This is a genomic window from Citrobacter sp. Marseille-Q6884 (assembly GCF_945906775.1).
Classification (GTDB): domain Bacteria; phylum Pseudomonadota; class Gammaproteobacteria; order Enterobacterales; family Enterobacteriaceae; genus Citrobacter.
The window spans coordinates 2,075,488-2,306,173 of the sequence record NZ_CAMDRE010000001.1; the positions used below are offsets into that span (position 1 = coordinate 2,075,488).

Sequence of the window (230,686 nt, forward strand, 5' to 3'; positions counted from 1 at the left end):
ATATCTAACGTTAGCACCGGTTTTTTCGTTAACAGAAAATCAAACATTATAGATGAGTAATCTGTTATTAGTGCGTCAAATTTACTCATAAGCGGATAGATGTCTGTGTTTGCATCAATAAAATAAAAATTATCAATCTTCAGGGTTTTATTGTTGAAGTTTATTGCTCGATAGGGATGGGTTTTTATAAATACATCGATATTGTGTTTATTGGTGTAGAGTAAGATCTTTGTTAGTATCTCCTTGCTTAATAAGTCGGTATTTTCGAAGCGTTGCCATGTTGGGGCTATAAATAATTTTTTTCTTTTGTTGGCGAACGCTTTGATCGTTCTGCTATCAAGTTTTGAACCCAGGAGTTCTAATGGCATTGCTGCTCTGAGCAATACTTCATTCCGCGGGTAAGCAGCGTTTAAAATATTATTACAGCCAAATACTTGAGACCAGTAATCGTTCAAACCCTCTGTTGTGCTTAATACATAATCCGCTCGGGAGGCCCAGGCTAACGATGTACTGAAATTAAGTTCGGTCATGCTGAAGTGCGTTGTAAGCTGTAATAATAGTTTTTTTACAGAAATACCGTGCCATAACTGGATATGTTTAGCACCTTCAAGACAGGCGAAATATAACCAGTTTTTATGTAGGCTATGATGAGGATTAACACAAAAAATGGCTATTTTTGCTTCTAGAAATAAATTTATGGTTGCATCATGATTTTTCCCTATAAGGTGTACAGGGAGATTATGCTTCATCAGCATATGATAAACATCTTCGTTCCATGTGCACCATATACATTCTGTTTGCGGGTTTTTAATCATATGTAGATATAAGTATTTGGTATTATCAGAAAAAGCATCACGATCAAAAAATAGAACTCTTTTTTTATTTTTTCTTTTTTTAATCGAAATATTTGATAATGACTGGTAGAGACGGTAGTCAACGACGGGATAGTTATTCATAGTCATGTGGTAATTCCTTCCGAGCTGATGTTCAATTAAATAATTTATTCTGTAGACTTAGCAGCAGGGTGTTATTTTGGTTTATTGAGGGGGATGTCATGAGAGTTTCTATTTCGTAAGCCGCCCGTTCTCCCGCCCGGCCATCCATAAACGCATCGCAATACTTCTGGCGAATTTCACTCAATGGCGCATCCAGCGAAGCCCAGTCAAACGTTTCGGATAACGCAGCGCGCAGGGTTTGCATATCATCTGCAACAGGGAGGATGTCCCGGATACGTTGATCGGCACTGTCAGGCGTGGAGAAACTTTGCTGCCCATCGAGCAATGAATTCATGTCAGGCCAGGTCAGCAAAATGACGCGTTTGCCCATATGGATCGCATCAAAAATAAACCCGCTGCTGTCCGTAAGGATGTAATCGGCTTGTGCAATAAGCGCCAGTTGATGCTCAGGAGTGTCGATCCGTTTCTTTAAATATTTCTGTGCCAGCGCCAGTGATGCCGCTTCCTCAGGCCTGTGGCAGGTACCATGATGCAGTTTTGTGACGATATTATATTCATGGCTTAAGCGGCTGAGCGATGCCGCCCAATGAGGGATCGAACTGAGTGAACCGTAAGTAGGGGCATAAAGCAGGGTCTTCTTTTTCGCATCCAGCTTAAGGCTTTCAGGGAGTCTGGCGTCATAGGTTTTGTTGTGCCACTCATCGAAACGGGGATTACCCACCACTTTTGCATTGCCGCCAATATCCAATGCTTGCTGGCTATAGTGGCTGTAACAAAGAATGCGATGATAGAAAGCATTCCACCAGGCATGGTTCCACTCTTCCTTCGCCAGGCCATACATAGCGCGAACATGGATATCGGCAAGACCGTTAAGCAGCGGGGTGTAATAAGGGCTGACAAGGCATTTATAGCGCTGATTGCGTTCTAATACGTCCGAAAGCCGGTGCCCTCCCAGCGTGGGATCATCAATGGTCCTAAGGGTGGCTGTCATCTCATCCAGAAACGATTTGTGTATTCTGTCGCTTACCAGTAATGAGCAGCTATGACCCAGAGCCTGGAGCGCGCTGATGATCGGACGGTAGACTCTGTAATGCAAAGAGGTTTCCATATAGAAACCGATGGTACCGCTATAGACCGCATTTTGCGGTGAAGGTGTGCTGGAGAGCGGTTGCGGGTCTGCTGTCATTTGATTGATTTTATTGAAGTAGTAACCAATGTTGTCGGTTTCTTTCTTCTCAATGTCGCTGTAACCCGCACGTTGGTAGCTAATGCTGGGATAGCAGGCCAGCCATTTTCCTTCACGCAACAACGGTTGCCATTGCCCTTCGAGCGTATCAGAGAGGTCGTGTTCCATTTGTTGGGTCAGCGAAGCGTAATAATGGCTGTTGACCAGATAGGCACACACCTTATTGCAGTCACGCGCGTGGATCATCCCATTCAGGCTTTTTAATAGGTTTCCGCGTTTAATTTCGCCGCCGAGAAGAATGACTTCCCACGGGAATTTAGGCAGGGCATTAAGCAGCGAATTAAGCACCCGAATATGTTTTTCCTGTTTCAGGATAACGGCGTCATCCTCAAGCAGCAGGTAATTTTTCCACCCCCTTTGTTGCGCCAACTTGAGTGCCTGGAGATGGGACTGGCGTCGACCGGTTTGCCCATTTATCGCCTCACAAGCAGGCAGTCGGGTTATTTTTTCTGTGGGGAAATGTAATTGTGCCAGCTCTTGCTGAACATCCGCAAGGCGGTCGGGGCGTGAGTCCAGATTGACGATCACCACCTGATCAATCGCCCCCCATTGGATCGGCTGATGATGGGTTGCATTATGCAGGCTCTGGTACCAGTTATTCAGTAACGGGTCTGCGATATGCTGGCTCAATTTGTCTGCCAGAGGCTGGCTTGATCCCAGGACAAAATCTTTATCAAACGTATTCTGGCTATGTGAAATACAAAGGATGGTACGTTCACCGGGGAGTTGCAGCGGATTGACCGTAAAGCGATTGGTGAATCCTTCCTCTTCCGCTAAATTACACGCATCTTCATAACGGTGTTTTTTCAGGTAATTACGGTGGTAACAGAAGGTACCGTTGAGAATATTTTGCGGGCCAAAGCTGCGTGTTTTGAATATCCGGTTAATGTGGCTGTACCAGATAGGAATCTGATCGGAGCCGGAAATGAGTGCCCGATGACGTTGCATCATCTCAATGGTGTAAGAAATTTTATCCGCCGGATAATAATCATCGTCATCCATGCAAAGAATATATTCACCTTTTGCCAGCGCGTTGAGCATATTGCGCTTTTTCCCCAGATCGAGTTTTTCCGGGTGGTGGATATAACGGATATTAAATTTTTCCGGCTGATTCTGCGTCAGTCGGTCGATAATCGGCTGATGGCTTTGCGGCGAATCATCCAGGATCACCAGCTCACGGCGTTCGGCCGGATAATCCTGGTAGCGGTACATATAGAGCAGGTAGGGCAGGAATGCGGCGCGATTCCACGTCGGGGTAACAACGCTGACAAACGGTTTTTCGCGGCCAGTATCCAGCGTTTTGACAATCCCGGACAGGGCGGAGCGTGCTTTATTGGACTCAGACATTTTGATGTGTATTCGCGGTTCGAAAAAGGACCGGGCATCACGCCCGGTCAACAGGCGCTAACGTGTAAGCAGGGAAAACGCCGAGAGCAAGTGATCTCCCGGCAGTCGATTCTGAATCTGTTGACGTACCGCGATGGCATCGCTGCTGTTTCGCCACTCTTCCACTAGCGCGAACAGGGCATAAATATCGTCCTGACTGAGCTCGGAATCATCCATTGTCCACAGGCTAAGTAATGTCCGAATCATAAAGAAGTCAGTGGTGAGCCCGAAATAACGCTGGAGAGCGCTTTCGCTGTCGTGTTGTGGGAATGTGTCGTGATACAGACGATAAATCAGATAGTTAATAAAGATCCACGGCGCTTGCGCAAAATAGCGCTCATCGGTTTTCTGCCACTGATCCTGCAACTGTTGCTGGAGCAGCGCTTCGCTGTTGGCGTCCTGAAGCATCAGCAGACTCACCTGCAAGGGTAAAGTCAGCTTACGCGTACTCTCCGGCAACAATGCCCAGTTGAATTCACAGCTACCCATACGGGTGATTAATTCACGTTGTAGCTGTGGCAAGCTGGGAAGTTGGGCGAACTGATCCTGCAGTTTTCCTTCTTGCGCATAGCCCGCCAGAATCTGCGGCAACGACGCCAGTTTTTGCAGGACAACCTCGTCCTCACCCGGGAATTTGTCGGAGTAGGACAACATGATGCCCAGTGCATACAGGCGCAATTCTGGCCATAAACCTGGCAGGGTAAGGGTATCAAGTGCGGCCTGATTCAAAACCTGATCGCGCCGGGATAACGCGCGACTTTCCGCAGAGGCTTCACTCTGGGTGACGTTTAAAACAAATGCCTGAGGAGAGCTTAACGCCGCTTCACAACTGGCGGGATCGGTGAGCATCAGGCTCTGGCGAATTTCCGTTTTCCAACACATTCTGACATGCAGCGCAGAATCCGGATGGCGGGATAAAAACAACCGGACAAAGTCGGGTTCATAGCAATCAATCATACTCATAATGTGTTCTCAGTTATCCCAATATTCAAATCTGCCGAATACAATGCAACATCCATGCCTGAATTATATTTATAATATTTTCAATGTATTAGGTGTGTCGCGGAAAGCGAATTTCCGCGACAAGGAAGGTGTTTTAACGGTGGTAGATAAAATCGGGTTCAGTCCCCAGAAAAGACTGAATAAACTCATACTGGCGAATCAGCAGCTCACCGTTCTTTTCGTTGTAGGCTTTACAGCGTTCTGCTTTTTGCTCAAGACTCTGCCACCAGGTTTTGGCGGCATTTTTTTGCGCGCCTGGTAACCAGTTAAAAACCTGCTCCAGCCCCGCACGATTGACGCTGACGCCCAGTAATTGCAGGAGTGAGCGGCGCTGCTGACTGCTGTTTTTCAGCTGTTCATAATGGTGTTGAATCTCATCATTTACCGCCAGCAACTCTTCGCTGGCGCGGCGGATCATACACAGGCGCTGCTGTTCAAGCTGAGCCCGAAGCGTGTCATACCGCATCCCGTCTTCACGAATGCCCTGAAGCAGGCTCTTAACCTGCTGTAGCCTGGTACTCACTGTTCTGGCCTCTTATTTCTGAAAAAAGCTGAGCATATCGCCAGCCAGTTGATGGGGATCGACCTGCATGTTGCCGGCAGCCAGCATGGACTGCATTTGCGCCACTTTGTCGTCATCAACGTCACGTTGCGTATCACTGTTCAGCGTTTGTTGCGCCGTCTGTAATCCAGCCTGAGTAATATCATCGGCGGAAACGACCGTTGTGCTGCTCGTGCTGGTTTGCGCGGTGCTCTTCTCTGAACGCTCGCCTCCGGTCGTTGATGTCGGACGATTACCAGGCAGGGTAGGTGTAATCTTCATAGCAACCTCGTGCATCTTCTGTTGGGTTGTTTATCTGTTATCGGGTAAAAGCGACCACCAGGGGGAAAACTTTAATCACATCACAAAAAATCCCCTATTGCTCCGCCGTCAGCGTCGTGACAACCCCCGTGTCATCAACGGTTGCGGTGATGATCCGCTGGCTGCTGGCGTTACGAATTTTTATCACCTCGCCTTTGCGACCATTCTTCAATGCCACACCAGGCATTGAGGCGGTTATCCCGGCCATATGCGAGACAATCATGACCGGTTGGTCGCGTTTCACCAGCACAGGCTGAACCAGTTCATTACGTGTCAGCGGTTTTCCCGGTCGCAGGGCGCGCTTGCTGGTCAGGCCAATCGCCTCTTCCCTGGTCATCATCAACCCTTCTCGCTGTCCGCTGATATTGAATTTTTTGAGCACCAGATCGTCGGCGGTGAGTACCGTATCGCGCGCAATCAGCGACTTCGGCATGACGACCGGTACCGACACGTCCGGGCGGACCGCAACGTTAACCTGCCACCCCGCACTGCCTGGACAACTGACGACAAAATTCATCCGCGTTAAGGCCATTTCCGGGGATGACGTGGTGCTGACCTGCGGAGTCGAAGCGCAGAGCGCCTGGGTGCTGACCGTTGAGGGGATATAGACATTGAAGGTGTAGCGGTAGTCATGCCACTGCTGTTTCTGCGCCAGCGTTTCAATTTCATGGGTGGCGGCTTTAAGGACCTGCGCGTTGATCTGCTCCCGGGCGCTGTGCTGAACGGGATGCACGTCGGCACGGACGGGTAATGCACAGCATAACGCCAGCAGGATTTCCGCGATAAAGGGGAAGGAAGGCTTCCGTCGGGAAGGGGATAATTTCATAAAGTCATTTCTCATCAATCACTTAAAAGTTGGCATGTATATTGCTAATAACAGCGATATTGATGCAGGAGTGATGCAAGAAATGGGAATCAGTTTTCAGCAGGCATTGGGTGTACATCCGCAGGCAGTGAAGTTACGTCTTGAGAGGACCGAGCTACTGACTGCGAATCTGGCGAATGTCGATACACCAAATTTCAAAGCTAAAGATATTGATTTTGCCGCTGAGATGCAACGGGCAAGTCGCTCAAATGTTATGCCCGAGGTTGAGGTGAAATACCGTATACCGATGCAGCCCTCAGAGGACGGCAATACCGTAGAGCTGAATACCGAGCAGGCCCGGTTTTCACAAAATAGTATGGATTATCAAAGCAGTCTGACCTTTTTGAACCTGCAATTAAGCGGTGTCAAAGAGGCCATTGAAGGGAAATAACCATGTCGTTTACTGATATTTATCAGATTTCCGGTTCGGCGATGACGGCGCAAACCATTCGCCTCAATACCGTCGCCAGTAACATGGCGAATGCGGAGTCACCTGCCAGCAGCGAGGCGCAAGCCTACAAGGCGAGAAGTCCCGTCTTTGCGGCTGTTTACAACAACAGTCTGATTGACGGACACCACCACCACGCCATTGATGGCGCCAGCGTGCAGGTGCAGGACGTGATGCAAAGCGGCGGGGCGGTGAAACGCTATGAGCCTCATCACCCTATGGCGGATCGGGATGGTTATGTCTGGTACCCGGATGTCAACGTGGTGGAGCAAATGGCCGACATGATGTCCGCGTCACGCGATTTTGAAACCAACGTGGATGTGCTGAATAACGTCAAAAGTATGCAGCAAAGCTTACTTAAACTGGGAGAAGTGTAATGAATACCTTGGCGCTGTATGCCCAATCTCAGGCTCTGGCTTCCTCTCAGGAGAAGACGGCGGTTGCAGAAAATAATGTGGGCGCCACGTCGCAAGACACCAATTTGGGGGACAGCAGTTCCTCGTCAACTTCCGGCACAACGGATACCAGCGGCACCAGCAATACGCCGACCACCACCACCTCCACAGAAGCGTCAGGGGTAGAAACCTTCCTGACGCTGTTCGTGGCGGAAATCGAAAACCAGGACCCCACGAATCCGACCGATCCGACCGCTTACATCGATCAGCTCTCCTCCATGGCGCAGGTGGCGATGATGGAAGAGATGAGCGTGCAGGCGAATACCAACGCCGTGTTGATGAGCAACCTTCAGGTCATGGCGTTGGGGAATATGGTGGGGGACGACATCATGGTGCAGACCACCACGCTGGATATCGAAGACAACTCGAAGGCGATTCAGGGACGTATCACGCTGGATGACGCCTGTACTGATGTTGACCTGCATTTCACCGATGCGGCCGGTGATGACTACACGGTTTCGCTGATCCCGGAAGGTGAGAGCTCTGTCGGGCCCGGGCAGGTTGATTTTGATATCAACCCCGCCGATTACGGTATTCCGCCTGGTGATTACAACGTGTCGGTTGTGACCAATACCGGCGAAGAGGAAGTGCCTATTGAGGTGACGGGTGAGGTTGAGGATGTGCGTATCCCGCTGGATGGCAGCACGCCGGTCCTCAATGTTGATGGCGTCGGCGAAGTGCCGTTCACCATGATCACGCAGTTCGGCATACCTGACAGCACGGATGATGTCACCCCCGTTCCACCGGATGATGGCGGTGATGTGACCCCGACGCCGCCGGACGATGGCGGTGATACGCCCGATGATAACAGCGACAACATGGTGCTTTGATTTAGTTTTTTAAAACAGGAATAAACAATGAGTTATGAAATTGCCGCGACGGGGCTGAACGCCGTCAACGAACAACTTGATGGGATCAGTAACAACATCGCGAACTCCGGCACGGTGGGTTACAAATCCATGACCACCCAGTTTTCCGCGATGTACGCCGGGACTCAGGCAATGGGGGTGAGTGTGGCGGGTTCCGCACAAAGTATCTCGACCGGTGGATCCATGGTATCAACCGGGAACGCACTGGATCTGGCCATCAACGATGACGGTTTTTTTGTGATGTGCGATAGCGCCGGAAACATCTCCTATACGCGCGCGGGATCGTTTGTGACCGATAAGAACGGCTACATCGTCAATGCCTCCGGTGATTACCTGCAGGGTTATCCGGTTGATGACAGCGGCACATTGCAAACCGGTACGGTGGCGGATATCCAGATCAAAACCGGCAACATTCCGGCACAGGCCACGGACAGCATGACCTTTACGGCAAACTTTAATGCCAGTGATGAGGTGATTGATCGTGATGGCGACGCGTCAGCGACACCGCCTGTCGATGCTGTTCCTTTTGATCCCAATAACAGCGATACCTACACCGATAGTTACACCACGACCGTGTATGACTCATTGGGTAATGAGCACTCGGTAAGCCAGTACTTTACCAAGACCGGGGAGAATACCTGGGAAGTGCAGTACACCTTTGATGGCGAACCTCAGAGCGGCGTACCCGCGACCACGCTGACCTTCGATCCAAACACCGGCAAACTGACATCCCCGACCACGCCGCAAACCATCACTTTCACCACTGATGAAGCCGCGCCGATCTCAATGACCGTTGATTACTCTGATTGCACTCAGTACGGCTCTGATTTCTCGGTCACCACCAACTCCGCAACCGGCTATGCCTCTGCGACGCAAAACGGCGTTCAGGTTGATGATGACGGTAAAGTTTATGCGACCTACAGCAACGGCGAACGCATGCTGCAGGGACAGGTGGTGCTGGCGACTTTCCCGGATGAAAACGGTCTGCAAGCGGTGAGTGGAACAGCCTGGGTGCAAACCGGTGAATCCGGCACGCCGTTGATTGGCGTTCCAGGCTCCGGTTCATGCGGCACGCTCTCTTCCGGCATGCTGGAAAGCTCAAACGTGGATATCACCACTGAACTGGTCGATCTGATGACAGCCCAGCGTAACTACCAGGCGAACACCAAAGTGATCTCGACCAGTACGCAGCTGGATCAGGCTCTCTTCCAGGCGATGTAAGGCGTTAAGAAATGGATCGGTTGATATATACCGCGTTGAGCGGTGCCACCCAGACGCTGCTGGAGCAGCAAATTAGCGCCAATAACCTCGCCAATGTGAACACCAATGGTTTTCGTGCCGACATGGCGATGGCGAGTAATGACCAGGTGAAAGGCGGTGGCTTCGACACCCGTTTTATGGCGAAGGAAAGCCCAAGCGGTGTCAATGACAGCACCGGCGTGGCGGAAAAAACAGAGCGCCCACTCGATGTTGCTATCCAGGGCTCAGGCTATATCGCCGTGCAGGATAAAGCGGGAAATGAGGTTTACACCCGCAACGGCAATATTCAGCAGGACGATCAAGGGCAACTGACCATCGACGGCAACGTGGTGCTTGGCGATAACGGCCCGATCATTTTGCCACCCAACGCGATTGCCTCTTTTGGCAGTGACGGCACGCTTTCGGTGACGCCGGATGATGGCGATGTGACCGCAACCATGGACATTGACCGTCTGAAGCTGGTGGATATTCCGGTCGCGAATCTGGCGAAAAACACCGAAGGCATGCTGGTGACGGCTGACGGCGTACCGGCGCAACGAGATGAAAACATCAAAGTGAGCGGGGGATTTCTGGAAAGCAGCAACGTATCTGCGGTCAGCGAAATGATGTCTTCCATTGCGATGAATCGCCAGTTTGAAGCGCAAATCAAGATGATGAAAACCGCCGAGGAACTGAGTGACTCGGGCAACCGGCTGTTACGTGGCTCTTAATCAGGAATAAAGTTTTATGAATGCAGCGTTATGGATCAGTAAAACCGGCCTGTCGGCGCAAGATGCCGAGATGAGTGCGATTGCCAACAACATCGCCAACGTCAACACCACAGGCTTTAAGCGCGACCGCGTCATGTTCCAGGATCTGTTTTATCAGACCCAGGAAGCGCCGGGCGCCATGCTCGATCAAAACAACATCATGCCGACCGGGATGCAGTTTGGCAGCGGTGTGCGCATTGTCGGCACGCAGAAAACCTTCACCGAAGGTAACGTTGAAACCACCGATAACTCGATGAATGTCGCCATCATGGGGCAGGGGTTCTGGCAGGTACAAAAGAGCAATGGCGACATTGCGTATACCCGCGATGGCAACCTGCAGGTGAATGCCGACGGCGTGCTGACCAACTCGCAAGGGTTACCTTTACAGCCGGAAATCGATATTCCCGCCGGTTCGACGAGTATCGCGTTTGCCCCCGATGGGACGGTGACCGCCATCGTCCCTGGCGACAGTGAACCGACCGAAATGGGGCAACTGACGTTGGTGAACTTCGCCAACCCGGCAGGCCTGTCAGCCGAAGGCGACAACCTGTATATGGAGACGGCCGCCAGCGGTCAACCGACGGAAGGTATTCCGGGGGAAGATGGCTTGGGTCAGCTGCAGGACAACGCGCTGGAAGGCTCGAATGTGGATATCGTCAACGAAATGGTGGCGATGATCACCGTTCAGCGCGCCTATGAGATGAACGCCAAAATGGTCTCTGCGGCGGACGATATGCTGCAGTTTATTAGTCAGACGTTGTAACTCCAGAACGTGTAATACCGCTGGCATTCCGCTTATCCGGCCTGTACGCGACAAGCGTTGACAGGTCGGATTAGGCGGAGTCGCCATCCGGCAATGATTTATCAGTAAATAGGCAGAACGTGAAAAATTATCTCTGGCTGATGGTGCTGCTTCCCCTGCTCAGCGGGTGTGAATCGCAGGCTATTCTGGTCAAAAAAAATGACGAATTCTTTGCTCCCCCGAAAACGGAGGCACAGCCGACGGCAGATGGCCGGGCGGGCGGTGTGTTTGAAACAGGCTACAAATGGTCGCTGACGGCTGACCGTCGCGCCTATCGGGTGGGGGATATTCTGACCGTCATCCTGGAAGAGTCCACCCAGTCCAGCAAACAGGCGAAAACCAATTTCGGCAAGAACAACACCGTCGATATTGGTGCGCCGACGATTTTCGGCCACACCAAAGATAATCTGTCTGCATCTGTTGATGCTAACCGTGATTTTAACGGCAGTGCGACATCGCAGCAGCAGAACAGCTTGCGCGGTGAGATTACGGTGTCAGTACACGGCGTACAGTCAAACGGCATTCTGGAAATTCGTGGCGAAAAATGGCTCACCCTCAACCAGGGGGATGAATACATTCGCCTGAGTGGTCTGGTGCGTGCCGATGATATTCAAAACGACAACTCGGTCTCTTCACAACGTATCGCCGATGCGCGTATTTCGTATGCGGGCCGTGGTGCGTTAAGCGATGCCAACGCGGCAGGCTGGCTGACCCGTCTGTTTAACCATCCTCTCTTCCCGATCTAATGCAGGGTTTTGATATGCAACACTTAAGCGGGCGCTGGATGAAGGCGTTAAACGGCATGATTGCCGCGTTGATTCTGGCGCTGCCCGGTACGACGCAGGCGCAATCCCTGGAGTCACTGGTCAATGTGCAGGGCGTCAGGGAAAACCAACTGGTGGGTTACAGCCTGGTCGTCGGTCTGGACGGAACCGGCGATAAAAACCAGGTGAAGTTCACCAACCAGACCATCACCAATATGCTGCGTCAGTTCGGCGTTCAGTTACCGGGCAAAATTGATCCAAAGGTGAAAAACGTCGCGGCGGTCGCTGTCAGTGCATCACTGCCGCCGATGTATTCACGTGGACAAACGATTGATGTCACGGTCTCTTCCATTGGCGATGCCAAAAGCCTGCGTGGCGGCACGTTGCTGCTGACGCAACTGCACGGTGCGGATGGGGAAGTGTATGCCCTGGCGCAGGGGAGCGTGGTGGTCGGCGGGATGAACGCGACCGGCGCCAGCGGCTCCAGCGTCACCGTGAATACGCCAACGGCCGGGCTTATCCCGAATGGTGCGACGGTAGAGCGTGAAATTCCCAGCGACTTCCAGATGGGCGACACCATTACCCTGAATCTGAAACGTCCCTCTTTTAAAGATGCCAATAACATTGCTGGTGCGATCAACGCGGTATTTGGCGGCATCGCCACGGCGCAAAGTTCGACCAACGTCAGCGTTCGCGCGCCGACCAGCCCTGGCGCTCGCGTGGCTTTTATGTCGCAGCTTGATGACGTGCAGGTACAGGCTGAAAAAGTCCGTGCTCGCGTGGTGTTTAATTCTCGAACCGGTACGGTGGTGATGGGCGATGGTATTGCGCTGCACGCGGCGGCGGTATCCCACGGTAGCCTGACGGTTTCCATTAACGAAAGCAGTAATGTCAGCCAGCCGAACGCGTTTGCTGGCGGCCGTACTGCGGTCACACCACAAAGCAATATTTCGGTGAATCATGCCCGACCCGGGATGATTACCCTGCCGGAATCCAGCAGCCTGAAAACGCTGGTTAATGCGCTCAATAGTCTGGGGGCAACGCCGGACGACATTATGTCTATTTTGCAGGCGCTGCATGAAGCAGGGGCGCTGGATGCCGATCTGGAGGTGATCTAATGACCGATATCAAAGTCAGTCATAGCGGGGGCGTTGACGGAAGTGATGCGTTGATGGGACCCAAAATTAAAGATAACGATGTGCAGAAAGCGGCTCAGCAGTTTGAAGCGATTTTCTTACGCAGCATGTTGAAAGAGATGCGGAAAACCAACGAGATCTTTGATTCAAAAGACAACCCGTTTAACAGCGATTCGGTACGTATGATGCAGGGTTTTTATGATGATCAACTGTGCAACAGCCTGGCTCAGAATCATGGGATTGGGATTGCGGCCATGATCGTGAAGCAACTCTCCCCTCAGCACAAAGGATAAAGCTCAGGCGGCGGCTTAAGAACCGGGGTTTTCCGCCGCTCTTTATCGGAAAGGTTGTTAACGACAGACCGGGCGACAGGCCGGCAAGGACTCTTTGATGGATATGATTAACATTGGCTACAGCGGCGCATCAACTGCGCAGGTGGAGCTTAACGTCACCGCGCAAAACACCGCGAACGCCATGACTGACGGTTACACTCGCCAGGTGGCCGTGACCAGCACCATTGGCGCCAGCGCGGGATCGTCGAACAGTGCCGGTAATGGTGTACAGGTGGACAGCATTCGCCGTGTGTCGAACCAGTATCAGGTAAACCAGGTCTGGTATGCCGCCAGCCAATTCAGTTACTACAACACCCAACAGGGGTATCTGACCGACCTGGAAGCGGCGCTCAGTGATAATAGTCTGAACGATGGATTTAATAACTTTTTTGCTGCGCTGAACGAAGCGACAACCAGCCCGGATGACTCGGCCCTGCGTGAACAGGTGATCAGTGAGTCCGGGGCACTGGCGCTGCGTGTGAATAACACTCTGGATTATATCGATTCGCAAAGCAGCCAGATTGTCAGCCAGGAGCAGACCTATATTGCCCAGGTGAATACGCTGACCAGCGGCATCGCCAGCTATAACCAGCAGATCACCGAGGCTGAAGCGAACGGCGATAACGCCTCTGCCCTTTACGATGCCCGCGATCAAATGGTTGAACAGCTTAGCGGCATTATGGATGTGCAGGTCAATATCGATGATGAAGGTAACTACGACGTTACGTTACAAAATGGCCAGCCGCTGGTCAGCGGTCAGGAGAGTTCCACGATTGAACTGGAGACCAACGTCGACGGCACGCAAAGCATGTCGCTGACGTTTGCCGGAACAACATCGTCAATGGACACCGATACGGGTGGGGCTTTAGGTGCTCTGTTTGATTACCAAAATGAGGTGTTAACGCCGCTGAGCGGCAGCATCAACAGCATGGCGGAGCAATTTGCCGATGCGGTGAACAAACAACTCTCAGAGGGCTACGACCTGAACGGTAATCCGGGTGAGCCGCTGTTTATTTATGATGAAAATTCAGCGGAGGGTCCGCTTGAAGTCAACCCGGATATCACCGCGGATGAACTGGCTTTTTCCAGTTCGCCTGACGAAAGCGGTAACAGCGATAACCTGCAGGCATTGATCAACATCTCTACTGAACCGCTGGATATTGAAGGGCTGGGAAGCGTCACCGTCGGTGAAGCGTGCTCATCGATCATCAGTAACATTGGTATCTACAGCCAGCAAGTCCAGACAGAAACAACGGCCGCGGCGAACGTTTACACTGAAGCGCAAAACCAGCAGAGCAGCGTCAGTGGCGTCAGTATGGATGAAGAAGCCGTGAACCTCATTACCTATCAGCAGATCTATGAGGCTAACCTGAAAGTGATCTCAACGGGTGCAGATATTTTCGATTCTGTGCTGGAAATGTGTAGCTAACCTGGAGGGTTAATATTATGCGAGTCTCTACTCAGCAATCTTATGTTTCCATGACGCAGAGTTTTAACAATCTCTCCAGCGAATTGTCCCATGTCGTTGAGCAAATGGCGACGGGGAAAAGTATTTTGCTACCGTCCGACGATCCGATAGCGGCCACCCGTATTACGCAGCTTGATCGTCAGCAGTCGGCTATCGACCAGTATCAAAGCAATATTGATTCTGCGTCAGCAGGCATGAGCCAGCAGGAGTCAATTCTGGATGGTGTTAACAACGATCTGTTGGCGATACGCGACGATCTGCTGGAAGCGGCGAACGGCACCAACACGGCGGATTCATTAGCCAGTCTGGGGCAGGATATTCAGTCGATGACGGAAGCGATGGTATCGGCATTAAATTACCAGGACGAAGACGGACACTATGTGTTTGGTGGGACGGTCAACGATCAGCCGCCGATTGTCGCGGTGGATGAGGATGGCGATGGCGTAACTGACAGCTATACCTATCAGGGCAATGGAAACCATCGTCAAACGACGGTTTCCAATGGCGTAGAAGTGGATACTAACGTTGCGGTGAGTGATTTCTTCGGCGACAGCCTGGATGTATTGAACACGCTCACGTCATTATCAAAAGAGCTCCAGGACCCGTCGGTTGATCCTACCGATCCGCAGGTGCAAAGCGATATCGAAAATGCCATTAATACAGTCGATGACGCCTCTGACTCGCTGAATGCATCTATCGCGTCGCTGGGTGAAACGCAGAATACGATGTCGATGCTAAGTGATGCCCAGACGGACATTACCACCTCTAACGATCAGTTGATCAGTCAGTTGAGCGATCTGGATTACGGCCCGGCGTCGATTGAATTTACCGGGCTGGAAATGGCGATGGAAGCCACGTTGAAAACCTACTCCAAAGTGAGTGAGTTAAACCTTTTTAGTGTGATTTAACAGTTAGCGACAGTTCAGGAACAGTATGCAGGTCGGTTTAAATACAACATCACTCTCCGGTAGCGGAGCGCTTAATTCTTCTGTTCAACAACATGCGGTTGCTCAGAATGCCCCGGTCCGTCAAAAGTTACCCGCAACGGCGAGTGATTATCCGGCCTCACCACTGATTACGACCCGGCCTCAACGCTACAGCGTTCAGCTCAACGATCAGCTCACCACGCTGCAACAGGCCGATCACTATTTGGGTCAACTGGAGCAGCATCTGCTGGATTATCGCCATGCGGCACGTCGTGGCGGGCAGGCGCAACAGCAGAAGGGCGCCGAACTTTCGCAGTGGCTGGATAAACGATCGTCACTCTCTGGCGGCTCGGTGGACAGGCAACTGCGTCCGGTATTGCAAGGGGATGCCCGGGTGACGTTTCATTCGCCTGACCTGACGCAAATGCTGCAAAAACATGCGCCCGGTTCGCGGATGTTCAGCGTTTCCGACGGACGACAAACTCAGCTTTCCGCCGTGATGGTGGAGGATGATATGGCGTCCGGTCAGTATAAAATGATGATGAGTCATGCGCTGCGCCGTGTCGGTGTGCAGATGCACGAGCAGCAGGGTGCGATCACCTTTTCCACCACGGAGAAACAGTGGCCGCAGGTGGTGCAGACGCTGAGTGTGCGCGATGGAGATGCAAAGTCATCAACGTTTACGTCGTTGAAGGTCTTTGCCGATCCTTCACGTAGCGAAGAGTTGTTGCAGAGTTTGTCGCAGGGCAGTTCGCGCATGCCGGATGGCGTACAACAGGCGCTGGATACCATTGGCGAGCAGCGAGCGCAAATGGCCGCCCAGCAAGAGAAGGCGCGGCAGTTAATTGATGGTATGGCGCGCTTCCCGCAGGCAGAAAGTGCGGTCAGCTCATCGGCATCGTTGGGGGGAGTATTGGATCACGCGAATCATAATTATCAGGTGCTGGCGCAAGCGGTCAACGGCCAGGCCAGACTGTCCAGCCAGACGGTGCGTAATTTATTACGTTAATCGTGCTGGCATGATTTTGCCTGTGAAGTAAACGCGGTTGGATCTAAAACAAGTAACCCGCCTGAATCCGTATTAAAAAGTAAATTCTGCTGCGTATCTAAATGGAACAACCACATACGCAGGTTATGTTCGTTAACAAAAGCACCTAAATTCGACAGACGCCGATCCGTGTGATCGGTTTCTGCGCCACTAAAATGAAACTCTCCCTGTTTTGCCGTACCTGCATTGCGATTAATACATGCCGATACCTTGAATATTGACGGCAGGCTGTTGTTTTGTTCTATCGGCAAAAAAGTAATCGTCGTGTTTTCCCCTGGAGGGCTCACTATCAGTTCGTAATGGGCGCTTTCCCCGGTGGCAAGGTTATAATTAACGACCACCGTGTTTTCAATATGTGCATGCGCCATGAATGTGGCAAGCGATAAAAAAGCAGACAGAATGCAAAAAGAATAATTATTTGCACTTAGGAATTTCATTTAACATTTTCTCCACTTCTTTAAACATAATGGTATTCATTTCATTATCTTTATTTTGCCAACTGTCAAAACTCAGCGCCAATTGCCAGCTGTCATTGCATTGATTGCTCAGTACAATATCCAATACAAACTTACTCAGGGACTCCCGGTAGTACACCTTCATTGTCATATTATGGGCAGTCAACAGCGGATTGATACGTTGCATCCCCGGTAAGATATGCTGAGAAAATAAGGAGGTCGCTGTATTGTTCGCATCGGGGTTGTGCAGGTGATAAACCGAAATCTGACTGGCATTATCAATTTTTTCTTTGACCAGTTGCGGCACATCCGTGGGTTTTGTGGCGAACGGTGCTTCAAAATAATACATAAAAACAAATAAAAATAAGCTGATAGCGATAACCGGCAATGTAATGAAGACCGCCCTGTAGGGGTGGCGTTGACTTACATTACGCTTCTTTTTTTCTTCCTGTAAGGTTTTGTTTACTAACAGGTTGTCGGCTTCATTTGTCTGTTCATTTTCAGGCGCTTCGCCTTCGTCGACTACCTCGCAAACTACAGACTGCGAATCCCCCTCAGTGGCCTCAATATCCTCATAAAACGTCTGGTCATTGGTGATAACCAGATAGTTTTTATTAAATAAATAGCCTTTCTTTGGGATGGTCTTAATAATTTCTTGTTGTTTTCCATCATCATCAATGGCGACACGCAAAGCATGAATAGCGGTAGGAAGACTATTCCCGCCGACGATTCTATTTTTCCAGACCTCGGTCATTAAAAATGAACGTGATAAAACGGTATCGGCATTTTTAGCTAATGTTTCCAGCAAAATAAAATGGTATTCACCCAGGCGACGAGTCTCACTCGTTTCGCAGTGAATTAATGCATTAAGCGAAGGGTCCATCCGCCAGTTGTTGACGATAATACTCATGGTGTTATTTACCTGTGCAAGAATTTTTATATCCCTGATGCCACACCGTTAAATATCAGTGCATTAAAACTCTGGAGAAACTGAAACGACTTTTTCGACTGTCTGAAGAGAAGGTGACAGCGCAATTATTTTTGAGTGTGTTTTATGCGATCCAAAAAAGGACTCAAAATGTAACGAAACAGCCAGAAACTCACAATATAAAAGTCAGGTGCATTTGCAACGAAATGTAAAACAACGTGAGAGCAACAAAAGTTAACGTATTTTAGTTTGAGTATAATCTTATCTGTTTCATGGGGTTAGCCGTTCTTGTTTATGATGCCCCTCATTCCAGGAGATATTTCTAATAATCTTTTAATTAAACGCAATGGGTGTTTTCTTTGTACCCGATTGTTTGGCTGAAATAGCACGGAAAGCTTAATCATCAGGCAGACAAAAAAATTTTATATCCCGCTTTAAGTTTTCCGAACGGGTGGTCGTTTTTACAGGGTATCGAAACGAAGATGATTATTCCCAAGGAGCTGTACCATGTTATCAATTAATACCAATACCGCCTCAATGGCGGCTGTTAACGCAATCAACAAAAGCAGCGCATCTCTGTCTACCTCTATGGAGCGTCTGGCAACGGGTAACCGTATCAACTCTTCTGCAGATGACGCCGCAGGCAAACAGATTGCCAGCCGTCTGACTGCACAGTCCAGCGGTATGGGCGTTGCACTGAGCAACATTCAGGACGCAACGGCAATGCTGCAGACTGCTGACAGCATGTTTGATGAAATGACCGACGTGCTGGGTCGTATGAAAGACCTGTCCACGCAGGCAGCGAACGGAACCTACAACACCGACGACCTGCAGGCGATGCAGGACGAGTTTGATGAACTGGGTCAGCAGATGTCCGATATGCTGCAGAACACCACCTACGGCGGTACTAACCTGTTTGGTACGGCTTCTGGCAGCAACACCGGTTCCGCTGGCCTGTTCCAGAGCGCGGTGACCTTCCAGGTCGGTGCGGAATCTTCTGACACCATGACCGTGGATATCTCTTCTCAGCTCGGCGATCTGGTCAGCGATCTGTCTGACGTGAGTGCAACATTTAAAGCCGATCAGTCTGGTACACCAAGTGCCTCCGGCGGCACTGAATTGACCGCTTCTGGTTCTGCAAACACCATGATCGGCACCATTCAGACTGCAATGGACGACGTTTCCAAGATCCAGTCCAAACTGGGTGCGTCTATCAACCGTCTGAACGACACCGCGAACAACCTGACCAGCATGCAGGACAACACGGAAGTGGCGATCGGTAACATTATGGATACCGATTACGCGACGGAAGCCTCCAACATGACCCAACAACAGGTACTGATGCAAACCGGCATCACCATGCTGAAGCAGTCCAACAGCATGTCCAGCATGGTATCCAGCCTGCTGCAGTAATTCTGTTCAGTGGTGAAATTGCGCCATTCACAACACCGCCGTCTGGCGGTGTTGTGCTTTCAGCGGCAGAGGGTTGGTCTGGACGCTTCCTGCCCAACGGAAATTTGATTTCCACGTGCTTAGCAAATAATTGATTTTAAATGAAATATAAAACTGGCACACCTTTTGCTTTAGTAATGATAACGTCGCACGGAGTTATTCATGATTAACCCAAGAACCATGGCGAAAGCCGCAGCCTATGCCGATATCGCCACGCAGAGCGCCAGCCTGCAACAACAGCAGGCGGAGTTGAATGCTGAGAGCAGCGGGCTTGATTCACTCAGCTCGGCTTTAAACGATTTCCAGTCAGCAATTGATGCGCTGAACAGCGATACCGACGGTCCGCTGACCTTTTCGGCGACAACAAATAACGACTCCGCGACAGTTTCTGCTAACTCTGAAGCGCAGGCGGGAACGTACTCGTTTTACGTCAGCCAGCTGGCGCAAGCACAGCAGTCCACCTTCCAGATGGATGACAACGTCTATGGTGCAAGTGGGACGTTTGATCTGACCATGGACGATGGCAGTACCATGGAGATCGATCTTTCGAGCGCAGACAGTGACAATGATGGTTATATCGATGCTGCCGGGTTTGTCGATGCGATAAATAATTGCGACGAGAACCCGGGGGTTTCGGCAGCACTGGTGAAAACGGACGGTCAGACCACCATTATGCTGACGTCTGACAGCACCGGTGAGCAAAGTGGCTTTACCATGTCAGTGGATCATGATCCGGCAACGAATAAAAAGGATGATGCTGGTAATCCCATTATTCCTCCAAAGCCGGATGTCTCCACCACTGACGCACAAGATGCGGAAATTCATCTGGGAAGCGCTGGGGGACCAGTAATCACCAGCAGCACCAACACTTTCGATGATGTGATCCCCGGTGTCACCATGACCTTCACTGAGGTCAGCGATCCAGACGATCTGAGCGATATGACCACGATTACCGTGGCAGAAGACTCCAGCGCCTCACAGGCAAAAGTACAAACCTTCGTTGATGCCTATAACACCCTTGTCGACACCGTTGATGCTTTAACCAGTAATGGCGGTGATGGTTCCAGTCCCGGTGTCTTTGCAGGGGACGCCGGGCTCAATTCGTTGACCAACCAGCTCGATGATATTGCGCATGATTCCTACAACGGCGTATCGATTGTTGATTACGGTATCTCGCTGGATTCCGACGGTCATCTGGAAATTGACTCCGATAAGTTTAACGAAGCGATGGAAGCCAACCCGGACGGACTGACGTCGATCTTTGTCGGTGATGACAGCATGGTCGCCAAAATGGATGACCTGATGGACAGCTATCTGAATTCCAGCACCGGCATCATCACCATGCGTGAAGACAACATCGAAGATCAGCAGAGCAAAATTCAGGATGAAAGCGATCAGCTTACTCAAACCTACAACACCAACTATGACCGCTACCTGGAAGAGTACACCAACACGCTGGTTGAAACGTACAACATGAAAGTGAGCATGGCCGCGTTTATGTAAGCGCCCGGTTTAGTAAAAGAATAGAGAGTCAACATGTACGACACGCAGGATGGTTATTCGCAATACAAAGAGATGGATCTGGCAGCCCGCACGGCTGCCGCTTCACCGTTAGAGCTGGTACTGGTGCTGTTTTCCGGTTTGATGGATGAACTGGAGCGCGCGAAAAGCCATATCGAGAACAAACGTTTCGAGAAGAAGGCGCAAAGCATCAATAAATGCATCGATATTCTCAATGCGTTAACCAGTTCGCTGGAGTTTGAAACGGGCGGAGAGCTGGTGGTGAATTTGTCCCGGCTTTATGACCACTGCGTCTACCGGCTGTATGAGGCCAGCGGTGAAATGTCGTTGGAAAAGATTGATGAAGTGATCCTTATTCTGACGAACCTGCGTACCGGCTGGGAAGGTCTGTCGGCCAAACTGGGATAAGGCGATGGAAAGAGAGCAACAGCAACACCAGCTCTATGCCCTGGTTGAGGCGATGAACGAAGCGCTGGATAAAAAACGCTGGCGGCGGTTGCCTGCGCTGCATAAGCAGGTGATGCGCGTCTTTCATGAATATGAAGCGTGGGAAAAAGATGCGGCAGCGCTTGATGAGGTGAAAGCCCACATGCGGGCGGCGTTTTCGGTGCTGATTGAGCGGCGTGAACGGCGTGCCGGGGAGCTGAAAACGCGCATGGATAAGCATCAGCAACATCAGGAAGGGATGATGGCGTACTCAATGGTTAACCTAATTTCGGAGAAGGCATGAATCCTGTATTACTGGCCTCGGCCAGTGCGTTGGCAGAGGCGACGCCGGAAAAGGGCGCGATTTCGGCTCCGGCAACCCCGGCAAACGGCAGCGCATTTTCTTTACCCCAAACGGACGTCAAGGCGGTGGCTGAACGTCTGCTTGGCGCAAAAGTAAACCAGCAGCACGCGTCTGCCGCAGAGCGCCAGCATGATGACGCCAATCCCGCCGCCATGCAGGCGTTACTGGCGATGCTGCTGGCGCAACCGGCGCAGGCTGCGGCTCCCGCGGCTTCACAGCAACAGCCTGATGGCGAAATGTTGAAGATGCTGACGCAGATGCAATCCGCGAATACCGGTGGTGCGCTTCTGCGTCAACTGGTGACGGCGATGGAGAAGCAAGGTAGTCAATCGACGCCTGCATCGCATAACGCGCCGGATCTCTCCGCTCTGCCCCCTAAACTGCAGGGATTACTGAGCGCATTAACCCAGGATATGCCGCAGGCAACACCTGAGCAGCAGGCAAAACTGACCACGTTTTCCGCTCAGGATTTACGTGTGATTTCTCCGGCGCAGCAGCCCGTCTCCCCCTCGCAGCAAATTTCTGCCCGCGCGAGCGCTGCGGAAACGCCGCTTCCTCGACCCGTTGCGATGGTGAAAAAAAGTGACGGCAGGAATCTGAATCCGTCAGTCTCTGCTCAGAGTCTGCTGAATCTGTCTACGCAGGGAAACCAACCCGCTAATGCGCTGGCCGACCGGAATGTGGCAGCGACGCAAACTTCTGCGCCCGTGGCGATGTCACCGGATGAGTTGGGCGAAAAACTCACGGCGCTGCTGAAAGACCGAATTCAGTTTCAGCTCGGTCAGCAACAGCAAATTTCGACGATCCGTCTCGACCCTCCGTCGCTTGGCAAACTGGAAATTGCCGTCCAACTGGATGCGGGAAAACTGATGGTGCACATCGGGGCCAATCAGAGTGATGTCTGCCGTTCGCTGCAGCAGTTTAGCGAAAACCTGCGCCAGCATCTGACGGCACAGAACTTCATGGAAGTGAATGTGCAGGTCTCTTCTGAAGGGCAATCGCAACAGCAACAACAGCAGCAGTCTGGTCATCAAAAGGACGAGGTGATGTCAGCATTAATGCTCAGTGACGAACCTCAATATCAACAGAACGAATCCGTTCTGATCAAAGTGTAAAAGCAAGATGAAGAAAATCGTTATCGCGTGTGTGATCAGCTCCGTTGTGGCTCTGGGTATTGCGGGTGGAGCAGGGTGGGGTATTTATCATTTTATGGCTAAAGGCGCTAAAGGCCCCGTAGTGGCGTCAGCGCAGCCAACTGCGGAGCCAGAAGAGAACCAGGATGATACCAGCAGTGTATTTGTCTCGTTACCGGAAACGGTTGTGACGCTTCATGATAATGAAGGCGGCGATCGTTATATGGTTGCTGAACTGGTGATGGTTGCCGATACAGAGAAAAATGCTGAGAAAATAAAGAAAGATGAACCGCTCTATCAGAGTATTACGGTAAACGAACTGTCGAACATGAAATATGAAGATATTCGTTCGCTTAAAATTTCTGATATCAGAAAGAAAGTTTTTGACACTCTGAAAACTGAATTAGCCCAACGCAAAATGGCGACACCTTATAAGGATATATTGGTGAAAAAAGTCGTGTTTCAATAAACGGCAGGCCAGGAAATAACATGATACAGGAAGCTTACGAGTCGGAAGACTTTAACGCGACGCCCGTGCTCACGCCACAGGAAGAGAGCCACTATTTACAGGCTTATCTTCCCCTGGTACGCAAAGTCGTGCGGCAGCTTGCGCCGCAATGTACCTGCGTTATCGACCGCCAGGATATGGAGCAAACGGCGCTGATGGGATTGCTGAATGCGATTCGTCGCTACGGTATGCCGGATGAAGGTTTTGCCGGGTATGCCGTCCACCGCATACGCGGGGCCATTCTGGATGAACTACGCAGCCTGGACTGGCGTCCCCGCCAGTTGCGACAGAAATACCATCAGATTAAAGATCTGATTCGTGATGCGCGCAAACAACTCGGACATGAACCCGTGTGGGAAGAGCTTTCTCAACGGGGTTTATCGTCAGAGGATTATCAGGAATACCTGCAACTGGAAGGCGCGGAAACGCTGGCCAGCCTGGATGAATTACTGAGTGGTGAAATGCCGGTTGCCCCCCTCGAAGGACGGGGGCTTGAGGAGCAAATCGTGACTCAGGAAATGTTGAGTTACGCCCTGAGCCAACTCAGCGAAAAAGAGGGACTCGTGCTCTCAATGTATTACCAACACGATATGAATTTAAAAGAAATCGCGCTGGTGTTAGGGCTGACGGAAGCCCGAATTTGTCAAATGAATAAAAAAATCACGCAGAAGATTCGTGATTGTTTATATCCAGACTAACAATTTCGAATCGTCATGCGGAGGATGTGATGCAAAAGATTTTTGGTTTATTAGTGGTTTTAGGCTGTGTATTTGGCGGCTATTTTGAAGCTGGTGGGCAATTAATTGCGATTTGGCAGCCAGCGGAAATTATCATTATTATGGGCGCAGGCTTTGGCGCGATGATTATTGGTAACCCTACGCACGTGCTGAAAGAGATTGCTCACCAGATTAAAGGCGTAATCAGTAAAAAGAAAATGGGGCCGGAGTTTCAGCGCCAGTTACTGATGTGCCTGTATGAATTACTGGAAATGGTGCAAAACGGCGGGCTACGTATGCTGGATCAGCATATTGAACAGCCGGAAGAAAGTACCATCTTTCAAAAATACCCAATGGTACTGACGCAGAAACGCCTGGTGACGTTTATCGCCGATAACTTCCGTCTGATGGCCATGGGGAAAATTGATGCCCACGAGCTGGAAGGTATTCTCGATCAGGAACTGGATACCGCGGAAGAATCCTTGTTAACGCCTTCACGCTCGCTCCAGCGTACCGCAGAAGCGATGCCGGGCTTCGGTATTTGCGCGGCGGTACTCGGTATTATCATCACCATGCAGTCTATCGATGGATCGATTGCGCTTATCGGCCTGAAAGTGGCGGCGGCGCTGGTCGGTACCTTTTTAGGGGTCTTCATCTGTTACTGTCTGATGGACCCTTTAGCCAACGCCATGGAACAACAGGCGCGTGCTGAACACTCATTGCTGGAATGTGTGCGTACCGTGCTGGTGGCGCAAGCGGGCGGTAAACCGACGCTGCTGGCGGTGGATGCAGGTCGTAAACTCCTTCACCTGGCTTCGAAACCCACATTTGCCAACCTGGATGCCTGGGTCAATGCGATGCTGGAGCAAGAATAAGCATGAGGAAGGGGCCAAATCGTCGCGATCGCGGTGCAAAGACCACGATTATCCGGCGACAAATTAAAAAAAATCACGCAGGTCATCACGGCGGTGCATGGAAGGTAGCATTTGCCGACTTTACGCTGGCCATGATGGCGCTCTTCATGACGCTGTGGATTGTGAACAGCGTCAGTAAAGCCGATCGTGAAAATATCGTTGCGGCGTTGCATGGTCAGTCGATCTTTAATGGCGGCGGCATGGCGCCATTAAATAAGCTGGGTAAACAGCCGATTGCGCCGGGCGCGCAGAAGAAAAACGTCACGCGCAATAAGCTTGATAAAACTGCGAATCCGCAAGAGACCGCGAAGATCACCGAAGAAAACGCCAAAAAAGCGCTGGATGTGAATGAGAAAACGGCGCTGCTGAAGCAAAAATCGGCGCGTGAACTGGGCGAACTGGCAACCAACATCAACGTCATTGCCCGTAATGCCCATATGGAAACCAACCTGGAGATGGAAATCGTCCCTCAGGGGTTACGCGTGCTGATTAAAGATGACCAGAACCGGAATATGTTTGAACGCGGTAGCGCGAAAATTATGCCGTTCTTTAAATCGCTGCTGGTTGAACTGGCGCCGGTGTTTGATTCGCTGGACAACCGGATCATCATCACCGGTCATACGGATGCGATGAGCTATAAGAGCAACATCTACAACAACTGGAACCTTTCTGGTGACCGCGCATTGTCGGCGCGGCGCGTGCTGGAGGATGCCGGCATGCCGCAGGATAAAGTCATGCAGGTGAGCGCGATGGCAGACCAAATGCTGCTGGATGCGAAAAACCCCGAGAGCGCGGGCAACCGCCGCATAGAAATCATGGTGTTGACGCAAAGCGCCTCCGATACGCTGTATCAATACTTTGGCCAGCATGGAGAGAAGGTGGTGCAACCGCTGGTGGACAAGCTGGACAAACAAAAGCAGGTCACTTCCTTACGCCAACAACCGGTTTCTGTACCGCATTAATTCTGTTCCCTGCCCCCACGCAACGTGGGGGCATAGTCCCTTCAAGAGAGTAGTATGATTGATGTAACCGATATAATCCCTTTGGATATTCCGACAGAAAGCATTTCCGACGTTGCCTGTCAGGGGGCACATTTCGACGATATTTCCGGTATCTGGTACACGGAACCTCGTGAACTGAATGAGGCGCTTCGTGGCTATGCTTATGATGTCGATACCTTCAATGTTGCTGCACCTTACTATCTTGTGATTACCTCGAAGATGCACTGCTGGAGTTGCCATCAACCCACGCGCATTCACGGACTGATGATTACCCGCTTTATGAAACAAAATCAGGATGGTAAAGGCTGGCTGTCCGTACGGCGCAACACGTTCCTGTTCCATATTAATTCTCTGCCCGACGAGATTAAAAAGAACATCAAAGCCAGTAATTACTATCTTGATAAAAGTAAAACCACCGGGCTCCGCTACTGGATGAATCACTGTGAAATTTGTGGTGAACGCCTGGGGGACTATGAGCTTTTTTGCCTCGAAGATGAGGCCTTTCATCAAATGACCGTGGAGAAAATCCTCCGGGCGAATGTGCGGAAAGTGAATAAGCTGTTTGTCAGTACCGCGGGCAATCCCGCAGACCATGCGCCAAAAGATGTTGTGCGTTACTTGTGTGATGCCCGCTTTGTGATGAATGCACCCGCATCACCGTAACAGCTTCATACTTCTCACTGCATAAAAATACTGTATACTTAAACAGTGATGTGTGGGGGGAGTTATGCGCAAAATCATACATGTTGATATGGACTGCTTTTTCGCGGCGGTAGAAATGCGCGATAACCCCGCCCTGCGTGATATCCCTATTGCTATCGGCGGCAGTCGTGAGCGCCGGGGGGTTATCAGCACCGCCAATTATCCTGCACGTAAATTTGGCGTGCGTAGCGCGATGCCTACGGGAATGGCGCTGAAGCTGTGCCCACATCTCACCTTATTGCCCGGGCGCTATGAAGCCTATAAAGACGCGTCCCGTCAGATCCAGGCGATCTTTTCCCGCTATACCTCGCTGATTGAACCCCTGTCGCTGGATGAAGCGTATCTGGATGTCACCGACAGCCTTCATTGCCACGGCTCTGCGACGCTCATTGCGCAGGAGATCCGCCAGACCATTTTTAATGAGCTGCAGCTCACGGCCTCCGCAGGGATCGCGCCCGTGAAGTTTTTGGCGAAAATCGCTTCCGACCTGAATAAACCCAACGGGCAATATGTGATTGCGCCTGCCGATGTTGCCGAATTCATCAGAACGTTGCCGTTGGGGAAAATCCCCGGCGTCGGGAAAGTCTCTGCCGCCAGGCTGGAGTCGATGGGCTTGCGTACCTGCGAGGATATTCAAAAATGCGACCTGGCAATATTACTCAAGCAGTTCGGGAAATTCGGTCGGGTGCTGTGGGAGCGCAGTCAGGGCATTGACGAGCGGGATGTTAACAATGACAGAATGCGCAAGTCTGTTGGCGTTGAACGCACGCTGGCCGAGGATATTCATCAATGGTCAGAGTGTGAGGCGATCATTGAACGGCTCTATCCTGAGCTGGAACGACGGCTGGCGAAGGTAAAGCCGGATTTATTGATCGCGCGTCAGGGAGTCAAATTAAAGTTCGCTGATTTTCAGCAAACCACGCAGGAACATGTCTGGCCGCGTTTAAATAAAGACGACTTAATTTCAACGGCGCGTAAAACCTGGGATGAGCGTCGGGGAGGGCGAGGAGTGAGGCTGGTGGGGCTACACGTTACGTTGCTGGATCCGCAACTGGAAAGACAGCTGTTGCTGGGGATTTGATTCAGATGTGTTGCCGGATGGCGGTGTAAACACCTCATCCGGCATACCGTGCAGAGACTTACTTCGCCGGAATAGACTTCAGCAGCTCAGTCAGCAGCGTCCAGTAATGACCGACGCTTTCGATATGAACCTGCTCATCCGGGGAGTGCGGACCGGTGATGGTTGGCCCGATAGAAACCATGTCCATATCCGGGTACGGTTTTTTGAACAGACCACATTCCAGACCTGCGTGGATAATCTGGATGTTCGGCGTCTTGTTGAACAGACGCTGATAGGTTTCGCGAACCAGGTGCATAACCGGAGAGTTCGCATCCGGCTGCCAGCCCGGGTAGCCGCCTTTGGCCTGCGTTTTCGCGCCAGCCAGTTTACCCAGCGAGTCCAGCATGCTCACCACATAGTCTTTACCGCTGTCGATCAGAGAACGGATCAGGCAGTGAATCTCGACGTTATCGTCAGTCATGGTCACCACACCCACGTTCAGGGAGGTTTCTACGACGCCCTTCGCAACGTCTGAATTGCGGATCACACCGTTCGGCGTGGCGTTCAGCAGACGAACAAAGGTATCGCGAGACTGTGCAGTCAGTGCGGCTTTATCGTTAGCCACGGCATCCAGCAGCAGAGCCAGGTTCTTCTCTTTGGCTTCCAGTTCGTTTTTCAGGATGTCCTGATAGGTGCTGACCAGCGCTTTTAAAGCATCGACTTTATCAGCGGCAACGGCGAGGGTCGCAAACGCTTCGCGCGGAATCGCGTTACGCAGCGTACCGCCGTTGAAATCGACCAGACGCAGATCCAGTTCTTCCGCGTGACCTGCCAGGAAACGTACCAGCAGCTTGTTGGCATTACCGAGACCCACGTGGATTTCGCCGCCGGAGTGACCGCCTTTCAGGCCTTTTAAGGTCAGTTTAAAGCTCTGGAAACCGGCTGGAATCGCTTCACGGTCGAGTTTCAGGTTAGAGGTAAAGTCGATACCCCCGGCGCAACCCATGTAGATTTCGCCTTCTTCTTCAGAGTCGGTGTTGATCAGAATGTCCGCCTGCAGCCAGTTAGCCTGCAAACCAAACGCGCCGTCCATACCGGCTTCTTCGGTCATGGTCAGCAGGACTTCCAGCGGGCCATGTACCACGTTGTCATCGGCCAGCACCGCCAGCGCAGAAGCCATGCCGATACCGTTGTCCGCACCCAGCGTGGTGCCGCGGGCTTTTACCCATTCGCCATCAATGTACGGCTGGATAGGATCTTTGGTGAAGTCGTGTACGGTGTCGTTGTTTTTCTGCGGCACCATGTCCAGGTGCGCCTGCAGTACGACCGGCTTGCGGTTTTCCATTCCTGCGGTAGCGGGTTTGCGAATCAGGATATTACCTACCTGATCGCGCTCGACGTGAAAACCTTTCTCTTTGGCCCAGCTCAGAATGTGTTCAGCGAGTTGCTCTTCATGGTAGGACGGATGAGGAATGGAACAGATTTTAGCAAAAATATCCCACAGCGGTTGTGGAGATAATTGAGACAGTTCAGACACGTTGAGTCTCCTTGGCGATGTCCTACAAAATTGACTTGCAGGCCACGGGGTTAGCAGAATTAAAAACACCACAAGTCAGGCTTGCGCGATGCGATTGAGAATACCACTTTCTCTGCTAACGGGTAGTATAAAGCATGCAAAAAGAGGCGCGGATTCCGCTAAACACTGGTTTTTAGTGCGTCAGATCTCTATAATCTCGCGCAACCTATTTCCCCCTCGAACACTTTTTAAGCCGTAGATAAACAGGCTGGGACACTTCACATGAGCGAAAAATACGTCGTCACCTGGGACATGTTGCAGATCCATGCACGTAAACTGGCGAGCCGCCTGATGCCTTCTGAACAATGGAAAGGCATTATTGCCGTTAGCCGTGGTGGTCTGGTACCGGGCGCATTGCTGGCGCGTGAGTTGGGCATTCGTCATGTCGATACCGTATGCATCTCCAGTTACGATCACGATAACCAGCGCGAACTGAAAGTGCTGAAACGTGCCGAAGGTGACGGTGAAGGCTTCATCGTAATCGATGACCTGGTTGATACCGGGGGTACCGCTGTTGCTATTCGCGAAATGTATCCTAAAGCACATTTCGTCACCATCTTCGCTAAGCCAGCTGGTCGTCCGCTGGTGGACGATTATGTGGTTGATATCCCACAGGATACCTGGATTGAGCAGCCCTGGGATATGGGCGTCGTGTTCGTCCCGCCAATTTCTGGCCGCTAATCAGTAACGCTTTCAACGCCTGGCAATGCCGGGCGTTGTTTATTTTATGCGGTGTCAGGTTACACTATGCCTCAGTGAGTACTCATGGAGGCCGTAATCATGTCACAGGCTAACCTCAGCGAAGTTCTGTTTAAACCCCGCTTCAAACACCCTGAAACGTCAACGCTCGTTCGTCGTTTTAATCACGGTGCGCAACCGTCCGTGCAATCCGCTCTGGATGGAAAAACAATCCCGCACTGGTATCGCATGGTTAACCGCCTGATGTGGATCTGGCGTGGCGTCGATCCGCGTGAAATCCTTGAAGTGCAGGCGCGCATCGTAATGAGCGAAGCTGAGCGCACGGATAAAGAACTGTATGACACCGTCATTGGCTATCGTGGCGGAAACTGGATCTATGAGTGGGCGAAGCAAGCGATGGACTGGCAACAGAAAGCTATGCTGGAACAGGACCCGCAAGTGAGCGGACGCCATTGGTTACACGCGTCCACGCTCTACAACATTGCGGCGTATCCCCACCTCAAAGGTGACGAGCTGGCCGAACAGGCGCAGGCGCTTGCTAATCGCGCGTATGAAGAGGCAGCTCAGCGTTTGCCCGGTACGCTGCGTGAAATGGAGTTTCCCGTTCCTGGTGGCGCCCCCATCACGGCATTTTTACACATGCCGAAAGGTGACGGCCCGTTCCCGACGGTGCTGATGTGCGGTGGTCTGGATTCTATGCAAACGGACTACTACACCCTGTATGAACGCTATTTCGCTCCGCGCGGCATTGCCATGTTGACGCTGGATATGCCCTCGGTTGGATTCTCGTCAAAATGGAAATTGACCCAGGATTCCAGCCTGCTTCATCAGCATGTATTAAAAGCGCTGCCTGATGTTCCCTGGGTGGATCATACCCGCGTGGCGGCGTTTGGTTTTCGCTTCGGCGCTAACGTGGCCGTGCGCCTGGCATATCTGGAATCTTCGCGCCTGAAAGCGGTGGCGTGTCTTGGACCGGTGGTGCATTCGCTGCTCAGTGACCCGAAGCGCCAGGCATCCGTGCCAGAAATGTACCTCGATGTGCTGGCCAGCCGCCTGGGCATGCATGATGCTTCTGATGAAGCGCTGCGTGTCGAGCTCAATCGCTACTCATTAAAGGTACAAGGTCTGCTGGGCAGACGTTGCCCAACACCGATGCTTTCAGGGTTCTGGAAAAACGATCCGTTTAGCCCGGAAGAGGAGTCTCGCTTAATCACGTCGTCATCTTCCGACGGTAAACTGCTCGAGATCCCATTCAATCCGGTGTATCGCAATTTTGACAAAGGGCTGCAAGAAATTACCGGATGGATCAATCATAGATTGTGTTAATAGATTGCTAAATTTTATTGATTTGGTAAAACAGTTGCTTCACCTAAGGAGATCGCAATGACGTTACCGAGTGGGCACCCGAAAAGTAGATTGATCAAGAAATTCACCGCGCTTGGCCCGTACATCCGGGAAGGGCAGTGCGAAGATAATCGATTTTTTTTCGATTGTCTGGCTGTATGCGTCAACGTGAAACCCGCGCCTGAGAAACGTGAATTCTGGGGCTGGTGGATGGAGCTGGAGGCGCAGGAAAAACGCTTTACGTATAGCTACCAGTTTGGTTTGTTTGATAAAGAAGGCAACTGGACTGCCGTGCCGATTAAAGAAACGGAAGTGGTAGAGCGACTGGAATACACCTTGCGTGAGTTCCATGAAAAATTACGAGAGCTGTTAACATCGCTGAATCTGGCGCTGGAGCCTGCTGACGATTTCAAGGATGAGCCGGTTAAATTAACGGCATAACGAACAGTAAAATGCCGGATGGCGGCGCAACCCCATCCGGCATTTTTATACCGCATCAGAACTGGTAGGTCATACCCACCGCGACGATATCATCATCGTTGATGCCCAGCTTATTATCGCTATCCAGTTGGTTGATTTTATAATCAACAAATGCCGACATGTTTTTGTTGAAATAGTAAGTCGCACCCACGTCGATATAATTCACCAGATCTTCATTGCCCACGCCTTCAATATCTTTGCCTTTCGACAACACATAACCCAGTGACGGACGCAGACCAAAGTCAAACTGGTACTGAACCACTGCTTCAAAGTTTTGCGTTTTATTGGCGAAGCCACCGGAAATAGGTGTCATCTTGCGTGTTTCTGAATACATGGTCGCAATATAAATATCGTTAGCGTCGTATTTTAACCCGGTAGCCCAGGCTTCTGCTTTATCGCCCGTTCCGCGGCTTTGCAGATTCTGTTGGTTTGTACGATCGGAGTTGGTATAGGCGCCGCTGATGGCGAAATCGCTGCCGCCAAAGTCGTAAGTGACAGACGTCCCGAAACCATCACCGTTCTGCTTTTTCACATCGCGGTCCTGGTTTTTACCCTGATACTGCAGGGTGAGATCCAGTCCATCGACCACGCCGAAGAAGTCGGTATTACGGTAAGTTGCCAGACCGCTGGCGCGTTTGGTCATAAAGTTATCGGTCTGGGCGGAGGAGTCACCGCCAAATTCCGGGAACATATCCGTCCACGCTTCCACGTCGTACAGCGCACCCAGATTACGTCCATAATCAAAGGAACCGATGTCTTTTAATTTCAGGCCAGCGAAGGCCAGACGTGTTTTTTGCTGGTTAGAATCGCTTTCGGCTTTATTACCCGCGAACTCGGCTTCCCAACGACCATATCCGGTTAGTTGATCGTTAATTTGCGTTTCGCCTTTAAAGCCCATACGGATATAGCTCTGGTCGCCGTCTTTGCTGTCATAATCAGTCATGTAATGCATGGCTTTTACCTTGCCATACAAATCCAGTTTATTTCCGTTCTTGTTATACACTTCTGCTGCCTGCACGGATGCCGATGCAACAATACCCATCACCACTAATGCCAGAGTGCTCTTTTTCATTTTCATTCCTGATTTAAAGTACGCGCTACAATTTTCTGGGTGTGATCCCCGTTTAAAAACAGGATGGTTTTTAACGTCTGGTAATGAACGTTTTATGACAAAGTAAGAATATTTTTAAAAAAGGATGATTTTTTGTGTCTGTAATAAATGCGTCAAAGTCTGCCGCTACGCTTGCTGATCCTGCGCAATAAAATTTCATGCTTTGTGCGCTGCTTGTTGGCAACCGGGGCCAGTCCTGCTAAAACGTTCGTTTGATATCATTTTCCCCAATTTTGAATGGCAGAGAATCATGAGTGACAGCCAGACGCTGGTGATAAAACTTGGCACCAGTGTGTTAACGGGCGGATCGCGCCGCCTGAACCGTGCCCACATCGTAGAACTGGTTCGCCAGTGTGCGCAGCTACATGCCGCAGGGCATCGTATTGTTATCGTTACTTCAGGCGCCATTGCCGCCGGACGTGAGCATCTTGGTTATCCAGAACTCCCGGCAACGATAGCGTCTAAACAGCTGCTGGCCGCGGTAGGGCAGAGCCGATTGATTCAACTGTGGGAACAGCTGTTTTCGATTTACGGTATTCATATCGGGCAGATGCTGCTGACGCGCGCGGATATGGAAGACAGAGAACGCTTCCTCAACGCACGCGATACGTTACGTGCACTGCTGGATAACAACATTGTTCCCGTTATTAATGAGAATGATGCGGTTGCGACGGCTGAAATTAAAGTCGGCGATAACGACAACCTCTCCGCACTGGCCGCGATTCTGGCTGGTGCCGATAAGCTGCTGCTGCTGACCGATCAGCAGGGCTTGTTCACCGCTGACCCGCGAACGAACCCGCAGGCAGAACTGATTAAAGATGTTTACGGTATTGATGATGCGCTGCGCGCCATTGCCGGGGACAGCGTTTCGGGCCTGGGAACGGGCGGTATGGGCACTAAGCTGCAGGCTGCCGACGTTGCCTGCCGCGCCGGTATCGACACCATTATTGCCGCAGGCAGCAAGCCAGGCGTTATCGGTGATGTGATGGAAGGCATTTCCGTTGGCACACGTTTTCATGCTCAGGCCTCTCCGCTGGAAAACCGTAAACGCTGGATCTTCGGGGCTCCGCCTGCCGGGGAAATCAGCGTTGATGAGGGCGCAACCTCCGCGATTCTGGAGCGCGGCAGCTCGTTACTGCCCAAAGGCATTAAAAGCGTGACAGGCAACTTCTCTCGTGGTGAAGTGATCCGCATCTGCAACCTGGAAGGGCGTGATATTGCCCACGGCGTTACCCGCTATAACAGCGACGCGCTGCGCCGTATTGCCGGACACCACTCTCAACAGATCGACGCGATCCTTGGCTATGAATATGGCCCGGTTGCCGTCCATCGCGATGACATGATCACCCGTTAAGGAGCAGGCATATGCTGGAACAAATGGGCATTGCTGCCAAAGCAGCGTCATATAAGCTGGCGCTACTCTCCAGCCGCGAAAAAAACCGCGTGCTGGAAAAAATTGCTGATGAACTGGAAGCGCAAACGGAAAGCATCCTCAGCGCGAACGTACAGGACGTTGCCGAGGCGCGTGAAAACGGCCTGAGCGACGCGATGCTCGACCGTCTGGCGCTGACGCCTGCGCGTCTGAAGGCCATCGCTGACGACGTGCGCCAGGTGTGTAATCTTGCCGATCCGGTCGGGCAGGTGATGGATGGGGGGTTGCTGGATAGCGGCCTGCGTCTGGAGCGTCGTCGTGTGCCGCTGGGCGTGATTGGCGTGATTTATGAAGCTCGCCCTAACGTGACCGTTGATGTTGCCTCTCTGTGCCTGAAAACCGGCAATGCGGCGATCCTGCGTGGCGGGAAAGAGACTTACCGTACGAATGCGGCGACCGTCGCGGTGATCCAACAGGCGCTGAAAGCGTGCGGCTTACCTGCTGCGGCCGTGCAGTCGATTGATAACCCGGATCGCGCGCTGGTCAGTGAAATGCTGCGTATGGATAAGTACATCGATATGTTGATTCCTCGCGGTGGCGCGGGGCTGCACAAGCTGTGCCGCGAACAGTCAACGATCCCGGTGATTACCGGCGGTATCGGCGTCTGCCATATCTATGTGGATGACAGCGCAGAGATCGACCCGGCGCTGAAGATTATCGTCAATGCCAAAACTCAGCGCCCGAGCACCTGCAATACCGTTGAAACGCTGCTGGTGCATCAGGATATCGCCGGACGTTTTCTGCCTGCACTGAGCCAACAGATGGCGAAAAGCGGTGTGACGTTGCATGCCGATGCAACGGCGCTGACGGCGCTGCAAGCGGGACCGGCCAACGTAGTGGCGGTGAAAGCCGAAGAGTACGACGACGAGTTTCTGTCGTTGGATCTGAACGTGAAAATCGTCACTGACCTGGATGATGCTATTGCGCATATTCGTGAACATGGCACTCAGCATTCCGACGCGATTCTGACGCGCACGCTGCGTAATGCCGATCGTTTCGTGAATGAGGTGGATTCTTCTGCAGTATACGTGAATGCCTCCACCCGTTTCACCGACGGCGGCCAGTTTGGACTCGGCGCTGAAGTGGCGGTGAGCACGCAAAAATTGCACGCGCGCGGTCCGATGGGACTGGAAGCACTGACCACCTACAAGTGGGTCGGCTTCGGTGATGACACAATTCGTGCATAATTAAGTCCGGGTGATGCAAAAATAGGCGTTTGATTCGCAAGGCCATTGACGCATCGCCCGGTTAGTTTTAACCTTCTACCCCGTGTTCACCTTCGTGAGCATGTCCTTATCAGGGCCGATATAGCTCAGTTGGTAGAGCAGCGCATTCGTAATGCGAAGGTCGTAGGTTCGACTCCTATTATCGGCACCATTCAAGCACCTCTCAAAGTCTACTCAAGTCTACTAAAAGCCCGTATACTCTAGCTTTAACACTCTCGATAGTATCTTGTCGTCTACTGACATATCCCAAAATCTACACATCGTTGGGGGTACATTCGGGGGTATGTGCTGTTCGGTCTGCTGGAGATACCCCCAAAATGAAACTTAATGCCCGCCAGGTCGATACCACCAAGCCGAAGGATAAACCGTATAAGCTTGCTGACGGTGGCGGCCTTTACCTCCTCGTTAACCCTAACGGAGCTAAATACTGGCGGCTCAAGTACCGGGTTGCGGGGAAAGAGAAATTGCTCGCCTTGGGGGTGTATCCAGACGTTACCTTAGCTGATGCCCGAGCTAAACGAGACGAGGCAAAAAGGGGTATCGCTGGGGGTATAGATCCCAACGAAGCAAAGCGTGAAGAAAAGGCAACTCGCGAAGCGCAGATAAACAATACATTTCAGGATCTCGCGACTGAGTGGCATTCGAGCAAACTCAAAAAATGGTCTGCTGGATACGCTTCGGACATTATGGAAGCGTTTAATAAAGACGTATTCCCATATATTGGTAAGAAGCCAATCGCCGAAATCAAACCCCTAGAGCTGTTAAATGTCCTTCGCCGTATGGAAGGGCGTGGGGCAACAGAGAAAGCAAAAAAAGTGCGGCAGCGTTGCGGCGAGGTTTTCCGTTATGCCATCGTTACTGGCAGGGCTGAATATAACCCAGCCCCGGATCTCACTAGTGCCATGCAGGGACATGAATCCAACCACTATCCTTTCCTGAATGCGCCAGAGCTTCCAGCATTTTTTGAGGCGCTATCACGCTATTCAGGTAGTGAGCTGGTGGTGTTGGCTGCACGCTTGCTCATCATTACCGGCCTCAGAACAGGGGAATTACGCGGGGCATCGTGGCAAGAAATCGATGACTATGCCGCTGTATGGGAAATCCCCGCTGAACGCATGAAGATGCGCCGTCCACACATAGTCCCTTTATCGCAGCAAGCGTTATCCATAATTGCGCGCATCCGTGAAATCACTGGTAGATACCCGCTTATGTTCCCTGGGCGTAACGATCCACGGAGGACTATGAGTGAGGCCAGCATTAACCAAGTATTTAAGCGGATTGGGTATGCCGGGAAAGTAACAGGGCATGGCTTCCGCCACACAATGAGCACTATCCTTCACGAGCAAGGCTACAACACTGCGTGGATTGAAACGCAGCTGGCACACGTCGATAAAAACTCTATCCGGGGAACATACAACCATGCCCAGTATCTGGACGGCCGTCGGGAGATGCTTCAGTGGTATGCCGACTATATGGGGGCGCTGGAGAAAGGTGAGAATGTGATCCATGGTAAGTTCGATAAATCTGCTTAGGTGTATGGATAGACAGTATTTGTAGACCGGAGTAGACTTCAATGAACAAATAAAGAATAGGCTATGTCTAGGCTGATCCCCGAAAACTCGTACACCTCTGCGGGCTGACATAGCCCCCAAAATCAGAGGGCGCGAGGTGGCGTTATGTTAGATATCGCTGAAGTGCTCAAAGCACGAGAAAATGAGTTTATCAGTTTAAGAGAATTGATTACTCGTATCAGACTACAGCAACCACATGTCAGTGAATCCGATATCGCAAGTTTTCTTTACATTGAAAACAGTAATAGAGAGCTCCCTGAGTGGGTGAAGCAAGGTATTGCAAGCACGATTGAAGGAACCGATGGTGGATACCAGGATTCAGAATTGGTAACTCTCCTGAAAGTTATTCATGAGGAAGGGCATATGCCTGAGGTGACTCCACCACCTGAGCCTCCTATGGACTTCGATGATGATATTCCATTCTAGATCTGGAGGTTAATGTTATGGCGGGATGGGGACAGCCGGTGAAAGACCATTGGTCAGCACCAGCATTTGATACTTATGGCTTTAGGCGCTCCGAGTTGAAGCAGTTAGCGGATAAGCTTGGAATTGACCTTTCAACTCCTCTTGAGGAGGTTAAGCCCACACCACTGAATGGTGTTGAGCAAAAACCACTTAGTGAAGCTGATGTTGAGATCCTGAAAATGGAAATTGACACGCTTAAAAAGCAGGTTAGAAAGCTCGAAAATGAACGCCCTATTTTAATTAGCAGGTATCGGGAAGATGACCCTCTATACCTTGCGATTAAAATTCGGAACCAAGAATGGGCAAAGTACGATCCTGAGAATGATAGGCAAACAAGAGGCAACCAAACAGCGATTGTGAAAGACCTGGAGGATAAGGGTTTTTCGAATGTCCAGGCCAAAGCAATCGAAATGGTCGCCTGCCCAATTAAACGTTAAGCAATTAACACCCTCATGGATTATGCAGCATGATGCTTACCCTCAGGGTGAAAATGAAATTTTATCCGTACCCTCAGGTCAGCACCTGGCTTACCCTGAGGGTACAATTACAAATAGATCCGCCGATTACCCTTAGCCCTTAGGGTTTATGATCAAGAAAAATCCCTCATGCCTGAGGGTATGATTTTTTTAGCTTTTTTCATGCCATCATTTATCTCGTAAACCGCAATAGACGTTACGAGGTAAACATGTCTCAGTCATTAATTCGATTCGCCGAAGTACAAAAGCGCACTGGTTACAGTAAGGCGTGGTTGTATCGCCTGATGAGCCAGCAGCGTTTCCCCGCAGCTATTAAAATTGGCTCTCGCTCAATTGCTTTTATCGAAAGTGAAATTGATGAGTGGATCAATCAGCGTATCGCTGAATCACGTGGTGAGGTGGCCTAATGAAAATGGAAAACGCCCGTGCCACCGAGCGTCATATCGAGCTGGAACAAACCTCTGCGCAAATGGATATTGCTGACAGTAATGATATCCAGCGAAGCGGAACAAAGCCAGTCCCCAAAAAGCATAAAGCCCGTTTGCTTATCCTGCGTTCCGGCGTATCAGGTATTACTGAGAATGAGATATTGCGCTATTGCCGCTTATCCTCTGGCCGGAACTACCTTACAGATCTGGAGCGCCGCCTTGATATCCAGTTTGAGCGCATTGATGAAGCCAACCCTGATGGCATCGGAAGCCATTATCGTTACCGCTTCATTAAACGTGCTGACGTACACAAGGTGATTGCTCTAGTTAATTCAAATTCCACCATTAACGGCCATCAGCCGCTAAGCCAGGTGGATGTTGCCGATATTCTGAAACTGTACCCGGACAACGCTACCGAATAAGGAAAATACTGATGAAAAATAATATGACCTTAGCCGGTCAGGGCCTCGCTCACCCTGAAGCCAGCCAGAACGACATTTTAATTAATCACAAATCCGAGCCGCGCATTGATTCCCGCGTCATTTCAGACCGCGCCGGAATACAGCGTGAAAGCCTGGCCGCGACGATTAAATCGCACCAGGACAGATTGCGTGAGCTGGGATCGCTGCCTCGTCAGTCCCTTAAAGAATTACCCGATTTGAAATCGGGAAAATCAGGCCGCAAGCGCGGGCGTCCTGAGATTAGCTATCTGCTGAATGAGCCTCAACTCGACTATCTACTGCGTATCATCCGTGGGCGTGATCCTGAGCGTGTTAACCAGTTCAAGCTGGATGTCACTAAGGCATTCACGAATCGTCGCGCCACTCAGCCAGTACGCCGTGAATATCTGCCCGGTTATCACGAAAGCCGTGACGGTCTGAAGGCGCTGGGCGCGCAGCGTCACCACTATATCAATCTGGCGCGCGCTGAAAACCGCGTTGCTGGCCTGTCAGATGGCGAGCGTGGCTCCGCTGATGCGCAGCAGCTGGGCGTACTGATCGTTATGCAGAAGATTGAGCAGTCCGCATTTCAGGAAGCGATTAACAATGGTATGACCCCGACAGAAGCGGTGAGGGAGGTAGCTAAGCGTATGGATGCGTTCGCCAGTCTTATGAGTGGTAATGCCTCTCTGGGGTTGAACCATGCGTAAAAATGCTATGAATCACATTTTGCACCCTATGCACAAAAATGGCTTGCTGTTTGTCCCTTGCCTCGTCTATGGTTATAGCGCACCAGCAAAATCTGGTGTCAGGATTGGCGTCCTGGAATTGTCAAAGGCGATACCCGACGCGCCTAGCGTCTTTTTTTGTATCGTTAGTTCAGTACACCCTTTTTTGGTCGGTGCGTGTATAATCCGCGCCGCTCGCGAAATTATGGTGGGCTGGATGGGGGCTTCTTCGGAAGCGCCGGTTACCTTTGACGCCGGTTACGCCAACCCTGTTCAGTCCATCACCAGTGAAATTGGCGTTTCCGGTGATGGGTTTTATACCCAGTCAAAGGAGGCTGCCACATGCTGGCTACTATCCCTACCCAAAATCCGCAATTTATCTGGATTATTGCCGCTGTTCGCCGCGATTGTCCGACAATCAAGCCTGTTCTCCACCATGTTGCTGCTGCTTCTGAGCGTGATGCTCGTCGCTCTCTGGTGCGTGATCACGTCTGTTTCTTCGCTGGCCGTATCTCTGTGCAGGGGGTGCGCCATGATTAAGATTTACGATCTCCCCATCGACCCTAAAGAGCGTTCGGCCAATCTCATTTCACTGGCATTGCTGATGGATGAAGTATTGAAAGGCAACGCTGACAACCGGGATGAATACCTGGCTGCGCTAATCTCCCTTTTTGAAGTATACGCCCGCGACTTACACAGCCTGCTGGAAGGTCACGCCCTGCCGGAGGTGACGCTATGAGCCGTGAAATTACTCTGCAACAAGCTGTAGAACGCGCACATCAAACTGAAATTATCTGTCGTCTGATTGAGGATTACCCTCATCGCCTCGTTGATAGCGAGGTGTCCGCGATGGCTACTTTGTTGAAAAGACTGAGTGGCGATGTGGTGGCATGGCTGATTGAAGAACAGGCGCAGCGGGAGGGCAAAGCATGAGCAAAGTATCCCTGGCAGATTCTATTTGCCGTGTTCGTCAGGCGCAGGTCGTCTTATCTCTTTGGCTTGAAGCGATGAATAAAAACGATAACACCACGGATAATTTAATTGGCGCAATTATGTCTCTTCTGGATGGCATCCCTGAATTAATGGATTCAGCAGAGGGTGAGTTGCTTGAGATGGACTTAAAAGCGAAGGAGAAGGCATGAACATTTATAACGACTTTGTACGGGTTAGCTTCCCGGATACAGAAAAAGACGAGCTTATGGAATTGTCCGCCCGCGCAGAATGCGCAGCTGACAGCATCCTGAACGGGGTCGCGGCAGTCGGTAAGCTGATGTTCTATGCCGGTGATATTGATAGTGGTGTTTATGAGCCGACAGTGAGTGATTTTCGGGATATTGGCGGAATGCTGATGGAGCTAATGCCGCTGGCTCGGGCGTTAACTGATACCGCAGCAAATGCAGAGTGCCAGTGCCGCCAGATGGGGAAAATCAAATGAACGAGAAGACTAAAAACACACTGTCGGAACAGGCTGATTTAGCCATCAGCACAGAACTCGGTGAACAGGTCGCAAAGGTTGCCGGGGCTGTCTGGGTTCACAATCTGGCTACTACCGGAGCGGAGGCGGTGACCATCAATACCCCTGAAGGTCGCACTGTTGAATCAGCGTTAAGGCCGTCAGATGTAACGGATTTAATTTGCGCCTTTCTGTTTCCTGCTATGCAGGCAGTACACAAGGATAACTGGAAGTTAACCCTGAGTGCTGAGTTTGATTTATGGCTCAGGCCGGATAAGCAGCTTTCGGATTACGGAATAACCAAATGGGGCATGCTGATTAATCACATTGCGAATGCTATTGACCATGTGGGGTATGGCGATGCGAAACATTGATGTGATTCGCCAGGTATCAGATGCCTCCCGTGGTCGCTGGCCGGATATCCTGTCCATGCTGGGTATTGATGTTCCTGCCTCACCACGTGCGCAGGTGGCATGTCCGGCCTGTGGGGGTAAAGATCGCTTTCGCTTCGATGATGACGGACGCGGGGCACACTTCTGTAACGCATGTGGTGCCGGTGATGGTCTGGAACTGGTGAAAAAAGTTAATCAGTGCGACACCACACGTGCGGCTCTGATGGTTGCTGATGTGTTGGGGATGGATGTGCAGACCCTGCATGCACCTACCCGCCAGGACAATGACCAGCGCCTGCAGGAACAGGCAGAGAGGCGGGTGAAGCAGGAGAAACAGAAGGCCGGGGAGGAGGAGGAACGCGCCGCCCGATTTACGGTGCGACTGGATAAGCTGATGGCGAAGACACAGCCAGGAGAGGCGGCGTATCTGGCAGGTAAGGGGTTGTCGGGCTTTATGTTCCCTGTCCTGTCTGACGGTTCGCTGCTGCTTACGCTGGTGGATGAGTCCGGCGCGGCGGTGGCGGCGCAGACCATCAAGGCAGATGGTGAGAAGCGTTTGCTCTACGGTTCGGCGAAGAAGGGGGCATATCGCGCCATAAACACAACAGAATCGCCGCAGACAGTGATTATAGGCGAAGGGCTGGCGACCGTTCTTTCCGTTCACCTGATGTGTCCTGAGGCGCTGGCAGTGGTTGCTATTGATGCGGGTAATCTGCTGCCAGTGGCGCAGGTAATGCGCCGGAAATATCCGCTGGCGCAGATCATCATTGCTGCCGACAACGACATCAGGCCGGATGAATCCAACACAGGGAAGGATGCCGCAGAGAACGCTGCGATTGCTGTCTCGGGCTGGGTTGCGCTGCCACCTTGCGATGAAAAATCCGACTGGGACGACCTGCGCCAGCATGACGGCATCCATTCTACCAGCCTCCTATTCAATGAATCGTTATACCAGCCTCAGGGAAAAGAAGTGACCGGACAGACAGAAGTAACCGGGATCGCATCCCGAGAAGACCTTATAAAACCTAATGTGCAAAAGCCTTTTGTTAGCCTTCGACATGGCGGCCTTTACTGGGTGGAGCCCAAGCACAACAAGGACACCGGGGAGACTGACGAAAAGGAAACGTGGCTGTGCGATGAACTGGCAACAGTAGGGATCGGACAGGACGGGCGCGAAAGCTATCTGGTTATCAGACTCAGACCAGAGGGCAGCGCAGCCGTAATGTTTGAGGCGGTTCCGCGTCGTGAGGTTGGACAGCCTGCCGGATGGGCACGATTACGCTCGCGTGGTGTGAATATCACGACCCGCAAATCTCTGCTCGATATCCTGGGTGATCACCTGCAGAGAAAGGGAGAGCGGACTCAGTGGACCATAACGCAGACAGCGGGCTGGCACTGCGGGGCATACGTCATGCCTGACGGTGAAATCGTTGGCAAACCAGATATGCCGGTTGCGTTCAGTGGTGGTACATCTGCGGTAGCGGGTTATGTGGTACGTGGCAGCGCGAAGCAGTGGCGCGACAACGTGGCGGCGCTGATGCGGGGTAATCAGTCAATGATGCTGGGCGCACTGGTGGCGTTTGCCGCTCCGCTTAACTCACTGGCGGGGGGTTCCTGTTTCGGCATTCACCTGTTTGCGCAGTCCTCGGCAGGCAAGACCACGACTGTTGAGGCGGCATCGAGTATCTACGGTGTACCCGACATGCTGAAACTATCATGGTTTACCACCGCCTACGGAATGACGGTCGAGGCCGCATCACGCAATGACGGTTTTCTGCCAATCGATGAGATCGGCCAGGGTGGTGACGCACGTCAGGTATCTACCAGCGCGTACACGCTGTTTAATGGCGTGGGCAAGGTTCAGGGAGCCAAAGAAGGCGGTAACCGCGCGGTGTTGCGCTGGACAGTGGCTGCGCTGAGTACCGGTGAAGAAGATTTCGAAACTTTCATGCTGAAAAACGGGCTCAGCCCTAAAGCCGGGCAACTCGTGCGTCTGGTCAGTGTGCCGTTTGTGGATACTGTGGAGTTTAATGGCATGGATGATGGTGATCAGCATTCCCGGGCCATTAAACGGGAAGCTGCCCGCTATTGTGGTGCTGTCGGGCGTGAGTGGATCGCGCTGCTGGCAGCAGATAAAGAATCGGCTATTCAGATGGTGAATGCGCGTGAAGAGGAGTGGATCAGTAACCTGCCGGATGGCGCATCGCCGCAGGTTAAGCGTGTGGCTTCCCGGTTCTCGTTGCTCGATGCTGCTGCCACACTGTCAGCATCACTTACTGGGTGGATCTCCAGCGAGTGTAGTGCTGCTGTCCGCCAGAGCTTTAATGACTGGCTGGAAAGTTATGGTCTGGGTAATCGTGAGAAGCACCAGGTTGTCACGCGCGCACGTGACTTTATTCAGCGATATGGCCTTTCTCGCTTCCAGCCTTATACCACCAGCAAGATAAACGGCAACATGGATGAGACCCACGCACAGCGCATCCTGAATCTTGCCGGATATCTGGTGGATGGTCGCCGGGAGGACGGGCGTAAGGAGTATCACATCATTCCATCCGTGTTCGAGGTGGAGATCCTTTGCGGCATACAGAAAAAACTGGGTGGTGAAGCCCTGGAAGATGCCGGGATGTTGATTCGCAAAGAGAAAGGGAGGCTGGACAGTCGCACCATCAGCATTAACGGGACTCAGCAGAGGTTTGTGGTGCTGGTTGATGTGGAGGAAGACTAATCCAGCCAGTAATAAATCTCTTATACGCGCGTAAATGGCTGGGATAAGTGGGATAACGGGATAAATGAATACTGATTGCTTATATAACAGTAATTTAATGCATATAGGTTTATCCCAAAGTTATCCCAAGTTATCCCGCAAAAGAGGTCTTTACGAGCCGATTTGTATCTACATCATGAGGGTTTTACCCATGACAGCACAGATTTCAGCATACGGGCGGCTGGTGGCCGATGTGCAGAGCAAAACGACCAGCACAGGGAATCAGATGGCATTCACCCGCATGGCGGTGATGTTGCCGTGCCAGAAAGCAGAGAACGGAGAGGCCACCTTCTGGCTGGCAATAACAGCATTTGGCAAACAGGCCGAAGCGCTTGCGAAACATCAGAAAGGCGACATGTTGAGCGTGGCGGGCAATATGCAGATGAGTCAGTGGACGGGCAGCGACGGTGGTACCCAGACCGGGTATCAGGTGATCGTCGACAGCGTGATCAGCGCCAGAACGGTTCGCCCGGGCAGTAAGAAAGGGCAGCAGGGACAGGCTACAGATGCTCTACGCCGGGCGAAGGAGCAGCGACCACCAGCGCAGGGCTATGACGACTATGACCAGAGCCAGCCTTACGACGATCAGATCCCTTTCTGAGGATGCCGAAAATGACAGAACAAAAACGCCCGGTATTGAGCCTGAAATGCGCCACAGGAGGCGCAGCGGAAAAAACACCCAGCAACACGGACTCAGCAGAGAAGGCGGCTCACGCAGGCGCAGCAGCAGACACAAAGCGCAGCCGGTACAACCGCAAAAAGCTGGAGCTGCTGATCACTCACTGGCCTGCTGCTTTCAGCCTGGACGTACCGCGCCCGCTGGCGATTGGCACCGCCGAAATGATATCAGCCGATATGTGCTCCCGGGGCATTACCGGGGCGGGCAAGATCCGGGCCGCCGTTGCGATGTACACCCGGCGCGCATCCTATCTGAGAGCACTGATTGCTGGCGGGTCTCGTTATAACTTGGCGGGAGAACCTGTAGGGGTGGTGACACCGGAGCAGCAGCGACTGGCGCGAGAAAACCTCTCTGCCATGAACGGTAAGATCTCGGTAAGGGGGGACCATGCGCCTGACGCCTGAACAGAAAGCGGAAATCATTCGCCTTAAGCGCCGCGGTCTGGGATATGGACGCATTTCCGGCGAGCTGGGTATAAAAGTCACCACTGTGCGCGCCGTCTGTAAGCGTAGCGGCCTGTTTGATGACAACCCGGCCCACGCTGCGCTGTTTACCATCCCGGAGCCGGTACACAGCTGCGAGCTGGCGACGGTAAAGCCGCTACCGCCGCAGAAAGTGGTAACCGGGCATAAGCAGACTGATGCTTATCTCTGGGTGTTGGAGGTGATTCAGCTGAACGAACCGGCGCACCTGGTCGACGCCGAGGAAGCCCTGCAGAAGCTGACAATCAAACCGAAAGACGCAGAGAAGCGTTACCGTGACTGGCTGGTGCTCAACGGTACAGACCTACTCAACGTGGCGTTTGGCACGATGTTCATGGACGATCCCCAGCACTTCATCCGCCGGGCAAAGGATGGTATTGCCAATGCCCGCCAAGTGAGGGCGCATTACGGCAGCTATGATGCTGCGATGGAGCCGGTGGCCGCCGAGCTGCTGATTGACCAGTCAGCGCTGCTGGTGGGCGATGACTTCGGTATGACAGAAGAGGAGTCAGCCGAAGGCGCTACCTATGGCATTGATCGTCATCTTGAGGTCGAAAGTGCCCGCATGGTTGCGCAAGATGGATTTAGCGACGTCCTGCCAGATCCGCACACCCTTTCTGACGTGGTGCGAGAGTTTGAATACTGGAACTGGCTGTATGAGATGCGCCACACCGCCAGTAAGGAGCTGGGCTGGCAGTACGGTGCGGATCAGCGCCAAGAGATAAGTGACCGGGAGGACTGGCTCGATGGCAAGCTGGCAGCCCTACGCCCACGCCACCAGCGCGAAGCAGTGGACGTGTTGAAATGGCTGTTACAGAGCGAGCGGCACGACGGCAGGGACGAGCTGGACGAAATCCTGATTAACCTCGTCAGTGGGCAGGGAGCAATTGAGTGAGGCGCTGATCTGGAAGAAAGAGTAATGCGACACCAGAAAGGCTTGTTCCCGAGTTTTCGGAGTCCATAAAAAAGGGCAGTATCCAGCGTTTTTAGAGTCCATAAAAATGGTTCGCAAGCCAGCGATAACTCCTGATAGCAGGCCACCTGAAAGGGTGGCTTTTTTACGCTCAGTTCATTTCGTATTTTGCAATATAATTAATGATCATTGCGTTTCATGAAACTATAATGACTGTATCAACATACAGTAATGGAGGCTATATGGCTGTTTCAGTAAAACCGGTTTTGCTCAGTGAAAAACAGATGCAGGCCATCAAAAAGATTCAGGATGAACAGCGTAAAAAATCAGGGATTGGTGTAGCTCCTACTCTGCATGAAATTGCGCGTGGGCTGATGGATAAGGCGCTGGCGGGTTGTATGTAGAAACGGAAGGTAGCGCATGGAACTAAAAATTATTGATGACCCAATGCGATTACAGGCCTTTCTGAACGATCCTGATAATACCGGGAACATTGTTGAGCCCGGTCAGCAGTACCATATCAAACCCGACGCTCTCTATCTGGGTGTTTTCGAAGGACTTCTTCTGGCTGGCATCCACGAAGTACGGAACTTCTGGCATACAGTTGTAGAGTGCCATGCGATTTACGAGCCGGGGTTCCGCGGCGAATACGCGCTAAATGGTCACCGCCTGTTTTGCCGCTGGCTTCTCGATAACTCCCCCTTCACCAACAGCATCACGATGGTTCCAGACACGACCAAATACGGCAGGGCAATTATTCGGTTGCTTGGAGCCAGGCGTGTCGGGCATCTGGACGATGCATATATCAGCAGTGGAAAACCAGTCGGCGTAACTCTGTACCAGTTAACACGCCAGCAATATAAGGAATTTATCGAATGTTAATTATTCAGATAGCAAATAAGCATCTTAACCGTGCTGTATACGCAAAGGGCGGTGATGGTGGCGCATCAAAAGCGCAGGCTCAGGCACAGCAGCAGGCAATAGATTTGCAGCGCGACCAGTGGAATACGGTGATGAACAATCTCAAGCCGTATGCGGAAGTTGGATTACCTGCATTGCAGGGATTGCAGGGGCTGATGACGCTTGAGGGACAGGACAAAGCGGCAAATGATTTCTTTGGATCCGGTCTTTACCAGCGAATGGCTGATCAGGCTAGAAATCAAATATTGCGTTCGGCAGAGGCGACGGGTGGATTAGGTTCTACTGCTACAGCAAACCAATTGGGCGCAATTGGCCCACAGCTTTATAACAACTGGCTAAATGGTCAGATGCAAAATTACGGCAACCTGCTGGGTATTGGTATGAATGCGACAGCCGGGCAGGCCACAAACGGGCAGAACTACGCCAACAACACCGGGCAGCTTTTGCAAGGGCTGGGATCTATCAATGCTGCTAGAGCATCTCAACCGTCTGGCTTCCAATCAGCGCTAACTGGTGGTCTTGGTGGTGCTATGGCTGGTGCTCAGATTGGCTCTGCTTTTGGTGGTCCGGGAATAGGTACAGCAATTGGTGCTGGTGTTGGTTTGCTTGGGGGGCTTTTCTGATGGCGACATGGCAATTAGGTGGTCTTCCTAGTATGTCTGCACAAAATATTAATGCTCCCGGATCTGGCGTTCCCCAACCCATGCAATATCAGCAACAACCTAATTTGGGTGTAATGGCACTTCAGGGACTAAGAGGTATTGTTGATGTTAATAAACAGGCGCAAGCAGCTCAGCAGCTTAAAGATTATCAGACGCAATTGGGTAGCATGGTAGCTAATAATGATCGTACTGGTGTACAAAAGTTAATGGCTCAATACCCACAGTTTATGCCTGATTCCCAAAAGCAAATGGGATTTATTGATGCCGAGCAGAACAGGCAAACGGCGCAAGCAGCGATGAATCTGAGGCTAGCTTCGCAGACGGGCGATCCGAGTGCGATGCAAAGAGCCGTTCAGCAGGCACAGCCAGTACTACAACGATTCGGGCTCACTCCAGATGAAGTTTATCAGTCGTGGCAACAAGACCCGCAGGGCTTTAACCGCACTGCAGATTTAATCCACCTGCATGCTGATCCAAATAGTTACTTTGGTGTCCAGGACAAGCAGCAGGGGCAGGGCATTGCGCAGCAGAATGCAAACACTTCTGCGTTTACGGCTCAGTCAAATGCAGACCTGGGGCAGCAGAGGCTGGCTATTGACACATTTAAAGCACAGAGCGATAACCAACTGCGTGTGCGGGAAATGGCTCTGAAAGCCCGGCTTGGGCGTGCTCAAAATGATATCGAGCGCGACAAGCTGAACGCTGAACTTGGCAAAGTACAGCAGGCGAAAATGGAGAAGCAGAACGACAAAATTAATACTGTCGCAGGCAATATCGACTCCCTGAACTCTGCGCTTGGAGTAGGGCATGAGCTGGCGGGTATTGTCGGACAGCATCCAACGGCGGTCACCCGTTCGCAAAACTACAACCCGCTGACTGGTGGGCTTGGGTTCCTTCCTGACATGGCAGAGGACACGCGAAGCCTGCGCGCCAAAGCTGATGAATACAACCTCAAAGTTATTCTGCCGAGCCTCAAAGGGACATTTGGCGGGAACCCAACTGAGGGGGAGAGGGCGGCTCTTATGCAGTCTCAAAACGGTATCAAGTCCGCCACCAGCAACGAGGCGTTTTTGCGTGAATTGAACAAAGCTCAGGACGTAATTGTTCGCATGCAGAAGCGTCAGATTTCCGGGCTCGGCATTCCTGTAACCAAATCACAGGATGAGGAGACAGATACCAAAATGCTGCTGCAGGATCCCTCACTGGTTAAGGACTATGTGACCGCACATGGCTACCTGCCGGAAAGTTACTATCAGGCAAAGATTAAGGGAGGACAGTGATGGCGCAGATGACAGAAAGACAGACAGCCTATTCCCGCCGCCTCGATGAAAAATACGGGTTCCCATCCGGCACGATGGAAATGTTAGTGGGCAATGAATCCAGTGGCAACGGTGGCGCAGAGTCACCGAAAGGTGCGAGAGGGTACGCTCAGTTGATGCCGTCGGCAATGAGTGATGCGGGTTATCGTGGGACGGATCCCCGCTCACTACCGTTTGAAAAGCAAATGGACATCGCAGCAAACCACCTCAATAAAGGGGTGGAGCGCTTTGGTGATATTGGTATGGCGCTGGCCGGGTACAATTCCGGCAATGCGCGTGTTAATGCGGTCAGGAACGGCAAGGCCACGCTGCCAGCTGAAACAGCGGATTACGTCAGTAAATTTGCAGATGCAGGGATTATCCCTGATGACAGTGAAGTCCTGCAGTATGCCCAGGCTGGTCAGCGCCGCACCCTTCAGCAGCCTGACTACGCAGACCTCGACAAGGCAATCTCACAGGTGGGTGATACCTCTGCATGGGATGCAAAACGCCAGCAGTTTAAAAATCAGGAGGCAGGACAGCCAACTGCCAGCTCGTGGCAACAGAAGCGAGCCCAGTTTCTTGCCAATGAGGGAGCCGGTGAGCCGCAACAGCAGGTAGCCCAGTCAAACCTTAACCCTGAGATGGAGTATCTTTCTCCTGGCCTGAAAGCAGCGCCTGAACAGGCGGCGAGAGGGATTGCCAATATCCCGTTTGATGTAATGGACGCAGGCGTTGGTGTAGTTAACGCGGCTCAGTCAGCTGGGGCATGGGCAGGTCAACAGCTTGGCATGGGAGATGGCACATATAACCCAATGTCACCTGTATCTCGTCCCGTGGATCGTCCTACTGACCCATATGCGCAGGCGGGTGAGCAACTGGCCCCTTACCTTATTCCAGGAGTGGGCGCGGAAAGGACAGCCGCCGCCGCAGCTTCTGTCGCCAATGCTCCGCGCGCTGAGCGTGCTGCCACTCAGTTAGCTGGCATGCTGGCGGAAAACCTTCCCGGCACGCTGGTGAACGCCCAGAAGAACGGACAGATCAGCCCGGAAGATTTAGCAAAAGAGACTGGTATTGGCCTGGCTGGGTCGCTGGGGGCTCGTGCTTTGATAAAGGGCGGGCAAGCGGCTACCGGTGCGGTGCGTGATGTAATGCGCGGTAACGCGAACCCAGCAGGGTCTGCTGGTGGAGCAGTGAATGGGCTGAAAACCGCCAATGATGTATCAAAAGCGGCGCGTTCTGCTGCCGGTCGTCAAAATATCGCATCTCAGGCATCAAGCGTCAGTGATGATGTTGCGAGAGCTGCAGAAAGCACTGGAGTTGATATTGACGCTCTGACACCAGGGATGCGCTCAGGTAGTCGTGGTATTGCTCAGGCTGAAGGTGTTCTCGCATCAACGCCGGGTCACGTTCAGGATGCGCATCTGACAGCCTTTAATGAAATTTCCTCAAAGTTGAACAAACAGCTTTCGGATTTTGGTGCTGAATCTGGTAGCGCATCGGAAAAAAGCGCAGCAATTAAAGATCGTATCAGTGCCAGTCTTGACGATATGAAGAATACTGAAAATGCGGCGTGGGATGATTTACGCAGCACGATGCCACGTGAGCGAATGCCAATGAGCAATGGAATGGCGGTCGTTCAGTCAGAAAAAACAGCAGGAGTGCCGTTAAGCCCGGAGATGAAGCAGTTCCAGTCTGCAAATGGTCAGGGTGGTATTACATTTGATGGTATGAAAGCATGGCGGGCAAAGTTTGCAGATGCTGAAGGTGCAAATATTCGTGCAGGCAAACCTAATGCTGCCCGTGTTGCCGGAGAGATGCGACGGGCCATTACAGATGATATGAAGACGATGGCCCAGAAAGGCAATTTTCTCCCGGACTGGCAGAAAGCTAATGACCTCTCAAAAGCCTATATCACCGCAAAAAAAAACGCGGAGGGCGTCTTCGGGCGAGATCTGGCCTCTGATGTGCTGGTTAAAAAAGGCGTGGATGCTCTCAAATCCAGCGCGGATAAAGGCACTGGCGGTTTTCATCAGTTGATTACCTCTTTGCCTGAGGCGGAACGCCAGCCAGCGATTGCCTCTATCCTCCAGCACGCTGCCTCGCAGGGGCAAAACGGCGGCGTGAGTGAGGGCGCAGGGCTGCAATATTTTGGCAAGCTGATGACGCCTCAGAACGTCGCTGCAATCACGAAGCACGCGCCGCAGGTTGGCCGCATCATGAAGGAGTTCGGCACGCTGGCAAAGGCCGCCACACGACCGCAGCGCTTCATTGAGCGCACTGGCAGGACAACGGAAACGCTCAAAACGCTGGATTCCGGCCTGCCAAAAGTAGTGAGTATTATCATGAACGGCATCCAGCATTCCGGGGCGATTGCTGGTGGCTTTGGCGGCGGTGTTCCAGGTGCTATTGCCGGCTCTTTGGCATCGTCTGGTATTAAAAGTGCTGTAGCAAAAATAGGCGCAACCCGCAGCGGGCGTTACGCTATTGAAAAGGCCGTTCAGGAGGCAACGAAAGCAGTTAATGCTGGAGGCTCACCTGCGGCAATTGCCGCCGCAGAGAAGCGATTTGCAGCGAATAAGCTGGCGATGAAAGCTATTCGTGATGCCATAGGCGCTGACGGGCTGGCGCAATTGATGCGAGTGGGGATCGTAGCATCATTGAGCGGGCTCAAGCATAGTGAATGATTAGCGAGCCATGGATGGCTGATATTAAACAATTAGAGCCATTAATTAAGTGTCAAAATTTGCAGCTACATCATGAATGCGCTGCTTACATTCGCTTACAGTGGTGATAATTTACAGCCATACAATTCTTGGATGAGATCATCATGCTTAAAAAGCTCCTGGTATTATTTGTTTTATCATTATTAGCTGGATGCGTACAAAAACCTCTGGTAACTGTAAACGCTTTGTCTTCTGGGCAAACTGTTGGTAAGAAATTCGTAATCATTCCCGCCAGCCAAGAACTCTGGAACACCAAACAGATTGAATATACTCAAATAGCATCTGTGGTAGCGGCTGGCTTATCGAGTCAGGGCTATACACAGGTAAAAGATGAAAAACAGGCTGATCAGGCAATCCTCTTAGACTTTCTGAGAAGCGGTGCTGTTTCAAATACTCGCAACGTTACTGTCCCGATCTACGGACAAACTGGTGTGAGCTCAGCAACAACGTACGGAAGTGCGAATACAACATTTAACAGCTACGGTGGTGGATACGGCACTGCTAATACTACTGGAACGGCGACAACGGTTTATACCCCTACTTATGGAATTACTGGAGCGTACAACACGACTGTGACTGACACATTTTATGGCGCGGGAGTAATACTTCAGTCATTTGATGCAAAGGCTTACCTCAATAACAAACAGGTAAACATGCTTTGGAAAGTTGGTAGCTCAGTTGTTTCTCAGCAGTCTGATGGCATTGCTGATTATAAGGGGCTCGCCCGAATAGCCGCCAGCTATGCAGGGAAAAATACAGAGGGTGATGTAACTTTTAATATTGACCCCAAAGCGCCAAACTAATCAATTGCCCGGTTCGCCGGGCTTTTTTTTACCCAGGCCCTGAGAGCTACATCCCTACCACACTAAGATTACACTAATCCTTCCAATGAGCAGTGACGCTCCAAACGCACACTAATGTGATTGCCCGCTCAAACCTTGCCGAATGGGATTTCGAGACAAGTACGCGCCCATGCGCGCACACGTGAAGATTTATCTGGGGTCACCACGCGAGCAGAAGAGGGTTTGTGTGCGCCAAGGTTTTTCGGTGATCACTACGCGAGGCGGGGGAGTTTCGTGACCAGTACGCGCGCGAAGATTTTAATTACCTCACCATCCTAGATGGGAAGGTTTTTTAGGGGGCATTATGCGAGGAGTGAAGATTTTCTTACGGTCACCACGCGAGGGAAAGCGACTTTATGCAACAGTACGCGCGCGAGGTTAACCGGCGGAAAAGTCCGCCGATTGAAGATTAACCGAACATCACCGAAGGCGCTGAATAGCTGAGAGGCCCGCTGCTTGGATTTTTGCGACAAGTACGAGGCAGACCACCCGAAGGTTTTTCGGACATCACTACGCGAGCAGAACGTGGGAAAGATTTATCTTACGTCAGTATACAGCGAAGATTTTTCCGACATCACTACGCGAGCAGCAGGGGAGTTTTCGGAGTCCATAAAGAAACCAGTCAAAACCTGACATTCAAAACCGGCAATTTGCAGTCAGGCTTAGTCAAACTTAGTGTTGCGTGCGAACCTATTATTCATTGTTAGTGCGCAGCGCCTGTTATGGATTGTTATGGCTGCCGCGGGTCTGATGAATACCCAGTCGACCACCAGCAAGGGTAACGCATCTTCGGCGGTTCGTACTCAGGCTATCTAAGAGATAGTCAGATGAGTATCTCCGACAATTCCTGGTGCGAGGTACGCAAGCAGGTACGCAGGGTTTTGGCCTGTTATGGCGTGCGAACCTGCAGATCTGCCAAAGGACAAAACGTCCTACACGAACTGACTATCCCGACAATTTCGGGTCTGTTCTTTTCAGCGAGTCACTTTTAAAGAACGAAAGAACGTAACGTTTGTGCGCCATCATTATCTACTACGGAACTTTCGTAGTGCTCAGATTCTGGTATCCGCCCAAGTATCCACCAGAACGGCAGGTGCGAGGATGGATACCTGTTGTTGGTCACTGGCACAGCAGCCGGAATAAGCGGTTTCCACTGGGAAGGTTTCCACGTTGGTTTCCAGCGAAAGGTGGTTGCCAAACGCGAGGTTGCCAGGCAGGTTGCCACCGAAAGCGCCTGTTACCAAAAGAGAGGTTACCAAAAAGGTTACCACGGAAAAGGCGGTAACCGAGCGGCAACTTAACGCATAGTCGCTGGGGTTCACGCATAGACTTCACGCATAACAGCGCCAGCCAGGAAAATATCCTCTCTGGCCGGAAGCTGTTTACCGCTGTTGACGGCGCTAACCAGCACCAGAACAGCACCGGATTAGACTAATGTTGATTAAATAAAGACCATAAATAAGGCCAATTCGGTAAAAAGTCTGGGATAAACAGCATTGTTTTGGGATAACTGGGATAACTGGGATAACCTTGGGATAAACTTAAACGTGCAAAACATTGATTGTATTGTATTATTTCGAAGTTATCCCGTTATCCCAAGAAAAATGATACTTTTCTGCTTATATAGAGAGTTTGGAAATTTTTTCTTTTTTTGCAGGAGAGCGGATGCCATGACGCCACGCGAGATAGAGTTACTGACCATTGCCAAGCTCGAGCATGACGGCCACCAGCTTAACCCTGCAGAACTGCGTGAAGTTCAGCGGCAGATTGCGGAAGGGAGAATGGCAGCGATACGTTACCGGGAGATGATGAACGGATCTGTTTACCAATGGAATAAACCATCGCCACGGCGGTAGTTGTAACCATACTGATATTTTCCCCTATGCCCCAGTTTTTAAAGAAAAATGTAACAGGTGTATATAGCACTTAATGGGTTTCAGCCTAGTGATTGAAATGGCGTAGATGCTGGTCGGTGGAGGTTATGTGAGAGATTTAGAGCCAGTACTCATTACCAGAACGGACATTCAGAACATGCTCGGCGGCATTTCTCGTACAACCTTCTATCGCATGCGCCAGCGATGGCAACTAGAGGGGACGCCATTCCCCGAACCAGTTGATGACTTTATGCCGCCTAAAGGGGGAGCACTGTACAGGCACTCAGAGGTAATGGCGTTTTTCAAAGCAAGGGGATATCTGTAGCCGGGATGTTACTCACATCAAAAAATAACATATTCGATATGATCGCCGCCATAGTGAGTAAAACTATAATGGTGGCTGTATGTCAGAGAAGAGCATTATCCAACTAGTTCCCAATAAGTGGGTATCCGAAGAGCTATTGATGGCAATTACGGGGCTAACTAAACATGCCATCAAATCTGCCCGGGAGAAGTCCTGGATGGAAGGTCGAGAGTACCGGCATTACTCCGGTGATTGCCAGCCTAAGGAAAACTCCCCTATCCTCTACAACCGCCATGAGGTCGATAACTGGGTTGAACGCCAGAAGCCCGCAATACCACGAACAAAACGCTCGGACGGATAATCGGGTTTCACTGGCATTGTGTTGATCATGGATTTTATGCAAGGTCGTTGCGAGTTTCCCGAAGTCGATGTGATGCCAAAACACAGAATCTCTATTATTACGCCAGTTTCTTTAGTTTCTGGAGAAAGCGAGACGTTCTCTTCCCCATAAGCCCAGGAAACTGGCGTAATAGAAAAAGTGCTTTCGCCATAAACATAGGAAACTGGAGTAACGGTGAGTCTTGGCTGGAGCGTTAAGATGGTTAGAGTATCTGAGTAGTATCCACGGCTGCTACTAGGTGGATGAATGGTTCTTTGTATTCAGCAACAGAGACGCAATAGATGACTAAGTATACTGATGCCGCATTACTAACAGCAGATAGATGTCTGGGGATGGATAAACCTGATGTGAAAAGGGTCTGGGCGTACACAATTCAGGAGTTGAATGCTTATGATGAAGGTTGCCCGCGCAATGCGTTCATTGGGTTGTGCGAGGAGGGAATGGTTAAGGGGATTCCATCCGGATGTTATGGCCTTCGTAAAGATAATAAAAATAAAGGTTATGCGGTAGCCGCTGCCAACCTGATCCTGTCAGGGCATGAAGTTGACAACAACGCTATTTGGCAACAAGTCACATCAGGTTATGTACAACCTCACGATCAGGTGAATATCGTAATCGCTTTGCATGATGCAGGTCTTTTACAGCACGGTAGTATGGCTGAAAAGTGAGCGATTGAATGATACGGAAATGCAAATGGGGGTATTTATGGGGGTATGTCAAAAAACAAAACATAATAAATTCTATTAAAATCAATTGCTTTATGTATTTTGTTTTGTTCCTATTATCGCACCATTCAAGCATCTCTCAAAGTCTACTCAAGTTCACCGAAACCCCTTATAATCCGCGTCTTCCAGCTCTGGCTTGTATTCTGGCGTCTGCTGGCACACCCCAAAATCATACATGCATATGAGGATACATTCGGGGGTATATTTACAAGGTGACTTATATCTGGACGGGCAAGCGTTGGGCTTACCTCGCTGTTGTTCTCGATCTATTTGCAAGGAAACCGGTGGGTTGGGCAATGCCATTCTCGGCGGACAGCAAGCTGACCATCAAAGCACTGGAAATGGCATGGGAAGCTCGCGGTAAACCAGCGGGAGTGACGTTCCACAGTGACCAGGACAGCCACTATACAAGCAGGCAGTTCCGTCAGTTACTGTGGCGTTGCCGGATCAGGCAGAGTATGAGCGAACGCGGAAACTGTTGGGACAACAGCCCGATGGAACGCTTCTTCAGAAGTCTGAAAAACGAGTGGGTGCCAGTGACAGGTTATATAAACTTTAGCGAAGCTGCTCATGCGATCACCGACTATGTCGTCGGGTATTACAGCTCGCTAAGGCCGCATGACTATAACGGTGGGTTACCCCCAAACGAATCGGAAAATCGATACTGGAAAAACTCTAAAACCGTGGCCAGTTTTTGTTGACCACTACACCTCAACCAGAATCAAGTTACAGTTGGAGGCATTCTGTGTTCGGTCCAGGGAGATGCCCCCAATGAAGCTAAATGCGCGACAGGTAGATGCAGCTAAACCCCGAGAAAGCCTATAAGCTGGCAGATGGTGCTGGGTTGTATCATGAGGTTGTTCCCACGAATTCTCGAAAACGGCGGATGCAGTAAGTGTCGAGATTAGCTTTGGCCATTTACTCAAAAGCGCTAATGTGAGTAATACTCATAAAACAGATAGTTCTGTAACCTATTAATATAACTTGCTGCTATATAGATAAACCCAGTCTGGATTTATCTATATAAGTTAACTAATTAGCTTTAAAAGTTTTTATTTCACTTGCACGCAGGCTTGTCGAAATCTACTAATATATTTTCCGAGTCTATATATAATGAATATATCTGTGTTTCTTCAAATTTCTTCATACCACATGCTTGTGTTCCAGATTTTGTACCAATAACACGATTTTTAATGCCAAACATCTTTATAAGATGTTTTCCCCACCATCCGTTAGTGTAATACAGAGGGATAAGAGAGGATAATGATGAGAATCTATTTACTGCATTTATTCTCTGGTTTGATGATGGTTGTCTTCCAGCTATAAATAGCGCTAATTTACCTTCCGGGTCCGCTCTGGATACTGAAAGTGCAATATCGTTGGATATCCTGTTATCATACTCTTTTTGATATTTTTGTGCTGCACCAAAAGTAAATGAATAAACAAACACAAACAGTAATGGAAAAGATATAAAAACTGATGCTATATATTTGTTTTTAATTGTGGAAAAGAAGCATATAGTGACAAACATCATTACTGCACCAAACGATATCAACACCCTATCGGCAAAAACCGGAGCGCTAAGAAAACATAAATGAATAAAGGTGCCGAATACAATTAATATCGGAGATAATAAAAAAATGACACTGTCTATAATATTTAATGGTTGTTTGTTATTGTTTCCCCTGTTTAATATGGCGGAAACTATTGAACATACAACAACAGCATACATAAAATATGTTGTATGTTTAATGTTTTTAAAATACAAAATAATTATGTCTGATAGGTGCTAATGTTCCACGTAAATACAGAGAGACTTTCCCGATTTATCGCCAGAGTTTGAGAGTGTATTAAATTATATTCATCTGCCACCATGCTTTTTGTCAATAATACATATAGATAATATGCAACTACTAATGAAATTATTCTAAATACAGCGTTATTAATTCTGCAACATGCACTTTCTGCATTGCATCTTTTATATGAGAGAAAATATTCTATTATTGACAGGCAAACATAAAAACCTATAGATGCCTGATAAAGACAAAGTGATGATATTATCATAACTATTGATAGCATCATGCAAATAAAACTTTTTGGTTTAAAAACGAATGGGATCAAAAGTATCGAGAGTGATGTAATCATTGGCAATACATCAAACTTATAAGACAGGTTCTCAAGCAGAAACGGGTTTGCTATTACGGAGAACATGATAAGAGCGGATGCGATAGGGCTGAACTCATCTAAGTTAGTCTTATAGTATATAAGTGCGCAAAATGAAAATATGGATAATGCTATAATAAGTGTGAGGGGGGATAGGTCAACAATATTTTTACCAAAAAATGAAAATGCTATCATTAACAGGTCAGATAATGGTCTTCCATTTGCAGACCAATTGGTGTATCCAAGTTGGGATCTTAAAATGTCATCAATATACAATCTATCTGCCAGAATAATAGGCATGACATATATTATAATTAATGCAGTTAGACAGCATAAAAATACAATGTTATTCTCTTCGTGAAAGAGATTGTTTGGTATTGCATTTTTTAGATTTTTATTAATTAGGCTGGCCATGTTGTGTCCGAATTGATTTCATTTTTTCAATAAGTATTTTGGGCGTTGTTTTGTTTCTGTATATATTCTGCCAACGTACTCACCCAGAATTCCGATGCCAATGAGTTGAACGCCGCCAAGGAAGAGTATAGAAACCAGCAGAGAGGGATACCCGGGCACTGGATTACCGAATGCTTCCGTTTCAAATATCATCCATGCGCCATAGAAGAACGATACACTGGCGACGAATAGTCCAATGTATGTCCAGATGCGCAGAGGAAACGTTGAGAAACTGGTAATCCCTTCTAAAGCCAGGTTCCATAGCTTCCAGCCATTAAATTTAGAGTTACCAGCAACTCGTTCGACGCGGACATATTCAACGATATCAGTTTTGCCGCCAACCCAGCTAAGTACACCTTTCATGAATAGATTACGCTCAGGCATAAGCTTGATATTTTCTACCACTTCACGGGACATCAGCCGAAAGTCGCCAACGTTTTCTTCAATCATCGGGGTGCTGATTTTATTATGCAGCATATAGAACCACTCAGCAGTCTTGCGCTTAAGTCTACTATCAGTGGAGCGAGCAGAGCGCTTGGCCAATACCATGTCAGCACCGGCATGCCATTTCTCTATCAGATGAGGGATGACTTCAATCGGGTCCTGCAGGTCTACGTCAATTGGAATAACTGCATCACCTGTGGCATGATCCAGCCCGGCGAAAAGTGCAGACTCTTTGCCAAAATTACGGGTAAATGAAAGGGGAACAACGAGCGGATCAGATACAGCCAGAGCGTTAATTAGCGACTCTGTGGCATCCTTACTTCCGTCGTTAATGAACACAATTTCAACATCATGTTGCTGTAAATCTTCAAATTCACGAACTGTCGTATAGAAAATCGGTATTGTGGCCTCTTCATTAAAGACCGGAACGACTAACGAGATTTTCATTTCTCATCCTTAAAGACAATGAATATCGAGTAAATAAATCGGCATACAGATAGATGCGGAAAACGTGATAAGTGTGATTATTGGAATAAGCTCGAATTTATCAGTAGCCCTGCCAATCGCTGCATTCAAGGTTTCTATAAAATCAATATGTAATATATATCTGAGTGCTGTTATTAAAACGCTGAAGGTAAATTTTGCGTTTATTACGAAGCTGAACGAGACGGTAAATATGAATCCTACAAAGTAGCTCCAGCATCTAATTTGTATGCAAACCACAAATGCATACTACGAACATGACTCATGAGTATTAGATATTCAAAATTCTTATCGACGTTTACTTACTAATAACGTTAACATTATAAAAATAGTCAGTCCTGAGGATGTGGGAGTTTATCATTGCTTATCTTATTGTTCGACAGTCTCGGTGAAAGTTCTGGGTTCGACGCCCAATTATCGGACTATTTCAAATTCTGCCCGTGTTGAACGGCTTATGAGTCTCAATCGTTGCGCTGACAGAGTCTTTTAGAACGTGGGTCGTCTTTACTCCTAACCAACACCTGCTTAAGGAAATCGCCGATGCTCAAAGAAAATTTCAATGAACTGCAAATCTTTCTGGTGGTGGCAAGGGAGCGAAGTTTTACCAAAGCTGCGGGCAAACTCGGTGTTTCTCAGTCAGCCCTTAGCCATGCGATGAAGGCACTGGAGGAAAGGCTCAATATTCGCCTTCTGACCCGTACCACCCGAAGCGTGGCCCCTACCGAAGCGGGTGAGAGAATAATTGCCTGCCTTGAACCGCGTATTGCCGATCTTGAGCAGGAGCTGGAATCGCTGGTTCAGCTGAACGGCACCGCCTCCGGTAACATTCGTTTATCTGCCGGGGAGCATGCCGCGCGAAGTCTGGTATGGCCGAAGCTAAAACCGTTCCTCAGGGAATACCCGGAAATTAATGTTGAACTGGTGGTTGATAACGGCTTTGTCGATATTGTTGAAGGGCGTTTTGATGCCGGGATCCGTCTGGGCGAAAGCGTGGATAAGGACATGGTCGCCGTGAGGATTGGACCGGACATGCGCATGGCAGTGGTTGGCGCACCGTCTTATTTCGCCGCAACCCCTGTACCTGAAACGCCGCACGAGCTCCAACATCATCGATGCATCAATATGCGCCTGCCGACTGCCGGTGGACTTTACCACTGGGAGTTTGAGAAGGGAGGGAAACCGTTACGGGTCAGAGTGGAAGGGCAGGTGACGTTTAATCTGCTGGCGGAAAGGATTGATGCGGCTTTATCCGGTTTTGGCCTCGCCTGTATACCTGAGGATAGTGTGCAGGATTATATAAAGTCAGGAGAACTTATTCAGGTTCTGCAGGACTGGTGTCCGTCTTTCCCCGGATATTATCTCTACTACCCGAGCCGTAAGCAGCATCCACCGGCCTTTGCGCTGATGATCGATGCGCTGCGTTACGCGGAATAACGGGTCCGCAATGTGTTGTGGACCCGAAAGGGTATTAACGGTCTACACGAGCCTGGTGCTCAGGTGAGTAACGCTCACCGACGATTTTAATCGTTTCAAGCGCCTGTGTTATCTGCCGCGAGTCATCCTGCGAAAGAATGATGTCGACAGCCTCCAGGTTTTCCTCCAGACGGTGCAATTTCGTGGTACCTGGGATAGGCACAATCCACGGTTTTTGTGCCAACAGCCATGCCAGCGCGATTTGTGCAGACGTCACGCCTTTCTCTGCAGCCAGTTCTCCCAACAACGAGACCAGCTTTTCATTGGCTTCGATCGCTTGTTCGGCGAAACGCGGTACCTGGCTTCGGTAATCATCCTTCCCAAACGTCGTTCCTGGCTTTATCGATCCCGTCAGGAAACCTTTGCCTAAGGGACTGAAGGGCACAAAGCCAATACCCAGTTCCTCCAGCAATGGCAGGATCGCCTGCTCAGGCTCGCGCCACCACAGGGAGTATTCGCTTTGCAGCGCGGTGACCGGTTGTACAGCATGCGCCCGACGAATGGTTTGTGCGCCCGCTTCAGACAGACCGAAATGCTTGACCTTCCCTTCGGCAATCAGATCTTTCACCGTTCCCGCAACATCTTCAATCGGGACATTCGGATCGACACGGTGTTGGTACAACAGATCAATGACATCAGTTTTAAGACGGCGTAATGATCCTTCAACGGCTTCACGGATATGTTCCGGGCGGCTGTTTAAAATCTGCTGCTTGTTATCGTCGCCAAAGGTAAAACCAAATTTGGTGGCGATGACCACACGGTCACGAAACGGTTTTAAGGCCTCGCCTACAACCTCTTCATTAAGAAAGGGGCCATACACTTCGGCGGTATCGAAGAAGGTGACACCACGTTCAACCGCAGCGCGAATGAGCTCGATAGCCTGACGAGTATCCGTCGCCGGGCCGTAGCCGTGGCTTAAGCCCATGCAACCGAACCCAAGTGCGGAGACTTCGAGTCTGGATTTACCCAGATAACGTTTTTGCATTGAATGAATACCTCTTTTATTGCGCCTTAAACGTCAAGTTTGCGGCCAGTCAGCCACTCCACCATCGCCGGGTCGCGGTGAGAGAAGAAGGCGCTGGTGGCCGTATCGAGCGCGGCAATCTGCAGCATATCTGCAGAACTGAGTTCAAAATCGAGAATGTTGATGTTCTCTCCCATGCGTTCTTTGCGCACCGATTTCGCCAGTGAAACGATGCCGCGCTGGAAGATCCAACGCAGTACAACCTGGCCCACACTTTTGCCGTACTTCTGACCAATAGCCGTTAATACGGGATGCTGGAACAGGCCATTTTTACCTTCAGCAAACGGTGCCCAGGCTTCCGGCTGAATGCCATGGCTTTGCATCCACGGTACGGCGTGTAATTGCTGGTTGAAGGGGTTAACTTCAATCTGGTTCACTGCAGGGGCAACGTTGTTGAAGGCGATAAGGTCGGCCAGACGGTCAGGATGGAAGTTACTCACGCCAATGGCGCGAATTTTGCCTGCCTGTTGCAACTCTTCCATGGCACGCCAGGCACCATGGACATCACCGTAAGGCTGGTGAATCAGGTACAGGTCAATGTAATCAAGTTGCAGTCGATTCAGAGAGCGCTCGAACTGTGCTTTAGCGCCTTCGTAATGGGTATCCTGCAGCCAAAGTTTGGTCGTTACAAAGAGCTCGTTACGCGCGATGCCGGTCTGTTTCAGTGCGTTCCCGACCTGGGTTTCATTCTGATAAGACGCGGCGGTATCGATCAGACGGTATCCCGTTTCGATGGCATCAATAACGGCTCTTTCGCATTCCGCAGCATCCGTCATCTGGAAGACACCAAAGCCCAGCAGGGGCATTTCAATACCGTTATGTAGATTTACCGTTTGCATGATGTTTTCCTCCCGCGATTGTTGGGGAAAAGCATAACGTAAACTGATTTATCTGATTAGGTAGGGTAATTAGCTAGGGTTTATTAGATTTATTCATTAATCTACCAATGCCTGACGGTCGGCTTTGTGCCTGATATCGTGGTTCATACCATGTCGTCAGTAATATTGTTCTTAGCCGATCTACACTCATTCTAAAAATAGACATTATTCATCAGTAACCTGATGGCAGTTTATTCATTGAAACCAGTCGCCCTCTTTTTATTTCAATATATCCACCGGCAGAAAGATCTTTCAATACTTTATTCAGTGAACTTCTTGAAACCGGGGTTCTGTTCAGGATGAAGTCAAATACTGATATTTCTTCAAGCTTGTCTTTTTTTAACGACCACATGATTTCAAGATGGTTTTTTATAATCGTGTAGACACTTGCTTGCGAGAGCATCATATCTCTAAGGTAATAAATGTTGATATAAAACGAAAGTATTACTGATATATGTCGCCAAAGACTTTTATGGTCAGCCATATCAATAAACTCGGAAAGGGGAATGGAAGTGAGTTCAACATTCGTTACAGTATGAATATAGTAACAGTCCTCATCTGAAGACATACTCGAAAGTCCGAGTATGGCGGGTGCATCGACATTAACAATAATTAAATCGTTCTGGATGTTACGTATTTCTATTTCACCTGAAATTAAGTGAAACACCGATTTTTCCTTTCCGTTATAAAATGGTAGAGAGTGTTTTTTGGAGGATATTATCCTAAGTCTTTGGGGATGATTGTCAATCTCACTACCAATGATACAGTTTGCATTTTCCAACAGTTCATTTGAAGACATTATATTGCTATACATAGTATACAAACCCTTTCTGCAGCTTATTTAAATATAAGCCTTTTTTAATAATTTTCCCTGGTGTTGTGTCGATTAATGCAAGTTTAAAATGTTACATTTATGATAGATATATTCTGGTGTGTATACAGGTGTATTATGACAGAAGCGTAGAGCATAACAAAGAGGCTGCTATATACAAAAATGAACATTTAAAAATACATATCGATACAGATTTGCTTATTTTTGCGAATGTTGAAAATTTCAAGGGAAAGGCATTTTTTAGTTATTCACACTATCGTTTTCTATTTTTTCAATAATTTGATGTTTTGATAATGGTCCTTGTATTCATTAACAATGTGCTGTTGATGACTAAATTACAATGAAGACAGGGTATTGACTGGTGCAGGGTAGTGCCGCATTTATTTAAAGTATATTTTTGCATATTGCAAAATTTAAAATGAAATCTTGGATAAGTTATTAAAATATTTTAAATAGCATCGAAATGAGTACTTATGAGATTGATTTTTAATTCATTTTTATATCCTCAAATCTCCGGGATAGATCTGGATCACATTGTTGTTAATATTCGAAGGTGCCTTGAAACTTATTATTGAAAGTGAATGTGCGCATAAAATAATAATGATTTGTCATTGATGTTTTTGATTGTTTGAAAATGACTTAATAAGCCCGCTAATAAAATTATAAGGACTACAATAATGAAACTTAAGTTAGTTGCAGTGGCAGTGACTACTTTGTTGGCAGCAGGCGCGGTAAATGCGGCTGAAATTTATAACAAAGACGGTAATAAGTTGGATCTATACGGAAAAGTGGATGTTAAGCACTATTTCACCGATAACGCTGATGAAGACGGCGATCAATCTTATGTCCGTATGGGCTTCAAAGGTGAAACGCAGATCAACGACCAACTCACTGGTTTTGGTCGGTTTGAACATCAATTCAATGGTTCTAATGCTGAAAACCAGGGGACCTCTGGCGATAAAACCCGTCTGGCTTTCGCAGGCCTGAAATTTGCTGAATATGGCTCTCTGGATTACGGGCGTAACTACGGCGTAGCGTATGACATCGGCGCATGGACTGACGTCCTGCCTGAGTTCGGTGGTGATACCTGGACCCAGCCTGATGGATTTATGACACACCGTACTACCGGAGTTGCAACCTACCGTAACACCGACTTTTTCGGTCTGGTTGAGGGCCTGAACATCGCCGCTCAATACCAGGGTAAAAACAATGACCGTAATATTAATAGATCAAACGGCGACGGCTTTGGCTTATCGTCTACCTATGAGTATGAAGGTTTTGGCGTAGGGGCTACCTATACAAAATCTGACCGTACTGATGAGCAAGTCAATGGTGGTGGCAATCTGTTCGCGACGGGTGACAATGCTGAATTGTGGGCTGCTGGTCTAAAATATGATGCTAACAACATCTATCTGGCCACGACATATTCTGAAACCTCTAACATGACCCGTTTTGGTGATGTTGGTGGTATTGCGAACAAAACTGAAAACTTTGAAGCCGTCGCTCAGTATCTGTTTGACTTCGGTTTACAACCCTCTCTCGCATATCTGAAATCCAAAGGTAAAGGTTTGGGTTCCTATGGCGATCAGGATCTGGTGGAATATGTTGATGTCGGCGCAACTTATTACTTCAACAAAAATATGTCTACCTATGTTGATTATAAAATCAACCTGCTGGATGACAACAACTTTACCAAAAATGCGTCAATCAGTACTGACGATATCGTCGCAGTTGGCATGACTTATCAGTTCTAATCTGAATTGATTTCTAAAAAGCCAACTCATTATGAGTTGGCTTCAATGCAAAGATTTAAATCTCCTGAGAGAATACTTCATGCAAACGTTCACAGGGCGATGCCTGTGCGGTCAGAGTCATATTACCGTTAACGTTCAGAGGCTTGATGTTTATGCCTGTCACTGCACGTTGTGTCAAAAATGGTCTGGTGGCATTGCAATGTATTTGGAAGCGTGTGGGCAACCATTAATCGCCGAACACATGCCAGAACCGGGTATTTTCTCTTCTTCTCTGCATGGTGAACGTTGTTTCTGCTCCGTATGTGGAAGCCCCTTATGGTTTCACCTGGTCAATTCTGACTATTACTTTATTCCGTGGACGATCCTTGAATTGAATGAAAGCGAGAGACGTCGCCTGGTGTTAGCTGCCGAAATCTACATAGAAACACAGCCAGCTTTCTGGAAGCTCACGGGGCAATACGCGCGCCTGAGTGGCACAGAGGTTGAAGTAATGGATTCCCTTGGCCAGTTAGCGCATTGAATCGGCGCTGATACTCCAGATACTTTGAGCCCGCTGTTCCGGTAAAATCGTTGACCGTGATATCTCTGTGTGAGCTCAGGCTGATATCCCTGCCAGACATCCACGCTACCGCACGGCAGTGTCGGTTCAGGACACTGCCGACGCATTTAGGACGATCGACACCAGGGATCGAAAATTAACAACCAAAAACGGTGTTCGTTTTCGGATGGAGATATTTATTTAAAATTCGCGCGGAGTATTAACCAGCTGAGTGCTTTATTTCAATAGCAAGGGCAGAACAGAGAAGAGACGTTTGTTAGCTTATTATTTTTGGATATGCAGAGAAAACGCTTTGATTGTACTGAATATGGGTTTTGTAGGGGGTGGAATGTGCGTGGAATATAAAAATAATCAGAGGGTTGGGCAATGTTGTGTATTTTTATGATATAAATCAAAACAGTGCTGCGAGCCCTGATGAAAACACGCATTGTGCATTAAATGAAAATGTTGAGTGATATCGGTTAGTTTATGCAATCACATTTATTGCGAGTATAAAATAAAAATTCACAAATATGCAATTATTAATGCAATGAGCAATATCGATATTAATTAAATAATTGCGGCATCGATTAACTGCCGTAATGTGGATACTTATTCGGTGTGGGGAATAACATGATGGCGGCCGACAATATGATCATCGTACCGCCGGTGTGCAAGGGAGCCACGCCGTATTGCAGGCATCCCCGTACCCGTTCTGATGGATTGACCAACAATGTAGACTTACCGGCATACTCTGACTTCTGACTAAAGTTATGCCGGTACGCTTTCACCACGCGACACAATGACTAACGCCTGGCTAAAGGTGGTCAATCCAACCAGAACTATTTCTGCCGGGACTCAAGCCAGACCAGCGCCAGCGTGGAGAGTGAACACATCACCACAATGCCGACAAACCAAAACAGATACCACATCGTCCTCTCCTCCTTAGTAAAGTTCGTGATTGTGGCGACGGATCGTTTCTACATTGATTCGCCCCAGCATCTTGTAATAACTCCACAAGGTATAAAGCAGAACAATCGGTAGAAAAATCAGCACAATAACCAGCATGATGCTGAGCGTCATCTGGCTCGAGGTACTGTCCCACACCGTCAGGCTGGAGAGCGGATGCAGGCTTGAAGGCATCACAAACGGGAACAGGGTTATTCCGGCGGTGAAGATGACGCAGGCCTGGGTCAGTGAAGCCAATAGAAATCCCCAAACGGCGCGACGTCGGGCGCAGGCATACAGTGCGAGCATCGGAAAAAGCATGCCAAGCAGCGGAATGATCAGCAGCAGAGGGGAATGATAAAAGCGATCCATCCACGCGCCGGGCAGTATCGCGACCGCTTTTAATAGCGGGTTGGAAGGCCCATTAGGGTCCTGGCTGAGCAGCACAAAGCTATCAATACCCGTCCATAACCAGTACCCGGCCAGCAGAAAACAGAGCACCACCAGCATTGCGCTACGTCTGGTGGCTGACAGTGCGCGCTGGCGAATAACACCGTCGGTTTTCAACTGCAGCCACACGCCCCCTTGCATAATGACCAGCATCAGACTTAATGCACCGCATAACAGCGCGAAGGGAGAGAGTAACTGCCAGAAAGTGCCGGTGTATTGCACATGCAGTTGCGGCGTAAAGACAAAAGGCACACCCAAAAACAGGTTGCCGAATGCGATGCCGAAGATAACCGGAGGCACCACACTGCCGATCACCAACCCGGTGTCCCACATGGCGCGCCAACGTGCACTGGCTATTTTACCGCGATAGTCAAAGGCCAACGGACGGAAGAAGAGGGCGCATAGCACCAGGATCATCGCCACATAAAACCCCGAAAATGCGGCGGCATAGACCCGAGGCCAGGCGGCGAATAATGCGCCACCCGCAAGAATCAGCCACACCTGATTACCTTCCCAGTGCGCACCGACACTGTTGATTAACACCCGGCGCTCATCATCGTTGCGCGCGATCAGCGGTAACAGGCAGCCGACCCCCATATCAAACCCATCAGTGACCATAAATGCCACCAGAATGATGCCAATCAGCAGCCACCAAATGAACCGCAACGTTTCATAATCCAACATGATTGTCTCCTTTATCCCTGTTATTGCGCGGGTTGTTGACGCTGCAGCGTATCGGGGCCAAGACGCGCGTATTTCTGCATCAGGTAGACCTCCGCAATTAAGAACAGCGTGTAAAGCGTCAGGATCAGCCCCATGGAGAAGGCCAGTTGGCCCACGGTCAGCGCGGAGTGAGCGTACCAGGTCGGCAAAATATCCTGAATGGCCCAGGGCTGGCGGCCAAACTCGGTCATAAACCAGCCGGCTTCAATGGCAATCCAGGGGAGCGGCAGGCTCCACAGCGTCATGCGCAGTACCCAGCGATGTTGATCGATACGCATGCGTAAGGTCTGGATCAACGCAATCGCCATCACCAGCAGCAGCACTGAACCGCATCCCACCATGATGCGGAAACTCCAGAACACAGGCGCCACGTGTGGGATCGCGCCGCGCTGCGCGGCCTGGTATTGATCTGGCGTGACATGGTTCATATCCGGTGCGTAGTTCGCCAGCAGGATGCCGTAGCCCAGATCGTTTTCCACGGAATGAAACGCTTTCAGCACCTGAGGTGAACGGTTACCCCTGGCGATTTCCTGCATCAGCAGCCATGCAATCCGACCCCGTTGCAGGCGGGGTAACGCGTCCGCCATCAGGTTCTTCAGCCCTGGAACCGGCGTGTCCAGCGAGTGGGTCGCCAGAATCCCCAGCAGAGCAGGTATCTTCACGGAAAAGGCGTTACGTTCTTGCGCCTGCAGTGGCCAGGCGATCACATGAAAGGGCGCGGGTGCAGGCTCGGTTTGCCACTCGCCTTCCATTGCAGCCAGTTTTACGGGCTGCAGTTGGGCGACCTCATAGGCTGAACTGTCGCCCAGTTGTAGGGTGCCGAGGATCGCCAGCGTGCCGAAGACGGACCCCACGGCGAAAGAGCGCAGGGCGAACTCGCGATCACGACCACGCAGCAGATACCAGGCGCTGATGGACATAATAAACATGGCGCCGGTGACATAACCGGACATCACCGTATGCACAAATTTCACCTGGCTGACGGGGTTAAAGACCAGCTCGCTAAAGCTGCTCATCTCCATGCGCAGAGTATCGATATTAAAGTGAGCGCCTGTTGGATATTGCATCCAGCCGTTGGCATTGAGGATCCACAGCGCTGAGATATTCGAGCCAAAGGCCACCAGCCAGGTGACCAGCAGGTGCTGATACTTGTTTAAGCGCTGCCAACCGAAAAAGAACAGCCCCACGAAGGTGGATTCAAGGAAGAAGGCCAGCAAGGCTTCCATCGCCAGGGGCGCGCCGAAAATATCGCCCACATAGTTGGAATAGAGCGACCAGTTAGTCCCGAACTGAAACTCCATGGTCAGGCCGGTTGCTACGCCAAGCGCAAAGTTGATGCCGAATAGCTTCCCCCAGAAACGCGTCATATCGCGGTAGATTGTTTTGCCCGTCACCACGTAAATGGTTTCCATGATGGCCAGCAAAAAAATCAACCCCAGCGTCAGGGGAACAAACAGGAAATGATAAAGCGCGGTCAGCGCAAACTGCCAGCGCGATAAGTCAATGACATCCCACATGCGAACTCCTGTAGGCAATAAGAAAGTGAATAGAAACGATGGAAAAGACAAACTGCGCCAGACCCGCGACGGATAACGCGGCGGGTCTGTATCGCGATGTTTAAGGGTGAGGGCTCCCTTCCAGCCAGCCGCAGACTTCATTCAGGCGCTGGAGCGAGTCGAGCAGATCTTCCGGCGCGGCCAGCACCAGCTCAGGCAAGCAACAGATCTCGTAGCTATCGAGCAGAACCCCCTTTAGCGTATCCAGACAGCGGACATGCCAGACATGGCGTAACGCCGTGGAATCGATTTGGCTCTCGCCGTAACCGAGAGTGCGGATCTGGATGTGACCCGGACCGCACAGCCGCGCGAGGAACAGGCGATCCGCGTCGCTAATCGGAAGTTGGGTGAGGTTGATGCTATGGGGAAGCGTGGCCGGGTCGCGCACGTGCGCCAGTAACTCCTGAGCCAGCGTCAGGCCGTTCATCAACCCGTCGATTGGCGGTGGCAGCAGGGTATCGTCCGGTAGCGTATTGAGCGTTGCCGCCTGCCAGAGTGCCCGTGGCGCACTGCCGGCTTCCAGATGTTCCTGCCATTGCCCCTTGTCATTCTGACTACGTACTCGCCAGATACCGCAGAAAATCGACTCCTGTATCTCGCTCGCTCTGCCGTCAGGGTGCTGAATACGCACAGACACTTCGCCTTCACCCAGCAGAGTATTGAGAAACATGAGATCGTCGGCATTAAGCGTGGCTAAATCCCATCCCAGCACGTCCTGTTTCACGGGAATACGCCTTGTTAGCTGGTGGCGTACATCGGCTAACAAGGCCATCACCGCCGGACTGTGCGGGCAGTTTTCCAGTGACGCCATGCTGGGGTCGCTGTTGACCTGGCAGGTGAGAGGTAAAGGATTCATGGCGAAACTGTCATCGCCAGGCTGCGTTCCTGGCCCCAGCAGATGAAAAAAGGTATCGCTCATCTTTCAGACTCCGGTGGAATGTGGCCTTCAACACAGGGACGCATCAGGGTGAGCAGATCAGCCCACGGGTGGATACCGTTGAGAATGCCGCGCAGCTCGCCGCCGACATACACCAGCGTTGCCGGGAAACGAAATACGCCAAAACGATCGCCGATGGCCTCGCTTTGCTCGAGGTCAGCCATGGCGATTTGCCAGTTAAACCGGGGGAACTCGCGGAGTAGCTCGGCAATCATCACAGGGTTATCGCTGACTTCCGGGGTACGGCGAGGATCGCTACTGAGCAGTACAACACCATCGCTAACACGGCTTGCCCAGCCGTCCAGTTCACAGGCGTTGAGCGGCTGCCAGCCGCGCGCCAGCATACGTTGCCACAGCGCAGAAAATGGATTGTCATTTAACACGTCGCTTATCCCTCCAGCGTCACGCGATACTGGCGAACACGGACACCTTCGTAGTTTTCCATCGACAGACACGCATAGTTCAGGCAACGCGCGTCGTCATTTGCCTGCGGCACCACGCCCCACGCGGCCAGTTGCGTCAGCGCGGCCTGTTCCGCCGCCGGGAGTTGGGCGCGGGCGAGGTCGGTCAGGCTACCGCCATAGTCGTCCAGCTGTACCGGTTGTAGCCCCACCAGCGCGATATGCGCGGGCAGATGACCGCGAATATCCGCCAGCGCAAGCACTTCGGAGAAACTGTTCTGGTGCAGACTCATTTTTTTGGCGCTGAGGTAGCTGGGGACGTTTTCACCCGCATAGGTTTGCAGGGTGCCCGGCGCGAGTCCGTAGTCGATGGCGTCGAGCAACAGCAGATGGCTGGCTTGCTCAACGTAGCCCAGAAGATTCAACCCCTGCGTGCCGCCGTCGACGATCTCCACGTAGTCCGGCCAGTGATAGTGGGCGTACAGGCGTTCGGCGACGCGAATGCCAAATCCTTCGTCTGCCCACAGCAGGTTGCCTAAGCCCATCACAATGACGTTTGGCTCACTCATGACGCCTCCTTGTCGTGCTGGTGTTTGGGAAATTTGTGGCTACGGTAGCCGTTGATCATGGTGGAGATGACGGTATCGTCAGACATGATGTCCTCGCGGATAGCCATATACACATGGCCTATCACGAAGGCCGCGATAAGCCACATCCCAAACCGATGCCAGCTGTGGATATCGAGAGAGTTCCCGCCGGTCCAGTAAAAAAATTCCGTCACATAATGGAAGGGCGTAAAGATGGCGTACTGGCTATGCTCGCTGTATAAGGCGAAGCCGGTGAGGATCATAAAAACGGAGAGCAGGAAATAGCCGAACATCGCCGCCTGTGCGACGGGGTTATGCCCGATATCGTCCCCCGGTTTTTTCTCCAGAAACAGATACCAGCGCACGACCGAAAACGCGCCCCGCCACCAGCTACGACGCCAGACAGGCACGATAAACAGTTCACGTGAATAGCGGTTACCCACGAAGGCCCAGTAAATACGCCCCAGCAGTATCACCGTGAACAGCATGGCGGCGGCAAAATGCACCATCCGGATGTCGCCCATATAGAACAGATACGTGGCCTCGCCGCTGACCGACGGTAGCGGTCGGCCAATGAAATATCCGGTCACCATCAACACTAACATGCAGCCTACCGTGAGCCAGTGCCACACGCGCACCGGCGCTTCAAACACATAGTGGCTGACGGCGGTATCACGCGCCTCCCCGACGCGTGGGAGTTGTTTTCCTGTCATTGTTTCTTTCCTTAGCGCTTAGCGTACCTGGACGGCGATGAGTTCGCTGCCGTCGTCGCCGAGCACATGGGTTGAACACGCCAGGCAGGGGTCGAAACTGTGCAGCGTGCGCAGGATCTCCAGCGGTTGATCCGGTATCGCCATTTGGGTGCCCATCAATGCCGCCTCGTAAGCACCAATTTGTCCCTTGGGATCGCGTGGGCTGGCATTCCAGGTGGTCGGCACCACGCACTGATACAGATCGATTTTTTGATCATGAATCGACGCCCAGTGCCCTAATGCCCCGCGAGGTGCTTCGGTAAAGCCGATCCCACGGCAGCGCTGCGGCCAGCTTGCGGGCTCCCATTTATCTGTATTGGCGGTGGCCAGATTGCCGTTCTTCAGGTTGGTCATCAGTTTGTCGAAGAAATACTGCAGTTTGCTTACCGCCCACTGAGCCTCGTGGGCACGGCACAGAATGCGACCCAGCGTTGATTGCATACCCGAAAGCGGCAGGTTGAGCGCGGACATCATGCGATCCACGGATTCCACCGTGGCGGCATCCCCTTTGTGATAAGCAATCAGCGTGCGCGCCAACGGTCCGACCTCCATGGCGTGTCCCCGCCAGCGCGGCGCTTTAATCCAGGAGTAGCGTTCTTGCTCGTTGAGTTGCTGGATATGGGTATCGCTGCCTTTGACATCGCCCGGGTTATACCAGGGCTCGGTGATCCCTTCGAAGGGATGACGACCCAGCTGATCGTCTGGATAACGATACCAGGCGTGATCCACGAACTCCTGAATTTGCTGTTGATCGTCAAGATCAACAGGCAGCACGTTTTTAAAATCACCGTTAATGACCGCGCCGCCTGGCATTAACAGGCTCTTCTGGCTGAAGTCATTGGCGATATCCGGGAACGCGCCGTAGCTCAAGACGCATTTATCAGAAAGCCCGGTGCCAATTTGACTCCATGCCTTATTGAACTGGCCGATGGCCAGCGCGTCAGGCACCATGACGTTGTTGATGAAGTCCGCGGTGCGGGTGATGATCGACTGTACCAGGTTAAGGCGTTCCATATCGACTGCGCCTACTGCGCCACTCTGATCGATATTGATCGCGCATGGCATACCGCCAACAATCCAGTTAGGATGCGGATTCTTACCGCCAAACACCGTATGGATTTTGATAATCTCGCGCTGAAAATCGAGCGCTTCCAGATAGTGGGCAAAGCCCATCAGGTTGGCCTCTGGCGACAGCTTGTACTGCGGATGCCCCCAATAACCGTTACGGAAGATCCCCAACTGACCGCCTTCGACAAATTTCTTCAGACGATTTTGGACGTCAAAGAAATAGCCGGGTGAGGACATCGGCCAGGCAGAAAGGCTCTGCGCCAGTTGTGAAGTCGCGCGCGGGTCGGCTTTCAGGGCATTCAGAACGTCAATCCAGTCCATTCCGGCTAATTGATAAAAATGCACCAGATGGTCGTGGCACCACAGTGTGGCCAGCATAATATTGCGAATGATGTTGGCGTTGTCGGGCACCTTGATGCCAATGGCATCTTCAATGGCATACACCGAGGCAAGCGCATGGACGCCGGTGCATACTCCGCAAATCCGTTCGACAAATGCCCAGGCGTCACGCGGGTCGCGCCCCTGAAGAATGATCTCCAGTCCGCGAAACATGGTGCCGCAGGAAACCGCATTGGTGATGATGTTCTGCTCATCGATATTCACTTCACAACGCATATGCCCTTCAATGCGCGTAATCGGATCCACAACCAGACGGCGACCCGCATTGTTTAAGGTATATCCCTGAGTTTGATACGAAGTGCTCATGCCTGTTTATCCTCATTGTCTGGCTGCGGTTGTTCGGCGTCTGCTAATTGTTGTTTATGGCGGTGGTGTTGATTGACGACGCTGGCGACAGCGTGGACGCCAACGCTGGCCGCCACGACGCCAAGCGCGGTGAGGCCCACGGTATCGGCGGTTGAATGCGTACCCATTTGTGGAATATCGACGACACGGCTGTAGAACGAACCGCGATCCCAGAAGCCGTTTTCTGAGCATCCCAGACAACCGTGGCCGGACTGGATGGGGAAGGAGACGCCGTCATTCCAGCGGGTGGTGGAGCAGGCGTTATAGGTGGTTGGCCCTTTACAGCCCATTTTGTACAGGCAATAGCCTTTGCGGGCGGCGTCATCGTCCCAGCTCTCGACGAACTCCCCGGCGTCAAAGTGGGCGCGACGGTAGCACTTGTCGTGAATACGCTGACCATAAAACATTAGCGGACGCCCCAGGCGGTCGAGTTCGGGAAGACGATCAAAGGTCACCATGTAGGTAATGATGGCGCTCATAACATCGGGAATGGGAGGACAACCGGGCACTTTAACGATCGGCTTGTCAGTGATCACCTTGTCGATAGGCGTTGCCTGGGTTGGATTCGGTCGGGCAGCCTGAACGCAGCCCCAGGAGGCGCAGGTTCCCCAGGCGATAATCGCGCTGGCACCGGCTGCGGCTCTTTTCAGCTTCTCAATAAAGGGACGTCCGCCGCTGATGCAGAACATACCTTGTTCACCCAGGGGAGGATTGCCTTCGACTGCCAGAATATATCTGCCGTGGTATTGGCTGAGAATGTCATCAAATACCGCTTCGGCCTGCGTCCCGGCGGCGGCCATCAGGGTGTCGTCGTAATCGAGGGAAATCAGTGAGAGGATGACGTCTTTGGCGAGAGGATGAGAGGAGCGGATAAACGATTCGGTGCAGCAGGTACACTCCAGACCGTGGATCCAGACCACCGGAATTCTGGGTTTATTCTCCAGAGCCCAGGCGATTTTGGGCGTCATTCCGGCCCCTAAACCCAGCGATGTGGCAGCAAGGCTACAATATTTGAGAAAACTACGTCGGCTCACTCCCTTACGACGCATGGCCTGATAAAAGGTCTCCTCGTTATTCGTATTCATAACACGCGTTTCTTCCCCCTTTGAGTCCTGGCGCACGCCGCCAGTGATAATGGAAAAAGCGTATCCGATCAGAGGGGAGAAACAATGCAAAGACTGTGGTTATGTCTTATAGCGATATATTCGTGACTGTTATCTGTTTTTCACAGGCTGGGCATAAAAAAACGCACAGGGGGGACCGCCCTGTGCGTCGGGTTTACAGACGAAGAACTCAAACCCCAAGGCGATCACGTAAGCTGTAATAAGCCGCACCCATGGCGGTAAACGGAATGCGCAGGCTGCGGCCACCCGGGAACGGGTAGTGGGGGAGATTAGCGAAAGCGTCAAAGCGCTCGGCATCCCCGCGCAGCAGTTCGGAAATCAGGCGTCCTGCCAGATGGGTACAGGTCACACCGTGGCCGCTGTAGCCCTGCATGTAATAAATGTTGGTATCAAGGCGGCCGAACTGCGGCATGCGCGATAACGTCAACAGGAAATTACCGGTCCAGCGGTAATCAATTTTCACGCCCCGCAGTTGCGGGAACGTCTTCAGCAGTTTCGGCATTACCAGACGCTCAATATCGTCCGGGTCGCGTGCGCCGTAGACCACGCCACCGCCGTACAGCAGGCGGTTATCCCCTGTCAGACGGTAGTAATCCAGCAGGTAGTTACAATCTTCCACACAGTAGTTTTTCGGGATCAGCGAACGTGCGACGTCGGCAGACAGCGGTTCGGTGGTTAACACCTGCGTGCCGCATGGCATGCTGCTTTTTGCCAGCGCAGGTTCAAGTTTATCACCCAGATAGGCGTTGCCCGCGACGATCACATAGCGCGCGGTGACCTGACCTTGCTCGGTGCTGACCACGGCCGGGCTGGTGTGCTGAATACGGGTGACCGGCGACTGTTCGAAGACGCGCCCGCCGTTCAGACGAATGGCGTTAGCCTCGCCAATCGCCAGATTCAGCGGATGAATATGACCGCCACTGTGATCGAGCAGTGCGCCGACATAGCGGTCGCTGCTGACTTCACGGCGAATTTCGCTGCTGTCCAGCAGTTCAAGCTGCGTATTGCCGTAGCGTTCCCAGTTCGACTTCTGCTCTTCCAGCGTTTCCATCTGCTTGTGGTTCAGCGCCACAAACAACCCGCCAGGGCGATAGTCGCATTCGATCTGATAGCGTTTGATGCGTTCGCGGATGATATTGCCGCCTTCAAACATCATGCCGCCGAGCATCTTGGCGGCATCCGGGCCATAGGTGCGTTCGATGACGTCGATATCGCGGCTGTAGGAGTTAACCAGTTGGCCACCGTTACGCCCGCTGGCACCGAAGCCAATGCGCGCGGATTCCAGTAACACCACGTCGTAACCCATTTCCGCTAAATGCAGAGCAGAAGAGAGTCCGGTATAGCCGCCTCCCACAACGCAGACATCACAGCTAACCGATTCGGTGAGCGTGGGAAACGGTTCGTACTGATTGGCGCTTGCGGCGTAATAACTGTGGGTATGTTCAGTCATGATTAAGACTCCAGGGAGATCCAGATAGTTTTCAGTTCGCTAAATTTTTCCAGGGCATGTAACGACTTATCGCGACCGTTGCCGCTTTGCTTATAACCACCGAACGGCACGGTCATATCACCGTCGTTGTAGTTATTAACGAATACGGAACCGGCTTTCAGGCGACGACTCATGCGGTGGGCACGGGAGAGATCCCGGGTCCAGACGGCGGCGCCAAGGCCGTAGTCGCTGTCGTTGGCGAGCGCCAGCGCTTCGGCCTCGTGGCTAAAGCGAGTGATGGTCAGTACCGGGCCGAAGATCTCGTCACGGCTGATGTGGGCTTGCGGCGCGGCATCGACAAAAATCGTCGGGCCGATAACGGCCGGATGCACGTGGCTGCGCCCATCCAGCGCGAGCGTACCTTGTGACTCGCCGTCGCGAATAAAACTGTGCACAGTATCGGCATGGGCATTGTCGATCAGCGTACCCATCGTGGTCTCAGGATCCAGCGGGTTGCCCGGCTGCCAGTTTTTCGCCTGCTCTTTCAGCAAGGCGATGAACGCATCGGCAATACTCTCTTCCAGCAGCAGGCGCGTACCGGCGATACAAACCTGGCCCTGGTTATAGAAGATGCCTGCGGCCGTTGTGGCGGCGGCTTTTGCCAGATCCGGGCAGTCGGCAAACACAATGTTGGCGCTTTTGCCGCCGGCTTCCAGCCAGACGCGTTTCATATTGCTGTCGCCCGCGTCTTTCAGCAGCTGCTTGCCGGTGCGTGTGGAGCCTGTAAAGGTGATCACATCAACATCGGAATGTTGCGACAGCGCTTGTCCTGCTTCGTGGCCATATCCGCTAATGACGCTAAGGACGCCATCGGGCAAGCCGGCTTTTTTGGCCAGGGCGGCAAGACGGATCGCCGTCAGTGGGGATTTCTCAGAGGGTTTGAGAATCACGCTGTTACCCGCAGCCAGCGCCGGACCGAGCTTCCAGCAGGCCAGCAGCAGGGGAAAATTCCACGGCACGATGGCGGCGATAACGCCCACCGGTTCGCGCACAATCAGCGCCAGATCGTTCACTGAGGTAGTGGCAACTTCGCCGTAGACTTTATCAATGGCTTCGGCGTACCAACGGATGGCGCGTGCTGCGCCTGGAATATCATCACGCAGGCTATGGCGAATAGGTTTACCGGTATCGAGCGTTTCCAGTAGCGCCAGCTCCTCGTGATGCTGCTCCATTAAATCAGCGAGCTTGTTCAGTACCGCTTTGCGCTGAGCCGGTGCCGCCTGTGACCAGTCTCCCCGTTCAAAGACGGCGCGGGCCGCGGTGACCGCACGATCCACATCCGCTTTTTTGCCACGGGCAACCTTGGCGAGCGGACGCTGTCCTGCCGGGTCCTGTGTAATAAACGTTTCGTTATCGGCGGCAGCGCAATATTCGCCGTTAATAAATAAACGGGTTTCCGGCGAATAATGACTGGCTTTTTCACGCCAATATTTCAGATTCTGAAAGTTCATAGCTACTCCTTTTATATCAATAAGATAAAGTTCGTTGCTGATCTTTTTCAGGCAAAATCAGGCTGCACGATGCCCCAGGGATTTCCCCTGTTAATGCGCGTTATTTAAGAAGGCCTGAGAAACTCAGGCCGGTACTCATTAGAATGTGGTGGGAGTGTGGGCACTGATGATGCGGCAGATTCCTGCCGAGGTGTTGCTGAAGCTATGCGGTATGCCGGTATTAATGGCATAACTTTGCCCTTCAACAAGATGATACGTTTGACCGTTGATGGTCAGTATCACTTCACCTTCCAGTATTGTCCCAATCTCTTCACCCTGGTGTTTAATTCTCTCCCCGGTCGTCGTGCCTGGCTGATAGGTTTCAAACATCATTGCCAGCGTACGATTAGGATTTCCGTTGTGAACCAGCTTCATGGATACTCCCTGACTCCCGATCTCAATCAGATCATCCTGATTGATAACCACCTGCGGTTCGTCAGGCTTTTCCGGTTCCGCGAAGAACTCGGAGAGCGACAGCCCATATACTTTCAATAGCTTTTGCAGCGTACTGATGGCAGGACTGACTTTGTCCTGCTCAATGGTGCTGATGGCGCTATGCGTTAACCCAGACAGTTCGGCGGCACGACGCTGCGAAAGACCCAATTGCTGGCGGATCTCTGACAAACGTTTACCCGGCGCCAGGCCGTCATCGCTCATAATTGCATTTCCTTAACAGTAGGGGTCAGAGTCGCTGTTTTTCAGCGAGGTGGTTCTGACAGGCGGTGATAAATCCTTCCAGTAACAAACGCGACAGGGCGTATTCGCTACTGTTCCATTCCGGGTGCCACTGCACGCCGAGCGCGAAAGGATGGTCGTGAACGCTGGCGGCCTCTACCAGCCCATCCTGCGATCGTGCTTCCACGCGCAACAACGGACCAAGGGTTTTCGCGCCCTGGCCATGTAAGGAATTAACCCAAAACGTGTTGCAACCTGGTATTAGCTGCGACAGCAATCCTCCCTGTTGAACCTGCACTTCATGAGATGGCGCATATTGCTGCTCCACCGGGAGTTCCGCGTCTTCACGATGTTCCAGGAACTGGGGGTGATCGCACAGGCGACGATACAGAGTCCCGCCGGTAGCGACAACTAATTCCTGTAAACCCCGGCAGATGGCGAAAATGGGAATGCGCCTTTCGAGCCCGGCGGTAATGAGCGCCATACTCAGAAGATCACGCCCGGGATCGGCGTCAGGCTCATCGCCATTTTCACCATAGAGGTGCGGCTGCACATTGCTTGGGCTTCCTGGCAGGAAGATGCCATCCAGTTTGGGTAATAACGTATTCAGTAGTTCTGGCTCCGCGAGCGCATGGGGAAGAGCAATCGGTAATCCACCGGCATTCAATACCGCATTCAGGTACTTTTCTTGCAGAGTCTGGGTCTGATGACCCTTAAGCCTGTTCCTGCACATCACTACACCAATAACTGGCTTGTCAAATATATTGCCCATGATCGACCTCACGTTTTGGAATAAATTATTGCCAAACGGTTCCTTGTTGTGCAATTACGTTCATTATTTTCTCAATCTAGCAGTGAGATAACCTTCTAGCAAACTTAATTTAACATTTGACAAACAAATTGTTTGCATCCAGAGTCGAAGAGTGGACATTATATTTAACAGTCGAATCACAGAACAGCTTACCTGGCAACGGCGGTGAATCATGGAAACCAATATCGTAGAAGTTGAGAATTTTGTTCAGCACTCGGAAGAAAGACGAAGTAGCGCGTTTGCGCGTGAAGTAAAGCAGTATCTGGAACGCTATCCCAACACGCAGTTTGTGGATGTGCTGTTAACCGATCTGAACGGCTGCTTCCGCGGCAAGCGCATTCCCGTTTCTGGACTGCATAAGTTAGAGAAGGGCTGTTATTTCCCCGCATCCGTCTTTGCGATGGATATTCTTGGCAATGTGGTCGAAGAGGCAGGGTTAGGTCAGGAGCTGGGTGAGCCGGACCGTACGTGTGTGCCAGTGCTCGGTACGTTGACGCCTTCGGCAGCCGATCCGGAGTATATCGGGCAGATGATGCTGACGATGCTGGATGAAGATGGCGCTCCCTTTGACGTTGAGCCGCGGAACGTGTTGAACCGACTCTGGCAGAAACTGCGCCAGCGCGGCCTGTTCCCCGTCGTAGCGGTAGAGCTGGAGTTCTATTTACTTGATCGTAAGCGTGATTCCGAAGGGTACCTTCAGCCGCCGTGTGCGCCGGGAACGGACGATCGCAATACCCAAAGTCAGGTTTACTCCGTTGATAACCTGAACCACTTCGCGGATGTACTGAACGATATCGACGAACTGGCCAAATTACAGTTGATCCCTGCTGACGGCGCTGTTGCCGAAGCCTCTCCCGGTCAGTTTGAAATCAACCTCTATCATACCGATAACGTGCTCGATGCCTGTGACGATGCGCTGGCGCTGAAACGCCTGGTACGTCTGGTGGCGGAGAAACATAAGATGCATGCCACGTTTATGGCAAAGCCCTATGAGGAGCATGCGGGTAGCGGGATGCATATTCACATCAGCATCATGAATAACAAAGGCGAGAACGTACTGGCTGATGCGGAGGGTGAAGATTCTGCGTTATTAAAGCGTGCGCTTGCCGGAATGATTGATCTGATGCCGGCATCGATGGCGCTGCTGGCACCGAACGTGAACTCTTACCGTCGCTTCCAGCCGGGAATGTATGTCCCGACTCAGGCCTCCTGGGGGCACAACAACCGTACGGTGGCACTGCGCATTCCGTGTGGCGATCGTGATAACCATCGTGTTGAGTATCGTGTCGCGGGGGCTGATGCCAATCCGTATCTCGTTATGGCGACCATTCTGGCCGGGATCCTCCATGGTCTGGATAACGAGCTACCGTTGCAGGAAGAAGTGGAAGGCAACGGTCTTGAGCAGGAGGGATTGCCATTCCCCATCCGTCAGAGCGATGCGCTGTGGGAGTTCACACAAAACGATCATCTGCGTGAGTTGTTAGGTGAACGTTTTAGCCACGTCTATCACGCCTGTAAAAACGATGAACTTGTCCAGTTTGAACGTCTTATTACCGACACTGAAATTGAGTGGATGTTGAAAAATGCCTGATTGTGATGCTGCCCGGTGCGCCCTGTTTTCCGGGTCAGCGACACCTTGTTTAGTCATTGAAAAAGAAGTCGCATCATGCGGTCTGAGCGGAGCCAGCCCGTACATATTGCAGGATTTCCTGCCATTTCCCGGATGTCGCGTAATGGAGCGCTTGCGACAACGGGTCTTCAGATAACCGACAGAGTTTGTGACGAGGAAATGTGATGATGCCAGTATTTAAAAACCAGCCCCGCGTGAGCATCCATGGCTCCCGCAGTAAGTACGGACCACAACTGTGCCGTGAGACATTGACGCCTTTTATGTGGAGATCTTCCCCGACACGACCCAGGTTTGCTGTGCCGACGTTTCGAACGCAGACCTGGACGCGTGGCGGGGAGGATCGCTATGTCGACTAATTCCTCCCTGAATCCTTCCGCCCAGACGGGCAAAACACAACTGCGTAAATCCCTGAAACTGTGGCAGGTCGTGGTGATGGGGCTTGCCTATCTCACGCCGATGACGGTATTTGACACCTTTGGGATTGTTTCGGGGATCAGTAATGGTCATGTGCCAGCGTCCTACCTGCTGGCCCTGGCAGGCGTGTTGTTTACCGCCATCAGTTACGGAAAGCTGGTGCGCCAGTTTCCGCAGGCGGGTTCGGCCTACACCTATGCACAAAAAGCGATAAACCCGCATGTCGGTTTTATGGTCGGCTGGTCGTCACTGCTTGATTACCTTTTCCTGCCGATGATTAACGTACTACTGGCAAAAATTTATCTCTCCGCGCTATTTCCTGAGGTTCCGCCATGGGTGTGGGTGGTGGCATTCGTCGTGATCCTCACTGCGGCCAATTTGAAAAGCGTTAATCTGGTGGCGAACTTCAATGCGCTGTTCGTGCTGGTGCAGGTCGCGATTATAGTCGTGTTTATCTTCCTGGTGGTACAGGGGCTACATAACGGCGAAGGGGTAGGGACTGTCTGGTCGCTACAACCGTTTATCAGCGAGAATGCGCATCTGATCCCGATTATCACCGGAGCGACCATTGTCTGCTTCTCGTTTCTCGGTTTTGATGCGGTGACGACGCTTTCTGAAGAGACACCGGATGCCGCGCGTACGATCCCGAAAGCCATTTTTCTCACCGCGCTGTACGGGGGGCTGATCTTCATTGCGGCCTCGTTCTTTATGCAGCTGTTTTTCCCGGACATCAGCCGTTTTAAAGACCCGGATGCGGCGCTGCCGGAGATTGCCCTCTATGTCGGCGGTAAGCTGTTCCAGTCTATTTTTCTGTGTACGACCTTTGTGAATACGCTGGCTTCAGGTCTGGCATCGCATGCCAGCGTTTCCCGTCTGCTCTACGTTATGGGGCGCGATAATGTCTTCCCGGAGAAGTACTTCGGTTATGTGCATCCGAAATGGCGGACACCTGCGCTGAACGTCATCATGGTGGGGATAGTGGCGCTGTCGGCGCTGTTTTTTGACCTCGTGACCGCGACGGCGTTGATCAACTTTGGCGCGCTGGTGGCGTTTACCTTCGTCAACCTGTCCGTCTACAACCATTTCTGGCGTCGTGAAGGCCGTAAGCATACCTGGCAGGAGAAATTGCACTATCTGATCCTGCCAATGGTCGGTGCTGCTACCGTCGCGGTGTTGTGGGTGAACCTTGAAGTGACATCGCTGACGCTGGGACTAGTGTGGGCCGGGGTCGGGCTGGTCTATCTTGCTTACCTGACCGGGCGTTTTCGCAAACCGCCGCCGCAGTTTGACGGCGCGAAAACTGAACAGGCCTGGGAGTGATTTTCCCCAGGGGCGGCAAACACACTGTGTAGTAAATTGAGAGAGTAACAACAGGGGCGCACCGTCAGGATGCGCCCCTTTCGTCTTAAATCAGAGGTACAGATCTGTCATTGATGTTCTTTCAATAAAGAGATAATGTTGAATTAATTGCATTATAGTATTGTTTGAACATTAATATCTTTAATTTTTAGGTGCGTAAGTATAAGCTCACTTCAGCTTCAGAAACTGTCGACAATATAGATTGTGAATATTACTTAAGGAATGAAGGGAATCGATGATGAAATATTTAATAATCAGTTTGTTTCTTCTTAGTAGTTATTATGGGCTGAGTAAACCGGCAATAAGTGCAGAGAATAACCCTCGTTATATCAGTATTCGCAATACAGACAGCAGTTGGGTACAGGGAGTTTGTTCTCTGGCATTCAGACTCGACAATGGAGGTGACGGAGTGTTTAATGCTCTTTCTGTTACCCTGCAATTGACCGATAAATCAGGTATAGCGCTGGAAACAGGGATACTTGAGGTTCAACCTTTTGGCGATAGTGATGCAACTCGGTCAACAAATGCAGCAACAGAATTTAGTTGTGATGCGGTTGAAAACTCGGCCAACATCGTCATTACAAAAATTGATGAAGTTTATCCGGATGGCTCATTTCATGCGCTACCGTTGTCAGTTTTTGACCCGCAATATTATCAACCATTGAAAATTAGCGTCGAACAGAGCAAATAGCATATCCGTAATTAAGCAGAGGATGCCCTATGTCATCCCCTGCTTAACAGATTAACCGTATGTTATTTATTAATTAAATCGATAACTCGACCATCATCAAAGTCTTCTTGTGCCGCCCGACTAAAGATACTACCATCGCTTTGCGTGCCGACCTTGATCGGTTCTTTACAATCTTTGTGGAAGACTATTTTACCCTTCTTTGTGACGACTACGCCTGACATATCACCATGTTGTTCTTTGTCGTAGACAATATATTCGTAGACTCCTTTTACAATACGAATCCAGTATAAAGATCCGCCTGCTATCGTTGTTGCCTTGTAATAAGCAGTGACTCCTGGCTGATTCGTGACAAGATTTAGCTCAGCTATTGGGGATGATGCTGTGCCCAGAGCATACCCAGCAGCATCCTGTGCAATAAAAGCGCTGGCCAACTTATTGTTGGTTAGCTGGCATTCCAGAGTTAATTGTTCTTGATCTTCTGTACTATAAGCTTCTGCGAAGGCGCTTTGGGGTACAGTTATACAACCTAAGACCATTACAGCTATTTTAAAGTTAAACTTCACGTTCTTCACTCCTTAATAAACATGTGCGCTTAATCACTTTGTAAGATTAGTTACCGCTTTTAATTTGCTTACAGGTATCCAGCCACCCTGCTGAATCAATTTTCCCGTTTGCCAGATATTTTTGCTGATTCTGCCAGTGTGCGGCGAGGAATGGCTTAAGGCCAGAAAGACGTTTGTTCAGCGTGAGCATTTGATCGAAAACCGTCACTTCATGCTTCAGGCCTTCCTGACCATAAAGTGTGGCTGAATCGACCAGACTACTGGCGTAGTAACTTGTCAACTGCTGGAGGCGATCGGTTTGCTCACCGAGTTTGGTTTTTCGGATAGCGCAATTTTTATCACTGTCATCTTTATCCTTACACAGCAATTCATAATTGTGATTGAGGAAATCAAGGAAGCGACCATCATCCTGCAATTTTGTACAAAGGAAAGATCCCAGGTTAAGGCTGGCGCGGATCGATTGTGCTCGTTCTTCCTGCTGTTGCTGATTGCTGGCGCGGAGCTGATTTTCCAGATCCTTCAGTTTCTTTTTCAGCTCAGTGTCTTCTACACCAGATGCCAGGCTTCCCAGCGCTTTAGCGGTGTCTGTAGATGCTTCTTTATTCTTATCTATGCCCGACTTATCTGCACCGAGCGTAGCCCAATTTTTCTCCAGCTGTTTCACGCGATCTGTTGACGTAATGGTCGGGGAGACCAATACCAGGCGCAGGCCGGTTGTTTTGCTGGTGAAAGGATGGGCCTCATCGTAGTAGTTGATTTCTTTTCGGGTCGCGCTACGGATCTCAGATTCATTCGATATGACGCTGCCTCCACGAACCACAAAACCACCAGCCTGGCCGTGAAGACGATTGATTTTATTGAGATAGAAGGGGGTGAACATCATCTCAGAAACGTTGCCCAGCATATCGTACAGGCCGAGGGGGTTAGGGTTTAGTAGCCCGATGAGCTGTACTTTACCGTTAGAGGACTGCGAGCCGGAATACCACTCATAATTTTTCATGTCATCCATCGGATAGTGGGAATCACGGAATTCCGCACTATTCACCTTGAGGCCGCCACGTGCTGCAAATTCCCATTCTACTTCAGTGGGCAGACGTAAAAATCCAGGGGTACCGTCCTCTTTGGGTAATTTATCGAGAGCATTACTGCGTAACCATTGGTTGTATTTATCGGCAAAATTTACCGCATCGAACCAACTGATGTTAGTTTCTGCGATGCTTAACTTACGTGATGGCGTGGGACAGGTTCCGCTGGTTAATGCCTGATATTGCAATGCTGTCAGTTCATATTTGGCCATCAAATAGTAACGGCCTTTACTTTTTTTGCTTTCGGTAAAGCTACCGGCGATGAAGGTCGGATAACTGTGCTCCACAAAACCCCATTCTCCACCATCTTCTCCTAAGGTTATTGGCATATCATCCAGAGGACCCGATACTGGGATCTCTACCCGGCGGAAAACCATGGAGCCTTCACAGGGCATGGGCAAAATAATATCTTCGCTATCCGGTTTCGGGTTATAGACTTTCTCTGCCCAGGGTTCTGCCAGTACGGGCGACATCTTTACCAGCAGAGCAAGCGCCAGCCAGCGTGATAATGTGGAAGGGGTAAGGATCATGAACGCTCTCCGTAAATGATAAATGCCTTGGGCAAATAGGAATATGGGTTATGCCTCGCGCAGGCTCTGCGCAGGTTCAATATTAATAGCGCGCCAGGCACCGATGCCGGCGACCAGTGTCGCCACGACGATGGTGAGTATCAGAGCTACGAGTCCGTGCAACGGGGTGATCTTACAAATCATCTGACCCGTAGCCTGGCTTCCCGCTAAAGCCTGGTTAAAGACCAGGCTGGCTATAAGGTAGATCGCAAAGCCGCCGATATAAGCCACCAGACTAAGCAGACAGCCCTGAATAATCACATAGGCACCTACTGCCGGCCGGGTAAAACCGAGCAGGCGTAGGACAGCAATATGTTTACGTTTGCGATCAACATTCGCGATAAATGAGCCAATTAGTGAGGCGATACAGCCAATCAGCGCGGTGGCTGCGATGGTATTAAAAATAATGCCCAATACCCGATTGATGCTTTTCACATTTTCTATATCAGCCAGGCGACTGGTGGTTTCGATGCGCTGCTCCCGGAGATCGCGCTCAAGGCTGGCAACCTGATCAATATCGCGGGCATATAATCTGGCGCGCGCGTAGAGTGGCGGTTTGCCGTCAAGCAGTGCGCCGCTGGTCATCCCCAGCTCAGCCACCGCATAACCATCGCGGAAATGTTCAAGCGCCAGCAATAACGAAGGCTGGGTAAATATAGCGGCACGATTAAAATAGGTAGCAGGAAGAATCCCCACGACAGTAACGCTTTTTCGTCCCCATTCCCGGCGTTCATCAAGCATCCTGCCTACTCGTAAAGAGAGCGTATCACCGACATTGGCCGCCAGTTTTCGTGCAGCTTCCTGGGTAATGACAACCTCATTTTCCTGATGGAGCTTAAGGGACTTGAGTAAGGGATCCCCTGAGTCTGTTGGAATAACTTCAGCATTCTCAATGAAATGCGTGCTGTCTGTTTGCAGGTCAGCAAGCGTATTTAGTGAACGTGTTTGCCCGATGGCGAAACCCACATCGGGCCGCTGCCGTAACTGTTCGATCCAGTTTTGGTTGTAGCTGCCACTACTCAGCATACGGATCTCAAGGTTGCGAGGGTCACTGGCCAGATCTTCTTGCAGCTGGTTCACAATCCCAAAACGCAAACCGAAAAGAAGCAATAAAGGCGCGATGACGGCGACGAGAGAAGAAACGATGCAGAAAGAAATGATGCGATCGTGCCACAGGTCTTGCATGGCCAGGCGACCCAGTAGTCTGGCTCGGTTAAAAGGCAAAATAAGTTCCTCCCTGTTTGTGCTTCGACGATTCCATCAACCGTTCAGGCTGGGCAGTTAAACAGGGTAAATTGAAATGTTGTACCAGTGGCCAGTCATGGCAAACAATCAGTGCCATCATGCCTTCCTGACGGACTAACTCAATAAAAAGACTGAATAATTTCTGGGCGTTGTAAGGGTCAAGTGCGGCTGTTGGTTCATCCGCCAGCACCAGTTTTGGACGGTGCAATATCGCGCGCGCGAAAGCTGTTCTCTGCCGTTCACCAAACGACAGCTGAGTTGGATATTTGGCCAGTAATGGTGCCAGTTTGAGCACATTGATCACTCTGTCCAGCAGGGCGTTGTCAGGGCATAATCCCTGCAACTGGCACGGCAGGAGGATGTTATCTTTGACGTTCAGATAGGGGAGCAGCCCCCCATTTTGCAGTACAAACCCAAGCTGACGGGCGCGAATACCTGCCAGTTTATTATGCTGCTCATCTTTTATCAGCGTTGCGATATCAAATTGCTGTTCACCTTCATCAAGCTCAAAACGCCCGATTTTACTGGGTTGTAGCAATAAACCGATGGCTTCCAGTAGTGTGCTTTTGCCACACCCGCTTTCTCCCGTGACCGCGACCACCTGGCCTGACCGCAGCGTGAGCTGCGGCAGGAAAACCTGGTGAGCATGGCTGCCCTCACCCCGAACAACGCACAACTCTTCTATGTGCAGCATCAGGGCATCATTTCCAGCGGAATGGGATAAACGCGATCGCGCGGATCGCTTCCTTTTGCCAGCTCAACCCAGCGATCAACATCGGCGTTATATTTTTGGTAATGACGCAGTTTGGATGACAGCGTGCGGATAAATTTCTCCTGTGATAAGCCATCCCAACTTTTCCATGTCTCTTCGTCGAGGTTAAGGACATCGCTTTTATAGGGAAGATCGGCCAGATATTCTCCCAGTACACCGAGATCGCCAATGCGGGCATTGTCCTGCTGTTTCAGCTGGTTAGGATCGGCTCCCATGGTTGCTGCAACGGTACGCAGTTGCTCAAACATTTTGGTGGGTGAGATCATTCCCTCATTTGCGGCTTTCAGGATCTGGCTGACAGCATCGCTCAAATCACTAAGCTGTCCCTTGGTCAATAGAACACGAACATCAGTGGTGGGAATGTTCTGCTTAATCAGGTCGCGGTCACTGATCCAGGCCTGGAAGACTAATGGAGCCTGAGTGCTGTTACGCTTACCCAGGTAAGCCAACTGCATGGCGTGACCAATTAACGTCGTATCCTGTAGCAGTTTTTGTTCCGGCGTCAGTTTTTTTCCATCATCTTTCGCATACAGTGCGCTGCCAATTGCGGCATCACCCATGTAAGCTGATTTCACCTGCTCAGTAATCGCTGAAGCCAGAGCATCAACCTGCTGGCCAAATGTTTTAATATCACCAGCATTCACAGCCTGATAAAGGTTGGAATGGGTGCTATCAAAGTTCGAGAGATCGCGGTACTGGCTCTCGGCCTTGGCATGGTTCTGTTTTCCGCTTGGTGTTTTAAGGTGCAGCGTATAGATTGCAATGCCTCGGTTACCTGCTTCCAGACGAAGCTGACTGGCATCAAGACCAGTACCTGACAGTTTGTTGCTGCCGTCAATGGCACCCGCATCGGTAATCAGGACCATATACCGTGCGCCAAACGGGCTCCAGTCAATGTCATCAATAGCTGACAGCACGCCGGAATACGCATCCTCGTCATACAGAGAGCTGGAAACCTTCGCTTCTTTTAAATCGGCAACCTTCTTCAGAAAATCCGCGCCATCTTTCACTTGGTTAGGGTCTGCGTAAATCTTTGTGCGGTACTCAAGGCCTGGTACAGCTTTGGTATTTGAACGAAATGAGACCAGCCCAAACTTAACTTGTCCATCCAGATGTTCTTGTTTGATCTTGTCATAGATCTTATTTACCGCTTCTTTGGTGCGCTCAATGTAAGGCCCCATTGAAATGGTTGAGTCAATAACGAAGACCACTGAGGCGTTAAAACCCTTCAGTTGATTTACGCTATCTTCTTGTTTTTTAGTGGTTTCAGCTTTACTAACGGAGGCTACGTTAAGCAGACGTGTATAGAAGCCATCTTCGGTCATGACCTCTTCACCGCTCAGGATTGGCAGCAGATAAAATTGTTTTTGCAGATCGACAAAGTATTCGGGCTCCTCAGCCTGAATGCCATCGGCATGACCGTCGCGTTTCAGCTTGGCACGCAGCGGGGCTACCAGAGATACGGGGTCTGGTGCAGAGAGAATATCATCAAGACTTTTTCTCTCTTTGAAGAACAGCAATCGGTCACGGTTTGCCGGATTGGTAAATGCCAACGTGAGCTGCATTTTCCAGTCGACGGTACATGACTTTGGTAACCAGCCGATAGTTTTACCAAAGCTATCTGGCCCGACCTTAAGCCAGCTTTGACCGTTTGCATCTTCTTTTTGATAAACATAAAGGCTACTGAAGGCAGGTTGTAGCTGACCTTTATCATCGCCTGCTGCAGTTCCAAGTTTGCAGCCGGGGGTGGTAAGAACGCGCTGATACAACGTTTTCTTGCCTTCCTGGATCAATGGTTTGTCGCCATCAGCGGCAAAGACATGCCCGCTGAGTAACAGACCGCATAATGGCAGGGCCAGACGGCTAATCGGATTCCAGGTCATTTTCCTAGCTCCTCAAGGCGCTGCCTGGCGGTTTGGTTGTCAGGTTCCGTTTGCAGAACCGTTTCGTACCAATACGCCGCAGTATCTTTGTCCGGCTCTTTGAAACATTCACTCGGCTGGTGGTATTTCGGGTCGTATTCACCTGCGTACACGAGTGCGATTTTGGTATCGCCACCCTGGGCACGGTTAGCGTACAGACGCTGTGCAACACCACATTTTTTAGCCTCTTTTGCGGCCTGAATAATGGTCAGGAGTTTGTCACTGTCGAGTTTTTCCTGAACGCAGCTCTGGACGAAATCAAGCTCGTTTTGGCTGTTTAAACCCTGTGCAGAGCAGGCGCTCTGGGCGACAGGCTCAGGTGCTGCGGTGGGTGCAGACGCTGGTGTTTCTTGCTGAGTTTGTTCGACGGGTAGGGCTTCCGGTGATTTATCCCGGCCTAAAAACCACCACAGCGCACCGGCAATCACCACTAAGGCCAGTATTGTCGCGGCAATTAGAGGCAGACGGGAGGACCCCGATTTTGCCTGCGTTCTCACCTCTGCATGAATAACCGGCGCTACAGGCTCGGGGGCAACAGCCGTTTCTGTCGTGATGGCTGGCTCGGAAGCTACTTCTGGTGTGGCCAGCATGCTGCTACCGCTGTAGTTGCCTGTTTCACCTTTTGCTTCGGAAGAGAGCAGTTCGTCGCGCACTAGTTGCAACGTCGTATTGCGTGTTTCCCCAGAGTCCAGCTTGATCTGAATTTGTACCTGGCTGGATGTCGCCAGTAGCGGGTCAAGCAGGGTTGGGCCAATACGAAAACCACTACCTTTGGTCAATGCATAGCCGCCGTTCACGGTAAACCAGTGTTGTGCCGGGCTCCAACTGCCATCAGGTTGTAGGTAGTTCTGCTCGTTATTGCATAGAATAAAAGTCAGGTTAGGCATTATCGCGGTTTCACCACGCAAACGGACCATCAGTTGTGCAGTACCTGGCTCTGCCGGCTGGCAGGCGATGATTTTAGCTAGCATGGCATGTTCTCTTGTTTCAATTGGCTGATAATCTGACCAAGTCGACGATTATGTTCGAAGGAAATATCCCGTGTGGCGCTATGACCTGCATTGTCCAGGACGACGCTCATCAACGCGGAAAGCCAGTCACCCAGGTAGGCGACGCCGGGTTGTGGCGCGACAGCGGTGAGTTGAGGCAATTCATCATTCGTGAGTCGCTTCTGACATAGAAATACTTTGTTTTTCTCGCCAACATAGCTGTTGGGAACCTTTTCGGCTGGCAGAGTGAGGTAACCAAACCAGGCGATAAAATCGCGTATTGTCAGCTGAGCGCGCAAAACCTGACGTGCTCTCATGTGTAAGCGAGTTGTTTCCGCCTGCTCTTGACCCGCAAGGGCACGTTTCAATGTCCCTTCCAGTTCCAGGCGTGTAGCGGCGGTGATTAGCTCTTCGCTGAGTTGATTAATCAACTCACTGCCCATGCCCAGTTGACGCCACTGCAAGGTCTGTTGCGGTAGCTCCCGCAAGTGGGCTACCCAGGCTTTAAAAGCCTGATGAGCGAAATCATCATCCTGACCTACGCGTTCCGGTGCGGTAGTTGCGGGTGCATCAACAATGGCAGTTTCAACAGTCGTAGAGGCAAAGGGATCGCTGGCAAAGGGGTTATCAGCGAACGGATTACTACCAAACGGGCTGGTAGCAAAAACGTTCATTGTCGGGCTTTCTCCCTCGGCTTGCGGTTCCTGGTCGAGATCGCGAATACTCAAATAAATGTTATTGAGCTCCTGAGTCGGCAGAACCAGACGTTCGATCAACTCCCCCATGCTGTGGGAACATGCAGACAAGCCCTGCCATAACTCTTTGGCAATAGCTTGTTTTTTCACAATCTGCCCGTCACCCTCTTTTTCGTACCAGCGGCCAAGACGTTGATCGCCTGTTTCCATGCGGCATTGCTGCAGTTGTTGTTGTAAACGTTTTAGTTTGAAGTCGAGATGGGCGACGCCACGCAGCGCCTTAGTCAGCCGCGACATTCCGCCATCGTTGAGTTCGAGCATTGCCTGCCAGGCCGCTTTGGGTTCTGCAACGTGAGCATTCACATTTTTACCGCAGACGAAGGTGTTACCCATGGTATCGAGTACAGCGCGATAACGATCGCTGATACCTACTTCCTGGAGTCGCTCCTGTGCGGCCTCACCTTCGAGTCTCAGGAAGGGGTTATCGAGACCGGGTTTGCGTACCAGGAAACAGTTATTGAAAGGCTGATTGGGCACCCATTGCTGAAGCCAGTCATATTGTGAGAAGCGCTCCAGTAAGGTCATATGCATCATACCTTCCCAGCCTTCTTTTAGCTGGCTTTCTGTATGTTGCAGGCTGTTGACGATTCGCATATCACACATAGTGATTGCCCAGAACAGACCTGGATTACGACCTCCGCGCTCTTCGGCAGTCTTACCTTGGGTTTTCTCCACCCAGCGGTTTAATACTGGACCCACATCGGCAACGTCGCTCTGTTTGGCAGAGCTGGCGCATACCACAAGCGCATTCATTTCCTGGTTATCGGTATAGCGTTCGAACAGGTAAGCAACTTTACCGCGAAGCAGGAGCTGTGAAATCGCATTAAGTCCATCCCGACCAGCCTGTTCCAGTGCGGTGATCTTAAGACGACCGCGATAGCCAGGGAAGTCGAGCAGATCAACCTGTTCCACAACACTGTTGGTTTCGACTTCTGCCAGAGGGAAAATCAGTTCGGTGGTTAAGGCCGCCAGTTCCGCCTGCGTTAAGCTGGCGCTACCAATTTGTTGCTCTTCTTTCCAGTAACGAATCTCGACGTTGCGATCCTGGCTGGAGCCCAGTCGGTTCAGACTATCTACGTTCATGATGCTGCCGCTGTTATGATCAGTCAGCGTTTCCAGCGGGGCAAATACCATCCGGGCATGATTCAGTTTTGCCAGTACATTGGCTAATGAACGGTAGGTTTCGGTGAGGGCCGGCTGTTCCCCCCACAGCAGAGAAAAGAGCTCTGCACGTTCATTTGGGCTCAATGCTGGGGCAATTTTCAGCACCTGTGGCCACCAGGCGTGTTCAAGCTTCTCAACTGACTTTTTAAAGGAGGCGTTGAGGTAATCCCACAAGGCGACGACATCTTCCTGGCTGACGCCGTTATATTGTTGAGCTTGCACTGCCCGCTGTAGGAATGGGCGCAGGCGCTCTTCAACCCGGCTTTGGTCAAGCTGATAACTCAATTGCTCATGGTTAAAGTCGTTAAACCAGGCGTTTGCCAGAATCTTAGCCAGGTCGATTTCACTGAATAGACGCAACGGTACAGGGTAACCAGCCGGTGCGGCGGGTGCCTGACGGGTAAATCGAGTGACCAACCCCGTCGCTTCTTTACCCCCGCCGACAGGGTTAACCTCTTTGATAAAGTCAACGCGTCTTTCGCCGTAGATCGCTTCCAGTGACCCGTTGCTACCTGCGGCGAGCGCCGAAATAAGGTACGATTTCCCGGCTTGAGAGATACCGAAAAAACCGACGGTCATCGGTGTTTTGGCAACTTGAGTCAGGCTGTTGGCCAGATTACGTGTACGCAGCAAACTCAGGTTGAGTTTGTCTGCTTCGTTGTCTAAACGACGCGAACCGGGGCGTACGTTGTCGACCCATTCGAGAGCATCCAGACATCCCTGAGCGATAGCAGCCCAACCTTGAGTGAGAGATTTTTGATCGCTATTCATTATTTTTTAACACTCCCGCTATCGAGCCAGTGTCGGCTATCAATGAGCCCTCTATCGGGCATCGTATTGAGTTCCAGATCCAAATCACGTTTGCTAAATGACTTATCGGTGTTACTGCTGACATCGGCGATCGTCAGGCGATCGCTAATGAGTCCAAGTTGGCGGGCGCGTTTGCCCTTATCGATCATCAGTCTGACCTTGAGATACGGAGAGCCGCTATCTGTGGACTGCGCTGCGGAGAATTTTTTACGTCCTTCTTCGCTAAAACGGAGGGTGTACAGTGGCGCAGCAGTCCACCGTTCAGCATCCAGCTGGCGATAGCCTAAACGCAGATCGCCACGCATAACGATGCTTTGCGTGGTTTTCTCGCCATTTTCATCGATGATTGCCGGTAACTTGATCTGCCCGTTTTCAGATTCGATATGTTGATAAACGATGTCGGCATCGCGAATCAGGTTATCCATATCAATGGTGCCGATATGGCGAATCGTTGAATATGGTTTCAGCTCTGAGGTGCGGAAATGGAAGTTAGGGATACTATGGTTTGCACACAGCTGTGTGAGCATGGCGCCCACTGAAGCCGTACTTTTCGGATCGTCGATATGGCCATTTTTATGGAACGGGTACCAGGTACCAGTCTGATAGCCATGTAAAGGCAGAATGCGCCCTGGAGGCAACGGAAGGTTGCGACGAATAATCGCCTGAATTCCCGGCAACTGTGACGGACGGCCGGTGAGCAGCAGCAGATCGCAATGATAATAGGGCAAAACTTCACAGAGTGCGGTCAGGACTTTATCGATGCTGAACTTACCTGCACAGAGATCGCTATGGAGTTTGGCGAGTGGAAGATTAAGCATGATATCCGCGAGTTTGAAGTCGGTCGGACCTCCCGCTTTCTGAACTTCCCGGCGAACAAACGCTTCGACTTCATCGCGAATACAACCCGCCGGTAATAACTCGCCGACACGTTGGTTAATCAGGGTATGCGTTTGTTCATCAAGCGGATCGTAATGTTCGTATTTGCCCAGGATATGCAACGCGAGCGGGACGAACAACTGCAGGCTGAGTTGTTGGCGAAGTACGGTTTCGGCTGCGCTAATATTCTGCGAGCCGCACAGCTGGGACATCAATGTTTCAGTGGACATCACACCGGCTTCACGCAGCGCCTGCTCAAAAGCGGGGAGGACGTATGATTGAATGACATCCAGTAAAATGTCGTCACCTGCAATCTTAAAGCTGTCGCGAAAACGCTGGTGGGGGATGATATGTACGTTGGTACCACCACCGGTATGCCCATTATGATCGAGGCGGTAATCTGTGATCACCAGATCGGTGGTCCCCCCGCCAATGTCAATTGATGCAATAGTGATACTATCGCGAGCGGTACGGTCAGGTCGGCCTATCGCGTCGAAAAACTCTTCCGGATGACCGGCAAAGTTCTGATTAATCTCGGTGTACAGGTAAACTAACTGTGCACAGGAAGCCTCGTCCCACTCAACCCTGATTTTAGGTAACGGGATCTTGATGTTGGCTTCGGTGTGCTCTTCTTGTACATCATCGTATGGATCGTTCTCGCCGTTGTGCCAGCGCAGCGATTTCCAGACCAAACCGACAGCCTGGCGCATGCGTTCGTCCAGTACGCAGCGTTCAGCCATGGGCATACCTGGCGGAACCGTGAGAATAATATGGCGCAGCTGACGTGGGATCCCGGCGTGTCCCTGACGAATACGCTGCTCTGGGCTGTTAATCTGGCTAATGGCTTGGGTTAGAACTTCTGCCAGCATAAAGGTCATCAGCGAACTGCGTGAGTAGCGTGGCGTAAAGACAGGGATGCGATCCATCTCATCTTCAATGGTGTGCAGGGCTTCGCCTCTTTCATCGATCAGGTTAGCAAACGGTGCTGCTGTCGCCAGTGGATTACTGTCCTGAACGTAACTGCCATTAAAACGCCAGCCCTGACCATAAAACTTCTCATCCCACAGATAGCGTTTAGGGCTTGATAACCCTGTTGAACCTTCGCTTCCTTTACGGCGAGCAGCCAGACGGGTGGCTTCGCCACCAATACGAGCGATAGTCGGCCACTGGAACGCGTCGTGGCGACCGCTGCGTACAGAGCAGTGATCTTTGCCGAAGAAAGCTTGCGAAAACTCGACCCGACTTTCAAAAGGGTCAGTATAGATATGTTCGGGGGCGCTGAGATCACGTAATTTCAGCACATAGTTATGCCTCATCCCTGAACCTGATTGCCCATGATCTTCAATAAGAATGCCACAGGTGCGCGAGTTGCCTACGTCGAGTATCAGGTCTACGGCGATGGGTTTAATCGCATTGGTTTCCCGATTCGCGATCACCCTGAATTGCGGCAGTTCAATGACGGGTTCAGTCTGGGTTTGTAGACCTTCGACAGGAATCGCCATCAATGACAGAAGGTTTAGGTAATGCGCTAGTGGGTATTGTTGAGCAAGCTCCTGCTCACGCTCGTCGATATCCCGGCCTTTGCTCGCTTCTTTAAATACTTCTTTGAGCCAGTCGGTTATCCATTCCTGAGTCAGATACCAGTTGAGGGCATAGGTTGCCGTCGCGACGGCGAAGGTTGCCCCTGCATTCACATCTTCCTGGTTCGGACTGAGATCGGCGGCAGCTTGCTGTTTGGCCATAATGCGGGTGTCGATCGCCAGTGTCATACGATGGCTATGCCCATCTAAATCGGGCTCTGGCAGTTTGACTAAACGAAAGCGAGCCCAGTTCAGTGGTCCTTCCTGGTACACATTAGGCGGGCTAAAGCGTAGCAAAGGAAGCGGTAACCAGATACCGTCGAACAACTTAAGACTCTGCTCAACGGGGATATCGTACTGGCTTTTCGCCTTCTCGATGTTATCGGGTGTCGGCTGATAGAAATAGTAATCGCGCTGCTCGTTGTAAATTAAACGTGTGAGCACACCGTTCGCTAATTTGACAAACTCGCCAGCAGGCAGGCGGCCAAGGGACAACCCGAAATCCAAAAACTGGATCCCAGAGTCACCCACGAGGGTAATTTGACGATCGAAAGATACAATCTCAGGCAACATAGTTATCTCGTCCCTGTTCAGGAATTAGGTTGAAGCATGCGGATAGGGAATGTTTTTTCCCCATCATTGCTGCCAATACAATCGGCGTGGCCAGCAGCGGGAGATTTGCACTCGATTGTTGGCACAATAAAGTTTGAACCGTCGCTACATTTCATCTGTTCAGGATTGGTGATACTCAAAGCCCCTTGCTGCACATTGCCGCTGGCAGAACCACGACAGGTAACGCCGCTGGACTGGCGAACACTGACGGTGCCATTACCTTGGGCAAAGTTATATTGCAGCTGCAGTGGTCGCCCGGTGAGTTTGTCCTGAATACCACCATTCACGCGCCATTCGCCGTTAAGAAACTGTGCCGGGCCATCGGGGAGGGCTGGGGGAAGCGTTAGCGGTGTGCCCTGCGCTGGAATTACTGGCGGCGTAGTGACAGGTTGAACAGCGGGTGGCGTTTGAGCATCAGCGGCGCCTGGTACAGCAGGAGGTGCCGGAATAGTCGGCTTAGCAGTGATGGCTTCATTCGCAGGAATGGGGGGAGGCACAGTGTCGCCACCGGCCTGCGTGGTAGAAGCCTCTACCGGAACAGCTGGTGTTGTTGGTTCCAGAGTTTGATGGGGCTCTACAGTGGTCCCTTCAGCGACTCCTGGGATGGCAGATGAACCTACAACGGTTTCTGAACCTATGCGTGAAACCTGGGTTGTTACATCGGAGACGCCCACGGTTGGACTTTCGACGACAGATTCCGTCGTGATCGCCGTTTTATTTGTGGTAATGGCAGGGAGACCCGGAATCGAGAGCGACGGTGCGCATCCGCGCAGTAGCCCTAATAATAACGCCAGCAGCAGCAATGCGAGTAGCAGCCAGAGTAGCCAACGCCAGCTCCAACGTCTGCGCACCACGGTATTAACCTCAGGTGTCATACCCGGTGCTACGGCCGCTTCTACGGGGGGGAGAGGCGTTGAGGCAGCGAGAGGAGCCGCTGATAGCGATGTTGGACTCAGCCAATGCATAGGGTTACGCTGTTCGCCTTCTGGATGGATAAATCCCCAAAAAGTAATCACCAGGATCCCATTTACGAGATACACAAATTCGTAATCCGGGAAATGTGTGACCGATTTCAGCAGCTGTGCGAAGACGCGGCGATCGCCTCCGGTGCCGTTTTGCTCAGCATTGAGTAACTGTTCACTTAGCGCCTGCACAGACATTTGAAACGCATTAAATTGCTGGCGTGCTGACTCCCGCTCTGCTTCACTCGCTCCGCTCCATGGAATAACATCGCCAGGGAAGCTGCTGTACCAGTCTGTTCTGTCTCCACCCTGATCGTTTTGTGGGATGGCTAAATGACGAGCCAGATCGCGACCTGCATCAAGACGATAGATTGCTTCACGTAGCTGGAAAGCCATCTTAAAAACGGGATAGCCCGTTTCACCCAGAGCCTTAAATGAGGAATTATGCCCGGTACGTAGCAGTGGTCCCTGAATCGAATTTCGCATTATCTAAACCTTGTAAGGCTGTGATTTAACAAAAGCCACAGTGATGTAGGCTACTTTTTACTCGCACCAGGCGTCCATTCAAAACCCCAGCCATAGTGCTTATCCATCAACTTCCGGTCGGGGAAGAAACGGTCAAGACGCTCAACCTTGATATTGCCATCGACGTTTTTGAGTCTGGCTATTGCCGCAACGTTATTAAGCTGATTGCTGTCAGTAAGCATGGATATAATGGGGGGTTGATCAGGCACATAAATCGTGATGGTGGCGTTGGTCCCTTGCCAGTTGTCGGCACCGCCGTAAATGAAGCTATAAATCAGAACCTCATCAATATCCTGCCAGTGGCTACCATTAATGAAGAGCCATTCACCATCTTGATCGTTACCTTCACGAAGGTCTTGTTGCAGCAACAGATAAGGCGGTTTGTCATAGTTTCCCAGGAACTTACTTAACGCTTCGGCACCACTGATCTTGCCGTTTTTAAAACGAATAAAGGCGGCGATATCGAGGTCGATAGGCTGTTTATGGCTTCCCTGTTGCCAGGTCAGGTTGATTTTAATCCGCCCGAAATCCTTGCGTTTCTCCAGGTTTACGCTGGGGTTTGCCTGGGTTAATTTCGTGCTGCCAGGCGTGGCTGCGGGGGCTACAGCTGGTGTAGCCGCAGGTACATCGTGATGCGCCGGAGGAGGTGTCTGGGCGAGGGAATTTTTATGCCACCACCACCAGGCGCAGGCAATCAGCAGCAATAATAGCAGCAATAATAGCCATGGCAGGAAGCGTCGCCACCATGGGATAACTATCACAGGAGGTGGGGGCGTTTCACCAATAATGGCCCAGTTGGTAAGGACAGGTTCGCCCCCCACGCTATAGCAGTTAAGCGCGTGCGAATGTGTTAACAGCATTTGTAAAGCGTGTGCCGAATGTTCTTCGCCGCGTGCGATCAACTGCTCGATCAAACCGGCCAGAATATCCTGATACTGCTGGCGTTTACTTTGGACGGATGCTTGTTCCGTATCGCTTAGCGCAGAAAAGGGTTTTGCCAGCCCCTGGCGTCCAGTCCACCATTCCAGATGTCCTTCAGAACCACGCCGAGCAGTAGCGTAGAGTAGCGCCAGAGAAGGTGGAAGATGACGGTGTATGATCGCAACCGTCTCTTCGTAGATTGTCAGAGTCGCTTCATCAATAGGCGCAGCAGTTGTTAATCGTTGCATAACCGAAATCATTATTATTGTGAGTTATATGCGTGGTATGCATACAGCTGCATATCAGCAAGCCAGAGCCGTTTTTTCACCAGTAGAAAAAGTGGCGATGTGACCAGCACCACTTTTAGTGCGTCCTTAACGAAGAGTATTTGCTTCTTCCAGAACTTTGATTTTCTGCTTGGCTTCTGCGACTTTCTTTTCTATTGCAGTAATTTCACTTGCGCTAGTGGCATGCTGAGACTGCCGTTGCAAGTCCTGTAATTGCTGAATTTCCTTCTGGCGCTCACTGCTTTTAATTTTGCTGGACTTCAGCTGTGCAAGGGTCTGCGACAAGTCTGAACGCACAGCGTTTAACCTTGCTTGTTCATCGGCCAGCTTCTGATTAACGTTTTGCTGTCGGTTTTGGGTATAAGCCTGCTGTTGCTTCGCCGACTCATTTTCATACTGGCTGAGTCGAACCTGTTGCTCTTTTTTATCAACCTGCTGACGATAACCGCCGGATGTAGCGCAGCTCAGTTTGGTAATAAAACTCGGATCTTGCGCATGTAAATCACAGTCCTGTGGTGTTGTGGTACAACCGGTAAGTACGATAGAGGCGAGAAGTAGATATTTTCTCATCAAATAATCCATAAATTGAGTCAAATAACGACGCTTTACATGTCAAAGCGGTCTGAAAAAGGCCGATAATCCTATCGGCCTATAATCGTTAGCCCAGAGAAATAGCCTGGCGTTGTTCGTAAAACTCGTTCGTTTCTTTTTCCAGGTCGCTTATCTTGCTATTCAGGCTGCTGTACTCTTCGTTCAAGTTCGCCAGTTTGGTTTTCTCTGCAGATGTTGCGGTGGTTTGTCCTTGCAAAGCGACCTTATAGGCAGACTCTTTGTCTTTCATGCCTTTCAGGGTCTCTTTCATCTTGCTGATGTTGGCATCGATTTGTGCTAACTGTGTTTTGGCACCCGCTTTATCAAAGCCAGCCTTATCTTTTTGAATGCTAATTTTGGTTAAGGTTGCCTGGTTTTCACTGATAACCTGTTTCATGGCAAGGGTAGATTTTTCCACCGCAGCGGTATCTTTGCTGATATCTGTATCCATTGCCTGCAGGCGATCGGCTGTGGAGGCGTAATCTTTTTTCAGTCCATCAAGATAGTAATTCGCTGTCATACCTGCAGCACATCCCGCAGCCCCACCAATGGCGGCACCCGCAATTACTTTCTTAGTATCACCCGCGAGAACACCAACCAGGGCACCGAGAGCTGCGCCTGATACTGCACCAACACCGCAACCTTGTGCACCAGAAGCACTAAAGAAACGGGATTGCTCGGTGGTGGTTAGGCGCGGATCCGGTTTTGCTCCTGACAGCAGAGAGCTTCCAGTATTGGCGCAACCGCCGAGAAGTAATGTTGCGGAAATTAGCAGACAAGCAGTATTTCGGTTAAAAGAGTTCACTTTTGTTTTTCCTTAAAGCATAAATTAGCAACGATAAAAGCTGTGTGGTGATTAAATTTCGCATAAGTAGCGATTTCATATAGGGAAAAATGAAATTTTGTATTTTTTATAACGTGATAACTTTTCCCGGCTAATACAATAAAATCACAATACCAAGTTGTGTATTAATTTCATGGCGTTACTATTGGTTGTGGAATAACAACGACTTGTTCTTTTTTAATATTGTTTTAATGTGAACTATTTGTTTTTTATATACTTTATGCTGTCTGCGTAACGGAGTTGTTGCTCCTTCATACGACATAAATCGTGGTGAAATGAGCAGCAGTACGGTAACCAGAGAGATTTTCCCTTCTCGCATAACATAAAAATTTTCGCTCTGAGTATACCTGATTTATTCATAATGTGAATTTATCTTGACGTAAATATGATTATTTTCACACATGAAAAAAATAGCGAACATATAGATTGATCTGAGTCAATAATAAAATCGCCATTAATATTGGTAGTTGTGATAACTGTTATCAATGGGTTGCTATTTTTATCTTTTTTAGTACGAAAACTCATCCGAAGTTTAACGGTTTTCCTTTTTTAACGTGTGTTAGATCATATTTTTTTATTTATGTGATATGGGTATGATTTTGCAGGGGTGCTATTTTTCATTCGAAATATAATGTTTTCGAATAATAAAAGTATACTTTTATTATCGCGTCTAAGATTACCTTCAGGTAAGAAAAAATATTGGCGATAAGAGAAGCATCTTGTTTGTGCTCTCTGAATGCCGTGGGTTTTGTATGCTATCGAACCCTGTTTTTGCATTTAACCCGCCAGAATTCTGGTGGGCATAACCACCACTAACGAGGTTGCTGCTGCGTCGCGCAGTGAATACCGCCACCGCCTGCCGCGATCCCGTCAATATTCAACTGAATAATTTCACGATCGGCAAACTGTTCCTGCAAAATAGCGTGAGTATTGCGGTCGGTGCGCTTATCCCCAAACTCCGGCGCAATGACGGCGCCGTTGCAGACATAGAAATTGATATAGCCAGCGGCAAAATCATCGCTCGCGTAGGTCTGGCGGATGGTTGATGGTCCTTCCAGCGTGATGACGTTCAGCCGTCGGCCTTTCGCGTCAGTCGCTGCGCGTAATATTTCCAGATGTCGCCGGGTCACGGCGTAATCAAACGACGACGGATCCGGCTCAAGACCGGCCACCACTGTACCCGGATGCGTGAATCTGGCGTAAAAATCCGTATGACCGTCGGTAATATCTTTCCCGGCAATACCCGGTAGCCAGATGATTTTTTCCAGCCCCAGCAATCGCTTCAGTTCTGTTTCACACTCCGCTTTACTGACGCCAGGATTGCGGTTCGGGTTAATCACACAGCTCTCGGTAATGATTGCCGTACCTTCGCCATCGACCTCTATTCCGCCACCTTCCAGCACCAGTGAGGAGCGAATAAATGCGGCCTTAGCGTAATCAGCGACGAACTCAGCGACTTCAGCATCGCGCGCATATTCTTGCTTTTCGCCCCAGCCGTTGAAGTTAAACCCGATGCCACCGAGCGCTCCGCTGGCGTTTTTTACGAATACCGGTCCGGTGTCGCGGATCCACAGATCGTCAATCGGGTGGATGAGCAGATTGACCGTGGGCCCACACAGACGTGCGGCGATGTCGCTGTCCTCTTCACGCACCAGCATGTTGACGGGTTCAAACGCAGCGAGGGTTTTCGCGACCAATGCGAGGTTTTCCCGAACCACGGGCAGCAAATGCGGTTCCCAAATCTCTGCACTTGCGCCAAATGCCATCCAGGTTGCGTCATGGGACGCGCCTTCATCCGGCATCTGCCAGCGCCGGGTCTCTGCCGCGCTGGCGAATTGACTGAAGCTGCAGCCCATCATACTGGCGAGAAACATACCTGTTGATGTCACCAGGCTCTGTTTGACGAACGAACGTCTTGTCATCATGGGAAAACCTTTTATGTCTATTCACCCATTTTACGGTGAACAGAATAATAATAGATAATGAAGAATAGACAGCATATTAACGATTAAATAATTAATCATAATGATGCCCTGATAGTTGATGCGCAATATAACATGGGGATTAAAAGTTGCAATTTCTTCGCTTTATATAATGGCTGAATCTGGCTGTTATTAAAATTTCTCAATTATATATTTATAGATAATTTATATTTATTAATAAAATTATATCTTCTCGCATGTGCTGAGGCCCCGTCTGGCGGGCTTTATCGCAGATTGTGATCCGGGCGAGTGTTCTGGTGTATTGAGCCATGAGGTTCGGCGTGTGAACTATAGTAAAGAGGGTCGTTATCTCTCATTATTCATCATTATGAGCGGGGGATGTGCATGAAGAAGATACTGATGTTGGTCGGTGATTATGTTGAAGATTACGAAACAATGGTTCCTTTCCAGGCGCTGAAAATGTTAGGTCATCGTGTCGATGCTGTCTGCCCGGATAAACGCGAGGGGGATTACGTTCAGACTGCCATTCATGATTTTGATGGGGCGCAGACCTACAGTGAGAAACCCGGGCATCGGTTTACCCTGAATGCGAACTTTACGGATGCGCGCGAAGCGGATTATGACGCACTGCTGATCCCCGGTGGGCGTGCGCCGGAGTATTTACGACTAAACCCTGCGGTCATTCAACTGATACAAGACTTTAACTCGGCAGGTAAGCCGATTGCCGCCGTCTGCCATGGCCCTCAACTTTTGGCGGCGGCAGGGGTGTTAGAAAATCGGACGTGCAGCGCGTATCCGGCCTGCGCACCTGAAATTCGTCTGAGTGGCGGGCATTACGCCGATATCGGGATTGACCAGGCGCACGTTGATGGCAATCTGGTGACTGCACCGGCATGGCCCGCACATCCTGAATGGCTGGCAAAATTTGTTGATGTATTAACGAAGTAAGTGACAAAAAATGAAGACAGTCGGTACCACCCGTCCGGTGATACCGACTGTTTACGGTTAGCGCAGCATAAGCGCGAACACGCCCCAACCGAGGTATTCCAATGCCTTAGCGATTATCGGGTTGGGCACGAACGTTGTTCAGGCCGGTCGTGTTAATGCGATAGGGCTGACCATTGACGGATTTGATCAGTTTTTTGGTTTTGAGTTTTTTGAAAACCTCGAGGGTGCAGTCGCTGAGCAGTAGCCCTTCGCGGCTGTAGCATTCAACGGAGGTAATGCGGCCTGAGGTGTCGCGGACGTGAGCGATACGTCCACCTTTGGCGAGAACGTGTAAGGTACGTTGTTCCTGACGGGATAAATTCATACTGGGTAACCTGTTAATCATCATGTGCAAAACGTGCAAACACACAGCGGTGTCCGCATTCGATTTCGGCGCATTGATAATCAGTCCGGCCTGAAAAGGTCGGTAAGCTGATTATCTGATGATTACATTCTCCAGCATCAAAGCCTCGGTTAGCGTTCGGATATTTACGTCATGAATGATATCACGGGACAGGAAGATGTGAATCCTTCGCAGAGGAAATTGTGATCTGTAAAGGGATACAACATGACGCAAACTGGAATATGTGTGTCCATTTACGCAGGTATTCACAGGCAGGTAAGAATTATAATCATTAAAAGAATGAGAATTAAAAATATAAAATAATCATTTTGCACTATTCACTTTCTGCAGAAAGGCAGAGAGTTAAATAATACCGGTGGTTTTTTATTTTCAGATGAATAATTCAATACTATTTTTATATAGCGAGGGACAATAAAGCGTGGCTTATAAGTGCATTATTTTCAGTGGGATAGGTATTTGTGGTGGGTTGATTAAGTGTGATCCTGTTCACGGAATTTAGTTTGTTAAATCGTTATTTCTATAATGGTGCACAGCGGTGTGCTGTGTTTTTTATTTCCGGTCATTAAAAAATACGCCATGGTTTTATTTCACTCTCCAGGTTTATCCACTCCGCACTGCATCAGGCTTCATCTCACTGTATCTCGCAAATAATACATTAAAGGATGTCTCACAATGGATATTGTTGAACGTTTCATTAACTACACCAAAATCAACACCACCACCTCACGGGAAAATGGCGCAAACGGGATAATGCCTTCCTCTCCGGGGCAAATGGTACTGGCAAAACAGCTGGCCGCAGAGCTTGAAGCATTGGGCATGGAAAATGTAGAACTCAGAGATACCGCTATTGTGACGGCGACACTGCCCGCGAATACAGACGACGATATTCCAGTGGTCTCCTTCTTTGGACACCTGGACACCAGCGCAGAACAGACTGCAAACACTCATGTTCAGCGACTTCCCTATCGCGGCGGAGATGTGTGTCTGAACAAAGAACTGAATATTTACCTACGAGAAAGTGAGTTTCCAGAACTGAAAAATTATATCGGCGATGACCTGCTTGTGACCGATGGCACCAGTCTTTTAGGGGCGGATGATAAAGCAGCGATCGCGGCGATTATGAATGCTCTGCAGTATCTGGTTGCGCATCCTGAGATTAAACATGGGACGGTCAAGGTTGGCTTTGTGCCTGATGAGGAACAGGGATTACGTGGCGCAAAAGCCTTTGATGTTCCGGCGTTTGGTGCGGACTTTGGTTACACCCTGGATTGCTGCGGAATTGGCGAGTTTGTGTATGAGAACTGGAACGCAGGCGATGCTGAAATCATCTTTACCGGGCAGTCAGCACACCCAATGTCCGCGAAAGGCAAACTGAAAAACTCTCTGCTGATGGCTCATAAGTTCATTGCCATGTTACCTGGCGGAGAGGCACCGGAATACACCGAAGGCCGCGAAGGTTATTACTGGGTGAAGCAATTGCAGGGTAACAGCGCCCGTACGGTGCTGAAGCTGGATATTCGTGATTTCAGCGAAGAAGGCTATAAAGCACGTATGGCGTTCATCCGGCAACTCGCGCAGAGCACCAATGCACTGTGGGGAGAAAATAGCGTCGTCTGCCACTTGTCCGATCGCTATGCGAATGTGTTCAATAGCCTGCAAGGCGATGCACACTATCCGATCGATATTGCGCTGCGCGCCTATCAGAAATGCGGCATTACACCCAAACCAGTGGCGATGCGGGGTGGATATGATGGCGCGGTTCTGTCGCAGAAAGGGTTACCTTGCCCGAACATCTTTACCGGCGCCCATAATTTTCATTCAATTTATGAATACCTGCCGGTACGTTCTCTGCGGGCTGCCAGTGGTGTCGTGGTGGCCGTCATTGAGGAAACCTTTGCTGAGTTCGCAGAGGGGAGACTTCAGTCATGATCCAGGTATTGATTGCCCTTCTGGTTATCGTTGTTGTCGCCCGTTTAATCCTGAAAGGCTATCGTGCTGAGCCCGTGTTATTTATTGCGGGTTTGGTGTTGATGATGATTACCGCCTTAACCGGCTGGGGCTCCGTCTTGCCGAAGGGCGTTGCCAGTACGGGGATTGCTTTTCTTGATCCGTTCGAGGTGATGCGGGATCTCTTCAGTACACGTGCTGCCGATCTGGGTCTGATGATCATGGCGCTGATGGGTTTTGCGCATTATATGGATCACATTGGAGCAAATGAGGCCGTGGTGCGGGTGGTGACGAAACCCTTACGGGCGCTGCGCTCACCGTATATTTTACTCTTTTTCTCCTACCTGCTTGCCAGCCTCCTGCAACTGGCTATTCCTTCAGCCACCGGCCTTGCCGTGCTACTGATGGGCACCATGTTCCCGATTATGCTGGGATTAGGTCTCTCTGCCGCCTCTGCTGCCGGTGTTATTGCCACTTCGCTTGGGGTGGCGTACACCCCAACGGCAATCGATGCTATCAGGGGCTCTAAAGCGGTGAATATGGATGTGGTGGAATATGTGGTTTACCACCAGGGGCCAGCGGCTCTGGCAACCGTTCTGGTTGTGGGGATCTGCCATTTCTTCTGGCAGCGGCACTGCGATCGTAAAGCGGGGACGATGCCTCAGGAAATCGGCGCGGCGGCGATAACTGACTCAGGAAAAGCGCCGGCGTTTTATGCACTTCTGCCGATGCTTCCTATCCTGATGGCGGTGGGATCATCGGCCATGTTTGTCAGCGGTATTAACCTGAACATCATCACCATCGTCCTGATTTCAATGGCGCTTTGTATGCTGATTGAGTGGGTACGCTCACGCGATTTAAAGTCAGTCTGCGAAGGATTCAGCCATTTTTTAAAAGGCATGGGAACGGCATTTACCGGCGTGGTGGGGCTGCTGGTGGCGGCGGGGGTTTTTGCTCATGGCATTAAAGTGATTGGTGCCATTGACCAGTTAATTCTGATGGCAGAACACGTTGGGTTACCGCCATTTGCTATGGCTGTGGTCTTCGCACTGGTCACGCTTGCGGCCGCAATTATCATGGGGTCGGGCAATGCGCCGTTCCTGGCGTTTGTTGAACTGATTCCCCAAATTGCAGCCAGTATGGGGGCTAACGCGGTGGCGATGATCCTGCCGATGCAGCAGGCATCACACATGGGGCGGGCGATTTCACCTGTTTCCGGCGTGGTGATTGCCGTTTCAAGCGGCGCGAAGATTACCCCCTTTGATGTGGTTAAACGGACAGCCGTCCCGCTCATGGTGGGCTTTGTCACCCATACTTTGATCATCGGTATTTTCTATTAACACGGCTGGCACAGACAAACATCCGGCGCTCGCAGCCCGGATGTTTGTCTGTTTTTTGTGCGGGTGAAGGTCTGAAAAGGCGACAGTATTTATTGATAATAGTTCTCATTATTATTGTTGCGTTTTGCGGGTAATGGTAATGTTATGCCAACCGTGAATCCCCTTATCTGCGCAGAAGAGTATGAATAACGCGACCTCCCGACACCCATCCCGAACCTTCTCCGTCAGTGAGTTTATGGATTTTGGCGAGCGTTACGGGATTGATTACCGTTTCCCAATGCTCTTGCAAAAGCCGGAACTGCCGCACGCCAGTCCTGTTCTGCAAGGTGAAGTCGAAGAGATGACGCTCCCCTGCGGCATGTGCGTCACGCACTCCGATGTGCAGGTGCTACAGCCCTACGAAACCACCTCCCGCCACAGTAGCCCCCTGTATATGCTGGTGGTGCTGGAAGGGTGCGTGAGATTGACGCTCAACGGCCAGGATCACGTGTTGCGCTCCGGCATGGCATTCAGCTCGCGCCTGAGCGAACACCAGACGATGCGCGCGCGTCACCCTGCGGATTGCAAACTGCGGACATTATCGCTGGGGTTGTATCCCGACGGCGCGTGGCGTACGGGGATGCTCGAGTCATTAATTCGCGAGTGGGAAACCTGTCAGACGCCGACGCTCATCTGGCAGGTGCCGGGATTTTTGCTCAGCGGATTACAGTATGCGCAAAAATGTGCGCCTGGCAGCGTTCCCCGGCAACTGATGCTGGAAGGGCTTATCCTGCAACTGTTCGGTCATGGCCTGAGCGTGTGTCAGGCGGAAAGGGGTCAGCGTCTGGCGGCCAGTGGTGAACAGCAGCGGCTGGAGATGATTCGTCGCCTGCTGGAACAGGCACCTGAAAACGACTATACGCTCAACGAACTGGCGCAGCGGGCGGCAATGAGCCCCAGTAGTTTGCGCGGTAAGTTTCGGGCCGTATACGGTTGTTCGGTGTTTGATTATTTGCGGGATTGCCGCCTGGAGCGGGCGCGCGGCTTTTTGCTGGAAGGGTACAGCGTGCAACAGGCCGCCTGGATGTCGGGTTATCAGCACGCCACCAACTTTTCTACTGCGTTTCGTCGTCGCTACGGTTTTCCTCCGGGGGATGTACTCAAACTGTGTTAATCCATTTTTCTGCTTTGTGCGAGGTCCTACCCTCTATTTTGGCACTGCGCATAGGTAACCTGGCATCCGGCATAGCGACTCTCATCGCCAAAAAGGCAATAATTCTTATTTACAATTAGAAACGCCTTTGGAGATGTTCATGTTCGCTAAGACTCGGTTAGCGCTGCTGGTGGGATGGGTGACAGGTAGTGTGGCTTTTCCTCTGCTGGCACAGGAAACCGCGAAAAACGACACGGTGGTGGTCACGTCACAAATGCAGAGCGGTGCCACCAAACTGGCTACGCCGGATATTGAAACCCCGCAGTCGGTATCCATCATTACCCGTGAACAATTTGAAGAGCAGGGCGCAACCAGCGTGCGTCAGGCCGTCAGCTATACGCCAGGGGTTTACAGCAACCAGATTGGCGCCTCTAACCGCTTTGATTACATCGTGTTGCGTGGTTTCTCTGATGGCAGCCTTGATAACGTCTATCTCGACGGACTGAAGATGATGGGCGACACCAACTCACACAGCTCGCTGGTGGTTGATCCCTGGTTCCTTGAGGATATCGAAGTGGTGCGTGGCCCGGCTTCCGTGCTCTATGGTCGCTCTTCTCCGGGGGGGATTGTCGCATTGACATCGCGTAAGCCGTCGTTTGATGCAGGCGGGGAGGTGAAGCTGTTTGCCGGGAATAACAATCAGCGCGGTGCGGCGTTTGATGTGACCGGCGCACTGGATGATAACGATCGTGTGGCGGCGCGTTTGAGCGGGATGACGCGCTATGCAGACTCGCAGTTTGGTCCCTTGAAGGAAGAACGCTACGCGCTGATGCCAAGCCTGACCTGGCGCATCACCGATCAAACCCGCCTTGACCTGATGGCTTATTTGCACCGTGACCCGGAAGGCGGCAGTCACTCCGGCTTACCGTATGACGGCACGGTGGTTCCTCACTATGGACAAAAGATTTCGAATACCTTCTTTGAAGGCGAGGATGACTACGACAAATACGATCGCCGCGAGAACATGGTGGGCTACAACATTGAGCACCTGTTTGACAGCGGCTGGTCGGTCAGACAAAAACTGCGCTATTTGCATACCGACGTTGAACTGAACCAGGTCTATGCCGCGGGTTGGCTGAATGCAACCGAGCTAAACCGCGGTTATTCCGGCTCCGATGAGAAAATGTCGGCCATTACGCTGGATAACCAGCTTGATGGTAGCATTGATACCTGGCAGGTAAACCATCGCCTGCTGGTGGGCATTGATTATCAGGATCGCAGCAATAACACCACCGGTTACTACGGCGCGTTCCCGCCTATCGATGCCTTTAACCCGGTGTATGGCGCGAAGCCGGATTACATCAACATGTATGCACGTGAGAAGCACAAGCTGCGTCAGACGGGTTACTACTTGCAGGATCAGATGTCATGGGATCGTTGGCGCATCACACTGGGCGGTCGCTACGATCAGGTTAGTGTGTCTAACATTAATAAGATCAACGACTCACGCAGCGATCTGGATAAAAACAACGTGAGTACCCGTGCCGCGCTGCTCTATCTGTTTGATAACGGTTTTGCACCGTATGTGAGCTATTCCACCGCCTTCACGCCGACCAGCTTCGCTGACGAAAATGGCAACCTGCTGGAGCCAATGGAAGGTAAGCAGTGGGAAGCCGGGCTTAAGTATGAGCCGGAAGGATTGAACAGCCAGTTCAGTGCGTCGGTGTTCCGCATCAATCAGACCAATATTGCCACCAAAGAAGAGCCGACCGATCCGTATCGCTCGATTGGAGAAATTGAATCTGAAGGTGTGGAGCTGGAAGCCATCAGCCAACTGACGGATAACTTCCGTCTGCAGGCGGCCTATACCTACACAGACATTCGCTATAAGAAAAGCAGCCCGGAAGAGCAGGGGAAGCGTGCCGTTTATGCGCCGCGTAATCAGGCCAGCACCTGGCTGAGTTTTGATGTGAAAAGCGGTCCGCTGGACGGCCTGACGCTGGGGTCTGGCGTACGTTACGTCAACGGTATTACCAGCGATCGTCTGAACACCCATACGCTGCCGTCATATACGTTGGTGGACATGGCGGTGGGTTATGACTTAACGAAGATTGGCCTTAAGGGATTAAGCGCGCAATTGAATGTGAACAACCTGACCGATAAACGCTATGTGGCGGCCTGTAACTCGCTGACGTACTGCTACTTTGGCGCTGAACGCAGCATTGTTGGCAGCGTGTCCTGGGCATTCTGATCTCATAACGAAAACCCTGCCGGAATGGGCAGGGTTTTTCCTGATTCACGTTAGCGTTCGTGGAAGGCTTCCGCTTTCGCGCGCAGAATCGGTTTCAGCAGATAGGCCAGAATCGTTTTTCTACCGGTAATAATATCGACGGTGGCCACCATGCCCGGGATGATCAACAGCGGTTTCTCATCGCTACCCAGATGGTTTTTGTCGGTACGCAGACGCACGATGTAATAACTTTTCCCCTCTTTGTCGGTAACGGTATCCGGGCTTATCTGTTCCAGTTTTGCCTTTAGTCCCCCGTAGATGGTGTAGTCATAGGCGGTGAATTTCACCATCGCTTCCTGACCCGGATGCAGGAAGGCGATGTCCTGCGGGCGGATTTTGGTTTCAATGAGCAGGGTGTCATCCAGCGGGACAATCTCGACCAGATCGCTACCCGGCTGGATAACGCCGCCAATGGTGTTGACCATCATTTGCTGCACGATACCGCGTACCGGTGAGGTGACCAGCGTACGGTTAACCCGATCCTCAATGGCTTTCCCGGTCGCTTCTGTTTTGCTGAGTTCAGTGCGCGCTTCATTAAGCTGAGAGAGCGCTTCACTGCGATAACGGTCGCGGGTTTCACCCATCTTGTTCTCGATCTCTTTTATCGCCGCTTCCGCACGGGGGATCGCCAGCGTGACAGATTCCAGTTGACCCCGGGTATCGACTTCCGAACGACGCAAACGCAGAATTTCTACCTTGGAAATCGCGCCTTTCGCGACCAGAGGCTCAGACATACTGATTTCCTGCTGTAGCAAACCGAGGCTGCGGCGTGTCTGGCTGGCTTTCGCCTGGTAATCGAGAAGTTCCTGTTTCTTTTGTACCAGTTGTTCATTCAGCCCACCGAGTTCGCTCTGGATGCGCTGCTTCATACTGGTAAACAGTTCCATCTCTCCGTTAGCGATATCCGGCGATTTCTGCGTGATTTCTGCTGACAGCGTCAGTGTTTCTTTGTCGGCAAGCTGGGCGGTCAGACGCTGAATACGCGCGTCGAGCGCCAGCCGATCGGCTTCAGATTCTCCGGCATTAGAGCGAAAACGGGTGTCGTCCAGACGCAGCAGCGGCGCGCCGGCCTTGACCATTTCGCCTTCATGGACAAACACTTCAGAGACAATCCCCCCCTCGAGGTTTTGTACTTTTTGCAAACGCGACGAAGGGATCGCCCGGCCATCGCCGCGGGTCACTTCATCAATGTTTGCCAGTGAAGCCCAGATAATCATCGCCATAAAGAAGGCGAGGATGGCCCACACGGTGATGCGTACCACGCGTGGGGAGTCATCGATCAGGGCTTTATTGACTTCATTCGCGGAGAACGTGGAGGCGCTTTTATCCCCGAAGAGCCATTTCATCAGGCGGTTGAGCTTATTACCGGTTCGCATGAATCTGCCCCTTTTTCAGTGCGTTCAGGACGCTTTCTTTCGGGCCGTCGGCGATAATTTTGCCGTTGTCGAGGACAATCAGACGGTCAACCAGCGAAAGGAGTGACGCGCGATGCGTCACCAGCAGCAACGTTTTGTGGCTGACGATGGGCACAAGCGCTTTTTTGATCAGATCCTCGCTGGTGTTATCCATGGAGCTGGTGGGTTCATCCATCAACAGAATCGGGGGATCGAGCAGAAGCGCCCTGGCCAGCGCGACGGCCTGACGCTGGCCGCCGGATAAATTCATTCCACGCTCACCGACCTGCATGTTGTAGCCGGAAGGATGGCGACGGGCGAATTCATGTACCCCGGCGATAGTGGCGGCGCGGATCATTGTCTCTTCATCAACATAGCCCGCGCCGATAAGCAGATTGTCACGCAGGGATCCGCTAAACAGGTGAATATCCTGAGGTGCATAGCCAATGTTATGTCTGATGTCGTTCACGTCGAGCTGACGGGCGTCAATGCCATCCACCAGCACTGTGCCGCTGTCCGGCTGGTAAAAACCGACCAGCAGTTTTGCCAGTGAACTTTTCCCGGAACCACTGCGCCCGATAATCCCGACTTTTTCACCCGGCGCTATCTTCAGGGAAATGCCGTTGAGTGAAACATACTGGTTTTGGGGATAACGGAAACTGACATCATGAAACTCAAGTGCGCCAGAGAGCGTTTCGCGTCTTAGCGGGACTTCGTCATTCTGCGTTTCCTGCTCGAGATCCATCATGTGGTTAATGGTGGCTCGGGTCATTTTTGCACGCTGATAACGCGTAATCAGGCCACAGAGCTGCCCGATGGGCATCATTGCGCGGCGTTGTAACAGGTAGCACGCGATGAGCCCCCCCATGCTGAGATTACCCGCGATAATCCAGTAAACACCGCCAACAATCATGATCACACCGCTAAACTGCTGCAGCCAACTGGTAAAGTTTACGGCGACATAGGAGAGTGACTTGACCCGGAGTTCGAGCTTACTCAGGCTGCCAATCACCTGTTCCCACTGATACTGGCGCTCGCTTTGCGCGTTATTCACTTTGATGGCATCAAGCCCCGTCAGGGTCTCAACCAGCATCGCCTGGCGTTCGTGAGACAGGCGGTAAGTTTTTTGCACCTGCGACATGAGCGGTCGCTGGATAAGCCAGTTAACAAGAACGGCAACGGGATACACGATCAGGGGGATAAACACCAGCGGTCCACCGATGACACCGATCACCAGCAAAATCAGCAGGGTAAAGGGGAGGTCGATCAGTGCGGTGAGCGTGAGCGATGAAAGGAAGTCGCGTACCGATTGGTACTCCTGGAAATTCTGCGCAAAGCCACCGACCCGGCTGGGGCGCAGTTTCATCTTCATTCCCATCAGCCGTTCATACAACGCGGCGGAGATAATTAAATCGGTTTTCTTACCGGCAAGATCGAGGCAGATACCGCGCAGGATTTTCAACACAAAGTCAAAAGCGAACGCGATAGTAATACCAATCGCCAGCATCCATAACGTGGCCGTCGCCTGATTTGGCACGACGCGATCATAGACGTTCATGACGAACAGTGGCGTAGCCAGCGCGATCAGGTTAATCAGAAAACTGGCGACAACGGAGTCGAGATAGAGATACTTCGATAACTGCAGCGTGTCGCGAAACCAGGATTTTGTCCGTGGAATGGCGGCGTTAGGCTGCGTGTCGTATTCATGTTCAGGCTGAATAAAGAGGACTTTTCCACTGTAATCTGCCTCCAGCACCTCTCTGGATACCGTGACTTCACCCCCTTTGGTTTCCGCGGTAAGAAGACGCGCGCGCTGCTGGTCATCCCAGCCAAGCAGAACGGCGGCCTGCGCATTTTTTAACAGCACGATGGCTGGCAGGGAGATCGCGGAAATCGTATCTAACGGGCGCTGAAGCACTCGTGCTCTAAGGCCTGCACGCTGCGCGGCGCGCGGAAATGTACTTAACGTCAGGCGGTTTTCTTCTAACGGCAACCCTGAGGTCAGCACATTACGGCTGGTAATGATGTTATGCAGTTTGCAGACCACCATTAAGCAATCAAGAAGGGGATCATCATGATTTTGCTGAGGATCGTATCGAGTATCATCATTACCAGAAGAAGTCGTGTTATCAACTGAATCAGTGTGTGATGCCATTATCTGACCTTAAATGCGAGCAAAAAACTGTCGGGGTTAATACAGCAATGGGGTAATACCAACATGGCTGGCATTACCCCATAAACCCGGTACACGTTACTTTAATTCCGGCAGATCCACCTGGGTGGTTTTCATCGCTTCAACCGGCTGAGCAGCGGAAGGAGCCTGAATATTGAGTTGTTTTAATAACTCACCGGTGCGGGCATTAATTCTGTAAGCGGTAAACATTTCAATAAACTGCAACTGTACATAGCGGCGCTGGGCGCTAAACACTTCGTTTTCACTGTCGAGCATATCCAGAAGCGTACGATCGCCCAGGCTGAACTGCTCCTGATAAGCGGTGCGTACCACCATGCTACGGTCGGCATAATCTTTTGCGATGGGAACTTGCTGCCTTGCGTTTAACAGGGCGTTCCACGACAGGCGCAGTTCCTCGTTGAGTTGGCGCAGCGCGTTTCTCTTCACATCTTGCGCTTCCTGCATTTTGTACGCATAAGAGGAGAGTTGCGCTTTATCGCTGCCGCCGTTGAACAGGTTATAACGCATGCGCAACATGGCCTGCCATTCCTGATTGTGCCCGCGCGTACCGTCAATATTGTTATCCATGGTGCGTCCAACATCCACATCGACACTTGGATAGAAGCGGGACGTTGCCGCTTCATATTGTTGACGCGTGGCTTCCACATCGGCATCCGCCTGTTTCAGTAGCGGGCTGTTTTCCAACATGACCTTACGGGCTTCTTCCAGTGATGCCGGAATTTTTGTTGGCTGAGGAGCCATGAGATCCACGGCTTCCTGCCCTGTCACGCTGGAGTAGTTAGTGCGAGAGTCTTCAAGATTCGTCTGTTCGGTGAGCAGGTTATTACGAGCCTGGGCAAGACGGGCTTCCGCTTGTGCAAAGTCAGCTTCCCGACCAACGCCCTGTTCCGTGCGTAAGCGAATCTGATCAAAGATACGTTCATGACTCTTCAGGTTCTCTTCGGCCAGCCTGACCATTTTTTCCTGCATCAGAACATCAAGGTAGCTCTGAATCGTCGCCAGTGCGGTGGTTTCTGTGGTGTTGAGAACGGCAAATGCCCGGGAGTTTACGGTCGCTTTCTGGCGGGCAACTTCGCTGGTGGTCGCAAAACCGTTGAAGAGATTTTGCTTCAAATTGATGCTGGATTCGCTGCGGTGTAAATCACGCAGATGATCGCCTGCCGCGCGCGTCGTGGCGTTATCCGTTTGTTCCCAACCTGTTCCGGCTGAGAGATCCAGCGTGGGCAAATATCCACCTTTTGCTGCTTTCAGATCCTGATCTGCTGAATAACGGCTGTTCATCGATGCGCTGATTTGCGGGTGGGTGTTCAGCGTGTTTTTGATGGCCTGCTCAAGCGTCGTGGCGCTGGCTGAGTTCAGCGTGAATAGCGGAAGTAATAATCCTAAAGCGATTTGCGCGCTGTACTTCATATCTATCGTCCTTTTAGTGCATTGATATACCAGACATCAACATGTTGGGGCCTGATAACATGTCTGGGGACCGGCTTAGTGAAGCGCGTTTTCCCCGACACAAAAGCGTGGGTTAGCCCCCGCCGTATCGTCCAGCGGGGGAGGGTTCGTCAGGCGTCGATATCAGGTTTGGCGATCAGATTATCCATTTGAGCCTGATCGCCTCCGGCATAGGTGTCGCCTGCATCATGGGGCGCATCAGCCGCAACGATCTGATCGGCGCTGTTGTGACTTTCGGCGCTAACGTCAGCCACCGGAAGGAGTTTGCTCAAATCGTTGTCGTTGCCTTCGTCATGAATGATATCGCTAAAATTAAGCGGCTCTTCGCTACTCAGCGTCGTGGCGCTTGTCGGGTTGTCATGCTGAGTGTCATCCGGCTCAGCCGTGGCGGTTGCGGTTTTTGCAGACCCGGCGTGCGAATCATCAGGCGATAACTCGGCACTCTCATCGACCAAATGGGTTAATGACGTTTCCGGTTGCCCGGTGTCACCCGCCACGGGCGCGTCGTGATGTTCCGCCGGGGCGACGTTGTTATCCGGTTCTGTTGGTGTCAGGTAGAGATCTTCACTATCGAGGAGTGAAGCATGCGATTCATTATCCCCCTCCGACTCTTCGCTCTGCGGTTGCGCGTCGTGGCTGCTATGATTCTCGTTGAGATCGTGATGCTCATCGATTGACGCCGTCATCATCTCGGTATCATGGCTTTCCTGAGGCGTCGAAGAATCCTCCCCCGACAGCGTAATGCTGTGGTGATCGTCGCTTACCGCAATCTCTCCGCTTTCATGCGGTTCGCCATTCACCGACGTCGAGATATCCACTTTAATATCGCCCGAGTTAAGCGGGTTATCGGTATTGATGGTGATTTTCGCATTCAGATCCGCGGTGTCATCGACATCAATAACGACATGGCCATTGGCATCAACGTCATAGGATTTACCGTTAAACTCAATGCTTCCTTTCGGCAAACCAGAGATCGTGATGGAGGTAATCTGGTCGTGCTCTCCGCCGCCCGCAATTGACGCATCCAGCGAGAGTTCATAGTGCCAGGTCGTATGACTGCCTGGTGCGTTGGGATCCCAGCCGCTGCCTCCCTTGGATGACGTCACATCGGAGATAGAGTTAGATCCCTGCACCACCTTGTGGCCGCCAATGGTCACTGAGACATTATCGACATAGTTAATATTGCCGTTAACGTTAGCCGGACCTTTTTCAGCGCTCCATCCCTTACCATCATCCTGGACATAGATGGTGTCGCGGGCATCTCCGTTTGGCCCTGAAGCTGAGGTCGTATTTCCTTTTACGGAATTCAGCTCCCGGAAATTACCATCCTGCCAGTAACCGCTGCCCTGGTGGAGAAGGAAGACATCACTGTGGCTGGTATCGCCCGATGGGTTGCCGTCGGAGTAGTACTTGATCTGACCTTTTGGTATCTCATCGGAAACACGCCCGGCTTCAATATCCCCTTTGGTGATCCAAAGGGTAACGTTATCGCCAATGGCAATAATCTTGCCATTTTCATCCACGTCATAACCGTTCGGATCATCACTGCCACCGTTGATTTCAGTGACTTTCGAGGATTCGGTCTTGCTGAAGTCCACCTCCAGCGAAATGGATTTATCAGAATCGGCATCGGAATCTGCGTCGCTGTCGGAGTCAGAGTCGCTGTCTGAGTCCGAATCGCTGTCAGAATCGGAGTCACTGTCAGAGTCTGAATCGCTGTCAGAATCTGCGTCGCTGTCAGAGTCTGAATCACTGTCAGAGTCTGAATCGCTGTCCGAGTCGGAGTCGCTGTCTGAATCGGAGTCACTGTCGGAATCCGAGTCGCTGTCCGAATCCGAGTCGCTGTCGGAATCACTGTCCGAGTCTGAATCACTGTCTGAGTCAGAGTCGCTGTCGGAATCCGAGTCGCTGTCGGAATCCGAGTCACTGTCGGAATCGGAGTCACTGTCAGAGTCGGAATCGCTGTCAGCATCCGAGTCGCTGTCCGAGTCTGAATCACTGTCGGAATCCGAATCGCTGTCGGAGTCTGAATCACTGTCCGAGTCGGAATCGCTGTCAGAATCGGAGTCACTGTCCGAGTCGGAATCGCTGTCCGAATCCGAATCGCTGTCTGAGTCGGAATCACTGTCTGAGTCGGAGTCACTGTCGGAATCAGAATCGCTGTCTGAGTCGGAGTCGCTGTCAGAATCCGAATCGCTGTCTGAGTCGGAATCACTGTCTGAGTCGGAGTCACTGTCGGAATCAGAATCGCTGTCTGAGTCGGAGTCGCTGTCAGAATCCGAATCGCTGTCAGCATCCGAGTCACTGTCAGAGTCCGAATCGCTGTCCGAGTCTGAGTCGCTGTCTGAATCGGAGTCACTGTCCGAGTCGGAATCGCTGTCTGAGTCGGAGTCGCTGTCAGAATCCGAATCGCTGTCGGAATCGGAATCGCTGTCAGAGTCGGAGTCGCTGTCTGAGTCCGAATCACTGTCGGAGTCTGAATCGCTGTCGGAATCAGAGTCGCTGTCCGAGTCGGAATCGCTGTCAGAATCGGAGTCACTGTCCGAGTCGGAATCGCTGTCAGCATCCGAGTCGCTGTCCGAGTCTGAATCACTGTCGGAATCCGAATCGCTGTCGGAGTCTGAATCACTGTCTGAGTCGGAATCGCTGTCTGAGTCGGAATCGCTGTCTGAATCGGAGTCACTGTCAGAGTCTGAATCACTGTCGGAATCTGAGTCGCTGTCGGAGTCCGAATCGCTGTCGGAGTCCGAATCGCTGTCGGCATCCGAGTCGCTGTCCGAGTCTGAGTCGCTGTCTGAGTCCGAGTCACTGTCCGAGTCGGAGTCGCTGTCAGAATCCGAATCGCTGTCAGCATCCGAATCGCTGTCAGCATCCGAATCGCTGTCGGAATCGGAATCACTGTCCGAGTCGGAGTCACTGTCCGAGTCGGAATCACTGTCAGCATCCGAATCGCTGTCGGAGTCCGAGTCACTGTCAGAGTCGGAGTCAGAGTCGCTGTCGGAGTCCGAATCGCTGTCAGAATCGGAGTCGCTGTCGGAGTCGGAATCACTGTCTGAGTCGGAGTCACTGTCGGAATCAGAATCGCTGTCCGAGTCGGAGTCGCTGTCAGAATCCGAATCGCTGTCAGAATCGGAGTCGGAATCGCTGTCAGCATCGCTGTCAGCATCTGCATCTGCATCCGTGTCGGCATCAGCGTCCGCATCGGCATCCGCATCGGCATCCGCATCGGCATCGGCATCCGCGTCAGCATCGGCATCCGCGTCGGCATCAGCATCGGCATCAGCATCGGCATCCGCGTCAGCATCGGCATCCGCGTCGGCATCAGCATCGGCATCCGCGTCAGCATCGGCATCCGCGTCGGCATCAGCATCAGCATCAGCATCGGCATCAGCGTCAGCATCGGCATCTGCGTCGGCATCAGCATCCGCGTCGGCATCAGCATCTGCATCTGCATCCGTGTCGGCATCAGCATCCGCGTCGGCATCCGCATCAGCATCAGCATCCGCATCCGCATCGGCATCCGCATCGGCATCCGCGTCGGCATCCGCATCGGCATCAGCATCCGCGTCGGCATCCGCATCAGCATCCGCATCCGCATCGGCATCCGCATCGGCATCCGCATCCGCGTCGGCATCCGCATCGGCATCCGCATCCGCATCAGCGTCCGCATCGGCATCCGCATCGGCATCCGCATCGGCATCAGCATCGGCATCCGCGTCAGCATCGGCATCCGCGTCAGCATCCGCGTCGGCATCAGCATCAGCATCGGCATCAGCGTCAGCATCGGCATCGGCATCCGAATCACTGTCAGCATCGGCATCGCTATCGGAATCCGAGTCACTGTCAGAATCGGAGTCGCTATCGGAGTCCGAGTCACTGTCAGAATCGGAGTCGCTATCGGAGTCCGAGTCACTGTCAGCATCGGCATCGCTGTCGGAGTCCGAGTCACTGTCAGCATCAGCATCGCTATCGGAATCCGAGTCACTGTCAGCATCGGAATCACTGTCCGAGTCAGAATCAGCGTTTCTGTCAAGCAGGGTCAGTTCTTCCTGAGGTTCGCTATCAGGAAAATCAATGCCGGTCGTGGGGAAGCCTGCCGTCGGGTCGATAATTTCGCCGGTAAGATCCAGGATAACGTGCGTATGCGATCCGCCACCACTCACTCCCGGCTGTCCTGCGGGCTGTGGGCCTGCGGCAGTTGCTTCAAGGATTTGTGTGGGGTCTTGCCCGTCCTGAATGGCTTGTTGGATTGCGGCGATATCAGTTTGATCGGTATCAGAAGTGATCGCAGGGGAAATACTGGCGGTATCCCAGTGGGTATCGCGACCCAGGTCGAGCGTTTTACCGTTAGAAAGAGAAAGAGAAACGGCTCCAGCGGCGCCGGTTTCTATTTGTTCTCCCGCGAGGATGGTGTCCCCTTCGGTCAATAAACGCCGACTGCCATCAGAGGCAATAGCGAAAACCTGCCCGATAATTGCTTTTACTGTCCCTGCGATGGCACTCATGATACTTCCCCTTAATCTTTATGCGATGCGATCACGGGCCTGATCGTCCCTGTTTAGCGATGCTATTAACTCAAGCGGTTGCTGATGCGCAGGTGGCTAAATGACCTGTTTGCAGGAGTTTATAGGAGTGAATAAGAATGCCGTTTAATTATCCGACAATTGCAAGGCGGTATCATAATAGAATGTTACAATGTTTTTTTTGATATAAGTGAAATTACGTAGTGTTTTTACAATAAATAGTCGTGATGCTTTACTGATTAAATAGTTTGCATGCTATTAATAACAAATATTAAATGTAACGGCGAGCTACTTAATATAAGGGGTTGATTTTGTATTGGTTATGTAGTGACATTGGATAATGTTCGTCATTGCTCAAGTCGCGACGTATTCACTTTTTCCCCACCTTCATTCCTTATCTCCTGTACATCCGGGAAGCCGTGCTCCTGTCGTATATTGCGTCATTTTGGATAACACATTATTTGACCAGCAATGGATACGTTGTATTCAGAGGTAAATCGAATATATGCCCCTGAATACAATCGGCCCTAAAACAAATTGCGGATAACACGGCTTCGCTAAATTAATCTGTCGTCGTCACCAATTAAATCTTCCAATCCACCGAGAGCCCGTCGCGCTTTGGCGCGGTTGAGCAATTTGTTTTGCGCCGCGACAGGTAAATCGGTGATGCTAATGACCCCTTTACTCATCAGTACTTCGATAAGGTCTTCCAGCACACGGACCATATCCAGGTCGCTTTGCTGCAGTTGTTGCAGGTTCGCACTACGAAGGGTATTCGCTTTTAACCACTCTTCGATTTCAACCGTCGTTTCTGTGGTTTGCTCAGTCGCCTCGGGGAATGAAGCGTGTTCAATTCTTACAATGCGTCCATCGCGGTCACGTTCTATAAAAAACATGGTTGTTCTCCTGAGAGTGATGTCGTGAGGGTGCTGGCGTCGCTAAAATAACGCCCCATTGCGCCATACAGCCCCATTTTTTCCAATACAGCCAGTTCGCCTTCCGTTTCGACGCGTTCGGCGATTAACGGGAGATTCACCTGGCGAGTCGCCCAGTAGATGGCCTCGATAAATAGCTTCTTATCTTCTTCTTTATCAATATTTCGAATATAGCCGCCATCGACTTTAATCCACGCCAGCCCCCATTGCGGCAGGTTGCCAATCAGGTGGAAGCGACCGCCGAAATGCTGGATCCCCAGACGGCAATCCAGCGCTTTTAATTTCTGTACCAGCATACTGACGTGCTCTGGATCAGGCAGCTCATTTTCATCCAGCTCCAGCGTCAGCCTGGCCGCCAGGTGGCGTGCATTTTTCAGCGGCTGGAGCAGGGAATCCATGCTCTCTTCATCCGCAACGCTTTCACCGCTAATACTCAGCGCTGCCGGCTGGGTCGTGTTCTCCATCGCTTTCAACGTTTGCTGAAGCATCACAATATCCATACGCTGACTGAGCGCCAGACGATGAATCCACGGCATAAAGCGGCCTGCCGGAATCATCTCGCCTTCTTCCGTTTGGATGCGGGCGAGAATTTTATGGTGCAGGATAATGTTTTTATTGTTGCACTGATAAACCGGCTGCGAGAACAGCGTAAAGGCTTTTTTCTCCAGAATGGTTTCCAGACGCTGATGCCAGCGGTAGTGATCGTCGTCGTTTTCCACCGCCGCAGAGGGCTGGCTATCGGCAAAGAAACGCATCTCTGTTTCCGCCATGGCCAGCGCCTGGTCAGCCTGCAGCAGGAGAGTCTGTGGTGTATCACCGACATGGAAAACAACGTGCGAGATGTGCGCGACGGGAGTCACGTCGCTCAGCCCGGTTTCATGCAGTGCTTTTAGCTGGGTCGTGAGCCTCGCGACCAGGCTTTCCATCTCTTGTGGCAGGATCGGTGGGGCGATAATGGCAAATTCCCCGCCGCGAATGCGCGCCAGAAAACCTTCGTTATGGAAGAAGCGCTGCTGCAGGTCGTTCAGGATAGCGGCAACAGCCATCAATAACTGGTCGGTTCTTGATCCGCCAAGGCGTTGGTTCTGCCCGATAAGATCCTGAACGCGTAGCAAAATCAGATGCCCGGAGCCCCGTTCTTCATCGCTCAGGCGTGATTGCAACTGAATATCAAAGGCGCGGCGGTTATTCAGTCCTGTCAGGCTGTCACTGTAAGCTTGCTGGCGCAGAATTTCGGTACGCTCGGCTTGTTCGCTAAACAGCGCTTTGAGCTGGGTCACCATCATATTGGTGGCTTCTACCACCCGGCGTAACTCCGGGGTTTTCGGCAATGCGGGAAGATTCAGAAATTCACGCTGACTGATTGCCGTTGCTTGCTCGACGATATAATTCAATGGGCGCAGACGGCGACGCAGCATCAGCATCGCCCCCAGCACACAGACCAGGCTACAGGCGCTAAGCAGCAGGAAGCTGGCAACCAGACTCTCCCACAGGCGCGTCAGCGCAAATAATGGGTGGCTGATGACCTCAACGCGGGCTTCTTGCGTCCAGCCGCGCATGACGACGGCCTCGCCCTGACCGGGATTGAGCCGTACCAGACGAACGAACCAGTCAGGTACGGCGGCGCTTTGCGGCATGTTTTTCCGTTCGATCAACGGCTTACCGGTTTTAATATCGGTAACCCGTATCCGGTAAAAGTAACCGCTGTCGAAGATGGAGTTCACCATCAGCTCCGTCATGACCGGATCATCGATATTGGCGGTGAGCGAGAGCCCCAGTGCCGTTGCGGTATCCTGGGCATGCGCACTCAGCTGGTTATGGTACTGATCGCGCGAGCTTTCCAGCGTGACATAAAAACTGCCGCAAAAGATAACCAACGTGAACAGACAAATCCCAATGAGTAGCTGTTTATAAAGAGACATGGCTACTTCCTATTCATTAATGTCAAATCCTTCTGCACGCATTTTGGTGAGAAGATCCTGCCAGCGAGAAAGCCTTTTGCTGTCGCCGACGCGTTTACTTTTCCCCGCCTGCGGTATCCATAATCCTTGCTCATTAAAGGAATAAACCGGGAGCAAATCATTACGCTGGGTCGCGGGTAATATCGTGGTTTTTAAATTATCCAGGATCAGCGGAATAGCATCTGGTGTGGCATACCAGGCGACAATCATGTGTGCCTGATTTAACTGCAACGCTTTAACGTAGGTAATACGTAACTGGCTGGCGGGGACGCCCATTTCACGTAAGGTAAAATATTTTGCCAGTGCGTAGTCTTCACAGTCGCCTGCGCCTTTGCGTAAAAACTCAATGGGGGTCGCCCAATAATCTTGCTGACCCCATACTGCAATATCATCGCGAAAACGCATACGGGAATTAAAAAATTGGTTTACGCGGTTTAAGGTCTCTTTAATATCCCCGGGTGGTGCGTTTTTAACTAATGCTGCCCATTCATTGATATAACGTTGCGCGGTTGGCGATGCCGGGCCATACAGTTGCTGGCTTTGGGCATTGATGGCCGCAAAGTCCCAACTCGCAACCAGGCCAGGAGAAAACGTAAGCAGCAGCGCCAGGCCGAATGTCAGCCAGCGTTGCCAGAACAAGTGCCTGCCTTTTTGGGCGTTCACGCGTTCCTGTCAGCCCGTTTGATTACGCGATGGTTGTGGGGCACGGTTTCTCTCCTGAGTTATAAACCTGCGGGCATTGACTGACTACCCTGCGGTGGGTTCTCTTCACCTAATAACTGTATTTCCTGCCACCACGTTTGCCAGAGTCTGGCTATCGCTGTTGCAGAATAACGCTCCGCATGGCGGTGCGCATTTTCCTGCATTGCTTTTAGTTTCACCGGGTCACTGAGTAAGTCAATCAGCGCGTTAGCCAGCGCCTGTTCATCGTTCGCCTTTACCAGAACACCCGCACCGGAATCCTGCAAAAGATCGCGTGGGCCGTACTTGATGTCAAAACTGACCTGCGGGGTTCCGTAGGCTAATGACTCCAGGGCGAAAAGCGAAAAACCTTCATGATTAGAGCACAGAACAGCGCAGTTTGACTGACGGTGGATCGCCTCCAGATCGGCAGAAAAACCATGGAGATAGATATTATGATCCAGGCCGTTTTGTTTTACCCAGTCGGCGAGCGTTTCTTTTAACGCGCCGTTACCCCAGGTGTGAAGCTCGGCTTCAGGAAGCTGTTTCACCACGCGCGCAAAGGCGCTGAACAACAGTTGATGCTGTTTTTCAGGTGAGTAGCGGGCCATAAAAAGTACCCGCTGGGAGGCGGTTTTTTCCCTTGTCCCTTCTGTGAGCGCATTATCCAGATGGTGGGGGATCGTCCGCAATCGGTGTGCGCCGGTGATTTCCTGCGCCAGCTCATCATGCTGCTGGTGGGTGAGCACCAGAATACGGTCGAGCCGTTTTTCATCCACCCACAGGTGACGATAGGCTTGTTTGTAGCGCCCATTGTCCAGACGATGAGTGGAGTGAATAACCGCACTGAGGGTGGCATGCAGCGTATTTTTCGGCTCTGAGCAGACAAATTCCCGCCAGGCCAGATTCTTATCAACGAGGAAATGCCAGGTCGTTGTTTTGTCCAGGTTATGGGTCAACATCGCCGCCGCAAATGCCCCTTCCGTGGCATAGGTGTGCACGTGGTCGGTGAAGGACAGGTGAATCGCCTCAAGGAAGGTGTTGCCCTGGTCTGTGCGGTAAGTTCGCCGCAGCATAATCTGGCGTGTCTGCGGATGAACAAAGTCCTCGTGGCTGACGTGACCATTGTCCTTTGAGTACCGCAGTGCTTCGATCTTTCCGGCGCTGTCCCGGCGTGTCTTAATGACTTTTCCTGCCGGCCCTTCAGGAAGCGGGCGTAGCTCTCCGCGCATCAACATGTCGGGCAGCCAGTCATAGACGGTCATGGCCTCAACGGGCTGTGGCAGTTTGCCATTTTGATGTAACTGCTTGACGGTGGCAGCTAATGCTGGATTCCAGCTCGAGATAATGACCATCGGTTTGATACCCAGCTCGCGGATAAACAGCGCGCAGCGCCGTATCGTTGAAATTTCGATCCCATTACCTTCGTGACGGAAATTACTTCCCAGAAAGACCAGTTGTTGCTTACGTACTGGAGCGGAGGCTTCTGGCTGCCCCCCCTGTAAATATTTGCGGTAGGCCACATAACCGGAAAGGTAGTGCTCTACATCATCAATGCGTACCCGATAACTGTGGTGGCGGATGAAAAAACTGCCGACAATTTTCTGGGGTTTTTTGAAGAACATCGCCAGTTCTGGCCAGAAAAAACCGTTTGCCAGATAGCGAGCGCGGTATTCCAGCGCACGAGAAAACATCTCAAGATCGAAATCCGCCAGCAGATGACGGTGTTTCTCGTCCTTCTGCAGGCGAGCGATCATATGCTGCGCCGCCATCATGAGCTCAAGCAGGGTCGGGTAGGTTGTCACTCTGTTCAGGACGAAATCCAGATGCCCGCGAACGTTATCCAGACCAAACTGGAAGTAGCGCTCTTCGGGGCGGTAAAGCGTGAGCTCGTTGACGCAATAACTTAGCCAGTGGTCATGTGCCTGCCAGTGTTTCTGCGCGATAAAGTAGCCCATCGCCCGTTCAACCATTGCCAGCCAGCGCGGGGCTTTTGTCAGTCCATAAAGGCGCATCAGTGCAAAGGCTGCTTCTCCGTCATAATAAATAATACGATGCTCGGCTTTCAGGGATAAATCCGCGGCATTCAGTACATGGCTGAATCCGCCGGTTTCGGCATGCTGCATGAAAGCAATACCGTTTGCGAGGCGTTCCATTTGCGCCAGATACAGCCTGTTTCCCGTCAGTTCGGTATATTTTGCCATCGCCAGAATACAGACAGCATTCCCACCGAGTTTGATTTCATCCCCCGTGTCGATCAGAAAATCGGCCTCGCCACCCTCCGGCAGAGTGTATGTACGGATAAGCGTGGCTGAGAGATCACTTAACGCTCTTTCGATCGCCGCAAACTGCGCCTCATTCTGCGTCACCTCCCATCCTTCAAGGAGAGCGTAGGTTGAGCTGGCATGACGGAGTGCGTTGTAGGTCGGGATTGCGCGATCAAAACAGGGGAACCAACCGTAATGATAACGGCCAGATTTTTTTATCTGGCGGGCGAGATAGTCGCTTGCCGAATGGATCATCGGCTCCAGTTCATCCTGCCAGTGCGGTAATTGTCGATAACCCGAATGTGCGCCCTGGGATTCTATTCGCAGTGTCTGGTTGCCGTCGCTAAAGACGCCACTGGTCGTAAAGCGCCAGATTGGCTGTGCTGGATCGTCGGGCCATTGCAGTTCGCGGCCAAAACGTTGTTGGGAATAGTTTGCCAGATTTTTACTGTTGGGCGTCGCGACACCCTCAGTACCCATATAGAGAAGCGCGTTAGCGGCGATTTCTTGTTCAAGAATGGCAAACTCAAATGTCGGCGTGAAGCTCAGCCCGAAGCGAAAATAATTGCGTTTGGTTTTACGCAATTTGCTTTGCAGAGCATCCCAGCGTAAAGCTTCAACGTGATTGACGACATCAACCCGCATCCAGATGGGCGCTTTCGCCTCTTTTTTACTCCAGCGCTGGAGCGCGCGGGCACCTGCAAGCCAGGCGTCATCCAGCGTTTTACCGCCAGCCAGTTCTGTGTGGGCCCGTTCCTGACCCGTACTCACGCTAAAAAAGATCACGTAATTCGGAGAGGGCGATGTGAGCGCATCAATATTGAATTGTTCGACCATCGGCCGGGTTTGCGCGAGTAAATGGCTGAGCGACATTTGAATACCTTTTGGCGCGGATAAAATCCTGTTTTGTATAAGATAACATTATGCGCAGCTGCTTGGGTATTCTGCGTGTCTATCTGAAACAGTGGGTGACCGGCACGGTTAGTGCCCGATCATCCTGGCTTTTGGGATCAACTGGAAATACATATGATCCGGAACCGGTGTATCCCAGACGTTGGCATAGACTGCATAACCGATGGTAGCAAACAGAATACCGAGCAGCAGGAGAGCCATCGCAAACCCGGGCAGCGAGGCCTGTCGCCAGGTGCGTTTTTGCGCCTGCGGGGTATCCGGCTGTGAGCCGGGCGGCGTCTTCAGGGAAAACGTCAGGGTTGAGGCCACCGGGCAGGACTCAACGCAGGTCATACAACCGGTGCATTCAACGGTTCTGACCTGAATTAATCTGTCCACCGGAATTGCCGAGGGGCAGTTTTTCGCACACTTCCCGCAGTCTATGCAGCTGTCTGCGTTACGGCGGATTTTGAACGGAGAGAACAGGGAAAAGAGACCGAGCAGTGCGCCATAAGGGCACAGATAACGACACCAGGCATTGCGGATAAACAGACTCATGATGCTGATGACGATCACGAAGGTGAGGGTGGCGGTGCCGATATGACGAAAGAAATCGAGCATCTTAACGTCGATAATCATCCCGTAGGCCGACATCAGGAAATACTGAATTCCCTGTGCGGGCATCGACAGGGCGATGTACAAGAAAAAACTCAGCAGCAGATATTTCAGGCTAAGCAGCGGAATATCCAGCCAGCGGGGCAAGGTGAAATGACGCCCAAACAGTTTTTTTCCCAGGTTACCTATCAGTTCTGACAGTGTACCCACCGGGCACAGCCACGAACAGAACGCTTTTTTTAACAACAGGCTTATCAGAATAAAGGCGACTAACAGCAGCATGGATGCGGCATGAATAGGGGGAAGAAAACCGGTTTCCAGCGTGTAGCGTATATTCATCAAGCCTGCGATAGGGAGCCATCCTTCAATGCCTCCGGGTCGGGGAATATAGACGCTGGTGCCTGCTGTCTCGAAATATCTGACCCAGTAATAGAATGTCACGCCAATATAAATATTGATGGCAAGCAGCAAAAACTGCGTGGCTTTTCTCCAGGTGGAGGCATTGCGCCAGTCATTCCAGGGTAATTTTCCGCCGGTCGTTCCAGGCCGGCGCTGCCAGCGCGTTTTCATCTTCCCGTTCATGATCTTTTATTATCCCTCAACGTTCCCTCCATTCAGGAGGTGGTCTCACCGGGATATGCTACCGCGATAAATATATGGTGTATTTGATTTGCATCTTATTAGGCGACTGTTATTTTTATCCGACAAAACGGTCATGATAAAAATAACAGCACGATATTTATCGCAGGTCAGATAAATACCCTGAACGGGGTATTTATTTTATGCGTTTATTTTACCGGGACGCGAACCTCATTCCTGATAAATCTCGACGCGATTACGCCCGTGACTTTTCGCCAGATAAAGCGCGCGATCGGCTTTATCAACCAACTGTTTGTAATCAGGATGATAGTCGTATTCGGCGATACCAATACTGACGGTAATTGAGAAGGATTCTGTTGCTGAGGCAGCCAAACGCAGGTCGGCGATTTTCTTGCGCAGTGTTTCCAGAATAATGGAGGCCTGTGAAACATCCGATTCAACCAGCAGGATCATAAACTCTTCTCCACCGTAGCGGAAAACGTAATCGCTGCTGCGGATATGCTCATAAATCACGGCGGAGACACTTTTCAGCGTCATATCACCGGTGTTATGCCCATAGCTGTCGTTGATTTGCTTGAAGAAATCAATATCCAGCATCGCAAGGGTAAAGGGTTTGCGCGAATGTAATGCCAGCGAGATTTCACGGCGCATAATGGTCGGAATAAAGCGACGGTTAAGCAACTGTGTCAGCGAGTCTTTGCCATTTTCCTGTTTGACCAGCGCATCAAACATGGAGGCGAGAAGGTAATGCACTTTTGCCGAGAGCTGTCGGACGTCCTGCAACAGGCTCATCCGCTCGCTGTCCGTCGGTGACTGCCGATCAACAAACGTCTGCGTCAGACGGCCATCGATCTGCGCAAACAGCGATTCCATTTCCGCCAGCAGATTGCTGTTGCCGAGAATGTGTTTTCCCTTATGTGAGAACCACATACCAAAATCTGAGTTCGCCAGAAACACCAGCTCGCCGGAGGGTAATCCCGTGGCGATATTGTAGATAAACTGGTTTTCCCAGTCGGTAAACGAACGGATTTGCCGTTCACGCTCGACGTTGACGTCATCATAAATCGTCTGCAGGCGATACTGCTCCTGCGTATGCATGGAGTTTTGATAGCTTGGCGAATAGGAAACGGTCATCGCCTCCAGGGCGGTATCCATCGCCAGGCTGCTGAAGCAGATCGCATCACTCAACAGATCTGCCGGGTAGTCGGCTTTCTTTTTCAGTAGCCGATACAGTTCATCTTTAAGCTTGCGCGCCCCACGATTGACCAGATCGATAGGCAGGCCGATACGCGCATGTACGACACCAATTTTGCGCTGTTGCGCCAGCAACTGTGGGAGATCTTCATGCGCACTGCCGAGCACGCTGCGTAACCAGTCAAACATACTGCCGCTGAGTCGCGTGCTGACCTGCTCTGTATTCAGGAACAATGCGCTCTCAGCGTGGGACAGCATGTAGTCATAAAAAACGGTCACTAAATGGCGGATCTCCTGATCGGTCAACTCGGTCAGGATCATATGGACATCCGGGGATGTCTGGCGCAGCAGCGCCTGCCATTCTGTCAGCAGTAATGTGTCGTTTACGGGATCAACCTGTTCCATCTCACAGCCACTCAAAAACGATTAAAAAATTCAGGCGGTATTACGGACAAATACGTCACGATGGTCAAGCAAAAGTCTCTCCCAAACGCCTTAACGGCGGGTTATACCTTCGTAGATCAATTTTAAGGCGAAGGCGCCGATAACCGCACCAATCACCTTGCTGGCAATCAGGTGTATACGACCGTATGCGCGGCGCACAGCAGGCAAAGAAAATGCCTGGCTGAGAAAAATACGCCACACAACGGAAGAGAGCACAATCCCTGCCCACGCCATCAGTCTTGCCCAGGTTGGGGTCTCTGCGCTTAGCGTGACGGAGAAGATACTAATAAAAAACAGTACCGTTTGCGGATTAGATAAATCTGTTATCAGGCCGCGACGGAAGAAAACATACCAGGGGGCGCTAAGCGGTTGCTGCAATGTGGGCATTTGCGGGGTGGCCTGGTGGCGGATGCTGTTCCATGCGAACCACAGCAAATAGGCGCCGCCAACGACCTTAATCAGCGAAAATATCTCTTCACACTGGGTGATGAGCGTCGCCATGCCAAAGAGGCCAAGACCGGAGTAAAACGCATCGCCTAAGGCAACGCCCAGTCCGGTGATCACGCCCGCCCGTCGCCCTGAAGCCAGGCTGGTTTGAACGACCACGAACAGGTTCGCGCCGGGGTTAAAAAAGGTCAACACAAACAGGCTAACGGTAAGCACGACGGCGTGTAGAGGTTCCATAAACAGCGTTTCCATCTGAGAGAAAATTGGCGTTTTACCCGCAAGCCGGGTTGAGGTCATTCTGCATCGGTTAACACTATAAGTTCAGTGTACCCATTATTCTGAGTATTCACTCACACTGTGTTATGAAACGCAGCAGATGTTGCAAACCGGGTCATTGGCCGCCGGTTAATGGGGCAAGCGCGCCGGATAAGCCGTTTCGCGAGATAGCCTGTTATCTCAGATTTGCAAAATCTCTTTATATTTCCGTTAGCTCTGGATTTTTTATTTCGCCTGAACTACTTATTAATCATCCTTGACTCGTGTTGTTGATGTTCAGGGATCGATAACGGCGTAAAAACAAAACCTGGAGCTTTTATATGAAAACTGGATATAAGGTATTAATTGGTGCGTTAGCTTTTGTCGTTTCCAATGCCTATGCAGCGGAACTGATGAAAAAGACCGATTTTGAAAAGGTTGAGTCCCAGTACACCAAGATTGGCACCATTTCTACAAGCAACGAAATGTCTGCCGCAGATGCTAAAGAAGATCTCATTAAGAAAGCTGATGAGAAAGGCGCTGATGTCCTGGTATTAACATCCGGCCAGACGGATAACAAAATCCATGGCACGGCGAATATCTACAAGAAAAAATAATGCGCTGCACTGAAATATAAGAGACCCGTCGGTATGACACCGGCGGGTTATTCTTTTAACCTGCGCCAGAACGTGGTTCTGCTGATACCCAGATAGCGTGCGGCTGCGGTTTTATCGCCCTTGAATTGCGCCAGTACTTGCTGCGGCGTCAGCGATGACGGCTCGGGCCGTGTCTCAGACGCGATGGCCAGCTCCGGTAATAATTGCTGTAAAAAAAGCTCATTCAGTTCTGGCTGCGGCTCGACGCTTAAAAATAGCGCCAGGCGCTCCATCATATTACGCAATTCACGAATATTTCCCGGCCAGTCGTAGTGAAGCAGCGTGTGCTGGCTCAGTGCTAATCCCTTCCGTACCGATTCAGACATCGGGACTTCGAGTTCTGCCAGCGACTGTTTTAAAAAACCTTCCGCCAGCGGCAGGATATCGGACAGGCGCTCACGCAGCGGTGGAAGCTTCAGCCGTAAAATGCTCAGGCGATAGAACAGATCGGTTCGAAACTGTTCCCGTTTCATCTCCTGCTCCAGATGGCAATGTGTGGCGCTAATCACTCGTACGTCAACCGGGATAGGCTGATGCCCACCCACACGCGTGACCTCTTTTTCTTCCAGCACGCGTAGCAGCCGGGTTTGTAATGGCAGCGGCATTTCACCGATCTCATCAAGAAATAATGTCCCTCCGTGGGCGATTTCAAACAGTCCGGGTCGTCCTCCCCGGCGGGAACCGGTAAAGGCGCCATCCTCATAGCCGAACAGTTCTGCTTCCAGCAGTGATTCGGTGATCGCCCCGCAGTTGACGGCGACGAACGGAGGGGAAGGCTTACCGCGTCGATTGTCCTGACGGGTGAAATACTCGCGATGAATCGCCTGCGCCGCCAGCTCTTTGCCCGTGCCGGTTTCGCCCTGAATCAGTACCGGCGCGCGGGAGCGGGCGTACAGCATAATGGTGTGCCGAACCTGTTCCATTTGCGCTGAGTGACCGCGCATGTCGCCCAGCGCATAACGTGTACGGAGCGTATCGCCGGAGGCGTATTGCCCGTTTCGCCGTAGCGTCAGGCGGGTCATATCCAGCGCATCGCTGAATGCCTGACGCACGGTCGCCGCCGAGTAGATAAAAATGCCGGTCATGCCCGCTTCTTCCGCCAGATCGGTAATCAACCCGGCACCGACCACGGCCTGGGTTCCGTTGGCTTTCAGTTCATTGATCTGCCCGCGCGCATCCTCTTCGGTGATATAGCTCCGCTGTTCAAGGCGCAAATTGAAGGTTTTTTGAAAGGCAATCAGCGCGGGCAGCGTTTCCTGGTAGGTAATGACGCCAATGGATGAGGTCAGTTTGCCCGCTTTCGCCAGCGCCTGCAGCACGTCAAATCCGCTGGGTTTAATCAGGATCACCGGCACAGACAGACGGCTTTTCAGGTACGCGCCATTGGAGCCTGCGGCAATAATGGCATCGCAACGCTCGGTAGCCAGCTTCTTGCGGATATAGGTCACCGCTTTTTCAAAACCAAGCTGAATAGGGGTGATGGTCGCCAGGTGGTCGAACTCCAGACTGATGTCGCGAAACAGTTCGAACAGGCGTGTGACGGAGACCGTCCAGATAACCGGTTTGTCGTCGTTCGCACGTGGTGGAAGATGCGTATCAGCCATCGTAAACCCCAAAAGTCAGGAACCGAATATTGGGTTTAGTTGTGTTTCATAAATGTTGCAATGAAACGCGAAGGAACGTTTCATGAAACGATAGCTGACACGCTTTTGTGCAACAAAAATACAAGCCTGAGTTTTAATTGATTGTTTTAGCAATGAAAAAAGAGAGAGTTAAAGCAATCGAAGGTCTTTGGCATACCCCTTGCTATAGGTTAATCAACGAACAGTAACAAGTTGATAACAAGAGGATGGGGTATGTCTTTACACTCTCCGGGGCAGGCGTTTCGCGCTGCGCTCACTAAAGAAAATCCATTACAAATCGTTGGCACCATTAACGCCAACCACGCTTTGCTGGCACAGCGGGCCGGGTATCAGGCGATCTATCTTTCCGGCGGCGGTGTCGCGGCGGGGTCGTTAGGGCTGCCGGATCTGGGTATCTCCACGCTGGACGATGTGCTGACGGATATTCGCCGTATTACCGATGTCTGCCCGCTGCCGTTGCTGGTCGATGCGGATATCGGTTTCGGATCGTCAGCCTTCAACGTGGCGCGTACCGTGAAATCGATTTCCAAAGCAGGCGCGGCGGCGCTGCATATTGAAGATCAGATCGGCGCCAAGCGCTGCGGGCATCGTCCGAATAAAGCGATCGTCTCGAAAGAAGAGATGGTTGACCGGATCCGCGCCGCAGTCGATGCGCGTACCGATCCGAACTTTGTGATCATGGCGCGTACCGATGCGCTGGCGGTGGAAGGATTAGAGGCGGCTATCGATCGCGCACAAGCCTACGTCGAAGCGGGCGCTGACATGCTGTTCCCGGAAGCCATCACCGACCTGTCAATGTATCGCCAGTTTGCCGATGCCGTTCAGGTGCCAATCCTGGCCAACATTACCGAATTTGGGGCCACGCCGCTGTTCACCACGGATGAACTGCGCAGTGCCAATGTCGCGATGGCGCTCTATCCGCTGTCTGCTTTCCGTGCGATGAACCGTGCGGCAGAACGGGTTTATAACGTGCTGCGTCAGGAAGGCACGCAAAAGAACGTGATCGACATTATGCAGACGCGCAACGAGTTGTACGAAAGCATCAATTACTACCAGTTCGAAGAGAAACTCGACGCGTTGTATACCCGGAAGTAGCCGTTGTATGCCGGATAAGGCGTCGCCGCCGTCCGGCAATGAATTTGTATCCTACCTATTATAAAAATGACGAGGACAACATGAGCGACACAACGATCCTGCAAAATAATACCCATGTCATTAAGCCGAAAAAATCGGTAGCGCTTTCTGGCGTACCCGCCGGAAATACTGCCCTGTGTACCGTCGGTAAAAGCGGTAACGATTTACACTATCGCGGCTACGATATTCTCGACCTCGCGCAACAGTGCGAATTTGAAGAAGTCGCCCATCTGCTGATTCATGGCAAATTACCCACCCGCGATGAACTCAACGCCTACAAAATTAAATTAAAAGCACTGCGCGGATTACCCGCCAACGTGCGTACCGTACTGGAAGCGCTGCCTGCCGCTTCGCACCCGATGGATGTGATGCGCACCGGTGTCTCCGCGTTAGGTTGTACGCTGCCGGAAAAAGAGGGACATACCGTTTCTGGCGCGCGTGATATTGCCGACAAGCTGCTGGCATCCCTCAGTTCCATCCTGCTGTACTGGTATCACTACAGCCATAACGGCGAGCGCATCCAGCCGGAAACCGACGATGACTCTATTGGCGGTCATTTCCTGCACCTGCTGCATGGCGAAAAGCCGTCGCAGAGCTGGGAAAAAGCGATGCACATCTCGCTGGTGCTGTATGCCGAACACGAATTCAATGCTTCTACCTTCACCAGCCGGGTGATTGCGGGCACCGGCTCTGACATGTATTCGGCGATTATCGGCGCGATTGGCGCACTGCGTGGCCCGAAACACGGTGGCGCTAACGAAGTCTCGCTGGAGATCCAGCAGCGCTATGAAACGCCGGATGAAGCCGAAGCGGATATCCGCAAGCGTATCGAAAACAAAGAAGTGGTGATTGGTTTTGGTCATCCGGTTTACACCATCGCCGACCCGCGCCATCAGGTGATCAAACGCGTGGCGAAACAGCTTTCTCAGGAGGGCGGTTCGCTGAAGATGTACAACATCGCCGACCGTCTGGAAACCGTGATGTGGGAGTCGAAAAAGATGTTCCCTAACCTCGACTGGTTCTCGGCGGTCTCCTACAACATGATGGGCGTCCCGACCGAAATGTTCACCCCGCTGTTTGTCATCGCCCGTGTCACCGGCTGGGCGGCGCACATTATCGAACAGCGTCAGGACAACAAAATTATCCGTCCTTCTGCCAACTATACCGGCCCGGAAGATCGTGAATTTGTCGCGATTGATCAGCGTTGCTAATGCAAAACCTCTAAAGATAAAAAAACAGGAAACGTACTCTATGTCCGCACACATTTCGAATGTTCGCCCAGAATTTGACCGTGAAATCGTTGATATCGTTGATTACGTGATGAATTACGAGATCACCTCGAAGGTGGCGTATGACACCGCGCATTATTGTCTACTCGACACCCTCGGCTGTGGCCTGGAAGCGCTGGAATATCCGGCCTGTAAGAAGCTGTTAGGGCCTGTGGTGCCAGGAACCGTCGTGCCGAACGGCGTCCGTGTGCCGGGTACCCAGTTCCAGCTCGATCCGGTGCAGGCGGCGTTTAACATTGGCGCGATGATCCGCTGGCTGGACTTTAACGATACCTGGCTGGCGGCGGAATGGGGACATCCTTCCGACAACCTCGGCGGTATCCTGGCGACGGCAGACTGGCTGTCACGTAATGCGGTCGCGGCCGGAAAAGCGCCATTGACCATGAAAAACGTGCTGACCGGCATGATCAAAGCCCATGAAATTCAGGGCTGCATTGCGCTGGAAAACTCCTTTAACCGCGTTGGCCTGGATCATGTCCTGCTGGTCAAAGTGGCCTCGACCGCTGTGGTGGCCGAAATGCTGGGACTGACCCGTGATGAAATCCTCAACGCGGTCTCTTTGGCGTGGGTAGACGGCCAGTCGCTGCGTACCTATCGCCACGCGCCGAATACCGGCACGCGCAAATCCTGGGCAGCAGGCGATGCGACCTCTCGTGCGGTACGTCTGGCGCTGATGGCGCAAACCGGTGAGATGGGTTATCCGTCGGCGCTGACGGCGAAAACCTGGGGCTTTTATGATGTCTCTTTTAAAGGGGAATCCTTCCGCTTCCAGCGCCCGTACGGTTCCTACGTGATGGAAAACGTGCTGTTTAAAATATCCTTCCCGGCTGAATTCCACTCGCAGACCGCGGTAGAAGCGGCGATGACGCTCTATGAGAAGCTGCAGGCTGCAGGGAAAACTGCGGCCGATATCGAGAAAGTGACCATTCGTACACACGAAGCCTGCATTCGCATTATCGATAAAAAGGGTCCGCTGAATAACCCGGCAGATCGTGATCACTGCATCCAGTACATGGTGGCGATCCCGCTGCTGTTTGGTCGCTTAACGGCGGCGGATTACGAAGACGGCGTGGCGCAGGACAAACGTATTGATGCCCTGCGTGAGAAGATCAACTGCTTCGAAGATCCGGCCTTTACTGCCGATTACCACGACCCGGAGAAACGCGCGATTGCGAACGCCATCACGCTGGAGTTTACCGACGGCTCACGCTTTGACGAAGTGGTCGTGGAGTACCCCATTGGTCACGCGCGCCGTCGTCATGACGGCATGCCGAAGCTGGTTGAAAAATTCAAAATCAACCTGGCGCGTCAGTTCCCGACTCGCCAGCAGCAGCGCATCCTGGATGTCTCCCTGGACAGAACTCGCCTGGAGCAGATGCCGGTTAACGAATATCTGGATCTGTTCGTCATCTAACTCTGCGTGCGGTAAGGCGTAAGTTCAACAGGAGAGCATTATGTCTTTTAGCGAATTTTATCAGCGATCGATTACACAACCGGAGTCGTTCTGGGCCGAACAGGCCCAGCGTATAGACTGGCAGCAGCCGTTTACGCAGGTGCTGGACCATAGCCGTCCGCCGTTTGCCCGCTGGTTTTGCGGCGGGACAACCAATCTGTGCCATAACGCTATCGACCGTTGGCTGGATAAGCAACCCGATGCGCTGGCGCTGATTGCGGTTTCATCTGAGACCGAAGAAGAGCGCACGTTTACCTTTCGTCAGCTGTATGCCGAAGTCAACGTGGCAGCCGCGATGCTGTTGTCGCTGGGGGTAGAGCGCGGCGACCGGGTGCTGGTCTATATGCCAATGATCGCCGAAGCGCACATTACCCTGCTGGCCTGCGCGCGTATTGGGGCGATCCATTCGGTGGTGTTCGGTGGATTTGCGTCGCACAGCGTGGCGGCTCGGATCGACGATGCCCGACCCAAAGTTATCGTGTCGGCGGATGCTGGCGCGCGCGGCGGTAAAATCCTGCCGTATAAAAAGCTGTTAGACGATGCCATCAGTCAGGCGCAGCATCAGCCGAACCATGTGGTGCTGGTGGATCGGGGCCTGGCGAAAATGGCACGCGTGCCGGGGCGTGATCTCGATTTCGCCACGCTACGCCAGCAGCATCTTGGGGCACAGGTTCCCGTGGCCTGGCTGGAGTCGAACGAAACGTCCTGCATTCTCTATACCTCGGGGACGACCGGTAAACCGAAAGGTGTGCAGCGTGATGTCGGCGGCTACGCAGTCGCGCTGGCGACCTCCATGGACACCATTTTTGGCGGCAAAGCGGGTGGCGTTTTCTTCTGTGCTTCAGATATCGGCTGGGTGGTCGGGCACTCCTACATTGTCTACGCTCCGCTGCTGGCGGGGATGGCGACGGTGGTTTACGAAGGGCTGCCCACCTACCCGGACTGCAGCGTGTGGTGGAAGATTGTGGAGAAATATCAGGTTAGCCGGATGTTCTCTGCGCCGACGGCCATTCGCGTGCTGAAGAAATTCCCGACCGCGCAGATCCGCAATCACGATCTTTCTTCGCTGGAGGTGCTGTATCTGGCGGGTGAGCCGCTCGATGAGCCTACCGCGAGCTGGGTAACCCAGACGCTGGGCGTACCGGTTATCGATAACTACTGGCAGACCGAATCTGGCTGGCCGATTATGGCGATTGCCCGTGGCGTGGATGACCGGCCTTCACGGCTCGGCAGTCCTGGCGTGCCGATGTATGGCTACAACGTGCAGTTGCTCAATGAAGTCACTGGCGAGCCTTGTGAGGCGAATGAAAAGGGCATGCTGGTGATCGAAGGGCCGCTCCCACCGGGATGTATTCAGACCATCTGGGGGGATGATGAGCGCTTTGTGAACACCTACTGGTCACTGTTTTCTCGTCAGGTGTACGCCACCTTCGACTGGGGAATTCGCGACGCCGACGGTTATTACTTTATCCTTGGACGTACGGATGACGTGATCAACGTGGCCGGACACCGCCTGGGCACGCGTGAGATAGAGGAGAGCATCTCCAGCTATCCAAACGTAGCTGAAGTCGCGGTGGTCGGGGTGAAAGATGCGCTAAAAGGCCAGGTGGCGGTGGCGTTTGTGATCCCGAAGCAAAGCGACAGCCTGGAAGACCGCGACATCGCGCACGCCGAAGAAAAGGCGATCATGGCGCTGGTGGACAACCAGATTGGTAATTTTGGCCGTCCGGCGCACGTCTGGTTTGTGTCGCAACTGCCGAAAACGCGATCCGGGAAAATGCTCAGGCGTACGATCCAGGCGATCTGTGAAGGGCGCGATCCTGGCGATCTGACCACCATTGACGATCCTGCGTCGCTGCAGCAAATCCGTCAGGCGATTGAAGAGTAATGTGACGGTATGCCGGAGGGTATGAATATCGCCATCCGGCATCCTGCTTTAATTCGTTTTCTTATAAGGCCCGTGATAATAATCAAACGGCGCATATACCGTATCCGCGACAAAAGAGACCGGCACATCGACAAATAACAACGCTAAATCGAAATAGTTATAATCGTACGCGCCCGGGTTTTTAATTTTATCGATGTCGTGGTGCATACCCACATAATACGTATTTGAATCCTCGCCTTCCGTGCGCGCATTAATGCTGCCGCAACCTGAAAGTAATGCGCTGGTTACCAGCGCCATCACCGCCACCGCCTTTCTGTTCATTTTACAACCTGGCTTATCGTCCTGTTTGCCCATAACGGTAGAAAAGCGGTTGTTTAGCGGGATAACTTAAGCCATGGGGTTCATTGCAAGAATTTTCCGTGGGGGCTGTTGCTTGTTGGTGGTCTAAATATGGTTTATATTAAGACTGGTTTGAGGCTGAAAAATGAGCAAGTTATGAAAGTAGAGACCATTAGCTACGTGAAGAAAAATGCAGCGACACTCGACCTGTCAGAGCCAATCTTAGTCACCCAAAACGGTGTACCAGCCTATGTTATTGAATCCTATGATCAACAACAGGAGCGCGAGAATGCCATTGCCTTGTTGAAACTGCTGACGCTGTCGGAAAAAGACAAAGCAGAAGGGCGGGTATTCACGAAAGATCAGTTACTGGATGGCCTCGTTGACTGAGGCAAGCGTTCTCCATTGAAAAGGGTCTTAAATGGAACACAAGATTACCTTTGAGTACACGCTCACCGTAAAGCACTGCATTGATGACATTGTGCATTACCTTCGACGAGTGCAAGTCCCGCCACGCCCGGTTATTGCTGATATTCTGGCTCAGTTTGAAAGTACGGTCGGACAGTTCCCTTTGGGGAGCCAGATTTGCCCGGAACTGCTAAAGATAGGGTGCGCAAAATACCGGGAGTTTAATCATGCTGGCGGTTATCGCGTGTTGTACTGCCTTGAGGGAAACGTCGTGACTGCCCACGCGATTCTGGCGCACTGGCAAGATATACAGCAACTGCTGTTCAAACGACTGATTATGGTGTGATGCAACATGCCCGCTGGCGCTGCGCTGACCAGGCTACGGGTAAATCCCGTAGGCCGGATAAACCCAGCGCCATCCGGCACGATGATTAACCCCAAATTACCCGATAATGATAACGCCCCGCACTCAACAGAAACTCCGGTGAAACGGAGGGGCTCCACGAATCATCCCCGCCGACGCCCATATGAAAACCGTCGATATTCAGCCAGGTGCCGGCCTCCGGTTGCAGCAGGTGGCGATGGCTGGTTTCCATCAGCTGTTTTTGGCTGTAACGGCTGATATTGAACAGGAAGTCACCGCGCCACTGGTGCGCGCCGTAGCGTAGCTCACGTGTTCCGCAGCGCAGGCCGTTCTCACTCGGGAAGACGTAGGGGGTGTACATCTCATCCAGCGCAAGATCCCACCGACCAAAACAGGCCGCGCTCAGACGATCCGGGTAGTTCTCATGGGGACCGAGACCTAACCAGTTCACACGCCCGGCGACCTGCGTCAACTGGCAACTCAGGCCAATACGAGCCGGGTGTGGCGTGCCACTGGCGACGTCAACCTCCACCGTGATGTGCATCTTGCCGTGACCATCGATACGGTACGACTTACGGCTGATAAACAGCGTGTTGCCTCGATGTTGCCAGGCGTGTTCGGTGGTGATCAGTATGCTGCCCGACAGCGCTTCGGCTTCGCATAACAACAGTTTTGCTTCTGCATGATAGTGACCGGCAGCCTTCCAGCGTTCAACCCAGGCATTCGGATCGATACGCGCGACTTCACTGATGCCAATGTCGTTATCCAGCGGCGCACGGGTGAACTGGTCGGTGAGCGGGCTTAACAATTGGGGTTTATCATCCAGCCAGTATTGTGTGAGTACGCCTGTTCGGCGGCAGAATGCCCAGCGCTTATCACTTACTGCTACGGTAAAGGCGTTCTCGCTGATAGCCAGTGTTGGCGTCGCGTCGGCGCGGGGTGGCTGGGCCACATCGAGCTTCTCTTCGAGCTTCCACTGCTGCCAGGCGCTGATATGCCCGGTATCTGACCACGGCGTTGCCTGCGGCTGTTCCACGCGCACCGTCAGCCAGAGTTGACCCGCGGTTTCTGGCATCGGGATGTCCGGCAGGGTAATGCGCTGGCGCCCCTGGGGGGGAATATCCAGGACACATTCTCCGGCGGCCAGTGGGTTGCCGTCCTGGTCGATGGACCAGTGCAACCTTTCGTTATCGCTGTGGCGGAACAGATATTCACTGCGGACTTCAATCTGCCGTTGAGCGCCCGGCAGCAGCGTGAACTGGAAAAATTGCTGCGCGTGTTTGGCTTCATACAGTGAGGGATGCGGTGTGCGATCGGCGAACACCAGTCCGTTCATACAGAACTGGCGGTCGTTCGGCGTGTCGCCAAAGTCGCCGCCGTAGGCCGACCACGGATTGCCATTTTCATCGTATTTAATTAATGACTGATCCACCCAGTCCCAGACAAAACCGCCCTGCAGACGCGGATACTGGCGGAATGCCTGCCAGTATTTGGCATAACCGCCGAGGCTGTTACCCATGGCATGGGCGTATTCGCAGAGGATCAACGGGCGCTGTTCGCCCGGCATCGACAACCATTTTTTTATCGACCATTTTGGGACCGCCGGGAAGGGCTGATCCTGATCGACGCGGGCGTACATCGGGCAAATAATGTCGGTTGCCGCGGTATTTGCGCCGCCGCCTTCATACTGTACCGGGCGGGAGGGATCGTCTGATTTTATCCAGCGATACAGCGCGTCGTGATTCGCGCCGTGACCGGACTCATTGCCCAGCGACCAGATGATAATGCTCGGGTGGTTGCGGTCACGCTGTACCATGCGCGTCACGCGCTGGCTCATGGCGGGGAGCCAGACAGGATCATCGCTCAGACGGTTCATCGGCACCATGCCGTGGGTTTCGATATTGGCCTCATCGACGACATACAGGCCGTAGCGATCGCACAGGGTGTACCACAACGGGTGATTCGGGTAATGGGAGCAGCGAACGGCGTTGAAGTTGTTCTGCTTCATCAGAATGATGTCTTGCACCATCGTGGCTTCGTCCATCACCTGACCGTTTTGGGGGGGATGTTCGTGACGGTTCGCGCCGCGGATCAGCAGGGGTTTGCCATTGAGTAACAGCAGACCGTTCTCAATGCTGACCTGACGAAAACCGATGTCGCAGGCTTCGGTCTCGATCAACGCGCCATCCAGGGTCTGTAACGTGACGACGCCGCGGTAAAGATTCGGGGTTTCTGCACTCCACAGTCGCGGGTGCTCAACGTTCATCCGCAGAGTCGTGCGATCCGAATAGGCACCGCGTTCATCGATGATGTCGCTGCCCAATGCCGACGTGGTGTCGCCGGTCAGCGTGTCGCCATCCCACAACTGTAACGTCACGCGTAAATCATCACGCGGCTCACCGGCGATTCTGACTTCCGCTTCCAGCACGGCACGGCTGAAATCATCGTTAAAACGGGTGTGGATGCGCAGATCGCGAATATGAATGTCGGGTTTGTGCAGCAGTGAAACGTCGCGGAAGATGCCGCTCATGCGCCACATATCCTGGTCTTCCAGGTAGCTGCCATCGCTCCAGCGCAGCACCATCACCGCCAGACGGTTCTCGCCGTCAGTCAAAAAATCACTGAGATCAAATTCGGAAGGCAGACGACTGTCCTGTCCATAGCCGACCCAACGACCATTGCACCACAGATGAAAGGCGGAATTAACGCCATCAAAAATAATGCGCGTCCGACCCGTTTGTCGCCAGTCCGCGTCAAGATTAAATGTGAGCGAATAACATCCGGTGGGATTATCCGCCGGAACGTACGGAGGGTTGACCGGGAACGGGTACGTAATGTTGGAGTAGATGGGGGCATCGTAGCCGCTCATCTGCCAGTTAGAAGGCACATTGAGCGTTTCGGCCTGCGGCAAATCCTTCTCAAGCCAGCTTTCGGGCACGGAGCCGGGCGAGGCAAACCAGGCGAATTGCCACGCGCCGTTCAGTGAACGCCGCTGCGCCGAAGGCTGTTGGCTACGCGCGTCATCCGCAGAACGCCAGCTGCAGAACGGCGGGTGCGCCTCCAGACGATTGCGTTGCGTGACGCCGGGGTTTTCCCAGTCGCGGCGCGCCAGTACGGCGGCGAGTGAATCCGTGTTCAGGGTCATGGCGGTATCCTGGTTGTTTTGTTATTCGCTCACAATTTAAGTAAACATAAGATGCACCACGAGAACCTGTAAAGGCGCGGAGGTTTAATGGGTGAACTGACTCACAGTAATTACGGCGCGTTAGCGTTGAGCAGCGAAACCTGGCGTGCCAGCTGCATCAGCGACTCCGCCAGTGCCTGAGGCGTGGCGGTCTGTGTGTCTGGCGGCAGAACCGTTTTGCGCTCGATCAGCGTGACGGGCAGGCGCAGATTGCCGGAAGGGGATTCACCCTGTGAAAGCTGCAACAGCGTCTCGACGCTGGTTTTTCCGAGCAGCGGGAAATCCTGCCTGATGGTCGTCAACGGGGGGAGGTAACAGGCGCTGTCTTCGGTGTCATCATAGCCAATGACGGAGATGTCGGCTGCGACCCGCAGGCCAGACTCGCTGATTGCCCGCATCGCGCCCAGCGCCATCTGATCGTTGGCGACCAGTATGGCGGTCGGGAGAGTACCGCCGTTAAGCATCTGCATCGTTTGATGAAAGCCCGACATGGCGCTCCAGTCGCCTTCCATTTCTGCAATGGGGGGGCGCTGGTAGTGCGCCAGATACTTTTGCCAGCCCGCATGGCGTAACCTTGCCGAGACCGAGGTACGTGGCCCGCTCAGCAGGGCGATTCGCTGATGCCCGCGCTGTACCAGATGCTCAACGCCGAGGCGTGCGCCATCGTCATGGGAGAAAATGATGCTGTTCACCGGCGTCTGCTCACCGACATCCAAAAACAGCACCGGTACCGCGCCGCAGGTGGCCGCCACCGCAATGGCCTCTTCTTCATCCAGCGGATAGTTGATGATAAGCCCGGTCACGCGCTGTGAAAGCAGGTTATGCACCGCGGCTTTACACGCATCGATGCCGTTGCGCTCCACCATGGCGATCACCACGCTGGCACCGGACTGGTCGGCACGGGATTTAATGGCGGCAACGATCTGCGAGGGCGCGTGCAGGGCAAGGTTAGCGGTCGCCACGCCAATCAACGGTGTTTGTTTGCCTGCCAGTTGCTGCGCAAGGCGGTTGGGGATGTAATTGAGCTCCGCCATCGCGGCCTCAACTTTGTGTCGGGTTTTGGCGGAAACGTGGCTGGCCTGATTCACGACGCGAGAGACCGTCTGGTAAGAGACCCCTGCATGGTCTGCAACATCGTATAGCGTTACCGGTTTCACATTGCTCACCCTGATGATTACCTTATCTGCGCGCTATCATGCCATAGCGTGGAGGGTTTTGGGTATTTGTGGTCGGGTTCTGCGAGGCGCATTCCAGGGATACGAATTGCATGATGGCAGGTTTATCGGCGTTATGTTTAACTGAATGATATCTCGATAAAAAGTGAGGGTAGCGTGAGCGATTCAGCGGCAAACCATATTTTGTCTATCTACCGACGTCATGCGGATGCCTTTGCCAGCCAGCGTTCGCGCTCACTGTTTGAAAAAAGCTGGCTGGATAAATTCATCAATGTTATTGGCGGGCAGGGCAGCATTGTGGATATCGGCTGCGGCAATGGTCAGCCGATTGCCGGTTATTTTATCCAGCAAGGCTTTCAGCTAACGGGGATTGATGGCTCTGCGGCGATGCTGGCGCGCGCCCGGCACGCTTTTCCCGCACAGCGCTGGCTGGAGCAGGATATGCGCGAGCTCACGCTAAATGAAACTTTTGATGGTCTGCTTGCGTGGGACAGTTTTTTTCATTTAACCCAGCAAGACCAACAAAAGATGTTCCCGATTTTTGACCGTCTCAGCCACCCCGGCAGCGCGCTGATGTTTACCAGCGGCACGGATAATGGCATCGCAATGGGGCAGTTTGAAGGTGAGCCGCTGTTTCATGCCAGCCTCGCGCCCGATGAATACCGCGCACTGTTGTCAGCGCACGGCTTTGCGGTGATCGACATGATTATGGAAGATCCGCACTGCGCCGGACACACGGTCTGGCTGGCGCAAAAACGCGGCTAAACGCCACGAAAGGTTTTACGCCACTCGGCAGGGCTGACGCCGAAGTGCGCTTTAAAATGCTGACGCCAGGTGACGGGGGAGAGAAAACCGACCTGCTCGGCGATGCGCTCAACGGGTAAGTGGCTGGACTCCAGCAGCACCTGGCTGCGGCGCAGTCGCTCGGCAATCAGCCACTCTGCGACGCTCGCCCCGGTGGCTTTCATAAAGTGGCGGGTCAGGGTTCGACGGCTCATCATCACCCGCTGCGCCAGAACGTCGAGACTGTGCTGCTCGTGAATATGCTGGCGCAAATAATCGAGCAGGGTGTTGATGCGCTGATCCTGGGTATTTTTCGCCACCGGTTGTTCGATAAACTGCGCCTGGCCGCCCTCGCGATGTGGCGGTACGATCATCCGCCGGGCGATCTGATTTGCCACCGTGCTGCCAAAGCGCTGACGGATCACATACAGGCAGCAATCCAGCGCGGCGGCGGTGCCTGCTGAAGTAATAATGCCGTCGTCGTCCACGTACAGGGCGTTAATATCCAGACGAGCCGCCGGGAAGCGCGCCTGAAAATCCTGCTCGAACTCCCAGTGCGTGGCGGCCCGTTTACCATCCAGCAGACCCGCATAGCCAAGAACAAACGCGCCAAGACACAAGCCGACGATTTGGGCACCGTTTTGCCGCGCGTGATGAAGCGCATCGAGCAGGCTTTGCGGCGGGCGATGCGCCGTCGTGCCCCAGTAAGGGATCACCACAATATCGGCTTTCTCCACCGCGTCATAACCGTGCGCGGCGGTGATCGAGAAACCCTCCTGCGAAGAGACAATACCGGGATTTTCGGCGCACAGTTGCACGTCAAAGCGCTTTTTCGCCGCCATTTTTTCACTGAACAGGATACACGGCACCGAGAAGTGAAACGGGCTGAAATCTTCCACGGCAACAATGGCGACGGCAAGTGGCTGCATACGATTCCTCTGCGGGCATTAAAACGTCAGGGTTTCGCCATCTTCCGGCACGTTGACGAATTCTGCAATCTGGTTGTCGCGTACGTACTCTTTCAGAGCCGCGCGCGTCAGCAGGCAGTGGTTAATCGCCTCCATATGGGTCGCCACTATCTGTGCTTCGGGCAACGTGAAATGGGTTTTCAGCACATCTTCCGCGCCCATAATGATCGGGCCAAAACCGATGATGTGGGCAAAACCGGCATTCAGTACCACCACATCAGGCTGGAAAGTCTGCATGTTGGATTCAACTTCGTCGCGCCAGAGAGTGTCCCCGACCAGATACAGCGTTTTTTCTGTCGGATGCTGGAAGATAACCCCGCAGGCCTCGCCTAAACGTTCTGCCAGTTCAGGGATCGCGTAAGCACGGTCTGAGCCATGCTGGCCGCCGGTTTTACGCAGGGTGATATCGCCTATCGCGGTATTCTGCGTCAGCACGGTAAGTTGGGTGAAACCCTGCTGGCGTAACACCTGCGCGTCTTGTTCATTTTGCACATAGACCGGTTTGTCTTTCGGTACGACGCGAGCCGCGGCCTCATCCCAGTGATCTTCATGCAGATGGGTCACGATCAGCGCATCGACGTCGAGCAGGGTATCGATGTCGATGGGCAGATCGACGGTCGGATTGCGGATTTCTGCGCGCGCCGTTCCGGCAAAGCCCGGATACGCGCCTTTTGACGCCAGCATCGGATCGACCAGAAAGGTTTTGCCGCCAAAAGTAATACGCTGCGTGGCGTTACGGATTTGCGTGATGTTCATGGTGTTTGCTCCACGTGTTGGGTCAGTGGTGTCATCCTAGAGTGTTGTCCAGAAGATGAATGTGGGCAAATGGGCGAGTTGTGATGAGATTGGGCCAAACTGGATTTTAACTAAGCATCAGATGGATACTGCCGATAACCTGATGTCGGTTTATTTCTCCAGAAAGAGAAATCAGAATGAATTCCAAAATAAAACAGGGACATGGCAAATGATTAAAGGCATAAGCATCTTATTCGCGACCACGATTCTGGCAGGATGTAGCGTTGATTTTTCGGATACGCTCCCGGATTACACAGGCAGCGACGCGGCGTATATCCGTGTTGAAAATACGCTGCAACCCATGCCGTACAAAATAGAAAAACAGATCCCCGCCGGGAACTGCTGGAAGTCCGACAAAACGTATGGCATCACCTCTAAAGTCGCGATTGCGGGCATTAAAGTCAGAACCTCTAAGTCGGTGCAGGGCATTGCGCCGCCTTCCGCCGATTTCGCGAACAAAAGCTATCAGGAATATACCATTCAGCCGGGATTCACCTATGGCGTAGGGTGGAGAAGAGAAGAGCGAAGCATGTACGGCATCGATCTGGGGCAAACCTATTCGGGTTCGTTCCACGCTGATAAAGGGCATACGTACGAAATCAGCAATGACAATAATGAAGTACGCATTGTTGATCTGAGTAAAGACGCTTCTCCAACCACGAAACCGTTACCGGAATGTAATTACAATCGGGATATGTTTGGTAAAAAACAGTATCTCTGACAATGTGATTGCGCGTTGGCCGCCATCCGGCAAGAAGATGGCGGCAAGTAAAATGCCTGAAGCATGTTTATCTGCGGCGTTTAATCACCGGTTCATCCCCTAAATCATTTAGCGCGCCGGGAAACGTTTTTAACCACTGACTGACTTTCTGCTTATTAATATTCACCACACTCATTCCCTCAAGACAACCCCATAATTCTCTTGTATGTTGCGGCGTAATAACGATGCAATCTTTCATCACGCGTATTTTCACCGGCATACCATTAATAAATCCGGCATTGGGTAACCACTCTCCGCTGAGCGGCAAATAGTGATGATCCACCCGTGAATACAGCTCGCAGCAGGCCGAACTGTCCTGCACGGACGCCGCTCGCGGATGAATACTTGCTTCCTCCGTCCGTTTACTGTGCAAACGGCTACGGTGGTTATTGCGTAGCAGCTCGAAGTTTTGCGGCTCATCCGGCAAAACGCCAGAATCTGCTTGGGCAAAAGTGGGTTCTGACATAAAATTCGCGTCAGCCATAATCAACTCCTGGTTAGTTGTTTTGTGGTTAGCGGTGTAAAGGTGTTCGTGCACCTTTATGCCGCGGATCCCCGTTATTATCTCGCCGCCTTCCTGCAGCGCGAATTATTAAGGGGGATAGATTTACAATGATCTTATATTCCCTTCATTACTGAACTCATTAACCTGCGGCTATTATTATACCGTGCTGAATAAAAACACAGTGAAAATAAAATAAGGAACATTTATTAAATGCGAAGCGGCTCCAGAAAACATGACAAATATATGTAACGTATTGCAGCCAATAAAACAGATCGCGAACCATGAAATAAGAATGCTATCATCCGCACCAGACGCGGCAGGCAACTGCTGGCACCCGCATTGACCCCGGAGCAACAGATGAACAACGACATTCCGCTAAAATATTATGATATCGCCGACGAGTACGCGACCGAGGCCGCAAAGCCGGTGAGCGATGCAGAGCGCGACGCGCTGGCGCACTACTTCCAGCAACTGATCACCCGTTTAATGAACAACGAAGAGATCAGCGAAGACGCGCAGCAAGAGATGGCAACGGTTGCCGGGGTTGACGCGCAGCGTATCGATGATATCGCGGAGTTCCTCAATCGCTGGGGTAACGAGTAGCCAAAGACGTGGCCTGTGTTTTACACTGCGCGCAAATTGAGTAGATATACTCTACGAGTATTAGGTTTAATCAGGCGGAAACAGCAATGAACGGAACAATCACAACGTGGTTTAAAGATAAAGGCTTTGGATTTATCAAAGATGAAAACGGCGACAACCGCTATTTTCATGTGATTAAGGTTGCTAATCCTGAGCTGATCAAGAAAGACGCGGCAGTCACCTTTGAGCCGACCACCAACAACAAAGGTCTGTCTGCCTATGCGGTGAAAGTCATACCAGACAGCAAATACATTTATATCGCGGGTGAGCGCCTGAAGCTCACGGCGATCAAGTCTTACCTGGTCTACAGCGAAGAAGTCCCTGTCGAGACCCGTATCGATAAAGAAAATGCGGTGCTGTCTGTCGGCGTGCTGATGAACAGCATCCGACCGAAATCAGACGTGAAGCCTGGCGAAATGCGCACGCTGAAAAAGCTGGCGATCACCACCTTCCAGGGCACCACGCTGATCTTCTCAGAAGATGAGATCGACATCGACGCAACAGTGAAGCTGCTTAAAGTCTAAATCGCTGCGAAGTGAACAAATACCGAAACACTGCCTGAGTTAAGGACGGGGTTTCGGTTTTTTTGATAGCTGTTCATTTAACTCTTTTGTTGTTACCACGGTAGCAAAATCCGCAGCCAGAAGCGCAAGTGTGACATCCAGGATGGTTTTTGCCCCTGGTTCACCATCTTTCAGTGCAAAACTAATAACAGCATCCTGAATCACGGTCATCTTAAGCCCTGCATCAGCCCCCGCTCTAATCGTGGAAGTGACGCAAAATCCAGCGACGGCACCGATAACAATACACGTTGAGAGCTGATGGTCTTTTAAATACGTTAACAGCCCGGTTGAGCTGAATGCGGATGAGGTATTTTTTACAAATACAGGTTCACCCTGTTTTTCCTCAAATCCTTTTACAGGCTGAGAAAGGGGAGAACTGTGATGCAATAACGATCCCTCTTCGGTGGAGTGATGCCGTATGTGTATCACTGGAATCATGCTGTTTCTGACTATTTCCAGAATGGTTCGCATGTTATCTATTGCGTTATGCGGGAACATTTCCACGCCCTGATTTATTCTGTCAGTCACAAAATTTTGCATATCAACAATCAGTAACGCAGTAGTCATTATTTCTCCTGGGTATAATAAATTAAAAAATGAGATGGTTATCACACCTGAAATTTATCTCTTTGTTTAATTAAGCATATTCATGCTTTGTTCTCTCTACAGTCATTATGTTATACGTTCTCCGTGGATTAAAATATGATAATGTTGGTCATTTCTCAATCAGCCGAGAGAACAATTGCGAACATCCGTTCCTCGCGCACCGCAGCCAGTCATACCGGACGCCTGTCAGCAGTCGAGCAACCAGCGATGGACTGAATTATCTCAATGTCCTGCCAGGACGAAAATGAATACTAACCCTATATTTATTAGTGGTTATGTGGAGGTCGTTCATCTATTCTGCTTGCATCAGCGAGCAGGCAGGAGGCACTCTTTGTGGATAATCCGATACTTCAGAAAACTGTCATTACCGTTATTTTTGTTCTGTGGGTAATAAATGAATTCAGGACAAAGAAAAAAAAGCATTCTGACCCTGCCATTGAAGAAGCCGACGCCAGAGAACGTCATGAATGGCGATATCTCAGATGGGGAGGGCGGGTAATACAAATGGCTGCGACCGTATTTATTTTTGTTCAGCTGATGCAGTTTTTACTGAGGTAGCCTTTCACTGGCTGAGGGTGTGAATGCCTTTTGCGTGGCAGGCGCGGATATTTCAGACACGGCCGCGCAATGTCACCTGGAAGTGATGACAGGATTAACCTGTCATTACGTGCAATAGCAAAGGGGCAAATATTTGTGAGGCTGCGGGGAAGTGCAACCTCAGTAATATAACTGCGGAAAGCGATTATTGCTTTGCTGCCCGAATCAGGCCGTCAAGCCATTCCTGATGACCATTAAGCATTGGGTTCGGGCGGGTATTTGCCAGATGTTCTGCCGGGACTCCGTTCTGTGTTTCCTGCGTCAGGATACGGAGCCTGTGACCGGAAAGATCCTCCAGTAGCCATGCATGATGCACATCGAGTCGTTGAGCGGTATTTTCTTCACCGGACCATCCGTGCCATGCCAGACGAGCAGGTTTACCTTCCGCAGGTGGAACACACTCCACAACCTGAGCTTCAACGGGGAAACCAAACGTGCTGAAGTAGAAGCGCACCCTATTTTCCAGTTCGGGTCCTTTATTGTGATAAAAGCGCACATCCGCGGAGTTTTTATAATATTCCGGCCATAACAATGGCTGACTCAGGAGCGGCCAGACATCATTGACGTTCAGACCTGAGATGATCATTTCATTAGAAACAAAGTTATCGGTAAAACCCGGAACAAAACCTTCTGGCCAGTTAATCGCGTTCATCAATTTCTCCCATTGCGATAGTGAATTGCACTGCGTGTGCCGTTACGGCAACAACGTGATGGCAGTGATTATTGGCGCAATGGAGTTATAAGACGAATTGCCATTACTTATATTCTTTATAAGATAAATTATATCAGGGGCCAGGATGTTGGCTGACTTCTACGCATAAAGCACGAATCCACTGATGACCCGGGTCACGATGGGTTCGTTCATGCCAGGCCATGCTCTTGGTAAAACCCGGTATTTTCAGGGGCAAAGGGAGAATGATGAGATCGTTGTTAGTCAGAACCATGCGGTGAGGCACAACGGCAATCATATCGGTCAATCGCAATATATCCGGTATCACTTGAAAACTATTAACCGACATGCCCACTCGTCGTGTCAGATTGAGCTGAGTCAGTGCTTCATCTGTTACACCGGTAAAGTGACCTTCTGTCGACACCAGAATATGTTCCTGCTTGCAGAATTGTTCGAGCGTCATTTCCGAATTCGCTGCCAGAGGATGATGACTTCGCGCTACGCAGACATACTCTTCTTCATAGAGCGATCTTCCGTGCAGGTCATCGGGGGTTGTTTGCGGAGTAACCAAAGCAAGATCCACTTCGCCCCGAGACAACTGCTGATACATTCGCTCATTGTCCACAGACCGCACGGCAATTTTAATATGCGGCGCACGTTGTTTCAGCGCAGCCATCAACGGAACGACAACGGCCTTAAGCGCATAGTCCGTTGCGACGATGGTATAAGTCAGTTCCGCCGTCATGGGATCAAATTGCATTGGTTTCAGCAGGATTGCGATATCGGTGAGGATTTGTTTTACCGGTATAGCAAGTTCGTTGGCCCGCAGAGTGGGGACCATACCGTGACTGGTGCGAACAAAGAGTGGGTCGCCAAAATAATCACGCAAGCGGGTAAGCATGCCACTGACGGCAGGCTGCGTCAGGGAGAGCCGCTGTGCAGCCCGAGTCACGCTTCCCTCATCCAGTAACGCATCAAGTGCCTTAAGAAGGTTAAGGTCGAGGGTTCTGATATCATTTTTCATAATGAAGTAGCCTGACAGCTATAAAAAATATAATTGAGGCTAAATGCTCGGGAAAAGGTTGTCCAGAAGGTTTACGAGCGTTTTTTTGGGGTGATCTTCCATGTCTGGATGGTAACGCTTGTATAGGTCAGTCCGCTCTTGGCTGCTATTAAAGACCTGCGTTTGGGGCGGCTTTGTGCCAGAAGCGGACGTTGTACAGAACACGCGAGTTTCCCCTGAATGCCTGAACTCATCATCGAAAAGATATCTAAACAGATCCATTATACTTAAGCACATCAATTAACAGAGAAAATGCCGAACCCGCATGGCGGCGGTGTGGGTAGTACAGATGATACCCTGGTAAGTCGGGTGTAAATTTCTCCAGAACGCGGGTCAGTTTTTTTTCTTCAATAGCCTGCTGAACCTGGTCATAAGGCAGATACGTGAGGCCGTGCCCGTCAATCGCTGCATCGAGGATCAGGTCTATCGTATTCAATAGCAGTTGTCCTTCCATGCGAACCCTGACTTCGCGCCCTCCACGCACTAATCTCCAGCGATTCGCGGTACCCGATGAAGGAAGGTACAGATTAATAGCCTGATGATCGACCAGGTGCGCCACAGACACTGGAATACCTTTTCGCGAGAGATATTCTGGCGCACCAACAATTGCCATCGGGATATCGGGCCCGATTCGAACAGCAATCATATCCTTATCCATCTCTCCCCCCAGACGAACCCCGGCATCAAAACGCTCTGAGACGACATCAGTCAGGCCGTAATCGATGAGCAGCTGCACATTAATGTCAGGGTGAGATTTCAACAGCGTGCGCATGGCGGGCAACAATATGGTCTTTGCGGCATGTTCCACTGTGGTAATGCGTATTGTGCCTGAGGGGCGGTCACGCAGATCGCCTAATGAGGCCAGGGTCGAGTCTATGTCGTGCAGCATTGGACCAAGAACAGACAAGAGGTGTTCACCCGCCTCTGTGGGAACAACACTGCGTGTAGTACGCGTCAGAAGCCGCAGGCTCAGGCGCTCTTCTGTTCGGCGCACTATCTGGCTTAGCGCTGACTGGGCCATGCCCAGACGGGCGGCAGCCCGGGTGAAACTACGCTCTTCGGCGACGGCCACAAATGCCATCAGATCGGCTATCTCATCGCGTTTCATCTCTGTGTTTTCATCCGGCAATTAATCATTTAAATGATAAGTCCAATCATTATTTTGGGTCTAATCATCTTAATGATCAATGGCTATAGTTATCCCATCAAACATGACAGATAGCCGACAGCCCAATGAGGAACCGGATGATGAACCAGAAAATCAGCTTCACCAACAGCAATATCCCGACAATTTCTTTGTCCGCTGTACTTTATTTTCCACCCGCATTTGATGAAAGCCGCAAGTACCCGGCCATTGTGGTTTCTCATCCGGGGGGCGGCGTTAAGGAACAAACCGCCGGTACCTATGCCGAAAAGCTGGCAGAACAAGGGTTTGTGACCGTGGCTTACGATGCGTCTTATCAGGGCGAAAGCGGCGGCGAACCGCGCCAGCTGGAAAACCCATATATCCGTACCGAAGATGTCAGCGCAGTGATTGATTACTTGACCACGCTTCCTTATGTCGACACCGCGCGAATTGGCGCGATGGGAATATGCGCCGGTGCGGGCTACACCGCCAATGCCGCGATTCAGGATCGCCGTATCAAGGCCATCGGAACCGTCAGCGCCGTCAATATCGGCTCGATGTTCCGCAACGGCTGGGAAAACAATGTGAAATCCATTGATGCGCTGCCGTACGTTGAAGCGGGTTCAAATGCCCGTAGTACCGATATTAGCAGCGGTGAGTATGCCACCATGCCGCTGGCGCCCATGAAAGAGTCTGATGCACCAAATGAAGAATTGCGCCAGGCCTGGGAGTACTACCACACGCCACGGGCACAGTACCCGACGGCCCCTGGATACGCCACGCTGCGCAGCCTCAACCAGATCATTACCTACGACGCGTACCATATGGCGGAGATTTACCTGACCCAGCCGCTGCAAATTGTGGCGGGTAGCGTAGCGGGAAGTAAATGGATGAGTGACGACCTGTACGATCGCGCCTCAGGCCAGGACAAGCGGTACCACATTGTCGAAGGCGCCAACCACATGGACTTGTATGACGGTAAAGCCTACGTTGCGGAAGCCGTTTCCGTATTAGCCCCGTTCTTTGAGGAGACGCTGTAATGAAAGATGTTCAAATCCAGAACGTCGATATGGCCTGGCACATTGCGGCCAGTATTCATTTTCCACCGGCGTTCGATGAGTCAAAACAGTATCCGACAATTATCAGCGTCCACCCTTTTGGCAGCTGTAAGGAACAGACGTCCGGCAATGTCTACGGAAAAGTGCTGGCTGAAGCAGGCTATGTCGCGATCGCCTATGACGCCAGTTTCCAGGGGGGATCCGGCGGCTCTCCACGCTGGGTGGAGGATCCGAATCAGCGCGTGGAAGATATCAGTCGCGTTATTGATTACGCCGTAACGCTGCCTTACGTCGATGCTGAACGGATTGGCGTGCTGGGTATTTGCGGCGGCGGTGGCTATGCCATTAATGCCACACTGACGGAGAAGCGTATTAAAGCCGTGGTGAGCATCACCGGCGTAAACATCGGCCGTCTTTTTCGCGAAGGTTTCAGCAATTACGACCCTATTGGCGCGCTGAATGCGATGGCGGCACAGCGTACAAATGAAGCCCGAGGAGGGGAAATTCAGGTTAATGAACTGCTCCCCGCCAACCCGGAAATAGCAATGGCCAGTGGACTGACTGAGCGTGACGTGTTTGAGGCAACAGACTACTACAAAACGCCGCGCGGCCAGCAGCCAGGTGGGGCAACGCGAATGGTGTTCTCACATGCGCAGAAAACGCTGGCCTGGGATGCCTTCGCTTTTGCGGAAGTGTTGCTGACTCAACCCGTGATGGTGGTGGTCGGTGAAAAAGTGGGCGCTTTCGGGGCTTACCGTGATGGTCTGGAAATCTATGGACGGGCTGCCGTTTCCCGTGACCGCCAGTTAGTCTCATTAGCCGATTTTTCGCATTACGAACTGTATGACAAACCGGAAGCGGTTCGTGAAGCGATGTCAAAAGTGCTTCCGTTCTTTGCCGCACACCTGGAGTAATGCCCCGTGAAAAACATCATTCAAAAAGTCCTGGTACTTGGCGCCAGCGGGCAGATTGCCCGCCATGTTATCGACCAATTAGCGGATAAACCGGGCGTCACACAGACATTATTTGCCCGTCATCCGGTCAAAATCCACACACCACACCCGCTCAATAGCCGGATTATCATGGGCGATGTGTTAAACCATACAGCGCTGGAACAGGCCATGGTGGGTCAGGATGTGGTGTACGCCAACCTGACCGGGGAAGATTTGGATCTTCAGGCGAAGGCGGTGATTGCGGCGATGAAAGCCGCTGGCGTAAGACGCCTGATTTTCGTCCTTTCTCTCGGTATTTATGATGAAGTCCCGGGGAAATTCGGCGAGTGGAATAACGCCACTATCGGCGAACCGCTCAGGCCATTCCGCCGTGCGGCTGACGCGATTGAAGCCTCCGGGCTGGATTACACCATCCTGCGTCCGGCCTGGCTGACGGATGAAGATACGGTTGATTATGAGCTCACTACCCGCAATGAGCCGTTCAAAGGCACGGTGGTATCCCGCAAAAGCGTTGCCGCATTAATCAGCGATATGATTGATAAACCTGAACAACATATTGGTGAAAATATCGGTGTTAACCAGCCCGGGACCGATGGCGACAAGCCGTACTTTATGTAAATCAATTATGCCCTTTTACCCGTACAGCCTGAATTGCAGTACGGGTTCTTAAACTTATCAAGGTGAGCTGAGATGAATCGTATTTGGTTTGTAACCGGGGCTGCCCGCGGTATGGGGGCCAGTATAGTGAATGCCGCTTTGCAGCAGGGAGATCGTGTGGTGGCAACGGGACGTAATATGGACAAATTACGCCAAATATTCAGCACGGTAGCGGCGGAGAATATTGCGCTGCTGGAGCTTGATGTTCGCGATGAGCACCAGGCTAAGGTTGCCGTTGATGCCGCTATTCGCCGTTTCGGGCGTATTGATGTTCTGGTTAACAACGCAGGATTCTGCCTGCTGGGTCGCTTTGAAGAGGCAACCGCTGAACAAATTGAGCTGCAGTTTACCACCAACGTGTTCGGCACGGCCAATGTGCTACGCGCTGTGTTACCAGTCATGCGCCAGCAGCGTAGCGGACGCATTATTAATACGTCCTCGATCGCGGGTGTCAAAGCGGTCGCAAACGCCACATTTTACTCAGCTTCGAAATTTGCCGTTGAAGGTATGACCCTGGCACTTGCCGATGAAGTTGCGCCGCTTGGTATTCATGTCACCGCAATTGAGCCCGGTTTTTTCCGCACCGAGTTTCTCAGTAATAGTTCGGCCCACTATGGCGAAAAAAAGATTGAGGACTATGCCGATTATGGCGATGCGCGTGAGCTGCTGGCATCCGCAGATGGTCAACAGCAAGGGGACCCGGCCAAACTCGCACAGGTGGTTTGTCAGGTGGTTGAAATGGAGAACCCACCTCGACAGCTGCTAATAGGAAATGACGCTATCAGTTTTGTAATGCCTTCGCTGGAAGCCCGTATTAAAGAGATACGCGAATTTGCGGTGCTGAGTAATACCACTGATTTTGATTAATGGGTGTAAGCACCCGATGCTTTAAATATCGAGAGTACAATGACTGACTTATTAACCCAGGCCTTCACGTTTAAAAATGGCCTCAGGATGCGTAACCGCGTCGTTATGGCACCGATGACCACATGGTCCGCTAATGACGATGAAACGATTTCAGATGAAGAAGTAAACTATTATCGGGCGCGCGCTACCGGTGTGGGATTAGTGATAACGGGATGCGCTCATGTTCAGAGAAACGGTGTGGGTTTCACCAATGAATTCGCAGCCTACGATGATCGTTTTATCCCGAGTCTGAGGAAACTGGCTGATGCAGCAAAAAGCGGGGGGGCGCTGGCAATCCTGCAACTGTTTCATGCCGGTAATAAAGCGGTTCCCGAACTCATCCCTGGTGGAGAGATCGTCAGCGCCAGCGCCCTGGCCGCTCCGGCTGACCCTTTTAATCGTGGCGAACAAGCCAGCCGGGCTTTGGGTCATGACGAAATTTCTGGTGTCATTCATGACTTCGGCGAAGCCACTCGCCGCGCAATTGAGGCCGGTTTTGATGGTGTTGAATTGCACGGTGCGCATGGTTTTCTTATCCAGAATTTCTTCTTCCCCTGGTTTAACCAGCGTACTGACGAATGGGGTGGTTCATTAGCAAACCGGATGCGTTTTCCGCTGGAGGTCGTTAGGGAAGTCCGGCGGGTTATTGAAACTCATGCCGGGAAACCCTTTTTATTGGGTTACCGGTTATCGCCGGAAGAGTCAGGAGACGGAGGATTACGGATTAATGACTCCCAGGCTCTGGCTGGTCAGTTAGAGAAAGAGACTCTCATTGACTATCTCCATATCTCACTCCACGACGTACTGACCGATCGGCCGCAGGGCAGTGAGGGTAAGGATACGATCCTGGCGCGGTTTGTAGAGCAGTTTAATGGGCGTTTGCCTTTGCTGGCAGCGGGAAAAATTACTTCGTCACAAGCGGCTCAACGGTCTCTGAAGGCCGGGTTGTCACTGGTTGCCTTAGGTCGGACGATTGTCATGAATCCCAACTGGATGGAACTGGTGCAGGCAGGCCATGAGGATAAGGTAAAAAACAAACTTATCCTGTCTCAACGCTCAGATGAATTGGCGATCCCTGAAAAACTATGGCATGCGATTCAGAAGACTCCCGGATGGTTCCCGACATAAAAAGAGCTGTGTAACCGGACTTCAGTACAGGTAATCCTGGAATATACCGTTTTACCTGTAACTATCTGGAAGATGGAGCTACAACTTGTAGCTTTCTATTCGTACAGGGCGAGAAGGTCCGCTCCTCGCTCATAAGGGACAACCATACTCAAATCTCCCACATTGCAGGAGATTTGAGTATGAACACGTCACCGTGGAACAAAGACCGTATCATCGGCCAAAAAAGACCACTTCAGATATCTCATATCTGGGGGATCCGAATCCGGCTTGAACTGGAAGGTAAAACGCGCGATTTAGCTCTGTTCAATATGGCTCTGGACAGTAAGCTACGAGGCTGTGATCTGGTCAAACTCAAAGTATCTGATGTTGCATATGGTAGCTCTGTTTCAAGCAGAGCTACGGTGTTGCAACAGAAAACCGGTAGCCCTGTGCAGTTTGAGATAACCAAAGGGACAAGAGAAGCTGTTGCTGCATTGATAAAGCTTGGCAATTTGCATAGTAAAGACTTCTTGTTTCGGTCTCGAGTCGGAACTAACCAGCCCATATCTACCCGGCAATACAACCGAATTTTTCATGGGTGGATAGAAAAGCTTGGTCTCGAAGATTCGCTTTACAGCACACATTCCATGAGAAGAACAAAACCTTACCTAATCTACAAGAAAACCAAGAATCTCCGGGTGATCCAACTTCTGTTGGGCCATAAGAAACTGGAAAGCACAGTCCGTTATCTGGGCATTGAAGTCGATGATGCATTAGAGATCTCTGAATCGATCGAAGTCTAAGGTTGTCAGGGCTGCATCAGCAGCCCTGTGCCAGAAGCAGACATTAAAATGATTCAAGAAAACTCAATACCATGGTCAGTTTCCGTTAGCCGCTACACTCCATTATTCGGGGGGGCTGAATACAGAATAAAATTCGAAATGGCATGTTATCGCGGCATGGTAGAGTGTGCGCTACCCCGAGAGCGATTAGAGGTTTACGCTATGCAACAAATTGATTTTTACATGATAGATGCTTTTACCACCACCACTTTTGGCGGTAATGCCGCAGCAGTATGTCCGCTTACAGAATGGTTGACCGATGAGACATTATTGAAAATGTCTCAACAGCATAACCAGTCAGAAACAGCATTTTTTGTCACCAATGATAATGGCTTCGAGTTGCGCTGGTTTACCACTCAGGGTGAAGTTAATCTGTGTGGGCATGCCACACTTGCAGCAGCGCACGTTATCTTTGAACATCTTGATTATCCGAACACGACTATCCATTTCGATACCCGGTTCGTTGGCCCACTGACGGTGACACGCTGTGGCGAATGGCTGACGCTTGATTTTCCTGCCTGGGAAACAGAGCCCGTCATGCCGCCGCCTTTATTGCTGGAAACGCTGGGTATCACTGAATGCAAAGAAGTGCGTGTGGCACGTGATTACATGGTCGTGATGGAGAATCAACAGCAGGTAGAGTCAGTACGACCGAATATCAATGCCATGCTCCCGCTTGGAAAAGAGGTCTGCATCACAGCGCCTGGCAAAGGGGAATACGATTTCGTCAGCCGCTTCTTCTGCCCAGGAGAAGCCGTAGCGGAAGACCCTGTCACAGGTTCGGCACATAGCATGCTCATTCCTTACTGGGCTGAAAAACTGAACAAAACACAGATGCTGGCGCGTCAGGTGTCCGAGCGTGGTGGGGATTTACGCTGTCAACTTCTGGGTGATCGTGTCCACATTGGCGGGCAGGCAACAACTTATCTGATGGGTAAAGTGCTGTTGCACTAAAACTCCAAAATGCAGCCTGGGAGGGCTTTTCAAGCATAACGTCTGCTCCTCGCTCACTGCGGACATTCACTTCAGTTTGTTCTCCCGCTCCGTGCTATAAGCAGACCGTTAGCAAATCAGAGCGGGAGACTTCGAAGGCTCTTATGGTCAAATGATAAACATGATCACCTGTAGACTCAGGCGGGACTCCAACGTTAAAGCAATGTCTTCTTCAAGGAGAACCACAGATATTTACTCATATGCGAATTGACAAAGGCGCTTCGCATGATGACCTATAGTGCTCTGTAAGCAATGCCTGGATTATCCCTTTTGCTTCTCTTGTCTTATCTATTATTGCTGCGGTTCAATAATTAATAATAAAAACACAAGAACTAAAGGGGTGTTTGGAAATAGCTTATCCATAATATTAACTATTGGTTAAATTAAAGTAGCATTACGTAAAATTAGGATCTTTTTCTTTCTCATAGACGAGGATTTACGTATGATGATATAATATGGCGGAAAAATACGCAGGTTATTAACCTGTCAGTAATGTAAATAAATTTTCGAGGAGACTGTTCCAGTGGGACGTAAATGGGCCAATATTGTTGGTAAAAAAACGGCTAAAGACGGTGCAACGTCTAAAGTATATTCAAAATTCGGTGTGGAAATCTATGCTGCTGCGAAACAAGGTGAACCCGATCCAGAATTAAACACCGCTTTAAAATTCGTTATTGAACGTGCAAAACAAGCACAAGTTCCAAAGCACGTTATTGATAAAGCAATAGATAAAGCCAAAGGTGGCGGCGATGAAACGTTCATGCAAGGGCGTTATGAAGGCTTTGGACCAAGCGGTTCAATGATTATCGCTGAAACGTTGACGTCAAATGTTAACCGTACGATTGCTAATATTCGCTCAATCTTCAATAAAAAAGGCGGAAATATCGGTGCGGCGGGTTCTGTCAGCTATATGTTTGACAATACCGGAGTCATTGTATTTAAAGGCACTGACCCTGATCATGTTTTTGAAATTTTGCTGGAAGCAGAAGTTGATGTTCGTGATGTAACCGAAGAAGAAGGTAGTATCGTTATTTATACTGAAGCTACGGATCTTCATAAAGGCATTGCAGCATTAAAAGCAGCCGGAATTACTGAGTTTACAACAACAGAATTAGAAATGATTGCTCAAGCAGAAATTGAACTTTCACCAGAAGATTTAGAAATCTTTGAAGGACTTGTTGATGCCCTTGAAGATGACGATGACGTTCAGAAAATATATCACAACGTTGCAAATCTCTAATTATCTATTTGTTATAGAAAACATCTATACCCTAAATAATTCGAGTTGCAGGAAGGCGGCAAGGAAGTGAATCCCGATGAGCTTACTCGGGTAAGTGATTCGGGTGAACGAGCGCAGCCAACGCACATGCAACTTGAAGTATGACGGGTATATAACCAGATATATCGATATGCGGTACCCGTCGCCTGTGCCTCGAGCGCCGCGTAATCCGATGTGCCGCATAATTGTGATCTATCTCACCTCCCGGCAACCAAAATCTCCTGCGACTCCACGCCGTCTTCAATCTGTTTTGCCACCTTTTGTAAGGCCGGAAGATGTTTTTCCGCAGCCTGTTCGATGGTCATCGCGCTGGCCATATAGACCAGGTTCAGGCAGCCGATCACCCGCTGTTCGCTGCGAATGGGTACGGCGATAGAGGCGATTTTCTCTTCCTGATCCCAGCCGCGATAGTTTTGTCCAAAGCCGTCTTTACGTGCGCGGGTCAGAATGGCATCAAGCTTCAGCGGTTCGCGCGCTAACTGGAACGCTTCTCCCGGTCGTGACGCCAGCATTTCAATCAGTTCCTGGCGTTCCTTTTGTGGGCAAAAAGCCAGCCAGGTCAGGCCGGAGGCGGTTTTCAGCAGCGGTAGACGACGACCGACCATCGCCCGGTGAAACGACAGGCGACTGAAGCGGTGGGTGGTTTCACGCACCACCATGGCGTCCACATCCAGCGTGGACACGTCAGTCGGCCAGACCACTTCGCGCAGCAAATCTCCCAGCAGCGGCGCGGCCAGCGCGGAAATCCACTGTTCGTCACGAAATCCCTCACTGAGCTGGCGGACTTTGATGGTTAGGCGAAAGCTGTCATCCGACAGGCTGCGCCGGACGTAGCCTTCATCCTGCAATGTTTCCAACAGGCGTCTGACCGTGGTGCGATGCAGGCCGCTCAGCTCTGCCAGCAGGCCGACGCTGGCCCCGCCATCCAGCCGGTTTAACATATTTAATAACATTAATCCGCGCGTTAACCCACGCACTGTTTTGTACTCAGTACCGTCGTCATTTTTCATATTTATTGACAAATCTACAGGTAAAACAACGTTGTGCACCTGGTGCACATCCAGGCATGTTTTGATTGTAGCGTAAAAACGCACTCCTATACTGACCGCACAATAAAAAATTATTCACATCTTTTTAACAAAACAAGTTGCGCCTCACCAGGGTCTGCAATTGCGTTTTGTCCGAGTAGTGAGGTTCTGAAATGACAACAATAAACCCGGATATCCAACCCGCTGTTCAGCATACCGTGCAGGTGGCCATTGCCGGTGCCGGTCCGGTAGGGCTGATGATGGCCAACTATCTTGGTCAGATGGGCATTGAGGTGCTGGTGGTGGAGAAGCTCGACACGCTGATCGACTATCCCCGCGCCATCGGCATCGACGATGAAGCGCTGCGCACCATGCAGTCCGTCGGTCTGGTCGATAACGTTCTGCCGCACACCACCCCGTGGCACGCGATGCGCTTTCTCACCCCGAAAGGCCGCTGCTTTGCCGATATTCAGCCGATGACTGACGAATTTGGCTGGTCGCGGCGCAACGCGTTTATTCAACCGCAGGTAGACGCCGTGATGCTGGAAGGGCTGTCGCGTTTTCCCAACGTGCGTTGCCTGTTCTCCCGCGAACTGGAAGCCTTCAGCCAGCAAAATGGCGAGGTGACGCTGAATCTGAAAGCGCCGGACGGCCAGCGTGAAACGGTGAAAGCCCAGTGGCTGGTGGCTTGCGACGGCGGCGGCAGTCATGTCAGACGTTCGCTGAATGTGCCGTTTGAAGGCAAAACCGCACCGAATCAGTGGATTGTGGTGGATATCGCCAACGATCCGCTCAGTACGCCGCATGTGTATTTGTGCTGCGATCCGGTGCGTCCGTATGTCTCCGCCGCGCTGCCGCATGCGGTGCGCCGCTTTGAATTTATGGTGATGCCGGGGGAAACCGAAGCCCAGCTTAGCGAGCCGCAAAATATGCGCCAGTTATTGAGTAAGGTGCTGCCAAACCCGGACCACGTCGAACTGATCCGCCAGCGCGTGTATACCCATAACGCCCGTCTGGCCGAACGTTTTCGTATTGATCGCGTGCTGCTGGCGGGTGACGCGGCGCATATTATGCCGGTCTGGCAGGGGCAGGGTTACAACAGCGGCATGCGTGATGCCTTCAACCTGGCGTGGAAACTGGCGCTGGTCATTAACGGTAAGGCGAGTGATGCGCTGCTGGATACCTACCAGCAGGAACGCCGCGACCACGCCAAAGCGATGATCGACCTCTCCGTCACCGCAGGCAACGTGCTGGCGCCGCCGAAACGCTGGCACGGCGCGGTGCGCGACGGGGTTTCCTGGCTGCTGAACTTCATTCCGCCGGTCAAACGCTACTTCCTGGAAATGCGCTTTAAGCCGATGCCGCAGTACCACGCCGGGGCGCTGGTACGTGAAGGCGGGGCGAAAACCTCGCCCGTCGGCAAGATGTTTATCCAGCCGAAAGTGACGCTGGAAACGGGCGACGTGACGCTGCTCGACAACGTTATCGGGCCGAATTTTGCCGTGATCGGCTGGGGCTGTAATCCGCTGTGGGGTATGAGCGAGGCGCAGATCCAGCAGTGGCAAGCGCTGGGCACGCGGTTTATTCAGGTGGTGCCGGATACGCAGATTGTCACCGATCAGGATAACCACGACGGCGTTCTCCGTATTGGAGATACGCAAAACCGTCTGCGCGCGTGGTTTGCGCAGCATAACGCCGCGCTGGTGGTGATGCGACCGGACCGCTTTGTGGCCGCCGTTGCCATCCCGCAAACCCTGGGGAGCACCCTGAATAAACTGGCGTCGGTGATGACGCTCACCCGTGTTAATGCCGACATTCCTGTTGAAAAGGTAGCCTGATATGCACGCTTATCTTCACTGTCTTTCCCACTCGCCGCTGGTGGGGTATGTCGATCCGGCGCAGGCCGTGCTCGATGAAGTCAACGGTGTGATCGCCAGCGCCTGCGCGCGCATTGCGGCGTTCGATCCTGAACTGGTGGTGCTGTTTGCCCCCGATCACTACAACGGTTTTTTCTACGATGTGATGCCGCCGTTCTGTTTAGGCGTGGGCGCCACGGCGATTGGCGATTTCGGTAGCGCGGCGGGGGAACTGCCGGTGCCTGCGGATCTCGCTGAAGCCTGCGCCCACGCGGTGATGAAAAGCGGCATCGATCTCGCTGTCTCCTACAACATGCAGGTCGATCACGGCTTTGCGCAGCCGCTGGAATTTTTGCTCGGCGGGCTGGATAAGGTGCCGGTGCTGCCGGTGTTTATTAACGGCGTCGCCACGCCCCTGCCGGGCTTTCAGCGTACCCGCATGCTCGGTGACGCGATTGGCCGCTTCGCCAGTTCGCTGAATAAGCGCGTGCTGTTTTTAGGCTCTGGTGGATTGTCGCATCAGCCACCGGTGCCGGAACTGGCGAAGGCCGATGCCCATATGCGCGACCGCCTGCTCGGTAGCGGAAAACAACTGCCCGAAAACGAGCGTGAACTGCGCCAGCAACGGGTGATCAGCGCCGCCGAGAAGTTTGTTACCGATCAGAACACGCTGCATCCGCTTAACCCCGTCTGGGATAACCGCTTTATGACCCTGCTTGAGCAGGGACGTTTGCAGGAACTGGATACGGTCAGCAACGAAGAGTTGTCCGCGATGGCAGGCAAATCGACGCACGAAGTCAAAACCTGGGTTGCGGCCTTCGCCGCCATTTCTGCCTTTGGCAACTGGCGCAGCGAAGGCCGTTATTACCGACCGATCCCGGAGTGGATCGCGGGATTTGGCTCCCTGAGCGCCACTACACAGAACTGAAACAGAACTGAACAGGCAGGAGAACATCATGACTTACCAACCGCAAACCGAAGCCGCGACCAGCCGTTTTCTTGAGGTACAGGAAGCAGGCGAAACCCTACGCGTACATTTCAATGACTGTGGGCAGGGCGAAGAGACCGTCGTGCTGCTGCACGGCTCCGGTCCCGGCGCGACGGGCTGGGCGAACTTCAGCCGCAATATCGATCCGTTGGTGGAGGCCGGATACCGGGTGATCCTGCTGGATTGTCCGGGCTGGGGGAAAAGCGATGGGATCGTTAACCGCGGTTCGCGATCCGATCTTAATGCCCGCATTCTGAAAAGCGTGGTCGATCAACTGGATATTCAGAAAATCCACCTACTGGGTAACTCGATGGGCGGTCACAGTTCTGTGGCGTTCACCCTGAGCTGGCCGGAGCGCGTGGGCAAACTGGTGCTGATGGGCGGCGGGACGGGCGGGATGAGCCTGTTTACGCCGATGCCGACGGAAGGCATCAAGCGCCTGAATCAGCTGTATCGCGAGCCAACCATCGAAAATCTGAAGCTGATGATGGAGATCTTTGTTTTCGACACCCGTGACCTGACCGAGGCGCTGTTTGAGGCGCGTCTGAACAATATGCTGTCGCGCCGCGATCACCTGGAAAACTTTGTTCAGAGCCTGGAAGCCAACCCGAAACAGTTCCCGGACTTTGGCCCACGCCTGGCGGAAATCAAAGCCCAGACCCTGATTGTCTGGGGACGCAACGACCGTTTTGTGCCGATGGACGCCGGTCTGCGTTTGCTCTCCGGGATTGCCGGCTCTGAGCTGCACATCTACCGCGACTGCGGGCACTGGGCGCAGTGGGAGCATGCGGATGCTTTTAACCAGCTGGTGCTGAACTTCCTCGCTCGGCCTTAAGGAACGGACATGACGAATCTTAATCTTGAACAGTTGGCCGCCGATTTACGTCAGGCGCAGGAACAGGGCGTCGCGATAGCCCCGCTGCGTGAGCGGATTGGCGTGGATAACGCCGAAGCGGCCTACGCCATTCAGCGCATCAACGTGCAGTACGACGTTGAGCAGGGGCGTCGCGTGGTCGGGCGCAAAGTGGGGCTGACGCACCCGAAAGTGCAGCAGCAACTGGGCGTCGATCAGCCAGACTTCGGCACGCTGTTTGCCGACATGTGCTATGGCGATAACGACACCATCCCGTTTGCCCGCGTGCTGCAACCGCGCATTGAGGCGGAGATTGCGCTGGTGCTGAACCGCGATCTGCCCAATGCCGACACCACGTTTGACGAGCTGTATAGCGCCATCGAGTGGGTGCTGCCCGCGCTGGAAGTGGTCGGCAGCCGTATCCGCGACTGGTCGATTCAGTTTGTCGATACCGTGGCGGATAACGCTTCCTGCGGCGTGTATGTGGTCGGTGGTCCGGCGCAGCGTCCGGCAGGGTTAGATCTGAAAAACTGCGCGATGAAAATGACGCGCAATCACGAAGAGGTGTCCAGCGGGCGCGGCAGCGAATGTCTGGGACATCCGATCAACGCTGCCGTCTGGCTGGCGCGCAAAATGGCCAGCCTCGGCGAGCCGCTGCGCGCTGGAGACATCATTCTTACCGGCGCGTTAGGTCCGATGGTGGCGGTGAATGCGGGCGATCGTTTTGAAGCCCATATCGACGGTATTGGTTCAGTTGCCGCCACGTTTTCTGCGGCGGTGTCAAAAGGAAGTCAGTCATGAGTAAGCGTAAAGTCGCCATTATCGGCTCCGGCAATATCGGCACCGATTTGATGATTAAAATTCTGCGTCACGGTGTGCATCTGGAGATGGCGGTGATGGTGGGGATCGACCCGCAATCCGACGGGCTGGCGCGCGCCAGACGTCTGGGCGTGGCCACCACCCATGAAGGGGTGACGGGGTTAATAGCCATGCCGGAATTTGCCGATATCGACATTGTATTTGATGCCACCAGCGCGGGTGCGCACGTGAAAAACGACGCCGCCTTACGTGCGGTGAAACCGGGTATCCGCCTGATCGACCTGACGCCTGCGGCAATCGGCCCGTACTGCGTGCCGGTGGTGAACCTGGACGCGAACGTTGACCAGCAGAACGTCAATATGGTGACCTGCGGTGGGCAGGCGACGATCCCGATGGTGGCGGCAGTTTCCCGCGTGGCAAAGGTCCATTACGCCGAGATTATCGCCTCTATTGCCAGTAAATCCGCCGGGCCGGGCACGCGCGCCAATATCGATGAGTTTACCGAAACCACCTCGAAAGCCATTGAAGTGGTGGGGGGCGCGGAAAAAGGCAAAGCCATAATTGTGCTGAATCCGGCCGAGCCGCCGCTGATGATGCGCGACACGGTGTATGTGCTGAGCGAAACGGCTTCCCAGGTGGAAATTGAGTCGTCGATTAACGAGATGGCGGCGGCGGTGCAGGCTTACGTGCCGGGTTATCGCCTGAAGCAACGCGTGCAGTTTGAGGTCATCCCGCAGGATAAACCGGTCAATTTGCCGGGCATTGGTCAGTTCTCCGGTCTGAAAACCGCGGTGTATCTGGAAGTGGAAGGTGCCGCGCACTACCTGCCCGCTTACGCGGGCAACCTCGACATTATGACCTCCAGCGCGCTGGCGACCGCGGAGAAAATGGCGCAGTCACTCACCCGTCAGGCAGGAGAAGCAGCATGAACGGTAAAAAACTCTATATCTCTGACGTGACCCTGCGCGACGGCATGCACGCCATTCGTCATCAGTACTCGCTGGATAACGTGCGCCAGATCGCCAAAGCGCTGGACGATGCGCGAGTCGATTCGATTGAAGTGGCACATGGCGACGGTTTGCAGGGCTCCAGTTTTAACTATGGCTTTGGCGCGCACAGCGATCTGGAGTGGATTGAAGCGGCGGCAGACGTGGTGAAGCACGCGAAGATCGCCACGCTGTTGCTGCCAGGTATCGGTACGATTCACGACCTGAGAAATGCGTACCAGGCCGGCGCGCGGGTGGTGCGCGTGGCGACGCACTGCACCGAAGCGGACGTGTCGGCTCAGCATATTCAGTATGCGCGTGAGCTGGGCATGGACACCGTCGGCTTTCTGATGATGAGCCATATGACCACGCCGGAAAATCTGGCACAGCAGGCGAAGCTGATGGAAAACTATGGCGCGACCTGTATCTACGTGGTGGATTCCGGCGGCGCGATGAACATGAGCGATATCCGCGACCGCTTCCGTGCCCTGAAAGCGGTGCTGAAGCCGGAAACCGAAACCGGCATGCACGCCCACCATAACCTGAGTCTCGGCGTGGCGAACTCGATTACCGCAGTGGAAGAGGGCTGTGACCGTATCGATGCCAGCCTGGCGGGGATGGGGGCAGGTGCAGGCAACGCGCCGCTGGAGGTGTTTATCGCCGCGGCGGATAAGCTCGGCTGGCAGCACGGCACCGATCTCTATGCGTTGATGGACGCCGCCGACGATCTTGTGCGTCCACTGCAGGACCGCCCGGTGCGGGTGGATCGCGAAACGCTGGCGTTGGGTTATGCCGGGGTGTATTCGAGCTTCCTGCGCCATTGCGAAGTGGCGGCGGCGCGTTATGGCCTGAGTGCGGTGGATATTCTGGTTGAACTGGGCAAACGCCGGATGGTGGGCGGTCAGGAAGATATGATCGTTGACGTGGCGCTGGATCTACGCAACAGCAAATAAAAATGATGACGCGGCTGGCAACGTATCAGCCGCGATTCACCTGCATCAAAACCTCAGAGGTACATTTTATGACGACCCGTACCCCCGCATCCTCTTCCCGCCTGACGCTGACCGTCGGGCTCTGTTTTTTAGTTGCCCTGATGGAAGGGCTGGATTTACAGGCCGCCGGTATCGCTGCCGTCGGCATCGCCCAGGCGTTTGCGCTGGATAAAATGCAGATGGGCTGGATCTTCAGCGCGGGCATTCTCGGGCTGCTGCCCGGTGCGCTGGTGGGCGGCATGCTGGCCGACCGCTATGGCCGCAAGCGCATTCTCATTGCCTCCGTGGCGCTGTTTGGCCTGTTCTCGCTGGCGACGGCGATTTCGTGGAGTTTCTCATCACTGGTCTTTGCCCGTCTGATGACCGGCGTCGGGCTGGGAGCGGCGTTGCCAAACCTGATTGCGCTCACCTCCGAAGCGGCGGGGCCGCGTTTTCGCGGCACGGCGGTAAGCCTGATGTACTGCGGCGTACCGATTGGCGCGGCGCTGGCGGCAGCGCTCGGGTTTAGCGGTCTGGCGTCTGCCTGGCAAACGGTGTTCTGGGTGGGCGGGGTGATCCCGCTGCTGCTTGTGCCGCTGTTGATGCGCTGGCTGCCGGAATCACAGGTTTATGCCCGGCAAACGCAGGTGGCTGCCGCGCCGCTACGCGCCCTGTTTGCGCCCGCGACGGCGACCGCCACGCTGCTGCTGTGGTTGTGTTATTTCTTCACCCTGCTGGTGGTGTACATGCTGATTAACTGGCTGCCGATGCTGCTGGTGGAGCAGGGCTTTAAGCCCTCGCAGGCGGCGGGCGTGATGTTTGCCCTGCAAATCGGCGCGGCCAGCGGCACGTTAATTCTCGGGGCGTTGATGGACAAACTGCGCCCGGTGGTGATGTCGCTGCTGATTTACACCGGGATGCTGGCTTCGCTGCTGGCGCTGGGGACGGTGTCGTCATTGAGCGGCATGCTGGTGGCCGGATTTGTGGCGGGCATGTTCGCCACCGGAGGACAGAGCGTACTGTATGCGCTGGCACCGCTGTTTTACAACACGTCGATCCGCGCCACCGGCGTGGGCACTGCGGTTGCGGTCGGGCGTCTGGGGGCGATGAGCGGCCCGTTACTGGCGGGTAAGATGCTGGCGCTGGGCACCGGAACGGTAGGGGTGATGGCCGCTTCCGCGCCGGGGATCCTGCTGGCCGGGCTGGCGGTGTTTATGCTGATGAATCGCAAATCACAGATGACGGTGCAGGCCAGCGGCTCCTGAGAGTCAACCAGAGGTATGAGTGCAAACATGCGGTTCCCACTTCCGGGGGAACGCCAGCGAGCCGCGCCGTTGCCAGAGTTGTTATAAACCCTGGCAACGGAGGCGTTATGGCCTGGCGACCCTTTTTGTATCTGATTATTAACCCTCACCCGGCGTTGAGCGCCCGGCGCGGACATCTGCGTCTGGTGCAGGGCTGAGGCATATCCATAATTGCGGGGGAGCGCGGATCCCCGTGTGCAAGGCTGTGTTATGGTGGCGGTTTTCGTCCGTTAAAACAGGAGCCAGAACATGTCGCAGCATAATCCGTTACGTGCCCTCCTTGATAAGCAGGACTTTTTGTTGCTGGATGGCGCACTGGCGACGGAACTGGAAGCGCGCGGTTGTCACTTAGCCGATAGTCTGTGGTCTGCCAGGGTGCTGGTAGAGAACCCGGAGCTGATTCGCGAAGTGCATCTGGATTACTTCCGGACGGGGGCGCAGTGCGCGATTACCGCCAGCTATCAGGCGACGCCAGCCAGTTTTGCTGCGTTGGGTCTGGATGAGGCGCAGTCGCGGGCGTTGATCGGTAAGAGCGTGGAGCTGGCGCGTAAAGCGCGCGAGGCCTGGCTGGCGGAGAACCCGCAGGCGGGCACACTGCTGGTGGCGGGCTCCGTCGGACCTTACGGCGCATATCTGGCGGATGGCTCAGAGTACCGTGGCGATTACCAACGTAGCGCCGAGGAATTTCAGGCGTTTCATCGTTCGCGGGTGGAAGCGCTTCTGGATGCCGGCGCGGATTTGCTGGCCTGTGAAACCCTGCCGAATTTTGCTGAGATCAAGGCTCTGGCGGCGTTGCTGACTGCCTGGCCGCGTGCGCGGGCATGGTTTTCTTTCACTCTGCGTGACAGCGAACATCTGAGTGACGGTACGCCGCTGCGCGAAGTCGTGGCGTTTTTAAGTCACTACCCGCAAGTCGTGGCGGTGGGGATTAACTGTATTGCGCTGGAAAACGCCACCGCCGCATTGCAGCATTTACACGGCTTAACATCGCTGCCGCTGGTGGTGTATCCGAACTCAGGCGAGCATTATGATGCAGCGAGCAAAACCTGGCATCGTCACCGTGAACATTGTGCGCGACTGGCGGATTATCTGCCGCAGTGGCGGGCGGCAGGCGCGCGGTTGATTGGCGGGTGCTGTCGCACCACGCCTGAGGATATTGCCGGGTTGAAAGCCCATTGTTGAAGATTGACCGGGCTGGAAGGCCCGGTCAATCTTCACGCCGCATCGGCCAGGACAAACATGCCGTACGGATGGATTTCGAGATAATAGTGCTCGCCGACGTCCGGTTGCAGGCGCGTGGCGTTAACCTGTAATAAGATCTCCTGCCCGTGCCACACGACGGTCACCTCATACTGTGGCCCCATATAGGCGACGTGCTGGATCACACAGCGTTGGCTCTCCTCGCCGCGATCGCTCAACGTTATGGCTTCCGGGCGTACGCCGACGGTGCCTTCACCCTGCGTGGCAAAATGCAGCGGTCGTGGCAGACGGTAGCCGTAGATATCGACAGTGTCCTGGCTAAATGCCGCCGGAAACAGGTTGGCGTCGCCCATAAAGCTCGCCATAAAGCGCGATGCTGGCTGACGGTAGAGATCCTGTGGTGAGCCAATTTGCATGATATGCCCTTTGTTCATCACCAGCACGGTATCAGAAACCGCAAACGCTTCGCTCTGATCGTGGGTCACGTACAACGAGGTGATATCAAACTGCTTTTGCAGTTCGCGGATCTTATCGCGCATGCTGCGACGCAGGTTGGCGTCGAGGTTACTTAACGGTTCATCAAACAACAGCACCTTCGGTTTGAGGATTAACGCACGCGCCAGCGCCACGCGCTGCTGCTGCCCGCCGGAGATCTGATCAACATAACGGTCTTCGAATCCTTCCAGATCCACCATCGCCAGCGCCTCTTTCACTCGCGCTTTCACTTCTGCGCGCGATACGCCGAGCATTTTCAGACCATAGCCGACGTTTTCGCCCAGCGACATATGGGGGAACAGCGCGTAGGACTGAAACACCATGCAGATATCACGCTGCTGGATAGAGCGATGAGTGACGTCTTCGCCATCAATGAAAATCTGCCCTTCGCTTGGTTTTTCCAGCCCGGCGACCAGGCGCAAAATGGTGGTCTTGCCGCAGCCGGAAGGGCCGAGCAGCGTGACCATTTGCCCCTGTGGGATGGTGAGATTGATATTGTCGATAACCGTGTTGCTGCCAAATCGTTTGGTGACGTTGCGCAGTTCAACGAAATTTTTCTGAGTCATAGTGCGCTCCATTACGCCTGGTTTTTGGCTTTTGAACGGGAGGTACGTGATTCACCGATCAGCCAGTCAAAGATGAAAATGATCGCCAGCATCACCACGATAAGGATCGAACCGTAGGCGATAGCCACCCCGTATTCACCGTCTTCCACGCGGTTCAGGATATAAGCGGTGGCGACGCGGGTGTCCGGCGTCACGAGGAACACAATGGCGCTGACGGTGGTGATGGCGCGCACGAAGCTGTAGATCAGCGCGGAGAGAATAGCCGGGCGCAACAGCGGCAGCAGGATATGCGTAATGGTACGCAGTGAACCCGCGCGCAGGCTGAGAGAGGCTTCATCGAGTGATTTATCAATCTGCCCTAAGCCTGCGATGCCCGCGCGAATACCGACCGGGACGTTACGCATCACCATTGAGATAATGACGATGGCCGCAGTACCGGTGAGGTACACCGGTGCGCTGTTAAAGGCCAGAATGTACGATACGCCCGCCACGGTGCCTGGTACCGCAAAGCACAGCATGGTGGTGAACTCGATGGTTTTCTTACCTTTGAACTGCTGGCGCACGACTATCCACGCAATCAACAGACCGAAGATGGCGGTGATCGGCGCGGCAATGCCAGCGTAGAGGAGGGTGTCGAGCAGTGAAGGCCATGCCCCGTCGCTCATGCCCTGACCAAACAGCTTGATAAAGTTATCCAGCGTCAGGGTGTAGTCCACGCCCCAGTTCACGGTGAAACTGCCGTAGAAAATGCTGCCGTAGAGCAGGGCGTTAAAGGCAATCCATACCGCCAGAATCGCCACCACGCTCCACACCAGCGTGACCGGCAGCGGCTGCACGTCGCCGCGATACGATTTACCGGAAACGGTGACGTAAGAACGTTTGCCGATCCACATATACTGCACGCAGAACACCAGCAGTGAGAACAGCAGCAGGAATGCGCCCAGCGTACTGGCGGCCTGATAATCAAGCTGTGAACCGGTGATGTAGAAGTAGATTTGCGTCGCCAGCACGTCGAAGTTACCGCCGAGTACCAGCGGGTTACTGAAGTCGGCGAGCGATTGCACGACGACGATCAAAAAGGCGTTGGCCAGCGCCGGTTTCAGCAGCGGGACAAATACGCCGTTAAAGGTTTGCCAGCGGCTGGCGCGCAGGGTGTACGACGCCTCTTCCAGCGACGGGTGAATGGTTTTGATCGCGCCGTCGAGGATCATAAATGCCATCGGGGTAAAGGCCAGCACCTGCGCCAGCCAGATACCGGTAAAACCGTACAGCCAGTTGGTGTTAGTCAGCCCAAACCACTCCACCATTAATTCGGTGACGTAACCGGAGCGCCCCATCATTAAGGTGACGCCTAAGCCGACAACAAACGGTGGCGTGACGATCGGCAGAATCGAGAAGATACGGCCAATAATGGCGCTGCGTCTGGCGATACGCGTGGTGTAGATCGCCAGCACCAGCCCGAAGAAGGTACAACCGACGCCGACGGCAATCGACAGCATGATCGAGTTGATGATCACCTGAATGATATGCGCCTGCGACAGCACATTCATAAACGCCAGCGGGGCGAATTCCCCGGTGTCGTTGGTGAACATCGGGATAAAAATAGCGATGCTCGGCCAGACGATAAAAATACCGATCAGCGCGACAATGGCGGTGAGTGAACCGATGACGAAACGGTCGCCGCCCAGCCATTCAAGGCGAGTTAACGCCAGGGTCATAATGGCGCCCAGCGCGACAAACAGTACGATGGTCGCGTAGCCTAAGCCGCGTCCCTCAAGGGTGGCGCTGGCGACAATAAAGGCCATACAGAAAAGCGCCCAGCCCGCGTCCAGGTAGTGGCGGCTACGCTGGTCGCGCCGGGCTTCATGGAACGGGCGTACCAGCAGCAGGCTCGGCAACAGATACCACAGCCAGCTAATATTGAGATGTGACCAGCCGTAGGCGTCGAGGATCTCGTCGCGTGTGGATTCCAGCAGGCCATAGTCAAGGCTCCAGCTTGGCAGCAGAGCAAACGCCAGCCAGCCGAGCAAAACCCAAAGAAATATCGCATCCCGTTTTTTCACGGGATGGAGTGCAAGTGTGTGTGACATAAGCGGTTCCGGTATTTCAGGCCGGGCAGGGCGTTACGCCGCTACCCGGCAAATGATCGCAAATGCAGGCTTATTTACCCATCTTCACTTCGCTGACCCATTTGTTGATCAAGGCTTTACGCACATCGGTAGAGCCGTACTTATCCATGTCGTAATTGATCAGTTTCAGGTCATCGAGTTTCAGTGAGTTGGGCGAGGTCTCAGCGGTGGTGTTGGTCAGGATCTGATAGGATTTGCCTTTCTTCCATGCCAGCTCCTGGGCGTCTTTTGACAGTACCCAGTCAACGAACAGTTTGGCGTTTTCGAGATTACGCGCCCCTTTCAGGATGCTGACGCCGCCAATTTCATAACCGGTACCTTCGCAAGGGGAGATCAGCTCCAGCGGTGCGCCCTGTTCTTTTTCCAGCGAGTAATCGTGCAGGAAGCCAATACCGATCGCCGTTTCACCACGGGCGGCGTTACGCGCCGGGGCAATGCCGGATTTGGTGTACTGGGAAACGTTAGCGTTGAGTTGCTTCAGGTAATCAAAGGCCTGATCTTCCCCCCACAACTGGGCGAAGGTCGCCAGCGCGGTGTAAGCAGTGCCGGAACTTTGCGGATCAGCAATCTGAATTTCACCTTTGTATTCCGGTTTGGTCAGATCTTTCCAGCATTTTGGCACTGGCAGGTTTTTCTCTTTCAGGCGCTGCGTATTGACGCCAAAGCCCAGAATACCGACGTAAACCGCTGATGAGAGGTTACCTTTTACTTTTGCCGGATCGCGGAATTTCTCCATGATCTGCTCAAGATTTGGCGATTTATAGGGCTGCAGCAGACCCATTTCACCCGCCTGAGACTGCGGGTCCAGGGTTCCGCCGTACCAGACATCCGCCTGTGGGTTTTTCTTCTCGGCGTCAACTTTCGCCAGCGTACTGCCCGAACCGTTACGAATGAACGAGGTCTTCACATCATATTTATCACCGAAGGCTTTGGTTTCGGCTTCGCACATCTCGTTGGTGGCGCTGCAATAGACCACCAGACGGCCTTGAGCCTGTGCTGCACTGCTGAAGGCAGCCAACGCCAGAGCGGAGGCAATCAGGGTAGAGGTAAGCGTCAGTTTCATTGTTTTATCCTTTGACTGAGAGAAGGGGTAATGCCTGCAATGAGCAGCGGCATCAGCAATAAACCCATAAAGACAGCGGCAACCGAGAGCAAACTGAACATTCCCGACCAGCCATAATGTTCAATGACCAGCGACAGCGGCCAACCCGCCAGCGCGGCCCCCAGATAGGCGAACAGCCCGAGAAAACCGGTGATAGAACCTGCCGCTGCCTTGTGTCCGCATTCGACCGCCGCCAGGCCAATCAACATCTGTGGGCCAAACACAAAAAAGCCCACGGTAAAGAAACAGACCGCCAGCAGCGCGTAATGGTGAACCGGCGCCAGCCACAGGGCGGCGACAGAGACCATTAGCCCTAGCGTGAACAACAAAATCATTGGCGCGCGCTGCCCGCTGAACAGCAAATCTGAACCCCATCCGGCAAACAGTGCGCCGAGCAAACCGCCAACTTCAAACAGCATCACCGTGGCGTTGGCGCTGAGCAGGTTGACGCCGTGGCTCTCCGTCAGCCAGATATTGCCCCAGTCGTTGAGGGCAATGCGGATCAAATAGACCAGCACATACGACACGCCGAGCAGCCAGATCATCGGGTTTTTCAGCATCGTCGTGCGTAACATCTGCCACAGCCCCATCGGCGGGCTTTGCTGCTCCTGACGCAACTCCAGCGGGTCATGTCGCCACTCGCCCACTGTCGGTAATCCCTCTTCCTGGGGCGTGCCTTTGAGTTGCAGGGTAAGCCAGATACCCAACGCCATGCTGATGATCCCCGGTGTCAGCATCGCGGCCTGCCAGCCCCACCAGTGGGCGGCGAAGGCGCTAATCAGCGGGATCACCGCCCCGCCAATGTTGATCGACATGTTCCAGCATCCCCACCAGAAGCCACGTTCGTTGCGCGAGTACCAGTGGGTCAGCAGTCGGGCACAGGGCGGCCAGCCCCAGCCCTGAAAAAATCCGTTTAACGACCAGACCACCAGTAGCAACGTCAGGGATTCGCCAAAGGCGAACACCACGTTTAAGACGCCGGTGGCGAACAGGCCAATCCCCATAAACGCGCGTTGCCCGTGACTGTCATGCCACAGCCCGGCGGTAAACTTGGATAAGCCGTAGGTCAGATAAAACAGTGACCCCAGCAGGCCGATATCGCCTTTATCCAGCCCCAGATCCGTTTGCAATGCCGGAAGTACGTAGTTGACGCTTTTGCGCGTCAGGTAAAACGCCGCGTAGCCAATCACCATGCACATCAGTAGCCGGGGACGAAGCGCCCGGTAGCGTTGATTGATTTCAGTTGCTGCGCCTGCGTGCATAGCCGTCTCCGTTTTGCTGACTATAAGAAAGTGAAACCGAAAGGGGATGAGACAAAGTCCGGACTGACTAAGACTTTTTCCTGGTTAAGGACGGGTTTGTTGTAAATTTGTGGGCAGGTTAACAATTACCCGCGTGCCGCCCTGTGATTCGAGCGTCAGTTCGCCGCCGAGCGCATTGACGCGCTCACGCATTCCCTGGATACCGAAGCCGGACATTTTTTCGGGATGAATGCCGACGCCGTTGTCGTCCACCTGCAGACAGAGATGCTGTTCCTGCTGGCGTAGCACTATCGACACGTCGCTGGCGTTGGCATGTTTACAGACGTTATTGAGTAACTCCTGCAACAGGCGGTAAAGGGTAAACCTGACGGTTTCATTTTCTGGTGTGGTGTCCAGCTGATAGTCAAACCGACAGCGAATGCCCCGTTCGCCAAAGGCAAACTCATTCACCAGATGATGCAACGCATCTTTAAAGGAGAGCTCATCGAGTGCGGGCGGGCGTAGCTGGCGCAATAGCTGACGGGTGGAGTGATGAATGCGCCGGGCAAGGTCGTTGATTTGATTTGCCGCCTCCAGCGATTGCGCCGGATTGTGCGCCCGTTTGACCAACTGCGACTGGATTTGAATGGCGGTAATGTTCTGACCAATCTCGTCATGCAGCTCCCGCGCGAGGCTCTTACGCGTATTTTCTTCGGTGCGGATCAACTGTTCGGTCAACGCCCGTCGCGCCGTCAGTTCGGCTTCCAGACGCTGGCGGTAGTGGTGCAGGTTTTGCGCCAGATGCTGTTGGCGGCTGATGGCAATCCCCAGACCGATACCGAGCAGCGCCTGAGTGGCGAGAAAAATCTCCAGCTCGATAAGATTACTGAATCCCACGCCTATCTGGCGCGCGATAGTGATCATCATGCTGCCGAGCAGCCCGGATAAGACACCTCCCTGCCAGCCGAATTTCCATGCCATCACCACGTTTGGCAGGAATACCACAATCAACAGCAGGCGCTCGATGTCCGGCGACAGAATCATCTGTGTACCGATGCCGATAATGAAAAACAGGCTGCACCAGATGATAAGGGACGTGCGCAGCGGGGGATTGCTGGTATCCAGTCCGAGTAAATGATATCGGTGCTGTTGGCGCAGGAATTCGTAGATCAAATAGACAAACGGCGTCAACAGCACGCCGCCGGTAAACGAAGCCAGACCTGTCAGCGTTGCCGGGCTTTGGATAAAGGGGGAAAGCAGTGCGGTGTTGAGCAATGACGTGACGGTGACGGCGGCCAGCAACAGCGTTAATCGCTGCCAGTAAAGCGGGAAACGGTGCCAGTACGATTGCCCGATACTGGCCGGCAACAGGCTAATCAGCGGCGCCGCCAGCAGGATGTAGCCATTCAATAACTGCTCGCTGTGCAACCACAACAACATCAGTATCGGCGGCAACACCAGCGCGGGCCAGTATCGCCGTGAAAGCAGGATTAATAGCGCGAGATAGACGCCGTGCGGCAGAAATAACGCTGCCTGCTGACCGTTATGGGTCAGGTAAAAACCCAGCGTCCATAGCATCAACCAGCCCGATCCCCAGGCCAGCAGAATAAACAGGGAGATCACCCAATGGCGAGCGGAACGCGACATTAATGCCCCGTCAGTAACTGGTGGTCGAGGGCAAAATGCACCAGATCGATGGTGCTGTGGCACTGTAGTTTGCCGAGAACGTTCGCACGGTGGACATGTACCGTTTTGTGGCTGAGGTCGAGCTTAAAGGCGATTTCTTTCACGCTGTCGCCTTTGACCAGCAGATCAAACACTTCGCGCTCGCGTGGCGTCAGTACTTCCAGTACCTGTGCAGGTTGTTCGCCGCCGCGTAATGCCCGTAAGGCATCGGCACACAGATAATGTCCACCCATCCCCACCGAACGTACCGCCTGAACCAGCTCCTCCGGGCCGCAGCGTTTGGTGAGATAGCCGCTGGCGCCCGCATCCAGTGCGCTTTGTACAAACGTTGGCGCATCATAGATGCTGAGGATAATGGCGCGAAAATCAGGTTTTTGCGCCCGCAGGCGTTTCAACAGGCTCAGACCGTTTTCATCCGGCATGGCGATATCCATGACCGCCACGCTGACATCATCGCGCAGCAATGCAGGCCAGGCCTGAGCTGCGCTACTGTACTGACCAATGACGCTGAGATCATCTTCGAGACTGAGTAATTGCGCAAAGCCGGAACGCACCACCACATGGTCATCCACCAGCACAACATGAATCATTTTCTTGCTCTCTTACCTGATAATGGCCTCTATGATGCCTGCCAGCGCTGCACTGGCAATCATCGGAGTGCGGTTATGTAACGAATGTAACAAAACCGCAATAAAAATGCGTGGCGCGGTTTTTGTGGAAAATCACTAACCTTTGCCGCTTTTTTTCTAAAAACAGATCGCTATTAGCCAGAATTTTTAATTCCTTTATCAAATTCAACCGCAACGAAATACTGCCCCCATAACAAGACAGGGGAGCAGACAAACATGGCTATTTCATCGCGTAATACACTGGTTGCCGCGCTGGCATTCATCGCATTTCAGGCGCAGGCGGTGAACGTTACCGTTGCGTATCAGACTTCCGCAGAGCCGGCCAAAGTGGCACAAGCGGATAACACCTTTGCTAAAGCGAGCGGCGCGACCGTTGACTGGCGCAAATTCGACAGCGGCGCGAGCATCGTCAGGGCGCTGGCTTCCGGCGATGTGCAGATTGGCAACCTCGGCTCAAGCCCGCTGGCGGTCGCTGCCAGTCAGCAGGTGCCCATTGAGGTCTTTCTGCTGGCCTCAAAGCTCGGTAACTCCGAAGCGCTGGTGGTGAAGAAGAACATCAGTAAACCGGAAGATCTGATCGGCAAACGCATTGCGGTGCCGTTTATCTCAACGACCCATTACAGCCTGCTGGCGGCGCTAAAACACTGGGGGATCAAACCCGGTCAGGTAGAGATTGTGAACCTGCAACCGCCGGCGATTATTGCCGCCTGGCAGCGTGGGGATATTGATGGTGCCTACGTCTGGGCGCCTGCGGTTAACGCGCTGGAAAAAGACGGCAAGGTGTTAACCGACTCTGAAAAAGTGGGGCAATGGGGCGCGCCGACGCTGGATGTGTGGGTGGTGCGCAAAGATTTTGCCGAGAAGCATCCTGAAGTCGTCAAAGCGTTCGCGAAAAGCGCCATTGATGCGCAGCAGCCCTATATCGCCAATCCCGATGAGTGGTTGAAACAGCCCGAGAATATCAGCAAGTTGGCACGCCTGAGTGGCGTCCCGGAAGCAGATGTGCCGGGGCTGGTGAAAGGCAACACCTATCTGACACCGCAACAACAAACCGCCGAGCTGACCGGGCCGGTAAACAAAGCCATTATCGATACGGCGCAGTTCCTCAAAGATCAGGGCAAAGTCCCTGCCGTGGCGACGGACTACAGCCAGTACGTTACCGATCGCTTCGTGCAATAAAGGGGGCGCCGATGCTGCAAATCTCTCATCTCACCGCCAGCTACGGGGGCAAGCCTGTACTGGACGATATCAATCTGACGCTGGAGAGCGCAGAGCTGCTGGTGGTGCTCGGGCCTTCTGGCTGCGGAAAAACGACACTGCTGAATCTGATTGCCGGATTCGTGCCGTATCAGCACGGCAGCATTACCCTGGCCGGAAAAAAGGTCGAGGGGCCAGGCGCCGAGCGTGGGGTTGTGTTCCAGAACGAAGGCCTGTTGCCCTGGCGTAACGTGCAGGATAACGTCGGATTGGGTCTGCAGCTGGCAGGCGTCGAGAGATCGCAGCGTCAACGCGTCGCACAAGAGATGCTAAGGAAGGTGGGGCTGAAGGGCGCGGAGAAACGTTATATCTGGCAGCTTTCTGGTGGACAACGTCAGCGTGTTGGCATTGCCCGGGCACTGGCGGCGAATCCGCAGCTATTGCTGCTGGACGAACCTTTTGGCGCGCTCGATGCTTTTACCCGCGAACAGATGCAAACCCTGCTGCTGAAACTGTGGCATGAGACCGGTAAACAGGTGCTGCTGATTACCCACGATATTGAAGAGGCCGTGTTTATGGCCACCGAACTGGTGTTGCTGTCTCCGGGACCAGGGCGGGTGCTTGAACGTTTGCCGCTGAATTTTGCGCGCCGTTTTGTGGCCGGAGAAGCCAGCCGCAGCATCAAGTCCGATCCCGCGTTTATTGCGATGCGCGAGTACGTGCTAAGCCGCGTTTTTGCGCAACGGGAGGCGTTCTCATGAGCGTGGTGATTAACGATAAACCCCGTCAGCGCGTACTGAGCTGGCGCTGGCCGCTTTCTCGTCAGATAACGTTAAGTCTCGGTACGCTGGCCGTCATTCTGGCGGTGTGGTGGGCGGTGGCGGCGCTGCAGTTAATCAGTCCGTTGTTTTTACCGCCGCCGGGGCAGGTATTACAAAAACTCATTACGCTTGCCGGGCCGCAAGGGTTTATGGATGCCACGTTGTGGCAGCATCTGGCGGCAAGCCTGACACGGATTGTCATTGCGCTGCTGGCGGCGGTGATTATCGGTATCCCGGTGGGGATCGCCATGGGGCTGAGCCCGACGGTGCGCGGCATACTTGATCCGATTATTGAATTGTATCGCCCGGTGCCACCGCTGGCGTATTTGCCGCTGATGGTGATCTGGTTTGGGATCGGTGAAACCTCCAAGATCCTGCTGATCTATCTGGCGATTTTTGCCCCCGTTGCGATGTCGGCGCTGGCGGGCGTAAATAGCGCGCAGCAGGTGAGGATCCGTGCCGCACAGTCGCTGGGAGCCAGCCGGGTGCAGGTGTTGTGGTTTGTGATTTTGCCGGGCGCATTGCCGGAAATTCTGACCGGATTACGCATCGGGCTGGGTGTGGGTTGGTCAACGCTGGTGGCAGCTGAACTGATTGCCGCGACGCGTGGGTTAGGTTTTATGGTGCAGTCCGCGGGGGAGTTTCTGGCGACTGATGTGGTGCTGGCGGGGATCGCGGTGATTGCCGTTATCGCCTTTATTTTAGAATTGGGTTTGCGTGCGCTCCAGCGCCGTCTGACGCCCTGGCATGGAGAAGTACAATGAGTGAACGTCTGAGCATTACCCCGCTGGGGCCGTACATCGGTGCGCAAATTACCGGCGCTGACCTGACGCGTCCGCTGAGCGATAACCAGTTTGAACAGCTTTACCATGCGGTGCTTCGCCATCAGGTGGTTTTCCTGCGTGAGCAGGCGATTACGCCACAGCAACAACGGGAGCTGGCGCTGCGCTTTGGCGAGCTACACATTCACCCTGTGTACCCGCATGCTGAGGGCGTGGAGGAAATTATCGTACTGGATACGCATAACGATAACCCACCGGATAATGACAACTGGCACACCGACGTGACGTTTATTGAGACGCCGCCCGCTGGCGCGATTCTGGCGGCAAAAGAGCTGCCCTCAACCGGGGGAGACACTCTGTGGACCAGCGGAATTGCTGCATATGAAGCACTCTCTGCACCGTTTCGTCAGTTGCTGAGCGGCCTGCGGGCGGAACATGATTTCCGTAAATCCTTCCAGGAATTCAAATATCGTCACTCTGATGAGGATCACCAGCGCTGGCTGGACGCGGTCGCGAAGCATCCGCCGTTGCTGCATCCTGTGGTGCGCACGCATCCGGTCAGCGGCAAGCAGGCGTTGTTTGTGAACGAAGGATTTACGACGCGAATTGTTGATGTGACGGAGAAAGAGAGTGGGGCGCTGCTTGGATTCCTGTTTGCCCACGTCACCAAACCTGAGTTTCAGGTGCGCTGGCGTTGGCAACCGAATGATGTGGCGATTTGGGATAACCGTGTGACGCAGCATTACGCGAATGCTGATTATCTGCCGCAACGGCGCATTATGCATCGGGCGACCATTCTGGGGGATAAGCCTTACTTTCGTGCGGGCTGACTGCCCGGTGGCGTTTCGCTTACCGGCCTACCGTTGAGTAGGCCGGATAAGGCGAAGCCATCGTCTGGCAAAATTACTTAACGCAGGATTTTTTTCTCAGCCAGATCCAGGGCGAAGTAGCTGAAGATCAGATCCGCGCCTGCGCGTTTGATCGAACCTAAACTTTCCAGCACCACTTTCTCTTCATCTATTGCGCCTGCCAGCGCGGCGAATTTGATCATCGCGTATTCACCGCTGACCTGGTACGCGCCGATAGGCAGTTCGGTACGTTCACGGATATCACGCAGAACATCAAGGTATGCGCCAGCCGGTTTCACCATCAGGCAGTCTGCGCCCTGGGCCTCATCAAGCAGGGATTCACGAATGGCCTCGCGGCGGTTCATCGGGTTCATCTGATACGTTTTACGATCGCCCTTCAGCGCAGTGCCTGCCGCTTCGCGGAACGGGCCGTAGAACGAGGAGGCAAACTTGGTGGAGTAGGACATGATGGCGGTATCGGTGAAGCCCGCAGCATCCAGCGCCTGGCGAATGGCCTGCACCTGGCCGTCCATCGCCGCGGAAGGCGCGATGAAATCGGCACCCGCCGCAGCGGCCACAACTGCCTGTTTGCCGAGGTTGGCAAGGGTCAAATCGTTGTCCACACCGTGTTCGCATAATACCCCACAGTGACCGTGTGAGGTGTATTCGCAGAAGCAGGTATCGGACATGACGATCATTTCCGGGACGGTTTGCTTGCAAATACGTGACATTCTTGCCACCAGACCGTCTTCTTTCCAGGCATCGCTGCCGGTGTCATCAGTGTGGTGGGAAATACCAAAGGTCATCACCGAGCGGATGCCTGCGTTAGCAATGCGTTCGATCTCGCGCGCCAGATGTTTTTCTGGAATGCGCATCACGCCGGGCATGGCCTCGATGGCTTTGTAATCGTCGAGTTCTTCTTCAACAAAGATCGGCAACACCAGGTCATTTAAGCTGAGTGTTGTCTCTTCAAACATAGCGCGCAGCGCAGGGGATTTGCGCAGGCGACGAGGGCGTTGGATTAGGTCTGTCATGGTATGCCTGATGTTTGTGGAATCGAAGGCCGTAGTATACCTCAACCTGTGTGAGGGTGTTTTACGAAAGTTGGCCTGATGTTGGTTATGTTGTGTGGTGATAGATGCCTGACATCATGGGTAATTTGTTTTCATCACGGCGGCTATTTTTTCAGGCGCAATGGATTTTATTGTGGATTTAGTTTTGTTTAATTTTATTTTAAGTGAATTAGGCTTTGAATATTTTATTCATTATATTTCTGATTGTTATAAAAAACATGATTGAAGTATATATATGTTGTGCTTTTTTATTTCCTATGGTGTTGAATTAAAATCAATTTCACCTCTATTTATTTCCTTTTTTGATTCTGTGGTTATTGTCCGAAATCGGACTTACGGTAATGAATAATTGAACCTCTTATCTTTACCGCCGCATAATCCTCCTCGAGAAACATAAAATGTTTTCTATGCATTGATAATTGATGGATCAACTATATTACGTCCCTGAGGAGGGATGACAAATGCACACTTGGAAAAAGAAACTTGTAGTCTCACAATTAGCATTGGCCTGCACACTGGCAATCACTTCTCAGGCAAATGCTTCTACTGATATCTCTGGTACCACTTATAATACTTATAACCATTATAATGACGCTACTTATAGCGATGACGTATATTATGACGGTTATGTGGGTTGGAATAATTACGACGCTGATAGTATCTATAACGGTGATATTTATCCCGTTATTAATAACGCCACTGTTAACGGCGTCATTTCAACTTACTACCTGGACGACGGTCTTTCTGGAAACAGTAATACCAATAGCCTGACCATTAAAAACAGTACCATTCACGGTATGGTGACGTCCGAATGTATGACAAAGGACTGTACTAACCGCACTGGCACTGATTATTACTATGATCGTCTGGCGATGAGCGTTATCAATTCGACCATTGATGACAACTACGAACATTATACCTACAACGGTACGTATAATGATGCCGCTGACACGCATGTGGTTGACGTTTACAACCTGGGCACGGCGATCACCCTGGATCAGGAAGTTGATCTGTCTGTCTCCGCTAACTCTCACGTGGCGGGCATCACGCTGACTCAGGGTTATGAGTGGGCAGACATCGACGACAATACCGTCAGTACAGGAGTCAACAGCAGTGAAGTGTTTAACAACACCATCACCGTAACGGATTCCACGATCACCTCTGGTTCATTGTCAGATGAAGGAACTGATGGCTGGTTCGGTAACAATCATAACGCCAGTGATTACAGCGGTTCTTATACTGCCGATGATATTGCTATTGCAGCCATTGCGAATCCGGGTGCGGATAACGCCATGCAGACCAGTGTTAATCTCAGTAATTCAACCCTGATGGGCGACGTTGTATTCTCCAGCAACTTTGACGAGAACTTCTTCCCGCAGGGTGCTGACAGTTATCGTGATACAGATTCTGCGGTAGATACCAACGGTTGGGACGGCACCGATCGTATGGATGTCACGCTGAATAATGGCAGCAAGTGGGTTGGCTCTGCGATGTCCGTGCATCAGGTCGATAGTGACGGTGATGGCATTTATGACGGTTACGCTGCCGGTACCGAAGCCACCGGGATGCTGTACGATATCAGCGCGAATAGCCTGTGGCCTTCATCAACTTACGGAATTGACAACAATGACACCGCGTATAGTGAAAATGGTCATGTTGTCGGCAATCAGGTTTATCAGAGTGGGCTGTTTAACGTCACACTGAACGGTGGTTCACAGTGGGATACCACTAAAACCTCGCTGATTGATACCCTGAGCATCAACAGCGGTTCTGTTGTGAATGTTGCAGATTCCAGTCTGGTTTCTGACTCCATTGCGCTGACCGGCGGTTCTGCACTGAACATCAATGAAGACGGTCATGTAGCTACTGACACCCTGACGGTGGATAACAGTACCGTCACGATTGCAGATGATGTTGCTGCAGGCTGGGGTGTCAGAGATGCGGCCTTGTATGCTAACACCGTTAATGTAACCAACAACGGTGTTCTGGATGTAGGTAACAGCACTGCCTATGCTCTGCAGGCAGATACCCTGAATCTGACCAGTTACACCGATACTTACGGTCACGTTAATGCAGGTGTCTTCGATATTCACAGCAACAGCTTTGTGCTGGACGCTGATCTGACCAACGATCGTACTAATGACATCACCCAGTCTAATTATGGCTACGGTGTGATCGCCATGAACTCAGAGGGTCACCTGACCATTAACGGTAATGGGGATGCCTGGACCGGCGATCAATCAGAAGTCGATAATGCTGGCGATAACGTTGCTGCTGCAACCGGTAACTACAAGGTTCGTATTGATAACGCGACCGGTGAAGGCTCTGTTGCCAATTACAACGGCAAAGAACTTATCTACGTTAACGACAAAAACAGCACTGCAACGTTCTCTGCAGCGAATAAAGCGGATCTTGGTGCTTACACCTATCAGGCTCAGCAGGCCGGCAATACTGTTGTTCTGCAGCAGATGGAGCTGACTGACTACGCTAATATGGCGCTGAGCATCCCGTCTGCGAATACCAATATCTGGAACCTGGAGCAGGATACCGTGGGAACCCGCCTGACCAACGCGCGTCATGGTCTGGCCGATAACGGTGGTGCATGGGTGAGCTACTTTGGTGGTAGCTTCGACGCAGATAACGACACCATTAGCTACGATCAGGATGTCAATGGCATCATGGTCGGTGTTGATACCAAAGTTGAAGGTAACTACGCTCAGTGGATTGTCGGTGCTGCGGCTGGCTTTGCGAAAGGTGACATGAGTGACCGCACCGGTCAGGTGGATCAGGACAGCCAGACGGCTTATATCTACTCTTCTGCCCGTTTTGCGAATAACCTCTTTGTTGACGGAAGCATGAGTTACTCTCACTTCAACAACGATCTGTCAGCTAGCATGAGTGACGGTCAGTATGTTGATGGCAGCACTTCTGCTGATGCCTGGGGCTTTGGTCTGAAACTGGGTTACGACTGGAAAGTCGGTGATGCTGGCTACGTAACGCCGTACGGCAGCATATCGGGTCTGTTCCAGTCTGGAGATGACTATAAGCTCAGCAACGACATGAAAGTTGATGGTCAGTCCTATGACAGCCTGCGTTATGAACTGGGTGTAGATACAGGTTATACCTTCACCTATAGCGAAGATCAGGCGCTGACGCCGTACTTTAAACTGGCCTATGTTTACGACGACTCAAACAATGATTCTGACGTAAACGGTGATTCTATTGACAACGGTGTTGAAGGTTCTGCGGTTCGTGTTGGACTGGGTACTCAGTTTAGCTTCACCAAAAACTTCAGCGCATACAGCGATGCTAACTACCTTGGCGGCGGTGATGTCGATCAGGACTGGTCTGCAAACGTAGGCGTTAAATATACCTGGTAAGCTATTTCTTACTGCGAAAATACAGGTAATTAAAGTTAAAATGCCCGTCAAGGATTTGGCGGGCATTAATGTAAGGATGCTCGAATGCTGTCTGTAGGCAAGCCCCTTCATGAGTTTGCTAAGCTCAATAAATGTTTATCTGGGTATGGTACTCGTTTCGAGTTTTGCAATGAAAAACAAACCCTATTTTCCAGTGATATAAATAGTGACGATATATTCATTATTTTAGAGGGGATTATCTCTCTGAAAAGAAACGATGATGTTCTTATCGGAATGGCACAGGCACCTTTTATTATGGGGCTGGCTGATAGTGTGATGAGAACGGATGTGCAATATAAGTTAATGGCAGAAAGCCACTGCTCTGGATATCATCTTCCCGCCTCTCAAACGATCAGTATCATTGAGCAGCATCACCTGTGGCGAGAAGCCTTCTGCTGGTTAGCATGGCAAAATAAGACACTGGAACTGCGCGATTTACAGTTGATTGGTCATAATTCATACGAACAAATTCGGGCAACGTTAATTGCGATGAACGAATGGGATCAAGAGCTACGCTCCCGTATAGGCGTGATGAACTATATTCATCAGCGCACACGAATATCTCGTTCTGTCGTTGCCGAAGTGCTTGCGGCGCTGCGCAAAGGAAATTATATCAAAATGAACAAAGGCAAACTGGTTAGCATCAACCGTTTGCCTTTTGAGTACTAAATCAGGATGCAGGAACGACCAGCGGCTTATTTCCGCTTAATTCTGCCACCAGATTATTGATACCGTCACTCATATTGGTAAAACGGGTCAGTGGGGAACGGGTCACCACGACAAAAGCGCCAACGTTTTTCTGCGGAATCATCGCCATGTAAGTGATGAAGCCACCGCCGCCACCTGTTTTCTGAATGATTCCTGGTCGGCCATTCTTCGGTGCCATGTATACCCAGCCCAAACCCAGCGCATCGGCTTTGCCAGGTACATCCATACCGATCACTTTGGTGAGCTGTGTACGCTGATAAATCAGCGTCTGCATACGATCGGCCTGTTGACTGCGATGATAGAAATCAGACGAGAGATACTGCTGCATCCAGCGCATCATATCGCCAGGCGTGGAATAGACGCCGCCACTGCCCATCGCGGCCAGTGTATTGTTACACGGACTGGCACCTTTTTCCGCGATCATCAGACGCTTACACTGATCGGGGGAGGGGGTAAAGGTGGTGTCTTTCATCCCGAGCGGTCGCGTGATTTTCTCTTCAAAAAGCTGTGGATAAGGTTTACCGGCGGCTGTTCCCAGCGCATCGGCCAGCAGATCGAACGCCAGGTTTGAATACGAAGCTTGCGAACCTGGAGCAGCTTTCAACGTGGCGGTAGAGAGATAGCTCCAGCGCTGCTCGCGGGTCGGCCAGACAAATACCGGACGTTTTGCTGCGCCACCAGGCTGTTCGCGTGGCAGGGCACTGGTATGTGTAGCCAGATTCACCAGGGTGATCGGCGTTCCCTTATAGGTCGGAACGCGCGCGCCGGGTGGTGCATATTTACTCAACGGGTCGTTCAGTTTCACCGTGCCCTGATCGAGTAATTTCACCAGCATTTCACTGGTCATCAATTTGGTAATCGAGGCAATTCGAATCACGGAGTCCAGTTGCGGATGAACATTATTACCGGGACGCGTTTCGCCAAAGCTGCGAAAGACGCGCTGGTTGCCGTCAATCACCACGAGTGCCATCCCCGTAGCCCCGCTGCCGTAGAAGATATGGTCGGCATAACGATCAACGATGTCGGAAGCGAAGACGGGATCGGTTATAGGCTGTGCCGCCTGGACAGATGTCAATGACGCCGCACACAGCGCGGCAGAAAAAAGCAGACTACGTTTCAACGGTGGTGTCCATGAGTTAGATGAAGTAAATAAGGATGACGTGCGTATGCGTATTTATACTACTGAACGGCATATTGCAAAGCGCTAATACGCCAATGATAGTGTGAAAAACGTAACGATGAGTAAACGTGAGTCTTTCCTCGAGAGTCGATGTTCGCTTTTGTGATCTCACGCTGTGATAATCTGAATATGCTGGAACGCTGTCTTATGTGAAAACCACAGAAACAATTCTTCAGGGCCGGGTTGCGAACTAAGTGCGCGGGTTCTGGTCACAATTGTCGGTTTCAGCTTGTGTTTTTGGGCGTAAGCCGTCTTGCCGCCTTCATCAAGGTCGCAAATGCACAGCAGTCGTCATAACGATAAGAAGTTAGCAGGAGAGTACGATGTTTAAGTCTTTTTTCCCAAAGCCGGGGCCGTTCTTTATTTCGGCATTTATTTGGGCACTGGTCGCCGTTGTTTTTTGGCAGGCTGGAGGGGGCGCCTGGGTAGCCCGTATCACGGGGGCCTCCGGTGATGTACCTATCAGCGCGGCACGATTCTGGTCGCTGGATTACCTGATTTTTTACGCATACTACATTCTTTGCGTCGGGGTATTCGCACTGTTTTGGTTTCTCTACAGCCCGCACCGCTGGCAATACTGGTCCATACTGGGCACGTCGCTGATTATCTTCGTGACCTGGTTTCTGGTTGAAGTTGGGGTCGCGGTTAACGCCTGGTATGCGCCATTCTATGACTTGATTCAAACTGCCCTCAGTTCACCCCATAAGGTGAAAATTGAGCAGTTCTATCATGAAGTGGGGATCTTTCTCGGCATTGCATTGATTGCCGTGGTCATTGGGGTGATGAATAACTTCTTCGTGAGCCATTATGTGTTCCGTTGGCGTACCGCGATGAACGAACATTACATGGCGCACTGGCAGCATCTGCGGCATATCGAAGGTGCGGCGCAGCGTGTGCAGGAAGACACCATGCGTTTTGCCTCCACGCTGGAAGATATGGGCGTCAGTTTTATCAACGCGATCATGACGTTGATTGCCTTCTTGCCGGTACTGGTCACACTCTCTGCGCATGTGCCCGATCTGCCGATTATCGGGCATGTTCCTTATGGTCTGGTGATTGCCGCGATTGTCTGGTCGCTGATGGGTACCGGGCTACTGGCGGTGGTGGGGATTAAACTTCCTGGACTGGAGTTTAAAAACCAGCGCGTAGAAGCGGCTTACCGTAAAGAGCTGGTGTACGGTGAAGATGATGCCAGCCGTGCGACGCCTCCTACCGTGCGTGAGTTGTTTCATGCGGTGCGTCAGAACTATTTCCGCCTCTATTTTCACTATATGTACTTCAATATTGCCCGTATTCTTTACCTGCAGGTTGATAACGTTTTCGGCTTGTTCCTGCTGTTTCCGTCGATTGTTGCCGGTACGATTACGCTCGGTCTGATGACGCAAATCACCAACGTGTTTGGTCAGGTGCGAGGATCGTTCCAGTATCTGATTAACTCCTGGACCACATTGGTGGAACTGATGTCTATCTATAAACGTCTGCGCAGCTTCGAGCGTGAGCTGGATGGTCAGGATATTCAGGAAGTTACCCATACTCTAAGCTAACAAAAGGAGATGTTATGTCGACGGTTTCCCGTCTTTACCCCTGGTCTTGCCTGGCTGCATTGGTGCTGGTGGGATGTAGTAGCCAACCTTCACAGCCATTGAAAAAAGGGGAGAAAGCCGTCGATGTGGCGAGCGTGGTGCGTCAGAAAATGCCCGCCAGCGTGAAAGACAGAGATGCATGGGCGAACGATCTCGCAAAGACGTTTGAAAGCCAGAAGCTGGCACCGACAGTCGAGAATGTCTGTTCGGTGCTGGCCGTGGCACAGCAGGAGTCCAATTACCAGGCCGATCCCGTGGTTCCCGGGCTGAGTAAAATAGCCTGGAAAGAGATCGACCGTCGCGCTGAGCGTATGCACGTTCCGGTTTTTCTGGTTCATACCGCCCTGAAAATTAACTCCCCGACGGGAAAAAGCTACAGCGAGCGTCTGGATTCGGTGAAAACGGAAAAGCAACTTAGCGCTATTTTCGATGACTTCATCAACATGGTACCGATGGGGCAGACGCTGTTTGGTTCGCTGAATCCGGTACATACCGGTGGTCCGATGCAGGTCAGCATTGCGTTTGCCGAACAGCACACCTCGGGGTATCCATGGAAAATGGAAGGAACAGTGCGTCAGGAAGTGTTTAGTCGCCGTGGCGGACTGTGGTTCGGAACGTACCATCTGCTGAATTATCCGGCGAACTACAGTGCGCCCATCTTTCGCTTCGCCGATTTTAATGCCGGCTGGTATGCCAGTCGGAATGCGGCTTTCCAGAATGCAGTCAGTAAAGCCAGCGGTGTGAAGCTGGCGCTGGATGGCGATTTGATTCGCTACGACAGTAACGAACCGGGTACAACCGAGCTGGCGGTACGTAAACTGGCCGGGAAGATGAATATGAGTGAGAGCGACATCCGACGACAGCTGCAAAAGGGCGACAGCCTTGCGTTTGAAGAGACTGCGCTCTATGAGAAAGTCTATAAGCTGGCTGAGACGAAGGCGGGTAAAGCGTTACCACGAGAAATGTTGCCAGGAATCCAACTGGAAAGCCCGAAGATCACACGTAATTTGACCACCGCGTGGTTTGCTAAACGTGTCGACGATCGCCGGGCGAAATGTATGGCTCAGTCATCTCTGTGATGGCGCCAGCGCAGGATGATGGCGATGACGCCAAAAATCAGACTGCCTGCCAGGAAGGGAATCAGGCCAAAAAGGGTACCGACGCCTAAGCCGATTTCAACCCGCGGGCGTCCGCTCTCTTGCATTTGAAGTTGCATCAGTTGTTCATACAGTCCGGGAGCATGGAACAGCAGATTTAATACCTGTGCTCCGGCCCAAAAGCAAAACAGAACAAAAAAGGCATACGCAATATTGCCGGGCATGGAGGCGGAATCCCGATGCTTGCCCTTAAAAAGGGATTTTGAGAGCGTAAAATCAGCCATAGAGACCTCCAGAAATAACCTGCTCTTCGTGGCGTAATGCCAGTAACTGACAGTGAGTCTGACAGGTGATCGGGATTGTCAATATCAGAATGATGGTAATTTCAGCCCGAGATTATTCCTGGATTTCGGTTTTTTGTTGAGCGTCACAAATGTTTAACCTTAAGTGAAACCAGGACACATTTCAGAAATTCCGCATGTGCCACAGACGTCCACGAGGAAATATGCGAGGATGCTGCTCATGTTGTCTTTCCACCGGAGCTGTTATGAACCTGCCTGTAAAAATCCGCCGAGACTGGCACTATTACGCGTTTGCCATTGGGCTTATCTTTATTCTGAATGGCGTGGTGGGATTATTGGGCTTTGAAGCTAAAGGATGGCAAACCTACGCGGTGGGTCTGGTTACCTGGGTGATCAGCTTCTGGCTCGCCGGGCTTATTATCCGCCGTCGCGTGGAAGAAGATGATGCGAAGGATGCCCAATAAGGGCATCCTGAAGGGGGTTACATGCTGGTTTTCAGCGCACTATCCGCAGCGTGACGTTCCAGCGCCAGTTCGATCAGACGGGTAATCAGATCGGTATAGCCTAAACCGCTCGCCTGCCACAGTTTTGGATACATGCTGATATTCGTAAAGCCCGGTAGCGTGTTGATCTCATTGATCACCACGTCGTTGTCAGCAGTTAAGAAAACATCCACACGCGCCATGCCGGCACAACCCAGTGTCTGGTAGGCTTGGATCGCGATTTCGCGGATTTTGTCGTTAATCTCTGGTGAGATTGCTGCAGGAACTACCACTTTGGCGCCGTTATCGTCGATGTATTTGGTGTCATAGGCGTAAAAATCACTGTTTAGCACGATCTCGCCACAGGTGCTGGCTTGCGGATGATCGTTACCCAGTACCGCACATTCGATCTCACGGCCCGTGATCCCTTGCTCCACGACCACTTTATGATCGAACTCAAATGCCAGCGCGATGGCCTGATCGTACTGTGCTTCGCTGGTGACTTTGCTGACGCCAACGGATGAGCCCTGATTGGCGGGTTTGACGAACAGCGGCAGACCCAGGCGGGATTCAACCTCGGCAAAACTGATAGTGTTGCGATTCGCGCGGGTGAGCGTAATAAATGGCGCAATGTTTAACCCGGCATCACGCAGCAGACGTTTGGTGACGTCTTTATCCATGCAGGCTGCGGAACCCAGTACATCGGAGCCGACGAACGGCAGGTTCGCCACACGCAGCATGCCTTGCAGAGAGCCATCTTCACCCAGCGTGCCGTGCACGATCGGGAAAATAACATCAACCGTTGGCAGCGCTTGGCCGTTTTGCGCATCGATCAACTGGTGATCGTGTTTACCCGGGACCTGCGCCAGGCTGGTCGCGGAAGGGCGTAAGGCGATATGCGCCGGATCGTCTGCATTGAGCAGATAGTTACTGGCATCACTGACGTGCCATTGCCCTTGTTTATCAATACCTAACAACACAACATCAAAGCGAGTCTTGTCGATGGCATCGACAATATTTTTTGCCGATTGCAATGACACTTCATGTTCCGCTGATTTACCACCAAATACGATTCCTACCCGCAACTTTGCCATCTTAAAAACCCATTCCATGAATGCAAAGCACATACATTACCACGACGAAACGCAGGATTCCTCGGCTTCTGGCAGATTGTTTTGGTGAAACGCTGCGGAATAAACACGCTCAAACCTGAGAAGGAAGGGCAAAGCATAATCCCCTGGCATGATTGTGGGTTTGGTGTGATGAATGTCACAAATATGATGAGTGGGGAGATAAAATACTAAACTGCAAGACAATGGCTCGCAGAACCTTCGTTTAGAGACGTAATTTGTTAAGCTGCTCGCAGTTTTTTGCCGTTTATCGTATGAGTCCTTATGGAATCCTGGAGAGTTAACCTTATTTCCGTTTGGTTCGGGTGCTTTTTTACCGGACTGGCAATCAGCCAAATTCTGCCTTTCTTACCGCTCTATATTTCCCAACTTGGGGTGACCTCGCATGAAGCCCTGTCGATGTGGTCCGGGTTAACCTTTAGCGTGACCTTTTTGATTTCTGCCATTGTGTCACCGATGTGGGGCAGCTTAGCTGACCGAAAAGGCCGCAAGTTGATGCTGTTACGCGCCTCGTTAGGCATGGCTATCGCGATTTTACTGCAGGCATTTGCGACAAACGTCTGGCAGCTTTTTCTGCTTCGCGGTGTGATGGGGTTAACGTCGGGATATATTCCGAATGCGATGGCGCTGGTGGCCTCGCAGGTACCACGCGAGCGCAGTGGTTGGGCGCTGAGTACGCTCTCTACGGCACAAATTAGCGGCGTCATTGGCGGGCCGCTGATGGGCGGATTTATTGCCGACCATGTGGGCTTACGGGCTGTATTTTGTATTACTGCAGCGCTGTTGGTCGTGAGTTTTCTGGTGACCCTGTTTTTAATTAAAGAGGGGGTGCGTCCGACGATCAAAAAAAGTGAACGCTTAAGCGGCAAAGCGGTTTTCGCTTCACTGCCTTATCCGGCGTTAGTGATTAGCCTGTTTTTTACCACCATGGTTATTCAGCTCTGTAATGGCTCGATAGGCCCCATTCTGGCGCTATTTATCCGTTCGATGGTGCCGGACAGCACAAATATTGCATTTCTCAGTGGACTGATTGCCTCGGTACCTGGCGTATCGGCGCTGATTTCAGCACCCCGACTGGGAAAACTGGGCGATCGGATTGGGACAGAACGTATTCTTATGGCGACGCTGTCCTTCGCGGTAGTGCTCTTTTTCGCCATGTCCTGGGTTACAACGCCATTGCAGTTGGGGATTTTACGTTTCCTGCTGGGTTTTGCCGATGGCGCGATGTTACCGGCGGTGCAGACGCTGCTGGTGAAATACTCCAGCGATAAGATCACCGGGCGCATCTTTGGTTATAACCAGTCGTTTATGTATCTGGGTAACGTTGCGGGGCCATTAATGGGCGCAACCGTATCGGCGATGGCGGGCTTCCGTTGGGTCTTTATCGCCACGGCGAGCATTGTGCTTATTAATATCTGGCAACTCTCCAGCGCGCTGCGGCGTCGGCGTCGCGCACGTTGAATGTCTGGCGAACAATGCGGGTCACCTGCATTGTTCGCAGTATAGTCAATCCATAATCATGGATTATATATCTGTGTGATTATTAAGCTTCTTACTTTTTTATATTGAATAATTCTGCAACAAGCGTTATTTCATCTTATTTTATGTTGTGATTGTTTTCGCAAAATATTTTATTTCTTATCAAAATACAACTTTCATCCTCTAGGCAGTTGTGAGCCATAATGCTAACGTGACCCATATTTTGTTAAGGGAATACGCAAATGAAAAACCTCATCACTGAGTTGTTGCTTAAGCTCGCCCAAAAAGAAGAAGAGTCGCAAGATCTGGCAGCCCAGGTAGAAATGTTAGAGCGTGTCATCATGGAAATGCTGCGTAATATGGCGACAAGCGATCAGCAAGTACTGATTCGTCAAATTGAAGGCGCATTTGCGGGAGGAAGCCGTACGCCAGCGTTTCTGTCAGCGATGCAGAACGCGGGCGGGAGCGCGACATAAGCGTATCGAAGTCGCGACAATCACGCGCTACTACAAATCATCATAAAAGTGTCACATCAAATACTTATAGTCGCTTTGTTTTAATTTTACCGTATTTATACATGGAGAAATAAAGTGAAACAAAGCGCTCTCGCTATTGCCCTGTTACCTTTGCTGTTTACCCCGATTATTTATGCAGAAACATCTTCCATCGCGGTTTTAGATAATCGCGCTGCTCAGGGAGATATCACCACGCCGGGTGGCGCCCGTCGATTAGTTGCCGATCAGACGGCGGCGTTACGCGATTCTTTGAGCGATAAACCGGCCAAAAATATTATTTTGCTGATCGGTGACGGCATGGGTGATTCAGAAATTACGGCTGCGCGAAATTATGCTGAAGGCGCTGGCGGCTTTTTTAAAGGTATTGATGCGTTACCGTTGACCGGACAATACACGCACTATGCTCTGGATAAGAAAACGGGCAAACCCGATTATGTGACGGACTCTGCGGCATCTGCAACGGCGTGGACGACCGGCGTCAAAACCTATAATGGTGCGCTGGGCGTTGATATTCATGAAAAAGATCACACCACGATACTGGAGCTGGCTAAAGCGGCAGGTCTGGCGACAGGGAATGTGTCGACTGCCGAGTTGCAGGATGCTACGCCCGCGGCACTGGTCTCGCATGTGACTTCACGTAAGTGCTATGGCCCGAGTGTGACCCGTGAAAAATGCCCGACAAATGCGCTGGAAAAAGGCGGCAAAGGGTCAATAACGGAACAATTGTTGAACGCCCGCGCCGACGTTACGCTGGGGGGCGGGGCAAAAACATTCGCGGAAACCGCAGCCGCGGGCGAATGGCAGGGAAAAACGCTGCGTGAACAGGCGCAGGCACGGGGTTATCAGATGGTGAGTGACGCAGCAACGCTTGCGGCGATTACCGAAGCGAATCAGGATAAACCGCTGCTCGGTCTGTTCTCTGACGGCAATATGTCGGTACGCTGGGAAGGCCCAAAAGCGTCTTATCACGGGAATCTTGATAAGCCCGCCGTCACCTGTACGCCAAACCCTAAGCGTAACGATACCGTGCCGACTCTGGCACAGATGACGGATAAAGCGATTGAGTTGTTGAGCAAAAATGAGAAAGGCTTCTTCCTGCAGGTGGAAGGCGCGTCCATTGATAAACAGGATCACGCCGCCAACCCGTGCGGACAGATTGGCGAAACGGTCGATCTGGATGAAGCGGTGCAGCGTGCGCTTGCCTTTGCGAAAAAAGAAGGGAATACGCTGGTGGTAGTGACTGCCGACCACGCCCATGCCAGCCAGATCGTCGCCCCCGATACCAAAGCGCCAGGTTTGACTCAGGCGCTGAACACCAAAGATGGCGCGGTGATGGTCATCAGCTACGGCAATTCTGAAGAAGAATCTCAGGAGCACACCGGTAGCCAGTTACGCATTGCTGCCTATGGGCCACATGCGGCAAATGTGGTCGGACTGACCGATCAAACGGATCTGTTTTACACCATGAAAGCCGCTTTAGGACTGAAATAAGCCATCACCCGGGGGACTGATTTCTCCTCCGGGTGGTATTTTTTTCGTTTGCAGCCAGACTTATCTACATATCGTCGTACATAAAAGGATGGTGCTATGAAAATGATACTTTTGGTGACTCTGCTTTTTGGTGTGGTTTTTTTAACCACGGTCGGCGCTGCCGAGAAAACATTAACCCCGCAACAACAACGTATGACCACCTGCAACCAACAGGCGACGGCTAAGACGTTAAAAGGGGATGCCCGTAAAGCGTACATGAGTGATTGCCTGAAAAACAGCAAATCTGCGCCAGAGGAAAAGAGCCTGACACCACAGCAACAGAAGATGCGTGAGTGCAATGTTCAGGCGACGGAGCAGTCGTTGAAAGGCGATGATCGCAACAAGTTTATGAGTGCCTGCCTGAAAAAAGCGGCGTAATACATACGGGTGAGCAGGGAAAATCGCTCACCCGAAATATCATACTTCCGCCGTCAGCCCCCTTCCTATAATTTGGGAAATTTGTTTCAGAATATTCCCAAATACGATGAATGATGAAAACTTTTATCAAAAAAAGGTCTTACCGAATGAAGCGTTCATTTCACTTCATCAAAATGACCATCAGCGTTCCGGACTGCGATTTGCCCGACGGATCAGGTTGCCGCGTGCGGTGGGATTGGGGGGGATGTTTTTCCCGATTGCTTCAGTATTAGTCTCACAACCGATTACCGGTGGCTGGTGGCTTTTGTTGGTGGGGTGGGCTTTTGTCTGGCCGCACCTGGCATGGCAGTTGGCGAGCAAAGCAGAAGATCCTCTGCACAGTGAATTCACTAACTTAAAAGCGGATGCGATCCTGGCGGGAATGTGGATGGGGATCATGGGGGCGAACCTGTTGCCTTCCACGGCGCTGCTGATGATTATGTGCATCAACCTGATGGGCGCAGGGGGTGCGCGATTGTTCATCGCGGGCAGTGTATTGATGGTGGTCTCATGTCTGGTGACGTTGCAGCTAACGGATATCCCCGTGGCCTTAAGCAGTACGCAATTGAGCATGCTGTTGTCTCTGCCGGTTCTGGTGTTTTATCCGCTGTTGTTTGCGTGGGTCAGCTATCAGACGGTTATCAAGCTGGCGGAACATAAACGACGATTGCAGGTGATGAGTACCCGGGATGGCATGACGGGGGTCTATAACCGACGCCATTGGGAAATTTTACTGCGCAATGAGTTTGATAATTGCCGCCGCCATCAGCGCGACGCGACATTGCTGATTATTGATATCGACCACTTTAAGAGCATCAACGATACCTGGGGACATGATGTCGGCGATGAGGCGATTATCGCGTTGACGCGCCAGTTGCAAATGACATTGCGTGGCAGCGATGTGATAGGGCGTTTTGGCGGCGATGAGTTTGCGGTGATTATGTGCGGCACGCCTGCGACCAGCGCGATTGCGGCAATGTCACGCGTTCACGAACGACTGAGCCAGTTGCGGTTATCCTGCGCTCCGCAGGTTGCCTTGCGTATTAGCGTCGGCGTTGCGCCGCTGACCACGGAAACTGAACACTATCGGGAATGGTTAAAATCGGCTGATATGGCGCTCTACAAAGCAAAGAATTCCGGACGTAACCGCACTGAAGCGGCGGCCTGACGTCCGGTTATCCACTCAGGATTTGCTGAGTTTTTCCGATTGTTCCATGCACTTCACCATCGCTTCAATTACTGAAGAACGGAAGCCGCGTTCTTCCAGGACGCGAACGGCTTCAATGGTGGTTCCGCCTGGTGAGCACACCATATCCTTCAGCTCTCCAGGATGTTTGCCGGTTTCAAGGACCATTTTCGCCGAACCCATCACCGCCTGCGCCGCGAATTTATACGCCTGCGCGCGGGGCATTCCACCCTGAACGGCTGCATCTGCCATCGCTTCGATAAACATAAAGACGTAAGCAGGCGCCGAACCACTAACGCCGACAACCGGGTGAATCATCGATTCTGCAATCACTTCCGCTTCACCAAAGCAGCGGAAAATATTCAGCACGTCCGCCGTATCTTCCGGCGTCACTAACGCGTTTGGCGTCACGGAGGTCATTCCTGCATTGACCAGTGATGGCGTGTTTGGCATTGCGCGGATAATTTTACGGTCATGGCCCAGAGCGCGGGCAAGTTGATCCAGCGTCACGCCAGCCGCAATAGAGACAACCAGGGAGTCCTTGTTCAAACTGGAGGTAATTTCACTGAGCACCTTAATCATGATGCCCGGTTTTACGGCCCCAAAAACGATATCGGCGATTTGCGCCACTTCTTGCGCGGATTGCGCCGCATTAATACCGTATTGCTCATGCAACGCGGCGACTTTGTCAGGGGAAGGGGTATAGACCCAGATTTGTCCGGGGAGTACCTGGCCGCTGGCGATCAGTCCGCCAAGAATCGCTTTACCCATGTTACCGCAGCCGATAAACCCAATTTTCTTGTCCATCTTGTCACTCCCTATGCGTGATATTCATTGTTTTACCTGGGAAAGATAAGCTTAGCGCGGAATGAATGTGTTCAGAAGGAGAAACAGCACTTTGCCGGAAAGTAAAAGCACGAGACAATGCGCGATTGCACATGAATGGGGAGGGAATATGACGATTTGGGTGGATGCAGATGCGTGTCCAAATGTGATTAAAGAGATTTTGTACCGAGCCTCTGAGCGTATGCAAATGCCGCTCATTTTGGTGGCGAATCAGAATTTACGTGTCCCACCTTCGCGTTTTATTCGAACATTGCGCGTCCCTGCCGGGTTTGATGTCGCGGATAACGAGATTGTGCGCCAGTGTAGCGCCGGTGATTTAGTGATAACGGCCGATATACCGTTGGCGTCCGAAGTCATTGAAAAAGGCGCGGCTGCGCTAAATCCTCGCGGTGAACGTTATACCGAAGCCACAATCCGCGAACGTCTGATGATGCGTGATTTTATGGATACGTTACGTGCCAGTGGCATCCAGACCGGGGGGCCAGACAGCCTTTCGCCGCGCGACAGGCAGCATTTTGCGGCTGAGCTTGATAAGTGGTGGTTGGAAGTTCAGCGTGGAAAATAGTGTCTGTAACTTATTTTTTACACTTTCATCGTTATGAATTCTTGTTATAGTAGGGTTTAATTGATTTATTGGTCTTTGTGGCATTTATTCTTTACACTTTGGCGATGTACTAGTTTGGTGGTATGATTATAACTTTAACAGCATCAGATCCCGCGTGCTTGCGGCTCTCTGGGGAATTTCTGTGATGACACAACCTCTTTTTCTTGTTGGCCCTCGTGGGTGTGGTAAATCGACAACCGGGCTGGCGCTCGCGAAGGCGCTCGGCTACCCGTTTGTGGACACCGACCACTGGTTGCAGTCACACGTGCAAATGACCGTTGCGGAAATTGTCGAAAGAGAGGGATGGGAGGGATTTCGCGCCCAGGAAACGACCGCTCTGGAAGCCGTTACCGCCCCTTCAACGGTCATTGCGACCGGCGGTGGCATTATTCTTACCGAATATAATCGTCACTACATGCGTAGCCATGGCATGGTCATTTATCTCTGCGCACCTGTCTCAGTACTGGTGAATCGCCTGGAGGCGGCGCCGGAAGAGGGATTACGTCCAACCTTAACCGGCAAACCGTTGACGGAAGAGGTGCAGGAAGTGCTCGAACAGCGTGATGTTCTGTATCGTGAAACGGCGCACTATATTGTTGATGCCACTAACGAACCTTCTCAGGTGGTGGCCGACATTCTTGAGAGACTGTCGCAGGCCGCGTCACGGTTACAGGGTGGTGTCTATACTTAAAGCTCATCCCGTTAAAAGGAAGCGTTATGCCGACAAAACCACCTTATCCGCGGAAAGCGACGATTGTTACTGTTGAGAAAGGGACGCCAGGTCAGACGGTAACCTGGTATCAACTTCGTGCCGATCACCCTAAACCCAATTCATTGATCAGTGAACATCCTTCCGCTCAAGAAGCGATGGATGCCAAAAAGCGCTATGAGGACCCCGATAAAACCTGATGCCAGGCATCGGCTGTTAAGTCCTCAACGTCCCGCAGGCTTGAATCGGCATCACATTTTTCATACTTCGCCATCGACAGCGAAAAATGAAAATTAAACGATAACAACGTAGTACTGGAATGATTCGGAATCTTTACATTATGCCTCGCTTATCTGCTGCTACGCTTTTGAGCATTTGTAGTGCAGGTAAGTGCCCGGCATTTGTCGGGGAGTTTACGACGCAGTAAGCAGAGTGTGGAGTCACAAATGAGTACGTCGCTGGCTATCCTCACGATTGGCGTTGTGCCGATGAGTGAGGTACTACCGCTCTTGACGGAATATATCGATGAGCAACACATTACCCACCATAGTCTGCTGGGGCAGATGCAGCGGGAAGAGGTGATGGCCGAATACGCGGTATCGCCGGGTGAAGAGTTGTTGTTAACATTGCTCAGCGATCATCGTCTTGCGCATGTTTCTCGCCAGAAAGTGGAGCGCGATTTGCAAAGTATCGTTGAGGTGCTGGATAACCAGGGCTTTGACGTTATTTTGCTGATGAGCACCGCTGTCATTAACCGCCTGACGGCCCGTAACAGCATCCTGCTGGAACCTTTACGCATTATTCCTCCGTTAGTGGCGTCGATTGTGGATGGCCACCAGGTTGGGGTTATTGTGCCTATTGCTGAACTGCTGGATGACCAGGCGAGCAAATGGCAGGTCTTACAAACGCCGCCGGTATATGCCGTGGCAAATCCAATTGACGGTTCCGTTCAGCAATTGATCGATGCGGGAAAAGATCTTCTTGAGCAGGGAGCCGATGTGATCATGCTCGATTGCCTGGGGTTTAATCAGCGACATCGTGATTTACTGCAAAAGTCGCTGGATGTTCCGGTTCTGCTATCTAATGTATTGATTGCCCGGCTGGCTTCAGAGTTGCTCGCGTAATTTTGCGTGACAGGCGGAGCGTCAGACCCCTATATTGGTGCTTATCTTAATAATGAGAAAGGGCCAGTTGTATGCTTCAAAGTAATGAATACTTTTCCGGCAAAGTAAAATCGATTGGTTTTACCAGCAGCAGTACTGGCCGCGCCAGCGTTGGCGTCATGGCAGAAGGCGAATACACCTTTGGAACTGCTGCACCTGAAGAGATGACGGTTGTGAGCGGCGCGCTGAATGTGTTGCTGCCCGGTGAAACCGAGTGGAAAGTGTATGCTGCGGGAGAGGTGTTCAACGTGCCCGGGCAGAGTGAGTTTCATCTGCAGGTGGCAGAGCCAACATCCTATCTTTGCCGCTATTTGTAAAAATGAAAAGCCTGATAGCGTTGCGCTTATCAGGCTTACATCTCTCAGACTTACAATATAGCGTTGACCAACTCAGCGCTGTGCTTCGCCGCCTAATCCTTCCACCAGACTTGCGATCAACGCCGCCAGTTCCCCTGTCATCAGGATGAAATCGGCATCAAAACGTTGAGCATAGTCTTCGCGGTCGATATCTTCGTTCTGATCGCGCAGTTCGTCGCTGAATTTCAGACGCTTCAGCGAACCATCGTCACACATCATAAACTGAATACGTTGCTGCCAGTCGAGTGCCAGCTTGGTGACCACTTTTCCGGCCTCAATGTGCACGGCAATTTCATCACTGACCAGATCTTGTTTCTTCGCACGGATCACGCCGCCATCTTCCAGCAAGGCTTTCAGTTCGGCTTCATCCAGCAACTGGAAACCCTGAGCGACGGTGCCGGAACGGACCCATTCGGTAAGCGTTAACTCGATAGGCGTTTCCAGCGCCAGCGGCACGACCGGCAGTGAGCCGAGGCTTTTGCGCAGCAGCGCCAGCGTATCCTCCGCCTTCTTCGCGCTCGCGCAGTCAACCATGATCAGACCATTGACGGTATCAATCCACATCATTGTCTGGCTGAAGCGGCTGAATGCGCGCGGCAGCAATGAGTGCAGCACTTCATCTTTCAACGAATCTTTTTCGGTCTTTTTGAGTTTGCGACCCTGATCGGCTTCCAGCTTGAATATTTTTGCTTCCAGCGCTTGCTTGATAACCGGCGACGGCAGAATTTTTTCTTCTTTGCGGGCGCAGATAATGATTTGGCCATTGGCGGTATGCGTTAATGCATCGCTGTGCGATCCCATCGGCGGAACCCAGCCCATTTTTGCCATATCCTGGCTACCACAAGGGGTAAATGTCATTGAGGCTAGCTGTTTTTCCATCTCTTCGGCGCGCAAAGAAACATCGCGGCTAAGACGGTAAACCATTAAATTTTTGAACCACAGCATGATAATTTCCACGGCCTTGTCGTTAAATCCAGCGGGCATAATAACGAATTGTCGGCGGGCTTGCATTGCCTAACACAATGCTCGCTTCTACTCTGTTGATATTCCCTAAAAATGAGGAGCAATGTGTGCGTATAGGAATCGATTTAGGCGGCACGAAAACAGAAGTTATCGCGCTTGGCGATGCGGGCGAACAGCTGTTTCGCCATCGCCTGCCTACGCCGCGCGATGATTACCGGCAAACCATCGAGACGATTGCAAAGCTGGTGGAGATGGCGGAAAAAACGACCGGGCAGACGGGAAGCGTGGGCATGGGGATACCCGGTTCGATTTCGCCTTACACTGGCGTAGTGAAAAATGCCAACTCGACCTGGCTCAACGGCCAGCCGTTTGACAAAGACTTAAGTGCGCGATTGAACCGTGAAGTGCGGCTGGCAAACGATGCTAACTGTCTCGCTGTCTCAGAAGCGGTAGACGGTGCGGCGGCTGGCGCGCAAACCGTTTTTGCGGTGATTATCGGCACCGGTTGTGGCTCCGGCGTGGCGCTGAATGGTCGGGCGCATACGGGAGGCAACGGCACGGCGGGCGAATGGGGGCATAATCCCTTGCCGTGGATGGATGAGGATGAGCTGCGTTATCGCCAGGAAGTGCCTTGCTATTGCGGCAAGCAGGGGTGCATTGAAACCTTTATTTCAGGAACCGGATTTGCCACGGATTACCACCGTCTGAGCGGTCATGCACTGAAAGGCAGCGAAATTATTCGTCTGGTCAATGAGCAGGACCCTATCGCCGGGCAGGCGCTAAGCCGATATGAATTGCGCCTGGCGAAATCACTGGCGCATGTGGTGAATATTCTCGACCCTGACGTCATTGTGCTGGGCGGCGGAATGAGCAACGTGGATCGCTTGTATCAAAATGTCCCGTCGTTAATTAAGCAGTTTGTTTTTGGCGGTGAGTGTGAAACACCGCTACGCAAAGCGCTGCACGGTGACTCCAGCGGCGTACGCGGTGCGGCCTGGTTGTGGCCGCAAGTGTCATAATCGCGTTGGCCGGATGCGCTTACGGGCGCTATCCGGCAGTGGGCGCGATCTGCTGTACGTTGCGCTTCAGGCGACCGTACAGCAGCAGTGACGACATGGCGGAAAACGAGAGCAGTGCGGCCGGAAGCGCGACATAGTTGTACGCCAAACCCAACGTCAGCATCATGCCGCCGCAGTAAGCGCCAATCGCGCTGCCAAGATTAAAGGCTATTTGCCCTCCGGCGGCACCCAGCAGTTCACCGCCTTTGGCATTTTGCAGCAGTAAAATTTGCAACGGTGCCGACACGGCAAACAGACCCGCGCAGCAGATAAAGGCAAATGTCAGCGACGCGGCTTTGATGCCACCCAGGAAAAACAGCATTAACAGCGCCAGCACCACCACGAAATCCGTCACCACGGCAATGCGTAGTGGCGTGTACCGACCCGATATCCGACCGCTTAACAGGTTGCCGAGCACCATTCCCAGTCCAACCAGCATCATAATGAACGTCATCAGCGTTTCGGAGAACCCGGAAATATACATCATGTACGGCTTCACGTAGCTGAACCAGGCGAAAACGCCTGCGTTGCCAAACATTGTGGCAGCAAAGATAAACCACGGAGCGGGGCTTTTCAGAAAGTGAAATTGTTCGCGCAGTTTACCTTTCGCCTCATCCTTGATATTTGGCACCCAAAAGACAATCGACAGAATCACCGCGAGATTAAAAACCGCGATCAGCAGGAAGGTGTAGCGCCAACTGAATGCCTGGCTGAGATAAGTTCCAATGGGAATGCCGATCAGGTTGGCGACGGTCATACCGGATATCATTCCTGCAACGGCCGCGGTTACTTTCCCCGGTCGGGCCAGTTTCGACAGAATGATTGCCCCGACGCCAAAAAATGCGCCATGTGGAAATCCAGAAATCAATCTGCCCACTGCCAACATAAACGAGGAGGAAGAGAACGCGAATATCGCGTTGCCTGCCACGCACAGCGTGACCAGAAACAGCAGAATATGTTTGAGAGAAAAGCGCCCGGAAAAAACGGCAATAATCGGTGCGCCGAGCACAACGCCGAAGGCGTAAAACGAGATCATATGACCCGCTGCGGGAATGGAAATGCCCACATCCCTCGCCAGTTCAGTTAACACGCCCATAATGCCAAATTCGGCCATGCCCAGGCCAAACGTTCCCAACGCCAACGAAAAAATGACTTTATTCATACCACCTGCCAAAAGGAAAGGCGCAGGATTTGCGCCACAGCGGTGAATATTCACCGCTAAAAAGAGATAGCTTGCGGATAAGGCAAGGTGATTGCTATTGTTTATCCGTCTTTGTGCATTGACGATCGTGCTATATGCAGTGCCGGAAGGATCCGGCACAACCATTATTCCACCGCAAACATCCTGTCGAGTTTACTGTAACCCAGTCCGTTGATTTTTTTGACTTTAATCTGCACGGGAATGCGCTCCTTCATGGCCTCGACGTGGCTGATCACGCCGATCGTTTTGCCCGTGGCATTCAACGCGTCCAGTGCATCCAGCGCGGTGTCCAGAGTTTCGCTGTCCAGCGTGCCAAACCCTTCATCCAGGAACAGAGAGTCTATTCGCGTCTTGTGGCTGACCAGATCGGACAACGCAAGTGCCAGTGCCAGACTGACGAGGAAACTTTCACCACCGGAAAGTGTACGGGTATCGCGAACGGCATCGGCCTGCCAGGTATCAACGACCTCCAGCTCCAGCGCTTCGCTGGCTTTGCGTTGAAGCAGGTAGCGACCGTGCAGGCGGGTTAACTGGTTGTTGGCAAGCCACACCAGATTATCCAGCGTCAGCCCTTGGGCAAATTTGCGGAACTTGTCGCCCTCTTTAGATCCGATCAGCGCATTCAGATAGCCCCAGTCTTCGACCTGCTCTGAGAGTTTTTCAATCTCCAGAATCAGAGCCTGCTGCTGCTGCCGGTTTTCGGCATCCTGTTTGAGCTGTTGGCGAATTTCGCCTTGCTGCGTGGCGTTATTGCGCAGTTGCTGAGCCAGTTGCGCCAGCGTTTCGCGAAGATGTTCCGCCGTGAGCGTGAGATCCGCGTCGGCAGGCGGTTGCTGTTGATGCATCTCCAGCGCCTGCGTCGATTGCGTCAGCAGCGTTTGTGCTTGCTGTAGCTGACTTTCCAGCGATTGTTTGAGCTGCTCAAGGCGGTTAAATGTTTCTTCATCCAGCAGGGCGGCAAGAAAGGCGTCGCGATCGCGAAAGATACTGGCCTGTAGGGCGGTATCAAACTGCGCCTGCATGTCGGCGGCGCGCTGAGTTTCCAGAGCTTCCTGTTGCTGCAGTGTTTGCCACTGAGCCTGTAAAGAGAGGCACTCATCGTGCACCTGCCGCCAGTTTTCCAGTGACAGATGTTCATCACTTTCCGGGGTGGTTTCGGCTTCAGGAAGTGTTTCCAGCAGCGGTGCAAGCTGTGCCATCCGCGCCTGCAAATCGGTGAGTTCGGTCTGGCGGCGTTGCCACAGCTGCGCTTCATTTGCCCGCTCACTGAGCCACGCCGTTTCTTCGCCATCGGCAGGCAGGGACAGGCCATTGCGGCTAAGTTCAAACGCTAATGTGCTCTGGCGTTGAAGGATCTGCTGCTGGAGTTGAGATATCTGTTCTGATTGCGCGGTGATTTGCGCCTGCAGAGCGTGACGCAGGCTCAACTGGTGAAGCTGCTGCTCATGTTCTTCCTGGGCGGCTATCCAGGGGGCGATATCGTCCTGGGGTTGCAGCGTAATGTTGAGACTGGCGATCACAGTTTGCCACTCTTGAGTGAGTGCTTGCTCTTCCTGTGAAAGCGCCAGTATGTCGCGTTCATCGCGCTGTAACTGCTGCGTGATCGCGTCGAGCTGCCCGCGTAACGTTGAGCCTTCATCGGCCAGCGTTTTGACCTCTTTTTCCAGTGCCTCACGTCGCGTCTGGTTGATGCTCAGTTCGAGCGTCTGATAAGCCTTAATCGCCGGATGCGTGGTGGAGCCGCAAAGAGGGCAAGGTTGTTCGGGTTGCAATGACGCCCGATGGCTTTCCAGATCTTTAATGCGCGCCTCCTGTTCGCAAATGGTTTTCACATCGGCAAGTTGCTGATTTTTTTCTTTATAGCGCTGGCGTTTATCGGCAAGGATGGCGTTGCGTTGAGTCAGATCCTGCTGTCGCTGTAACAGGTCGGCGCGTAGCTGCGTTAACTGTTTTTGCTTCGGCGCGATGTGTCCATGAAGCGTGCTCAGACGCTGACGTAGCGGACGGCTTTGCGCGTGTTGCGCCAGTGCGGCAGTGACGTCTTCGGCCGTGAGCGTCAGTTCTGGTTGAGGAAGGGCGTCCAGTTTACGCGTGTCGTTTTCTCGTCGTTTTTGCCACTGAAGGAGCTGAGTTTTGGCCTCAACCTGCTGAGCTAACAGTGCTTTCCACCCCGCAATTTCGCTGCTCCACAACCGGAAACGATCATGTTGATTCAACCAGTCGCTGAGCGTCTGTTGTTCGGTGAGCATCGTGACGGATTGCTTTTGCGCATGCTGACGGATACGCGCGCGCAGCGCTAAGCTGCGATGTAAGCGAGCATTCACTTCCTGAATATGCTGGCGTGTGCGACTCAGCGCAGCGGTTTGTTCCTGAATACGCTCCCAGTGTGGACGTAACGATCTGGCAGGCAGCGCAAGACTGAGCGCTGAGAGTTGCGGCTGGGCTTTTTCCTGCGCTTCTTGCGCCGCACGTAAGGCCTGCTGGTGGCGGTTTATTTCTGCCTGTAGCTCATTTTGCCGAATTAACCAGTTAAGGTGCTGTTGCTGGGTCTGCTGGCGGGCAAGTTGTTGTTTTTCTTCGTCAGTGAGTACCTGCAAACTTTCTGTGAGGGATTGCACCTGCTCGACGGCTAACAGAGACACGCCGCTGGCCTGTGCTTGCCGCTTTTCCAGCTCCGTGCGGGCGGTTTTGTGTTTTTCAAACACCATCGCGGAGATTTGGCCGTAGATCTCGGTACCGGTCAGCTCTTCAAGCAGTTCGGCGCGTTCTTTTGGTTTGGCGTTAAGAAACGCGGCGAATTGCCCCTGTGAAAGCAGCATCGAACGGGTAAAGCGTCCGTAATCCAGACCCGTAAGCGCGGCGGTCATCTCCAGTTTATCTTTGACTTTATCGGCGAGGATTTTCCCGTCGGCACAGCGGGCAAGTTCTACGCGGGGAACCTGCAGATTACCTTCCGGCTGATTACGCGCGCGGTTCTGACTCCAGAATGCGCGATAGGCTTCCCCTTTGACTTCGAATTCCACCTCCGCCAGACACTCCGCCGTGTCGCGCGTCATCAGGTCATTTTGCGACTGCGAGACATTACTCAGGCGTGGCGTTTCGTGGTACAGCGCAAGGCAAATGGCATCCAGCAGCGTGGTTTTCCCGGCTCCCGTCGGACCGGTGATGGCGAACAATCCGTTGCTGGCGAACGGTTCTGCCGTGAAATCAACTTTCCATTCCCCTTTCAGGGAGTTCAGATTTTTCAGGCGCAGGCTGAGTATTTTCATGCTTCATGCTCTCCGGCGAGTGTCTGTAACGTGGCGCTAAACAGGTGATTCAGGCGCTCGCGTTGCGGCTCTTCCAGTTCTTCCAGCGCCAGACGGCGGTCAAAGACTTCCGTCACGCTCAGTTCACTCAGGGTTTCGCGTCGTTCATTCGCCATAATGCGCTCGCGCTGTTCCCGACTGCGACGTACCAGCAAAACTTCTACTGGCAGATTTTCGGTCAGAGCCTGAATTTTGCGTTGCATATCATGGAGGTAATCATCCGTGGTGATTTCGATATCCAACCAGACAGGCGGCTGTTGCTCCGCGCCACGCCACTGTTCAAGCTGTGCGGTAATGGCGGCTAAATCGCCTTTCAGGACGGCCAGAGGCTGTGTGACCGGTACAGTGAGATTTTCAACGGCGTGCAATTTTCCGTCCTCGAAGCTCACCAGATGAACGCATTTGTTTTTACCGCATTCATCAAAACTGAGGGCAATTGGGGAACCGCTGTAGCGAATATGCTCCGTTCCCCCGATTTTCTGCGCCCGGTGAATATGTCCCAGCGCAATGTAATCGGCAGGTGGGAAATTTTGTGCCGGAAAGGCATCCAGCGTCCCAATGTAGATGTCACGTACCGCGTCACTTTTACTGGCGCCGACGGTCGTCAGATGCCCGGTCGCAATGATGGGCAGGTTCTGCTCGCCGCGCAGCGTACAGGCATCCTGGTATTGCTGCTGGTAATAGTCGGTAATCGCTCCCAGCAGATGTTGTTGCTTTTCGCCCCCGGTGAGTCCCGCCTGACTGGTGACAATGTCTCGTGGGCGCAAAAAGGGGATCGGACACAATACTGCGCCCGGCGTGCCGTCGCGGCGTTGTAGGATCTGCGGTGCATGACCCGCGTTGGCCACCACCGTGGTGTTCAGAAATGCCAGAATATCGCGGGATTCATTGAGTGTGGCGACCGAGTCGTGGTTACCCGCCAGTACGACCAGATGACAGCCAGTTTGTTGCAGATTGACAACAAAGCGGTTGTACAACTCACGGGCGTAGCTCGGCGGTGAGCCGGTATCAAAAATATCACCTGCCACAATGATCGCATCCACCTGGTGGGTTTGTGCCGTTTCCAGCAGCCAGTCGAGAAAGGCCTGATGCTCCGCGGCGCGGCTCTTGCTGTAGAAATTTTGGCCCAGATGCCAGTCAGACGTGTGAAGGATGCGCATATGAATTCCATGGCAAAAAAACAATGGGTGGGATTATATACCCTAAATAATTCAAGTTGCAGGAAGGCGGCAAGCAAGTGAATCCCGATGAGCTTACTCAGGTAAGTGATTCGGGTGAGCGAGCGCTGCCAACGCACATGCGGCTTGAAGTATGACGGGATAACCCTGCATGAGTCGGAATATCTTGTCTCCAGACTGTCATAATTCAGCCGCCTGCAGTAAACCTGGATTATCTTTTCATAAATCTGTCATAAATCTGACGCATAATGACAGCGTATTGATATAAACGGTTTAATTAAAAAAACAGGGCAAATCATGGCGAGACGTATTCTGGTCGTAGAAGATGAAGCTCCAATTCGTGAAATGGTCTGCTTCGTGCTCGAGCAAAACGGTTTTCAACCCGTAGAAGCCGAAGACTATGACAGTGCTGTGAACCAACTCAATGAACCCTGGCCGGATCTCGTCCTGCTTGACTGGATGCTTCCAGGCGGGTCGGGCCTGCAGTTCATTAAACATCTCAAGCGCGAAGCGATGACGCGGGACATTCCCGTGATGATGTTGACCGCAAGAGGGGAAGAAGAGGATCGCGTACGCGGTCTGGAAACCGGCGCGGATGACTATATTACTAAGCCGTTTTCTCCCAAGGAGCTGGTCGCGCGTATTAAAGCTGTGTTGCGTCGTATTTCGCCCATGGCGGTTGAAGAGGTTATTGAGATGCAGGGGCTAAGCCTTGATCCCACCTCGCATCGCGTGATGACCGGCGAAGACCCGCTGGATATGGGACCCACCGAATTCAAACTGCTGCATTTCTTTATGACCCATCCTGAGCGCGTCTACAGCCGCGAGCAATTGCTTAATCATGTCTGGGGCACCAATGTCTATGTAGAAGACCGGACTGTTGATGTGCATATTCGCCGGTTGCGTAAGGCGCTGGAGCACAGCGGGCACGATCGGATGGTCCAGACGGTGCGCGGGACGGGATATCGTTTTTCGACGCGTTTCTGATGGGTAAGAATAAAAGCCTGATGGACCAGGCTATAAAGGGAGTATGACGTTTGCTTGAACGATTGTCATGGAAAAGGCTGGTACTGGAGCTGATACTTTGCTGCATACCGGCTTTTATCCTCAGTGCTTTTTTCGGTTATCTGCCCTGGTTTTTACTGGCGTCGGTAACGGGACTGCTTATCTGGCATTTCTGGAATTTATTGCGTCTATCCTGGTGGCTGTGGGTCGATATGAGTATGACGCCCCCGCCGGGTCGCGGCAGTTGGGAGCCGCTGTTGTACGGCCTGCATCAAATGCAACTGCGTAACAAAAAGCGCCGTCGTGAACTGGGGAATCTGATTAAACGTTTTCGCAGCGGGGCTGAATCACTGCCTGACGCGGTGGTTCTGACCACAGAAGAGGGCGGTATTTTCTGGTGTAACGGGTTGGCGCAGCAGGTATTAGGGCTACGCTGGCCGGATGATAGCGGGCAAAACATTCTTAACCTGCTTCGCTACCCTGAATTCGCTTTGTATTTGAAAACACGCGACTTTAGCCGTCCGCTCAATTTGGTACTCAATACCGGACGGCATCTGGAAATTCGGGTCATGCCGTACACCGATAAGCAATTGCTGATGGTGGCGCGTGATGTCACCCAGATGCACCAACTGGAAGGATCGCGGCGCAACTTTTTCGCTAACGCCAGTCATGAACTGCGCACGCCGCTGACGGTGCTGCAAGGTTATCTGGAAATGATGCAGGAGCACCCCTTAGAAGGCGCGACGCGAGAAAAAGCGCTGCACACCATGCGTGAGCAAACGCAGCGTATGGAAGGCCTGGTGAAGCAACTGCTGACATTGTCGAAAATTGAGGCTGCACCGGCGCTACTGCTGAATGAAAAGGTCGATGTGCCGATGATACTGCGGGTGGTTGAACACGAAGCGCAAACGTTGAGCCAGCATAAACATACGTTTACCTTTGATGTTGATAGCCATCTGAGTGTGCTGGGTAATGAAGAGCAACTGCGTAGCGCGATCTCGAATCTTATCTATAACGCCGTGAACCACACGCCAGCAGGAACGCATATCACCGTGCGCTGGCAGCATGTCACGCAAGGGGCGGAGTTTAGCGTCGAAGACAACGGCCCTGGCATCGCGCCGGAGCATATCCCGCGTCTGACCGAGCGCTTTTACCGCGTGGATAAAGCGCGATCCCGGCAAACGGGCGGTAGCGGGCTGGGGCTGGCGATTGTGAAACATGCCCTGCATCATCACGATAGTCGATTGAATATCGAGAGCACGCCGGGCAAAGGGACGCGATTTAGCTTTGTGCTCGCGGAACGTTTAATTGCCAAAAATAACAGCTAAAACGTGTTCGTAAGGTTATCTTTCCAAAAGCCGGCGTAAGCTGGCTTTTTTCTTTGACGTCAATAATTGCAGGCTGAATTTTACGACGTTTGATTGTTTTTTGTTCGCATGATTACCCATGACTTTTTCCAGAGAATGGTGTTTTGTGCTAACCTGATTTTTCATGTCGCTATATTGTTCTGGTTTTTAGATCCCACCTTGCTTTAAAACGTTATAAGCGTTTAAATTGCGCACCATGTGCTGTCATACCGACTGCATTTACGCGGTAAATCGAAAAACTATTCTTCGCCGCGCCATGCTGGGAGAATTTCCCGCTGGAATTGCTTAAAAATGCCGCTGTATCGTCCCACAGGGAAAGGCAGAAAATTTAACTTTTTTAACACCACATACACATCCACAGGCAGTAAGACTTTATGACCCATCAGTTAAAATCGCGCGATATTATCGCTTTGGGATTTATGACATTTGCACTGTTCGTTGGTGCAGGTAACATTATTTTCCCTCCCATGGTTGGTTTGCAGGCTGGCGAACACGTCTGGACTGCGGCTTTTGGTTTTTTGATTACCGCTGTTGGCCTTCCGGTGCTTACCGTTGTCGCGCTGGCGAAAGTGGGCGGCGGTGTGGACAGCTTAAGCACGCCTATTGGTAAAGTTGCGGGTCTGTTGCTGGCTACCGTCTGCTATCTGGCCGTAGGGCCGTTATTTGCGACGCCGCGTACCGCAACCGTTTCGTTTGAAGTGGGGATTGCGCCGCTGACCGGTGACTCCGCGCTGCCGTTGTTTATCTACAGCGTGGTCTATTTCGCGATTGTGATTCTGGTGTCTCTCTATCCGGGCAAGTTGCTGGATACCGTGGGGAATTTCCTTGCGCCGCTGAAAATTATCGCGCTGGTTGTGCTTTCTGTTGCTGCGATTGTCTGGCCTGCGGGTCCGATCAGCAACGCGATGGAAGCCTATCAAACGGCCGCGTTTTCTAATGGCTTCGTCAACGGCTATCTGACGATGGATACGCTGGGTGCGATGGTCTTTGGGATTGTTATCGTTAACGCAGCGCGTTCGCGTGGCGTAACGGAAGCGCGCCTGCTGACCCGTTACACCGTCTGGGCTGGCCTGATGGCGGGTGTCGGTTTAACGTTGCTGTACCTCGCTTTGTTCCGTCTGGGTTCTGACAGTGCGACGCTGGTCGATCAGTCTGCTAACGGCGCTGCGATTCTGCATGCATATGTTCAGCATACCTTCGGTGGCGCGGGTAGCTTCCTGCTGGCGGCACTGATTTTTATCGCGTGTCTGGTGACGGCAGTTGGCCTGACCTGTGCGTGTGCCGAGTTCTTTGCTCAGTACGTTCCGCTGTCTTATCGCACGCTGGTGTTTATCCTCGGCGGCTTCTCGATGGTGGTTTCTAACCTGGGCCTGAGCCACCTGATTCAGATTTCCATTCCGGTGCTGACGGCTATCTATCCGCCATGTATCGCACTGGTTGTATTAAGCTTTACCCGCTCATGGTGGCATAATTCTTCCCGCGTCATTGCACCTGCGATGTTTATCAGCCTGATTTTTGGTATCCTTGATGGCATTAAAGCTTCTGCAATTGGCGACGTCTTACCGGCCTGGACCCAGCGTTTACCGCTGGCGGAACAAGGTCTGGCGTGGTTGATGCCAACAGTCGTGATGGTGGTCCTGGCAGTTATCTGGGATCGCGCAGCGGGTCGCCAGGTGACCTCAAGCGCACACTAAAATCACTGACAATAAGTTTTAACCACGGGGCTATTCATATGGCCCCGTGGTTTTTTTATTGTGTTAACAGGTTAGGAATCGATGGAAAGTAATAACAAGCTAAAGCGTGGGTTGAGCACCCGGCACATCCGCTTTATGGCATTAGGCTCAGCAATTGGTACCGGGCTGTTTTACGGCTCGGCCGATGCCATCAAAATGGCGGGGCCAAGTGTGCTTTTGGCCTATCTTATCGGGGGTGTTGCGGCGTACATTATTATGCGTGCGCTGGGCGAAATGTCTGTTCATAACCCTGCTGCCAGCTCTTTTTCGCGCTATGCGCAGGAAAACCTCGGACCGCTGGCGGGCTACATTACCGGCTGGACCTACTGTTTTGAAATCCTGATTGTCGCCATTGCCGATGTGACCGCCTTCGGTATTTATATGGGCGTCTGGTTCCCGGCCGTACCGCACTGGATTTGGGTGCTCAGCGTGGTGCTGATTATCTGCGCCATCAACCTGATGAGCGTGAAGGTCTTTGGCGAACTGGAGTTCTGGTTCTCGTTCTTTAAAGTCGCCACCATCATCATCATGATTGTCGCCGGTTTCGGCATCATCATTTGGGGCATTGGCAACGGCGGTCAACCGACGGGCATCCACAACCTGTGGAGCAACGGCGGATTCTTCAGTAACGGTTGGCTCGGTATGGTGATGTCGCTGCAAATGGTGATGTTTGCCTATGGCGGGATTGAGATTATCGGCATCACCGCGGGAGAAGCAAAAGATCCGGAAAAATCTATCCCGCGTGCGATTAACTCTGTACCGATGCGTATCCTGGTATTTTACGTGGGCACGCTGTTCGTCATTATGTCTATCTACCCATGGAATCAGGTTGGCACCAACGGTAGCCCGTTCGTTCTGACCTTCCAGCATATGGGGATTACTTTTGCTGCAGGTATCCTGAACTTTGTGGTACTGACGGCATCGCTGTCGGCGATTAACTCAGACGTCTTTGGCGTGGGTCGTATGCTGCACGGCATGGCTGAGCAGGGCAGCGCACCCAAAATGTTCGCCAAAACCTCGCGTCGTGGCGTGCCATGGGTAACGGTCATGGTGATGACGATCGCCCTGCTGTTTGCGGTATATCTTAACTACATCATGCCGGAAAACGTCTTCCTGGTGATTGCGTCGCTGGCAACCTTTGCCACGGTCTGGGTGTGGATTATGATCCTGTTGTCGCAGATTGCTTTCCGCCGCCGTCTGCCGCCAGAAGAGGTTAACGCGCTGAAATTTAAAGTGCCAGGTGGAGTATTTACGACCGTAGTTGGCCTGATATTCCTGGTCTTTATCATCGCGCTTATCGGTTATCACCCGGATACCCGTATTTCGCTGTATGTGGGTTTTGCGTGGATTATCCTGCTGCTGGTAGGGTGGGTATTCAAACGTCGCCGCGAGCGCCAACTGGCTGAAGCACAGTAAATTTTTGCCGGGGACGGCTTTGCCTTACCCGGCCTACTCGTGAGAGTGTAGGCCGGATCAGCGCAGCGCCACCCGGCATTTTTCTCCTCCCCCGAACTCCTCCCCCAATAAACACTCAGATGATGAGTGATCCTTCACTTCGCTATGGCAAGGTGACTTCATTTTCATCAAAGGGGATACGTGATGTTGAACGCCTGGCACCTTTCGGTTGCCCCATTTGTTAAGCAAAATAAAGATCAACTGACCATTACGTTGTGGCTGGCAGGGGAAAACCCACCCCAGCGCGTCACGCTACGCGCAGAAAATGATAACGAAGAGATTTCGCTGGTCATGCATAAGCAGCGCAATCAGCCGCAACTGGGTATTACCGCATGGCGGGCTGCGATAGATCTCTCCAGCGGACAGCCGCGTCGGCGCTATAGCTTTAAATTGCTCTGGCTTGATCGCCAGCTGTGGTTTACCCCACAGGGGTTCAGTCGTTTTCCGCCCGCGCGGCTGGAACAGTTCGCCGTGGATGTGCCCGATAATGGCCCACAATGGGTGGCCGATCAGATTTTCTACCAGATTTTCCCGGATCGTTTTGCGCGTAGCCAGTCGCGAGAAACGGGTCAGGATAATGTTTATTTCCATCATGCGGCCGGGCAGGAGATTGTGCGAAGAGAGTGGGATGACCCGCTAACAGCACAGGCCGGTGGCTCCACATTCTATGGTGGCGACCTGGACGGTATCAGCGAGAAACTGCCGTACCTGAAGGCATTGGGCGTGACCGCGCTCTACCTGAATCCGGTATTTAGCGCCCCGAGCGTACACAAGTACGATACCGAAGATTATCGCCATGTTGACCCACACTTTGGCGGTGACAGGGCGCTGCTGCGTTTACGCGATAACACGCAAAAGCAGGGAGTGCGGCTGATCCTGGATGGCGTTTTTAACCACAGCGGCGATTCGCATGCCTGGTTTGACAGGCATAATCAGGGCGCGGACGGTGCGTGTCATAATCCGGGTTCTCCCTGGCGAGACTGGTACCATTTCTCAGCGGAAGGCGTGGCGCTGGACTGGCTGGGGTATTCCAGTTTACCCAAACTGGATTTTTCCTCTGAAAGTCTGGTGAATGAAATTTATCGCGGTGAGGACAGTGTTGTACGCCACTGGCTAAAAGCGCCGTGGAGCATGGACGGCTGGCGGCTCGATGTTGTGCATATGCTGGGTGAAGGCGGTGGTGCACGCAATAACCTTCAGCATGTAGCCGGGATCGCGCGAGCGGCGAAAGAGACTCAGCCGGAAGCCTATATTGTTGGTGAACACTTTGGCGATGCGCGCCAGTGGCTGCAGGCCGATGCGGAAGACGCCGCCATGAACTATCGCGGTTTTACCTTCCCTGTTTGGGGATTCCTCGCCAATACCGACATCTCTTACGATCCGCAGTCTATTGATGCCCAGACCTGTATGGCATGGATGGAAAACTATCGTGCAGGTTTGTCACATCAGCAGCAAGTGCGGATGTTTAATCAACTCGACAGCCACGATACGGCACGTTTTAAATCGCTGCTCGGTAAAGATATTGCCCGACTGCCGCTGGCTGTGGTCTGGCTGTTTACCTGGCCGGGAGTTCCCTGTATCTACTACGGTGATGAAGTCGGTCTGGACGGGAATAACGATCCCTTTTGCCGCAAGCCGTTCCCGTGGCAGAAAGAACAGCAGGATGCTCAGCTGCTGGCGTTGTATCAGCGACTGGCTTCATTACGTCATCAGAGCCAGGCGCTGCGCCATGGGGGTTGTCAGGTGATTTATGCAGAAGACCATGTCGTTGTCTTCGTGAGGGTGCTCAATCAGCAACGTGTACTGGTAGCGATTAACCGGGGAGAGGCCTGCGAAGTCGTGCTGCCGTCATCGCCCTTGCTCGCGGTCAGCCACTGGCAGCACAAAGAAGGTAAGGGACTGATTGCCGACGATATTCTGACGCTGCCCGCGATTTCAGCCTCAATCTGGAGCAGTCACTGATACAAACGCGCAATCTCCGGGCTTGCCAGCAAGGTTTCCCGCCACCAGCGCTGCGCCAGTCCTTCGCTGCTGTTACGCCAGGCGATATAGGCGACATCTTTTTGGCGAAAAGAGATAACCGTTTTTTCTACCAGCTCGCCCGTGGCAAGCCACGGGTGGGCAATGTGTCGGGGAAGAAACCCGCATCCCATACCTTCCCGCAGTAACATCACCTTGCTGTGGAAATCATCGACGCGAATTTGCGCCTGTTCGTCCATCAGGTTGGACTGTAACGGCTGACAATAACGGGCGCTGTCACTGATCACGATGGCCCGGTGCAGACATAGCTGTTCGTTTGTTAACCCCTCCGATGCCGTTGCCAGAGGGTGGTGAGGCGCAACGACAAACACGTTATCCAGCGTGCCGAGCATTTTGTAGGACCAGGCAGCGGAGGTGGGGGGCTCATTAATGGCGCCCAGAATAATATCCGCCCCGTTGTGAGTCAGTTCTTCCCACGAGCCGGCCAGCGTGTGGTGAGTGAAATTAAGGCGGGTTTGCTTATTGAGTGCGTTAAAAGCGTCGATACTGGGCAACAGAGTGGTAAAGGGAAAGGAGGCATCCAGTGCAATTGCCAGCTCTTTTTCCCAGCCAGCGCTCAGTTGTAACGCCTGTTTTTCGAGATCTTTTGCCGCACTGAGCAGCAAACGCCCTTTTTCCAGCATCATCAGGCCGGTATCGGTAAACTTTGCCCGATGCCCGGAACGATCAAGCAATACGATATTCAGGTCGCTTTCCAGCTTCTGAATCATATAACTCAGTGCCGCAGGGGTTTTAAACAGCGATTCGGCTGCCGCGGCAAATGACCCCTGTTTGTCGAGTGCGTCGAGAATGAGCAAAACATCCAGATTGATGCGCATAAGCAGAAAATATCCTGAAAATTAAACCTCTCTGTTGTACCGAATGAATGAAAACAATGCCAGTGAAGAAATTAGATGAGTCATGCGCATTTTTTTGATGTTGTATAGGATATATCGCAACACAGAATTAATAGTTTCACGGGATGGTAAGTTTTCTTTAATAACTCGTTAGAAATTTCCCGCTATACTCAACAAGCTTTCTGATTCAGGATCCTGCTGCTGACGGCAGTTACAGACCGTTGCCTTTTAACTTATTGATTAAGAAGGTGTGCTATGTCTATTCGGGAACTGATTGACCCACAAAACTCAACGCTTATTTTTATTGACCATCAGCCGCAAATGTCATTTGGTGTGGCGAATATTGATCGTCAGACACTGAAAAATAATACGGTTGCCTTAGCCAAAGCCGGAAAAATATTTAATGTTCCAGTGATTTATACCTCGGTTGAAACGAAAAGTTTTAGCGGTTATATCTGGCCGGAATTGTTAGCTGTTCATCCTGATGTCAAACCCATTGAACGTACCTCAATGAACTCCTGGGAAGATGCGGCTTTTGTGAAAGCTGTTGCAGCGACCGGGCGTAAAAAGCTGATTATCTCTGCACTGTGGACCGAAGTTTGCCTGACGTTTCCGGCACTGATGGCGCTGGAGGCGGGCTATGAAGTGTATGTGGTGACCGACACCTCCGGCGGTACGTCTGTGGACGCGCATGAACGTTCAATCGACCGTATGGTTCAGGCTGGTGCGGTTCCTGTTACCTGGCAGCAAGTCCTGCTGGAATACCAACGCGACTGGTCACGCAAAGAGACCTACGACGCGGTGATGGATCTGGTGCGTGAGCACAGCGGCGCTTACGGTATGGGTGTGGATTATGCCTATACGATGGTGCATGGCGCGCCAGAACGTAAGATTTAATTCCGGTGGCGGGGCAATCCCGCCATTATCCATCAGCAAGGAACTCTTCATGGCGCAGAACAAACATGTGACGTTGGTGATTACTCACACCCTGCAGCCTGAGCAGGCGCAGCGGTATGAGCAGTGGCTGGGGAAAATCATGCCTATCGCTGCTCAGTTTCCTGGTCACCTTGGCGCGAACGTCATTCGCCCAACGGATGGTCAAAATCTGTGGAATATCATCATCCGCTTCGACACCCTGGAGCATCTCTATAACTGGAGCCAATCCGATACGCGTCGTGAACTGGTCGAAGAGATCGCGCCACTTCTGGCGGAAGGGGACAAAACGGAGATCCATACGGAAGCGGCGTTTTGGTTTACTCCGCCTGCTCCTCATGTTCGCCAGCCTAAACGTTGGAAGCAGTTCCTGATAACTCTGCTGGTGATTTTTCCCAGTACCAACCTGGTGCCGTGGCTGACCGGCATCGTGCTGCCCTCGATGAAGGGCTCGTTGCTCCTGCATCTGCTCAATGATGCTTGTGTGGTTGCGCTGGTGGTCTGGCTCTGGATGCCCATCGTAACCCGTCTGTTTGCCGGATGGCTGAAAAAGGCCTGACCGGTTTATCAGGAGATTGTTATGTCTCAAACTGCCACATTGATTCTGACTCACGGAAAAATTCATACTCTTGACAGGCAAAGTCCACAGGTGGAAGCCGTGGCGATCAAGGACGGCAAAATTCTGACGACCGGTTCTCACGACCGGGTCATGAGTTTTGCCGCTGATGGAACACAGATTGTTGATCTCAAAGGTCATACTGTGATCCCTGGTTTAAACGACTCGCATTTGCACCTCATCCGCGGCGGCCTGAATTACAACCTGGAATTACGCTGGGAAGGGGTTCCCTCGCTGGCAGATGCGCTGCGTATGCTTAAAGATCAGGCGGATCGGACTCCCTCACCGCAATGGGTTCGCGTGGTGGGCGGCTGGAGTGAATTTCAGTTCGCTGAGCGGCGTATGCCGACGCTGGAGGAGCTGAATGAAGCGGCGCCGGATACCCCCGTATTTGTGCTGCATCTCTACGATCGTGCGCTGCTCAACCGTGCCGCGCTGAAAGCGGTGGGCTATACCAAAGCCACCCCTGACCCCGCAGGTGGCGAGATCGTGCGTGACAGCAACGGTAATCCGACGGGAATGCTGATCGCCAAACCCAACGCCATGATCCTCTATTCGACGCTGGCGAAAGGGCCAAAACTGCCGCTGGAAATGCAGGTTAACTCCACCCGTCAGTTTATGCGCGAACTGAACCGGCTGGGGTTGACCAGCGCCATTGATGCGGGCGGCGGCTTCCAGAACTACCCGGAAGATTACGAGATCATCGAGCAGCTACACAGCAACAACCAGATGACGGTCCGCATTGCCTATAACCTCTTTACCCAGCGTCCGAAGCAGGAGCTGGAGGATTTTGAGCGCTGGACCGATATGCTCAAACCAGAGCAGGGGACCGATTTCTATCGCGCCAATGGCGCCGGGGAAATGCTGGTCTTTTCGGCGGCGGATTTCGAAGACTTCCTCCAGCCACGCCCGGATCTGCCGGAAGGTATGGAAGATGAACTGGAGCGCGTGGTGCGCCACCTGGTTGAGCACCGCTGGCCGTTTCGTCTGCACGCCACCTACGATGAATCCATCAGTCGCATGCTGGACGTATTCGAGAAGGTGAATCGTGATATCCCGTTCAATGGTCTGCACTGGTTCTTCGATCACGCCGAAACGATCACCGAACGCAATATCGAGCGCGTAAAAGCGCTGGGGGGCGGGATTGCGGTTCAGCACCGCATGGCATTCCAGGGCGAATATTTTATCGATCGCTATGGCAAAGATGCCGTGAAACATACCCCACCGGTGGCGAAAATGCTGGCGGCGGACGTTCCGGTTGGACTGGGGACTGACGCGACCCGAGTGGCCAGTTACAACCCGTGGACAGCGCTCTACTGGCTGGTCTCAGGACGTACCGTCGGCGGGATGGCGATGTACGATGATAACAACCGCCTCGCGCGCGATGTGGCACTGGAACTGTGGACGGCGGGCAGCGCCTGGTTCTCCAGCGAACAGGGCAAGAAAGGTCGCATTGAAAAGGATCAACTTGCCGATCTGGTGGTGCTGTCAAAAGACTATTTCAGTGTGCCAGAGGAAGAGATCAAAGGTATCGAGTCGGTAATGACCATTGTTGATGGCAAAGTGGTCTATGCCGCCGGGCATTTCACGCCGCTGGCACCGCCCGCGATCCCTGTGGTGCCTGACTGGTCGCCGGTAGTGAAGGTTCCTGGACATTATCGTTCAGCTCCGCCTGTCGCCGCGAAAGTGGGGGCGATGGTACAGATGCACCAATGTTGCGGTAGCTGCGGCGTCCACGGCCATCAGCATGACCTTGCACGTAAATCCGGGATTCCGGTTTCGGATGATCGGGCATTCTGGGGTGCGTTGGGGTGTTCGTGTTTTGCGTTCTAGTGTTATGACCGTATTCCCCCCGGGATAATGTCTCCGGGGGGATTCGCTCGGAAAACGTATTTTTCGTGGTTGCTACACCGGACAGACATCTACACTCTGTTCTGTGAACCAAAAATATGAATTCGCTGGGCAATCATTTCCTGTACAGGCACCAACCCCTGGTTAATCACTTTCCGGGGATCATTCACATCGTGACCCGTATCTGCGGCAAATATTGCTTTCACCGCCTGGCACCAGGCATACATATTTTCTGTATTGACGTTAATTTTTGCTGTACCGCATGAAATAGCCCTACGCATATCCTCGTCGGTAATTCCGGTTCCACCGTGCAAGACCAGAGGAACGTTGACCAACTCAGCGATAGCTTTCATTTCGGTGAACCCCAGTTTAGCCTTGCCTTTATATAACCCATGCGTCGAACCCAGGGCTGCGGCCAGGCAGTCCACCTGGGTTTCTTTCACCAGCGTGGCGCACTCTTGAGGGTCTGCATAGATAACGTTTGAGTTCACAATGCCGTCTTCACTGCCGGCAATTGTTCCCAGCTCGGCTTCGACTGAAATACCTTTGCAGTGAGCGATATCGACGAGATTGCGGGTGATCGCAAGGTTTTCACTGAACGGAAGGTGAGACCCATCAAACATAATGGAGCTAAAACCTGCCTCAATGGCAGCCTCACAAGCTTCCTGGGTTGTGCCGTGATCAAGATGCAGAGCGACCGGAATATCTGTCTGCAGGTAATCCATTGCATTAACCACAACGTCATGGATGCATTTCAATCCCAGCATATGCTTAACCGTGCCGCCGGAAACGCCTAAAATAACAGGAGAGCGAAGTCGTTGTGCGGTACTTAATACAGCTCCGACCCATTCCAGATTATTAATATTGAATTGTCCTACGGCATAACCATCCCGTAGGGCATGCTGAAGCATGTCCTTCATAGAAACTAACATAATCACCTCTGAATATTTAATAACGTAGAATTAATCGCCAAAATATTGCTTTAAATTCCTCTCATAGTGATTTAATGAATTATGTACTACGGCCAGATCGGGCATTGATTCCCTGACCCCTTTTTTCTCAATAGAAATAGCCGCGGTCAAACTGGCAAATAAAATAATATTATCTATATGCCATGAGTAATGGACTCCGTAGGTAAATGCTCCATGAAAAACATCACCCGCGCCGGTTGTATCTACTGCATTACATACCCAGGCTGGGACAATTTGCAGTAACCCATTTTTTAAGAATGCACATCCCTTTTCACCTAGTGTAATAAAGGCTTCACCACGACATATTTTATTTAATTCAATAAGGGTGGTTTTTAGTTCCGTTTCAGTGCTGAGCGAAGCTAACCCCATATAGTCGCGGGCGAAATGTTCACTGACTACGAAAAAATCAGTCCATGCAGCCAGCTTAATATTGCTATCACGTAATGACCCACCATCCATTACCACGCGCGCGTTAGGTAATTTCTTTAACAGATACTCGCTTATTTCTGGTTCATGTCCATCGATTAATAGCGTGACCGGCTCTTCTGTGGAAATAATTCTTTCAGCTAAATCATCGAGCTTTAATTTTTGGTCATAGGTCAGAGACGGCAGCGTTTGCATTTTACGGGTAATGATAGTGCGTGACCCTGTTAACCGATTAACCAGTACTGAGGCTAACGGGGTGATCATTTCATCTGAAAAGACGATGTGATCGGTATTGACACCCGCTTGGGTAAATTCATCAATAATACGTTGTCCGTAAATGTCCTTATTTAAGTGCCCGATGTAGTAAATGTCTTCGCCCCATAAGCCTAACAACCATGCCGCGTTGGCGGCAGGACCGCCGCCGCTTTCAATGAAATCATGACTAAAGTTCTTCGTGTTCTCCTGGGGCCATTCATTGAGAAAAAAGAACTGATCAAAACATGAAAACCCTACGGACAATATAGCCATAACAACTCCTGATAATGTCGCCAGTAGCGGGAAGTTTCCTTCCCGTCTGGAAAAATGAAACCCTATTCATTTTTTTTCCCTGCGATGAGATCCTCATAGCTGAGCGTATCTCCCACCACACGAACAGAACGGAAGCAGAAAGGCACCAGCAGCGCGATAAGCAGCACCGCACAAATCATATACACAGTAATTTGACCAAAATGTGTAAACGCATTGCCGATGATGATGCCCCAAACGGCAAAGTCGAAATCGGCAAAAGTACTGTTTTCGAAGCCCAGGTTGCCCAGTGCCGGTAGCAGCATCGCAGGCAGAAACGCAAGGAAGATCCCACCAATAAACGAGGCGATAACGCAGCCACGCTTCCCACCCAGTTTGTCAGCAAACACACCGGATGTACCGCCGCAGAAAAAGTGGGGCACCATGCCTGGAATAATCAGCGCCATGCCGAATGCACCCAAAAATAACATGCCGACCAGACCGCCAATAAACGAACTGATGAAACCGACCACGACAGCGGTAGGACTAAAGGTAAAAAATACAGCACAATCAACGGCAGGAATTGAGTTGGGTATTAACTTTTGGCTGATTCCCTGAAAGGCGGGTACCAGATCGCCCAGAATGAGGCGTACACCGTTGTAAACAATGGCAACACCCACTGCAAATTGCAGGCCGGTGAGAATAGAGAAAATCAGCATGTTTTGGTCAGTGATTGTACTCAGGTATTCATTGCCCGCGACGGCGCTGCAAATAAAATAGATAACAAACATCACAATACCGGTTGTTACTGTGGTGTCGCGGAGAAAACCCCATTTTTCTGAAATCTCGGTATCCGCAAATGAATTAGCTGGATTACCTGTTTTGCTGGCGATCCATGCGGAGATATAATAGCCCAGCGATCCAAAGTGCCCCATGGCAATTCCGCCATCTTCGGTGACCTGTTTGGTATAGCGTTGGCCAATGGCGGGAGAGATAGCGGACCACGAACCCAGCAAAAATCCGCCGATGACGACAAGCATCCATCCCCGGAATTCCGCCGCCTGGAGTACCGCAGAAAATAAGCAGGCAAGGAAGAAGGAGTGGTGTCCGGTCAGGAAAATGTACTTATATTTTGTGAAGCGGGCGATCAACAAATTAAAAATGAAACCCAATAACAGGATGCTCATTGTCTCTACGCCAAGCAATTTCTGCGCTACTGAAACAATTGCTTCATTATTGGGGATCACACCTCGGATATTAAAACCCGCTTCGATAATACCACCAAGAGGATTAAGGTTGGCAACAATTACACCAGCACCAGCACTTAACATTAAGTAACCTAATATCGGTTTTAATGTGCCAGTCAGCAATTTATTACCTGGGGAGCGCAGCGCCACTAAGCCGACAAATGCGATAATCCCCATCAGAAATGCGGGTTGACTAAATATTTCTGATAAGAAAGTGAGTATAGCCTGCATGTTCGTTCCCTCAATAATTATTATGAATGAGTAACAGCAAGTTTTTGTAGTGCTTCGCTAATATCTTCTGCGATTTTTGCTTTATGAACATAACTACGAATAATGGCGACATTGCAGTGTGCCGGAAACTGAGTTGCTAATTCTTTTATCGTGATATAAAGATGGGCTTTTTCCCCGACTGCATTCGCAAAATCCACAGAGGCAACGTCTGCTTTTATTCCTAATTCTTCACATATTTTCTTCACATTATTTGCAGCCATTAATGAACTGCCAATACCGTTACCACATACTGTTCTGATAACTAACATAATGACTACTCCATTTGTTTTTGGATAAAATGCAATACTGAGTTTGCATCGTTATTTTGTTGAAGGAAATTAACAATGTCTGACTCAATTAGACTGGCAATAACCTGAATCATTTTTATATGGCTATCAGCATCTGCACCGGCAATCGCAATGATGACGCTCACCGGGTCAAATTCATCATGACCAAAACTAATGGGTTGTTGGGTTGTAATTAAGGCAAACCCGGTACGCAAAGCACCTTTCTCAGGGCGAGCATGAGGCATTGCCAGACCATAATCGATGACAATTGCGGGGCCAAAATTCTGGTAGACTTCCATCATTTCTTCTACGTATTCAGCGCTGCAAATATTCTTATTCACCAATAGTGAACCCGCAACTCTGATCGCATCTTCGGCTGTTGATATGTTCTGTTTTAGTGCAATTAGCGTTGGGTCAAAAATAATTTCCATAATCCTTTCCTTAACGCCGATATATTTATGAATTAAATTATGGATAAAGATATTGACGAAAATCATGTGTCAGATCACATTTGAATTTTTCAACTTTGAAACAGATCACACTAGTCGAAATTTTAGCGATGTTACTGGATAAAAATAATTGAAAATAAATGCATGTTAATCAATAAGTTATGTTTTTTGTTTGCAAAGTGAAAAAAATATAAGAGAAGAGTATTTAGAATTGCAGAAAATTCACCGCATGTAATTGAGTTGTAGCTCACAAATCTCAGGGGGCTTTTTTAAAGAAATTTGATATGGATTGCAAAATTCAGGGGGGAGCATCCAACTCTCAATGAGATGGAGAAGAAATCTGACGGTTGCTATATACGGAAAGCAGTGGTATGGCGAAGGGGAATAATACGGAAATAAGAATCTACTCTAATTGAATGCGGCACTGTTTTCGTTCTCGAAGAGCACTCGATAATTCCTGACAAAGAGGCTTGTTCGCGCTGTTGACCTGGCGTCTAAAGAGGATGAGATAACGCCATAAAAAAGGCCCGCATTTGCGAGCCTTTTCTCAATTCAAGCCGATTACAGGCTGGAAACGTTTTCGGTCAGGTATTTTGCAACACCGTCCGGAGACGCGTTCATACCTTCTTTACCTTTTTCCCACTGTGCCGGGCAAACGTCACCGTGCTCTTCGTGGAACTGCAGCGCGTCAACCATACGCAGCATTTCGTCGATGTTACGACCCAGCGGCAGATCGTTAACAACCTGGTGGCGTACAACGCCGTTAGCGTCGATCAGGAAAGAACCACGCAGAGCAACGCCCGCTTCCGGATGCTCAATGCCGTAGGCTTTCTGGATTTCGCGCTTGATGTCAGCAACCATTGCGTATTTCACTGCACCGATGCCGCCTTTATCGACAGGGGTGTTACGCCATGCGTTGTGGACAAATTCTGAGTCAAAAGAAACACCAACGACTTCAACACCACGTTTCTGGAATTCTTCGTAACGTTTGTCGAACGCGATCAGTTCAGACGGGCATACGAAGGTGAAGTCCATCGGCCAGAAGAACAGAACGGTGGTTTTACCGTTGGTATGCTGTTTGAAGTTGAAGTTTTCAACAATCTCACCGCTACCCAGTACCGCAGCTGCTGTGAAATCCGGAGCCTGACGAGTTACCAGTACCATATAATTCTCCTGCAAAGTTAAGGGTTTTTTTTGGAACGCAACGCGGGCCAGTATAGAGAGTGTTTTGGAATAAGACAAAGAGGCGCTGGCAATCAATGAGACAGGTTTTGGCTATCAATCTTTTGCCAGAGGCGGGCTGAGTCTTATCTGACCGTCAAAGCGTTTTACGGCTGGCTTGCGCCATCATGCGCGGATAAAACTGCCAGAACCGTGCTTCTAAGGCGTCGTAATGCGTATCCAGGTCGAGCCATGAATCGCGCAGGGCATCAAGACGTGGGCGACGGCTGGCCATTCCGTTAAGGACATTCTGGATAAAAGCCATATCGCGATAACGTTCCAGCCATTTCTCCGACCATATATAGTTGTTCAGATTGACGAAGCGCGGTGGTGATTCAGGCAAGATAGTGGCGACCTGTGTATGGGCATAGCGTACAAAATCCGCCAGCGGGAAATCGGGTGAGATTTCTGACCAATGGCGCGAAAGGAAGTGATCCCACATAACGTCCAGCGTAATCGGCGCAACGCGACGCGTTTCGCGACGAAACCATTCTCTGGCTTCACGCACTTCCGGCAGGTTATCGGTCATCACGTCAATTCGACGATGCATGAATATGCCTTCCACCACGTCAGGCGGAAAACTGGATGTGGGATTGCCGCGAACAAAATCCGCCAGCAGATTGCCGGAAAGCGAGCTATCGGCAAGGTGAGCGAGATGCAAATGTGCAAGAAAATTCATGGTTTGATATTCATCCAGAGGGGTAAAGGTTGCAGGGAGAGCGCCCCGGCACTAGACTACCCGCCTCTTATTTTAGTCTGAGTCAGTGTCATGCGCGTTACCGATTTCACCTTTGAACTACCCGAATCCCTGATTGCTCACTATCCGCAGGCCGAGCGCAGTAGCTGCCGCTTGTTGTCACTGGACGGGCCGACGGGCGCGCTGACGCATGGGACTTTCACTGATTTGCTCGACAAACTCAACCCTGGTGATTTGCTGGTTTTTAACAATACGCGTGTGATCCCGGCCCGTTTGTTTGGCCGTAAAGCCAGCGGCGGCAAGATTGAAGTTTTAGTCGAGCGTATGCTGGATGACAAACGTATTCTGGCTCATATCCGCGCCTCTAAAGCGCCAAAACCGGGCGCTGAACTGCTGTTAGGCGACGATGAAAGCATTAAAGCAACGATGGTTGCACGCCATGATGCCCTGTTCGAAGTGGCGTTTGATGACGAGCGCAGCGTGCTGGATATCCTTAACGCTATCGGCCATATGCCGCTACCGCCGTATATCGACCGTCCGGATGAAGACGCCGACCGTGAACTGTATCAGACGGTCTACAGCGAAAAGCCGGGCGCGGTAGCAGCGCCGACCGCGGGTTTGCACTTTGACGAGCCATTGCTGGCAAAACTGCGCGATAAAGGCATTGAAATGGCGTTCGTGACGCTGCACGTTGGGGCGGGGACATTCCAGCCGGTGCGCGTAGACACCATCGAAGATCACATCATGCACTCCGAATATGCTGAAGTGCCGCAGGATGTCGTCGATGCGGTACTGGCGGCGAAAGCACGTGGTAACCGTGTTATCGCGGTGGGCACAACTTCCGTACGTTCGCTGGAAAGTGCGGCTCAGGCTGCCAAAAACGACCTTATCGAACCGTTCTTCGGCGATACGCAGATCTTTATCTATCCAGGCTATCAATACAAAGTGATAGACGCGCTGGTGACCAACTTCCACCTGCCGGAATCGACCCTGATCATGCTGGTTTCAGCGTTCGCTGGATATAAAAACACCATGAACGCCTATCGTGAAGCCGTAAGCGCGGAATATCGCTTTTTTAGTTACGGGGATGCCATGTTTATCACGTACAATCCGCAGGCTATTTCTGAGCGTGTCGGGGAATAAGTTTCCGGCATGAGTGTTTAAAACGTCGGACTGTTTTTCTGACGCAGGAGTGAAGATGAAATTTGAACTGGATACCACAGACGGTCGCGCTCGCCGCGGGCGTCTGGTTTTTGATCGTGGCGTAGTAGAAACGCCTGCTTTTATGCCGGTCGGTACATACGGCACTGTAAAAGGCATGACGCCGGAAGAAGTTGAAGCCACCGGCGCGCAAATTATCCTTGGCAATACCTTCCACCTGTGGCTTCGCCCGGGTCAGGAAATCATGAAATTGCATGGCGATTTGCATGATTTCATGCAGTGGAAAGGGCCTATTCTCACCGATTCCGGTGGTTTCCAGGTGTTCAGCCTGGGCGATATCCGTAAGATCACCGAACAGGGTGTGCATTTCCGCAACCCGATCAACGGCGATCCAATTTTCCTCGATCCTGAGAAGTCGATGGAGATTCAATACGATCTCGGTTCCGATATCGTGATGATTTTCGACGAATGTACGCCTTATCCGGCTGACTGGGACTATGCTAAACGCTCGATGGAGATGTCTTTACGTTGGGCGAAGCGTAGCCGTGACCGTTTTGATGGCCTCGGCAACAAAAATGCGCTTTTTGGCATCATTCAGGGCAGTGTTTACGAAGATTTACGTGATATCTCCGTCAAAGGTCTGGTAGATATTGGCTTTGATGGCTACGCTGTCGGCGGTTTGGCTGTGGGTGAGCCGAAGGAAGACATGCACCGTATTCTGGAACATGTCTGCCCGCAGATCCCGGCAGATAAACCACGCTACCTGATGGGCGTCGGTAAACCAGAAGATCTGGTTGAAGGCGTTCGTCGTGGTATTGATATGTTTGACTGCGTGATGCCAACGCGAAATGCCCGTAATGGTCATTTGTTTGTGACTGACGGCGTGGTAAAAATTCGTAATGCGAAACATAAAAGCGACACCAGTCCGCTCGATGCCGAGTGCGATTGCTACACCTGTCGCAATTATTCGCGTGCTTACTTGCATCATCTTGACCGTTGCAACGAAATATTGGGCGCGCGACTCAATACGATTCATAACCTTCGTTACTACCAGCGTTTGATGGCGGGTTTACGCAAGGCTATTGAAGAGGGTAAATTAGAGAGCTTCGTGACCGATTTTTACCAACGTCAGGGTCGACCTGTTCCACCTTTGAACGTTGATTAATTTTAATAATGAGGGAATTTGAATGAGCTTTTTTATTTCTGATGCGGTAGCGGCAACAGGTGCTCCGGCGCAGGGCA

At 52.0% G+C, this 230,686-nt stretch carries 212 protein-coding genes, 1 tRNA gene and 3 pseudogenes (2 of these 216 running past the window's edge); 125 read left to right on the top strand and 91 right to left on the bottom strand.

Annotation, left to right across the window (positions count from 1 at the left end; genetic code table 11):
* The 6 genes from N7268_RS09770 to flgA form a co-directional block, all read right to left on the bottom strand.
* A protein-coding gene (locus N7268_RS09770; protein ID WP_260862726.1) for a CDP-glycerol glycerophosphotransferase family protein crosses the window boundary here: on the bottom strand, window positions 1-962 show its 5' portion. It extends 235 nt beyond the left edge of the window; the window shows 962 of its 1,197 coding nt (coding positions 1-962); it begins with the start codon at window positions 960-962; its stop codon lies beyond the left edge, outside the window.
* Between the two features lie 25 nt (window positions 963-987).
* On the bottom strand, window positions 988-3,549 hold the full coding sequence (locus N7268_RS09775) for a glycosyltransferase (RefSeq protein ID WP_260862727.1): 2,562 nt from the start codon (window positions 3,547-3,549) through the stop codon (window positions 988-990).
* A 57-nt stretch (window positions 3,550-3,606) separates the two neighbouring features.
* Window positions 3,607-4,551 carry a lysine-N-methylase gene (locus N7268_RS09780; RefSeq protein ID WP_260862728.1) on the bottom strand — a complete coding sequence of 315 codons (945 nt, stop codon included), beginning with the start codon at window positions 4,549-4,551 and terminating at the stop codon, window positions 3,607-3,609.
* A 133-nt stretch (window positions 4,552-4,684) separates the two neighbouring features.
* A complete protein-coding gene (flgN, locus tag N7268_RS09785) occupies window positions 4,685-5,113 on the bottom strand; it encodes a flagellar protein FlgN (RefSeq protein WP_172862722.1) in 429 nt (142 codons plus the stop codon).
* Between the two features lie 12 nt (window positions 5,114-5,125).
* Window positions 5,126-5,413, bottom strand: coding sequence for a flagellar biosynthesis anti-sigma factor FlgM (gene flgM / locus N7268_RS09790; protein ID WP_260862729.1), 288 nt, complete (start codon window positions 5,411-5,413; stop codon window positions 5,126-5,128).
* A gap of 94 nt (window positions 5,414-5,507) precedes the next feature.
* On the bottom strand, window positions 5,508-6,278 hold the full coding sequence (gene flgA, locus N7268_RS09795; RefSeq protein ID WP_260862730.1) for a flagellar basal body P-ring formation chaperone FlgA: 771 nt from the start codon (window positions 6,276-6,278) through the stop codon (window positions 5,508-5,510).
* 82 nt (window positions 6,279-6,360) lie between these two features.
* Between flgA and N7268_RS09800 the strand changes: the two genes are divergently transcribed.
* The 12 genes from N7268_RS09800 (at window position 6,361) to N7268_RS09855 (ending at window position 16,535) form a co-directional block, all read left to right on the top strand.
* Window positions 6,361-6,708: a flagellar basal body protein gene (locus tag N7268_RS09800; protein ID WP_260862731.1), complete on the top strand. Its 348-nt coding sequence runs from the start codon at window positions 6,361-6,363 to the stop codon at window positions 6,706-6,708.
* Between the two features lie 2 nt (window positions 6,709-6,710).
* On the top strand, window positions 6,711-7,142 hold the full coding sequence (flgC, locus tag N7268_RS09805) for a flagellar basal body rod protein FlgC (RefSeq protein WP_260862733.1): 432 nt from the start codon (window positions 6,711-6,713) through the stop codon (window positions 7,140-7,142).
* Window positions 7,142-8,050: a flagellar hook capping FlgD N-terminal domain-containing protein gene (locus N7268_RS09810; protein ID WP_172862726.1), complete on the top strand. Its 909-nt coding sequence runs from the start codon at window positions 7,142-7,144 to the stop codon at window positions 8,048-8,050. Before flgC ends, N7268_RS09810 begins: the two co-directional genes overlap by 1 nt.
* Window positions 8,051-8,077: 27 nt before the next feature.
* Window positions 8,078-9,310, top strand: coding sequence for a flagellar hook protein FlgE (gene flgE, locus N7268_RS09815; RefSeq protein WP_172862727.1), 1,233 nt, complete (start codon window positions 8,078-8,080; stop codon window positions 9,308-9,310).
* An 11-nt stretch (window positions 9,311-9,321) separates the two neighbouring features.
* Window positions 9,322-10,059 (top strand): flagellar basal body rod protein FlgF, encoded by a 738-nt coding sequence (locus N7268_RS09820; RefSeq protein WP_172862728.1) that lies wholly within the window; start codon window positions 9,322-9,324, stop codon window positions 10,057-10,059.
* Between the two features lie 16 nt (window positions 10,060-10,075).
* A complete protein-coding gene (gene flgG / locus N7268_RS09825) occupies window positions 10,076-10,861 on the top strand; it encodes a flagellar basal-body rod protein FlgG (RefSeq protein ID WP_172862729.1) in 786 nt (261 codons plus the stop codon).
* 119 nt (window positions 10,862-10,980) lie between these two features.
* Window positions 10,981-11,646, top strand: coding sequence for a flagellar basal body L-ring protein FlgH (flgH, locus tag N7268_RS09830; RefSeq protein WP_172862730.1), 666 nt, complete (start codon window positions 10,981-10,983; stop codon window positions 11,644-11,646).
* Between the two features lie 14 nt (window positions 11,647-11,660).
* A complete protein-coding gene (locus N7268_RS09835) occupies window positions 11,661-12,782 on the top strand; it encodes a flagellar basal body P-ring protein FlgI (RefSeq protein ID WP_172862731.1) in 1,122 nt (373 codons plus the stop codon).
* An 8-nt stretch (window positions 12,783-12,790) separates the two neighbouring features.
* Window positions 12,791-13,093 carry a rod-binding protein gene (locus N7268_RS09840; protein WP_172863301.1) on the top strand — a complete coding sequence of 101 codons (303 nt, stop codon included), beginning with the start codon at window positions 12,791-12,793 and terminating at the stop codon, window positions 13,091-13,093.
* 97 nt (window positions 13,094-13,190) lie between these two features.
* Window positions 13,191-14,561 carry a flagellar hook-associated protein FlgK gene (gene flgK, locus N7268_RS09845; protein ID WP_172862732.1) on the top strand — a complete coding sequence of 457 codons (1,371 nt, stop codon included), beginning with the start codon at window positions 13,191-13,193 and terminating at the stop codon, window positions 14,559-14,561.
* A 17-nt stretch (window positions 14,562-14,578) separates the two neighbouring features.
* Window positions 14,579-15,508, top strand: a complete 930-nt coding sequence (gene flgL, locus N7268_RS09850; RefSeq protein WP_260862737.1) for a flagellar hook-associated protein FlgL — start codon at window positions 14,579-14,581, stop codon at window positions 15,506-15,508.
* Window positions 15,509-15,533: 25 nt separating this feature from the next.
* Window positions 15,534-16,535, top strand: a complete 1,002-nt coding sequence (locus tag N7268_RS09855) for a flagellar hook-associated protein (protein ID WP_260862738.1) — start codon at window positions 15,534-15,536, stop codon at window positions 16,533-16,535.
* Here N7268_RS09855 and N7268_RS09860 read toward each other — a convergent pair.
* Both N7268_RS09860 and N7268_RS09865 read right to left on the bottom strand, forming a co-directional pair.
* On the bottom strand, window positions 16,532-17,011 hold the full coding sequence (locus tag N7268_RS09860; RefSeq protein ID WP_172862735.1) for a hypothetical protein: 480 nt from the start codon (window positions 17,009-17,011) through the stop codon (window positions 16,532-16,534). The two genes, N7268_RS09855 and N7268_RS09860, sit on opposite strands and share 4 nt — an antisense overlap.
* Window positions 16,989-17,939, bottom strand: a complete 951-nt coding sequence (locus tag N7268_RS09865; protein WP_260862739.1) for a transcriptional regulator — start codon at window positions 17,937-17,939, stop codon at window positions 16,989-16,991. The genes N7268_RS09860 and N7268_RS09865 overlap by 23 nt, the downstream gene beginning before the upstream one ends.
* A 525-nt stretch (window positions 17,940-18,464) precedes the next feature.
* On the opposite strand from N7268_RS09865, the gene lafA reads away from it, so the two are divergent.
* The 11 genes from lafA to dinB all read left to right on the top strand — a co-directional run bounded on the left by lafA (window position 18,465) and on the right by dinB (window position 27,775).
* On the top strand, window positions 18,465-19,370 hold the full coding sequence (gene lafA / locus N7268_RS09870; protein WP_260862741.1) for a lateral flagellin LafA: 906 nt from the start codon (window positions 18,465-18,467) through the stop codon (window positions 19,368-19,370).
* A 201-nt stretch (window positions 19,371-19,571) separates the two neighbouring features.
* A complete protein-coding gene (fliD, locus tag N7268_RS09875) occupies window positions 19,572-20,912 on the top strand; it encodes a flagellar filament capping protein FliD (protein ID WP_260862742.1) in 1,341 nt (446 codons plus the stop codon).
* Between the two features lie 33 nt (window positions 20,913-20,945).
* Window positions 20,946-21,338, top strand: coding sequence for a flagellar export chaperone FliS (gene fliS, locus N7268_RS09880; RefSeq protein WP_045440209.1), 393 nt, complete (start codon window positions 20,946-20,948; stop codon window positions 21,336-21,338).
* A 4-nt stretch (window positions 21,339-21,342) separates the two neighbouring features.
* Window positions 21,343-21,660 carry a flagellar protein FliT gene (locus N7268_RS09885; RefSeq protein WP_172862739.1) on the top strand — a complete coding sequence of 106 codons (318 nt, stop codon included), beginning with the start codon at window positions 21,343-21,345 and terminating at the stop codon, window positions 21,658-21,660.
* A complete protein-coding gene (locus tag N7268_RS09890) occupies window positions 21,657-22,835 on the top strand; it encodes a flagellar hook-length control protein FliK (RefSeq protein ID WP_260862744.1) in 1,179 nt (392 codons plus the stop codon). Before N7268_RS09885 ends, N7268_RS09890 begins: the two co-directional genes overlap by 4 nt.
* 7 nt (window positions 22,836-22,842) lie before the next feature.
* Window positions 22,843-23,322 carry a flagellar basal body-associated protein FliL gene (fliL, locus tag N7268_RS09895; protein ID WP_260862745.1) on the top strand — a complete coding sequence of 160 codons (480 nt, stop codon included), beginning with the start codon at window positions 22,843-22,845 and terminating at the stop codon, window positions 23,320-23,322.
* Window positions 23,323-23,342: 20 nt separating this feature from the next.
* The gene (locus N7268_RS09900) at window positions 23,343-24,059 is read left to right on the top strand and encodes a FliA/WhiG family RNA polymerase sigma factor (protein ID WP_260862747.1); all 717 of its coding nucleotides are present in this window, start codon (window positions 23,343-23,345) and stop codon (window positions 24,057-24,059) included.
* Window positions 24,060-24,088: 29 nt separating this feature from the next.
* Entirely contained in the window at window positions 24,089-24,952 is an 864-nt protein-coding gene (gene motA, locus N7268_RS09905) for a flagellar motor stator protein MotA (RefSeq protein WP_172862743.1), read from the top strand.
* A 2-nt stretch (window positions 24,953-24,954) separates the two neighbouring features.
* Window positions 24,955-25,953: a putative lateral flagellar export/assembly protein LafU gene (gene lafU / locus N7268_RS09910; protein WP_172862744.1), complete on the top strand. Its 999-nt coding sequence runs from the start codon at window positions 24,955-24,957 to the stop codon at window positions 25,951-25,953.
* Between the two features lie 54 nt (window positions 25,954-26,007).
* Window positions 26,008-26,655 (top strand): DNA primase, encoded by a 648-nt coding sequence (locus N7268_RS09915; protein ID WP_260862748.1) that lies wholly within the window; start codon window positions 26,008-26,010, stop codon window positions 26,653-26,655.
* Window positions 26,656-26,719: 64 nt separating this feature from the next.
* Window positions 26,720-27,775 (top strand): DNA polymerase IV, encoded by a 1,056-nt coding sequence (gene dinB, locus N7268_RS09920; RefSeq protein WP_260862749.1) that lies wholly within the window; start codon window positions 26,720-26,722, stop codon window positions 27,773-27,775.
* Window positions 27,776-27,833: 58 nt separating this feature from the next.
* On the opposite strand, the gene pepD is transcribed toward dinB, so the two are convergent.
* A complete protein-coding gene (gene pepD / locus N7268_RS09925) occupies window positions 27,834-29,291 on the bottom strand; it encodes a cytosol nonspecific dipeptidase (protein WP_260862751.1) in 1,458 nt (485 codons plus the stop codon).
* A 261-nt stretch (window positions 29,292-29,552) separates the two neighbouring features.
* On the opposite strand from pepD, the gene gpt reads away from it, so the two are divergent.
* The 3 genes from gpt (at window position 29,553) to crl (ending at window position 31,814) form a co-directional block, all read left to right on the top strand.
* Window positions 29,553-30,011 (top strand): xanthine phosphoribosyltransferase, encoded by a 459-nt coding sequence (gene gpt / locus N7268_RS09930; protein WP_198905294.1) that lies wholly within the window; start codon window positions 29,553-29,555, stop codon window positions 30,009-30,011.
* A gap of 99 nt (window positions 30,012-30,110) precedes the next feature.
* Window positions 30,111-31,355 carry an esterase FrsA gene (gene frsA / locus N7268_RS09935; RefSeq protein ID WP_260862753.1) on the top strand — a complete coding sequence of 415 codons (1,245 nt, stop codon included), beginning with the start codon at window positions 30,111-30,113 and terminating at the stop codon, window positions 31,353-31,355.
* Window positions 31,356-31,412: 57 nt separating this feature from the next.
* Window positions 31,413-31,814, top strand: a complete 402-nt coding sequence (gene crl / locus N7268_RS09940) for a sigma factor-binding protein Crl (RefSeq protein WP_198905292.1) — start codon at window positions 31,413-31,415, stop codon at window positions 31,812-31,814.
* A gap of 55 nt (window positions 31,815-31,869) precedes the next feature.
* On the opposite strand, the gene phoE is transcribed toward crl, so the two are convergent.
* Entirely contained in the window at window positions 31,870-32,925 is a 1,056-nt protein-coding gene (phoE, locus tag N7268_RS09945) for a phosphoporin PhoE (protein WP_260862754.1), read from the bottom strand.
* A 289-nt stretch (window positions 32,926-33,214) separates the two neighbouring features.
* Between phoE and proB the strand changes: the two genes are divergently transcribed.
* The 25 genes and pseudogenes from proB (at window position 33,215) to N7268_RS10070 (ending at window position 52,823) form a co-directional block, all read left to right on the top strand.
* Window positions 33,215-34,318 (top strand): glutamate 5-kinase, encoded by a 1,104-nt coding sequence (proB, locus tag N7268_RS09950; protein WP_260862756.1) that lies wholly within the window; start codon window positions 33,215-33,217, stop codon window positions 34,316-34,318.
* An 11-nt stretch (window positions 34,319-34,329) separates the two neighbouring features.
* Window positions 34,330-35,583 (top strand): glutamate-5-semialdehyde dehydrogenase, encoded by a 1,254-nt coding sequence (gene proA, locus N7268_RS09955; protein ID WP_260862758.1) that lies wholly within the window; start codon window positions 34,330-34,332, stop codon window positions 35,581-35,583.
* Window positions 35,584-35,697: 114 nt separating this feature from the next.
* A tRNA-Thr gene (locus N7268_RS09960) sits at window positions 35,698-35,773 on the top strand.
* A 166-nt stretch (window positions 35,774-35,939) separates the two neighbouring features.
* Window positions 35,940-37,154, top strand: a complete 1,215-nt coding sequence (locus tag N7268_RS09965) for a tyrosine-type recombinase/integrase (protein WP_260862760.1) — start codon at window positions 35,940-35,942, stop codon at window positions 37,152-37,154.
* Between the two features lie 144 nt (window positions 37,155-37,298).
* A complete protein-coding gene (locus N7268_RS09970; RefSeq protein WP_260862761.1) occupies window positions 37,299-37,619 on the top strand; it encodes a hypothetical protein in 321 nt (106 codons plus the stop codon).
* 17 nt (window positions 37,620-37,636) lie between these two features.
* Window positions 37,637-38,095 carry a hypothetical protein gene (locus N7268_RS09975; protein ID WP_260862763.1) on the top strand — a complete coding sequence of 153 codons (459 nt, stop codon included), beginning with the start codon at window positions 37,637-37,639 and terminating at the stop codon, window positions 38,093-38,095.
* Window positions 38,096-38,343: 248 nt separating this feature from the next.
* The gene (locus N7268_RS09980) at window positions 38,344-38,541 is read left to right on the top strand and encodes a helix-turn-helix transcriptional regulator (protein WP_071681646.1); all 198 of its coding nucleotides are present in this window, start codon (window positions 38,344-38,346) and stop codon (window positions 38,539-38,541) included.
* Window positions 38,541-38,984 carry a hypothetical protein gene (locus N7268_RS09985; protein WP_409929185.1) on the top strand — a complete coding sequence of 148 codons (444 nt, stop codon included), beginning with the start codon at window positions 38,541-38,543 and terminating at the stop codon, window positions 38,982-38,984. Before N7268_RS09980 ends, N7268_RS09985 begins: the two co-directional genes overlap by 1 nt.
* Before the next feature lie 11 nt (window positions 38,985-38,995).
* Window positions 38,996-39,712, top strand: a complete 717-nt coding sequence (locus N7268_RS09990; protein ID WP_313958383.1) for a hypothetical protein — start codon at window positions 38,996-38,998, stop codon at window positions 39,710-39,712.
* A gap of 28 nt (window positions 39,713-39,740) precedes the next feature.
* Window positions 39,741-40,031: pseudogene (locus N7268_RS09995) on the top strand (ash family protein); the annotation flags it as partial.
* Window positions 40,032-40,072: 41 nt separating this feature from the next.
* Complete coding sequence (locus N7268_RS10000) at window positions 40,073-40,270, top strand: host cell division inhibitor Icd-like protein (protein WP_260863543.1); 198 nt, start codon at window positions 40,073-40,075, stop codon at window positions 40,268-40,270.
* Window positions 40,271-40,465: 195 nt separating this feature from the next.
* Complete coding sequence (locus tag N7268_RS10005; RefSeq protein ID WP_260862765.1) at window positions 40,466-40,663, top strand: hypothetical protein; 198 nt, start codon at window positions 40,466-40,468, stop codon at window positions 40,661-40,663.
* Window positions 40,660-40,872: a hypothetical protein gene (locus tag N7268_RS10010; RefSeq protein WP_260862766.1), complete on the top strand. Its 213-nt coding sequence runs from the start codon at window positions 40,660-40,662 to the stop codon at window positions 40,870-40,872. Before N7268_RS10005 ends, N7268_RS10010 begins: the two co-directional genes overlap by 4 nt.
* Window positions 40,869-41,165 (top strand): ubiquinol-cytochrome C reductase, encoded by a 297-nt coding sequence (locus N7268_RS10015; protein ID WP_260862768.1) that lies wholly within the window; start codon window positions 40,869-40,871, stop codon window positions 41,163-41,165. The genes N7268_RS10010 and N7268_RS10015 overlap by 4 nt, the downstream gene beginning before the upstream one ends.
* Window positions 41,162-41,557: a hypothetical protein gene (locus N7268_RS10020; RefSeq protein ID WP_260862770.1), complete on the top strand. Its 396-nt coding sequence runs from the start codon at window positions 41,162-41,164 to the stop codon at window positions 41,555-41,557. The genes N7268_RS10015 and N7268_RS10020 overlap by 4 nt, the downstream gene beginning before the upstream one ends.
* Window positions 41,544-44,300: a DUF927 domain-containing protein gene (locus tag N7268_RS10025; protein ID WP_260862771.1), complete on the top strand. Its 2,757-nt coding sequence runs from the start codon at window positions 41,544-41,546 to the stop codon at window positions 44,298-44,300. Before N7268_RS10020 ends, N7268_RS10025 begins: the two co-directional genes overlap by 14 nt.
* Before the next feature lie 190 nt (window positions 44,301-44,490).
* Entirely contained in the window at window positions 44,491-44,940 is a 450-nt protein-coding gene (locus tag N7268_RS10030) for a single-stranded DNA-binding protein (protein ID WP_260862772.1), read from the top strand.
* An 11-nt stretch (window positions 44,941-44,951) separates the two neighbouring features.
* Complete coding sequence (locus N7268_RS10035) at window positions 44,952-45,422, top strand: ProQ/FinO family protein (protein ID WP_260862773.1); 471 nt, start codon at window positions 44,952-44,954, stop codon at window positions 45,420-45,422.
* Entirely contained in the window at window positions 45,406-46,395 is a 990-nt protein-coding gene (locus tag N7268_RS10040; protein ID WP_260862774.1) for a helix-turn-helix domain-containing protein, read from the top strand. Before N7268_RS10035 ends, N7268_RS10040 begins: the two co-directional genes overlap by 17 nt.
* A gap of 260 nt (window positions 46,396-46,655) precedes the next feature.
* Window positions 46,656-46,817, top strand: a complete 162-nt coding sequence (locus tag N7268_RS10045) for a hypothetical protein (RefSeq protein WP_049014588.1) — start codon at window positions 46,656-46,658, stop codon at window positions 46,815-46,817.
* Between the two features lie 16 nt (window positions 46,818-46,833).
* Window positions 46,834-47,295, top strand: a complete 462-nt coding sequence (locus tag N7268_RS10050) for a DUF2824 family protein (protein ID WP_260862776.1) — start codon at window positions 46,834-46,836, stop codon at window positions 47,293-47,295.
* Window positions 47,289-47,957, top strand: coding sequence for a DNA transfer protein (locus tag N7268_RS10055; protein ID WP_260862777.1), 669 nt, complete (start codon window positions 47,289-47,291; stop codon window positions 47,955-47,957). Before N7268_RS10050 ends, N7268_RS10055 begins: the two co-directional genes overlap by 7 nt.
* A complete protein-coding gene (locus tag N7268_RS10060; RefSeq protein WP_260862778.1) occupies window positions 47,957-49,276 on the top strand; it encodes a DNA transfer protein in 1,320 nt (439 codons plus the stop codon). The genes N7268_RS10055 and N7268_RS10060 overlap by 1 nt, the downstream gene beginning before the upstream one ends.
* Entirely contained in the window at window positions 49,273-51,981 is a 2,709-nt protein-coding gene (locus N7268_RS10065; protein ID WP_313958384.1) for a lytic transglycosylase domain-containing protein, read from the top strand. Before N7268_RS10060 ends, N7268_RS10065 begins: the two co-directional genes overlap by 4 nt.
* A 143-nt stretch (window positions 51,982-52,124) precedes the next feature.
* Window positions 52,125-52,823, top strand: coding sequence for a hypothetical protein (locus N7268_RS10070; protein ID WP_260862780.1), 699 nt, complete (start codon window positions 52,125-52,127; stop codon window positions 52,821-52,823).
* 1,091 nt (window positions 52,824-53,914) lie between these two features.
* Here the strand turns inward: N7268_RS10070 and N7268_RS10075 are convergent.
* A complete protein-coding gene (locus N7268_RS10075; protein ID WP_260862781.1) occupies window positions 53,915-54,121 on the bottom strand; it encodes a hypothetical protein in 207 nt (68 codons plus the stop codon).
* Between the two features lie 472 nt (window positions 54,122-54,593).
* Window positions 54,594-54,728: a hypothetical protein gene (locus N7268_RS25190; RefSeq protein WP_409929186.1), complete on the bottom strand. Its 135-nt coding sequence runs from the start codon at window positions 54,726-54,728 to the stop codon at window positions 54,594-54,596.
* Between the two features lie 412 nt (window positions 54,729-55,140).
* Here N7268_RS25190 and N7268_RS10085 point away from each other — a divergent pair, with 412 nt between their 5' ends.
* The 4 genes and pseudogenes from N7268_RS10085 to N7268_RS10100 form a co-directional block, all read left to right on the top strand.
* Window positions 55,141-55,401 (top strand): excisionase family protein, encoded by a 261-nt coding sequence (locus N7268_RS10085; RefSeq protein WP_061548343.1) that lies wholly within the window; start codon window positions 55,141-55,143, stop codon window positions 55,399-55,401.
* Between the two features lie 320 nt (window positions 55,402-55,721).
* Window positions 55,722-56,108, top strand: a complete 387-nt coding sequence (locus tag N7268_RS10090; protein WP_260862783.1) for a DUF6979 family protein — start codon at window positions 55,722-55,724, stop codon at window positions 56,106-56,108.
* 269 nt (window positions 56,109-56,377) lie between these two features.
* Window positions 56,378-56,866 (top strand): annotated as a pseudogene (locus tag N7268_RS10095) (IS3 family transposase); the annotation flags it as partial.
* A gap of 70 nt (window positions 56,867-56,936) precedes the next feature.
* Window positions 56,937-57,057, top strand: a pseudogene (locus N7268_RS10100) (integrase); the annotation flags it as partial.
* A 165-nt stretch (window positions 57,058-57,222) separates the two neighbouring features.
* Here N7268_RS10100 and N7268_RS10105 read toward each other — a convergent pair.
* The 3 genes from N7268_RS10105 to N7268_RS10115 are packed head-to-tail and all read right to left on the bottom strand — an operon-like array spanning window position 57,223 to window position 59,672.
* Window positions 57,223-57,933 carry a hypothetical protein gene (locus N7268_RS10105; RefSeq protein ID WP_260862784.1) on the bottom strand — a complete coding sequence of 237 codons (711 nt, stop codon included), beginning with the start codon at window positions 57,931-57,933 and terminating at the stop codon, window positions 57,223-57,225.
* Window positions 57,934-57,938: 5 nt separating this feature from the next.
* Window positions 57,939-58,742, bottom strand: a complete 804-nt coding sequence (locus tag N7268_RS10110; protein ID WP_260862785.1) for a glucosyltransferase domain-containing protein — start codon at window positions 58,740-58,742, stop codon at window positions 57,939-57,941.
* Between the two features lie 18 nt (window positions 58,743-58,760).
* Window positions 58,761-59,672 (bottom strand): glycosyltransferase family 2 protein, encoded by a 912-nt coding sequence (locus N7268_RS10115; protein ID WP_260862786.1) that lies wholly within the window; start codon window positions 59,670-59,672, stop codon window positions 58,761-58,763.
* 576 nt (window positions 59,673-60,248) lie between these two features.
* Here N7268_RS10115 and N7268_RS10120 point away from each other — a divergent pair.
* Window positions 60,249-61,142, top strand: a complete 894-nt coding sequence (locus tag N7268_RS10120) for a LysR family transcriptional regulator (protein ID WP_260862787.1) — start codon at window positions 60,249-60,251, stop codon at window positions 61,140-61,142.
* A 34-nt stretch (window positions 61,143-61,176) separates the two neighbouring features.
* On the opposite strand, the gene N7268_RS10125 is transcribed toward N7268_RS10120, so the two are convergent.
* From N7268_RS10125 to N7268_RS10135, 3 genes are all read right to left on the bottom strand, one after another.
* Entirely contained in the window at window positions 61,177-62,166 is a 990-nt protein-coding gene (locus tag N7268_RS10125) for an aldo/keto reductase (protein ID WP_260862788.1), read from the bottom strand.
* Between the two features lie 26 nt (window positions 62,167-62,192).
* Complete coding sequence (locus tag N7268_RS10130; RefSeq protein ID WP_260862789.1) at window positions 62,193-63,044, bottom strand: aldo/keto reductase; 852 nt, start codon at window positions 63,042-63,044, stop codon at window positions 62,193-62,195.
* Between the two features lie 211 nt (window positions 63,045-63,255).
* A complete protein-coding gene (locus N7268_RS10135; RefSeq protein ID WP_260862790.1) occupies window positions 63,256-63,750 on the bottom strand; it encodes a helix-turn-helix domain-containing protein in 495 nt (164 codons plus the stop codon).
* Window positions 63,751-64,592: 842 nt separating this feature from the next.
* Here N7268_RS10135 and ompC point away from each other — a divergent pair.
* Both ompC and N7268_RS10145 read left to right on the top strand, forming a co-directional pair.
* Window positions 64,593-65,669 carry a porin OmpC gene (gene ompC, locus N7268_RS10140; RefSeq protein ID WP_260862791.1) on the top strand — a complete coding sequence of 359 codons (1,077 nt, stop codon included), beginning with the start codon at window positions 64,593-64,595 and terminating at the stop codon, window positions 65,667-65,669.
* 79 nt (window positions 65,670-65,748) lie between these two features.
* Entirely contained in the window at window positions 65,749-66,189 is a 441-nt protein-coding gene (locus tag N7268_RS10145) for a GFA family protein (RefSeq protein WP_198905257.1), read from the top strand.
* 860 nt (window positions 66,190-67,049) lie between these two features.
* Here N7268_RS10145 and cbdX read toward each other — a convergent pair.
* The 13 genes from cbdX to puuD form a co-directional block, all read right to left on the bottom strand.
* Window positions 67,050-67,139, bottom strand: a complete 90-nt coding sequence (gene cbdX / locus N7268_RS10150; protein WP_260862792.1) for a cytochrome bd-II oxidase subunit CbdX — start codon at window positions 67,137-67,139, stop codon at window positions 67,050-67,052.
* A gap of 13 nt (window positions 67,140-67,152) precedes the next feature.
* Window positions 67,153-68,289 (bottom strand): cytochrome d ubiquinol oxidase subunit II, encoded by a 1,137-nt coding sequence (appB, locus tag N7268_RS10155; protein ID WP_260862793.1) that lies wholly within the window; start codon window positions 68,287-68,289, stop codon window positions 67,153-67,155.
* A gap of 20 nt (window positions 68,290-68,309) precedes the next feature.
* Complete coding sequence (gene appC, locus N7268_RS10160; RefSeq protein ID WP_260862794.1) at window positions 68,310-69,845, bottom strand: cytochrome bd-II oxidase subunit 1; 1,536 nt, start codon at window positions 69,843-69,845, stop codon at window positions 68,310-68,312.
* 100 nt (window positions 69,846-69,945) lie between these two features.
* Window positions 69,946-70,803, bottom strand: a complete 858-nt coding sequence (locus N7268_RS10165; protein WP_260862795.1) for a hydrogenase expression/formation protein — start codon at window positions 70,801-70,803, stop codon at window positions 69,946-69,948.
* Entirely contained in the window at window positions 70,800-71,204 is a 405-nt protein-coding gene (gene hyaE / locus N7268_RS10170) for a hydrogenase-1 operon protein HyaE (protein WP_260862796.1), read from the bottom strand. The genes N7268_RS10165 and hyaE overlap by 4 nt, the downstream gene beginning before the upstream one ends.
* Before the next feature lie 5 nt (window positions 71,205-71,209).
* Entirely contained in the window at window positions 71,210-71,791 is a 582-nt protein-coding gene (gene hyaD / locus N7268_RS10175) for a hydrogenase 1 maturation protease (protein ID WP_260862797.1), read from the bottom strand.
* Window positions 71,788-72,522, bottom strand: a complete 735-nt coding sequence (gene hyaC, locus N7268_RS10180; protein ID WP_260862798.1) for a Ni/Fe-hydrogenase b-type cytochrome subunit — start codon at window positions 72,520-72,522, stop codon at window positions 71,788-71,790. The genes hyaD and hyaC overlap by 4 nt, the downstream gene beginning before the upstream one ends.
* A gap of 18 nt (window positions 72,523-72,540) precedes the next feature.
* Window positions 72,541-74,334, bottom strand: a complete 1,794-nt coding sequence (gene hyaB, locus N7268_RS10185; protein ID WP_260862799.1) for a Ni/Fe-hydrogenase large subunit — start codon at window positions 74,332-74,334, stop codon at window positions 72,541-72,543.
* Window positions 74,331-75,458, bottom strand: coding sequence for a hydrogenase 1 small subunit (gene hyaA / locus N7268_RS10190; protein ID WP_198905248.1), 1,128 nt, complete (start codon window positions 75,456-75,458; stop codon window positions 74,331-74,333). Before hyaA ends, hyaB begins: the two co-directional genes overlap by 4 nt.
* Before the next feature lie 208 nt (window positions 75,459-75,666).
* Window positions 75,667-76,947, bottom strand: a complete 1,281-nt coding sequence (locus tag N7268_RS10195; RefSeq protein ID WP_260862800.1) for an NAD(P)/FAD-dependent oxidoreductase — start codon at window positions 76,945-76,947, stop codon at window positions 75,667-75,669.
* 2 nt (window positions 76,948-76,949) lie between these two features.
* Entirely contained in the window at window positions 76,950-78,437 is a 1,488-nt protein-coding gene (gene puuC, locus N7268_RS10200; protein WP_260862801.1) for an aldehyde dehydrogenase PuuC, read from the bottom strand.
* Window positions 78,438-78,575: 138 nt separating this feature from the next.
* Window positions 78,576-79,133 (bottom strand): HTH-type transcriptional regulator PuuR, encoded by a 558-nt coding sequence (puuR, locus tag N7268_RS10205; RefSeq protein WP_260862802.1) that lies wholly within the window; start codon window positions 79,131-79,133, stop codon window positions 78,576-78,578.
* 25 nt (window positions 79,134-79,158) lie between these two features.
* Complete coding sequence (gene puuD / locus N7268_RS10210) at window positions 79,159-79,923, bottom strand: gamma-glutamyl-gamma-aminobutyrate hydrolase (protein ID WP_198905243.1); 765 nt, start codon at window positions 79,921-79,923, stop codon at window positions 79,159-79,161.
* Between the two features lie 211 nt (window positions 79,924-80,134).
* Here puuD and N7268_RS10215 point away from each other — a divergent pair, with 211 nt between their 5' ends.
* The 3 genes from N7268_RS10215 (at window position 80,135) to N7268_RS10225 (ending at window position 84,056) form a co-directional block, all read left to right on the top strand.
* Window positions 80,135-81,553 (top strand): glutamine synthetase family protein, encoded by a 1,419-nt coding sequence (locus N7268_RS10215; RefSeq protein WP_198905242.1) that lies wholly within the window; start codon window positions 80,135-80,137, stop codon window positions 81,551-81,553.
* A gap of 384 nt (window positions 81,554-81,937) precedes the next feature.
* Window positions 81,938-83,326, top strand: coding sequence for an APC family permease (locus tag N7268_RS10220; protein WP_198905241.1), 1,389 nt, complete (start codon window positions 81,938-81,940; stop codon window positions 83,324-83,326).
* A gap of 277 nt (window positions 83,327-83,603) precedes the next feature.
* Window positions 83,604-84,056 carry an IrmA family protein gene (locus N7268_RS10225; RefSeq protein ID WP_260862803.1) on the top strand — a complete coding sequence of 151 codons (453 nt, stop codon included), beginning with the start codon at window positions 83,604-83,606 and terminating at the stop codon, window positions 84,054-84,056.
* A 62-nt stretch (window positions 84,057-84,118) separates the two neighbouring features.
* Here the strand turns inward: N7268_RS10225 and N7268_RS10230 are convergent, their stop codons facing one another.
* The 13 genes from N7268_RS10230 to N7268_RS10290 form a co-directional block, all read right to left on the bottom strand.
* Window positions 84,119-84,619, bottom strand: coding sequence for a hypothetical protein (locus N7268_RS10230; RefSeq protein WP_260862804.1), 501 nt, complete (start codon window positions 84,617-84,619; stop codon window positions 84,119-84,121).
* Between the two features lie 46 nt (window positions 84,620-84,665).
* Window positions 84,666-86,234: a formylglycine-generating enzyme family protein gene (locus tag N7268_RS10235; protein ID WP_260862805.1), complete on the bottom strand. Its 1,569-nt coding sequence runs from the start codon at window positions 86,232-86,234 to the stop codon at window positions 84,666-84,668.
* A gap of 48 nt (window positions 86,235-86,282) precedes the next feature.
* Complete coding sequence (locus N7268_RS10240; RefSeq protein ID WP_260862806.1) at window positions 86,283-87,497, bottom strand: ABC transporter permease; 1,215 nt, start codon at window positions 87,495-87,497, stop codon at window positions 86,283-86,285.
* The gene (locus N7268_RS10245) at window positions 87,487-88,212 is read right to left on the bottom strand and encodes an ABC transporter ATP-binding protein (protein ID WP_260862807.1); all 726 of its coding nucleotides are present in this window, start codon (window positions 88,210-88,212) and stop codon (window positions 87,487-87,489) included. The genes N7268_RS10240 and N7268_RS10245 overlap by 11 nt, the downstream gene beginning before the upstream one ends.
* Window positions 88,212-90,173, bottom strand: a complete 1,962-nt coding sequence (locus tag N7268_RS10250) for a vWA domain-containing protein (protein ID WP_260862808.1) — start codon at window positions 90,171-90,173, stop codon at window positions 88,212-88,214. Before N7268_RS10250 ends, N7268_RS10245 begins: the two co-directional genes overlap by 1 nt.
* Window positions 90,170-91,183 (bottom strand): hypothetical protein, encoded by a 1,014-nt coding sequence (locus tag N7268_RS10255; RefSeq protein WP_260862809.1) that lies wholly within the window; start codon window positions 91,181-91,183, stop codon window positions 90,170-90,172. Before N7268_RS10255 ends, N7268_RS10250 begins: the two co-directional genes overlap by 4 nt.
* Window positions 91,177-93,891: a putative virulence factor gene (locus N7268_RS10260; protein ID WP_260862810.1), complete on the bottom strand. Its 2,715-nt coding sequence runs from the start codon at window positions 93,889-93,891 to the stop codon at window positions 91,177-91,179. The genes N7268_RS10255 and N7268_RS10260 overlap by 7 nt, the downstream gene beginning before the upstream one ends.
* Window positions 93,891-96,959: a virulence factor SrfB gene (locus tag N7268_RS10265; RefSeq protein WP_260862811.1), complete on the bottom strand. Its 3,069-nt coding sequence runs from the start codon at window positions 96,957-96,959 to the stop codon at window positions 93,891-93,893. Before N7268_RS10265 ends, N7268_RS10260 begins: the two co-directional genes overlap by 1 nt.
* A 17-nt stretch (window positions 96,960-96,976) precedes the next feature.
* Entirely contained in the window at window positions 96,977-98,446 is a 1,470-nt protein-coding gene (locus tag N7268_RS10270) for an SrfA family protein (protein WP_260862813.1), read from the bottom strand.
* A 50-nt stretch (window positions 98,447-98,496) separates the two neighbouring features.
* On the bottom strand, window positions 98,497-99,654 hold the full coding sequence (locus tag N7268_RS10275; RefSeq protein ID WP_260862814.1) for a tellurite resistance domain protein: 1,158 nt from the start codon (window positions 99,652-99,654) through the stop codon (window positions 98,497-98,499).
* A gap of 126 nt (window positions 99,655-99,780) precedes the next feature.
* A complete protein-coding gene (locus N7268_RS10280; protein ID WP_260862815.1) occupies window positions 99,781-100,263 on the bottom strand; it encodes a hypothetical protein in 483 nt (160 codons plus the stop codon).
* Window positions 100,264-100,351: 88 nt separating this feature from the next.
* Window positions 100,352-101,089: a hypothetical protein gene (locus N7268_RS10285; RefSeq protein WP_260862817.1), complete on the bottom strand. Its 738-nt coding sequence runs from the start codon at window positions 101,087-101,089 to the stop codon at window positions 100,352-100,354.
* Between the two features lie 851 nt (window positions 101,090-101,940).
* Window positions 101,941-103,053 carry an agmatine/peptidylarginine deiminase gene (locus N7268_RS10290; RefSeq protein ID WP_260862818.1) on the bottom strand — a complete coding sequence of 371 codons (1,113 nt, stop codon included), beginning with the start codon at window positions 103,051-103,053 and terminating at the stop codon, window positions 101,941-101,943.
* A 402-nt stretch (window positions 103,054-103,455) separates the two neighbouring features.
* Between N7268_RS10290 and N7268_RS10295 the strand changes: the two genes are divergently transcribed.
* Window positions 103,456-104,019 carry a DJ-1/PfpI family protein gene (locus N7268_RS10295; RefSeq protein WP_198905240.1) on the top strand — a complete coding sequence of 188 codons (564 nt, stop codon included), beginning with the start codon at window positions 103,456-103,458 and terminating at the stop codon, window positions 104,017-104,019.
* 106 nt (window positions 104,020-104,125) lie between these two features.
* Here N7268_RS10295 and N7268_RS10300 read toward each other — a convergent pair whose 3' ends face one another.
* Window positions 104,126-104,383, bottom strand: coding sequence for a YjhX family toxin (locus N7268_RS10300; protein ID WP_260862819.1), 258 nt, complete (start codon window positions 104,381-104,383; stop codon window positions 104,126-104,128).
* Window positions 104,384-105,094: 711 nt separating this feature from the next.
* Between N7268_RS10300 and pepT the strand changes: the two genes are divergently transcribed.
* The 4 genes from pepT to foxA all read left to right on the top strand — a co-directional run bounded on the left by pepT (window position 105,095) and on the right by foxA (window position 111,092).
* A complete protein-coding gene (gene pepT / locus N7268_RS10305; protein WP_260862820.1) occupies window positions 105,095-106,351 on the top strand; it encodes a peptidase T in 1,257 nt (418 codons plus the stop codon).
* Window positions 106,348-107,709, top strand: a complete 1,362-nt coding sequence (dcuC, locus tag N7268_RS10310) for a C4-dicarboxylate transporter DcuC (protein WP_198905234.1) — start codon at window positions 106,348-106,350, stop codon at window positions 107,707-107,709. Before pepT ends, dcuC begins: the two co-directional genes overlap by 4 nt.
* A 181-nt stretch (window positions 107,710-107,890) precedes the next feature.
* The gene (locus N7268_RS10315; protein ID WP_260862821.1) at window positions 107,891-108,862 is read left to right on the top strand and encodes an AraC family transcriptional regulator; all 972 of its coding nucleotides are present in this window, start codon (window positions 107,891-107,893) and stop codon (window positions 108,860-108,862) included.
* Window positions 108,863-109,001: 139 nt separating this feature from the next.
* Window positions 109,002-111,092, top strand: a complete 2,091-nt coding sequence (foxA, locus tag N7268_RS10320) for a ferrioxamine B receptor FoxA (RefSeq protein WP_260862822.1) — start codon at window positions 109,002-109,004, stop codon at window positions 111,090-111,092.
* Window positions 111,093-111,142: 50 nt separating this feature from the next.
* Here the strand turns inward: foxA and N7268_RS10325 are convergent, their stop codons facing one another.
* The 11 genes from N7268_RS10325 to N7268_RS10375 form a co-directional block, all read right to left on the bottom strand.
* Window positions 111,143-112,507 (bottom strand): HlyD family type I secretion periplasmic adaptor subunit, encoded by a 1,365-nt coding sequence (locus tag N7268_RS10325; RefSeq protein WP_260862823.1) that lies wholly within the window; start codon window positions 112,505-112,507, stop codon window positions 111,143-111,145.
* A complete protein-coding gene (locus tag N7268_RS10330) occupies window positions 112,494-114,680 on the bottom strand; it encodes a type I secretion system permease/ATPase (protein ID WP_260862824.1) in 2,187 nt (728 codons plus the stop codon). The genes N7268_RS10325 and N7268_RS10330 overlap by 14 nt, the downstream gene beginning before the upstream one ends.
* 96 nt (window positions 114,681-114,776) lie before the next feature.
* Entirely contained in the window at window positions 114,777-116,129 is a 1,353-nt protein-coding gene (locus tag N7268_RS10335; protein WP_260862825.1) for a TolC family outer membrane protein, read from the bottom strand.
* A gap of 149 nt (window positions 116,130-116,278) precedes the next feature.
* Window positions 116,279-120,673: a retention module-containing protein gene (locus N7268_RS10340; RefSeq protein ID WP_260862826.1), complete on the bottom strand. Its 4,395-nt coding sequence runs from the start codon at window positions 120,671-120,673 to the stop codon at window positions 116,279-116,281.
* A 575-nt stretch (window positions 120,674-121,248) separates the two neighbouring features.
* Window positions 121,249-121,587, bottom strand: coding sequence for a tryptophan synthase subunit beta (locus N7268_RS10345; RefSeq protein ID WP_260862827.1), 339 nt, complete (start codon window positions 121,585-121,587; stop codon window positions 121,249-121,251).
* Window positions 121,575-123,548 carry a cyclic di-GMP receptor LapD gene (lapD, locus tag N7268_RS10350; protein ID WP_260862828.1) on the bottom strand — a complete coding sequence of 658 codons (1,974 nt, stop codon included), beginning with the start codon at window positions 123,546-123,548 and terminating at the stop codon, window positions 121,575-121,577. The genes N7268_RS10345 and lapD overlap by 13 nt, the downstream gene beginning before the upstream one ends.
* A 9-nt stretch (window positions 123,549-123,557) precedes the next feature.
* On the bottom strand, window positions 123,558-124,250 hold the full coding sequence (lapG, locus tag N7268_RS10355; protein WP_409929187.1) for a cysteine protease LapG: 693 nt from the start codon (window positions 124,248-124,250) through the stop codon (window positions 123,558-123,560).
* A gap of 59 nt (window positions 124,251-124,309) precedes the next feature.
* Complete coding sequence (locus N7268_RS10360) at window positions 124,310-127,408, bottom strand: glycosyltransferase (RefSeq protein WP_260862829.1); 3,099 nt, start codon at window positions 127,406-127,408, stop codon at window positions 124,310-124,312.
* 108 nt (window positions 127,409-127,516) lie between these two features.
* On the bottom strand, window positions 127,517-128,623 hold the full coding sequence (locus tag N7268_RS10365; RefSeq protein WP_260862830.1) for a 4Fe-4S binding protein: 1,107 nt from the start codon (window positions 128,621-128,623) through the stop codon (window positions 127,517-127,519).
* Between the two features lie 228 nt (window positions 128,624-128,851).
* Entirely contained in the window at window positions 128,852-130,240 is a 1,389-nt protein-coding gene (locus N7268_RS10370; protein ID WP_260862831.1) for a diguanylate cyclase, read from the bottom strand.
* A 90-nt stretch (window positions 130,241-130,330) separates the two neighbouring features.
* Complete coding sequence (locus N7268_RS10375) at window positions 130,331-130,963, bottom strand: LysE family transporter (protein WP_260862832.1); 633 nt, start codon at window positions 130,961-130,963, stop codon at window positions 130,331-130,333.
* A gap of 359 nt (window positions 130,964-131,322) precedes the next feature.
* On the opposite strand from N7268_RS10375, the gene yahO reads away from it, so the two are divergent.
* The gene (gene yahO / locus N7268_RS10380; protein ID WP_198905225.1) at window positions 131,323-131,598 is read left to right on the top strand and encodes a DUF1471 family periplasmic protein YahO; all 276 of its coding nucleotides are present in this window, start codon (window positions 131,323-131,325) and stop codon (window positions 131,596-131,598) included.
* Window positions 131,599-131,645: 47 nt separating this feature from the next.
* Here yahO and prpR read toward each other — a convergent pair whose 3' ends face one another.
* A complete protein-coding gene (gene prpR / locus N7268_RS10385) occupies window positions 131,646-133,241 on the bottom strand; it encodes a propionate catabolism operon regulatory protein PrpR (RefSeq protein WP_260862833.1) in 1,596 nt (531 codons plus the stop codon).
* Window positions 133,242-133,493: 252 nt separating this feature from the next.
* Here prpR and prpB point away from each other — a divergent pair, with 252 nt between their 5' ends.
* From prpB to prpE, 4 genes are all read left to right on the top strand, one after another.
* Window positions 133,494-134,375, top strand: coding sequence for a methylisocitrate lyase (prpB, locus tag N7268_RS10390; protein ID WP_260862834.1), 882 nt, complete (start codon window positions 133,494-133,496; stop codon window positions 134,373-134,375).
* 80 nt (window positions 134,376-134,455) lie between these two features.
* Window positions 134,456-135,625 (top strand): 2-methylcitrate synthase, encoded by a 1,170-nt coding sequence (prpC, locus tag N7268_RS10395; RefSeq protein WP_260862835.1) that lies wholly within the window; start codon window positions 134,456-134,458, stop codon window positions 135,623-135,625.
* Between the two features lie 40 nt (window positions 135,626-135,665).
* Complete coding sequence (locus N7268_RS10400; protein ID WP_260862836.1) at window positions 135,666-137,117, top strand: bifunctional 2-methylcitrate dehydratase/aconitate hydratase; 1,452 nt, start codon at window positions 135,666-135,668, stop codon at window positions 137,115-137,117.
* A gap of 40 nt (window positions 137,118-137,157) precedes the next feature.
* Window positions 137,158-139,044, top strand: coding sequence for a propionate--CoA ligase (prpE, locus tag N7268_RS10405; RefSeq protein ID WP_260862837.1), 1,887 nt, complete (start codon window positions 137,158-137,160; stop codon window positions 139,042-139,044).
* A gap of 48 nt (window positions 139,045-139,092) precedes the next feature.
* On the opposite strand, the gene N7268_RS10410 is transcribed toward prpE, so the two are convergent.
* Window positions 139,093-139,365 (bottom strand): YceK/YidQ family lipoprotein, encoded by a 273-nt coding sequence (locus tag N7268_RS10410; protein ID WP_260862838.1) that lies wholly within the window; start codon window positions 139,363-139,365, stop codon window positions 139,093-139,095.
* Window positions 139,366-139,539: 174 nt separating this feature from the next.
* Here N7268_RS10410 and N7268_RS10415 point away from each other — a divergent pair, with 174 nt between their 5' ends.
* Together N7268_RS10415 and N7268_RS10420 are read left to right on the top strand one after the other, a co-directional pair.
* Window positions 139,540-139,773 carry a type II toxin-antitoxin system Phd/YefM family antitoxin gene (locus tag N7268_RS10415; RefSeq protein WP_260862839.1) on the top strand — a complete coding sequence of 78 codons (234 nt, stop codon included), beginning with the start codon at window positions 139,540-139,542 and terminating at the stop codon, window positions 139,771-139,773.
* 31 nt (window positions 139,774-139,804) lie between these two features.
* Window positions 139,805-140,137: a type II toxin-antitoxin system RelE/ParE family toxin gene (locus N7268_RS10420; protein ID WP_260862840.1), complete on the top strand. Its 333-nt coding sequence runs from the start codon at window positions 139,805-139,807 to the stop codon at window positions 140,135-140,137.
* An 85-nt stretch (window positions 140,138-140,222) separates the two neighbouring features.
* On the opposite strand, the gene N7268_RS10425 is transcribed toward N7268_RS10420, so the two are convergent.
* Together N7268_RS10425 and N7268_RS10430 are read right to left on the bottom strand one after the other, a co-directional pair.
* Entirely contained in the window at window positions 140,223-143,300 is a 3,078-nt protein-coding gene (locus N7268_RS10425) for a beta-galactosidase (protein ID WP_260862841.1), read from the bottom strand.
* Between the two features lie 110 nt (window positions 143,301-143,410).
* A complete protein-coding gene (locus tag N7268_RS10430; protein ID WP_260862842.1) occupies window positions 143,411-144,505 on the bottom strand; it encodes a LacI family DNA-binding transcriptional regulator in 1,095 nt (364 codons plus the stop codon).
* A gap of 165 nt (window positions 144,506-144,670) precedes the next feature.
* On the opposite strand from N7268_RS10430, the gene N7268_RS10435 reads away from it, so the two are divergent.
* Window positions 144,671-145,279, top strand: a complete 609-nt coding sequence (locus tag N7268_RS10435) for a class I SAM-dependent DNA methyltransferase (RefSeq protein ID WP_260862843.1) — start codon at window positions 144,671-144,673, stop codon at window positions 145,277-145,279.
* On the opposite strand, the gene N7268_RS10440 is transcribed toward N7268_RS10435, so the two are convergent.
* Together N7268_RS10440 and N7268_RS10445 are read right to left on the bottom strand one after the other, a co-directional pair.
* Window positions 145,276-146,226 (bottom strand): GlxA family transcriptional regulator, encoded by a 951-nt coding sequence (locus N7268_RS10440; RefSeq protein ID WP_260862844.1) that lies wholly within the window; start codon window positions 146,224-146,226, stop codon window positions 145,276-145,278. The genes N7268_RS10435 and N7268_RS10440 overlap by 4 nt on opposite strands.
* Before the next feature lie 18 nt (window positions 146,227-146,244).
* Window positions 146,245-147,021 carry an MBL fold metallo-hydrolase gene (locus N7268_RS10445; RefSeq protein WP_260862845.1) on the bottom strand — a complete coding sequence of 259 codons (777 nt, stop codon included), beginning with the start codon at window positions 147,019-147,021 and terminating at the stop codon, window positions 146,245-146,247.
* Window positions 147,022-147,229: 208 nt separating this feature from the next.
* On the opposite strand from N7268_RS10445, the gene N7268_RS10450 reads away from it, so the two are divergent.
* Window positions 147,230-147,781 carry a hypothetical protein gene (locus tag N7268_RS10450; RefSeq protein WP_260862846.1) on the top strand — a complete coding sequence of 184 codons (552 nt, stop codon included), beginning with the start codon at window positions 147,230-147,232 and terminating at the stop codon, window positions 147,779-147,781.
* A 67-nt stretch (window positions 147,782-147,848) separates the two neighbouring features.
* Here N7268_RS10450 and N7268_RS10455 read toward each other — a convergent pair whose 3' ends face one another.
* Complete coding sequence (locus N7268_RS10455; protein ID WP_409929188.1) at window positions 147,849-148,304, bottom strand: SymE family type I addiction module toxin; 456 nt, start codon at window positions 148,302-148,304, stop codon at window positions 147,849-147,851.
* Between the two features lie 378 nt (window positions 148,305-148,682).
* Here N7268_RS10455 and N7268_RS10460 point away from each other — a divergent pair, with 378 nt between their 5' ends.
* The gene (locus N7268_RS10460; RefSeq protein WP_005127954.1) at window positions 148,683-148,928 is read left to right on the top strand and encodes a YmjA family protein; all 246 of its coding nucleotides are present in this window, start codon (window positions 148,683-148,685) and stop codon (window positions 148,926-148,928) included.
* Window positions 148,929-149,014: 86 nt separating this feature from the next.
* Window positions 149,015-149,491 (top strand): cold-shock protein, encoded by a 477-nt coding sequence (locus N7268_RS10465; RefSeq protein WP_260862847.1) that lies wholly within the window; start codon window positions 149,015-149,017, stop codon window positions 149,489-149,491.
* A 39-nt stretch (window positions 149,492-149,530) separates the two neighbouring features.
* Here N7268_RS10465 and N7268_RS10470 read toward each other — a convergent pair whose 3' ends face one another.
* Complete coding sequence (locus tag N7268_RS10470) at window positions 149,531-150,097, bottom strand: cysteine hydrolase family protein (protein WP_260862848.1); 567 nt, start codon at window positions 150,095-150,097, stop codon at window positions 149,531-149,533.
* Window positions 150,098-150,469: 372 nt separating this feature from the next.
* On the opposite strand from N7268_RS10470, the gene N7268_RS10475 reads away from it, so the two are divergent.
* On the top strand, window positions 150,470-150,694 hold the full coding sequence (locus N7268_RS10475; protein ID WP_260862849.1) for a hypothetical protein: 225 nt from the start codon (window positions 150,470-150,472) through the stop codon (window positions 150,692-150,694).
* 184 nt (window positions 150,695-150,878) lie between these two features.
* Here N7268_RS10475 and N7268_RS10480 read toward each other — a convergent pair whose 3' ends face one another.
* From N7268_RS10480 to N7268_RS10490, 3 genes are all read right to left on the bottom strand, one after another.
* Window positions 150,879-151,385 carry an SRPBCC domain-containing protein gene (locus N7268_RS10480; RefSeq protein WP_260862850.1) on the bottom strand — a complete coding sequence of 169 codons (507 nt, stop codon included), beginning with the start codon at window positions 151,383-151,385 and terminating at the stop codon, window positions 150,879-150,881.
* A 133-nt stretch (window positions 151,386-151,518) separates the two neighbouring features.
* Entirely contained in the window at window positions 151,519-152,427 is a 909-nt protein-coding gene (locus tag N7268_RS10485) for a LysR family transcriptional regulator (protein WP_260862851.1), read from the bottom strand.
* Between the two features lie 247 nt (window positions 152,428-152,674).
* Window positions 152,675-153,574 carry a LysR family transcriptional regulator gene (locus N7268_RS10490; protein ID WP_126765033.1) on the bottom strand — a complete coding sequence of 300 codons (900 nt, stop codon included), beginning with the start codon at window positions 153,572-153,574 and terminating at the stop codon, window positions 152,675-152,677.
* Window positions 153,575-153,711: 137 nt separating this feature from the next.
* Between N7268_RS10490 and N7268_RS10495 the strand changes: the two genes are divergently transcribed.
* The 8 genes from N7268_RS10495 (at window position 153,712) to N7268_RS10530 (ending at window position 161,348) form a co-directional block, all read left to right on the top strand.
* Window positions 153,712-154,632: an alpha/beta hydrolase gene (locus tag N7268_RS10495; protein WP_126765035.1), complete on the top strand. Its 921-nt coding sequence runs from the start codon at window positions 153,712-153,714 to the stop codon at window positions 154,630-154,632.
* The gene (locus N7268_RS10500; protein WP_260862852.1) at window positions 154,632-155,564 is read left to right on the top strand and encodes an alpha/beta hydrolase; all 933 of its coding nucleotides are present in this window, start codon (window positions 154,632-154,634) and stop codon (window positions 155,562-155,564) included. Before N7268_RS10495 ends, N7268_RS10500 begins: the two co-directional genes overlap by 1 nt.
* An 18-nt stretch (window positions 155,565-155,582) precedes the next feature.
* On the top strand, window positions 155,583-156,221 hold the full coding sequence (locus N7268_RS10505; protein ID WP_142255902.1) for an SDR family oxidoreductase: 639 nt from the start codon (window positions 155,583-155,585) through the stop codon (window positions 156,219-156,221).
* Window positions 156,222-156,293: 72 nt separating this feature from the next.
* The gene (locus tag N7268_RS10510; protein ID WP_141964751.1) at window positions 156,294-157,127 is read left to right on the top strand and encodes an SDR family NAD(P)-dependent oxidoreductase; all 834 of its coding nucleotides are present in this window, start codon (window positions 156,294-156,296) and stop codon (window positions 157,125-157,127) included.
* A gap of 39 nt (window positions 157,128-157,166) precedes the next feature.
* Window positions 157,167-158,294 (top strand): NADH-dependent flavin oxidoreductase, encoded by a 1,128-nt coding sequence (locus N7268_RS10515; RefSeq protein WP_260862853.1) that lies wholly within the window; start codon window positions 157,167-157,169, stop codon window positions 158,292-158,294.
* Window positions 158,295-158,473: 179 nt separating this feature from the next.
* Window positions 158,474-159,076, top strand: a complete 603-nt coding sequence (locus tag N7268_RS10520) for a site-specific integrase (RefSeq protein ID WP_167809196.1) — start codon at window positions 158,474-158,476, stop codon at window positions 159,074-159,076.
* A gap of 201 nt (window positions 159,077-159,277) precedes the next feature.
* Window positions 159,278-160,069, top strand: a complete 792-nt coding sequence (locus tag N7268_RS10525) for a PhzF family phenazine biosynthesis protein (RefSeq protein ID WP_260862854.1) — start codon at window positions 159,278-159,280, stop codon at window positions 160,067-160,069.
* Between the two features lie 562 nt (window positions 160,070-160,631).
* Window positions 160,632-161,348 carry a YebC/PmpR family DNA-binding transcriptional regulator gene (locus tag N7268_RS10530; RefSeq protein WP_260862855.1) on the top strand — a complete coding sequence of 239 codons (717 nt, stop codon included), beginning with the start codon at window positions 160,632-160,634 and terminating at the stop codon, window positions 161,346-161,348.
* A 236-nt stretch (window positions 161,349-161,584) separates the two neighbouring features.
* Here N7268_RS10530 and N7268_RS10535 read toward each other — a convergent pair whose 3' ends face one another.
* A complete protein-coding gene (locus N7268_RS10535; RefSeq protein ID WP_260862856.1) occupies window positions 161,585-162,397 on the bottom strand; it encodes a DNA-binding transcriptional regulator in 813 nt (270 codons plus the stop codon).
* Window positions 162,398-162,588: 191 nt separating this feature from the next.
* Here N7268_RS10535 and N7268_RS10540 point away from each other — a divergent pair, with 191 nt between their 5' ends.
* The 8 genes from N7268_RS10540 to mmuM all read left to right on the top strand — a co-directional run bounded on the left by N7268_RS10540 (window position 162,589) and on the right by mmuM (window position 171,374).
* Window positions 162,589-164,253, top strand: a complete 1,665-nt coding sequence (locus N7268_RS10540) for a bifunctional 3-(3-hydroxy-phenyl)propionate/3-hydroxycinnamic acid hydroxylase (RefSeq protein ID WP_260862857.1) — start codon at window positions 162,589-162,591, stop codon at window positions 164,251-164,253.
* A gap of 1 nt (window position 164,254) precedes the next feature.
* Window positions 164,255-165,199: a 2,3-dihydroxyphenylpropionate/2,3-dihydroxicinnamic acid 1,2-dioxygenase gene (gene mhpB / locus N7268_RS10545; RefSeq protein ID WP_260862858.1), complete on the top strand. Its 945-nt coding sequence runs from the start codon at window positions 164,255-164,257 to the stop codon at window positions 165,197-165,199.
* Window positions 165,200-165,227: 28 nt separating this feature from the next.
* A complete protein-coding gene (gene mhpC / locus N7268_RS10550) occupies window positions 165,228-166,094 on the top strand; it encodes a 2-hydroxy-6-oxonona-2,4-dienedioate hydrolase (protein WP_198905184.1) in 867 nt (288 codons plus the stop codon).
* A gap of 9 nt (window positions 166,095-166,103) precedes the next feature.
* Window positions 166,104-166,913, top strand: coding sequence for a 2-keto-4-pentenoate hydratase (mhpD, locus tag N7268_RS10555; RefSeq protein WP_260862859.1), 810 nt, complete (start codon window positions 166,104-166,106; stop codon window positions 166,911-166,913).
* On the top strand, window positions 166,910-167,860 hold the full coding sequence (gene mhpF, locus N7268_RS10560) for an acetaldehyde dehydrogenase (protein WP_260862860.1): 951 nt from the start codon (window positions 166,910-166,912) through the stop codon (window positions 167,858-167,860). Before mhpD ends, mhpF begins: the two co-directional genes overlap by 4 nt.
* A complete protein-coding gene (mhpE, locus tag N7268_RS10565) occupies window positions 167,857-168,870 on the top strand; it encodes a 4-hydroxy-2-oxovalerate aldolase (RefSeq protein ID WP_260862861.1) in 1,014 nt (337 codons plus the stop codon). Before mhpF ends, mhpE begins: the two co-directional genes overlap by 4 nt.
* Window positions 168,871-168,938: 68 nt before the next feature.
* Complete coding sequence (mhpT, locus tag N7268_RS10570) at window positions 168,939-170,153, top strand: 3-(3-hydroxy-phenyl)propionate transporter MhpT (protein WP_260862862.1); 1,215 nt, start codon at window positions 168,939-168,941, stop codon at window positions 170,151-170,153.
* 288 nt (window positions 170,154-170,441) lie between these two features.
* Window positions 170,442-171,374 carry a homocysteine S-methyltransferase gene (gene mmuM / locus N7268_RS10575; protein WP_260862863.1) on the top strand — a complete coding sequence of 311 codons (933 nt, stop codon included), beginning with the start codon at window positions 170,442-170,444 and terminating at the stop codon, window positions 171,372-171,374.
* A gap of 32 nt (window positions 171,375-171,406) precedes the next feature.
* On the opposite strand, the gene fbpC is transcribed toward mmuM, so the two are convergent.
* From fbpC to N7268_RS10605, 6 genes are all read right to left on the bottom strand, one after another.
* Window positions 171,407-172,453, bottom strand: a complete 1,047-nt coding sequence (fbpC, locus tag N7268_RS10580; protein WP_260862864.1) for a ferric ABC transporter ATP-binding protein — start codon at window positions 172,451-172,453, stop codon at window positions 171,407-171,409.
* Window positions 172,454-172,464: 11 nt separating this feature from the next.
* Window positions 172,465-174,543, bottom strand: coding sequence for an ABC transporter permease (locus N7268_RS10585; RefSeq protein WP_260862865.1), 2,079 nt, complete (start codon window positions 174,541-174,543; stop codon window positions 172,465-172,467).
* Window positions 174,544-174,613: 70 nt separating this feature from the next.
* Window positions 174,614-175,645, bottom strand: coding sequence for an ABC transporter substrate-binding protein (locus N7268_RS10590; protein ID WP_260862866.1), 1,032 nt, complete (start codon window positions 175,643-175,645; stop codon window positions 174,614-174,616).
* Entirely contained in the window at window positions 175,642-176,970 is a 1,329-nt protein-coding gene (uhpC, locus tag N7268_RS10595) for an MFS transporter family glucose-6-phosphate receptor UhpC (protein ID WP_260863546.1), read from the bottom strand. The genes N7268_RS10590 and uhpC overlap by 4 nt, the downstream gene beginning before the upstream one ends.
* Window positions 176,971-177,030: 60 nt before the next feature.
* Window positions 177,031-178,572, bottom strand: coding sequence for an MASE1 domain-containing protein (locus N7268_RS10600; RefSeq protein ID WP_260862867.1), 1,542 nt, complete (start codon window positions 178,570-178,572; stop codon window positions 177,031-177,033).
* The gene (locus N7268_RS10605) at window positions 178,572-179,201 is read right to left on the bottom strand and encodes a response regulator transcription factor (RefSeq protein ID WP_198905170.1); all 630 of its coding nucleotides are present in this window, start codon (window positions 179,199-179,201) and stop codon (window positions 178,572-178,574) included. Before N7268_RS10605 ends, N7268_RS10600 begins: the two co-directional genes overlap by 1 nt.
* Window positions 179,202-179,456: 255 nt before the next feature.
* Here N7268_RS10605 and tauA point away from each other — a divergent pair, with 255 nt between their 5' ends.
* Genes tauA through tauD form a run of 4 tightly spaced genes read left to right on the top strand, consistent with a single transcriptional unit; the run spans window position 179,457 to window position 182,870 of the window.
* Window positions 179,457-180,419: a taurine ABC transporter substrate-binding protein gene (gene tauA, locus N7268_RS10610; protein WP_260862868.1), complete on the top strand. Its 963-nt coding sequence runs from the start codon at window positions 179,457-179,459 to the stop codon at window positions 180,417-180,419.
* Between the two features lie 11 nt (window positions 180,420-180,430).
* Window positions 180,431-181,198: a taurine ABC transporter ATP-binding subunit gene (gene tauB / locus N7268_RS10615; protein WP_260862869.1), complete on the top strand. Its 768-nt coding sequence runs from the start codon at window positions 180,431-180,433 to the stop codon at window positions 181,196-181,198.
* A complete protein-coding gene (gene tauC / locus N7268_RS10620; RefSeq protein WP_260862870.1) occupies window positions 181,195-182,022 on the top strand; it encodes a taurine ABC transporter permease TauC in 828 nt (275 codons plus the stop codon). The genes tauB and tauC overlap by 4 nt, the downstream gene beginning before the upstream one ends.
* Entirely contained in the window at window positions 182,019-182,870 is an 852-nt protein-coding gene (gene tauD / locus N7268_RS10625) for a taurine dioxygenase (RefSeq protein WP_260862871.1), read from the top strand. The genes tauC and tauD overlap by 4 nt, the downstream gene beginning before the upstream one ends.
* Window positions 182,871-182,947: 77 nt before the next feature.
* Here the strand turns inward: tauD and hemB are convergent, their stop codons facing one another.
* Window positions 182,948-183,922 carry a porphobilinogen synthase gene (hemB, locus tag N7268_RS10630; protein ID WP_260862872.1) on the bottom strand — a complete coding sequence of 325 codons (975 nt, stop codon included), beginning with the start codon at window positions 183,920-183,922 and terminating at the stop codon, window positions 182,948-182,950.
* A 500-nt stretch (window positions 183,923-184,422) separates the two neighbouring features.
* On the opposite strand from hemB, the gene ehaB reads away from it, so the two are divergent.
* On the top strand, window positions 184,423-187,341 hold the full coding sequence (gene ehaB, locus N7268_RS10635; protein WP_260862873.1) for an autotransporter adhesin EhaB: 2,919 nt from the start codon (window positions 184,423-184,425) through the stop codon (window positions 187,339-187,341).
* Between the two features lie 84 nt (window positions 187,342-187,425).
* Window positions 187,426-188,049 carry a hydrogen peroxide resistance inhibitor IprA gene (gene iprA / locus N7268_RS10640; protein WP_260862874.1) on the top strand — a complete coding sequence of 208 codons (624 nt, stop codon included), beginning with the start codon at window positions 187,426-187,428 and terminating at the stop codon, window positions 188,047-188,049.
* A 1-nt stretch (window position 188,050) separates the two neighbouring features.
* On the opposite strand, the gene ampH is transcribed toward iprA, so the two are convergent.
* Window positions 188,051-189,208, bottom strand: a complete 1,158-nt coding sequence (gene ampH / locus N7268_RS10645) for a D-alanyl-D-alanine-carboxypeptidase/endopeptidase AmpH (protein WP_260862875.1) — start codon at window positions 189,206-189,208, stop codon at window positions 188,051-188,053.
* A 383-nt stretch (window positions 189,209-189,591) separates the two neighbouring features.
* Between ampH and sbmA the strand changes: the two genes are divergently transcribed.
* Window positions 189,592-190,812, top strand: a complete 1,221-nt coding sequence (gene sbmA, locus N7268_RS10650; RefSeq protein WP_260862876.1) for a peptide antibiotic transporter SbmA — start codon at window positions 189,592-189,594, stop codon at window positions 190,810-190,812.
* 14 nt (window positions 190,813-190,826) lie between these two features.
* Entirely contained in the window at window positions 190,827-191,930 is a 1,104-nt protein-coding gene (locus tag N7268_RS10655; protein ID WP_260862877.1) for a DUF1615 domain-containing protein, read from the top strand.
* Here the strand turns inward: N7268_RS10655 and N7268_RS10660 are convergent.
* Entirely contained in the window at window positions 191,915-192,232 is a 318-nt protein-coding gene (locus N7268_RS10660; protein ID WP_260862878.1) for a YaiY family protein, read from the bottom strand. The genes N7268_RS10655 and N7268_RS10660 overlap by 16 nt on opposite strands.
* A 263-nt stretch (window positions 192,233-192,495) precedes the next feature.
* Between N7268_RS10660 and N7268_RS10665 the strand changes: the two genes are divergently transcribed.
* Window positions 192,496-192,714, top strand: a complete 219-nt coding sequence (locus N7268_RS10665) for a DUF2754 domain-containing protein (protein WP_260862879.1) — start codon at window positions 192,496-192,498, stop codon at window positions 192,712-192,714.
* A gap of 17 nt (window positions 192,715-192,731) precedes the next feature.
* On the opposite strand, the gene ddlA is transcribed toward N7268_RS10665, so the two are convergent.
* Window positions 192,732-193,826, bottom strand: coding sequence for a D-alanine--D-alanine ligase (gene ddlA, locus N7268_RS10670; RefSeq protein ID WP_260862880.1), 1,095 nt, complete (start codon window positions 193,824-193,826; stop codon window positions 192,732-192,734).
* Between the two features lie 300 nt (window positions 193,827-194,126).
* On the opposite strand from ddlA, the gene N7268_RS10675 reads away from it, so the two are divergent.
* From N7268_RS10675 to adrA, 5 genes are all read left to right on the top strand, one after another.
* Window positions 194,127-195,323, top strand: coding sequence for a multidrug efflux MFS transporter (locus N7268_RS10675; RefSeq protein WP_260862881.1), 1,197 nt, complete (start codon window positions 194,127-194,129; stop codon window positions 195,321-195,323).
* 260 nt (window positions 195,324-195,583) lie between these two features.
* Window positions 195,584-195,817, top strand: coding sequence for a sigma-S stabilization anti-adapter protein IraP (locus N7268_RS10680; protein ID WP_260862882.1), 234 nt, complete (start codon window positions 195,584-195,586; stop codon window positions 195,815-195,817).
* Between the two features lie 114 nt (window positions 195,818-195,931).
* The gene (gene phoA / locus N7268_RS10685) at window positions 195,932-197,347 is read left to right on the top strand and encodes an alkaline phosphatase (protein WP_260862883.1); all 1,416 of its coding nucleotides are present in this window, start codon (window positions 195,932-195,934) and stop codon (window positions 197,345-197,347) included.
* 96 nt (window positions 197,348-197,443) lie between these two features.
* Window positions 197,444-197,764: a phosphate starvation-inducible protein PsiF gene (gene psiF / locus N7268_RS10690; RefSeq protein ID WP_260862884.1), complete on the top strand. Its 321-nt coding sequence runs from the start codon at window positions 197,444-197,446 to the stop codon at window positions 197,762-197,764.
* A 91-nt stretch (window positions 197,765-197,855) separates the two neighbouring features.
* Window positions 197,856-198,971 carry a diguanylate cyclase AdrA gene (gene adrA, locus N7268_RS10695; RefSeq protein ID WP_260863547.1) on the top strand — a complete coding sequence of 372 codons (1,116 nt, stop codon included), beginning with the start codon at window positions 197,856-197,858 and terminating at the stop codon, window positions 198,969-198,971.
* A 15-nt stretch (window positions 198,972-198,986) separates the two neighbouring features.
* Here adrA and proC read toward each other — a convergent pair whose 3' ends face one another.
* Window positions 198,987-199,796, bottom strand: a complete 810-nt coding sequence (gene proC / locus N7268_RS10700; RefSeq protein ID WP_260862885.1) for a pyrroline-5-carboxylate reductase — start codon at window positions 199,794-199,796, stop codon at window positions 198,987-198,989.
* 148 nt (window positions 199,797-199,944) lie between these two features.
* Here proC and N7268_RS10705 point away from each other — a divergent pair, with 148 nt between their 5' ends.
* The 5 genes from N7268_RS10705 to ppnP all read left to right on the top strand — a co-directional run bounded on the left by N7268_RS10705 (window position 199,945) and on the right by ppnP (window position 202,628).
* Window positions 199,945-200,400, top strand: a complete 456-nt coding sequence (locus tag N7268_RS10705) for a YaiI/YqxD family protein (protein ID WP_260862886.1) — start codon at window positions 199,945-199,947, stop codon at window positions 200,398-200,400.
* Window positions 200,401-200,584: 184 nt separating this feature from the next.
* On the top strand, window positions 200,585-201,130 hold the full coding sequence (gene aroL / locus N7268_RS10710; RefSeq protein ID WP_260862887.1) for a shikimate kinase AroL: 546 nt from the start codon (window positions 200,585-200,587) through the stop codon (window positions 201,128-201,130).
* Window positions 201,131-201,156: 26 nt separating this feature from the next.
* Window positions 201,157-201,348, top strand: a complete 192-nt coding sequence (gene yaiA, locus N7268_RS10715; protein ID WP_260862888.1) for a protein YaiA — start codon at window positions 201,157-201,159, stop codon at window positions 201,346-201,348.
* A gap of 246 nt (window positions 201,349-201,594) precedes the next feature.
* The gene (locus tag N7268_RS10720; protein WP_260862889.1) at window positions 201,595-202,272 is read left to right on the top strand and encodes an AroM family protein; all 678 of its coding nucleotides are present in this window, start codon (window positions 201,595-201,597) and stop codon (window positions 202,270-202,272) included.
* A 71-nt stretch (window positions 202,273-202,343) separates the two neighbouring features.
* The gene (ppnP, locus tag N7268_RS10725) at window positions 202,344-202,628 is read left to right on the top strand and encodes a pyrimidine/purine nucleoside phosphorylase (RefSeq protein WP_198905146.1); all 285 of its coding nucleotides are present in this window, start codon (window positions 202,344-202,346) and stop codon (window positions 202,626-202,628) included.
* 72 nt (window positions 202,629-202,700) lie between these two features.
* Here ppnP and rdgC read toward each other — a convergent pair whose 3' ends face one another.
* Window positions 202,701-203,612, bottom strand: a complete 912-nt coding sequence (gene rdgC / locus N7268_RS10730) for a recombination-associated protein RdgC (protein ID WP_260862890.1) — start codon at window positions 203,610-203,612, stop codon at window positions 202,701-202,703.
* Window positions 203,613-203,737: 125 nt separating this feature from the next.
* On the opposite strand from rdgC, the gene mak reads away from it, so the two are divergent.
* A complete protein-coding gene (gene mak, locus N7268_RS10735) occupies window positions 203,738-204,649 on the top strand; it encodes a fructokinase (protein ID WP_260862891.1) in 912 nt (303 codons plus the stop codon).
* Window positions 204,650-204,677: 28 nt separating this feature from the next.
* On the opposite strand, the gene araJ is transcribed toward mak, so the two are convergent.
* The 3 genes from araJ to sbcD form a co-directional block, all read right to left on the bottom strand.
* Window positions 204,678-205,850: an MFS transporter AraJ gene (gene araJ / locus N7268_RS10740; protein WP_260862892.1), complete on the bottom strand. Its 1,173-nt coding sequence runs from the start codon at window positions 205,848-205,850 to the stop codon at window positions 204,678-204,680.
* Window positions 205,851-206,014: 164 nt separating this feature from the next.
* The gene (sbcC, locus tag N7268_RS10745; RefSeq protein ID WP_260862893.1) at window positions 206,015-209,158 is read right to left on the bottom strand and encodes an exonuclease subunit SbcC; all 3,144 of its coding nucleotides are present in this window, start codon (window positions 209,156-209,158) and stop codon (window positions 206,015-206,017) included.
* Window positions 209,155-210,357 carry an exonuclease subunit SbcD gene (gene sbcD, locus N7268_RS10750; protein WP_260862894.1) on the bottom strand — a complete coding sequence of 401 codons (1,203 nt, stop codon included), beginning with the start codon at window positions 210,355-210,357 and terminating at the stop codon, window positions 209,155-209,157. Before sbcD ends, sbcC begins: the two co-directional genes overlap by 4 nt.
* 315 nt (window positions 210,358-210,672) lie before the next feature.
* Here sbcD and phoB point away from each other — a divergent pair, with 315 nt between their 5' ends.
* The 5 genes from phoB to malZ all read left to right on the top strand — a co-directional run bounded on the left by phoB (window position 210,673) and on the right by malZ (window position 217,897).
* Window positions 210,673-211,362, top strand: coding sequence for a phosphate response regulator transcription factor PhoB (gene phoB, locus N7268_RS10755; protein ID WP_003021496.1), 690 nt, complete (start codon window positions 210,673-210,675; stop codon window positions 211,360-211,362).
* Between the two features lie 50 nt (window positions 211,363-211,412).
* Window positions 211,413-212,708: a phosphate regulon sensor histidine kinase PhoR gene (phoR, locus tag N7268_RS10760; protein WP_260862895.1), complete on the top strand. Its 1,296-nt coding sequence runs from the start codon at window positions 211,413-211,415 to the stop codon at window positions 212,706-212,708.
* Between the two features lie 413 nt (window positions 212,709-213,121).
* The gene (gene brnQ / locus N7268_RS10765) at window positions 213,122-214,441 is read left to right on the top strand and encodes a branched-chain amino acid transporter carrier protein BrnQ (protein WP_260862896.1); all 1,320 of its coding nucleotides are present in this window, start codon (window positions 213,122-213,124) and stop codon (window positions 214,439-214,441) included.
* A gap of 81 nt (window positions 214,442-214,522) precedes the next feature.
* Window positions 214,523-215,896 carry a proline-specific permease ProY gene (gene proY, locus N7268_RS10770; protein WP_198905139.1) on the top strand — a complete coding sequence of 458 codons (1,374 nt, stop codon included), beginning with the start codon at window positions 214,523-214,525 and terminating at the stop codon, window positions 215,894-215,896.
* Window positions 215,897-216,079: 183 nt separating this feature from the next.
* Entirely contained in the window at window positions 216,080-217,897 is a 1,818-nt protein-coding gene (malZ, locus tag N7268_RS10775) for a maltodextrin glucosidase (protein WP_260862897.1), read from the top strand.
* Here the strand turns inward: malZ and N7268_RS10780 are convergent.
* Window positions 217,891-218,793 carry a LysR family transcriptional regulator gene (locus tag N7268_RS10780; RefSeq protein WP_260862898.1) on the bottom strand — a complete coding sequence of 301 codons (903 nt, stop codon included), beginning with the start codon at window positions 218,791-218,793 and terminating at the stop codon, window positions 217,891-217,893. The two genes, malZ and N7268_RS10780, sit on opposite strands and share 7 nt — an antisense overlap.
* A 273-nt stretch (window positions 218,794-219,066) precedes the next feature.
* On the opposite strand from N7268_RS10780, the gene N7268_RS10785 reads away from it, so the two are divergent.
* Genes N7268_RS10785 through N7268_RS10795 form a run of 3 tightly spaced genes read left to right on the top strand, consistent with a single transcriptional unit; the run spans window position 219,067 to window position 222,193 of the window.
* Window positions 219,067-219,708 (top strand): hydrolase, encoded by a 642-nt coding sequence (locus N7268_RS10785; RefSeq protein ID WP_198905136.1) that lies wholly within the window; start codon window positions 219,067-219,069, stop codon window positions 219,706-219,708.
* A 49-nt stretch (window positions 219,709-219,757) separates the two neighbouring features.
* Window positions 219,758-220,303, top strand: a complete 546-nt coding sequence (locus tag N7268_RS10790) for an antibiotic biosynthesis monooxygenase (protein ID WP_198905135.1) — start codon at window positions 219,758-219,760, stop codon at window positions 220,301-220,303.
* A 21-nt stretch (window positions 220,304-220,324) separates the two neighbouring features.
* Window positions 220,325-222,193 carry an amidohydrolase gene (locus N7268_RS10795; protein ID WP_260862899.1) on the top strand — a complete coding sequence of 623 codons (1,869 nt, stop codon included), beginning with the start codon at window positions 220,325-220,327 and terminating at the stop codon, window positions 222,191-222,193.
* Window positions 222,194-222,282: 89 nt separating this feature from the next.
* Here N7268_RS10795 and fba read toward each other — a convergent pair whose 3' ends face one another.
* From fba to acpH, 7 genes are all read right to left on the bottom strand, one after another.
* A complete protein-coding gene (fba, locus tag N7268_RS10800) occupies window positions 222,283-223,143 on the bottom strand; it encodes a class II fructose-1,6-bisphosphate aldolase (protein ID WP_260862900.1) in 861 nt (286 codons plus the stop codon).
* A 30-nt stretch (window positions 223,144-223,173) separates the two neighbouring features.
* Complete coding sequence (locus N7268_RS10805) at window positions 223,174-224,136, bottom strand: carbohydrate kinase family protein (protein ID WP_260862901.1); 963 nt, start codon at window positions 224,134-224,136, stop codon at window positions 223,174-223,176.
* A 62-nt stretch (window positions 224,137-224,198) separates the two neighbouring features.
* The gene (locus N7268_RS10810) at window positions 224,199-225,590 is read right to left on the bottom strand and encodes a PTS ascorbate transporter subunit IIC (RefSeq protein WP_260862902.1); all 1,392 of its coding nucleotides are present in this window, start codon (window positions 225,588-225,590) and stop codon (window positions 224,199-224,201) included.
* Window positions 225,591-225,610: 20 nt separating this feature from the next.
* Window positions 225,611-225,898: a PTS sugar transporter subunit IIB gene (locus N7268_RS10815; protein WP_135322885.1), complete on the bottom strand. Its 288-nt coding sequence runs from the start codon at window positions 225,896-225,898 to the stop codon at window positions 225,611-225,613.
* 5 nt (window positions 225,899-225,903) lie between these two features.
* Window positions 225,904-226,347 (bottom strand): PTS sugar transporter subunit IIA, encoded by a 444-nt coding sequence (locus N7268_RS10820; RefSeq protein ID WP_260862904.1) that lies wholly within the window; start codon window positions 226,345-226,347, stop codon window positions 225,904-225,906.
* Between the two features lie 579 nt (window positions 226,348-226,926).
* The gene (locus tag N7268_RS10825; RefSeq protein WP_003021524.1) at window positions 226,927-227,529 is read right to left on the bottom strand and encodes a peroxiredoxin; all 603 of its coding nucleotides are present in this window, start codon (window positions 227,527-227,529) and stop codon (window positions 226,927-226,929) included.
* A 154-nt stretch (window positions 227,530-227,683) separates the two neighbouring features.
* Window positions 227,684-228,265, bottom strand: a complete 582-nt coding sequence (gene acpH, locus N7268_RS10830; protein WP_260862905.1) for an ACP phosphodiesterase — start codon at window positions 228,263-228,265, stop codon at window positions 227,684-227,686.
* A gap of 90 nt (window positions 228,266-228,355) precedes the next feature.
* On the opposite strand from acpH, the gene queA reads away from it, so the two are divergent.
* The 3 genes in view from queA to yajC are tightly spaced (at most 55 nt apart) and all read left to right on the top strand, a layout consistent with a single transcriptional unit that may run on beyond the window.
* Window positions 228,356-229,426, top strand: a complete 1,071-nt coding sequence (gene queA / locus N7268_RS10835) for a tRNA preQ1(34) S-adenosylmethionine ribosyltransferase-isomerase QueA (RefSeq protein ID WP_260862906.1) — start codon at window positions 228,356-228,358, stop codon at window positions 229,424-229,426.
* Between the two features lie 55 nt (window positions 229,427-229,481).
* Window positions 229,482-230,609, top strand: a complete 1,128-nt coding sequence (tgt, locus tag N7268_RS10840) for a tRNA guanosine(34) transglycosylase Tgt (RefSeq protein ID WP_163445895.1) — start codon at window positions 229,482-229,484, stop codon at window positions 230,607-230,609.
* Between the two features lie 22 nt (window positions 230,610-230,631).
* Window positions 230,632-230,686, top strand: the start of a protein-coding gene (gene yajC / locus N7268_RS10845) for a preprotein translocase subunit YajC (protein WP_002890398.1). Its footprint extends 278 nt past the window's final position; 55 of the gene's 333 nt are visible here — the first part of the coding sequence; it begins with the start codon at window positions 230,632-230,634; its stop codon lies off the right edge, out of view.

Excerpts from the sequence above, each read along its gene's own strand:
- puuR (WP_260862802.1), bottom strand. The coding sequence starts at position 79,133 with ATGAGCGATGACGGCCTGGCGCCGGGTAAACGTTTGTCAGAGATCCGC.
- N7268_RS10225 (WP_260862803.1), top strand. The coding sequence starts at position 83,604 with ATGAAATATTTAATAATCAGTTTGTTTCTTCTTAGTAGTTATTATGGG.
- N7268_RS10090 (WP_260862783.1), top strand. The coding sequence starts at position 55,722 with ATGACTAAGTATACTGATGCCGCATTACTAACAGCAGATAGATGTCTG.
- hyaC (WP_260862798.1), bottom strand. The coding sequence starts at position 72,522 with ATGACAGGAAAACAACTCCCACGCGTCGGGGAGGCGCGTGATACCGCC.
- hyaA (WP_198905248.1), bottom strand. The coding sequence starts at position 75,458 with ATGAATACGAATAACGAGGAGACCTTTTATCAGGCCATGCGTCGTAAG.
- N7268_RS10325 (WP_260862823.1), bottom strand. The coding sequence starts at position 112,507 with ATGCGAACCGGTAATAAGCTCAACCGCCTGATGAAATGGCTCTTCGGG.
- N7268_RS09780 (WP_260862728.1), bottom strand. The coding sequence starts at position 4,551 with ATGAGTATGATTGATTGCTATGAACCCGACTTTGTCCGGTTGTTTTTA.
- hyaB (WP_260862799.1), bottom strand. The coding sequence starts at position 74,334 with ATGAGCACTTCGTATCAAACTCAGGGATATACCTTAAACAATGCGGGT.
- prpR (WP_260862833.1), bottom strand. The coding sequence starts at position 133,241 with ATGGCTGATACGCATCTTCCACCACGTGCGAACGACGACAAACCGGTT.
- N7268_RS10000 (WP_260863543.1), top strand. The coding sequence starts at position 40,073 with ATGCTGGCTACTATCCCTACCCAAAATCCGCAATTTATCTGGATTATT.
- ompC (WP_260862791.1), top strand. The coding sequence starts at position 64,593 with ATGAAACTTAAGTTAGTTGCAGTGGCAGTGACTACTTTGTTGGCAGCA.
- crl (WP_198905292.1), top strand. The coding sequence starts at position 31,413 with ATGACGTTACCGAGTGGGCACCCGAAAAGTAGATTGATCAAGAAATTC.
- mhpF (WP_260862860.1), top strand. The coding sequence starts at position 166,910 with ATGAGTAAGCGTAAAGTCGCCATTATCGGCTCCGGCAATATCGGCACC.
- N7268_RS10015 (WP_260862768.1), top strand. The coding sequence starts at position 40,869 with ATGAACATTTATAACGACTTTGTACGGGTTAGCTTCCCGGATACAGAA.
- N7268_RS10585 (WP_260862865.1), bottom strand. The coding sequence starts at position 174,543 with ATGTCACACACACTTGCACTCCATCCCGTGAAAAAACGGGATGCGATA.
- N7268_RS10280 (WP_260862815.1), bottom strand. The coding sequence starts at position 100,263 with ATGAGAAAATATCTACTTCTCGCCTCTATCGTACTTACCGGTTGTACC.
- N7268_RS10270 (WP_260862813.1), bottom strand. The coding sequence starts at position 98,446 with ATGCGAAATTCGATTCAGGGACCACTGCTACGTACCGGGCATAATTCC.
- N7268_RS10785 (WP_198905136.1), top strand. The coding sequence starts at position 219,067 with ATGTCTATTCGGGAACTGATTGACCCACAAAACTCAACGCTTATTTTT.
- N7268_RS09980 (WP_071681646.1), top strand. The coding sequence starts at position 38,344 with ATGTCTCAGTCATTAATTCGATTCGCCGAAGTACAAAAGCGCACTGGT.
- sbmA (WP_260862876.1), top strand. The coding sequence starts at position 189,592 with ATGTTTAAGTCTTTTTTCCCAAAGCCGGGGCCGTTCTTTATTTCGGCA.
- prpC (WP_260862835.1), top strand. The coding sequence starts at position 134,456 with ATGAGCGACACAACGATCCTGCAAAATAATACCCATGTCATTAAGCCG.
- N7268_RS10680 (WP_260862882.1), top strand. The coding sequence starts at position 195,584 with ATGAAAAACCTCATCACTGAGTTGTTGCTTAAGCTCGCCCAAAAAGAA.
- N7268_RS10245 (WP_260862807.1), bottom strand. The coding sequence starts at position 88,212 with ATGCTGCACATAGAAGAGTTGTGCGTTGTTCGGGGTGAGGGCAGCCAT.
- queA (WP_260862906.1), top strand. The coding sequence starts at position 228,356 with ATGCGCGTTACCGATTTCACCTTTGAACTACCCGAATCCCTGATTGCT.
- N7268_RS10465 (WP_260862847.1), top strand. The coding sequence starts at position 149,015 with ATGAACGGAACAATCACAACGTGGTTTAAAGATAAAGGCTTTGGATTT.
- N7268_RS10215 (WP_198905242.1), top strand. The coding sequence starts at position 80,135 with ATGGAAACCAATATCGTAGAAGTTGAGAATTTTGTTCAGCACTCGGAA.
- N7268_RS10005 (WP_260862765.1), top strand. The coding sequence starts at position 40,466 with ATGAGCCGTGAAATTACTCTGCAACAAGCTGTAGAACGCGCACATCAA.
- N7268_RS10110 (WP_260862785.1), bottom strand. The coding sequence starts at position 58,742 with ATGGCCAGCCTAATTAATAAAAATCTAAAAAATGCAATACCAAACAAT.
- yahO (WP_198905225.1), top strand. The coding sequence starts at position 131,323 with ATGAAAACTGGATATAAGGTATTAATTGGTGCGTTAGCTTTTGTCGTT.
- N7268_RS10780 (WP_260862898.1), bottom strand. The coding sequence starts at position 218,793 with ATGCGCATCAATCTGGATGTTTTGCTCATTCTCGACGCACTCGACAAA.
- N7268_RS10035 (WP_260862773.1), top strand. The coding sequence starts at position 44,952 with ATGACAGAACAAAAACGCCCGGTATTGAGCCTGAAATGCGCCACAGGA.
- N7268_RS25190 (WP_409929186.1), bottom strand. The coding sequence starts at position 54,728 with ATGGTTACAACTACCGCCGTGGCGATGGTTTATTCCATTGGTAAACAG.
- N7268_RS09865 (WP_260862739.1), bottom strand. The coding sequence starts at position 17,939 with ATGAGTATTATCGTCAACAACTGGCGGATGGACCCTTCGCTTAATGCA.
- N7268_RS09890 (WP_260862744.1), top strand. The coding sequence starts at position 21,657 with ATGAATCCTGTATTACTGGCCTCGGCCAGTGCGTTGGCAGAGGCGACG.
- N7268_RS10605 (WP_198905170.1), bottom strand. The coding sequence starts at position 179,201 with ATGATTCATGTTGTGCTGGTGGATGACCATGTGGTGGTGCGTTCCGGC.
- dcuC (WP_198905234.1), top strand. The coding sequence starts at position 106,348 with ATGATCCAGGTATTGATTGCCCTTCTGGTTATCGTTGTTGTCGCCCGT.
- N7268_RS10415 (WP_260862839.1), top strand. The coding sequence starts at position 139,540 with ATGAAAGTAGAGACCATTAGCTACGTGAAGAAAAATGCAGCGACACTC.
- tgt (WP_163445895.1), top strand. The coding sequence starts at position 229,482 with ATGAAATTTGAACTGGATACCACAGACGGTCGCGCTCGCCGCGGGCGT.
- N7268_RS10440 (WP_260862844.1), bottom strand. The coding sequence starts at position 146,226 with ATGCAGCCACTTGCCGTCGCCATTGTTGCCGTGGAAGATTTCAGCCCG.
- prpB (WP_260862834.1), top strand. The coding sequence starts at position 133,494 with ATGTCTTTACACTCTCCGGGGCAGGCGTTTCGCGCTGCGCTCACTAAA.
- yaiA (WP_260862888.1), top strand. The coding sequence starts at position 201,157 with ATGCCGACAAAACCACCTTATCCGCGGAAAGCGACGATTGTTACTGTT.
- flgL (WP_260862737.1), top strand. The coding sequence starts at position 14,579 with ATGCGAGTCTCTACTCAGCAATCTTATGTTTCCATGACGCAGAGTTTT.
- N7268_RS10030 (WP_260862772.1), top strand. The coding sequence starts at position 44,491 with ATGACAGCACAGATTTCAGCATACGGGCGGCTGGTGGCCGATGTGCAG.
- rdgC (WP_260862890.1), bottom strand. The coding sequence starts at position 203,612 with ATGCTGTGGTTCAAAAATTTAATGGTTTACCGTCTTAGCCGCGATGTT.
- fliS (WP_045440209.1), top strand. The coding sequence starts at position 20,946 with ATGTACGACACGCAGGATGGTTATTCGCAATACAAAGAGATGGATCTG.
- N7268_RS09885 (WP_172862739.1), top strand. The coding sequence starts at position 21,343 with ATGGAAAGAGAGCAACAGCAACACCAGCTCTATGCCCTGGTTGAGGCG.
- araJ (WP_260862892.1), bottom strand. The coding sequence starts at position 205,850 with ATGAATAAAGTCATTTTTTCGTTGGCGTTGGGAACGTTTGGCCTGGGC.
- N7268_RS10825 (WP_003021524.1), bottom strand. The coding sequence starts at position 227,529 with ATGGTACTGGTAACTCGTCAGGCTCCGGATTTCACAGCAGCTGCGGTA.
- N7268_RS10220 (WP_198905241.1), top strand. The coding sequence starts at position 81,938 with ATGTCGACTAATTCCTCCCTGAATCCTTCCGCCCAGACGGGCAAAACA.
- N7268_RS10455 (WP_409929188.1), bottom strand. The coding sequence starts at position 148,304 with ATGGCTGACGCGAATTTTATGTCAGAACCCACTTTTGCCCAAGCAGAT.
- N7268_RS10815 (WP_135322885.1), bottom strand. The coding sequence starts at position 225,898 with ATGTTAGTTATCAGAACAGTATGTGGTAACGGTATTGGCAGTTCATTA.
- frsA (WP_260862753.1), top strand. The coding sequence starts at position 30,111 with ATGTCACAGGCTAACCTCAGCGAAGTTCTGTTTAAACCCCGCTTCAAA.
- proB (WP_260862756.1), top strand. The coding sequence starts at position 33,215 with ATGAGTGACAGCCAGACGCTGGTGATAAAACTTGGCACCAGTGTGTTA.
- N7268_RS10050 (WP_260862776.1), top strand. The coding sequence starts at position 46,834 with ATGGAACTAAAAATTATTGATGACCCAATGCGATTACAGGCCTTTCTG.
- N7268_RS10360 (WP_260862829.1), bottom strand. The coding sequence starts at position 127,408 with ATGTCGCTCAGCCATTTACTCGCGCAAACCCGGCCGATGGTCGAACAA.
- N7268_RS10020 (WP_260862770.1), top strand. The coding sequence starts at position 41,162 with ATGAACGAGAAGACTAAAAACACACTGTCGGAACAGGCTGATTTAGCC.
- foxA (WP_260862822.1), top strand. The coding sequence starts at position 109,002 with ATGTTCGCTAAGACTCGGTTAGCGCTGCTGGTGGGATGGGTGACAGGT.
- N7268_RS10260 (WP_260862810.1), bottom strand. The coding sequence starts at position 93,891 with ATGAATAGCGATCAAAAATCTCTCACTCAAGGTTGGGCTGCTATCGCT.
- proC (WP_260862885.1), bottom strand. The coding sequence starts at position 199,796 with ATGGACAAGAAAATTGGGTTTATCGGCTGCGGTAACATGGGTAAAGCG.
- fliL (WP_260862745.1), top strand. The coding sequence starts at position 22,843 with ATGAAGAAAATCGTTATCGCGTGTGTGATCAGCTCCGTTGTGGCTCTG.
- N7268_RS10290 (WP_260862818.1), bottom strand. The coding sequence starts at position 103,053 with ATGATGACAAGACGTTCGTTCGTCAAACAGAGCCTGGTGACATCAACA.
- N7268_RS10255 (WP_260862809.1), bottom strand. The coding sequence starts at position 91,183 with ATGCTAGCTAAAATCATCGCCTGCCAGCCGGCAGAGCCAGGTACTGCA.
- N7268_RS10795 (WP_260862899.1), top strand. The coding sequence starts at position 220,325 with ATGTCTCAAACTGCCACATTGATTCTGACTCACGGAAAAATTCATACT.
- N7268_RS10040 (WP_260862774.1), top strand. The coding sequence starts at position 45,406 with ATGCGCCTGACGCCTGAACAGAAAGCGGAAATCATTCGCCTTAAGCGC.
- N7268_RS10045 (WP_049014588.1), top strand. The coding sequence starts at position 46,656 with ATGGCTGTTTCAGTAAAACCGGTTTTGCTCAGTGAAAAACAGATGCAG.
- pepT (WP_260862820.1), top strand. The coding sequence starts at position 105,095 with ATGGATATTGTTGAACGTTTCATTAACTACACCAAAATCAACACCACC.
- flgA (WP_260862730.1), bottom strand. The coding sequence starts at position 6,278 with ATGAAATTATCCCCTTCCCGACGGAAGCCTTCCTTCCCCTTTATCGCG.
- N7268_RS10420 (WP_260862840.1), top strand. The coding sequence starts at position 139,805 with ATGGAACACAAGATTACCTTTGAGTACACGCTCACCGTAAAGCACTGC.
- N7268_RS10705 (WP_260862886.1), top strand. The coding sequence starts at position 199,945 with ATGACGATTTGGGTGGATGCAGATGCGTGTCCAAATGTGATTAAAGAG.
- N7268_RS10265 (WP_260862811.1), bottom strand. The coding sequence starts at position 96,959 with ATGTTGCCTGAGATTGTATCTTTCGATCGTCAAATTACCCTCGTGGGT.
- N7268_RS10165 (WP_260862795.1), bottom strand. The coding sequence starts at position 70,803 with ATGAGCGATACCTTTTTTCATCTGCTGGGGCCAGGAACGCAGCCTGGC.
- tauB (WP_260862869.1), top strand. The coding sequence starts at position 180,431 with ATGCTGCAAATCTCTCATCTCACCGCCAGCTACGGGGGCAAGCCTGTA.
- psiF (WP_260862884.1), top strand. The coding sequence starts at position 197,444 with ATGAAAATGATACTTTTGGTGACTCTGCTTTTTGGTGTGGTTTTTTTA.
- N7268_RS10315 (WP_260862821.1), top strand. The coding sequence starts at position 107,891 with ATGAATAACGCGACCTCCCGACACCCATCCCGAACCTTCTCCGTCAGT.
- N7268_RS10500 (WP_260862852.1), top strand. The coding sequence starts at position 154,632 with ATGAAAGATGTTCAAATCCAGAACGTCGATATGGCCTGGCACATTGCG.
- appB (WP_260862793.1), bottom strand. The coding sequence starts at position 68,289 with ATGTTGGATTATGAAACGTTGCGGTTCATTTGGTGGCTGCTGATTGGC.
- N7268_RS09860 (WP_172862735.1), bottom strand. The coding sequence starts at position 17,011 with ATGAAATTCCTAAGTGCAAATAATTATTCTTTTTGCATTCTGTCTGCT.
- N7268_RS10665 (WP_260862879.1), top strand. The coding sequence starts at position 192,496 with ATGAACCTGCCTGTAAAAATCCGCCGAGACTGGCACTATTACGCGTTT.
- mhpB (WP_260862858.1), top strand. The coding sequence starts at position 164,255 with ATGCACGCTTATCTTCACTGTCTTTCCCACTCGCCGCTGGTGGGGTAT.
- cbdX (WP_260862792.1), bottom strand. The coding sequence starts at position 67,139 with ATGTGGTATCTGTTTTGGTTTGTCGGCATTGTGGTGATGTGTTCACTC.
- N7268_RS10130 (WP_260862789.1), bottom strand. The coding sequence starts at position 63,044 with ATGCAAACGGTAAATCTACATAACGGTATTGAAATGCCCCTGCTGGGC.
- N7268_RS10340 (WP_260862826.1), bottom strand. The coding sequence starts at position 120,673 with ATGAGTGCCATCGCAGGGACAGTAAAAGCAATTATCGGGCAGGTTTTC.
- lafU (WP_172862744.1), top strand. The coding sequence starts at position 24,955 with ATGAGGAAGGGGCCAAATCGTCGCGATCGCGGTGCAAAGACCACGATT.
- N7268_RS10275 (WP_260862814.1), bottom strand. The coding sequence starts at position 99,654 with ATGCAACGATTAACAACTGCTGCGCCTATTGATGAAGCGACTCTGACA.
- N7268_RS09775 (WP_260862727.1), bottom strand. The coding sequence starts at position 3,549 with ATGTCTGAGTCCAATAAAGCACGCTCCGCCCTGTCCGGGATTGTCAAA.
- N7268_RS09900 (WP_260862747.1), top strand. The coding sequence starts at position 23,343 with ATGATACAGGAAGCTTACGAGTCGGAAGACTTTAACGCGACGCCCGTG.
- N7268_RS10590 (WP_260862866.1), bottom strand. The coding sequence starts at position 175,645 with ATGAAACTGACGCTTACCTCTACCCTGATTGCCTCCGCTCTGGCGTTG.
- N7268_RS10470 (WP_260862848.1), bottom strand. The coding sequence starts at position 150,097 with ATGACTACTGCGTTACTGATTGTTGATATGCAAAATTTTGTGACTGAC.
- N7268_RS10070 (WP_260862780.1), top strand. The coding sequence starts at position 52,125 with ATGCTTAAAAAGCTCCTGGTATTATTTGTTTTATCATTATTAGCTGGA.
- N7268_RS10365 (WP_260862830.1), bottom strand. The coding sequence starts at position 128,623 with ATGAACGGGAAGATGAAAACGCGCTGGCAGCGCCGGCCTGGAACGACC.
- N7268_RS10025 (WP_260862771.1), top strand. The coding sequence starts at position 41,544 with ATGCGAAACATTGATGTGATTCGCCAGGTATCAGATGCCTCCCGTGGT.
- N7268_RS09975 (WP_260862763.1), top strand. The coding sequence starts at position 37,637 with ATGGCGGGATGGGGACAGCCGGTGAAAGACCATTGGTCAGCACCAGCA.
- N7268_RS10790 (WP_198905135.1), top strand. The coding sequence starts at position 219,758 with ATGGCGCAGAACAAACATGTGACGTTGGTGATTACTCACACCCTGCAG.
- flgC (WP_260862733.1), top strand. The coding sequence starts at position 6,711 with ATGTCGTTTACTGATATTTATCAGATTTCCGGTTCGGCGATGACGGCG.
- N7268_RS10535 (WP_260862856.1), bottom strand. The coding sequence starts at position 162,397 with ATGAAAAATGACGACGGTACTGAGTACAAAACAGTGCGTGGGTTAACG.
- lapD (WP_260862828.1), bottom strand. The coding sequence starts at position 123,548 with ATGTCTCTTTATAAACAGCTACTCATTGGGATTTGTCTGTTCACGTTG.
- fbpC (WP_260862864.1), bottom strand. The coding sequence starts at position 172,453 with ATGACTCAGAAAAATTTCGTTGAACTGCGCAACGTCACCAAACGATTT.
- proA (WP_260862758.1), top strand. The coding sequence starts at position 34,330 with ATGCTGGAACAAATGGGCATTGCTGCCAAAGCAGCGTCATATAAGCTG.
- iprA (WP_260862874.1), top strand. The coding sequence starts at position 187,426 with ATGCTGTCTGTAGGCAAGCCCCTTCATGAGTTTGCTAAGCTCAATAAA.
- N7268_RS10235 (WP_260862805.1), bottom strand. The coding sequence starts at position 86,234 with ATGATCCTTACCCCTTCCACATTATCACGCTGGCTGGCGCTTGCTCTG.
- N7268_RS10425 (WP_260862841.1), bottom strand. The coding sequence starts at position 143,300 with ATGACCCTGAACACGGATTCACTCGCCGCCGTACTGGCGCGCCGCGAC.
- N7268_RS10300 (WP_260862819.1), bottom strand. The coding sequence starts at position 104,383 with ATGAATTTATCCCGTCAGGAACAACGTACCTTACACGTTCTCGCCAAA.
- phoE (WP_260862754.1), bottom strand. The coding sequence starts at position 32,925 with ATGAAAAAGAGCACTCTGGCATTAGTGGTGATGGGTATTGTTGCATCG.
- N7268_RS10480 (WP_260862850.1), bottom strand. The coding sequence starts at position 151,385 with ATGAACGCGATTAACTGGCCAGAAGGTTTTGTTCCGGGTTTTACCGAT.
- N7268_RS09965 (WP_260862760.1), top strand. The coding sequence starts at position 35,940 with ATGAAACTTAATGCCCGCCAGGTCGATACCACCAAGCCGAAGGATAAA.
- N7268_RS10655 (WP_260862877.1), top strand. The coding sequence starts at position 190,827 with ATGTCGACGGTTTCCCGTCTTTACCCCTGGTCTTGCCTGGCTGCATTG.
- N7268_RS10125 (WP_260862788.1), bottom strand. The coding sequence starts at position 62,166 with ATGCAAAAACGTTATCTGGGTAAATCCAGACTCGAAGTCTCCGCACTT.
- N7268_RS10510 (WP_141964751.1), top strand. The coding sequence starts at position 156,294 with ATGAATCGTATTTGGTTTGTAACCGGGGCTGCCCGCGGTATGGGGGCC.
- N7268_RS10400 (WP_260862836.1), top strand. The coding sequence starts at position 135,666 with ATGTCCGCACACATTTCGAATGTTCGCCCAGAATTTGACCGTGAAATC.
- N7268_RS10720 (WP_260862889.1), top strand. The coding sequence starts at position 201,595 with ATGAGTACGTCGCTGGCTATCCTCACGATTGGCGTTGTGCCGATGAGT.
- N7268_RS10485 (WP_260862851.1), bottom strand. The coding sequence starts at position 152,427 with ATGAAAAATGATATCAGAACCCTCGACCTTAACCTTCTTAAGGCACTT.
- hyaD (WP_260862797.1), bottom strand. The coding sequence starts at position 71,791 with ATGAGTGAGCCAAACGTCATTGTGATGGGCTTAGGCAACCTGCTGTGG.
- puuC (WP_260862801.1), bottom strand. The coding sequence starts at position 78,437 with ATGAACTTTCAGAATCTGAAATATTGGCGTGAAAAAGCCAGTCATTAT.
- N7268_RS09970 (WP_260862761.1), top strand. The coding sequence starts at position 37,299 with ATGTTAGATATCGCTGAAGTGCTCAAAGCACGAGAAAATGAGTTTATC.
- N7268_RS09915 (WP_260862748.1), top strand. The coding sequence starts at position 26,008 with ATGATTGATGTAACCGATATAATCCCTTTGGATATTCCGACAGAAAGC.
- N7268_RS10805 (WP_260862901.1), bottom strand. The coding sequence starts at position 224,136 with ATGGCTATATTGTCCGTAGGGTTTTCATGTTTTGATCAGTTCTTTTTT.
- N7268_RS10330 (WP_260862824.1), bottom strand. The coding sequence starts at position 114,680 with ATGGCATCACACACTGATTCAGTTGATAACACGACTTCTTCTGGTAAT.
- N7268_RS10515 (WP_260862853.1), top strand. The coding sequence starts at position 157,167 with ATGACTGACTTATTAACCCAGGCCTTCACGTTTAAAAATGGCCTCAGG.
- mhpC (WP_198905184.1), top strand. The coding sequence starts at position 165,228 with ATGACTTACCAACCGCAAACCGAAGCCGCGACCAGCCGTTTTCTTGAG.
- N7268_RS10820 (WP_260862904.1), bottom strand. The coding sequence starts at position 226,347 with ATGGAAATTATTTTTGACCCAACGCTAATTGCACTAAAACAGAACATA.
- N7268_RS10195 (WP_260862800.1), bottom strand. The coding sequence starts at position 76,947 with ATGACTGAACATACCCACAGTTATTACGCCGCAAGCGCCAATCAGTAC.
- puuD (WP_198905243.1), bottom strand. The coding sequence starts at position 79,923 with ATGGGCAATATATTTGACAAGCCAGTTATTGGTGTAGTGATGTGCAGG.
- N7268_RS10145 (WP_198905257.1), top strand. The coding sequence starts at position 65,749 with ATGCAAACGTTCACAGGGCGATGCCTGTGCGGTCAGAGTCATATTACC.
- malZ (WP_260862897.1), top strand. The coding sequence starts at position 216,080 with ATGTTGAACGCCTGGCACCTTTCGGTTGCCCCATTTGTTAAGCAAAAT.
- N7268_RS09820 (WP_172862728.1), top strand. The coding sequence starts at position 9,322 with ATGGATCGGTTGATATATACCGCGTTGAGCGGTGCCACCCAGACGCTG.
- N7268_RS10675 (WP_260862881.1), top strand. The coding sequence starts at position 194,127 with ATGGAATCCTGGAGAGTTAACCTTATTTCCGTTTGGTTCGGGTGCTTT.
- N7268_RS10410 (WP_260862838.1), bottom strand. The coding sequence starts at position 139,365 with ATGAACAGAAAGGCGGTGGCGGTGATGGCGCTGGTAACCAGCGCATTA.
- N7268_RS10520 (WP_167809196.1), top strand. The coding sequence starts at position 158,474 with ATGAACACGTCACCGTGGAACAAAGACCGTATCATCGGCCAAAAAAGA.
- flgG (WP_172862729.1), top strand. The coding sequence starts at position 10,076 with ATGAATGCAGCGTTATGGATCAGTAAAACCGGCCTGTCGGCGCAAGAT.
- sbcC (WP_260862893.1), bottom strand. The coding sequence starts at position 209,158 with ATGAAAATACTCAGCCTGCGCCTGAAAAATCTGAACTCCCTGAAAGGG.
- N7268_RS10295 (WP_198905240.1), top strand. The coding sequence starts at position 103,456 with ATGAAGAAGATACTGATGTTGGTCGGTGATTATGTTGAAGATTACGAA.
- N7268_RS10660 (WP_260862878.1), bottom strand. The coding sequence starts at position 192,232 with ATGGCTGATTTTACGCTCTCAAAATCCCTTTTTAAGGGCAAGCATCGG.
- N7268_RS09800 (WP_260862731.1), top strand. The coding sequence starts at position 6,361 with ATGGGAATCAGTTTTCAGCAGGCATTGGGTGTACATCCGCAGGCAGTG.
- prpE (WP_260862837.1), top strand. The coding sequence starts at position 137,158 with ATGTCTTTTAGCGAATTTTATCAGCGATCGATTACACAACCGGAGTCG.
- N7268_RS10335 (WP_260862825.1), bottom strand. The coding sequence starts at position 116,129 with ATGAAGTACAGCGCGCAAATCGCTTTAGGATTATTACTTCCGCTATTC.
- N7268_RS10525 (WP_260862854.1), top strand. The coding sequence starts at position 159,278 with ATGCAACAAATTGATTTTTACATGATAGATGCTTTTACCACCACCACT.
- N7268_RS09835 (WP_172862731.1), top strand. The coding sequence starts at position 11,661 with ATGCAACACTTAAGCGGGCGCTGGATGAAGGCGTTAAACGGCATGATT.
- mhpT (WP_260862862.1), top strand. The coding sequence starts at position 168,939 with ATGACGACCCGTACCCCCGCATCCTCTTCCCGCCTGACGCTGACCGTC.
- acpH (WP_260862905.1), bottom strand. The coding sequence starts at position 228,265 with ATGAATTTTCTTGCACATTTGCATCTCGCTCACCTTGCCGATAGCTCG.
- tauC (WP_260862870.1), top strand. The coding sequence starts at position 181,195 with ATGAGCGTGGTGATTAACGATAAACCCCGTCAGCGCGTACTGAGCTGG.
- N7268_RS10120 (WP_260862787.1), top strand. The coding sequence starts at position 60,249 with ATGCTCAAAGAAAATTTCAATGAACTGCAAATCTTTCTGGTGGTGGCA.
- fliD (WP_260862742.1), top strand. The coding sequence starts at position 19,572 with ATGATTAACCCAAGAACCATGGCGAAAGCCGCAGCCTATGCCGATATC.
- N7268_RS09855 (WP_260862738.1), top strand. The coding sequence starts at position 15,534 with ATGCAGGTCGGTTTAAATACAACATCACTCTCCGGTAGCGGAGCGCTT.
- N7268_RS10060 (WP_260862778.1), top strand. The coding sequence starts at position 47,957 with ATGGCGACATGGCAATTAGGTGGTCTTCCTAGTATGTCTGCACAAAAT.
- N7268_RS10345 (WP_260862827.1), bottom strand. The coding sequence starts at position 121,587 with ATGTTTTTTATAGAACGTGACCGCGATGGACGCATTGTAAGAATTGAA.
- appC (WP_260862794.1), bottom strand. The coding sequence starts at position 69,845 with ATGTGGGATGTCATTGACTTATCGCGCTGGCAGTTTGCGCTGACCGCG.
- sbcD (WP_260862894.1), bottom strand. The coding sequence starts at position 210,357 with ATGCGCATCCTTCACACGTCTGACTGGCATCTGGGCCAAAATTTCTAC.
- dinB (WP_260862749.1), top strand. The coding sequence starts at position 26,720 with ATGCGCAAAATCATACATGTTGATATGGACTGCTTTTTCGCGGCGGTA.
- N7268_RS10460 (WP_005127954.1), top strand. The coding sequence starts at position 148,683 with ATGAACAACGACATTCCGCTAAAATATTATGATATCGCCGACGAGTAC.
- N7268_RS10010 (WP_260862766.1), top strand. The coding sequence starts at position 40,660 with ATGAGCAAAGTATCCCTGGCAGATTCTATTTGCCGTGTTCGTCAGGCG.
- N7268_RS10370 (WP_260862831.1), bottom strand. The coding sequence starts at position 130,240 with ATGGAACAGGTTGATCCCGTAAACGACACATTACTGCTGACAGAATGG.
- N7268_RS10600 (WP_260862867.1), bottom strand. The coding sequence starts at position 178,572 with ATGTCGCGTTCCGCTCGCCATTGGGTGATCTCCCTGTTTATTCTGCTG.
- proY (WP_198905139.1), top strand. The coding sequence starts at position 214,523 with ATGGAAAGTAATAACAAGCTAAAGCGTGGGTTGAGCACCCGGCACATC.
- N7268_RS10810 (WP_260862902.1), bottom strand. The coding sequence starts at position 225,590 with ATGCAGGCTATACTCACTTTCTTATCAGAAATATTTAGTCAACCCGCA.
- flgK (WP_172862732.1), top strand. The coding sequence starts at position 13,191 with ATGGATATGATTAACATTGGCTACAGCGGCGCATCAACTGCGCAGGTG.
- mhpE (WP_260862861.1), top strand. The coding sequence starts at position 167,857 with ATGAACGGTAAAAAACTCTATATCTCTGACGTGACCCTGCGCGACGGC.
- N7268_RS10445 (WP_260862845.1), bottom strand. The coding sequence starts at position 147,021 with ATGAACATCACGCAAATCCGTAACGCCACGCAGCGTATTACTTTTGGC.
- N7268_RS10085 (WP_061548343.1), top strand. The coding sequence starts at position 55,141 with ATGTCAGAGAAGAGCATTATCCAACTAGTTCCCAATAAGTGGGTATCC.
- N7268_RS10055 (WP_260862777.1), top strand. The coding sequence starts at position 47,289 with ATGTTAATTATTCAGATAGCAAATAAGCATCTTAACCGTGCTGTATAC.
- motA (WP_172862743.1), top strand. The coding sequence starts at position 24,089 with ATGCAAAAGATTTTTGGTTTATTAGTGGTTTTAGGCTGTGTATTTGGC.
- tauD (WP_260862871.1), top strand. The coding sequence starts at position 182,019 with ATGAGTGAACGTCTGAGCATTACCCCGCTGGGGCCGTACATCGGTGCG.
- N7268_RS10115 (WP_260862786.1), bottom strand. The coding sequence starts at position 59,672 with ATGAAAATCTCGTTAGTCGTTCCGGTCTTTAATGAAGAGGCCACAATA.
- phoB (WP_003021496.1), top strand. The coding sequence starts at position 210,673 with ATGGCGAGACGTATTCTGGTCGTAGAAGATGAAGCTCCAATTCGTGAA.
- ehaB (WP_260862873.1), top strand. The coding sequence starts at position 184,423 with ATGCACACTTGGAAAAAGAAACTTGTAGTCTCACAATTAGCATTGGCC.
- flgM (WP_260862729.1), bottom strand. The coding sequence starts at position 5,413 with ATGAAGATTACACCTACCCTGCCTGGTAATCGTCCGACATCAACGACC.
- fba (WP_260862900.1), bottom strand. The coding sequence starts at position 223,143 with ATGTTAGTTTCTATGAAGGACATGCTTCAGCATGCCCTACGGGATGGT.
- N7268_RS09810 (WP_172862726.1), top strand. The coding sequence starts at position 7,142 with ATGAATACCTTGGCGCTGTATGCCCAATCTCAGGCTCTGGCTTCCTCT.
- aroL (WP_260862887.1), top strand. The coding sequence starts at position 200,585 with ATGACACAACCTCTTTTTCTTGTTGGCCCTCGTGGGTGTGGTAAATCG.
- N7268_RS10490 (WP_126765033.1), bottom strand. The coding sequence starts at position 153,574 with ATGAAACGCGATGAGATAGCCGATCTGATGGCATTTGTGGCCGTCGCC.
- N7268_RS10450 (WP_260862846.1), top strand. The coding sequence starts at position 147,230 with ATGATTAAAGGCATAAGCATCTTATTCGCGACCACGATTCTGGCAGGA.
- brnQ (WP_260862896.1), top strand. The coding sequence starts at position 213,122 with ATGACCCATCAGTTAAAATCGCGCGATATTATCGCTTTGGGATTTATG.
- hemB (WP_260862872.1), bottom strand. The coding sequence starts at position 183,922 with ATGACAGACCTAATCCAACGCCCTCGTCGCCTGCGCAAATCCCCTGCG.
- N7268_RS10375 (WP_260862832.1), bottom strand. The coding sequence starts at position 130,963 with ATGGAACCTCTACACGCCGTCGTGCTTACCGTTAGCCTGTTTGTGTTG.
- N7268_RS09990 (WP_313958383.1), top strand. The coding sequence starts at position 38,996 with ATGAAAAATAATATGACCTTAGCCGGTCAGGGCCTCGCTCACCCTGAA.
- ppnP (WP_198905146.1), top strand. The coding sequence starts at position 202,344 with ATGCTTCAAAGTAATGAATACTTTTCCGGCAAAGTAAAATCGATTGGT.
- ddlA (WP_260862880.1), bottom strand. The coding sequence starts at position 193,826 with ATGGCAAAGTTGCGGGTAGGAATCGTATTTGGTGGTAAATCAGCGGAA.
- N7268_RS10250 (WP_260862808.1), bottom strand. The coding sequence starts at position 90,173 with ATGACCTGGAATCCGATTAGCCGTCTGGCCCTGCCATTATGCGGTCTG.
- mmuM (WP_260862863.1), top strand. The coding sequence starts at position 170,442 with ATGTCGCAGCATAATCCGTTACGTGCCCTCCTTGATAAGCAGGACTTT.
- lafA (WP_260862741.1), top strand. The coding sequence starts at position 18,465 with ATGTTATCAATTAATACCAATACCGCCTCAATGGCGGCTGTTAACGCA.
- N7268_RS10540 (WP_260862857.1), top strand. The coding sequence starts at position 162,589 with ATGACAACAATAAACCCGGATATCCAACCCGCTGTTCAGCATACCGTG.
- tauA (WP_260862868.1), top strand. The coding sequence starts at position 179,457 with ATGGCTATTTCATCGCGTAATACACTGGTTGCCGCGCTGGCATTCATC.
- N7268_RS10495 (WP_126765035.1), top strand. The coding sequence starts at position 153,712 with ATGATGAACCAGAAAATCAGCTTCACCAACAGCAATATCCCGACAATT.
- N7268_RS09985 (WP_409929185.1), top strand. The coding sequence starts at position 38,541 with ATGAAAATGGAAAACGCCCGTGCCACCGAGCGTCATATCGAGCTGGAA.
- flgE (WP_172862727.1), top strand. The coding sequence starts at position 8,078 with ATGAGTTATGAAATTGCCGCGACGGGGCTGAACGCCGTCAACGAACAA.
- mhpD (WP_260862859.1), top strand. The coding sequence starts at position 166,104 with ATGACGAATCTTAATCTTGAACAGTTGGCCGCCGATTTACGTCAGGCG.
- gpt (WP_198905294.1), top strand. The coding sequence starts at position 29,553 with ATGAGCGAAAAATACGTCGTCACCTGGGACATGTTGCAGATCCATGCA.